223 protein-coding genes, 5 tRNA genes and 3 pseudogenes (2 of these 231 running past the window's edge) are annotated in these 222,324 nt (G+C 71.1%); 97 read left to right on the top strand and 134 right to left on the bottom strand.

What is annotated here, in order from left to right; all coding sequences use genetic code 11:
* Positions 1–174, bottom strand: partial view of a GAF and ANTAR domain-containing protein gene (locus DEJ47_RS14000; protein WP_150168286.1) — the beginning only. 603 nt of this gene lie to the left of the window's left edge; the window shows 174 of its 777 coding nt (coding positions 1–174); it begins with the start codon at positions 172–174; the stop codon falls past the left edge of the window.
* Positions 175–331: 157 nt separating this feature from the next.
* On the opposite strand from DEJ47_RS14000, the gene DEJ47_RS13995 reads away from it, so the two are divergent.
* A complete protein-coding gene (locus DEJ47_RS13995) occupies positions 332–1,363 on the top strand; it encodes a glycoside hydrolase family 6 protein (RefSeq protein WP_190415404.1) in 1,032 nt (343 codons plus the stop codon).
* A 3-nt stretch (positions 1,364–1,366) separates the two neighbouring features.
* On the opposite strand, the gene DEJ47_RS13990 is transcribed toward DEJ47_RS13995, so the two are convergent.
* The 4 genes from DEJ47_RS13990 to DEJ47_RS13975 all read right to left on the bottom strand — a co-directional run bounded on the left by DEJ47_RS13990 (position 1,367) and on the right by DEJ47_RS13975 (position 6,460).
* Positions 1,367–3,304, bottom strand: a complete 1,938-nt coding sequence (locus DEJ47_RS13990) for a kelch motif-containing protein (protein ID WP_150168284.1) — start codon at positions 3,302–3,304, stop codon at positions 1,367–1,369.
* Complete coding sequence (locus DEJ47_RS13985; RefSeq protein ID WP_150168282.1) at positions 3,301–5,268, bottom strand: glycosyltransferase family 2 protein; 1,968 nt, start codon at positions 5,266–5,268, stop codon at positions 3,301–3,303. The genes DEJ47_RS13990 and DEJ47_RS13985 overlap by 4 nt, the downstream gene beginning before the upstream one ends.
* Before the next feature lie 299 nt (positions 5,269–5,567).
* Complete coding sequence (locus DEJ47_RS13980; protein ID WP_150168280.1) at positions 5,568–6,281, bottom strand: FadR/GntR family transcriptional regulator; 714 nt, start codon at positions 6,279–6,281, stop codon at positions 5,568–5,570.
* 105 nt (positions 6,282–6,386) lie between these two features.
* Positions 6,387–6,460, bottom strand: a tRNA-Lys gene (locus tag DEJ47_RS13975).
* 208 nt (positions 6,461–6,668) lie between these two features.
* Here DEJ47_RS13975 and DEJ47_RS13970 point away from each other — a divergent pair.
* The 6 genes from DEJ47_RS13970 to DEJ47_RS13945 all read left to right on the top strand — a co-directional run bounded on the left by DEJ47_RS13970 (position 6,669) and on the right by DEJ47_RS13945 (position 12,536).
* Positions 6,669–7,748, top strand: a complete 1,080-nt coding sequence (locus DEJ47_RS13970; RefSeq protein WP_150168278.1) for a peptidoglycan-binding protein — start codon at positions 6,669–6,671, stop codon at positions 7,746–7,748.
* Positions 7,749–7,830: 82 nt separating this feature from the next.
* A complete protein-coding gene (locus DEJ47_RS13965) occupies positions 7,831–9,024 on the top strand; it encodes an SPFH domain-containing protein (RefSeq protein WP_150168276.1) in 1,194 nt (397 codons plus the stop codon).
* Positions 9,008–9,670: an AAA family ATPase gene (locus DEJ47_RS13960; RefSeq protein ID WP_150168274.1), complete on the top strand. Its 663-nt coding sequence runs from the start codon at positions 9,008–9,010 to the stop codon at positions 9,668–9,670. Before DEJ47_RS13965 ends, DEJ47_RS13960 begins: the two co-directional genes overlap by 17 nt.
* A 78-nt stretch (positions 9,671–9,748) precedes the next feature.
* Positions 9,749–10,351, top strand: coding sequence for a lytic polysaccharide monooxygenase (locus tag DEJ47_RS13955; protein WP_150168272.1), 603 nt, complete (start codon positions 9,749–9,751; stop codon positions 10,349–10,351).
* Positions 10,352–10,507: 156 nt separating this feature from the next.
* Complete coding sequence (locus DEJ47_RS13950; protein WP_150168270.1) at positions 10,508–12,166, top strand: AMP-binding protein; 1,659 nt, start codon at positions 10,508–10,510, stop codon at positions 12,164–12,166.
* Between the two features lie 31 nt (positions 12,167–12,197).
* Positions 12,198–12,536, top strand: coding sequence for a hypothetical protein (locus tag DEJ47_RS13945; protein ID WP_398334389.1), 339 nt, complete (start codon positions 12,198–12,200; stop codon positions 12,534–12,536).
* Between the two features lie 15 nt (positions 12,537–12,551).
* Here DEJ47_RS13945 and DEJ47_RS13940 read toward each other — a convergent pair whose 3' ends face one another.
* Genes DEJ47_RS13940 through DEJ47_RS13930 form a run of 3 tightly spaced genes read right to left on the bottom strand, consistent with a single transcriptional unit; the run spans position 12,552 to position 15,032 of the window.
* Complete coding sequence (locus DEJ47_RS13940; RefSeq protein WP_055554422.1) at positions 12,552–13,196, bottom strand: response regulator transcription factor; 645 nt, start codon at positions 13,194–13,196, stop codon at positions 12,552–12,554.
* A complete protein-coding gene (locus DEJ47_RS13935; RefSeq protein ID WP_398334385.1) occupies positions 13,187–14,329 on the bottom strand; it encodes a sensor histidine kinase in 1,143 nt (380 codons plus the stop codon). The genes DEJ47_RS13940 and DEJ47_RS13935 overlap by 10 nt, the downstream gene beginning before the upstream one ends.
* A 22-nt stretch (positions 14,330–14,351) precedes the next feature.
* On the bottom strand, positions 14,352–15,032 hold the full coding sequence (locus tag DEJ47_RS13930) for a DedA family protein (protein WP_150168268.1): 681 nt from the start codon (positions 15,030–15,032) through the stop codon (positions 14,352–14,354).
* 133 nt (positions 15,033–15,165) lie between these two features.
* On the opposite strand from DEJ47_RS13930, the gene DEJ47_RS13925 reads away from it, so the two are divergent.
* Positions 15,166–15,239 (top strand) — tRNA-Lys (locus DEJ47_RS13925).
* A 71-nt stretch (positions 15,240–15,310) separates the two neighbouring features.
* On the opposite strand, the gene DEJ47_RS13920 is transcribed toward DEJ47_RS13925, so the two are convergent.
* The 5 genes from DEJ47_RS13920 to ehuB form a co-directional block, all read right to left on the bottom strand.
* Entirely contained in the window at positions 15,311–16,081 is a 771-nt protein-coding gene (locus DEJ47_RS13920) for an IclR family transcriptional regulator (protein WP_161238127.1), read from the bottom strand.
* Between the two features lie 225 nt (positions 16,082–16,306).
* The gene (gene ehuA / locus DEJ47_RS13915; RefSeq protein ID WP_150168264.1) at positions 16,307–17,122 is read right to left on the bottom strand and encodes an ectoine/hydroxyectoine ABC transporter ATP-binding protein EhuA; all 816 of its coding nucleotides are present in this window, start codon (positions 17,120–17,122) and stop codon (positions 16,307–16,309) included.
* A complete protein-coding gene (ehuD, locus tag DEJ47_RS13910) occupies positions 17,112–17,759 on the bottom strand; it encodes an ectoine/hydroxyectoine ABC transporter permease subunit EhuD (protein ID WP_150168262.1) in 648 nt (215 codons plus the stop codon). Before ehuD ends, ehuA begins: the two co-directional genes overlap by 11 nt.
* Positions 17,756–18,487, bottom strand: coding sequence for an ectoine/hydroxyectoine ABC transporter permease subunit EhuC (ehuC, locus tag DEJ47_RS13905; protein WP_190415771.1), 732 nt, complete (start codon positions 18,485–18,487; stop codon positions 17,756–17,758). The genes ehuD and ehuC overlap by 4 nt, the downstream gene beginning before the upstream one ends.
* On the bottom strand, positions 18,487–19,419 hold the full coding sequence (ehuB, locus tag DEJ47_RS13900) for an ectoine/hydroxyectoine ABC transporter substrate-binding protein EhuB (RefSeq protein WP_150168258.1): 933 nt from the start codon (positions 19,417–19,419) through the stop codon (positions 18,487–18,489). Before ehuB ends, ehuC begins: the two co-directional genes overlap by 1 nt.
* A gap of 97 nt (positions 19,420–19,516) precedes the next feature.
* Here ehuB and DEJ47_RS13895 point away from each other — a divergent pair, with 97 nt between their 5' ends.
* Positions 19,517–20,017, top strand: coding sequence for a DUF3830 family protein (locus DEJ47_RS13895; protein WP_161238124.1), 501 nt, complete (start codon positions 19,517–19,519; stop codon positions 20,015–20,017).
* 7 nt (positions 20,018–20,024) lie between these two features.
* Here the strand turns inward: DEJ47_RS13895 and DEJ47_RS13890 are convergent, their stop codons facing one another.
* Both DEJ47_RS13890 and DEJ47_RS13885 read right to left on the bottom strand, forming a co-directional pair.
* Positions 20,025–21,428: an amidase gene (locus DEJ47_RS13890; protein WP_150168254.1), complete on the bottom strand. Its 1,404-nt coding sequence runs from the start codon at positions 21,426–21,428 to the stop codon at positions 20,025–20,027.
* Between the two features lie 56 nt (positions 21,429–21,484).
* On the bottom strand, positions 21,485–22,462 hold the full coding sequence (locus DEJ47_RS13885; RefSeq protein WP_223828347.1) for a D-2-hydroxyacid dehydrogenase: 978 nt from the start codon (positions 22,460–22,462) through the stop codon (positions 21,485–21,487).
* A gap of 289 nt (positions 22,463–22,751) precedes the next feature.
* Between DEJ47_RS13885 and DEJ47_RS13880 the strand changes: the two genes are divergently transcribed.
* Together DEJ47_RS13880 and DEJ47_RS13875 are read left to right on the top strand one after the other, a co-directional pair.
* On the top strand, positions 22,752–23,582 hold the full coding sequence (locus DEJ47_RS13880; RefSeq protein ID WP_150168252.1) for an aspartate/glutamate racemase family protein: 831 nt from the start codon (positions 22,752–22,754) through the stop codon (positions 23,580–23,582).
* The gene (locus DEJ47_RS13875; RefSeq protein WP_150168250.1) at positions 23,579–24,322 is read left to right on the top strand and encodes a decarboxylase; all 744 of its coding nucleotides are present in this window, start codon (positions 23,579–23,581) and stop codon (positions 24,320–24,322) included. Before DEJ47_RS13880 ends, DEJ47_RS13875 begins: the two co-directional genes overlap by 4 nt.
* Before the next feature lie 4 nt (positions 24,323–24,326).
* On the opposite strand, the gene DEJ47_RS13870 is transcribed toward DEJ47_RS13875, so the two are convergent.
* Positions 24,327–24,518: a hypothetical protein gene (locus DEJ47_RS13870; RefSeq protein ID WP_150175616.1), complete on the bottom strand. Its 192-nt coding sequence runs from the start codon at positions 24,516–24,518 to the stop codon at positions 24,327–24,329.
* A 65-nt stretch (positions 24,519–24,583) separates the two neighbouring features.
* Entirely contained in the window at positions 24,584–24,832 is a 249-nt protein-coding gene (locus tag DEJ47_RS13865; protein ID WP_150168248.1) for a hypothetical protein, read from the bottom strand.
* 127 nt (positions 24,833–24,959) lie between these two features.
* On the opposite strand from DEJ47_RS13865, the gene DEJ47_RS13860 reads away from it, so the two are divergent.
* Positions 24,960–26,054 carry an LLM class flavin-dependent oxidoreductase gene (locus tag DEJ47_RS13860; protein WP_398334583.1) on the top strand — a complete coding sequence of 365 codons (1,095 nt, stop codon included), beginning with the start codon at positions 24,960–24,962 and terminating at the stop codon, positions 26,052–26,054.
* A 29-nt stretch (positions 26,055–26,083) separates the two neighbouring features.
* On the opposite strand, the gene DEJ47_RS13855 is transcribed toward DEJ47_RS13860, so the two are convergent.
* The gene (locus DEJ47_RS13855) at positions 26,084–27,916 is read right to left on the bottom strand and encodes a putative bifunctional diguanylate cyclase/phosphodiesterase (protein ID WP_150168244.1); all 1,833 of its coding nucleotides are present in this window, start codon (positions 27,914–27,916) and stop codon (positions 26,084–26,086) included.
* Between the two features lie 326 nt (positions 27,917–28,242).
* Between DEJ47_RS13855 and DEJ47_RS13850 the strand changes: the two genes are divergently transcribed.
* Complete coding sequence (locus DEJ47_RS13850) at positions 28,243–29,523, top strand: M6 family metalloprotease domain-containing protein (RefSeq protein WP_150168242.1); 1,281 nt, start codon at positions 28,243–28,245, stop codon at positions 29,521–29,523.
* Positions 29,524–29,598: 75 nt separating this feature from the next.
* Here the strand turns inward: DEJ47_RS13850 and DEJ47_RS13845 are convergent.
* From DEJ47_RS13845 to DEJ47_RS13815, 7 genes are all read right to left on the bottom strand, one after another.
* Positions 29,599–29,672: transfer RNA gene (locus tag DEJ47_RS13845), tRNA-Lys, on the bottom strand.
* Positions 29,663–30,307: a bifunctional DNA primase/polymerase gene (locus DEJ47_RS13840; RefSeq protein ID WP_150168240.1), complete on the bottom strand. Its 645-nt coding sequence runs from the start codon at positions 30,305–30,307 to the stop codon at positions 29,663–29,665. Before DEJ47_RS13840 ends, DEJ47_RS13845 begins: the two co-directional genes overlap by 10 nt.
* A gap of 126 nt (positions 30,308–30,433) precedes the next feature.
* Positions 30,434–30,784, bottom strand: coding sequence for a hypothetical protein (locus tag DEJ47_RS13835; protein WP_150168238.1), 351 nt, complete (start codon positions 30,782–30,784; stop codon positions 30,434–30,436).
* 109 nt (positions 30,785–30,893) lie between these two features.
* On the bottom strand, positions 30,894–32,258 hold the full coding sequence (locus tag DEJ47_RS13830) for an AAA domain-containing protein (RefSeq protein ID WP_150168236.1): 1,365 nt from the start codon (positions 32,256–32,258) through the stop codon (positions 30,894–30,896).
* Complete coding sequence (locus tag DEJ47_RS13825) at positions 32,258–33,868, bottom strand: hypothetical protein (protein WP_150168234.1); 1,611 nt, start codon at positions 33,866–33,868, stop codon at positions 32,258–32,260. Before DEJ47_RS13825 ends, DEJ47_RS13830 begins: the two co-directional genes overlap by 1 nt.
* On the bottom strand, positions 33,859–35,058 hold the full coding sequence (locus tag DEJ47_RS13820; RefSeq protein ID WP_150168232.1) for a hypothetical protein: 1,200 nt from the start codon (positions 35,056–35,058) through the stop codon (positions 33,859–33,861). The genes DEJ47_RS13825 and DEJ47_RS13820 overlap by 10 nt, the downstream gene beginning before the upstream one ends.
* The gene (locus DEJ47_RS13815) at positions 34,988–35,962 is read right to left on the bottom strand and encodes a phosphatase PAP2 family protein (RefSeq protein WP_150168230.1); all 975 of its coding nucleotides are present in this window, start codon (positions 35,960–35,962) and stop codon (positions 34,988–34,990) included. Before DEJ47_RS13815 ends, DEJ47_RS13820 begins: the two co-directional genes overlap by 71 nt.
* A 255-nt stretch (positions 35,963–36,217) precedes the next feature.
* Here DEJ47_RS13815 and DEJ47_RS13810 point away from each other — a divergent pair, with 255 nt between their 5' ends.
* Positions 36,218–36,817, top strand: a complete 600-nt coding sequence (locus DEJ47_RS13810) for a histidine phosphatase family protein (protein WP_150168228.1) — start codon at positions 36,218–36,220, stop codon at positions 36,815–36,817.
* Positions 36,818–36,822: 5 nt separating this feature from the next.
* Here DEJ47_RS13810 and DEJ47_RS13805 read toward each other — a convergent pair whose 3' ends face one another.
* Positions 36,823–38,208, bottom strand: a complete 1,386-nt coding sequence (locus tag DEJ47_RS13805) for a hypothetical protein (protein WP_150168226.1) — start codon at positions 38,206–38,208, stop codon at positions 36,823–36,825.
* 289 nt (positions 38,209–38,497) lie between these two features.
* Here DEJ47_RS13805 and DEJ47_RS13800 point away from each other — a divergent pair, with 289 nt between their 5' ends.
* Together DEJ47_RS13800 and DEJ47_RS13795 are read left to right on the top strand one after the other, a co-directional pair.
* Entirely contained in the window at positions 38,498–38,962 is a 465-nt protein-coding gene (locus tag DEJ47_RS13800) for a hypothetical protein (protein ID WP_190415402.1), read from the top strand.
* A gap of 59 nt (positions 38,963–39,021) precedes the next feature.
* Positions 39,022–39,882 (top strand): spermidine synthase, encoded by an 861-nt coding sequence (locus tag DEJ47_RS13795; protein WP_150168223.1) that lies wholly within the window; start codon positions 39,022–39,024, stop codon positions 39,880–39,882.
* Positions 39,883–39,905: 23 nt separating this feature from the next.
* Here DEJ47_RS13795 and DEJ47_RS13790 read toward each other — a convergent pair whose 3' ends face one another.
* Entirely contained in the window at positions 39,906–40,442 is a 537-nt protein-coding gene (locus DEJ47_RS13790) for a hypothetical protein (protein WP_150168221.1), read from the bottom strand.
* 108 nt (positions 40,443–40,550) lie between these two features.
* Between DEJ47_RS13790 and DEJ47_RS13785 the strand changes: the two genes are divergently transcribed.
* Complete coding sequence (locus tag DEJ47_RS13785; protein ID WP_150168219.1) at positions 40,551–41,255, top strand: response regulator transcription factor; 705 nt, start codon at positions 40,551–40,553, stop codon at positions 41,253–41,255.
* The gene (locus DEJ47_RS13780) at positions 41,252–42,640 is read left to right on the top strand and encodes a sensor histidine kinase (protein WP_150168217.1); all 1,389 of its coding nucleotides are present in this window, start codon (positions 41,252–41,254) and stop codon (positions 42,638–42,640) included. The genes DEJ47_RS13785 and DEJ47_RS13780 overlap by 4 nt, the downstream gene beginning before the upstream one ends.
* 19 nt (positions 42,641–42,659) lie before the next feature.
* Here the strand turns inward: DEJ47_RS13780 and DEJ47_RS13775 are convergent, their stop codons facing one another.
* Positions 42,660–43,142, bottom strand: coding sequence for a CAP domain-containing protein (locus DEJ47_RS13775; RefSeq protein WP_150168215.1), 483 nt, complete (start codon positions 43,140–43,142; stop codon positions 42,660–42,662).
* A gap of 223 nt (positions 43,143–43,365) precedes the next feature.
* Here DEJ47_RS13775 and DEJ47_RS13770 point away from each other — a divergent pair, with 223 nt between their 5' ends.
* Positions 43,366–44,424: a chitinase gene (locus DEJ47_RS13770; protein ID WP_150168213.1), complete on the top strand. Its 1,059-nt coding sequence runs from the start codon at positions 43,366–43,368 to the stop codon at positions 44,422–44,424.
* On the opposite strand, the gene DEJ47_RS13765 is transcribed toward DEJ47_RS13770, so the two are convergent.
* The 4 genes from DEJ47_RS13765 to DEJ47_RS13750 form a co-directional block, all read right to left on the bottom strand.
* The gene (locus tag DEJ47_RS13765) at positions 44,414–45,835 is read right to left on the bottom strand and encodes a GH1 family beta-glucosidase (RefSeq protein WP_150168211.1); all 1,422 of its coding nucleotides are present in this window, start codon (positions 45,833–45,835) and stop codon (positions 44,414–44,416) included. The two genes, DEJ47_RS13770 and DEJ47_RS13765, sit on opposite strands and share 11 nt — an antisense overlap.
* Before the next feature lie 96 nt (positions 45,836–45,931).
* Positions 45,932–46,810, bottom strand: a complete 879-nt coding sequence (locus DEJ47_RS13760; protein ID WP_150168209.1) for a carbohydrate ABC transporter permease — start codon at positions 46,808–46,810, stop codon at positions 45,932–45,934.
* On the bottom strand, positions 46,807–47,811 hold the full coding sequence (locus DEJ47_RS13755) for a carbohydrate ABC transporter permease (protein WP_150168207.1): 1,005 nt from the start codon (positions 47,809–47,811) through the stop codon (positions 46,807–46,809). Before DEJ47_RS13755 ends, DEJ47_RS13760 begins: the two co-directional genes overlap by 4 nt.
* Before the next feature lie 5 nt (positions 47,812–47,816).
* Positions 47,817–49,139 (bottom strand): ABC transporter substrate-binding protein, encoded by a 1,323-nt coding sequence (locus DEJ47_RS13750; protein ID WP_150168205.1) that lies wholly within the window; start codon positions 49,137–49,139, stop codon positions 47,817–47,819.
* A 313-nt stretch (positions 49,140–49,452) separates the two neighbouring features.
* Between DEJ47_RS13750 and DEJ47_RS13745 the strand changes: the two genes are divergently transcribed.
* Positions 49,453–50,508: a LacI family DNA-binding transcriptional regulator gene (locus DEJ47_RS13745; RefSeq protein ID WP_150168204.1), complete on the top strand. Its 1,056-nt coding sequence runs from the start codon at positions 49,453–49,455 to the stop codon at positions 50,506–50,508.
* Positions 50,509–50,629: 121 nt separating this feature from the next.
* Here the strand turns inward: DEJ47_RS13745 and DEJ47_RS13740 are convergent, their stop codons facing one another.
* A complete protein-coding gene (locus DEJ47_RS13740) occupies positions 50,630–50,878 on the bottom strand; it encodes a hypothetical protein (protein WP_150168202.1) in 249 nt (82 codons plus the stop codon).
* A 78-nt stretch (positions 50,879–50,956) separates the two neighbouring features.
* On the opposite strand from DEJ47_RS13740, the gene DEJ47_RS13735 reads away from it, so the two are divergent.
* Positions 50,957–51,253, top strand: coding sequence for a hypothetical protein (locus DEJ47_RS13735; protein WP_150168200.1), 297 nt, complete (start codon positions 50,957–50,959; stop codon positions 51,251–51,253).
* Between the two features lie 21 nt (positions 51,254–51,274).
* Here DEJ47_RS13735 and DEJ47_RS13730 read toward each other — a convergent pair whose 3' ends face one another.
* From DEJ47_RS13730 to DEJ47_RS13715, 4 genes are all read right to left on the bottom strand, one after another.
* Positions 51,275–51,952, bottom strand: a complete 678-nt coding sequence (locus tag DEJ47_RS13730; protein ID WP_150168198.1) for a DUF4352 domain-containing protein — start codon at positions 51,950–51,952, stop codon at positions 51,275–51,277.
* A gap of 168 nt (positions 51,953–52,120) precedes the next feature.
* Positions 52,121–52,193 (bottom strand) — tRNA-His (locus tag DEJ47_RS13725).
* Positions 52,194–52,304: 111 nt separating this feature from the next.
* Entirely contained in the window at positions 52,305–52,907 is a 603-nt protein-coding gene (orn, locus tag DEJ47_RS13720) for an oligoribonuclease (protein WP_150168196.1), read from the bottom strand.
* Between the two features lie 10 nt (positions 52,908–52,917).
* Complete coding sequence (locus tag DEJ47_RS13715) at positions 52,918–54,147, bottom strand: helix-turn-helix domain-containing protein (protein WP_150168194.1); 1,230 nt, start codon at positions 54,145–54,147, stop codon at positions 52,918–52,920.
* A 1,211-nt stretch (positions 54,148–55,358) separates the two neighbouring features.
* On the opposite strand from DEJ47_RS13715, the gene DEJ47_RS13705 reads away from it, so the two are divergent.
* Positions 55,359–55,883: a universal stress protein gene (locus DEJ47_RS13705; protein WP_150168192.1), complete on the top strand. Its 525-nt coding sequence runs from the start codon at positions 55,359–55,361 to the stop codon at positions 55,881–55,883.
* Between the two features lie 273 nt (positions 55,884–56,156).
* On the opposite strand, the gene glmS is transcribed toward DEJ47_RS13705, so the two are convergent.
* The 3 genes from glmS to DEJ47_RS13690 form a co-directional block, all read right to left on the bottom strand.
* Positions 56,157–57,974, bottom strand: a complete 1,818-nt coding sequence (glmS, locus tag DEJ47_RS13700) for a glutamine--fructose-6-phosphate transaminase (isomerizing) (protein WP_150168190.1) — start codon at positions 57,972–57,974, stop codon at positions 56,157–56,159.
* 10 nt (positions 57,975–57,984) lie between these two features.
* Positions 57,985–58,242, bottom strand: coding sequence for a hypothetical protein (locus DEJ47_RS13695; RefSeq protein WP_150168188.1), 258 nt, complete (start codon positions 58,240–58,242; stop codon positions 57,985–57,987).
* Positions 58,243–58,374: 132 nt separating this feature from the next.
* Positions 58,375–59,274, bottom strand: coding sequence for a DUF4429 domain-containing protein (locus DEJ47_RS13690; RefSeq protein WP_150168186.1), 900 nt, complete (start codon positions 59,272–59,274; stop codon positions 58,375–58,377).
* Between the two features lie 134 nt (positions 59,275–59,408).
* Between DEJ47_RS13690 and DEJ47_RS13685 the strand changes: the two genes are divergently transcribed.
* Positions 59,409–61,085, top strand: a complete 1,677-nt coding sequence (locus tag DEJ47_RS13685) for a beta-N-acetylhexosaminidase (RefSeq protein WP_150168182.1) — start codon at positions 59,409–59,411, stop codon at positions 61,083–61,085.
* Here DEJ47_RS13685 and DEJ47_RS13680 read toward each other — a convergent pair.
* From DEJ47_RS13680 to DEJ47_RS13650, 7 genes and pseudogenes are all read right to left on the bottom strand, one after another.
* Positions 60,989–61,309 (bottom strand): GNAT family N-acetyltransferase, encoded by a 321-nt coding sequence (locus DEJ47_RS13680; RefSeq protein ID WP_317850807.1) that lies wholly within the window; start codon positions 61,307–61,309, stop codon positions 60,989–60,991. The two genes, DEJ47_RS13685 and DEJ47_RS13680, sit on opposite strands and share 97 nt — an antisense overlap.
* Positions 61,293–62,390 (bottom strand): annotated as a pseudogene (locus tag DEJ47_RS13675) (pyridoxal phosphate-dependent decarboxylase family protein); the annotation flags it as partial. The gene DEJ47_RS13680 and the pseudogene DEJ47_RS13675, both read right to left, overlap by 17 nt.
* Before the next feature lie 162 nt (positions 62,391–62,552).
* Positions 62,553–63,593 carry an ABC transporter substrate-binding protein gene (locus tag DEJ47_RS13670; RefSeq protein ID WP_150168178.1) on the bottom strand — a complete coding sequence of 347 codons (1,041 nt, stop codon included), beginning with the start codon at positions 63,591–63,593 and terminating at the stop codon, positions 62,553–62,555.
* Positions 63,594–63,705: 112 nt separating this feature from the next.
* Positions 63,706–64,860, bottom strand: coding sequence for an acyl-CoA dehydrogenase family protein (locus DEJ47_RS13665; RefSeq protein ID WP_150168176.1), 1,155 nt, complete (start codon positions 64,858–64,860; stop codon positions 63,706–63,708).
* Positions 64,861–64,866: 6 nt separating this feature from the next.
* Positions 64,867–65,868 carry a hydroxymethylglutaryl-CoA lyase gene (locus DEJ47_RS13660; RefSeq protein ID WP_150168174.1) on the bottom strand — a complete coding sequence of 334 codons (1,002 nt, stop codon included), beginning with the start codon at positions 65,866–65,868 and terminating at the stop codon, positions 64,867–64,869.
* Positions 65,865–67,802, bottom strand: a complete 1,938-nt coding sequence (locus DEJ47_RS13655; RefSeq protein WP_150175613.1) for an acetyl/propionyl/methylcrotonyl-CoA carboxylase subunit alpha — start codon at positions 67,800–67,802, stop codon at positions 65,865–65,867. The genes DEJ47_RS13660 and DEJ47_RS13655 overlap by 4 nt, the downstream gene beginning before the upstream one ends.
* 13 nt (positions 67,803–67,815) lie before the next feature.
* The gene (locus tag DEJ47_RS13650) at positions 67,816–69,447 is read right to left on the bottom strand and encodes a carboxyl transferase domain-containing protein (protein WP_150168172.1); all 1,632 of its coding nucleotides are present in this window, start codon (positions 69,445–69,447) and stop codon (positions 67,816–67,818) included.
* 87 nt (positions 69,448–69,534) lie between these two features.
* On the opposite strand from DEJ47_RS13650, the gene DEJ47_RS13645 reads away from it, so the two are divergent.
* The 4 genes from DEJ47_RS13645 to DEJ47_RS13630 all read left to right on the top strand — a co-directional run bounded on the left by DEJ47_RS13645 (position 69,535) and on the right by DEJ47_RS13630 (position 73,269).
* The gene (locus DEJ47_RS13645) at positions 69,535–70,125 is read left to right on the top strand and encodes a TetR/AcrR family transcriptional regulator (RefSeq protein ID WP_150168170.1); all 591 of its coding nucleotides are present in this window, start codon (positions 69,535–69,537) and stop codon (positions 70,123–70,125) included.
* 94 nt (positions 70,126–70,219) lie between these two features.
* On the top strand, positions 70,220–71,377 hold the full coding sequence (locus DEJ47_RS13640; protein WP_150168169.1) for an acyl-CoA dehydrogenase family protein: 1,158 nt from the start codon (positions 70,220–70,222) through the stop codon (positions 71,375–71,377).
* Positions 71,378–71,413: 36 nt separating this feature from the next.
* Complete coding sequence (locus DEJ47_RS13635; protein WP_150168167.1) at positions 71,414–72,274, top strand: acyl-CoA thioesterase; 861 nt, start codon at positions 71,414–71,416, stop codon at positions 72,272–72,274.
* A gap of 20 nt (positions 72,275–72,294) precedes the next feature.
* The gene (locus DEJ47_RS13630; protein ID WP_150168165.1) at positions 72,295–73,269 is read left to right on the top strand and encodes a cation diffusion facilitator family transporter; all 975 of its coding nucleotides are present in this window, start codon (positions 72,295–72,297) and stop codon (positions 73,267–73,269) included.
* Here the strand turns inward: DEJ47_RS13630 and DEJ47_RS13625 are convergent.
* The gene (locus tag DEJ47_RS13625; protein WP_150168163.1) at positions 73,230–74,027 is read right to left on the bottom strand and encodes a phosphatase; all 798 of its coding nucleotides are present in this window, start codon (positions 74,025–74,027) and stop codon (positions 73,230–73,232) included. The genes DEJ47_RS13630 and DEJ47_RS13625 overlap by 40 nt on opposite strands.
* A 113-nt stretch (positions 74,028–74,140) precedes the next feature.
* Entirely contained in the window at positions 74,141–75,601 is a 1,461-nt protein-coding gene (locus DEJ47_RS13620; RefSeq protein ID WP_150168161.1) for a PucR family transcriptional regulator, read from the bottom strand.
* Positions 75,602–75,778: 177 nt separating this feature from the next.
* On the opposite strand from DEJ47_RS13620, the gene DEJ47_RS13615 reads away from it, so the two are divergent.
* The 3 genes from DEJ47_RS13615 (at position 75,779) to DEJ47_RS13605 (ending at position 80,017) form a co-directional block, all read left to right on the top strand.
* Positions 75,779–77,257 (top strand): sodium:solute symporter, encoded by a 1,479-nt coding sequence (locus DEJ47_RS13615; protein ID WP_150168159.1) that lies wholly within the window; start codon positions 75,779–75,781, stop codon positions 77,255–77,257.
* A 61-nt stretch (positions 77,258–77,318) separates the two neighbouring features.
* Entirely contained in the window at positions 77,319–78,296 is a 978-nt protein-coding gene (speB, locus tag DEJ47_RS13610; RefSeq protein ID WP_150168157.1) for an agmatinase, read from the top strand.
* Between the two features lie 32 nt (positions 78,297–78,328).
* Complete coding sequence (locus tag DEJ47_RS13605) at positions 78,329–80,017, top strand: thiamine pyrophosphate-binding protein (RefSeq protein WP_150168155.1); 1,689 nt, start codon at positions 78,329–78,331, stop codon at positions 80,015–80,017.
* Positions 80,018–80,027: 10 nt separating this feature from the next.
* Here the strand turns inward: DEJ47_RS13605 and DEJ47_RS13600 are convergent, their stop codons facing one another.
* A complete protein-coding gene (locus tag DEJ47_RS13600; RefSeq protein ID WP_150168153.1) occupies positions 80,028–80,249 on the bottom strand; it encodes a DUF397 domain-containing protein in 222 nt (73 codons plus the stop codon).
* Positions 80,242–81,036 carry a helix-turn-helix domain-containing protein gene (locus DEJ47_RS13595; protein WP_150168151.1) on the bottom strand — a complete coding sequence of 265 codons (795 nt, stop codon included), beginning with the start codon at positions 81,034–81,036 and terminating at the stop codon, positions 80,242–80,244. The genes DEJ47_RS13600 and DEJ47_RS13595 overlap by 8 nt, the downstream gene beginning before the upstream one ends.
* A 133-nt stretch (positions 81,037–81,169) precedes the next feature.
* Here DEJ47_RS13595 and DEJ47_RS13590 point away from each other — a divergent pair, with 133 nt between their 5' ends.
* The 5 genes from DEJ47_RS13590 to DEJ47_RS13570 all read left to right on the top strand — a co-directional run bounded on the left by DEJ47_RS13590 (position 81,170) and on the right by DEJ47_RS13570 (position 88,412).
* On the top strand, positions 81,170–81,472 hold the full coding sequence (locus DEJ47_RS13590; protein ID WP_150168149.1) for a hypothetical protein: 303 nt from the start codon (positions 81,170–81,172) through the stop codon (positions 81,470–81,472).
* Between the two features lie 129 nt (positions 81,473–81,601).
* Positions 81,602–82,540, top strand: coding sequence for a serine hydrolase (locus tag DEJ47_RS13585; RefSeq protein ID WP_150168147.1), 939 nt, complete (start codon positions 81,602–81,604; stop codon positions 82,538–82,540).
* 81 nt (positions 82,541–82,621) lie between these two features.
* A complete protein-coding gene (locus tag DEJ47_RS13580) occupies positions 82,622–86,362 on the top strand; it encodes an ABC transporter ATP-binding protein (protein WP_150168144.1) in 3,741 nt (1,246 codons plus the stop codon).
* Between the two features lie 100 nt (positions 86,363–86,462).
* Entirely contained in the window at positions 86,463–86,873 is a 411-nt protein-coding gene (locus DEJ47_RS13575) for a hypothetical protein (protein WP_398334578.1), read from the top strand.
* Positions 86,874–86,975: 102 nt separating this feature from the next.
* The gene (locus DEJ47_RS13570) at positions 86,976–88,412 is read left to right on the top strand and encodes a S28 family serine protease (protein ID WP_150168140.1); all 1,437 of its coding nucleotides are present in this window, start codon (positions 86,976–86,978) and stop codon (positions 88,410–88,412) included.
* A gap of 83 nt (positions 88,413–88,495) precedes the next feature.
* Here the strand turns inward: DEJ47_RS13570 and DEJ47_RS13565 are convergent, their stop codons facing one another.
* The 3 genes from DEJ47_RS13565 to DEJ47_RS13555 form a co-directional block, all read right to left on the bottom strand.
* Entirely contained in the window at positions 88,496–89,116 is a 621-nt protein-coding gene (locus DEJ47_RS13565; protein WP_150168138.1) for a hypothetical protein, read from the bottom strand.
* Positions 89,117–89,195: 79 nt separating this feature from the next.
* Complete coding sequence (locus tag DEJ47_RS13560; RefSeq protein ID WP_150175612.1) at positions 89,196–90,998, bottom strand: glycoside hydrolase family 3 protein; 1,803 nt, start codon at positions 90,996–90,998, stop codon at positions 89,196–89,198.
* A gap of 290 nt (positions 90,999–91,288) precedes the next feature.
* Complete coding sequence (locus DEJ47_RS13555) at positions 91,289–92,185, bottom strand: LysR family transcriptional regulator (RefSeq protein WP_150168136.1); 897 nt, start codon at positions 92,183–92,185, stop codon at positions 91,289–91,291.
* 100 nt (positions 92,186–92,285) lie between these two features.
* Here DEJ47_RS13555 and DEJ47_RS13550 point away from each other — a divergent pair, with 100 nt between their 5' ends.
* Positions 92,286–93,287, top strand: coding sequence for an EamA family transporter (locus DEJ47_RS13550; protein WP_161271448.1), 1,002 nt, complete (start codon positions 92,286–92,288; stop codon positions 93,285–93,287).
* Here DEJ47_RS13550 and DEJ47_RS36885 read toward each other — a convergent pair.
* The 3 genes and pseudogenes from DEJ47_RS36885 to DEJ47_RS13535 all read right to left on the bottom strand — a co-directional run.
* Positions 93,277–93,954: pseudogene (locus DEJ47_RS36885) on the bottom strand (sugar phosphate isomerase/epimerase family protein); the annotation flags it as partial. The gene DEJ47_RS13550 and the pseudogene DEJ47_RS36885 overlap by 11 nt on opposite strands.
* 55 nt (positions 93,955–94,009) lie before the next feature.
* Entirely contained in the window at positions 94,010–94,993 is a 984-nt protein-coding gene (locus tag DEJ47_RS13540; RefSeq protein WP_150168132.1) for a bifunctional helix-turn-helix transcriptional regulator/GNAT family N-acetyltransferase, read from the bottom strand.
* Positions 94,994–95,042: 49 nt separating this feature from the next.
* Positions 95,043–95,642, bottom strand: coding sequence for a LysE family translocator (locus DEJ47_RS13535; protein ID WP_150168130.1), 600 nt, complete (start codon positions 95,640–95,642; stop codon positions 95,043–95,045).
* A gap of 29 nt (positions 95,643–95,671) precedes the next feature.
* Here DEJ47_RS13535 and DEJ47_RS13530 point away from each other — a divergent pair, with 29 nt between their 5' ends.
* Positions 95,672–97,201: a PLP-dependent aminotransferase family protein gene (locus DEJ47_RS13530; RefSeq protein ID WP_150168128.1), complete on the top strand. Its 1,530-nt coding sequence runs from the start codon at positions 95,672–95,674 to the stop codon at positions 97,199–97,201.
* 15 nt (positions 97,202–97,216) lie between these two features.
* On the opposite strand, the gene DEJ47_RS13525 is transcribed toward DEJ47_RS13530, so the two are convergent.
* Positions 97,217–98,260: a LacI family DNA-binding transcriptional regulator gene (locus DEJ47_RS13525; protein WP_150168126.1), complete on the bottom strand. Its 1,044-nt coding sequence runs from the start codon at positions 98,258–98,260 to the stop codon at positions 97,217–97,219.
* Between the two features lie 155 nt (positions 98,261–98,415).
* Here DEJ47_RS13525 and DEJ47_RS13520 point away from each other — a divergent pair, with 155 nt between their 5' ends.
* The 3 genes from DEJ47_RS13520 to DEJ47_RS13510 are packed head-to-tail and all read left to right on the top strand — an operon-like array spanning position 98,416 to position 101,557.
* A complete protein-coding gene (locus DEJ47_RS13520; protein ID WP_150168124.1) occupies positions 98,416–99,567 on the top strand; it encodes a Gfo/Idh/MocA family protein in 1,152 nt (383 codons plus the stop codon).
* Positions 99,564–100,724: a dihydrodipicolinate synthase family protein gene (locus DEJ47_RS13515; RefSeq protein WP_150168122.1), complete on the top strand. Its 1,161-nt coding sequence runs from the start codon at positions 99,564–99,566 to the stop codon at positions 100,722–100,724. Before DEJ47_RS13520 ends, DEJ47_RS13515 begins: the two co-directional genes overlap by 4 nt.
* A complete protein-coding gene (locus DEJ47_RS13510; RefSeq protein WP_150168120.1) occupies positions 100,721–101,557 on the top strand; it encodes a sugar phosphate isomerase/epimerase family protein in 837 nt (278 codons plus the stop codon). Before DEJ47_RS13515 ends, DEJ47_RS13510 begins: the two co-directional genes overlap by 4 nt.
* A gap of 24 nt (positions 101,558–101,581) precedes the next feature.
* Here the strand turns inward: DEJ47_RS13510 and DEJ47_RS13505 are convergent, their stop codons facing one another.
* Complete coding sequence (locus DEJ47_RS13505) at positions 101,582–102,118, bottom strand: DUF937 domain-containing protein (RefSeq protein ID WP_150168118.1); 537 nt, start codon at positions 102,116–102,118, stop codon at positions 101,582–101,584.
* A 289-nt stretch (positions 102,119–102,407) separates the two neighbouring features.
* On the opposite strand from DEJ47_RS13505, the gene DEJ47_RS13500 reads away from it, so the two are divergent.
* Together DEJ47_RS13500 and DEJ47_RS13495 are read left to right on the top strand one after the other, a co-directional pair.
* Positions 102,408–104,675 carry an ATP-dependent RecD-like DNA helicase gene (locus DEJ47_RS13500; RefSeq protein WP_150168116.1) on the top strand — a complete coding sequence of 756 codons (2,268 nt, stop codon included), beginning with the start codon at positions 102,408–102,410 and terminating at the stop codon, positions 104,673–104,675.
* A 181-nt stretch (positions 104,676–104,856) separates the two neighbouring features.
* Positions 104,857–106,155, top strand: coding sequence for a citrate synthase (locus DEJ47_RS13495; RefSeq protein ID WP_190415400.1), 1,299 nt, complete (start codon positions 104,857–104,859; stop codon positions 106,153–106,155).
* 468 nt (positions 106,156–106,623) lie between these two features.
* Here DEJ47_RS13495 and DEJ47_RS13490 read toward each other — a convergent pair whose 3' ends face one another.
* The 5 genes from DEJ47_RS13490 to DEJ47_RS13470 form a co-directional block, all read right to left on the bottom strand.
* Positions 106,624–108,897, bottom strand: coding sequence for a heavy metal translocating P-type ATPase (locus DEJ47_RS13490; RefSeq protein WP_150168112.1), 2,274 nt, complete (start codon positions 108,895–108,897; stop codon positions 106,624–106,626).
* Between the two features lie 119 nt (positions 108,898–109,016).
* Entirely contained in the window at positions 109,017–109,337 is a 321-nt protein-coding gene (locus DEJ47_RS13485) for a heavy-metal-associated domain-containing protein (protein WP_150168110.1), read from the bottom strand.
* 117 nt (positions 109,338–109,454) lie between these two features.
* Positions 109,455–109,652, bottom strand: coding sequence for a MerR family transcriptional regulator (locus tag DEJ47_RS13480; protein ID WP_150168108.1), 198 nt, complete (start codon positions 109,650–109,652; stop codon positions 109,455–109,457).
* 73 nt (positions 109,653–109,725) lie between these two features.
* Positions 109,726–110,334, bottom strand: a complete 609-nt coding sequence (locus DEJ47_RS37620) for a helix-turn-helix transcriptional regulator (protein ID WP_398334571.1) — start codon at positions 110,332–110,334, stop codon at positions 109,726–109,728.
* Between the two features lie 203 nt (positions 110,335–110,537).
* The gene (locus DEJ47_RS13470) at positions 110,538–111,437 is read right to left on the bottom strand and encodes a sugar phosphate isomerase/epimerase family protein (RefSeq protein ID WP_150168106.1); all 900 of its coding nucleotides are present in this window, start codon (positions 111,435–111,437) and stop codon (positions 110,538–110,540) included.
* Positions 111,438–111,603: 166 nt separating this feature from the next.
* Here DEJ47_RS13470 and iolC point away from each other — a divergent pair, with 166 nt between their 5' ends.
* From iolC to DEJ47_RS13415, 11 genes are all read left to right on the top strand, one after another.
* Positions 111,604–112,548 (top strand): 5-dehydro-2-deoxygluconokinase, encoded by a 945-nt coding sequence (iolC, locus tag DEJ47_RS13465; protein ID WP_150175611.1) that lies wholly within the window; start codon positions 111,604–111,606, stop codon positions 112,546–112,548.
* A 101-nt stretch (positions 112,549–112,649) separates the two neighbouring features.
* On the top strand, positions 112,650–113,528 hold the full coding sequence (locus DEJ47_RS13460) for a deoxyribose-phosphate aldolase (RefSeq protein ID WP_398334316.1): 879 nt from the start codon (positions 112,650–112,652) through the stop codon (positions 113,526–113,528).
* A gap of 30 nt (positions 113,529–113,558) precedes the next feature.
* Positions 113,559–114,371 carry a 5-deoxy-glucuronate isomerase gene (gene iolB, locus DEJ47_RS13455; protein WP_150168104.1) on the top strand — a complete coding sequence of 271 codons (813 nt, stop codon included), beginning with the start codon at positions 113,559–113,561 and terminating at the stop codon, positions 114,369–114,371.
* Complete coding sequence (iolD, locus tag DEJ47_RS13450) at positions 114,368–116,236, top strand: 3D-(3,5/4)-trihydroxycyclohexane-1,2-dione acylhydrolase (decyclizing) (RefSeq protein ID WP_150168102.1); 1,869 nt, start codon at positions 114,368–114,370, stop codon at positions 116,234–116,236. The genes iolB and iolD overlap by 4 nt, the downstream gene beginning before the upstream one ends.
* 17 nt (positions 116,237–116,253) lie before the next feature.
* Positions 116,254–117,756, top strand: a complete 1,503-nt coding sequence (gene mmsA / locus DEJ47_RS13445) for a CoA-acylating methylmalonate-semialdehyde dehydrogenase (RefSeq protein ID WP_150168100.1) — start codon at positions 116,254–116,256, stop codon at positions 117,754–117,756.
* 138 nt (positions 117,757–117,894) lie between these two features.
* Complete coding sequence (locus DEJ47_RS13440) at positions 117,895–118,239, top strand: 5-carboxymethyl-2-hydroxymuconate Delta-isomerase (protein ID WP_150168098.1); 345 nt, start codon at positions 117,895–117,897, stop codon at positions 118,237–118,239.
* A gap of 386 nt (positions 118,240–118,625) precedes the next feature.
* Positions 118,626–120,050 carry an APC family permease gene (locus tag DEJ47_RS13435; protein WP_150168096.1) on the top strand — a complete coding sequence of 475 codons (1,425 nt, stop codon included), beginning with the start codon at positions 118,626–118,628 and terminating at the stop codon, positions 120,048–120,050.
* 135 nt (positions 120,051–120,185) lie between these two features.
* A complete protein-coding gene (locus DEJ47_RS13430; RefSeq protein WP_190415398.1) occupies positions 120,186–122,849 on the top strand; it encodes an alpha/beta fold hydrolase in 2,664 nt (887 codons plus the stop codon).
* Positions 122,846–123,709, top strand: a complete 864-nt coding sequence (locus tag DEJ47_RS13425; RefSeq protein WP_150168094.1) for an ABC transporter permease — start codon at positions 122,846–122,848, stop codon at positions 123,707–123,709. The genes DEJ47_RS13430 and DEJ47_RS13425 overlap by 4 nt, the downstream gene beginning before the upstream one ends.
* A gap of 113 nt (positions 123,710–123,822) precedes the next feature.
* A complete protein-coding gene (locus DEJ47_RS13420; protein WP_150168092.1) occupies positions 123,823–124,830 on the top strand; it encodes an XRE family transcriptional regulator in 1,008 nt (335 codons plus the stop codon).
* Between the two features lie 158 nt (positions 124,831–124,988).
* On the top strand, positions 124,989–126,650 hold the full coding sequence (locus DEJ47_RS13415; RefSeq protein WP_223828345.1) for a vWA domain-containing protein: 1,662 nt from the start codon (positions 124,989–124,991) through the stop codon (positions 126,648–126,650).
* On the opposite strand, the gene DEJ47_RS13410 is transcribed toward DEJ47_RS13415, so the two are convergent.
* Positions 126,647–128,401: a hypothetical protein gene (locus tag DEJ47_RS13410; protein ID WP_150168087.1), complete on the bottom strand. Its 1,755-nt coding sequence runs from the start codon at positions 128,399–128,401 to the stop codon at positions 126,647–126,649. The two genes, DEJ47_RS13415 and DEJ47_RS13410, sit on opposite strands and share 4 nt — an antisense overlap.
* A gap of 94 nt (positions 128,402–128,495) precedes the next feature.
* A complete protein-coding gene (locus DEJ47_RS13405) occupies positions 128,496–128,966 on the bottom strand; it encodes an SCP2 sterol-binding domain-containing protein (protein WP_150168085.1) in 471 nt (156 codons plus the stop codon).
* A gap of 162 nt (positions 128,967–129,128) precedes the next feature.
* On the opposite strand from DEJ47_RS13405, the gene DEJ47_RS13400 reads away from it, so the two are divergent.
* Both DEJ47_RS13400 and DEJ47_RS13395 read left to right on the top strand, forming a co-directional pair.
* Entirely contained in the window at positions 129,129–129,752 is a 624-nt protein-coding gene (locus tag DEJ47_RS13400; RefSeq protein WP_150175608.1) for a TetR/AcrR family transcriptional regulator, read from the top strand.
* A 167-nt stretch (positions 129,753–129,919) separates the two neighbouring features.
* Positions 129,920–131,854, top strand: a complete 1,935-nt coding sequence (locus DEJ47_RS13395; protein WP_150168082.1) for an AMP-dependent synthetase/ligase — start codon at positions 129,920–129,922, stop codon at positions 131,852–131,854.
* Between the two features lie 102 nt (positions 131,855–131,956).
* Here DEJ47_RS13395 and DEJ47_RS13390 read toward each other — a convergent pair.
* Positions 131,957–132,029, bottom strand: a tRNA-Arg gene (locus DEJ47_RS13390).
* Between the two features lie 277 nt (positions 132,030–132,306).
* Here DEJ47_RS13390 and DEJ47_RS13380 point away from each other — a divergent pair.
* The 5 genes from DEJ47_RS13380 (at position 132,307) to DEJ47_RS13360 (ending at position 138,381) form a co-directional block, all read left to right on the top strand.
* A complete protein-coding gene (locus DEJ47_RS13380; RefSeq protein WP_150175607.1) occupies positions 132,307–133,065 on the top strand; it encodes a TnsA-like heteromeric transposase endonuclease subunit in 759 nt (252 codons plus the stop codon).
* Positions 133,062–135,098: a Mu transposase C-terminal domain-containing protein gene (locus DEJ47_RS13375; protein ID WP_150168080.1), complete on the top strand. Its 2,037-nt coding sequence runs from the start codon at positions 133,062–133,064 to the stop codon at positions 135,096–135,098. Before DEJ47_RS13380 ends, DEJ47_RS13375 begins: the two co-directional genes overlap by 4 nt.
* Positions 135,095–136,183, top strand: coding sequence for an ATP-binding protein (locus DEJ47_RS13370; RefSeq protein ID WP_223828343.1), 1,089 nt, complete (start codon positions 135,095–135,097; stop codon positions 136,181–136,183). The genes DEJ47_RS13375 and DEJ47_RS13370 overlap by 4 nt, the downstream gene beginning before the upstream one ends.
* On the top strand, positions 136,183–137,412 hold the full coding sequence (locus DEJ47_RS13365) for a TniQ family protein (RefSeq protein WP_150168078.1): 1,230 nt from the start codon (positions 136,183–136,185) through the stop codon (positions 137,410–137,412). Before DEJ47_RS13370 ends, DEJ47_RS13365 begins: the two co-directional genes overlap by 1 nt.
* Before the next feature lie 78 nt (positions 137,413–137,490).
* Positions 137,491–138,381 carry a DUF5655 domain-containing protein gene (locus DEJ47_RS13360; RefSeq protein ID WP_150175605.1) on the top strand — a complete coding sequence of 297 codons (891 nt, stop codon included), beginning with the start codon at positions 137,491–137,493 and terminating at the stop codon, positions 138,379–138,381.
* A gap of 160 nt (positions 138,382–138,541) precedes the next feature.
* Here DEJ47_RS13360 and DEJ47_RS13355 read toward each other — a convergent pair whose 3' ends face one another.
* Positions 138,542–139,168, bottom strand: a complete 627-nt coding sequence (locus DEJ47_RS13355; protein ID WP_150168076.1) for a hypothetical protein — start codon at positions 139,166–139,168, stop codon at positions 138,542–138,544.
* 367 nt (positions 139,169–139,535) lie between these two features.
* Between DEJ47_RS13355 and DEJ47_RS13350 the strand changes: the two genes are divergently transcribed.
* Together DEJ47_RS13350 and DEJ47_RS13345 are read left to right on the top strand one after the other, a co-directional pair.
* Positions 139,536–140,162 (top strand): 2'-5' RNA ligase family protein, encoded by a 627-nt coding sequence (locus tag DEJ47_RS13350; protein ID WP_150168074.1) that lies wholly within the window; start codon positions 139,536–139,538, stop codon positions 140,160–140,162.
* Positions 140,159–140,503, top strand: coding sequence for a hypothetical protein (locus DEJ47_RS13345; RefSeq protein ID WP_150168072.1), 345 nt, complete (start codon positions 140,159–140,161; stop codon positions 140,501–140,503). The genes DEJ47_RS13350 and DEJ47_RS13345 overlap by 4 nt, the downstream gene beginning before the upstream one ends.
* Positions 140,504–140,711: 208 nt before the next feature.
* On the opposite strand, the gene DEJ47_RS13340 is transcribed toward DEJ47_RS13345, so the two are convergent.
* The 50 genes from DEJ47_RS13340 to DEJ47_RS13095 form a co-directional block, all read right to left on the bottom strand.
* On the bottom strand, positions 140,712–142,073 hold the full coding sequence (locus DEJ47_RS13340) for a DUF317 domain-containing protein (protein ID WP_150168070.1): 1,362 nt from the start codon (positions 142,071–142,073) through the stop codon (positions 140,712–140,714).
* 54 nt (positions 142,074–142,127) lie between these two features.
* A complete protein-coding gene (locus DEJ47_RS13335; RefSeq protein WP_150168068.1) occupies positions 142,128–143,240 on the bottom strand; it encodes a DnaB-like helicase N-terminal domain-containing protein in 1,113 nt (370 codons plus the stop codon).
* Positions 143,240–144,508 (bottom strand): DNA cytosine methyltransferase, encoded by a 1,269-nt coding sequence (locus DEJ47_RS13330; RefSeq protein ID WP_150175604.1) that lies wholly within the window; start codon positions 144,506–144,508, stop codon positions 143,240–143,242. Before DEJ47_RS13330 ends, DEJ47_RS13335 begins: the two co-directional genes overlap by 1 nt.
* Complete coding sequence (locus tag DEJ47_RS13325) at positions 144,508–145,380, bottom strand: hypothetical protein (RefSeq protein ID WP_150168066.1); 873 nt, start codon at positions 145,378–145,380, stop codon at positions 144,508–144,510. Before DEJ47_RS13325 ends, DEJ47_RS13330 begins: the two co-directional genes overlap by 1 nt.
* Before the next feature lie 96 nt (positions 145,381–145,476).
* A complete protein-coding gene (locus tag DEJ47_RS13320; protein ID WP_150168064.1) occupies positions 145,477–145,824 on the bottom strand; it encodes a hypothetical protein in 348 nt (115 codons plus the stop codon).
* A gap of 97 nt (positions 145,825–145,921) precedes the next feature.
* Positions 145,922–146,785 (bottom strand): tryptophan synthase subunit alpha, encoded by an 864-nt coding sequence (trpA, locus tag DEJ47_RS13315; protein ID WP_150168062.1) that lies wholly within the window; start codon positions 146,783–146,785, stop codon positions 145,922–145,924.
* Positions 146,757–147,521 carry a hypothetical protein gene (locus DEJ47_RS13310; protein ID WP_150168060.1) on the bottom strand — a complete coding sequence of 255 codons (765 nt, stop codon included), beginning with the start codon at positions 147,519–147,521 and terminating at the stop codon, positions 146,757–146,759. The genes trpA and DEJ47_RS13310 overlap by 29 nt, the downstream gene beginning before the upstream one ends.
* The gene (locus DEJ47_RS13305) at positions 147,518–147,787 is read right to left on the bottom strand and encodes a hypothetical protein (protein ID WP_150168057.1); all 270 of its coding nucleotides are present in this window, start codon (positions 147,785–147,787) and stop codon (positions 147,518–147,520) included. Before DEJ47_RS13305 ends, DEJ47_RS13310 begins: the two co-directional genes overlap by 4 nt.
* Before the next feature lie 98 nt (positions 147,788–147,885).
* On the bottom strand, positions 147,886–148,344 hold the full coding sequence (locus tag DEJ47_RS13300; RefSeq protein ID WP_150168055.1) for an XF1762 family protein: 459 nt from the start codon (positions 148,342–148,344) through the stop codon (positions 147,886–147,888).
* Positions 148,341–150,128 carry a type IV secretory system conjugative DNA transfer family protein gene (locus tag DEJ47_RS13295; protein WP_150168053.1) on the bottom strand — a complete coding sequence of 596 codons (1,788 nt, stop codon included), beginning with the start codon at positions 150,126–150,128 and terminating at the stop codon, positions 148,341–148,343. The genes DEJ47_RS13300 and DEJ47_RS13295 overlap by 4 nt, the downstream gene beginning before the upstream one ends.
* Before the next feature lie 46 nt (positions 150,129–150,174).
* Positions 150,175–150,927: a DUF317 domain-containing protein gene (locus DEJ47_RS13290; protein WP_223828699.1), complete on the bottom strand. Its 753-nt coding sequence runs from the start codon at positions 150,925–150,927 to the stop codon at positions 150,175–150,177.
* 14 nt (positions 150,928–150,941) lie between these two features.
* On the bottom strand, positions 150,942–151,541 hold the full coding sequence (locus DEJ47_RS13285; protein ID WP_150168048.1) for a hypothetical protein: 600 nt from the start codon (positions 151,539–151,541) through the stop codon (positions 150,942–150,944).
* A 67-nt stretch (positions 151,542–151,608) separates the two neighbouring features.
* Positions 151,609–152,436, bottom strand: a complete 828-nt coding sequence (locus tag DEJ47_RS13280; RefSeq protein ID WP_223828341.1) for a DUF317 domain-containing protein — start codon at positions 152,434–152,436, stop codon at positions 151,609–151,611.
* Positions 152,433–152,843 (bottom strand): hypothetical protein, encoded by a 411-nt coding sequence (locus DEJ47_RS13275; protein WP_150168046.1) that lies wholly within the window; start codon positions 152,841–152,843, stop codon positions 152,433–152,435. Before DEJ47_RS13275 ends, DEJ47_RS13280 begins: the two co-directional genes overlap by 4 nt.
* Positions 152,840–153,190: a hypothetical protein gene (locus tag DEJ47_RS13270; protein ID WP_150168044.1), complete on the bottom strand. Its 351-nt coding sequence runs from the start codon at positions 153,188–153,190 to the stop codon at positions 152,840–152,842. The genes DEJ47_RS13275 and DEJ47_RS13270 overlap by 4 nt, the downstream gene beginning before the upstream one ends.
* Before the next feature lie 43 nt (positions 153,191–153,233).
* Complete coding sequence (locus DEJ47_RS13265) at positions 153,234–154,055, bottom strand: DUF317 domain-containing protein (protein WP_150168042.1); 822 nt, start codon at positions 154,053–154,055, stop codon at positions 153,234–153,236.
* On the bottom strand, positions 154,052–154,861 hold the full coding sequence (locus DEJ47_RS13260) for a DUF317 domain-containing protein (protein ID WP_150168040.1): 810 nt from the start codon (positions 154,859–154,861) through the stop codon (positions 154,052–154,054). The genes DEJ47_RS13265 and DEJ47_RS13260 overlap by 4 nt, the downstream gene beginning before the upstream one ends.
* Positions 154,858–155,247 (bottom strand): hypothetical protein, encoded by a 390-nt coding sequence (locus tag DEJ47_RS13255; protein ID WP_150168038.1) that lies wholly within the window; start codon positions 155,245–155,247, stop codon positions 154,858–154,860. The genes DEJ47_RS13260 and DEJ47_RS13255 overlap by 4 nt, the downstream gene beginning before the upstream one ends.
* Before the next feature lie 314 nt (positions 155,248–155,561).
* The gene (locus tag DEJ47_RS36875) at positions 155,562–155,744 is read right to left on the bottom strand and encodes a hypothetical protein (protein ID WP_223828340.1); all 183 of its coding nucleotides are present in this window, start codon (positions 155,742–155,744) and stop codon (positions 155,562–155,564) included.
* A gap of 61 nt (positions 155,745–155,805) precedes the next feature.
* Positions 155,806–156,297: a hypothetical protein gene (locus DEJ47_RS13245; RefSeq protein WP_223828339.1), complete on the bottom strand. Its 492-nt coding sequence runs from the start codon at positions 156,295–156,297 to the stop codon at positions 155,806–155,808.
* Positions 156,298–156,325: 28 nt separating this feature from the next.
* Positions 156,326–157,084, bottom strand: a complete 759-nt coding sequence (locus tag DEJ47_RS13240; protein ID WP_150168037.1) for a hypothetical protein — start codon at positions 157,082–157,084, stop codon at positions 156,326–156,328.
* Positions 157,085–157,114: 30 nt separating this feature from the next.
* Positions 157,115–157,825, bottom strand: a complete 711-nt coding sequence (locus tag DEJ47_RS13235) for a hypothetical protein (protein WP_150168035.1) — start codon at positions 157,823–157,825, stop codon at positions 157,115–157,117.
* Between the two features lie 21 nt (positions 157,826–157,846).
* A complete protein-coding gene (locus tag DEJ47_RS13230) occupies positions 157,847–158,761 on the bottom strand; it encodes a hypothetical protein (RefSeq protein ID WP_150168033.1) in 915 nt (304 codons plus the stop codon).
* Positions 158,758–159,534, bottom strand: a complete 777-nt coding sequence (locus DEJ47_RS13225; RefSeq protein ID WP_223828338.1) for a hypothetical protein — start codon at positions 159,532–159,534, stop codon at positions 158,758–158,760. The genes DEJ47_RS13230 and DEJ47_RS13225 overlap by 4 nt, the downstream gene beginning before the upstream one ends.
* The gene (locus DEJ47_RS13220) at positions 159,531–159,947 is read right to left on the bottom strand and encodes a hypothetical protein (protein ID WP_150168031.1); all 417 of its coding nucleotides are present in this window, start codon (positions 159,945–159,947) and stop codon (positions 159,531–159,533) included. Before DEJ47_RS13220 ends, DEJ47_RS13225 begins: the two co-directional genes overlap by 4 nt.
* A 106-nt stretch (positions 159,948–160,053) precedes the next feature.
* Entirely contained in the window at positions 160,054–160,551 is a 498-nt protein-coding gene (locus DEJ47_RS13215) for a hypothetical protein (RefSeq protein ID WP_223828337.1), read from the bottom strand.
* Between the two features lie 35 nt (positions 160,552–160,586).
* Positions 160,587–162,377 (bottom strand): hypothetical protein, encoded by a 1,791-nt coding sequence (locus DEJ47_RS13210; protein WP_150168029.1) that lies wholly within the window; start codon positions 162,375–162,377, stop codon positions 160,587–160,589.
* Positions 162,374–163,516 (bottom strand): AAA family ATPase, encoded by a 1,143-nt coding sequence (locus DEJ47_RS13205; protein ID WP_190415759.1) that lies wholly within the window; start codon positions 163,514–163,516, stop codon positions 162,374–162,376. The genes DEJ47_RS13210 and DEJ47_RS13205 overlap by 4 nt, the downstream gene beginning before the upstream one ends.
* A 194-nt stretch (positions 163,517–163,710) precedes the next feature.
* Positions 163,711–163,932 carry a hypothetical protein gene (locus DEJ47_RS13200; protein ID WP_150175600.1) on the bottom strand — a complete coding sequence of 74 codons (222 nt, stop codon included), beginning with the start codon at positions 163,930–163,932 and terminating at the stop codon, positions 163,711–163,713.
* Between the two features lie 89 nt (positions 163,933–164,021).
* On the bottom strand, positions 164,022–165,278 hold the full coding sequence (locus DEJ47_RS13195; RefSeq protein ID WP_150168025.1) for an MFS transporter: 1,257 nt from the start codon (positions 165,276–165,278) through the stop codon (positions 164,022–164,024).
* A 69-nt stretch (positions 165,279–165,347) separates the two neighbouring features.
* Positions 165,348–165,698 (bottom strand): hypothetical protein, encoded by a 351-nt coding sequence (locus tag DEJ47_RS13190; protein ID WP_150168023.1) that lies wholly within the window; start codon positions 165,696–165,698, stop codon positions 165,348–165,350.
* A complete protein-coding gene (locus DEJ47_RS13185; RefSeq protein WP_150168021.1) occupies positions 165,695–166,096 on the bottom strand; it encodes a hypothetical protein in 402 nt (133 codons plus the stop codon). Before DEJ47_RS13185 ends, DEJ47_RS13190 begins: the two co-directional genes overlap by 4 nt.
* 69 nt (positions 166,097–166,165) lie before the next feature.
* A complete protein-coding gene (locus DEJ47_RS13180) occupies positions 166,166–167,347 on the bottom strand; it encodes a hypothetical protein (protein ID WP_150168019.1) in 1,182 nt (393 codons plus the stop codon).
* Between the two features lie 52 nt (positions 167,348–167,399).
* Positions 167,400–168,206, bottom strand: coding sequence for a DUF317 domain-containing protein (locus DEJ47_RS13175; RefSeq protein WP_150168017.1), 807 nt, complete (start codon positions 168,204–168,206; stop codon positions 167,400–167,402).
* A 46-nt stretch (positions 168,207–168,252) separates the two neighbouring features.
* The gene (locus DEJ47_RS13170) at positions 168,253–168,990 is read right to left on the bottom strand and encodes a glycosyltransferase (protein WP_150168015.1); all 738 of its coding nucleotides are present in this window, start codon (positions 168,988–168,990) and stop codon (positions 168,253–168,255) included.
* A gap of 57 nt (positions 168,991–169,047) precedes the next feature.
* Positions 169,048–169,572 carry a hypothetical protein gene (locus tag DEJ47_RS13165; RefSeq protein ID WP_150168013.1) on the bottom strand — a complete coding sequence of 175 codons (525 nt, stop codon included), beginning with the start codon at positions 169,570–169,572 and terminating at the stop codon, positions 169,048–169,050.
* Between the two features lie 81 nt (positions 169,573–169,653).
* Positions 169,654–170,163 carry a hypothetical protein gene (locus DEJ47_RS13160; protein ID WP_190415392.1) on the bottom strand — a complete coding sequence of 170 codons (510 nt, stop codon included), beginning with the start codon at positions 170,161–170,163 and terminating at the stop codon, positions 169,654–169,656.
* Between the two features lie 78 nt (positions 170,164–170,241).
* Positions 170,242–170,727, bottom strand: coding sequence for a hypothetical protein (locus DEJ47_RS13155; RefSeq protein ID WP_150168011.1), 486 nt, complete (start codon positions 170,725–170,727; stop codon positions 170,242–170,244).
* A gap of 78 nt (positions 170,728–170,805) precedes the next feature.
* On the bottom strand, positions 170,806–171,483 hold the full coding sequence (locus DEJ47_RS13150; protein ID WP_150168009.1) for a hypothetical protein: 678 nt from the start codon (positions 171,481–171,483) through the stop codon (positions 170,806–170,808).
* A gap of 144 nt (positions 171,484–171,627) precedes the next feature.
* Positions 171,628–172,425, bottom strand: coding sequence for a hypothetical protein (locus tag DEJ47_RS13145; RefSeq protein WP_190415390.1), 798 nt, complete (start codon positions 172,423–172,425; stop codon positions 171,628–171,630).
* Between the two features lie 288 nt (positions 172,426–172,713).
* Positions 172,714–173,181 carry a hypothetical protein gene (locus tag DEJ47_RS13140; RefSeq protein WP_150168004.1) on the bottom strand — a complete coding sequence of 156 codons (468 nt, stop codon included), beginning with the start codon at positions 173,179–173,181 and terminating at the stop codon, positions 172,714–172,716.
* A gap of 207 nt (positions 173,182–173,388) precedes the next feature.
* Positions 173,389–173,793: a hypothetical protein gene (locus tag DEJ47_RS13135; RefSeq protein WP_223828336.1), complete on the bottom strand. Its 405-nt coding sequence runs from the start codon at positions 173,791–173,793 to the stop codon at positions 173,389–173,391.
* A 91-nt stretch (positions 173,794–173,884) separates the two neighbouring features.
* Positions 173,885–175,399 (bottom strand): ATP-binding protein, encoded by a 1,515-nt coding sequence (locus tag DEJ47_RS13130; protein WP_150168002.1) that lies wholly within the window; start codon positions 175,397–175,399, stop codon positions 173,885–173,887.
* Positions 175,400–175,446: 47 nt separating this feature from the next.
* Positions 175,447–175,989, bottom strand: a complete 543-nt coding sequence (locus DEJ47_RS13125) for a hypothetical protein (RefSeq protein WP_150168000.1) — start codon at positions 175,987–175,989, stop codon at positions 175,447–175,449.
* A 23-nt stretch (positions 175,990–176,012) separates the two neighbouring features.
* A complete protein-coding gene (locus DEJ47_RS13120) occupies positions 176,013–176,483 on the bottom strand; it encodes a DUF6238 family protein (RefSeq protein ID WP_150167998.1) in 471 nt (156 codons plus the stop codon).
* 58 nt (positions 176,484–176,541) lie between these two features.
* Positions 176,542–178,014 carry an SCO6880 family protein gene (locus DEJ47_RS13115; protein WP_150167996.1) on the bottom strand — a complete coding sequence of 491 codons (1,473 nt, stop codon included), beginning with the start codon at positions 178,012–178,014 and terminating at the stop codon, positions 176,542–176,544.
* A gap of 90 nt (positions 178,015–178,104) precedes the next feature.
* Positions 178,105–179,457 (bottom strand): ATP-binding protein, encoded by a 1,353-nt coding sequence (locus DEJ47_RS13110; protein WP_150167995.1) that lies wholly within the window; start codon positions 179,455–179,457, stop codon positions 178,105–178,107.
* 35 nt (positions 179,458–179,492) lie between these two features.
* Entirely contained in the window at positions 179,493–180,173 is a 681-nt protein-coding gene (locus DEJ47_RS13105; RefSeq protein WP_150167993.1) for a hypothetical protein, read from the bottom strand.
* Positions 180,173–180,490: a DUF6112 family protein gene (locus DEJ47_RS13100; protein ID WP_150167991.1), complete on the bottom strand. Its 318-nt coding sequence runs from the start codon at positions 180,488–180,490 to the stop codon at positions 180,173–180,175. Before DEJ47_RS13100 ends, DEJ47_RS13105 begins: the two co-directional genes overlap by 1 nt.
* 140 nt (positions 180,491–180,630) lie before the next feature.
* Complete coding sequence (locus DEJ47_RS13095; protein WP_150167989.1) at positions 180,631–181,767, bottom strand: C40 family peptidase; 1,137 nt, start codon at positions 181,765–181,767, stop codon at positions 180,631–180,633.
* A gap of 522 nt (positions 181,768–182,289) precedes the next feature.
* Here DEJ47_RS13095 and DEJ47_RS13090 point away from each other — a divergent pair.
* From DEJ47_RS13090 to DEJ47_RS12965, 26 genes are all read left to right on the top strand, one after another.
* A complete protein-coding gene (locus DEJ47_RS13090) occupies positions 182,290–183,045 on the top strand; it encodes a DNA-methyltransferase (RefSeq protein WP_150167987.1) in 756 nt (251 codons plus the stop codon).
* 171 nt (positions 183,046–183,216) lie between these two features.
* Entirely contained in the window at positions 183,217–183,924 is a 708-nt protein-coding gene (locus DEJ47_RS13085) for a DUF4913 domain-containing protein (protein ID WP_150167986.1), read from the top strand.
* A complete protein-coding gene (locus DEJ47_RS13080; protein ID WP_150167984.1) occupies positions 183,921–184,409 on the top strand; it encodes a hypothetical protein in 489 nt (162 codons plus the stop codon). Before DEJ47_RS13085 ends, DEJ47_RS13080 begins: the two co-directional genes overlap by 4 nt.
* Entirely contained in the window at positions 184,406–185,104 is a 699-nt protein-coding gene (locus DEJ47_RS13075) for a DUF3631 domain-containing protein (RefSeq protein WP_150167982.1), read from the top strand. The genes DEJ47_RS13080 and DEJ47_RS13075 overlap by 4 nt, the downstream gene beginning before the upstream one ends.
* A gap of 29 nt (positions 185,105–185,133) precedes the next feature.
* Positions 185,134–185,595 carry a GNAT family N-acetyltransferase gene (locus tag DEJ47_RS13070; protein WP_150167980.1) on the top strand — a complete coding sequence of 154 codons (462 nt, stop codon included), beginning with the start codon at positions 185,134–185,136 and terminating at the stop codon, positions 185,593–185,595.
* Complete coding sequence (locus tag DEJ47_RS13065; RefSeq protein WP_150167978.1) at positions 185,592–186,272, top strand: hypothetical protein; 681 nt, start codon at positions 185,592–185,594, stop codon at positions 186,270–186,272. The genes DEJ47_RS13070 and DEJ47_RS13065 overlap by 4 nt, the downstream gene beginning before the upstream one ends.
* Positions 186,273–186,327: 55 nt before the next feature.
* Positions 186,328–187,047 carry a hypothetical protein gene (locus tag DEJ47_RS13060; RefSeq protein ID WP_223828335.1) on the top strand — a complete coding sequence of 240 codons (720 nt, stop codon included), beginning with the start codon at positions 186,328–186,330 and terminating at the stop codon, positions 187,045–187,047.
* Between the two features lie 198 nt (positions 187,048–187,245).
* Complete coding sequence (locus DEJ47_RS13055) at positions 187,246–187,572, top strand: SH3 domain-containing protein (protein WP_150167976.1); 327 nt, start codon at positions 187,246–187,248, stop codon at positions 187,570–187,572.
* Between the two features lie 86 nt (positions 187,573–187,658).
* Positions 187,659–188,117 carry a hypothetical protein gene (locus tag DEJ47_RS13050; RefSeq protein WP_150167974.1) on the top strand — a complete coding sequence of 153 codons (459 nt, stop codon included), beginning with the start codon at positions 187,659–187,661 and terminating at the stop codon, positions 188,115–188,117.
* Positions 188,114–188,554 (top strand): hypothetical protein, encoded by a 441-nt coding sequence (locus DEJ47_RS13045; protein WP_150167972.1) that lies wholly within the window; start codon positions 188,114–188,116, stop codon positions 188,552–188,554. The genes DEJ47_RS13050 and DEJ47_RS13045 overlap by 4 nt, the downstream gene beginning before the upstream one ends.
* 11 nt (positions 188,555–188,565) lie before the next feature.
* Positions 188,566–188,988: a hypothetical protein gene (locus DEJ47_RS13040; protein WP_150167970.1), complete on the top strand. Its 423-nt coding sequence runs from the start codon at positions 188,566–188,568 to the stop codon at positions 188,986–188,988.
* A 29-nt stretch (positions 188,989–189,017) separates the two neighbouring features.
* Complete coding sequence (locus DEJ47_RS13035; protein ID WP_150167968.1) at positions 189,018–189,911, top strand: winged helix-turn-helix transcriptional regulator; 894 nt, start codon at positions 189,018–189,020, stop codon at positions 189,909–189,911.
* Positions 189,908–190,426, top strand: a complete 519-nt coding sequence (locus tag DEJ47_RS13030) for a hypothetical protein (protein WP_150167966.1) — start codon at positions 189,908–189,910, stop codon at positions 190,424–190,426. The genes DEJ47_RS13035 and DEJ47_RS13030 overlap by 4 nt, the downstream gene beginning before the upstream one ends.
* Positions 190,423–191,664 carry an MFS transporter gene (locus DEJ47_RS13025; RefSeq protein ID WP_190415388.1) on the top strand — a complete coding sequence of 414 codons (1,242 nt, stop codon included), beginning with the start codon at positions 190,423–190,425 and terminating at the stop codon, positions 191,662–191,664. Before DEJ47_RS13030 ends, DEJ47_RS13025 begins: the two co-directional genes overlap by 4 nt.
* Positions 191,665–191,702: 38 nt before the next feature.
* Positions 191,703–192,041, top strand: a complete 339-nt coding sequence (locus DEJ47_RS13020) for a hypothetical protein (protein WP_150167964.1) — start codon at positions 191,703–191,705, stop codon at positions 192,039–192,041.
* Positions 192,042–192,136: 95 nt separating this feature from the next.
* Positions 192,137–193,330 carry an ATP-grasp domain-containing protein gene (locus DEJ47_RS13015; RefSeq protein ID WP_150175596.1) on the top strand — a complete coding sequence of 398 codons (1,194 nt, stop codon included), beginning with the start codon at positions 192,137–192,139 and terminating at the stop codon, positions 193,328–193,330.
* 43 nt (positions 193,331–193,373) lie between these two features.
* Positions 193,374–194,246 carry a DUF317 domain-containing protein gene (locus tag DEJ47_RS13010; protein WP_150167962.1) on the top strand — a complete coding sequence of 291 codons (873 nt, stop codon included), beginning with the start codon at positions 193,374–193,376 and terminating at the stop codon, positions 194,244–194,246.
* A 30-nt stretch (positions 194,247–194,276) separates the two neighbouring features.
* Positions 194,277–194,747: a hypothetical protein gene (locus tag DEJ47_RS13005; RefSeq protein ID WP_150167960.1), complete on the top strand. Its 471-nt coding sequence runs from the start codon at positions 194,277–194,279 to the stop codon at positions 194,745–194,747.
* Positions 194,748–194,774: 27 nt separating this feature from the next.
* Entirely contained in the window at positions 194,775–195,266 is a 492-nt protein-coding gene (locus DEJ47_RS13000; RefSeq protein ID WP_150167958.1) for a recombinase family protein, read from the top strand.
* Between the two features lie 60 nt (positions 195,267–195,326).
* The gene (locus DEJ47_RS12995) at positions 195,327–196,337 is read left to right on the top strand and encodes a SpaA isopeptide-forming pilin-related protein (RefSeq protein WP_150167956.1); all 1,011 of its coding nucleotides are present in this window, start codon (positions 195,327–195,329) and stop codon (positions 196,335–196,337) included.
* A 680-nt stretch (positions 196,338–197,017) separates the two neighbouring features.
* Entirely contained in the window at positions 197,018–197,434 is a 417-nt protein-coding gene (locus DEJ47_RS12990) for a GFA family protein (RefSeq protein ID WP_150167954.1), read from the top strand.
* Between the two features lie 66 nt (positions 197,435–197,500).
* Positions 197,501–198,229 (top strand): hypothetical protein, encoded by a 729-nt coding sequence (locus tag DEJ47_RS12985; RefSeq protein ID WP_150167952.1) that lies wholly within the window; start codon positions 197,501–197,503, stop codon positions 198,227–198,229.
* Between the two features lie 517 nt (positions 198,230–198,746).
* Complete coding sequence (locus DEJ47_RS12980) at positions 198,747–199,118, top strand: DUF317 domain-containing protein (RefSeq protein WP_150167950.1); 372 nt, start codon at positions 198,747–198,749, stop codon at positions 199,116–199,118.
* 107 nt (positions 199,119–199,225) lie between these two features.
* Positions 199,226–199,504 carry a hypothetical protein gene (locus DEJ47_RS12975; protein WP_150175595.1) on the top strand — a complete coding sequence of 93 codons (279 nt, stop codon included), beginning with the start codon at positions 199,226–199,228 and terminating at the stop codon, positions 199,502–199,504.
* A 78-nt stretch (positions 199,505–199,582) separates the two neighbouring features.
* Positions 199,583–200,269 carry a DUF317 domain-containing protein gene (locus DEJ47_RS12970; protein WP_150167948.1) on the top strand — a complete coding sequence of 229 codons (687 nt, stop codon included), beginning with the start codon at positions 199,583–199,585 and terminating at the stop codon, positions 200,267–200,269.
* Between the two features lie 177 nt (positions 200,270–200,446).
* Complete coding sequence (locus tag DEJ47_RS12965) at positions 200,447–201,517, top strand: hypothetical protein (protein ID WP_190415386.1); 1,071 nt, start codon at positions 200,447–200,449, stop codon at positions 201,515–201,517.
* An 82-nt stretch (positions 201,518–201,599) separates the two neighbouring features.
* Here the strand turns inward: DEJ47_RS12965 and DEJ47_RS12960 are convergent, their stop codons facing one another.
* The 10 genes from DEJ47_RS12960 to DEJ47_RS12915 all read right to left on the bottom strand — a co-directional run bounded on the left by DEJ47_RS12960 (position 201,600) and on the right by DEJ47_RS12915 (position 210,388).
* Complete coding sequence (locus tag DEJ47_RS12960) at positions 201,600–202,292, bottom strand: hypothetical protein (RefSeq protein ID WP_150167946.1); 693 nt, start codon at positions 202,290–202,292, stop codon at positions 201,600–201,602.
* A gap of 97 nt (positions 202,293–202,389) precedes the next feature.
* Positions 202,390–202,818: a hypothetical protein gene (locus tag DEJ47_RS12955; protein WP_150167945.1), complete on the bottom strand. Its 429-nt coding sequence runs from the start codon at positions 202,816–202,818 to the stop codon at positions 202,390–202,392.
* Positions 202,819–203,232: 414 nt separating this feature from the next.
* On the bottom strand, positions 203,233–204,990 hold the full coding sequence (locus DEJ47_RS12950; protein WP_150167943.1) for a relaxase/mobilization nuclease domain-containing protein: 1,758 nt from the start codon (positions 204,988–204,990) through the stop codon (positions 203,233–203,235).
* Entirely contained in the window at positions 204,987–205,526 is a 540-nt protein-coding gene (gene mobC / locus DEJ47_RS36870; protein WP_223828334.1) for a plasmid mobilization relaxosome protein MobC, read from the bottom strand. The genes DEJ47_RS12950 and mobC overlap by 4 nt, the downstream gene beginning before the upstream one ends.
* 128 nt (positions 205,527–205,654) lie before the next feature.
* Positions 205,655–205,942 carry a hypothetical protein gene (locus tag DEJ47_RS12940; RefSeq protein ID WP_150167941.1) on the bottom strand — a complete coding sequence of 96 codons (288 nt, stop codon included), beginning with the start codon at positions 205,940–205,942 and terminating at the stop codon, positions 205,655–205,657.
* Positions 205,943–205,985: 43 nt separating this feature from the next.
* Positions 205,986–206,177 carry a hypothetical protein gene (locus tag DEJ47_RS12935; protein ID WP_150167939.1) on the bottom strand — a complete coding sequence of 64 codons (192 nt, stop codon included), beginning with the start codon at positions 206,175–206,177 and terminating at the stop codon, positions 205,986–205,988.
* A complete protein-coding gene (locus DEJ47_RS12930; protein WP_317850800.1) occupies positions 206,174–208,003 on the bottom strand; it encodes a hypothetical protein in 1,830 nt (609 codons plus the stop codon). The genes DEJ47_RS12935 and DEJ47_RS12930 overlap by 4 nt, the downstream gene beginning before the upstream one ends.
* 14 nt (positions 208,004–208,017) lie before the next feature.
* Positions 208,018–208,626, bottom strand: coding sequence for a WhiB family transcriptional regulator (locus DEJ47_RS12925; RefSeq protein ID WP_150167935.1), 609 nt, complete (start codon positions 208,624–208,626; stop codon positions 208,018–208,020).
* 146 nt (positions 208,627–208,772) lie between these two features.
* Complete coding sequence (locus DEJ47_RS12920) at positions 208,773–209,459, bottom strand: hypothetical protein (RefSeq protein ID WP_150167934.1); 687 nt, start codon at positions 209,457–209,459, stop codon at positions 208,773–208,775.
* 5 nt (positions 209,460–209,464) lie between these two features.
* Positions 209,465–210,388 carry a helix-turn-helix domain-containing protein gene (locus tag DEJ47_RS12915; RefSeq protein ID WP_150167932.1) on the bottom strand — a complete coding sequence of 308 codons (924 nt, stop codon included), beginning with the start codon at positions 210,386–210,388 and terminating at the stop codon, positions 209,465–209,467.
* Between the two features lie 1,157 nt (positions 210,389–211,545).
* Between DEJ47_RS12915 and DEJ47_RS12910 the strand changes: the two genes are divergently transcribed.
* The 4 genes from DEJ47_RS12910 (at position 211,546) to DEJ47_RS12895 (ending at position 214,456) form a co-directional block, all read left to right on the top strand.
* On the top strand, positions 211,546–212,844 hold the full coding sequence (locus DEJ47_RS12910) for a helix-turn-helix domain-containing protein (RefSeq protein ID WP_150175592.1): 1,299 nt from the start codon (positions 211,546–211,548) through the stop codon (positions 212,842–212,844).
* Positions 212,845–212,937: 93 nt separating this feature from the next.
* Positions 212,938–213,345, top strand: coding sequence for an acyl-CoA thioesterase (locus DEJ47_RS12905; RefSeq protein ID WP_150167930.1), 408 nt, complete (start codon positions 212,938–212,940; stop codon positions 213,343–213,345).
* Between the two features lie 51 nt (positions 213,346–213,396).
* A complete protein-coding gene (locus DEJ47_RS12900) occupies positions 213,397–213,888 on the top strand; it encodes a lasso peptide biosynthesis B2 protein (protein ID WP_150167928.1) in 492 nt (163 codons plus the stop codon).
* A complete protein-coding gene (locus DEJ47_RS12895) occupies positions 213,797–214,456 on the top strand; it encodes a GNAT family protein (RefSeq protein ID WP_317850855.1) in 660 nt (219 codons plus the stop codon). Before DEJ47_RS12900 ends, DEJ47_RS12895 begins: the two co-directional genes overlap by 92 nt.
* A 51-nt stretch (positions 214,457–214,507) precedes the next feature.
* Here the strand turns inward: DEJ47_RS12895 and DEJ47_RS37365 are convergent.
* Positions 214,508–214,558: pseudogene (locus DEJ47_RS37365) on the bottom strand (hypothetical protein); the annotation flags it as partial.
* A gap of 222 nt (positions 214,559–214,780) precedes the next feature.
* On the opposite strand from DEJ47_RS37365, the gene DEJ47_RS12885 reads away from it, so the two are divergent.
* Positions 214,781–215,221, top strand: coding sequence for a hypothetical protein (locus tag DEJ47_RS12885; RefSeq protein WP_150167924.1), 441 nt, complete (start codon positions 214,781–214,783; stop codon positions 215,219–215,221).
* A gap of 12 nt (positions 215,222–215,233) precedes the next feature.
* Positions 215,234–215,905 carry a hypothetical protein gene (locus tag DEJ47_RS12880; protein ID WP_150167922.1) on the top strand — a complete coding sequence of 224 codons (672 nt, stop codon included), beginning with the start codon at positions 215,234–215,236 and terminating at the stop codon, positions 215,903–215,905.
* Positions 215,906–216,116: 211 nt separating this feature from the next.
* On the opposite strand, the gene DEJ47_RS12875 is transcribed toward DEJ47_RS12880, so the two are convergent.
* Entirely contained in the window at positions 216,117–216,644 is a 528-nt protein-coding gene (locus tag DEJ47_RS12875; protein ID WP_223828333.1) for a peptide deformylase, read from the bottom strand.
* 211 nt (positions 216,645–216,855) lie between these two features.
* Positions 216,856–217,284 carry a hypothetical protein gene (locus DEJ47_RS12870; RefSeq protein WP_150167918.1) on the bottom strand — a complete coding sequence of 143 codons (429 nt, stop codon included), beginning with the start codon at positions 217,282–217,284 and terminating at the stop codon, positions 216,856–216,858.
* Positions 217,285–217,441: 157 nt separating this feature from the next.
* Between DEJ47_RS12870 and DEJ47_RS12865 the strand changes: the two genes are divergently transcribed.
* From DEJ47_RS12865 to DEJ47_RS12855, 3 genes are read left to right on the top strand one after another with little or no spacing between them, the layout of a single operon-like run.
* Complete coding sequence (locus DEJ47_RS12865) at positions 217,442–218,542, top strand: helix-turn-helix domain-containing protein (RefSeq protein ID WP_150167916.1); 1,101 nt, start codon at positions 217,442–217,444, stop codon at positions 218,540–218,542.
* 16 nt (positions 218,543–218,558) lie between these two features.
* Positions 218,559–219,227 (top strand): YdcF family protein, encoded by a 669-nt coding sequence (locus DEJ47_RS12860; RefSeq protein ID WP_150167914.1) that lies wholly within the window; start codon positions 218,559–218,561, stop codon positions 219,225–219,227.
* Positions 219,169–219,972 (top strand): WbqC family protein, encoded by an 804-nt coding sequence (locus DEJ47_RS12855; RefSeq protein WP_190415384.1) that lies wholly within the window; start codon positions 219,169–219,171, stop codon positions 219,970–219,972. Before DEJ47_RS12860 ends, DEJ47_RS12855 begins: the two co-directional genes overlap by 59 nt.
* An 88-nt stretch (positions 219,973–220,060) precedes the next feature.
* Here DEJ47_RS12855 and DEJ47_RS12850 read toward each other — a convergent pair whose 3' ends face one another.
* From DEJ47_RS12850 to DEJ47_RS12840, 3 genes are all read right to left on the bottom strand, one after another.
* Positions 220,061–221,233, bottom strand: coding sequence for a bifunctional class I SAM-dependent methyltransferase/NUDIX hydrolase (locus DEJ47_RS12850; protein WP_150167912.1), 1,173 nt, complete (start codon positions 221,231–221,233; stop codon positions 220,061–220,063).
* 31 nt (positions 221,234–221,264) lie between these two features.
* The gene (locus DEJ47_RS12845) at positions 221,265–222,167 is read right to left on the bottom strand and encodes an NUDIX domain-containing protein (protein ID WP_150167910.1); all 903 of its coding nucleotides are present in this window, start codon (positions 222,165–222,167) and stop codon (positions 221,265–221,267) included.
* A 128-nt stretch (positions 222,168–222,295) separates the two neighbouring features.
* Positions 222,296–222,324: the end of a M15 family metallopeptidase gene (locus DEJ47_RS12840; protein ID WP_150167908.1), read on the bottom strand. It continues 1,231 nt past the right edge of the window; the window shows 29 of its 1,260 coding nt (coding positions 1,232–1,260); its start codon lies beyond the right edge, outside the window — the gene reads right to left on this strand; the stop codon is at positions 222,296–222,298.

Below are 222,324 nucleotides of genomic sequence, written 5' to 3'. Positions count from 1 at the left end.
GACCGTGTCCTCCCCGCCGGTGTACATCACGCCGACGCCCCGGGCGCCGACCAGCTCCTTGCAACGGTCCGCGAGCCACTCCAGATAGCGCTCGACGTCGAAGTCCTCGGTCAGGGTGTCCGCGGTCTGCACCAGGACGTCCGCAAGCCGCAGTTCCCTTTCGCGGTCCCGCATGCCCCATGTACCTCCCCTCCCCGCAGACTGCGACTACCCATGTGGGGCAGGCTGTAACAGCTCTCCTACAGCTCTCTGCGGGGACCCGGCGGACCTCGTGGGCAGGAAAGACGTGTGCCAGGATTGAGAGACGGACAGTGCACCCGAGGGGGAGTGGATGTACCGCAAAGGCGCAGGTCGCGGGCGCGGTTTCGCGGCCAGGGGGATGCGGACGGGAGCGGTGCTCGCGGGGGCCGCGCTGGTCCTCGCCGGGTGCTCCTCCGGCGGTGACCCGGAGGACGACACGTCGCGTCCGCCGGTCGAGCAGCAGCCCAAGGGCAAGGACCCGTACTGGGTCAACCCGGACGGGAACGCGGCCAAGCAGGTCGCCGCGTACGCCGAGGACGGCAAGAAGGACGAGGCCGCGCTGATCCGGAAGATCGCCGAGCAGCCGGTCGCCGAGTGGATCGTCCCGGAGAACGCGGAGGACCAGGCGCGCGGGTTCACCGAGGCGGCGGAGAAGGCCGACCGGGACGCGCTGCTCGTCCTCTACAACATCCCGCACCGCGACTGCGGTCAGTACTCGGGCGGCGGCGCGGCCGACGGCAACGCGTACCGCGCGTTCGTCGACCAGGTCGCCAAGGGCATCGGCGACCGCCACGCCACGGTGATCCTGGAACCCGACGCGGTCCTCCACATGGTCGACAACTGCACGCCGAAGGAGTTCCACGAGGAGCGCTACGACCTCCTCAAGGGCGCCATCGAGAAGCTCAAGTCCCTCAAGAACACGAAGGTGTACCTGGACGCGGGCAACGCGGGCTGGCAGAACCCCGACGCGCTCTGGGGGCCCTTGCAGCGGTCGGGCGTCGAGCGGGCCGACGGCTTCGCGGTGAACGTGTCCAACTTCCAGACCACCGAGGTCAGTACGGAGTTCGGCAAGAAACTGTCGGCGAAGGTCGGCGGGAAGCCGTTCGTCATCGACACGGCGCGCAACGGCAACGGGCCGTACACCAAGGGCAAGGACCCGTGGTGCAACCCGCCGGGCCGCGCGCTCGGCGAGACGCCCACGACCAGGACGTCCGACCCGCTCGTCGACGCGTACCTCTGGGTCAAGCGCCCCGGCGAGTCCGACGGCACGTGCCGGGGAGGCCCGAAGGCGGGCGAGTGGTGGCCGGAGTACGCGCTGGGCCTCGCGAAGGCGGCCCGTTAGGGGCTAAGGCACCCTCACCCACTGCGCCTTGCTCGGCGTGCCCTGGTCGTCCGTCACGAAGAGCATGTACCAGCCGGACTCGACCAGACTGCGGTTCTTCGGGACCGTCACCGTGACCTTGCCCCGGGATTTCTCCAGGTCGAGCGCGATCGACGTCTGGTCGATGTCCGTGACGTGCGTCGACGCGCTCGGCTTGATGAGGCGGGCCGTCCTGATGGACGAGGCGTGCTTCGTCGGGAACGTTCCCGAGCCGCCCCGCCGTATCGTCCCGGGGCCCTTGCCGAGCGTCGGCTGGGAGCCGTGGTACAGGTACGGCGGCGTGTAGATCTCGATGCGCTGCTCGAACACGCCCGGCTTCGTGTTGGCCGCGTCGGAGTAGAGCGAGTCGGAGCCGAAGAACATCACGCGGCCGTCGGGCAGCAGGACCGACCCGGAGTGGTAGTTGCGCCCCACCACGGGGTCGGCCACCCGCTTCATCTCACCGGTCTTGGCGTCGTAGATCCGCGCCTGGTGGATGTTGGAGTCGCTGCGCCCGCGGTAGTCCTCGGAGCCGCCGGAGATCAGCACCGTGTCGTCGGGCAGCGTCGAGATCTGCGGGTAGCGCGTGCCCTTCTCCAGGGCGGGGCCGTCGACGAAGCGCGGCTGGTCCGCCTTGAGGTCGACGATCCGTGTCTTCTCGCTGGACTCCTCGGACTCGCCGACCCCGCCGCCGCCGACCACCATGTACTTCTGGTCCTGGGCGGGCGGCAGCTCGACCGTGCCGGACGTCTCCATCAGCTCGGGGTCGCTCAGGCCGGGGATGCCCTGCCACTTGTTGGTCCTCAGGTCCCAGATACCGGGCTTGCGGCCGACGTCGTCCGGTCCGTACCCCGCGTTGGAACCGGAGTAGAACAGCTTGCCGTCGGCCATCTGGAAGATCGCCGGGTAGGTCGGGAACTGGCGGATGCCCTTGGTGTACGTCCACTTCTTGGTCTTCGGGTCGTACACCTCGTTCTTGCCCGGGACGAGCTGCCCGATCTCGTCGAGGCCCGAGGTGGAGAGGATCCTGCCGTCGGTGAGCGTGGTCAGTGTGGGGTACCAGCGCGCCTCGTTCATCGGGTCGACCTTGATGTACCGCTCGGCGACCGGGTCGAACTCGAAGGCGTCCTTGATCCCCTGGAAGTCCTTCTTGTCCAGGGCGAGCTTCTGCGCCATGCCGTAGACGTTGCGGGTGTCGGCGCCCTTCAGGCCCTGGATGCGGTAGTTGTCCTGGGTACCCGTCTCGTGCTTCGCCCCGCTCTTCTGCGCCTCCACGTAGACCCGGCCGAGGCCCGGCTCCGTGCGCAGGAACGCGCCGGTCTGCTTGTCGAAGACCTTCTTCGCCTTCTCGACCAGGATGTTGTCCTGGGAGACGAACGTCTTGCCGTTCTTCTTGCCGGTGAACTTCGTCCCCGCGGGGATCGTCTTCGGCTCGTCCGGGTCCTCGTTGTGGACGATCATCAGGCCGCCGGCCTTGGTGATGTCGCCCTTCAGCTTCTCGTAGCGCTGCGTGCCGCCCGCGATCAGCAGGTTGCCGTTGCCCAGCTGCGTGTGGCCCGTGCAGAACAGGTCGGTGGGCGTCGGGATCTTCTTGATGGTGTTCTTGACCGGGTCCCACAGCCGGGTGTCGAACTTCTTCTTGTCGAAGTTCTTCTGGTTGTTGCCCGACCCGGCGACGAGAAGCACCTTGCCGGTGTGCAGGAGCGCCGCGTGGATGGTGTTCTGGCGGTACTCCTCGGGGAAGTCCACGACCTCCCAGTGGCCGTTGTCCGCCTTGTACTCCGGCTTGTTGATCTTGTAGTCGTGGTACTTCTCGGAGCCCACGCGCCACAGCCACGGGCCGTTCATCCCCGCCAGCGCGAGGACGACCGCCGCGCCTATCGCGATGCGGCGGGCGCGACGGCGGCTGGAACGGTCTTTCATTTCTTACGTCCCCCAAGGGAAATCTGCATGGTCTCGTCGGGCGCGGCCCAGCTGGGCTTCTGCTGCGCGGGATGCGGCGCGGCCTGCGGCGCGGGCGGTCCCGCGTGCGGAGCCGCGTGCGGCAGCTGTGCCGCGGCGTCCCGCTGGTGCGGGACGGCCGCGTCCGGCGCGGGCGGCGGCTTCTTCTTGTCCTGCCGCATGCCCCAGCGCCACGCGAGGATCGGCGCGGCCGTGATCAGCAGGGCGAAGGTGGCCCAGGTGATCATCGCCGGGTGGGAGTGGCCGTACACGAAGGAGGCGGCCATCGAGGCGCCGAAGACCAGGATGAAGAACAGGTGGATCCGGAAGGTCCCGAACAGGGTGTCGGGGCTCGCCGAGTCGCCCTTGGGAGTCACCACGAACTTGCTCTTGCGGCGCAGCGCCGCGTCCATCAGCGAGCGTGCGTAGACCGGCGCGGAGAGCGCCGACATCACCATGCCCGCCACACCGCCGGAGCCCTCCGGCTCGTGCGGGGAGACGTTGTGCCTGCGGTTCCAGATGTACAGGCCGATCTGCAGCGCGGACGCGTTGCCGTACAGCATCAGCCAGATGGTCGGGTCGATGTTCACGCCGGACGCGCCGAGACCCAGGAACAGCGCACAGCTCAGCGCCGCGAGGATCCAGTTCATGGCGGACATCGGGTAGAAGATGACCATCATCGTGTAGTTGAAGAGACGGCCCGGGGGCAGCGAGAACGGCGCCTTCCAGAACTGCTTGAGGATCGTCTCGTACGTTCCGCGGGACCAGCGCAGCTGCTGTGTGAAGAAGTCCGTCCACGCGTTGGGGCCCTCGCCGACGGCGAGCACGTCGGGGGTGTAGACCGACTTCCACTTCCTGCCGGTCGCCGGGTTGGTGGCGCGGTGGATCTCGAAGCCGGTCGCCATGTCCTCGGTGATCGAGTCGTACAGGCCGCCGATCTGCTTCAGGGCCTTGATGCGCACCGCGTTGGAGGTGCCGACGAACATCGGGGCGCCGTACGCGTTCCCCGCGCGCTGGATCAGTGCGTGGAAGAGGAACTGCTGCGACTCGGCGGCCTTGGTGACGAAGTTGTCGTAGTTGCCGTACACCTGCGGGCCGATGACGAAGCCGACGTTCTCGTCCCGGAAGAACCCGAGCATCCGCTCCAGGTAGTTCGGCATCGGGACGTGGTCGGTGTCGACGGAGGCGAAGTAGTCGTAGTCGTCGCCGTGCGCGTCGAGCCAGGCGTTGTAGTTGCCGTGCTTGGTCTTGGCGCGGTGCGGGCCCTTGGCCATGTTCCACTTCGCGACGCCCTTGCGGGAGAAGTGGTGGACGCCGAGCCGTCGGCAGACCTCCTTGACCTCAGGGTCGTCACCCTCGTCGAGGAGCCATACGTGCATCAGACCGCGGTGCCGGATCCTGACCGCGGCCTCCAGCGTCTTCGTCACCATCTCGATCGGCTCCTTGCCGGGCACGAACGAGGTGAGGAAGGCGACTCTGGTGCCCGTCTCGGGCACCACGGGTATCGGGTCGCGGGCGACGAGCGTGGCGTGCGCGTTGGACAGCACGTTCATGCAGCGGAAGAACTCGATCAGGCCGATGGATATGAGCATGACCACGTCGAGGACCGGCAGCCAGTCGTTGGCGACGTAGTCCCGCTCCGTCCAGTGCTCGGGCTGGAGCAGCCAGCCGAGCAGCACCAGGGAGAGCAGTGGGGCCGCGCCCAGCATCAGCGCGGCCCGTATCTTGTGCGGCTCCTGCGAGAGCAGCGAGCGGTACTTCACCTTGTAGGGCTTGCTCGGATCGGGCTGCGTCAGCGGGCCCGCGAGCCGGCTGTAGTGCTCGTAGTCGTACCGCGGCAGGGTCTTCTTGATTCTTCGGAAGCCGCCCGTCGTGTGCGACGCAACCCTGAGCTGGGTGGTCTCTGACGGGTCGTTCTGCCGCGCGCCCGTCGGCGTCGACGTCATGAGTCATCCCCCCGCACGCGGTCGCCCGCGTGTTCATAGGTCGTTCCGTCCGCTCCGGTGCCCCTGGACCGTCACGAACGCATCAGCGGCAGGCCACCTTCTCCCAAAACATGAGAAGGCGACCTTCCGGTTGCATGATGCCCCCCTCGACATCGCTTCATGAACGGGACCCCCGTCCCTGCCCCGCCGCGGTCGTCTCGGGCCCCCAACTGCCCCGTATCGCCCGCCTCATGAGAGCCAATGGCTCCAGGACAGGGTTCTACGCCTTACGGCATGATCGCAAGAGCGATACAAGGGGTTTACCGGTCATACGAGCGATTTGAGGCGTCTGTTGGGACTGGTGAGCCCAAACGGGTTCGAATGTTACCGAAGTGCTCGCGTATGGCCTGCTCAGCCCGGAGGGCGTCGCCGGAGCGTACCGCCTCCAGAATCTCGCGATGCTGGCGGCAGGTGACCTTGGGATCCGGTGGTACGTCCACGAGATCCGTACGGACTCGGTGGAAAGCGTCCCAAAACGCCTCCAGAACCTCGCCCAGGAGCAGGTTTCCGAGCCCGCGGTACAGCGTGGCGTGAAACGCACGGTCGGTCTCGGCCCGCACCTCGCCCTCCGGCGACGCCGCCTCGGCCTCCATCCGTGCCACGAGCGCGTCGAGTTCGGCCAGGTCGGCGGCGGGGACGCGGCCCGCGAGGCGCGCGATGAGCCCGGTCTCCACGGCCTCCCTGAGCTCCAGGAGCTGGAGCAGGCTGTCCTCGCCGCGGTAGTGGCCCGCGACCGTGCGGAAGGCGAGGCCCTCGATCATCGGTGCGACCGACATCGGACCGACATACGTCCCGAAACCGTGCCGGATCTCCACGATCCCCATGGCCTGCAGCGCCTTCAGGGCTTCCCGCACGGAGTTCCTGCTGACCCCCAGGCGCGCCATCAGCTCGGGCTCGGTCGGCAGCGAGGCCCCGGAGGGCAGCCTCGAATCGATGATCAGCTTCTTGATCCGCTCCTGGATGTCTCGCGCCATGGCGACACGGTAGCGGTACGCGCGCGGCGGCCGGTCCCGCACGGCGGCCGGACCCCGCGGGAACGACGAAGGCCCTCCGCGTGAACGGAGGGCCTTCGCTGTCTGTGCGCCGCCAGGGACTCGAACCCCGGACCCGCTGATTAAGAGTCAGCTGCTCTAACCAACTGAGCTAGCGGCGCCTGCTGACCTGGAGAACTCTACCGGATGTCCGGGGGTGCTCCGGACCACCCGGCGGGCGGCCGGCGGGGCCGGGAGGCGCGTGGAGGGAACGGCGCCGGGGGCCGATCCATCATTCGGACCGTCAACATGCGGCATCCCGGGACAGTTGAGAAACTGACGGACGTGCAGATGCGCGGACATTCTTTTCCGGGGTGTGAGGGGAATCGCATGGAGGCCGCTCCGGTATTCGAGGAATTCATCCCCGAGAGCGACTGCGACTGCCCCGGCTGTATCCACTGGCGGCGTACGGCGCCGCACTCCCTCCCGCTCCGGCTCGGCGGCCACCCCGCGGCGCGCGGCGCCCGCCGGGCCCTCGTCCTCGCCGCGGCCGCGGGCTCCGTGCTCGGCGGCCAGGCGCTGCCCGCGGCGGCGTCAGCCGAGGTGGGGGGCCACCTGGCGGACACGGGGGCGGGCCCGGGTGCGGGGCGTGCGATGGTCACGGCGGACGAGGAACCGGGCACTCCGCAGGGTGCCAAGAGCCCCCTGCACGGTCGCCCCGCCACCGGGGCCCCTGGCCCGCCCGGTGGCGCCGCCGTCCGGGCGACCACCCGGGCGGCGATCATCGACCGGGCCGAGAAGTGGGTCGCCGCGAAGGTGCCGTACAGCATGGACGCGTACTGGTCGGACGGCTACCGGCAGGACTGCTCGGGTTTTGTCTCGATGGCCTGGGACCTCGGCGGAAACGAATGGACGGGCAGTCTCGACAGGCATGCGGTGCGTATTGCCAAGGAACAGCTGCAACCCGGCGACATTCTTCTCTTCCACAATCCCGCCGACCCCGAAAAGGGATCGCATGTCACCCTTTTCGGTGGCTGGACGGATGACTCGCACACGCATTACGTCGCCTACGAACAGGCGCGCCCGCACGCCAGGAAACAGTCCACCCCTTATGCCTACTGGACCAACGCGAACCGCTATCTGGCCTACCGCTACAAGGGCGTGGGCGGCGGCACGCCGGGTGGTCCCGGGGTGGACGACCCGTACGGGACGCGGCCCGGCGAGGTGCCGGTCCCGGCCTACCCGGGCCGGGACGTCTTCCGGCCCGGCCGCTCGCACCCGGCGATCGAGCGGCTCGGCAGGCAGTTGGTGAAGAAGGGCTTCGGCAGGCACTACGCACGGGGTCCGGGTCCTGCCTGGAGCGAGAGCGACCGGCGCAACGTGGAGGCGTTCCAGCGCGCCCAGGGCTGGCGGGGCGCGGCGGCCGACGGCCATCCGGGGCCCGAGACGTGGCGGCGGTTGTTCCGGTGAGGGCCCCCGGTGAGGGGTCGAGTCCGTGGGGGAACGGCGTGAGCACGTACGAGATCGAGGTCCGAACGAGTCGGAGGCACGGATGAGTGCGACGGCAGCTTCACAGCCCCAGTCCCCGCGGTCCCGGCGGTCCGCGCAGGCCGACGGGGCGTTCGAGCCGGGCCCGCGCCCGCCCCGGGTGATCCAGAGCGAGGCGACCACCGAGATTCCCGTGCACCTCCTCTTCCGGGACGACCCGGACGACCCGGACGGCGCGGCGGGCGTGCCGCTCGCGCCCGCCGTGGTGCGGCGCAGGCAGGGGTCGGGGGAGCAGCCGCGGGTGACGCGGCGCAGCACGCCGTACGTGACCGCGCCGGTCGCGCGGCCCGTGCCCGACGTCGACCCGGCCCTCGTGGCGCGGCGGGCGCGGGTCCTGCCGGGGCTCGCCGGGGTGCTCGGCGGGTGCGCGGGCGTCGCAGGGTGCGCGCTTTCGCTGTGGTGGGCGGGCGTGCTGCCGGAGCCTGCGCTGCGGGTGACGGGGCTGCCCTGGTACGAGGGTGCCGGGCTCGGCGCCGCGCAGTGGGCGTCGCTCGCCGGGTCGGGGGCGGTCGGTCTCTTCGGGTTCGGCGGTCTGGCGCGCGGGCGGGTCGGTCGGGCCTGGGTGCTCACTCTCTTCGGCCGCTACCGGGGCACGGTGCGCCGCACCGGCCTCATGTGGGTCAACCCGCTGCTGCTGCGCCGCCGTGTCGACGTGCGGCTGCGGCACTGGCGGAGCGAGCCGATGCCGGCGGTGGACCGCGGCGGGGTCGCCCTGCGCGTCGTGCTCCTCGTGGTGTGGCGGGTCAAGGACCCGGCGCGGGCGTCGCTCGCGGTCGAGGACCATCAGGAGTACCTGCGGGAGTGCGTGGAGGCGACCACGGCACGGGTCCTGTCGCGGCTGCCCGCGGACGCCTTCCACGAGGACGGCCCGACGTTGCGCGACGCGGACGCCGTCGGTGCCGCGCTGACCCGGGCGCTGGCCGCGGACGCGGAGGCGGTGGGCGTCGAGGTCTTCTCGGCGCAGCCGACCCGGATCGAGTACGCGCCGGAGGTCGCCGCGGTGATGCAGCGCCGCCGGGTGGCCGCGCTCGACGCACGGCACCGCGACACCGTCCTGACGTCGGTGGTCGACTCGGTCGAGGACACGGTGACGCGGCTGACCACGCGGGGGCTCGTGGAGCTGGACGACTACGAGCGCAAGGCTTTGGTGAAGGACCTGACGGTGGCGTTCTATACGGGGCATGGAGAACACCGATGAAGTGGCCGGCGGGAGCGGGCTCGCGGACCTCGCCGCCGACGCCCGGCGGCTGACGGACGGCGTCCCGCGCGCCGTCCTCGGCCTCGCGGGCCCGCCGGGCACCGGCAAGTCGACGCTCGCGCGAGCCCTGGTCGACCGGATCGGCGCGAGTGCCGCGTATCTGCCGCTGGACGGGTTCCACCTCTCCAACGCCCAGCTGGCGCGGCTCGGCCTCACCGCCCGCAAGGGCTCGGAGCCCAGTTTCGACGTGTCGGGATACGTCGCGCTGCTGCGGCGCGTGCTCGACGACCCGGGATGCGACATCTACGTACCCGATTACGACCGCACGTTGAACGAGCCGGTCGCGGCCCGGCACGTCGTCCCGCCGGGCGCCCGTCTGGTGATCACCGAGGGGAACTATCTCGCCTGCGATCTGCCCGGGTGGCGGGAGGCGCGGGCGCTGATGGGGGAGTGCTGGTACGTGGACTCACCTGGGGATGTTCGTGAACAGCGGCTGTTTGAGAGGCAGTTGGCGGGCGGGCGGACGCCGGAGGGCGCCGCGGAGTGGATCGCCACGAACGACGGGCCCAACGGTGAACTCGTGGCGACCTCGCGTCGGCGATGCGGACGGATCGTCTCCACGATTGGTATGGACATGTTCAACTAACGGCAATAACCTCGACTTGGTCTAGACCGCAGTGCGCGCACGTCCCACGGATCCCCCCTCGTTCGGCAGGAGCGGCACATGCGAAACAAGAAGATGTACGCGGCCCTGGTCGGCCTCGGCACGGTCGGCGCGTTCGCGCTCTCGGCCGGTGGCGCGAGCAGCCACGGCTACACGGATCTGCCGGCCAGCCGGCAGATCAACTGCGCCAAGGGCGTGGTGGCCAACTGCGGCTCCATACAGTGGGAGCCACAGAGCGTCGAGGGTCCCAAGGGCTTCCCTGCGGGAGGCCCCGCCGACGGCAAGATCTGTTCGGCGGGCGTCGCCGGCTTCGACCAGCTCAACTCGCCGAAGGCGCCGAACGGCGGCGCGTGGCCGACGACGAAGGTGAGCGGCGGCCAGAACTACACGTTCCGCTGGCAGTTCACCGCACGCCACCGCACCTCGGACTTCAAGTACTACATCACCAAGCAGGGCTGGGACGACAGCAAGGCGGTGACCAGGTCCGCCCTGGAGACCACGCCGTTCCTCAATGTCCCCTACAACAGCCAGCAGCCGCCCGCGACCCTCTCGCACAGCGGCACGATCCCCGGCGGCCGCAGCGGCCACCACGTGATCGTCGCCGTCTGGACGGTCGCGGACACGGCGAACGCGTTCTACGCCTGCTCGGACGTCCAGTTCTGATACCGAGAAGCACCGACAGATTCTGAGCGACGCTTGAGGAACTTCCCCTCACCCCACAGGTAGGTTCCGCGCACGCCGTGTCGACCTCACGGCGTGCGCAGAGCCGCACGTCGCGGCTCTCCACTTCTGACGTGCCGTCACCTATGGTGCGCGGCCATGGAGTCCACCGGAGCGACGGTCGCGGAACTCGTACGGGCGCGGTGGGGCGACCACCGCACCGGACTGCGGTACGCGGGCGGTGAACTGTCCCATCACCAGGTCGCGGCGGGGGCCGCGGCCAGAGCCGCGCTCCTCGTCGACCTGCTGCCGCGGCACGCCGCACCGCACGTCGGCGTCCTGCTCGACAACACCCCCGAGTACCCGCTCTGGCTGAGCGCCGCCGCCCTCGCGGGCGCGGCCGTCGCCGGTATCAACCCCACCCGGCGCGGACCGGAGCTGGCCCGCGACATCCTCCACACCGACTGCGCGGTCCTCGTCACGGAACGCGCCCACCTGCACCTGCTCGACGGCCTCGAACTCCCGGGCGTGCGGCTGCTCGTGACGGACACCGACGCCTACCGGGACCTTCTCGCCCCCTACGCCGACGCCACCCCCGACATCGCCCCCACCGTGCGCCCCGACAGCCGCATGCTGCTCTACTTCACGTCCGGCTCGACCGGCGCCCCCAAGGCGGCGATCTGCAGCCAGGGCAGGCTCGCCGCGGCCGGACGCTCCCTGGTCGCGCACTTCGACGTGCGCGCCGAGGACACCCACTACATCTGCATGCCCATGTTCCACGGCAACGCGGTCATCGCCGACTGGGCCCCCGCGCTGGCCGCGGGCGCGGGTGTGGCCCTGCGGGACCGCTTCTCCGCGTCCGGTTTCCTCGACGACGTGCGGGAGTTCGGCGCCACGTACTTCACCTACGTGGGCCGCGCGGTCCAGTACGTCCTGGCCACGCCCGAGCGGCCCGACGACCGCGAGAACCCCCTGCGGGTCGGCTTCGGCACCGAGGCGGGAGCGGTGGACGCGGCACGCTTCGAGAAGCGGTTCGGGGTGCGGCTCGTGGAGGGGTACGGGTCCTCCGAGGGCGGCGCCGCCATCCAGCGCACCCCGGGCACGCCGGTCGGGGCGATCGGCCGCGCGACGCCCGGCGACGACCTCGCCGTCGTGGACCCGGACACGCGCCGGGAGTGCGAGACGGCCCGCTTCAGCGCGGCCGGACGGCTCCTGAACGGCGAAGCCGCGATAGGGGAGTTGGTGAACCGCGGGCCGAACCCCTTCGAGGGGTACTGGCGCAACGACGAGGCCCGGGCGGAACGGCTGCGCGACGGCTGGTACTGGACCGGCGATCTCTTCTACCGCGACAGCGACGGCTACCTCTACTTCGCGGGCCGCACGGACGACCGGCTGCGCGTGGACAGCGAGAACCTGGCGACCGCGATGATCGAGAACATCCTCGCGCGGTACGAGGGGGCGGCGGCCGTCGCGGTCTACGCGGTACCGGACCCGGTCGCGGGCGACCAGGTGATGGCGGCCGTCGCCCCACCCCCAAACGCCCCCTTCGACCCCCTCGCCTTCGCCGAATTCCTCGTCACCCAGCCCGACTTGGGCACGAAGATGACGCCCCGCTTCGTGCGCGTCGTCCCGCACCTGCCGGTGACCGCGACGAACAAGGTCGCACGCGGTGCCCTGCGCCGCGAGGGCTTCCGCTGCACCGACCCGGTCTGGTGGCGCCCACCCGGCGCGTCCGTGTACGAACCGCTGACGCCGGCGGACGTACAGGCTCTGCTGGACCACTACCGGGCCCAGGGCCGCGACGCCCTCCTGGCGTGAGCGATCCTCTGACCGATTACGCTTCACGTACATGAGCGCGCCAGAGCGGACCGAGCCGCAGGACCACCTCCCCGACCAGGACCCCCTCGATGACGAGGACATGGCCCAGGACGGCCCCACCCCCGCCGCCCGCGCCCGGCGTGCCCGCATCGCCGCGGCCTCGCTGCTCATGGCCGCCGCCGCGGTCGTCCTCGCCCTCCGCCTGGCCAGCCGCTCGTCCGTCCTCGTCGTCGGCGTCTACGGCCTGTTGCTCATCCTCTGCGGCGGAGTCATCGAACTGAGCCGCCGCGGCCGCACCCGGCTCGGCACCTGGCTGCTCGCCGTCGGACTCGTGGCGGCGCTGGTCATGGACGGGTTCGTCCTGTCGTAGCCCGGAGCCACGTCTTCAGGACTCCAGATACCGCAGCACCGCGAGCACCCGGCGGCTGTACCCCGTCGTCCGGTGCAGCCCCAGCTTGTCGAAGATCGCGTTGAGGTTCTTCTCCACCGCGCTCAGGGAGATGTGCAGCTTCTCGCCGATGGCCGCGTTGGTGTGCCCCTCGGCCAGCGCCTCCAGGACCGTGCGCTCCCTCGGGGTGAGGCGCGTCAGCGGGTCGACATGGGTGGTGCGGATGAGCAGCTGCCGTACGACCTCCGGGTCGATGGCGGCTCCCCCGGCGTGCACCCGCTCCAGCGCGTCCAGGAACTCCTCGACCTGCGCCACCCGGTCCTTGAGGAGGTAGCCGACGCGTTCGGCGCTCGAAGTGAGCAGCTGTGCCGCGTAGTTGCGCTCCACGTACTGGGAGAGGACGACCACGCCGATCTCCGGGCGGAGCTCACGGATGCGCACCGCCGCGCGCAGGCCCTCGTCGGTGTGGTCGGGCGGCATCCGGATGTCGGTGACGACGACGTCGGGGGCGTGCGCCTCGACCTCGCGCAGGAGCGCGTCGGCGTCGCCCACCGCGGCGAGCACCTCGTGGCCCTCCTCGGCGAGGAGCCGGACCAGGCCCTCCCGCAGCAGGGTCGAGTCCTCGGCGAGTATTACGCGCACGGCAGCTCCGCGGTGATCGTGGTGGGACCCCCGAGGGGGCTGTCGACATGCAGGGTGCCGTCGAGCGCGGCGACCCGGCTGCCCAGGCCGGTGAGCCCGCTGCCCGCCGGGTCCGCGCCGCCGACGCCCGTGTCGCGGACGAGGACGGAGAGCGTCGCGCCCCGCTGCCGTACGCGGACGGAGATCTCGTCGGCCGCCGCGTGCTTGGCGGCGTTGTTCACCGCCTCCGACACGACGAAGTAGGCGGCCGTCTCGACGGCGGACGGCAGCGGAACCGGCACGTCGTACTCCATGCGCACGGGCACCGCGCACCGCTCCGACACCCCGCCGAGCGCCTCGCGAAGCCCCAGGCTGTCGAGCGCGGTGGGGTAGACCCGCCAGGCCACCTCGCGCAGTTCGGTGAGGACTTCCCGCGCTTCCTTGTGGGCCTGTTCGAGCAGGGCGTCGGCCCGCTCAGGGGTGCGGCCGCGGCGGGCCCGGCCGAGCAGCATGGCGAGGGCGACGAGTCGCTGCTGGACGCCGTCGTGCAGATCCCGCTCGACCCGGCGACGCTCCGCGTCGACCGCGTGCACGACCGCGGCGCGGCTGGTGGCCAGCTCGTCGATGCGACGCTGGAGGAGTTCACGCTCGGAGGGGCCGAAGCACTCGCGGGCCAGCCGGGCGTCCTGCTCGGTCAGCGCGCGCAGCCCCTGCACGGCGAGGAAGAGCAGGGTGCCGCCGAGCACGACCTGGCTCAGCACGTCCACCCAGGTCATCGAGGACCGGGTGAGCCCGACCGCGAAGATCCCCGCGAGGACGGCGCCGAAGTCGACGAGGCCGACCACGACGGCGCAGAGCAGCCCGGAGTACGTGCGGGCCGCGAGGTAGCGCAGGATCTGCCGGTCGTCGGCGCGGTGCTCGGGGAACACGTCGTGGAAGAAGAGGGACCGCCGCCCGCGCTCCAGCGCGGTGAGCCTGCGGGCGCCCGCCGCGAGCAGGGCGTGGGCGCGCGCACGGGTGCGCGGCCAGAGCAGGAAGGCGCCGAGGGCCGCCCCGGCGACGACGAAGTACAGCAGCCCGAGCAGGGCGGTCAGGCACCCCACGAGCACCCCGGCGACCCGCATGAGCAACGGCGCGGCTACGGGTTCCCTCACATCGCCCGACACTAGCCGAGCCCTAGGAGGAACGGCGGTGGCGGGCCTCGGCGGCGGACCCCGGCCGCTTACGCGACCGCACGCGCACCGCCACGTACACGGCGACGGCCCCGACGGCGAGGACGAGGACGGCCTTGGACAGCAGCCCCACGTACGTCTCGACGGCGTCCCACTGGTCGCCGAGCCAGTAGCCCGCGAGGACGAGCACCGAGTTCCAGACCAGGCTGCCCAGCGCGGTCAGGGAGAGGAAGACGGGCAGCCGCATGCGCTCCACACCGGCCGGCACGGAGATCAGGCTGCGGAAGATCGGCACCATCCGGCCGAGCAGGACCGCCTTGGTGCCGTGCTTGGCGAACCACGCCTCGGTCCGCTCGAGGTCGGATGCCTTCACGAGAGGCAGCTTCGCCCACAGGGCGTGCATGCGCTCGCGTCCGAAGAGCACGCCGATCCAGTACAGGGCGGCGGCGCCGACCACCGAGCCGAGCGTCGTCCAGAACAGGGCGGAGGCGAGGCTGATCACGCCCTGTCCCGCGGCGAAGCCGGTCAGCGGCAGGATCACCTCGCTGGGCAGCGGCGGGAAGAGGTTCTCCAGGGCGATGGCGAGCCCCGCGCCCGGACCGCCCAGGGTGTCCACGAGGTCCGCGGCCCAGCCCGCGATGCCGCCGGCCGGCTCCTGGGGGAGGGCGAGAGTCATGAGGTCCATGGCAGCAACGCTAGAAATCCCAGGTCACCGGCGGTATGGGGGTTGCCGTCGGGTCGGGGTGCGGTTTCCCGCACCCCGCCGGGAGCTGGTCAGGAGCACCCCCCGGGACCGGGTACTATTAATGAGTCAGCAGGCGCCGCTAGCTCAGTTGGTTAGAGCAGCTGACTCTTAATCAGCGGGTCCGGGGTTCGAGTCCCTGGCGGCGCACTTGCGAATGCCGAAAGGGCGTTCCCGGTCTCCGGGTACGCCCTTTCGGCGTACCCGGCACTCGCGTTCCGCTAGATCGCGAGTGAGAGCAGCACCGGCGCCGCCCCGCGGTTGAGCGTGTCCGCCGCCTCGCGCAGCCGGTGGGCGTGCTCGACCGGCAGGGACAGGGCGAGGCAGCCGACGGCGGAGCCCGCCGTGATGGGGACGGCCGCGCAGACCGTGCCGACCGCGTACTCCTGGAGGTCGAGGACCGGGACCGTGGCGGGCTGCGACGCGAGCCGGTTGAGCAGGACCTGCTCGTTCGTGATCGTCCTGGACGTGAGGCGGGCCATCTTGTGGCGGGAGAGGTGGTCCCTGCGGCCGTTCACGTCGAGCTGGGTCAGCAGGCTCTTGCCGACCGCGCTGGCGTGGGCGGAGGAGCGGAAGTCGACCCATTCGTTGACCGCGGGGGTGCGGGGGCCCGCCGCGAAGTCGGTGACGCGCACCTCGCCGTCCACGTACCGGCTGATGTAGACCGCCGCGCCGATGGAGTCGCGCAGCCCGTCCAGGGTGCGCTGGAGCTTCTCGCGCAGGGCCTCCGCGTGGTCGCGGGCGGAGCCGAGCCTGCTGAGGGTCTCGCCCGTGACGTACGCCCCCGGGGTGCCGTCGTCCGTGAGCTGTTCGACGTATCCCTCGCTGGTCAGCATGTGCAGGAGGGGGGTCAGGCGGTCGAGGGGCAGGCCGGTGTCGCGGGCGATGCGGGCGGCGGTCACGCCGGTGTCGTGCCGTGCGACGGTCTCCAGGACGCGCAGGGCGCTCTGGACGGAGCGGTGCGGCGTGATCGCCTCGTGCTGCAACGCCACGGCATCCCCCTGCGTGGAACGGTTCCGGACAGTCGGGCTCGGTTCCACGATAGCTGTCAAGTGACGGACATGGAGAGCCTGTTGGGGACATTGGTGGCGCGTTCCGGATCTCTCATCAGGAACGCGCCACTCTGGCATATGCCCAGGTCATGCCCCGGGCGTTCGGTCCGTCCCAGCCGTCACGGCACCGCGCTCAGGACTGACGCGGCACCGCGCCCGGAGCTGTCACAGCACCGCGCTGAGGAATTCACGCGTGCGCTCGTGCTCCGGCTCCGTGAAGATCTTCTCCGGCGTGCCGGACTCGATGACGCGGCCCGAATCGAACATGAGGACCTGGTCCGAGATGTCCCGCGCGAAATTCATCTCGTGCGTCACACACAGCATGGTGATGTCCGTGGTGTGCGCGATGTCGCGGAGCACGTCCAGGACGCCCGCCACCAGCTCGGGGTCGAGCGCGGACGTCACCTCGTCGAGGAGCAGCACCTGCGGGCGCATCGCCAGGGCCCGCGCGATGGCCACCCGCTGCTGCTGGCCGCCGGAGAGCTGCGTCGGGTACGCGTCGCAGCGGTCCCCGAGCCCGACCAGATCGAGCAGCTCACGGGCCCGCTGCTCTGCCTCGTCCTTGGACAGCCCGAGGACGGAGACGGGAGCCTCGGTGACGTTGCGCAGCACCTTCATGTTCGGGAAGAGGTTGAACTGCTGGAACACCATGCCGATGTTCTTGCGGACCTCGCGGACGTGCTTCTCGCCCGCGGGGACGAGCTTGCCGTTCTTCTCCTCGTGGGTGAGGTACCTGCCGCCCACCTTGATCGTGCCCTGTTCCGGCTTCACCAGCGTCATCAGGAGCCGCAGGATCGTGGTCTTGCCGGATCCCGAGGGACCGATCAGCGTCACGTGCTTGCCGGAGGCGACGGAGAAGTCCAGCTCGTCGAGGACGACGTTCGAGCCGTACCGCTTGACGACCTTGTCGAAGCGGATCAGCTCGCTGCCGTCGACGGCCGGGTTGGGGATTTCCTGGGAAGTGCTGCTGTCAGCGGACAAGGCGACGCTCCAAAACTCGCAGAAGAAGAGAGGCCGGGTAGGCGATGACGATGAAGGCGACACCGACCACGCTGATCGCCTCGAAGGTGAAGGTCGTCTGGCTGTAGTTCTGGGCCTGGCCCAGCATGTCGAGCGCGCCGATGGCCGCCATCTGCGGCGACTCCTTCAGCATGACGATCACGTAGTTGCCGAGTGCGGGGATCACCCTGCGCACCGCCTGCGGCAGGATCACGGACGTCCAGGTGCGCCGCTTGGAGAGGCTGAGCGCGGTCGCCGCCTCCCACTGGCCGGCCGGCACACCCTCGATGCCCGCCCGGTAGACCTCCGAGGTGTACGTCGAGTAGTGCAGGCCGAGCCCGACGATGCCCGTGGTGAGCGGGGACATCGAGGGCCCCCACTCCGGCACCACGTAGAACAGGAAGAACAGTTGCACCAGGAGCGGGGTGTTGCGGATGAACTCCGTGACCACCGTGACCGGCCAGCGGATCCACTTCTTCGCCGAGCGCTGGGCGACCGCCCAGACCAGACCGAGGGAGAAGGCGATCAAGGAGCCGAAGAGCAGCGCCTTGAGGGTGAGCTCCAGACCGTCCCAGAAGAGCGGCATGAACTCGTCGACGTGATCCCAGTTCCAGTTCACTTGGCACCCCCCGTGCCCGAGACGACGTCGATCGACGACTTGGCGCGCAGGCCGCCGAGCAGGCTCGTCTTCTCCGGCGTCTGCCCCACCCGTTTCTTGGCGTGCCGCTCCAGGAGCCGCATGCCGCGCGTGAGGATGAACGCGAAGACGAAGTACAGGGCGAGCAGCAGCGTGTAGATCGGGGCGCTCTCGTTCTTGACGAGCCGCAGCAGGTCACCGGCGAACGTCATGTCGGCCACCGCGATGAGGGACACCAGCGAGGTGCCCTTCAGGAGCTCGATGAGCAGGTTGTTGAACGGCGGGATCATCTCCGGCCAGGCCTGCGGCAGTTCGATGCGGCGCAGCCGCTGCGTCGGGGTGAAGTTCAGGGCGATGCCGGCCTCGCGCTGCGCGGGCGGCACCGCGGCGAGCGCGCCGCGCACGATTTCCGAGGCGTACGCCCCGTACGTGATGCCGAGGGCGAGGACGCCCGCGAACATCGGCTGGAAGCTGATGTTGAACAGCGGCGGCACGGTGAACGCGATCCAGAACATGAAGACCAGCGACGACGTGCTGCGGAAGATCTCGAAGTAGGCCCCGGCGAGGAAGCGGACGATCCACAGCCGCGACGTGCGCAGCACACCGATGGGGAACGCGATCACGAAGGCGAGGGCCGCGCTGAGGAACGTGACCTGGACAGTGATCCAGATGCCGGGCAGGAACCAGTTCCCGAAGAACTCCGACGACATCATGACGAGGCGCCCTTCGCCGGGGGACACAGCTTCTCGACGGTCAGCTCGGTCATCTCGGCCTCGGTGAACCCGAACGGCTTGACGATGCGCAGCAGTTCGCCGCTCTCCTTGAGCTTGTGCAGCTCCTCGTTGAAGGCGTCCCGCAGGTTCTTCTCGGACAGCCGGAAGGCGAAGCCACCCGCTCCGTAGGCCGGCTCGCCGTCGACGACGGGCTGGAACGGCTTCGTCGCCTCGACCCGCGGATTGTTCTTGATCACCGTGCGCACGGTGACGTTGGTGCCGGCGAACGCGTCGACCCGGCCCTGCGCCACGGCGTCCATCCCGGCGACCTGGTCGGGCAGGACGAGCACGGACTTCACGCCCGCCGCCTTGGCGTAGTCGATCTCCGCGTAGGCCGTGCCGCTCGCCAGCTTCAGGCCCTTCTCGGCGATGTCCTCGTACCCCTTGATGCCGTGGGGGTTGCCCTTCTTCACGATGAAGGAGTCGAGCATGAGGTAGTCGGGGTCGGAGAAGAGGACCTGTTCGCACCGCGTCGGGTTGATGTACATGCCCGCCGACACGACGTCGAACTGCCGGGCCTGTGTGAGGCCGGGGATCAGCGCGCCGAACTTCGTGGGCACCGCCTTGACCTTGGGTACGCCGAGGCGGGGGAAGATGACCTTGGCGATCGCCGGCGCCTCGCCCGTGACCTCGCCGTTCTCGTCGATGTATCCGAACGGGACCTCGCCCGCGACACCGATCCTGACCGTGCCGCTGTCGCGCAGCCGGTCCAGCAGATCGCCCCCCTCAACCTTCCCCTCGTCGGGTACGCGGCTGCACGCCGACGCCCCGAAAACCCCCAGAGCCGCCCCGCCCGCTCCGGTGAGCAGTGCGCGGCGGCGCACCGCTCTGCCTATGAATCCCTCGTTGTTCCCAAGTGGTGGAGCCATGGGCGCGCGGCTACCCGACTCCAAGCGAGTTATGCCGACGAATTCCGGCCCCTGATGCCATCGTTGTGCCCTTGACCCAGGGAGGAGCATGGGACACATGGCAGAGCGATTCATCGAAGTCTCCCTCGCCGAGCGAGGGGTCCAGTGCACGGCGAAACTGCTCGACGACCGGGCTCCGGTGACCTGCGCGGCGGTGTGGGAGGCACTGCCGCTCGGCTCGGACGTCTACCACGCGAAGTACGCGCGCAACGAGATCTACGCCCTCTTCCCGGCCTTCGCGGACCGCGAGCCGCCCCTGGAGAATCCGACCGTCACGCCCATCCCGGGAGATCTCTGTTATTTCTCCTTCTCCGGTACGGAACTGGGCACCCAGGCGTACGGCTACGAGGCGGAGGCCGGCGTGAAGGCGGGTACCACGGTCGTCGACCTCGCCCTCTTCTACGAACGGAACAACCTGCTCCTCAACGGCGACGTGGGCTGGGTGCCCGGCATCGTCTGGGGCCAGATCGTCGAAGGCCTCGACCGGATGGCCGAGGCCTGCAACGACCTGTGGCGCGCGGGCGCGCAGGGGGAGACGCTGAACTTCCGACGCGCCTGAAGCGCGTTCAGCCGAGCACGGGCGGCGGCACCGCGGCGCTGCCCGACTCGTACAGCGCGTGCGCCGCACGCAACACCACCGGGTCCGCGTGGCGGGCGGCGACGATCTGCACGCCGATGGGCAAACCGTCGTCGTCCACCCCGCAGGGCACCGTCGCCGCGGGCTGCTGCGTGAGATTGAAGGGGTACGTGAACGGCGTCCACCCGGTCCAGCGCCGGTGCCCCGACCCCTTCGGCACCTCGACGCCCGCCTCGAACGCCGTGATCGGCAGCGTGGGCGTGACCAGCAGGTCGTACGTCGAGTGGAAGCGGCCCATCCGGCGCCCGAGGGCCATCCGGATGTCGACCGCCGCGAGGTAGTCCAGCGCGCTGTACCGTGCGCCCTGCCCGCAGATCTCCCGCAGCCCCGGGTCGAGCAACTCCCGCTGCGCGGGCGGCAGATGCTGCACGACGCGCGCCGCCCCGCTGAACCACAGGGTGTGGAAGGCCTCCACCGGGTCGGTGAAGTCGGGGTCGGCCTCCTCGACGTACGCGCCCTGCGCCGCGAGCGACTCCACGGCGCGCCGCACCGCCGCCGCGACGGCGGGACGCACCGCGACCTGCCCGCCGAGGGAGGCGGAGTAGGCGACGCGAAGTCCGTGCACGCCCCCGTCCAGGCCCGCCCTGAAGCCGCCTTCCACGGGTGCGAGCTGGGACCAGTCGCGGTCGTCGGGGCCCGTGATCACGTCCATCATCAGCGCCGCGTCCGCCGCGTCGCGGGTCATCGGCCCGACGTGCGCGAGCGTCCCGAACGGGCTCGCGGGATACAGCGGCACCCTGCCGTACGTCGGCTTCAGCGCGAAGATCCCGCAGAACGCCGCGGGGATCCGCACCGAGCCGCCGCCGTCCGTGCCCAGCGACAGCGGGCCCGCGCCGAGCGCCACGGCGGCCGCGCTGCCCCCGCTGGATCCGCCCGACGTGCGGGACGGATCGTGCGGGTTGCGGGTGATGCCGCTCTGCGGGCCGTCCGTCACGCCCTTCCACCCGAACTCCGGCGTCGTCGTCCGGCCGATGAACACCGCGCCGTGCTCGCGCAGCCGGGCCACCGAGGGCGCGTCCTCGTTCCACTTGCCCTCGTGCCGCACCGTCAGCGAGCCGCGCAATGTCGGCTCGCCGCGCAGCAGGAGCAGATCCTTCACGGACACCGGGACGCCGTCCACGAGCCCCTGCGGCGCGCCACGGCGCCACCGCTCCGCGCTGGCCTCGGCCTGCGCCAACGCCGAGTCCGCCATGACCCGCACGAAGGCGTTCACACGCGGCCGGCTCTCCTCCGCCCTGCGCAGGGCCGCCCGGGTCACGTCGACCGGACTGAATTCGCCCTTGCGATAGCCGTCGACCAGTTGTACGGCCGTGAGATCCGCGAGCTCGGTCATGCAGGCTCCTCAGCAGACGGGGCGTGATCGGTTGGGGGGCATCGACCGGGAGGCGGTCAATGACCTGGGACATACCCACGTTCCTTGTCGACGACGTTCGTCAGCGGCCGACCCGCCGCCCACGCCTGGAACAGCTCGACGAACTGCGCGCCCAGCGCATCGCGCCAGCCGACCGTGTCACCACTCATGTGCGGCGAGACGATCAGGCCCGGCGTCGTCCACAGGGGGCTGTCCGCTGGCAGCGGCTCGTCCTCGAACACGTCCAGGGCCGCGCCCGCGATCCACCGCTTGGACACCGCCTCGACCAGGTCGTCCTCGACGACGAGGGGCCCGCGCCCGACGTTGATGAACCGCGCCGACGGCTGCATGAAACCGAAGCGCCGCGCGTCGAACATGCGGCGCGTGTCGTCCGTGAGCGGCGCCGCGCACACCACCCAGTCGGCCCTGGCCATCAGCCGGTCCAGCTCGTCCGTGCCGTGCACCCCCGGCCGTGCCGTGCGGCCCACCAGGGCCGTGAGGATGCCGAGCCCCTTCAGCGTGCGCGCGATGGCCCGCCCGATCGGCCCCGAACCGATCACGCACGCGCGCGTGCCCGCGATCCGCTGGGTCTCGCGGTGCCGCCAGGAGCGCTCACGCTGCAGTTCCAGGGTGCGCGGCAGGTCCTTGGCCATGGCGAGGACCAGTGCGGCCACGTACTCGGCGATGGGCTGGTCGAAGACGCCACGGGCGTTCGTCACGACGGTGTCGGACGCGGCGAGTTCGGGGCACATCAGATGGTCGACGCCCGCGCTCGCGGTGTGCACCCAGCGGGGCCGCGGACCCTCACCGGGCCAGGCGCGGCGCACCGCGTCCGACGTGAAGTCCCACACCAACAGGGCGTCGGCAAGGGGGAGTTGCTCGGCCAGCGTGGACTCGTCGGCGTGCAGGATCCGGGCCTGCCCCGCCAGGCTGCCGAGGCGCGGCGGCGGGGTCGGTGGCTCGGCGTCAAGGACGAGGACGGTCGTATCGGAAACCGACGGGACACCGTTTCGCAATGAGATTCCGCTTCCCTGTTCAGAGGTACGGCCGCGCCGCATCGACAAGTCGGCTCAACCGTCTGAGATGTGCGGATTGACCACGCTCGCACCCGAACCTACCTTCGTCAACAGAGGCACTGCTGTACCGGCTGTCCAGGAACCAGTACTCTCCGTGCAGCCGATCGAACTCGCTGTGTGGTACGCCCGCGCAGCGCTCCCCGTCCCGACGTCCCGGCGCGTCGCCGGCATCGCTCGTCCCCGGCCCCCGGCCGGTCCCTGAACACACGCACGACCTTGGGGACTGCTCATGGACGTCTCTTTCCTCGGCGGACCACACCCTCAGCGCGGTGTGGGTGTCGTCGCCCCTTTCGACTTCGTCCTCGATCGCGAACTGTGGCGCTGGATCCCCGACGAGGTCTCCCTCCACCTGACCCGGACGCCGTACGTGCCCGTGGAGGTCAGCCTCGACCTCGCCCGCCTGGTCAGCGAGCACGAGACCCTCGCCGAGGCGGTCCGCGCACTGACCGCCGCCGAGCCCGAAGTCCTCGCGTACGCCTGTACGTCGGGCAGTTTCGTCGGCGGCACGCCGGGTGAACGCGCGATGTGCGAGGCCATGACCCGCGAGGGCGCGGTCGGCGCGGTGACCACGTCCGGTGCCCTCCTGGAAGCCCTCGACGAACTGGGCGCGCGGCGCATCGCGCTCGTCACCCCCTACACCTGGTCGGTCACGCAGTCCCTGGAGGAGTACCTGGCGGAGGCGGGGGTGTCCGTCACGGGCCGCGCCTACCTCGGCCTCACCCGGCACATCTGGAAGGTCCCCTACCGGGACGTGGCCGACATGGCGCGCCGTGCCGTACTCGCCAGCGAGGGCGGCGTGGACTGCCTCTTCATCAGCTGTACGAACCTCCCCACGTACGACGTCATCCCGCAACTGGAAGCGGAACTGCGGATGCCGGTGATCTCGGCGAACCAGGTGACGATGTGGTCCGCACTGCGTCGGCTGGGTACCCGTGCGGTAGGGCCCTATCAGGCACTGATCGATCCGACGGCGAGGCCGGGCGCGAGTCCGCTGAACCCGCCGGCTCCGCCCCAGGGCCTGCCCGAAGCACCACCCGCAGAAGGAGGAGGCTGGACGTGACGGCACTCGGATTTCTCTACCCGGGGCACTCGGCCGAGGACGACTATCCCCGCATGGAGCAGATGCTCGGCAGCGACATCCGGCTGCAGGTCGTCCACACGGACATCGGCGAGGACGCGCACCGCGTCGACGCGCTGCTCGAAATGGGATCGGCCGACCGGCTCGCCGCGGGCGTGGAGGAGCTGCGGCTCGCCGGCGCCGAGGCGGTGGTGTGGGCGTGCACCAGCGGCAGCTTCGTCCTCGGCCGGGAGGGCGCGCACGACCAGGTCCGCAAGCTGGCCCTGGCGGCCGGGCTGCCCGCCTCGTCGACGTCGTTCGCCTTCGCCCACGCCGCGCGCGAGGTGGGGGCCACCCGGGTCGCGGTCGCCGCGACGTATCCGGAGGATGTGACCGGGCACTTCTCCGCCTTCCTGAAGGACGGTGGCGTGGAGGTGGTGGCGGCCAGGGGGAGCGGCATCATCACGGCGGCCGAGGTCGGCACATGGGGGCGCGACGAGGTGTTCGCGCTGGCCCGCGCGGGCGACCACCCGGACGCCGAGGCGCTGCTGCTGCCGGACACGGCGCTGCACACGGCGGCGTACGTCCGCGACCTGGAGGCGGAGGTCGGCAAGCCGGTCCTGACGGCGAACCAGGTCACCGTCTGGGAGGCGCTGCGGCTGGCCGAGCGCAGGGTGAACGCGCCGGCACTCGGCGCCCTGTTCACGAAGGAGCCGCCGGTCCAGGCGCCGGTCACGGGCTGAGCGGTCACGGGCTGAGGATCAGTCTCACCACCGTTAACGTCTGGACGGACCCGGAGACGTAGTAGAGGACGATGGCGCCGTCGACCGTGGCTTCCCTGCGGTCGGGGTCGTCCCGTACGGGTGTGGAGCCGTGGCCGTACGGATCCCGGCCGATGGTGCGGGACAGGGCGGCGCGGAACGCGTCGGCGTCGCCCATCTTGGCGAGGGTGTCGTCGGCGGGCGGCGCGTAGGTGACGCGGTGGACCTTGCGGTGGCGGGGGCTCACGACGTGGACCGCCGTTCCGCCTCGTCGGAGGCGAGCCGGGCGAGGCGTGCCTCGGCGTCGGGGTCGGGCACGGCCTCCAGCATCCAGTGCCGCATCACCGCGTGGATCTCGTCGACGCCGGCCGCGTTGATGGCCCGGTCGAACTCCGTGCGCCGGTGCGCGGGCAGGGCGGCGCGGATGTCGGGGAGGGTGTTGGGCACCTCGACCTCGACTCCGTCGACGAGGGTCTTCAAGGGATCAGCCATGGCCAGCACGGTAGTCGTGGACGGGCGGGAACGCGTGCCGGGAATAAAACGGAGTGACCCTCCTGTTCTGGGTTTCCGTAGTCACGACATGACGTACGTACGCAGTGCAGGAGGACCCCAAGTGACAGTGGACCCGACCGACGACGGCATCCGCGGCGAGCGGCACGGCACCGCGCCCGTGCCCCTGTCCGTGCTCGACCTCGTCACCGTCGGCGCGGGGCGCACCGCCACCGACGCGCTGCGCACCAGCGTCGACATCGCCAAGCTGACCGAGGCCCGCGGGTACCACCGCTACTGGGTCGCCGAGCATCACTCCATGCCGGGCGTCGCCTCGTCGTCCCCGGCCGTGATCCTCGCCCACCTGGCCGCCCACACCGGCCGCATCCGGCTCGGCTCCGGCGGCGTCATGCTGCCCAACCACGCGCCGCTCGTCATCGCCGAACAGTTCGGCACCCTGGAGGCGATGGCCCCGGGCCGCGTCGACCTCGGCCTCGGCCGCGCCCCCGGCACGGACGGCGCGACCGCCGCCGCCCTGCGCCGCACCGACCGGCTCAACGAGGGCGCCGACGACTTCCCGCAGCAACTCGCCGAGCTCACCCGCTTCCTGGACGACGACTTCCCCGACGGCCACCCCTACAGCCGCATCCACGCCGTCCCCGGCCCCGTCCAGGCGACCTCGCCCGGCGGCGTCCAGTCCCCGCACCGCCCGCCGGTCTGGCTGCTCGGCTCCTCCGGCTTCAGCGCCCGGCTCGCCGGCGCCCTCGGCCTGCCGTTCGCCTTCGCGCACCACTTCTCCGCGCAGAACACGATCCCGGCGCTCGACCTCTACCGCGAGTCGTTCAAGCCCTCGGCGCTCCTCGACGCCCCGTACGCGGTCATCGGCGTCTCGGCCCTCGCGACGGACGACGAGAACGAGGCCCGCCGCCAGGTCATGGCCGCCGCCCTGAACATGGTCCGGCTGCGCACCGGCCGCCCCGGCCTGGTCCCCACCCCCGAGGAGGCGGAGGCGCACCGGTTCACGGAGATGGAGCGTGACTTCATCACGTCCTGGAACTCCAACGTCGTCCACGGCACCCCCGACCAGGTCCGCTCCGGCCTGGACGACCTCGCCAAGCGCACGGGCGCCGACGAGCTGATGCTCACGGCCAACGCCCACAGCGGCGAGGTCCGCCTGCGCAGCTACGACCTGATCGCGAGCGCCTACGGCCTGCCGGAGGCGTGACGCCGCACCTCACGCCGCCCCTCCGGCGGTCAGGCGGCCCCCTCCAGCAGCAGGGAGATACGATCCGGCGCGACCGGTCGGGAGTAGAGCCAGCCCTGGCCCGTGTCGCAGCCGATGCGGCGCAGGCGGGTCGCCTGAGCGGCCGTCTCCACGCATTCGGCCGTCACCGTCAGGCCGAGCCGGTGGGCGAGCTGGATCATCGCCTCGACGATGACCTCGTCGGCGGGATTGGTGCGCTCCTCGCCCTCCTCGTACTGGAATCCCCGCACGAAGGAGCCGTCCAGCTTGAGGACGGAGACCGGGAGACGGCTGAGGTAGGCGAGGTTCGAGTAGCCCGTGCCGAAGTCGTCGATGGCGATCCGCACGCCCATGTCGCTGAGCGCCTGCAACGCCTGGAGCGGGCGGCCCGCCGAGCCCATCACGGCGGACTCGGTGAGCTCCAGCTGGAGGAGGCGGGCCGGGAGGCCCGTCTCGGCGAGGATCTCGGCGACGTCCGCGACCAGGTCCGAGTCCCAGACCTGGCGCACCGCCACATTGACGCTGACGAAGACCGGTTCACGCTCGGGGTGCTCCAACTGCCAGCGCCGCGCCTGCAGGCAGGAGCTCCGCAGCACCCAGCGCCCCAGCTGCACGATCGAACCGTCCTCCTCGGCCAGTCCGATGAACCGATTCGGCGTCAGGAGACCGAACTGCGGGTGCTGCCACCGCACGAGCGCCTCGACGCCGTGCAGCCCCTCGTCGTCGAGCCCCACCAGCGGCTGGTACTCCAGGACGAACTCGCCGCGCTCGACCGCGGGCCGCAGTGAGCTGGACAGCGCCTGCCGGGTCACACGGTTGGCGTTGCGCTCGGGGTCGAACAGCGTCCAGCGGGCCTTGCCGTCCGTCTTCGCCCAGTACAGCGTCGTGTCGGCGGCCTGCATGAGGCCCGTCGTGGTGGTGCCCGCGGCGCGCCGCTCCACGACGCCGATGGACGCGGAGACGGAGAGCCGCTGCCCGGACAGGTCGAACGGTTCCTGGAGCGCCTTCAGCGTCGTGTCGGCGAGCTCGGCCAGCTGGTCCGTGCCGGTCGAGTCCTCGACGAGCAGCGCGAACTCGTCGCCGCCGAGCCGCGCGACCAGCGGCGCCGACGCCCTGCCGTACCCGGCCCGGTCCGCGCAGCGCGTGAGCCGCTCGGCGACGGCGGCGAGCAGCCGGTCGCCGACCCGGTGGCCGAGGGTGTCGTTGACCGCCTTGAACCCGTCGAGGTCGAGGTAGCAGAGCCCGATCCGGCCGGTGCTCGTGTCGTCGTACGTCCCCGCCTCCAGCGCCGTCGCGAGGCGCTCGAAGAACAGGTTGCGGTTGGGCAGCCGCGTCACCGGGTCGTGCATCTGTACGTGCCGCAGCCGGGCCTGCAGTTCGCGGCGCGCGCTGATGTCGGAGGCGGCGAGCAGGACGGCGCCGCCCGCGCCCCCGTCGGCGTGCTCCGGCATCGGTGAGACCGTGATCTGCACCCACAGGGAGTGCCCGTCGGGGTGCTTCAGGCGCCGCGTGCAGCGCAGCTTGGCCTGCCGTCCGCGCAGCACCTCGCAGTACGCGTGCCAGGTGCGGGCGTCGGACGCCAGGTCGATCAGGTCGGCGGCGACGCTCCCGGTGAGCGCGCCGGGGGCCGCGCCGAACAGGGCGGCCAGTGCGTCGTTGGCGCTGATGACGAGGCCGTCGGCGTCGACGACCGCGAGGGCCAGGGGCGCGGCGGCGAAGGCGCCGCGGTAGTCGGAGGCGTCGCGAGGGTCCGACGCATCGGTCCGGCGACGCTCCGTGACGTCGGTACGGGTTCGGTCGGGCGCTGTGACCGTGGAGGCGGGCCCTTCGGACGTTCCGTTCACCGCTTGCTCCCGCAGTGCAGTTTGTGGCCGAACAGGTCTCGTCGGGCGGCGGGCAGGTGGCGGGCGGCGGTGGGGGCCGGGCCCGCGCAGGAAAGTGTGCCGATCATAGAGGCTGGCCAGAGGCCCGTTCCAGCCGTATCACCGGTCCGGGCGGGGCGCACCGCCCCCGGCAGATCGTTTCTGCTCGGCCCTGGACCGGTTCCTTTGCGACCCGACCGCTTGTGACGTTCCGTGAGCGGTCGGGGTGTCGCGCCCTTGTCCCGTCCTCACTCGGAAGGGCCAGACAAACAGGGCGAAGTTCAACAGATCATCACAAGGTGGGTGGGGTGTCCCGCATTCCGCACCCGGAGGTCGACGTGCCGCGTCAGCTCCCCCCTTGGGGACTCACCCGTGGAGGGGAGAATTCCCGCCTGCGCAGCACCGCCGCCCTCCTCACCTCGCTGACCGCCCTGGCCGCCACCTCCCTGGTCGCGGGCCCCGCGACCGCCGAGCCCACGGCGGGACCGTGCGCCTTGCGGCGCACCGGCGCGCACCACTCGGAAGGCCTCGACACCTGGAACACCGCCTATCCGCGCCCGGCGCGCACCCTGAACGCGGTGCTGGTGTTCCTCTCCTTCCCGGACTCCCCGCCGCGGACGACCCCCGACGAACTGACCGCCGACCACTTCCCCGCCACCAGCGACTTCTTCGAACGCGCCTCGTACGGCAAGTTCGCGCTGCGCCCCCATCCGCACCGCGAGTGGGTCGAGATGCCGGGCGACTCCCTCTCGTACGCCATACGGCGCGACTGGAACCCCAAGCGCCGCGCCGCCTATCTGCGCGAAGCGGTCGCCGCGGCCGATCCGCACGTGGACTTCTCGCGCTACGACGTCGTGTACTTCGTCGCCGACCCGGACGCGCCCGGCGTCGACTCGGACGCCACGAAGGTGGTCAACTTCGACCGGCCGATGCGGGCCGACGGCACGGACATCCGGCGCATCGTCACCGTCTTCGAACGGCACCCGCCGGACCGCAACGTCCTGGCCCACGAGACGGGCCACGTCTTCGACCTCCCCGACCTCTACCACCGCCCCACCGACGGCAAGGGCGACTGGGACACCCACGTCGGCGACTGGGACGTCATGGGCAGCCAGTTCGGGCTCGCCCCCGACCTCTTCGGCTGGCACAAGTGGAAGCTGGGCTGGCTGGAGCCGCGGCAGGTGCGGTGCGTCGGAGCGGGAACGGAACGGCTCACCCTCGAACCGCTGGCGGCCCCCCTCGCACCGGGTGCGCTCGGCGGCACCCGGCTCGCCGTGGTCCGCACGGGCCGGGACACCGTGCTCGCCCTGGAGGCGCGCGGCTCGACGGGCAACGACCGTGCGACGTGTACGGAGGGGATCCTCGTCTACGAGGTGCGGAGCGGGACGGCGTCGGGCAGCGGCCCCGTCGAGGTCGTCGACGCCCATCCGGAGACCGAGGCCTGCTGGGGCGAATCGGTGTACCCGCAGCTGGCGGACGCGCCGGTGCGGGCGGGGGAGAGCTTCACGGTGCCGGACCACGACGTGCGGGTCGAGGTGGCGGGTCGGACGGCGTCGGGGGCGTGGACGGTGCAGGTGACGACGGTCTGAGGGTCGGTCCTGTGCACCCGTGTACCCGTATACGCAAGAAGCCCCTCGCTTCCGCGAGGGGCTTCTCACCGTCTGTGCGCCGCCAGGGACTCGAACCCCGGACCCGCTGATTAAGAGTCAGCTGCTCTAACCAACTGAGCTAGCGGCGCCTGCTGACGTCGTAGACCTTAGCACTCTGATCGCCGCCAGGAAAAATCGATACGCGCACGGCGGACGACGCCGCCGAGCGGGCCGCGCGGACGCAGGCCCAGAGGATGACCTCGGGCCCCGGGAGCCAGGGGTGCCGGGTGCCGGGGGCGACGAGCCACCGGGATTCCAGCCGTCCGCCGGGGCCGGTGGCGGCGAGCGGCGGCACGGTGACGGCGTCGCCCGTGCCGTGGCAGAGCACCGGCGGGACCTCCGTGCCTCCTCCCCACTCCTCCCACTCCAGGAGGGCGGGCAGGCGCTGCGCGGTGCCGGGCGCGGCGAAGAGCAGGACGCGGCCCCGGTGCGCGGCGACCGGGCCCGATCCCGGACCCTCCTCCCATAACCGGTCGAGCATCCGCCGCCCGAAGACGGCCGGGACGCTGACCACGTCGAACGCGGAGCCGCAGGGGAGGACGGCCGGGGCGCCGGGCCGGCTGCGCCAGTGGGTGAGCGCGCTGCGCGGATACGTTTCGGCGGAGGCGAGCCAGGCGGCTCCGTCGGCGGTGACGTCGTCGCAGGAGTCGTGGGCGGGCCCGGTGGGAGCCGGGGCGCCGTGGGTGGGGGTCGGAGCGGGGTGGAGGGAAGTACTGCTGCTCATGGCAGGTACGTCTACCGGTAGTGAGGGTTCCATTTCCGGGGGTTACCGGAAATGGGGACAGCGGGGGCGGAAGTGGGGTACCTTGCCCCCTCGGCATATGCCAGGCGACCCCTCCGTTTCCGGGGCCTACGGGTGCTCGGCGCCGCCCCGCAGCAGGCCCCGGCCGAACTCGACCATCTTCTTCGCGTAGTCCTCGGTCCACTCGGCGCGCTCCGCGATCAGCGCGGGCGTCAGCCGGTCGAAGCGGCGGGGGTCGGCGAGCTGGGCGGCCGCGATGGCCTGGAACTCGACGGACCGGTCCGTGGCGGCGCGGAACGCCTGCGTCAGCTCGGTGGCGCGGTCGAGCAGCTCCCGCGGGTCCTCTATCGACTCCAGGTCGAAGAAGTGCTCCGGGTCGGCGCCGGCCTCCGCGGGTTCGAAGAGCAGGGGCGCGGGGCGCATGCGCTGCTCGGTCCGGGGCCGCTCGGGCTCCGCCATGTCTGTTCCTCCTCGTACGTGGGCCGTCTCCTATTGTCCCTTGCCGCACAAGGGGGCGACGGGGGACTCCGTCGCCCCGCGCCCCGGAAAGCCCACCGCACCGCCGCCCCTAATGGGGCTGCCACGGCACACGGTGTTCCGACAAGCGGGACAGGACCGCGTGGTTCGCTTCCCAGCCGTCGGGGAATTTCACCGTGACGCCCAGCTGGACCGGTTCCGTCGACGGGTGGTCGTCGAGCAGGGCGCTGACGCCTGCCCGGCAGACCACGATGCACGCGTGACGGTGCCGGGACGCCAGGACGCAGAGGCGGCCCGTCTCCAGGTGGAACGCCGTCGCGTCGGGGCGGCCCGAGAGCGGGTGCAGGACCACCGTCACGTCGTACTCGCGGCCTTGGAGGCGGTTCGCCGTGTCCACCGTGACGTCCAGGACGCCGACGTCCGCCAGCGCGGCCCGCACCGCCGCCGCCTGGTCGCGGTGGGCCGTGCCCACCGCGATCCGGTCCGCGGTGAGCGGGGTGGGGTCGGGGTCGCGCTCCGACGTCGCCGCACCGCCGCGGTCCAGGAGGCGGCGGACCACCTGGGCCAGCGCCCGGACCGCCTCCGGGTCCGTGCGCGGCGTGTTGCGCGCCGGGAGTTCGAGCAGGCCCCAGCCGGACTCCGCCGCCTCGTCGATCACCCGGTCGGCGCCCGAACCGTCCGACTCCACCGCGAAGCGGAGGGCGCGGTCCCCGGGCCCCGTGCCACTGCGGAACGGCGTGTACGGGTAGAACGCGTCCGAGACCAAGGGCGCGGCCGACGCGGGCAGCCGCCAGGACACCGGCAGGCGGTGCTGCGGCAGGTCGGGGTTGTGGGCGAGGAGCGTCGCCACCGCGGAGGCCGACGGATCGTACGAGAGCCCCGCCCATTGTTCCGCGCCGACGATCGAGAACGGGTCCAACTGCCCGGGGTCGCCCACGAACAGCGCCCGCTCGAACAGACCCGCCACGGCGAGCAGCGCGTCCGACCGCATCTGGTAGGCCTCGTCGACGATCGCGTGCCCCCACGGCGCGTCGAGCTGGTCGGCCTTGACGTGCGCCCACTTCGCGGCGGTGGAGATGACGACGTCCAGACCGGCGAGATCCCCCGCCTTCGTGGACTTGCGGACGTTCGCCAGGTCGTCGAGCGCCTTGTCGTACGGATCGGGGTCGCTGCTGTGCAGTCGGCCCACGGGAAGCTCGGGGTCCTTCTCCGCGAGCCGCAGGACGAGGTCGTCGACCTGCGCGTTCGTCTGCGCGATGACCATCAGCGGGCGGCCCGCCGCGGCCAGCTCACGCGCCGCGCGGACCACGAGCGTCGACTTGCCCGCGCCGGGCGGCGAGTCGACCACGACGCCGCGGTGCGTGCCGTGCAGCGTGTCGTGGAGGATCGCCTCCGTGGCGCGCGCGGCCTCGGCGCCGGGGTCGAAGGAGGCGCCCGCGGGCGGGGCGAGCTGCATCACAGGGTGTCCTCCGCGGTCACGGGGTCGGGGCTCTCTGCGGTGGCCGACGGCGGCCCGCCGTGCGTCCACGGCGTCTCCTCGGGGTCGGGCAGCTTCGGGCCGCCGCGCTGCTCGTGCTCGAAGAGCGTCCAGCAGATCCGATCGCCCTTGCCGGGCACGGACCCCGGCTCGGGCTCCTTGCCGCGACCCATCTTGTCGGTGATGCGCAGCACGACGGTGTCCTTGCCGGTGCCGCCGCCCTCGCTCCCGCCCGCGTACGCCACGAACTCGGCGGTCTGCGGCTTGCCGCCCAGCGCGCGGTACACCTTCGTGCGCTCGCCGAGGTGCGGGTGGTCGTCCGTGCGGACGGTGACGAGCGGGCGCGGCCGTGGGCTCTTTGCCTCGCTGTACGCCATGACGACCTCCGTCACCTCGCCGACGAAGGCCTCCCCGGCGAGGCGGCGGCCCGCCATGACCAGCGGGTCGTCGAGGGCCTCCTGGGCGTCCAGACGGGCCTGTTCGCGCTCGCGCGTGGCCAGTTTGTTGGCCGCCGTCACCGCGTCGTCGACGCGCGGCTGCGGCGGCTCACCGGCCGTGATGCGGTCGCGGTGGGCGGTGAACGACCAGCGGTCGCGGGTCCACCGGTCGGCGGCGTGCGGCGCCTCGGGGAGCGTGCACAGGACGTCCAGGCCGCGCCACACCGCGTCCCAGGTGGGGCGGGTTCTGCTCTCGATGAGGGCGTGGATCTCCCGCTCGGCGGCGGTCAGCTGCGCCAGCCGCTCGTCGGCCTGCACGCCGTCCTCGGCGGCGGCGAGGGCGCTGCGCGCGCGGTCGTACCGCTCCATGGCGGGGGCCAGCAGGTCGTTGTCGAACGCCGGGTCCGTGGCCGGTCCCGCGGGCGGGCACAGCAGCTGTCCGGCCGCGTCGCGGGCCAGCTCGGCGCGGAGCGCGGCCTCGGCGCCGGACGTGCCCTCCGGGGCCTCGATCCAGGCGAGCAGGGCCCCCAGGTGCTGGTCCTCCAGGCTGGACTGGCCCGTCGCCCAGTGCCGGGAGAGCAGCTCGGTCATGGCGGTGAGCAGGGAGGAGCCGGGAACGCGGGCCCGCTCACCGAAGTGTGTCAGCCAGCGGCCGAGGAGGGGGACGCGGGGCGGCGCGGGGTGCGGCGCCTCGGGGTCCTGCTCGGCGGTGCGGCGGAAGCGCGTGGAGCGGCCGAGGAGCCGCACGAAGTCGATGCCCGCGCGGCTCGGCACGATCAGCTGCGGGGCGTCCGCGCACAGCTCGACCTCGACCTTGACGCGCTTGCCCGTCTCCGGGTCGGTCTCGTTGCGCTCGGCGGCCTCGACATCCTCGCCGTACGCCTCCACGTACGGCAGGACGATCTCGGCGAGCTGCGCGAGGAACACGAAGCGCAGGTCGCGGTCGCGGGGCTGGGGCACGACGAGGAGCCGCGGGGAGGTCCGCTCCGTCCCGACGAGCGCGCCGAGCGGCGCACCCGCCTCACCGGCGGTGGTGAGGGGGACGAGCACCAGGGGGCGCTGCGAGATGTGCCGGTGCCGCACGGTCGCGCGCGGCTGGGCGCGGCCCGTGGTGACCGCCTCCAGCCGGGCGAGGTTGTCGATCAGCGACACGGTTGCCCCTCTTCCGTCAGCACATCCTGAAGGGTCGCCCCGCCGCCCGGGGAGCCCACGCCCGCGAGCGCCTCCCGCCGCAGCCCCGCCGCCCTGCGCAGGGTCGCCACCGCCGGGTCGTCCGGGTCGCCCGCCTCCCCGCGGGCGGCGGCCAGGACGTCGCCGATGGACGTCAGACCGCCCAGCTCGCCGCGGATCGCACGCCCCAGGGAGGTCACCTCGCCCTCCTGGCGGGCCCGCGCCCGGCAGTGGAAGGCCAGCTCGCAGGCGGCAAGGCACTCGGGCGCGTACGTCGCGGGAACCGACTCGACCGCCGCCGTCAGCTCCGCCGCGGGGCGCCGCACGTCGAACGTCGTGCCCTCGGGGAGCTCCGCCGCGATGTCCTCGACACGGGTGAGGCGGGCCAGCTGGCGGCGGGTCACCGACAACTGCTTGCGGACGTCTACCGCGGACGCCGTCGGCAGGTTGGAGAAGTCCTTCGGGCAGACGAGGAGCACGTGGTGGCGGACCGGGGGCGCCGGGTCCATGCGCGCGGCGACCCGCTCGAGCGCCAGTGCGTACACCGCGGACTGCCGCGCCGCCCCGCCGACCTTCGCCGCGTCCGCCGAGCCGTCGATCATCGGGAAGGACTTGATCTCGACGACCGTCCAGCCGCCGTCCGGATGGACGACCACCGCGTCCGGCTCCAGGAACGCGGGCGTCCCCGCGACGTCCAGCACCAGCATCGGGTGGTCCAGGAGCGTCCAGCCGCCCGCCGCGCTCGCCTCCCGCAGCGCGAGCGCGGTCCGCGCGGCACGCCCCTCGGGGCCCGCAGCCGACAGGTCGGGCACGGCGGCCTCGCCCGGCACGGGCTCGGGACCGCCGCCCAGCGTGCCGTGCGTCAGGCGCAGCAGCTCGGCGCCGCCGTCCGCCTTGACCCGCGCCTCGAAGGCGTTGCCCCGCATGAACGCGAACTGGGACTGCCCGAAGCCGGAGGGCGAGCCAAGGGATTCCGCGAGCGCCGTCTTGTCCACGCCCGCGCCGTCGAGCAGCGCACGGCGTCTGCACCCCGGATTGGCCGCGAGTGCGGCCAGCGCACGGGCGTCCAACGGCCGCGGCGGCAGGTCGGCGCCGCGCAGCTCAGTGAGCCGGTGCCGGAGCGCCGTCCCCGGAGACGTCGGCCGGGCGTCCTGCCTCGGCTGGGCGGGCACTCGACTCGGCGCCCTGGGGGGCACTCTGCTTGCGCTGTCGGGGAATTCGCTCACCTGCCGAAGTCTGGCATCCGGCACCGACAATCGAGGACTCTGTGGCGGACGAGACCTCGGGGCTCCGCAGGAAACGCGCCCGCAGACGGTCCATCACGGGCTCCGTGAGCCGCTGCACGGGCCGCACGAGCAGGAACCCGACGCCCATCACGGCGGCACCCGCGAGCGCGTCGAAGAAGTAGTGGTTGGCGGTGCCCATGACCACGATCGTGGTGATCAGCGGGTAGCCGACGGCGGCCGCCCTGGTGAGCGGCGAACGCCCGCACCGCCACAGCATCACGCCGCACCACAGCGCCCACCCGACGTGCAGGCTCGGCATCGCCGCGTACTGGTTGGTCATCCCGCCGAGCCCGCGCGGCGCGCTCGCCTCGCCGCCCCACCAGCCGAAGTCGCTGTACTGCGCCATGGTGTCGACGAAGCCGTACCCCTCGCTCAGCAGCCGGGGCGGGCAGGTCGGCAGGAGCGTGAAGCCGACGAGGCCGATCATGGTGGAGATCATCAGCCACGCGCGTGCGGCCCGGTAGTGGACCGCGCGGCTGCGGAACAGCCAGACGAGCACGGCGGGCGTGACGAGGTAGTGCAGCGAGGCGTACCAGAAGTCCGCGGGGACACCGATCCAGGCGTTGGCGGTGAAGAGGCGGTTCAGCGGGCTCTCCGCGTTGAGACGCAGGAACTGCTCGGTCTTGAGGATCCCCACACCGTGGTCGATCGCGCTGGCCACATCGCCCCGCACGATCAGCCGGCCGGCGGAGTACGCGGCGTACACCAGCACGATCAGCGGCAGCTCGGTCCACCAGCGGAGCCGGTGCCCGGTTATGCCCGCAGTGCCCGGCACGTCGGTCTTCGGCATCCGGTGGGTCCCCCATCGTCTCTGTTCATGCGGCGTATACCGCGGCCTCACTTTACGGCGCACGCCAGGGTGGTCGAGGCATCCCCCGGTCGTCTTAGACGCAGAGATCGGCGACCGGGTTGCCAGGCAGGGCCGGTGGGCTGCCGCGGGTGGGTGATGATGGAGGGGGCAGTCGCCCCCTGTCCGTAAAAAGCATCAAAAGTGTCACCGGCGCTCGCGGCCGGAACGGCATGTGTACGACTTGGAGAGATCCCCATGGCACCCCGCATCCTGCTGGCCCGGCACGGACAGACGGAGTGGTCGCTGTCCGGGAAGCACACCGGCAGGACCGACATCCCCCTCCTCGAAGAGGGCCGGCGCGGCGCGAAGCTCCTCGGCGAGCGGCTGCACCGCGCGCCCTACGACGGCCTCCCGGATGTCGAGGTGCGCACGAGTCCGCTCTCCCGCGCGCGGGAGACCTGCGAGATCGCCGGCTTCGGCGACCGCGCCACCCCGTGGGACGCGCTCATGGAGTTCGACTACGGGGCGTACGACGGGATGACCCCCGCCGACATCCAGGCGGTCCGCCCCGGCTGGTTCATCTGGCGCGACGGTGTGCCCGAGGGCGAGACGCTGGCGCAGGTCGCCGCGCGCGCGGACGAGGTCGTGGAGTGGGCCAGGAGCGCCGACCGCGACGTGCTGGTCTTCGCGCACGGCCACATCCTGCGGGTCATCGGCGCGCGCTGGCTCGGCCTCGGGATCGAGTTCGCCGCCCGCATCCGCCTCAACCCGACGTCCCTCTCGGTCCTGGGCTGGGCCTACGGAGAACCCGCCATCGAGGCGTGGAACGAGACGGGTCACCTGACCCAGGACTGAACGGGTCATGCCGTGCGCGACAGGACGGCGTGCCCCTCCAGGAACTCGCTCACCCCCGCGTCGCTGCGGTGCGGCAGGAGCAGCCGTGCCGTGGTGGCGAGCATCGCCTGGATGCGTGAGGACTGCACCTCGCCGAGGAGCGCGAGGACCCGAAGGCCCGCGTCGGCCGCCTCGTCGGGGCGGCCCGAGCGCGCCAGGTCGTCGGCGAGCTCCGCGGTGTAGAGCGCGATGTTCCGCGTGAACTGCGGGGTCTGCGAGGCCGCGACGGACGCGGCGAGCCGGGCGTGTCCCACGGCCCGCGCCCACTCGCCGAGCGCCGACCAGCACTGCGCCTCCAGGCCTGCCAGCTCGGCCGGGCCGAAGAAGCTCATCCACTCCGGATCGTCGTCCCCGGCGCCCCGGTCGAAGAGGCCGTGGGCGCGGGACAGCGCCTGCTCGCAGCCCGCGCGGTCGCCGAGCCCGGCCCAGCCGCCCGCCTCGCGCAGCGCGATGAGGGAGCTGAGCCGGTGCGAGCCGAGGTGCCGGGCGGCGCGGCCGGCCGCCTGCGCGGCCCGCACCGCCTCCCTGGGGCGGCCCGCGTCGCGCGCAAGGAACGCCGTGTTGCAGAAGGCGTGCGCCTCCAGGGCCGCGTCGCCGTAGACGCGGGCGGTCGCCAGGGCCTCGGCGTAGTGCGAACGGGCGTCGTCGAAGCGGCCCGAGTCGTGCGCGAGCCAGCCGACGGTGATCGCCAGTTCACCCGCGCCCGCGTGCAGCCGGTCCGAGGTGGTCTGCCGCACCGTGGTCCCCGCGTCGAGCAGGGTGTAGGCGGTGCGCAGCGGGGCGGCGGCGCGCCGGTAGAGCCCGTCGGCGCCGTGCCGGTCGTCGAGCAGCCTGATCCGGCGTACGGCCTCCTCGACCGCGTGGACCTCTGTCTCGCCGATCCGTCTGCCGCGCCGGTCGGCGGCCTCCGCGGGGTCGCCGAGTGTGAGGCCGATGGGCCCCAGGGCCGCGGCGACGGCGGCCGTCGAGCCGGTCATGAACGCGCGACGCCGCACGTCGCTCTCCTCGTGGGTCTGGACCGCGTAAGGGGTCTGCTGGGCCTCGGGCTCGGTGCGCGAGCGCGCCGCTCTTCCGCGCACTTGTGCGCGGGGGGCGAACCCCAGGTCCGCGAGGGTCCGGCCCGGGAACATGTGCAGGAACACACGCTCGTAGGCGTAGTTGGGGCAGCGGATCTCGCCTGCCTCCACGCGCCCTACGTAGCGCGCGTCGCAGCTGACCCGCTCGCCGATCTCGCGGGCGGCCCGCCGGACCGCCGCGGCGAACTCGCCGGGCGAGAGCTGTCCGCGGAGCTGCCGGAAGGCAAGGTTCGGTCGTTTGGACTGAGTTGACGATGTCATCGGTGACGACGCCATGGCCGGACCCTCTCGTGCGGTCGTGCCGGATCGTGCACGCTCGCGCACTGGACTCCGTGCCCGCGCACGGGATCTCGCGGGCCTGCCCCTGTTCCGGCGGAGCATGAACGTACCCGCTGTGCCGGGTCCGCCACGCAGGGTTTGGCTACAAAACGGATATCTCACCCGCGATCCGCCATGAACTGCCATCCTTTGCGGCGGCGCGCCGCAGTGCCTGTTGACGTCCCGGCGCGTTGAACCATGACGAGCGGGAGCAGGGCGGCTGCCGCACGGGCGAGGAGGGGTTTCCTTGGCATCCCACACGACGGCACGGCATTGGCCCACCCCGGACGGCAGCGCCCCGCCCCCCGGCGCGGAGCCCTGCGACGACGAGTGCTGCGACCTGGTCACCGTCCCGGCCAGGCAGGGCCTCGAAGCGGTCGACATCCTGCGCCGTGCCGCGGCCGAAACGATCGGGCCGGTCCTGCACGACGGGGGCTGCGACACCCTCGGCTTCCTCGTGCCGCCCGGCACCGCCGACGGCTGGGACCTGCCGGGCAGCGCGTGCACGCAGACGTTCGGGCACGGGATGAGCGTGTACACGGCCCCGGAACCGGGACCCGCCGGGCCCGTCGTCCCCGACCCGCCGGTCGCGGGCACGGGCTGGCTCCTCCCCCCGGACGGCGAGAACGACCCGGTGACCGACCCGGCCGTCCTCCGCGCGGCACTGGGCCAGGCCGCGCGCACGATCGAAGCGGCGGACAGCTGCCGCTGACCCCCACGGCGGGCCCCCCACGGCGGGCCCCGCCGCCGCCCTGCGTCGATAATGGGCTGATGGCAAGGAACAAGCGGGCCCGTGAGGCGCGGGAAGCCGTGGTCGAGGAAGTCGACGGCGGGCTCGCCGAGCTCATACCGGACCGGGACAGGGCGCATGCCTGGACGCTGCTCGTCGACGGCGCGCCGCAGTCGCACGTCGACCTCGACGACCCCGCACACCTCGACTTCGAGTACCAGCGCAGGATCGGGCACATCGCCGACCTCGTCGCCCCGCCCGGCAAGCCCGTCCACGCCCTGCACCTCGGCGGCGGCGCCTTCACCCTCGCGCGCTACGTCGCCGCGACGCGCCCCCGCTCCACCCAGCAGATCGTCGAGCGCGACACCGCCCTCGTCCAACTCGTCCGCCGTGAACTGCCGTTGGACCCCCAGGCGCGCGTCCGCGTACGCGGCACCGACGCCCGCGAAGGCCTCGCCAAGATCGCCGACGGCTGGGCCGACCTCGTCATCGCCGACGTCTTCAGCGGGGCCCGCACCCCCGCCCACCTCACCAGCACCGAATTCCTCGCCGACGTCCGCAGGGCCCTGAAGCCCGGCGGGTACTACGTGGCCAACCTCGCCGACGGCCCGCCGCTCGCGCACCTGCGCGGCCAGCTCGCGACCGCCGCCGCGCTCTTCCCCGAACTCGCCCTCGCCGCCGACCCCGCCGTGCTCCGCGGCAAACGCTTCGGCAACGCCGTGCTGCTCGCCTCCGACCGCGCGCTGCCCGTCGCCGAACTGACCCGGCGCTGCGCCGGCGACCCCCATCCCGGCCGGGTCGAACACGGGCGGGGACTCATCGACTTCAGCGGGGGAGCCGCGGCCGTCACCGACGCCGCGGCCGTCGCCTCACCCGCGCCGCCGCCTTCGGTCTTCCGGTGACGGACAGGACGTGACGACGGGCTTCAGTACTTGTCGACCTCCACCCGCGGCGCCGTGTCGTGCCACGTGCAGAACACCGACACCCGCGCCGCGCCGCCCGTGAACTCCACGCGGATCCACTTGTCCTGCTTCCACGTCTGCACCGACCAGCCCGTCGCCGGGGTCGCCGAGACCAGCGTCGCCGAGTCCTCGCCGAGGTCGAACACGACCCGGCCGCCCGGGGTGCTGTAGCTCCGCACCGTGCCGGTACCGGAGTCCGTGGGGCTGGGCGAGGGCGGCTTCGCGGAGTGGGTTCCGGATGCCGTGGGGGTTTTCGACGGCTTCGGGGGGTTCCGGGGCTTCGTGGGTTTCTTCGACGGTGACGGCTCGGGGCCGCGGTGCGTCGAGGAGGCGAGCGGCTCCGCCCGGTCCGGGCCGCCGTCGTCCGCGGCCAGCGGCAGGGCGCGCGGCGGGTCGTACGCCGTGCCCGCCATCACCGTGTGGACGCCCCACCAGGACAGCGTGACCGCCGCGCCCGTGGCGAGCGACCAGGCGATTGCGTGTACGAGTCCTCTGTGCATCGCGGGCCATACTGCACCACCCCGTACGCCCCTGTCCCACCGGACCGCACGCTCCCCGGCGCTTTCCGGGGAAGACCACGTTCCGCCGTATGGCGTACGGTGCCGCCCATGGCAAGTGTGCTCGTCGTCGAGGATGACCAGTTCGTACGCTCCGCTCTCATCCGGCATCTGACCGAGGCGGCGCACACCGTGCGCAGCGTCGGCACCGCCCTGGAGGCGCTGCGGGAGGTCGCCCATTTCCGTTTCGACGTGGTGATCCTGGATCTCGGCCTGCCCGACCTCGACGGGTCGGAGGCGCTGAAGATGCTCCGCGGCATCACGGACGTCCCCGTGATCATCGCGACCGCGCGGGACGACGAGGCGGAGATCGTCCGGCTCCTCAACGACGGCGCCGACGACTACCTCACCAAGCCGTTCTCCGTGGAACACCTGTCGGCCCGCATGGCCGCCGTGCTGCGCCGCACGCGCACCACGGCGGGCGAGGCGCCGCCGAGCAACGTCCTCCAGGTCGGCGGACTCAGCATCGACCCGCTGCGGCGCCAGGCCGAGCTGGACGGCGCGCGGCTCGACCTGACCCGGCGCGAGTTCGACCTGCTCGCCTTCCTCGCCGGGCGGCCCGGTGTCGTCGTACCCCGCAAGGAACTGCTCGCCGAGGTCTGGCAGCAGAGCTACGGCGACGACCAGACCATCGACGTACATCTGTCGTGGCTGCGCAGGAAACTGGGCGAAACGGCCGCCCGTCCGCGCTACCTGCACACGCTGCGCGGCGTCGGCGTGAAGCTGGAGCCGCCGGTGCCGGAGCCACAGCTGTGAGATGGGCCCTGGTCAAGGTCTGCCTGGCCGTCACCACGATGGTCGTGGTGGCCTTCGCGGTACCGCTCGGACTCGTCGTCAAGGAGATGGCGCGGGACCGCGCCATCTCGAACGCGGAACGCCACGGCGCCGGCATGGGCCCCACGCTCTCCATCACCACCGACCGTGAGGAGCTCACCCGGGCCGTCGCCTCGTCGGAGGCGGGCGGCGACGGGCGGATGGCCGTGTACGTGCCTGCCGTCGGGGACGCCGAGGCGTTCGAGGTCGGCGACCCCCGGGCCGGGGCGCGCGCGGTCGAGGCCACCCGCAAGGAGGGCCGGGCCAGGACCACCGGGGTTCCCGGCGGCTTCGTCGTGCTCCAGCCGACCGCGCTCAGCTCCGGCACGGCCGTCGTGGAGATCTACGTCCCCGAGGCCGAGGTCAGCAACGGCGTGACCACCGCGTGGGTGGTGCTCGCGGGCGTCGGCATCGCGCTGATCATCGGGTCGGTGGCGGTCGCGGACCGTCTCGGCGTACGCATGGTGCAGCCCGCAAAACGCCTGGTGGGCGCCGCGCACGACCTCGGTGAGGGAAAGCTGGGGGCACGCGTGCCCGAGGAGGGGCCCACCGAACTGCGCCTCGCCGCCGTCGCGTTCAACTCGATGGCCGACCAGGTCGTCCAGCTCCTCGCCAACGAACGCGAGCTCGCCGCCGACCTCTCCCACCGCCTGCGCACCCCGCTGACGGTGCTGAGGCTCAACGCGGCCTCGCTCGGCGAGGGCCCGGCGGCCGAGCAGACGCGTACCGCCGTCGAGACGCTGGAGCGCGAGGTCGACACCATCATCCGCACCGCCCGCGACGCCAAACCGCAGACGGCGACGGCAGGCCCCGGCGCGGGCTGCGACGCCGCCGAGGTCATCCGGGAGCGGATGGCCTTCTGGTCGGCGCTCGCCGAGGACGAGGGCCGCGAGGTCCGGGTCGCGGGTGTCGAACGCCCGGTCCGCATCCCCGTGGCCCGCACCGAACTGGTCGCCGCCCTCGACGCGCTGCTCGGCAACGTCTTCCGGCACACCCCGGAGGGCACGGCGTTCTCGGTGGACGTCCACAACGGCGAGGACGCCGTGATCGTGCTCGTCTCCGACGCGGGCCCCGGCATCGCCGACCCCGAGGCCGCGCTCGCCCGCGGCGCGGGCTCCGGCGAGGACGGCTCCACGGGCCTCGGCCTCGACATCGTGCGCCGCCTCGCCGAGTCCACGGGCGGCGACCTCCGCATCGGCAGCTCCGTCCTCGGCGGCACGGAGGTCCGCCTCTGGATACAGCTGGACGCCCGCCGCCCCGGTGAGGGCCGCCGGGGCCACCGCGGCCCCGCGGTACGCCGCCGCAAGCGCCCGGCCGGCGCGACCTGAGCCACTGCTTCCGGTGGCCTCAGCGGCGTGCGGCCAGGTCCAGCGTCCACCACGGGCCGCCGGGGCCCCGCGCCACGCCGACGCCCGCGTCGGTGTAACGGCAGGTGAGGACGACGGTCCGGTGGGACGGGCTGCGCAGCCACGTCCGCACGGCGGCGCGCGCCGTGTCCGGCCCCGACGCGATGACTTCGCCGGTGGGGCCCGCCCGGAACCCGGCGGCCCGCATGCGGCCGGGCGGCCGGCTGCCGTCGGACCCGGTGTGACTGAGGCGCCTGTGACGTGACATGTCGGCGCTGTGCCGCTGAGCGGCCCGGGTGAGGGAGACCCGCAGCCGCACGGGCCGACAGCCGGCTGCGGCCCGCTGCCGGTTGACCTCTTCCACCAGGTCGGCCGGGCGGGGGCGCCACTCGGCGGGCGCCGCCCACGAGGGCGACGGGCAGGCGGGCAGCGTCGCGAGGAGAACGATTCCTGTGATCAGCGCTCTACGGTGCGTACGAGTCATGTCCCCAGGTTCTCCGGGATGGCCCCGGGCCGCCTGTCGTGCGCCGACGCCGTCGTCGGCGTGCCCGAGCCCTTAATCGGCCCCCATCCCTCCCTTAAGCGCACCCTAAGATCCTCAACTCGACGCCCGGATAACCGTTTTGTCGTTTCCGGCGGGGCTAGCTTGATCGCACCCCCACACACCCCCACGCCCCCCACCCCCGTACAGCTAAGGCAGGAACGCGATGAGCAGCACGCACCGGCGCACGGTGAGCACCCGGTCCAAGGTCATCGGCGGACTCGTCGCCGCATCCCTCGTCGGCGGCGGCGCCCACCTCTTCTCCGGCACGGCGCTGGCGACGAAAGCGGCAGACAGCCCCGCCGAAGCCGCGGCCCCCGCCCCCGCCAAGTTCGCCCCCTTCGTCGACACCTCCCTCGCCCCGGCCCACGACCTCCTCGACACCGCCCGGAAGACCGGCGTGAAGCAGTTCACCCTCGCCTTCGTCACCTCCGGCGGCGGCTGCGAGCCGCTCTGGGGCGGCGCCACCGGCCTCGGTGACGACAAGGTGGCCGCGCAGATCGACGGACTGCGCGCCAAGGGCGGTGACGTCCGGGTCTCCTTCGGCGGCGCCGCGGGCTCCGAACTCGGCCTCAGGTGCGACAGCGCCGACGCCCTCACCGAGGCCTACGGCAAGGTCGTCGACGCGTACGACCTGACCAAGGTCGACTTCGACATCGAGGGCGCCGCACTCCCCGACACCGCGGCCAACACGCGCCGCTCCCAGGCCATAGCGCGGCTCCAGAAGGAGCACCCGGACCTGGACGTGTCGTTCACGCTGCCCGTCATGCCCGAAGGGCTGACGCAGCCCGGCGTCGACCTCCTCGCCGACGCCAAGAAGAACGGCGTGCGCGTCGACGCGGTCAACATCATGGCCATGGACTACGGCCCCTCCTACAGCGGCGACATGGGCGAATACGCCGTCCAGGCCGCCACCGCCACGCAGAAGCAGATCAAGACGGCCCTCGGCCTCTCCGACAAGGCGGCCTGGCAGGCCGTCGCCGTCACCCCCATGATCGGCGTCAACGACGTGACGACAGAGGTCTTCAAGACCGACGACGCCGCCGAACTGGTGAAGTTCGCCCAGGAGAAGGACCTGGCCTGGCTGTCGATGTGGTCCTCGACCCGCGACAAGGCCTGCGAGGGCGGCGCCTCCGGCTCCGCGCAGCCGACGTGCTCGTCAATCGAGCAGCAGCCGCTGGAGTTCACGAAGGCGTTCGCCGCGTACCAGCAGGTCAGTCCATGACGAGCTCCGACGGCAGCTCCCCGGCGCCCGCGACCGCCGCGTACCAGTGGGCACTCGACTTCGGCGTGCGGACCTGCGTGTCGTAGTCGACGTACACCGCGCCGAAGCGCTTGCCGTAGCCGTAGGACCACTCGAAGTTGTCCATGAGCGACCAGAGGTAGTAGCCGCGGACGTCCGCGCCGTCGGCGATGGCCCGGCGGACCGCCGCCAGGTGTTTGTGCAGGTAGGCGATGCGCTCCGGGTCGTGGACGCGGCCCTCCGGGTCGGGCTTGTCGTCGTACGCCGCACCGTTCTCCGTGATGTACAGCGGGAGCCCCGGCGCCTCGCGCGTGTACCGCATGATCAGCTCGTGCAGTCCGCCCGGGTCGATGGTCCAGCCCATCTCGGTGCGCTCGCCCGGCGTCTGATGGAAGGCGACGTCGTCGGAGCCCGGCCAGGGGGAGTGGTCGCTCGCCCCGTGGCCGTCGGCGCGCCGGCTGCCCGGCCCTTCCGGTGCGGCCGACACCAGCGAGGGCGTGTAGTAGTTGAGGCCCAGCGCGTCCAGCGGCTGGTGCGCGACGGCCAGGTCGCCCTCGCGCACGCAGGACCAGTCGGTGACCCGTGCCGTGTCCGTGAACAGGCCATCGGGGTAGGCGCCGTGCAGCATCGGCCCGTGGAAGACGCCGTTGGCGAGGTGGTCGATGCGCCGCCGCGCGTCCTGGTCCCGTGGGTCGTCCGAGACCGCCCTGACCACGGCGGAGTTGAGGCTCACCGCGATCTGCGCGCGGGCCGGCAGGGCGGCGCGCAGCGCCTGCGTGCCCAGGCCGTGCGCGAGGTTCAGGTGGTGGGCGGCGTGCAGGGCGGCGGCCGGGTCGGTGCGGCCGGGGGCGTGGACGCCGGAGCCGTACCCCAGGAAGGCGCTGCACCAGGGCTCGTTGAGCGTGATCCAGGAGGAGACGCGGTCGCCGAGCGCCTCGCCGACGATGCCCGCGTACTCCGCGAACCGGTACGCGGTCTCGCGCGCCGGCCAGCCGCCCGCGTCCTCCAGCTCCTGCGGCAGGTCCCAGTGGTAGAGGGTCAGGGCGGGCTTGATGTCCCTGGCGAGCAGCTCGTCGACCAGACGCCGGTAGAAGTCGAGGCCGCGCTGGACGGCGGGGCCGCGCCCGGTGGGCTGCACACGGGACCAGGAGACGGAGAACCGGTAGGCGTTCAGGCCGAGCTCCGCCATGAGCGCCACGTCGTCGCGGTAGCGGTGGTAGTGCTCGACGGCGACGTCGCCGGTGTCGCCGCCCGCGGTGCGGCCCGGGGTGTGGCTGAAGGTGTCCCAGATGGAGGGCGTGCGGCCGTCCTCGCGCACGGCGCCCTCGATCTGGTACGCGGAGGTGGCCGCCCCCCAGAGGAAGTCGGCCGGAAACGTAATGGGTTCAGGCATGGAAGCGCTCCCATGGGTAGGGGAAGAGACGTACGTAGGAGAAGGGGGCCGGGGAGAGTCCGGGAGCCTGTCGGCCCCCGGAGGCCTCCCGGGTGATCAGCCCTTGACCGCGCCCTGCATGATGCCGCTCACGATCTGCTTGCCGAACAGGATGAACGCGAGCAGCAGCGGCAGCGTGCCGAGCAGCGCGCCCGCCATGATGACGGCCCGGTCGGGGATGTACCCCGTGCCGAGGGAGTTGAGCGCCACCTGCACCGTCGGGTTCGACTGGTTCAGCGCGATGATCGGCCACAGGAAGTCGTTCCACGCCATGACGAACGTGAGCAGCCCGAGGACGGCCATCGCGGGCCGCGCCGCCGGGAACACCACGTGCCAGATGATCCGCAGGCTGCTCGCCCCGTCCATCCGCGCCGCCTCGATGAGCTCGCCGGGCAGGGCCTGCAGCAGGTACTGCCGCATGAAGAAGACACCGAAGGCGCTCACGAACGTCGGCAGGATGACGGCCTGGAGCTGGTTGGTCCACTGGAGGTCCGCGACCCACAAATACAGGGGTACGACGCTGAGCTGCGGCGGCACCATCATCGTGCCGATGGTCAGCAGGAGCAGCGCGCCGCTGAACCTGAACTTCAGCTTGGCGAAGGCGAATCCGGCGACGGTGGAGAACAGGACCGTGCCGATGGTGATGCTGCCCGCCACGATCGTGGTGTTCAGCATCGCGTCGCCGAGGCTCGCCTCCGTCCACGCCCGTTCGAGGTTCTTGAACAGGTTGCCGCCGAACCACAGCGGCGGCGGTGTCTGCGCGAGACGCCCGCTCGTGCGCGAGGCCGCGACGGCGGTCCAGATCAGGGGCGCCAGCGAGACCGCCGTGAACAGTGCGAGGACCACGTACGTGAACGGTCCCGCGTGCATCGTCCGGCCGGCCTTCCGGCCGAGGGGACGCGCCTTGCCCTCCGGCCCCACCGTGCGCGTCTTCATCGGTCCTTCCTCAGGCGTCGGGCGATCAGCATGTTGACCGCGGCGATGAGCAGCAGGATCACGAGCATCAGCCAGGCGACGGCCGACGCGCGCCCCAGGTGGCCGTTGATCCAGCCCTGGTCGTACAGGTAGAGCCCCAGGGTCTGGAACTGGTGGTCGGCGCCGCCCTTGGACCCGGCCGTGCCGCCGAACAGCAGCGGCTCGCCGAAGAGCTGCGTCGCGCCGATGGTGGAGACGACGACCGTGAACAGGATCGTCGGCCGCAGCATCGGGATCGTCACGTGCCGGAACTGCTGCCAGCGCGAGGCGCCGTCCAGCGCGGCCGACTCGTACAGGTCGTGCGGCACGGCCTGCATCGCCGCCAGATAGATCAGCGCGTTGTACCCGGTCCACCGCCAGATGACGATCGACGACACGGCGAACTGCGAACCCCACGACGACTCACGCCAGTTGACGGGATCGATGCCGACCGAGCCGATCAGCCAGTTGACCATGCCGCCGTCCCACGCGAACAGCAGCGTGAAGACCAGCGAGGCGCTCGCCACGGACGTCGCGTACGGGGCGAGCATCGCGACCCGCCACAGGGTGGAGCCGCGCAGCTTGTAGTTGAGCAGGTGCGCGATGCCGAGCGCGATGGCCAGCTGGGGGACGGTGGAGATGACACCGATGGTGAAGGTGTTGCCGAGCGCGTTCCAGAAGTAGTCGCTCTGCAGCAGGTTGGTGTAGTTGTCCAGGCCGAGCCAGGTGCTGTCGTCGAGGTTGGTGAGCTCCAGGCGGTGCAGCGAGGCCCAGCCGGTGTAGAGGAGCGGGAAGAGGCCGAAGGCGCCGAAGAAGAGGAAGAAGGGCGCGACGAAGACGTACGGCGACGCCTTGATGTCCCAGCGGTACAGGCGGCTGCGCCACGGCGACGGCGTGCGGGAGGTCTTGCTCCCGGTCGCGGCCGGGGCCGCGTCCCCCTTGCCGGGGGACGCGGTCTCGGCGTACTCAGCGGTGTCGGACATGGGGGTCACTGTCCCAGAACGTCCTTGATCTCCTTCTGGGCCGCCTCCCAGCCCTCATCGGGAGACTTGCCCTGCTGCTCCACCTGGAGCACACCGATGTCCGTGATGGACTGGCCGATCTGGGCGTCCTTGATGCCGTAGACCGCCGAAGGGGTGTTCTTCGCGATCTCGGCGAAGATCTCCGTGATGGGCGCGTCGTTGAAGTACGCCTTGGTGGCCGCCGACGGCTTCAGCGTGTCGTACGCCGACGGGGTCGACGGGAAGCTCGCCTGCTTGGCGAAGACCTTCGCGAGCTGCTCGGGCTGCGTCAGCCAGACGGCGAGCTCGGTCGCCTCCTTCTTGTGCTTGCCCGCGCTCGGCACACCGAGGAACGTGCCGCCCCAGTTGCCGTCCGCCGGGGCCTTCGCCATGTCCCACTGGCCCTTGCCCTCCGGGCCCGTCTTCTCCTGGATGTACCCGGCCATCCAGGCGGGGCAGGCCACGGTGGCGAACTTGGCGTTGGCGAACCCCTGGTCCCACGTCGGGTCGAACTGCTTGAGCTTGGCGGACATGTCGCCCTGCGCGACCTTCATCGCCGCGTCCCAGGCGTCCTTGCGGCCCTGGCTGTCCTCGTAGATCTCCTTGCCGCTCTTGTCGTAGTACCGCTCGGTGGCACCGGCGAAGACGGCGTTGTAGACGCTGGAGGCGGAGTCGACGAACTTGGTGCCCTTGGGCGCCTTCTCCATGTACTTCTTGCCGAGCGCGACGTACTTGTCCCAGTCGCCCGCCCACTCCTTCGCGAGCTTCTCGCGGTCGGTGGGGAGCCCGGCCTTCTCGAAGAGGTCCTTGCGGTAGCAGAGCGCGGTCGGGCCGATGTCGACGCCGAGGCCGATCGTCTTGCCGTCCTCGGTCGTGGCCTGCTCCCACTTCCAGTCGAGGTACGTCGACTTCTCCACGCCCTCGGCCTTGCCGAGGTCCTCGAACTTGGCGCCCTGGGTCTGGACGACCTCGGTGATGTTGCTGACCTCTATGGCCGCGACGTCGTTGACGCCCGCGCCGGACTGCAGCTGGGTGAGCAGCTTCGGGTAATAGGCGTCGTTCCGCTCGATCACGTTCTCTTTGATCGTGATGTTCGGGTGCGACTTCTCGTACTCGTCGTACAGACCGGCCTGCTTCAGGCCCAGCACGCCGAACGTGCCGACGTTGAGCGTGATCTTGCCGTCGCCCGCCGAGCCGCCTTCGTCGTCGCTCGAACAAGCGGCGAGCAGGCTCGTGGCCAGCGCGGCCGTGGCCGCGTACGCGACGAGCCGACGGGACCTGCGGGACCGGCGGAAAGTGCTGCTGCGCATGACGTCCTCCTGTTGCCTGACGTGCCGACCCCCCGGCCAACTGCACTGCTGGGCCCGTTGGTTCACTCTGCGGCTCGGGCGGGGAACGTGCGGGATGTGTACGTGTCAGGTAGTGTGGGAGCGCTCCCACACGTGATGAGTTGAAGACTCGTGGCTCGCGCCGGGGGTGTCAAGGGACCGGACAGGGAGTTATGTCTTCGGTTATCGGGCCGTTACGGGACGCCCGCGGTCCGTCCGCGGAATCGGCCCGCGGCCCCGGTGAAGATCGGGCTGTTACATTCCTCGCCGGGGGAAGTGTGACGGGAGGCGGACTATGGCAGCTCACGCGGCACGCGGCCGCAGCGGCGGACGGCCCACTCTGGAAGAGGTGGCGGCGCGGGCGGGGGTCGGCCGGGGCACGGTCTCCCGCGTGATCAACGGTTCGCCGCGGGTGAGCGAGGCGACCAGGACCGCCGTCGAGGCCGCCGTGGCCGAGCTCGGGTACGTGCCGAACACCGCGGCCCGCGCGCTTGCCGCCAACCGCACGGACGCCATCGCACTGGTCGTCCCCGAGCCCGAGACCCGCTTCTTCGCCGAGCCGTACTTCTCCGACGTCCTGCGCGGCGTCGGCGCCGAGCTCAGCGAGACCGAGATGCAGCTGCTGCTGATCTTCGCGGGCAACGACCGCAGGCGCCAGCGCCTGGCCCAGTACCTCGCCGCCCACCGCGTCGACGGCGTCCTCCTCGTCTCCGTCCACGCCGACGACCCGCTGCCGGACCTGCTCTCCCAGCTGGAGATCCCCGCCGTCATCAGCGGCCGCCGCTCCGCCGAGGAGGCCCTGCCCTCCGTCGACTCCGACAACTACGCCGGAGCCTGCTCGGCCGTGGAACACCTCCTGGCCCGCGGCCGCACCGCCATAGCCACCATCACGGGCCGTCTCGACGTGTACGGAGCACAACGCCGCCTGGACGGCTATCGCGCCGCCCTGCGGGACGCGGGCCGCGAGGTCGACGAGCAGTTGATCGCGCCAGGGGACTTCACCGAGGAGGGCGGCCACCGCGCGATGCGGGAGCTGCTCGCCGCCCGCCCCGGCATCGACGCCGTGTTCGCCGGCTCCGACGTGATGGCGGCGGGCGCCCGCCAGGCGCTGCGCGAGGCGGGGCGCCGCATACCCGACGACGTGGCGCTCGTCGGCTTCGACGACTCGGCGATCGCCCGCCACATGGACCCCCCGCTGACGAGCGTGCGCCAGCCCATCGAGGAGATGGGGCGCGCGATGATCGACCTCCTTCTCGCCGAGATCGCGGACAGCCGCCCGGCCGCCGCCCGCCGCCTGGAGCGGCGCCAGCTGGTGCTCCCGACGCAGCTGGTGGAGCGGGCCTCTTCCTGAGCGCGGTGGCGCCCGCCCCGTGGCCTGCCCCTCGTCCGCCGGCGGACCGGCTCGGTGTGGGGCTGCTGGTGCCTCCCGACGCAGCTGGTGGGCGGTCCTCTTTCTGAGCCGGGTCGCCGCCCTACCCCGTGGTCTGCCCGTCGTCGATCTCCTGGGCCGCACGCTGCGGCCTGCGGTGCTCTTCATGGTCATGGGCGAGCCTGTCCTGCGCGGCGGACAGGGCGTCGAGGGCCATCGCGGACTGCTGCCGCAGGCGCCGCACCCGGGCCCGCAGGGCACGCTCCCGGCCGTCGACCGTGATCTCCCGGGCGGCGACGTGACGCTCCCGGTCGTTCCGGGCCGGGGGACTGCTCTGCGGATCGGATCCCACGCCGGCAGTATGCTCCGTCTGCCGCCACCGGGGCGCGCGATACGGCCCCTGAACCTCCCCGGCCGAGGAACCTGGCACATGAACTTTCCCGAGTACGGCGGTCCTGGCGACGGCGACGGCTGCGGCGTCGTCGACCACCACCCGGACGGCACCGCCGTCCGCTGCACGGCAGCGGGGGCGTGGCACATCGCGTGGGAGCACGAGGGACCGGACGAGATCAGGACGTCCTCCGTGTGCGAGCACCACATGGGGACGGTGCGGGCCCACCACGTCTACCTGGACCGGCACCCCGTCGGCCCGGACTGCACGCACCCCCGCGCCCGCTGGGTCGACAGCCGCGTCGGCGCGTGGTGCCGTGCGCCCGAAGTCGACTGACGGCCCGCCGATCTCTCCCCGCTACTTCACGTCGCCCGTGAAGATCGCGGGCTCCGCCTCCATGTCCATGTCCGGCGAGACCTCGATCTGGATCGTCTTCTCGGTCTTCGGCATCTTGCACGCCCACGTCACCGTGATGGAACGGCCCGCGAGCAGCTTCGTGTCGGGCCCGCCGTTCAGTCCCCGGTCCGAGTCGTAGATCGACTCACTCGACTTGCCGTCCTTGCCGTACGAGCAGCTGGTGGTGAACATCGACGTGTCCACGGTCGACTTGCCGTTGTTCTTCACCTGCACCGCGAACTTGACGTACGGGGTGTTCTCCGGCGCTCCGTACGGGCCGGACGTGCCCCGGGCGAACTTCGACACGCTCAGCTGGACGTCGTTCCCGTACTCCACGGTGTCGTTGAGCCCGGCCGCCTCCCCCGCGGCGCTCCCCGGGCCGGACTCCGGCTCGGGCTCCTCGGCCGGTTCCTCCTCGTCCGCGACGACGTCGTCGGCCTTCGCGGACGCGGCGGCACCGGCGGTCTTCTCCGGCTTCTTGTCGTCGTCGCCGCTGTTGACGACGACGATGCCCGTCGCGACGACGGCCGCGATGACCGCGGCGGCCGACCCGATGACGACCGCGTTGCTCGGCCCGCGCCTCGGCGGAGGGGGCTGCGGCGGATACATCGGCGGCGGTGGCGGCATGGTGTTGCTCATGGGTCCCCCCTGCGATCGAGCGTTCTCAGCGCATCATGCGCCCATGTGTGGGCGACGTGAGGGGGGTGTGGCTGTTTCGTGATGTCACGATCGGGAGCGCGCTCGGGGCCGCGCCGGGAAACGAAGAAGGCCCGGCCTGCTTTCGCAGACCGGACCTTGATCGATCAGGGTGAGTGACGGGACTTGAACCCGCGGCCACCTGGACCACAACCAGGTGCTCTACCAACTGAGCTACACCCACCATGCCCGGTCTTTTGTCGTTCTTCCGACCGGCCGAGAAAAAGTGTACAGGGTCTGGAGGGGTGCTCGCGCACACGTTTTCCCGACCCCGTACACAGGGCTGCCCGACGGGCTATTCCGCAGGCAGGACGTGCTTGGCCGCGATCGTCCGCGCCGTCTCCGAGTCCGGGCCCGGCTGCGGGACGAAGATCGCCTCGCGGTAGTAACGGAGCTCCGCGATGGACTCACGGATGTCCGCGAGCGCGCGGTGGTTGCCGTTCTTGTCCGGGCTGTTGAAGTACGCCCGGGGGTACCAGCGCCGGGCCAGCTCCTTGACGGAGGAGACGTCGACGATGCGGTAGTGGAGGTACTCCTCCAGCGTCCGCATGTCCCGCGCGAGGAAGCCGCGGTCGGTGCCGACGGAGTTTCCGCACAGCGGTGCCTTCCGCGGCTCCTTGACGTGCTCACGTACGTACGCCAGGACCTGCTCCTCGGCGTCGGCCAGCGTGGTGCCGCCGGCCAGTTCGTCGAGGAGCCCCGAGGCGGTGTGCATGGTGCGCACCACCTCGGGCATGGTCTCCAGCGCCGCGTCCGGCGGGCGGATCACGATGTCCACACCTTCGCCGAGCACGTTCAGTTCCGAGTCGGTGACCAGTGCGGCCACCTCGATAAGTGCGTCGTCCGTCAACGAGAGCCCGGTCATCTCGCAGTCGATCCACACCATGCGATCGTTCATGCGTCTTACCCTACGGCGCGCTCCTCTGGCCGGGCAGAGGAGCACGTCCTGGCGCGTACACGTCCGAGTGCGGCTTGCCGGGATCGGTCGGCACCGAGGTCGAGGGGCCGAGCGCGCTCGCGGCGGCCGTACGCCGTGACTGGGACGGCACAGGTCCCGCCTCCACCAGGCTGGGCACGGCCTGCGCGCCCGCGGGCACGGACTCCAGTGCCCGCTCGCCCTGCGGCCTGCGGGCGCGGTAGGCGGCCCGGTATGCGGCGGGGGACGAGCCCAGCTGGCGTCGGAAGTGTCCGCGCAGCGCCACCGGCGAGCGGAAGCCGCAGCGGCCCGCGACCTCGTCGACGGAGTAGTCGGACGTCTCAAGGAGCCGTTGCGCCTGGAGCACCCGCTGGGTGATCAGCCACTGCAGCGGCGCGCTGCCCGTGAGCGAGCGGAACCTGCGGTCGAAGGTCCGCCTGCTCATGTACGCGCGTGCGGCCAGCGTCTCCACGTCGAACTGTTCGTGGAGGTGCTCCAGCGCCCAGGCGACGACCTCGGCGAGCGGGTCGGCGCCGATCTCCTCGGGTAAAGACCTGTCGAGATAGCGCTCCTGGCCGCCGGCCCTGCGCGGTGGCACCACGAGCCTGCGGGCGAGCGCGCCCGCCGCCTCGTTGCCGTGGTCCGTGCGCACGATGTGCAGACAGAGATCGATTCCGGCCGCGGTGCCGGCACTCGTCAGGACGTCCCCGTCGTCGACGAAGAGCTCACGCGGGTCCACGTGGACGGACGGATAACGCTTGGCGAGCGTCGGCGCGTACATCCAGTGGGTGGTCGCCGGGCGTCCGTCGAGCAGTCCGGCCGCGGCGAGCACGAACGCCCCCGTGCAGAGCCCGACGATGCGGGCGCCCTCCTCGTGCGCGCGACGCAGTGCGTCGAGCGCCTCGGGTGGCGGTGGCGATGTGATCGACCGCCAGGCGGGCACGACGACCGTGCCCGCCCGGCCGATCGCCTCCAGGCCCTGTGGCGCGGTGAGTTCCAGTCCGCCGGTGGTCCGCAGCGGGCCCTCCTCGCCGGCGCAGACCAGCAGCCGGTAGCGGGGGACACCCGCGTCCTGCCGGTCGATGCCGAAGACGGAGAGCGGTATGGAACTCTCGAAAATGGGTCCGCCGCTGAACAGCAGCACCGCTACGATCTCCCGGCGGCGCCGCCCCGAGAGTTTCCGAGCCGCGGCCTCCGGCGCGGCTGTGGAGTCGTGGCTCATGGTGCTAAACCCCCCTCGGGCTTCGCGGCTCCTTGTTCCTGGCGTGCTTGACGTTTTTGACGTGCTTGACGCGCTTGCCTCGCTTGTCGCTCCTGCACGTTTCCCCTCGGTCCTCCACCAGTCCCCCGCCGTAATACAGTCAAGATCGAATCTACTGCGTCCCGTGCTGCCGGGGTGACCAGTTCATCACTCGGCAGATTGTCGACATGGCAACTTGGCGTGAAGCATTCGATCACGAAGCGTTGCACTCGCGCGGCTTGCTGGGAAGTGCGCCTCCGCTCCATGGCCGGTCCCCGTAGGGTGCGGACGGCCTGAGCGCGGCTTTCAGCCCTGGTCGGAAGGGGGTTGAGGGGGCGTTCGGCCAAGAAATCGACGGCCCCCGGAAGTTGGCTGAAAACCTACGGGATCGTGTGTGTGAATTGGTCAGTCCAACGGTGCACCATCGGCACTCTGACGGGGGCCCCTGTGCGCCCCCACGCCCGTCCTGTGGTGCCTCCCGCGGTGTCCTCTGTTCTGTTCTGCAAGCAGTCGCGCGGCGCCCCGCTCCGACTGCCGCAGGAGCACCCGGCACACCCCGGTGACGGCCACGAGTCCGAGGGCCGCGCCGGCCGCGCCGGCCAGCGAGCCCCCGTACCCGACAAGGACGACGGGGACCAGGACGCAGCTGAACGCGGCCCAGCGGACCACGTCGCTCACCGCGTCCTGCGGGGGTGCGGCCGGTGCCTCGTGGGTGCGCGGCGCGGGCACCGCGAGGGGGTCGCGGTCCGGTGTCCCTTGCTCGGGTGAAGACTCGGGTGAAGAAGGGAGGCGGGTGGAGGGTGGGGACGCGGTCGAAGGTCCAGGCACGGCGTGCTCCCTGTGGCATATGGCGTAGGACGGTCCAGCGCTGTCCAACGCGGGGCGCGTCGGCGAGTCACTGCGGGAGCCTCCTGGTGGCGCCGGACGGGTGGGCAAACCGCCTGTAGGAGGCAGCAACCATTGCCATACGGGCGCGGCTCATGCATGCTCCGGTGAACGCCGGGAGGCCCCTGTGGGGCCCGGGACGGGCTCCGAGCGGGCCCTCCGCAGGCTCTGGGCAGAGGAGGAGTGTCGCCGTACCCTTGGGGGTATGGGGTTGGGAAGATGATTCCCGGACGACCTTCCAGGTCCTGAACGTTGCATCACCTGAAAAAGCCGACCCTCCCACAGAGGACTCCTTCGCCGAGACACCCATGGCCGGTCACGAATTCTCCGAACCTGCGGACCGCAAACGGCAGGTCGCCGATCCGACGGCGACCCCCCGAGCGGCGGAAGAACCGCGTCATTCATGCGATCCCGCCTTCCTGCACGGTGTCGTCGTCGGCTTCGACGGCTCGACCTCCAGTGAGCGGGCCCTCGCCTATGCGATCGGGATGGCCCACCGCTCCGGCTCGGGCCTGATCATCGTCCACGTCGCCAACCGGCTGCCCACCACGGTGTGGGCGGGCTGCGAGCCCCCGGTCTTCGTCGACGTGCCCGACCACCGCACGGAAGTGCTCGGACTGGAACTGGCCTGCGCGGAGTACCTGTCCGAGGTGCCGTGGATCCTCGTCGAGCGCGGTGGCGACATCTGCCACGAGCTGGAGGAGGTCGGCCGCGAGTACAGCGCGGACGCGATCGTCGTCGGCTCCACGCACGGCATCGTGGGGCGCATCTTCGGCTCCGTCGCGGGCCGTCTCGCGCGCCGTGCGCAGCGCCCCGTCGTCGTCATTCCGTAACGCCCGCCCGCGCCCCGGGGGTTGATGCGCGTGGGGCTCAACTCGCCTTGTGAAGTGCTTTTGTGGACAGATAAATCTACTCGCGCGTAGAGGTGGTTCGCGCCCCGGGGAAGGGTACATAAGGGTCACAACGGCGTCTCGGGCCGGCGGGTGACGGCCACCGGGCGAGGCGAGCGCGGGTCGGGGTAATGGGCGACCCCGGCCCCTTGAGGAACGACCCCCTGTGTGCTGGTGGCACGCACAGGGGGTCGTTCACATGAGACGGGTCCGTGGTTACTCCACCGTCACGGACTTCGCGAGGTTGCGCGGCTTGTCGATGTCCCGGCCGAGCGCAAGGGCCGTGTGGTAGGCGAGCAGCTGGAGCGGGATGCCCATCAGGATCGGGTCCAGCTCGTTCTCGTTCTTCGGGACCAGGATGGTCTGGTCGGCCTTCTCCTGCTCCTGGTGCGCGACCGCGAGGATCTTGCCGCTGCGGGCCTTGATCTCCTCCAGGGCGGCGCGGTTCTTCTCCAGGAGGTCGTCGTCCGGCACGATCGCGACCGTGGGGAGCGCGGGCTCGATGAGGGCGAGCGGGCCGTGCTTCAGCTCGGACGCGGGGTAGGCCTCGGCGTGGATGTACGAGACCTCCTTGAGCTTCAGCGAGGCCTCGCGGGCGACGGGGTAGCCCCGCACGCGCCCGATGAAGAGCATCGAGCGGGCGTCCGCGTACTGCTTGGCGATCTTCTTGATCTCGTCCTCCTGCTTGAGGATCTCCGAGATCTGGCCGGGCAGCTTGCGCAGGCCCTCGATGATCCGCTTGCCGTCGGAGACCGACAGGTCACGGATGCGGCCCAGGTGCAGGGCGAGGAGGCCGAAGGCGACCGTGGTGTTGGTGAAGCACTTGGTCGAGACGACGCAGACCTCCGGACCCGCGTGGACGTACACGCCCGCGTCCGCCTCACGGGCGATAGCCGAGCCGACGACGTTCACGACGCCGAGGACGCGGGCGCCCTTGCGCTTCAGCTCCTGCACGGCGGCGAGCACGTCGTACGTCTCGCCGGACTGGGAGACCGCGATGTAGAGGGTGTCGGGGTCCACGACCGCGTTGCGGTAGCGGAACTCGGACGCGGGCTCCGCGTCGGCGGGGATGCGGGCCAGCTCCTCGATCATCTGGGCGCCGATCATGCCCGCGTGGTACGAGGTGCCGCAGCCGAGGATCTTGACGCGGCGCACCTTGCGGGCGTCGTGCGCGTCGAGGTTCAGGCCGCCGAGGTGCACGGTGGAGAAGCGGTCGTCGATGCGGCCGCGCAGGACGCGGTCGACCGCGTCGGGCTGCTCGAAGATCTCCTTGTGCATGTACGTGTCGTGGCCGCCCATGTCGTACGACTCGGCCTCCCACTCCACGGTGGTCGGCGAGGCGGTCGTGCGCGAGCCCTCGGTGGTGTACGTGCGGTAGTCGTCGGCCTTGATGGTGGCCATCTCGCCGTCGTCGAGGGTGACGACCTGGCGGGTGTGCGAGACGAGCGCGGCGACGTCCGAGGCGACGAACATCTCCTTCTCGCCGATGCCGAGGACGACGGGCGAGCCGTTGCGGGCGACGACGATGCGGTCGTTGAAGTCGGCGTGCAGCACCGCGATGCCGTACGTGCCCTCGATGTGGCGCAGCGCCTCGCGGACCTTCTCCTCCAGCTTGTCGGCCTGGGAGCGGGCGATGAGGTGCGTGAGGACCTCGGTGTCGGTCTCGGAGAGGAACTCGACACCGTCGGCGGTGAGCTTGGCGCGGATCTCCGAGGCGTTGTCGATGATGCCGTTGTGGACGACGGCGACCTTGTTGTCCGCGGAGAGGTGCGGGTGGGCGTTCTCGTCGGAGGGTGCGCCGTGGGTGGCCCAGCGGGTGTGGGCGATGCCGGTCGTGCCCTTGAAGCGGGCCGGGACCTTGGCCTCCAGGTCGCGCACGCGGCCCTTGGCCTTGACCATCTTCAGGCCGCCGGCCTTGGGGCTGGTGACGGCGATGCCCGCGGAGTCGTAGCCGCGGTACTCCAGGCGCTGCAGACCTTCGAGGAGGAGCGGGGCGACGTCACGCTTGCCGATGTATCCGACGATTCCGCACATAAAGGGTGTCCTAGCCGTAGACGATGCGGCGCAGCTGCCTGAGGGTGAGCTCGGGCGGCGCGACCGCGCGGTATTCGAGTTCCGCCGAGACCTGTTGGAAGATCGCCGCGTTCAGCAGGCCCTGACCCTGCAGCTCGCGGTGGCGGCGACGGACGAACTGTTCTGTCGTCTCGTCGAAGTAGGCGAGCACGTCCTGGACGACCCGCAGCGCTTCGCCCCGCTGGAGCGGGGTGCTGCGGGTGAGGTGATCCACCAGGTCGTCGTGCATGCGTTGATCCTGGGGTATCGGACACCCATTCGCAAGAATCCTGCCCGGAATCGGGCAGGGGCGTGTCGAACGGGCCATTCCATGGCGCGATCGGCGCTCATGTGCGGGTCATGTGCGGCTCACGTGTCGCGCTCACATGCGGCGCAGGACCGCCTGCTTGGCCGTCGTGAACTCCTCGTCCGTGAGGATCCCGGCCTGGTGCAGCTCGCCCAGCTCCCGCAGGCGGCGCAGGAGCGCGTCGTGGTCGTCGGCGGCAGGGCTCGCCGCTCCGGCCCGCGCGCCGTCGGGGGCCGGGTCTGCGAACGCCTTCGGCCCGGCGGGCCCGGCGGGGGCCGCGGGGTGCGGCAGGCGGGCCTGGACGGCGGCCGCCACCAGCGCCATCAGCGGGTCCTTCTTGAAGCCCCACAGTTCGACGGCGTTCGGGTCGTACTTCGGCGGGGCCTTGGTCGGCGCGTTCCGCACGGTGAACCGCAGGTGGCCGTTCTCCAGGCCGACCGCGGGGTGCCACTCCACGGCCGTGATGTCCGCGAGGGCCAGCGACCGGGTGCCGGCCGCCGTCTTCGCCTCCTCCGTCTTCCAGTTCCACTCCAGGCGGACCGTCTCCCCGTCGAAGCTCGCCGTGCCGTCCCCCGCGGAGACGGACAGCGGCACGGAAGGACCCGTCAGGAGGTACGCGTCGCAGGGCGCTGTCGGCACCTGTTCGATCAGATGGGCGTTGCGCACCTCGTCGACCAGGTACTCCGCCACCCCGTACCGGTCGGGCTCGACCGTCAGGCGATACGGGTCCGAGGCGTCCGGCAGCTTCCCGCCCGTCGCCTGGAGCAGCGGATCGGAGCCGTCGCGCAGCCGCAGCCGCAACCGGCCCGACTTCTTCCCGTGTTCGAAGGCGATGCCCGCCAACGCGGCCAGCGGGACCGTCAGTTCACCGAGGGTCTTGCGCAGCAGGGACACGTTCTTGTCGTGGCCCGGCACGAGGCGCAGGGTCTCCCCGTCGAAGGTCCAGGTCCCGTCGCGCTGGATGATTTCCGCCATACGTGGATTCTCGCACCGAGCCCTTGGACACCTGGTCTACACCCCTTGACCCCTTGTGGGGGCCGGGTTACCAATGGGAACCGTTCGATGGCGATGCACCACAGTTGACGCCGGCCCGTCGAAGGGACCCGCTTGTGAGATCGCACGGAAGAACGACACGCATCCTCGGCTCGCTGCTTCTCGTCGCGGCCGCCGGAATCTCCTCCTTCGCCGCAGCACCCGCACCGGGAGAGGCGCGAGCCCCCGCCACCACACCGCTCGGACAGATCGTGCCCGCGCCCCTGGCCGCCGAGCCGGGCGGCCCCGGATACGAGATCACCGCCAAGACCCGTATCCGCGTAGGCAAGGGCAACGCCGAGGAGCGCCGCGTCGCCGAATACCTCGCCGAGCTGCTCCGCCCCTCCACCGGCTACCGGCTCCCCGTCACCAGCGACAAGGGTTCCGACGGCATCCGGCTGCGCATCAGCGCCGAACCCGCGAACAAGGTGCTCGGCAACGAGGGGTACCGCGTCATCTCCGCGCGCGGCTCCCTCACCATCACCTCCTGGAGTGGCGCGGGACTCTTCCACGGCGTACAGACCGTGCGTCAGCACCTGCCCGCCGCCGTGGAGAAGAGGACCAAGCAGCGCGGCCCCTGGCGGATCGCGGGCGGCACCGTCAAGGACATGCCGCGCTACGGCTACCGCTCCACGATGCTCGACGTGTCCCGGCACTTCTTCACCGTCGACCAGGTCAAGCGCTACATCGACCAGGCCGCCCTCTACAAGATGAACAAGCTGCACCTGCATCTCAGCGACGACCAGGGCTGGCGCATCGCCATCGACTCCTGGCCGCGCCTCGCGGCGTACGGCGGCTCCACGCAGGTCGGCGGCGGCAAGGGCGGCTACTACACGAAGGCGCAGTACAAGGAGATCATCGACTACGCCGCGTCGCGGTACCTGGAAGTCGTCCCCGAGATAGACATGCCGGGCCACACCAACGCCGCGCTCGCCTCGTACGCCGAACTCAACTGCAACGGCGTCGCCCCGCCGCTCTACACCGGCACCGAGGTCGGCTTCAGCTCGCTGTGCGTCAAGAAGGACGTCACGTACGACTTCGTGGACGACGTGATCCGTGAGCTCGCCGCGATGACGCCGGGCAAGTACCTCCACATCGGCGGCGACGAGGCGCACTCCACCAGCCACGAGGACTTCGTCGCCTTCATGGACAAGGTGCAGCCGATCGTCGCCAAGTACGGCAAGACGGTGATGGGCTGGCACCAGCTGGCCGGCGCCCGTCCGGCCGAGGGCGCCGTCGCGCAGTACTGGGGCTACGACAGGACCGGCGCCGCCGAGCGCGAGCAGGTCGTCAACGCCGCGAAGAACGGCACGAAGCTGCTGCTCTCACCGGCCGACCGCGCCTACATCGACCACAAGTACACCAAGGACACCCCGCTCGGCCTCTCGTGGGCGGGCTACGTCGAGGTCCGGCGCTCCTACGACTGGGACCCGGCCACCTACCTCGAAGGCGTGCCCGAGGACGCGGTCATCGGTGTCGAGGCGCCGCTGTGGACGGAGACCCTGTCGACCCCCGCCCACCTGGACTACATGGCGTTCCCGCGGCTGCCGGGCATCGCAGAGCTCGGCTGGTCGCCGGCCGCCACGCACGACTGGGACACGTACAAGGTGCGGCTCGCCGCGCAGGCCCCGCGCTGGGACGCGCTGGGCATCGGCTACTACGCCTCGCCGCAGGTGCCCTGGCCCGCCGACAGTTCCCGCAAGTCGTACCACTCCACGAGGAAGGACGGCACGCCCTCGCACAGCCCGAGGTAGGCCTCGCGGTGGCCGGAGGCCGCGATCGCCATGTAGGCGCGCTCGACGTCCGTCAGGGTGGCGTCCCGCGTCATCCAGTGCTCCGCGCGCGGGTGCGTCACCCAGGTGTGCACCAGCTCGGAGTCGGTGAGGGGGTCGAGGGTCCGGAGCGTGAAGTCGGCGCTCCGGCGGTCGAGGCGGTCCAGGCGGTCGGTGGGCAGGCGGAGGTCAGCAAGCGCGCTCAAGGTGCTCTCCCAGGTACTGCTCGGCGTGGCCGGCGATCAGGTCGAGGACGGCTTCGATGTCGGCGGTGGTCGTATCGGGGTCGAGCAGGGTGAACCGGAGGTACTGGCGGCCACCCGCCCTGGTGGTCGCCACGACCGCGTCGCCCGAGGCATGGAGCGCCTTGCGGGCGTACAGGTTGGCGCGGTCGATGGCGGCGGGCGAACAGATCGTCGCCGGGATGTGGCGGAAGACGAGTGTGGCGAGCCGGGGTTCGGCCACGACGTCGAAGCGCGGGTCGGCGACGAGCAGTTCCCAGCCGCGGGTGGCCAGGGCGCAGGCCTCGTCGAAGCGGTCGCCGATGCCGTGCGCGCCCCGCACGCGCAGCGCCATCCACGGCTTCAGCGCGTCGAAGCGGCGGCCCGCCCGCGGCTCCGGCAGCTCCCGGCCCCGTACGAGGACGGCGGACGAACCCACCGGTTCGCAGAAGGCCTTGCCGAAGTCCACGGCGACCGAGTCGGCGCGCTCGATGCCGTCGATGAGGTGCCGGTTGCGGCGTGAGGCGAGCAGCCCGCAGCCGTACGAGGCGTCCACGTGCAGCCAGGTACCGTACTGCGCGCAGAGTCGGGCGATCTCCGGCAGCGGGTCGATGGAGCCGAAGTCGGCGGTGCCCGCGGACGCGACGACAGCCATGGGGGAGAGGTCGTCGCGTGCGCAGCGCTCCAGGGCGCGGGCGAGGGCCACGGTCTGCAGCCGTTTGTCGCGGTCGGTGGGGACGGTCACGACGGTTTCCTCGCCGAGGCCGAGCAGCCGTGCCGTGTGCCGGACGCCGGCCTGCGCGGCCTCGGAGACGAAGATCCGCAGGGTGGCCGGGTCCCGGTCCCCGGCCTCCTCGCGGGCGAGCAGCAGCGCCTGGAGTTCGGCGTCGGTGCCTCCGTCGGTGAACGCGCCCGCGGCGGCGGGGCCGAGGCCGATGCGCTCGGCGGTCCAGTCGATGAGGCGGCGCTCGACGAGCGGGGCGCCGGGCGGCTGGTCCCAGGTGCCGAGGTGACGGGGGCGGCCGGCGCGCACGGCGTCCCGCAGGTACAGCTCGTCGAGTTCGTCGGTGCCGTGGAGTGGGTGCGCGCGCATGAGCTGTCCTCCGGGTGAGGGGTTAACTTAGGTAAGCCTAACCTAATTTCAATCCTGCTTGGGGCGGCCCCGGAAAGCGACGCGACAAACGAAACCGCCCCCTCCGGGAGTGAAGGGGGCGGTCCGCACGGCGCGTTACTTGAGCTTCTTCGCCTTCTCGATCGCGTCCGCCAGGTCCTCCAGGATCGGCGCGCACTTGTCGTACGAGAAGATCGGCTCGGCGATGCGCGGGATGACCTGTCCGGCCTTGACCGCGGGCAGCTTCTTCCAGGTCGGCTTGGAGATGTCGGCCGGCTGGATCGCCGAGGTGCGGTTGTCCATCATGATGATGTCCGCCCGGTACTTGTCGACGTTCTCCCAGCTCAGGTTCTCGAACCAGCCGCCGGACTCCTTCTTGGCCTGCTCCGAGGGCTCGACGAGGTTCACGCCGAGCGCCTTGAAGTACTCCAGGTCGACGGAGAGGTTGGAGCCGGAGACGTAGAACAGGTCCTGGCTCGCGGAGCCGACGAGGACCTTGATGTCCTTGTGTGCCTTGGCGACCTTGCGCAGCCGCTCGGACGCGTCCTCGAAGCGCTTCTTCGCCTTGACGACCTTGTCGGCCTTCACGTCCGCGCCGAGCGACTCGGCGAGCGCCTGGATGCGCTGCAGCGGGTGGGTGAGCTGACGGTCGTAGACGCTGATGCCGACGCTCGGGGCGAGCTTGAGGATCTTGTCCTTGCTCTCCTCGGGGACGTACCAGAGGGTGCCCTTGTCGTCGAACATCGTGGAGATCAGCACGTCCGGGGCGAGGCCCGCGTACTTCTCGATGTTGAACTGGCCCCACGCGTTGCCGATGACCGTCAGCTTGCTGACGTCCATGTCGCCGGCCTGGACGTCGGCCTTGCCGTCCTTGGTCGTCGTCGGACCGAAGACGCCCTTGACCTCGATGCCGTAGTCGAACAGGGCCGCGGCGACACCCGTGAACGCCACGATGTTCTTCGGCGCCGCGTCACGCTTCGCGGTCTGGCCGCGGTCGTCCTTGAAGCTCCAGGGGCCGGTCTCGCCGCCGCCCTCGGTCTTGCCCGACCCGTCCTTCTTCTCGGTGCCGCAGGCCGCGAGGGCGGCCGTGAGGCCGAGGGCGCCGCCGGCGGCGAGGATGCCTCGGCGGGACGGCTGGGGGAGGCGGACCTGGCGCATGTGGGTCTCAGCTTTCGTGACGTACGGCGGCGGGGCCGCTGGCCGGAATGGGTAGCTTAGGCTAACCTAAGCCACCTTCCGGGGCCCGCGACCCCTCGCGGTACGGCGCCGATCAGCTCGCGAAGCCCAGCTCACGGGCGATCAGCATGCGCTGCACCTCGCTCGTGCCCTCGCCGATCTCCAGGATCTTCGAGTCCCGCCACATGCGCGCCACGGGGTACTCGTTCATGAAGCCGTACCCCCCGTGGATCTGCGTGGCCTCGCGCGCGTTGTCCACGGCGACCGTCGACGAGTAGAGCTTGGCGATCGCCGCCTGCTTCTTGAACGGCTCGCCCGCGACCAGCCGCGACGCCGCGTCGTACCACCCGACACGCGCCATGTGCGCCCGCGTCTCCATGTCGGCGATCTTGAACTGGATGGCCTGATTCGCGCCGATCGGCCTGCCGAAGGCGTGCCGCTCGCGCGCGTACTTCACCGACTCGTCGACACACCCCTGGGCGAGACCGGTGGCCAGTGCGGAGATCGCGATCCGGCCCTCGTCGAGGATCCGCAGGAACTGCGCGTATCCCCGGCCCTCCTCGCCGAGCAGGTTCGCCGCGGGGACGCGGACGTCCGAGAAGGACAGCTCGCGGGTGTCCGAGGCGTTCCACCCCACCTTCGAGTAGGGCGCGGCGACCGTGAACCCGGGCGTGCCCGACGGCACGATGATCGAGGAGATCAGCGGGCGCCCGTCGTCCTTGCGGCCGGTGACGGCGGTGACCGTGACCAGGCCCGTGATGTCCGTGCCGGAGTTGGTGATGAAGCACTTCGAGCCGTTGATCACCCACTCGTCGCCGTCGCGCACCGCCGTCGTGCGCGTCCCGCCCGCGTCGGAGCCGCCGTCCGGCTCGGTCAGGCCGAACGCGCCGAGCACCTCGCCCGCGCACAGCCGCGGCAGCCACTCCCTCTTCTGCTCCTCCGTGCCGAAGAGGTGCAGCGGCATGGCGCCGAGGGAGACGCCCGCCTCCAGGGTGATCGCCACGGACGAGTCGACCCGGGCGAGTTCCTCCAGGGCGATGCCCAGCGCGAAGTAGTCACCGCCCATCCCGCCGTACTCCTCCGGGAAGGGCAGGCCGAACAGGCCCATGCGGCCCATCTCGCGGACGATCTCGTACGGGAACTCGTGACGCTCGTAGAAGTCGCCGATCTTGGGGGCGACGACGTCGTGCGCGAACGCCTCGACCGTGCGGCGCAGTTCCTCGTGCTCGGGGCTCAGACGGTGGTCCATCGTTGTTCACTGCTCCTGTGGGGAGGCGGCCGGCTCTTCGTGGGAGCGGGCCGTGAGGGCACGGACGGTGCGGGACGGGCTGGGTCGGCCCAACTGGTCGGCCATCCAGGCGCTGGTGGCGCTGAGACGGACGAGGTCGACCCCGGTGTCGATGCCGAGGCCGTGGAGCATCCACACGAGGTCTTCGGTGGCGAGGTTGCCGGTGGCGCTCTTCGCGTACGGGCAGCCCCCGAGGCCGCCGGCGGACGCGTCCACCGTCGTCACGCCGTGCTGCAGCGCGGCGAGGGTGTTGGTGAGCGCCTGGCCGTACGTGTCGTGGAAGTGGACGCCGATGCGCTCGGTCGGCACCTGCACCGCGTTGAGAGCGGCGAGCATCGCCGAGACGTGGCCCGGGGTGGCCACGCCGATCGTGTCGCCGAGGCTCAGCTCGTCACAGCCCATGTCGAGCAGGGCGCGGCAGACGCGGACGACCCTGGAGATCGGCACGGCGCCCTCCCAGGGGTCGCCGAAGCACATCGACAGATAGCCGCGCACGTGCACGCCCTGCTCCCGCGCGCGGGCGACCACCGGCGCGAACATCGCGAGGGCCTCGTCGACCGTGCGGTTGAGGTTGGCGCGGGCGAACGACTCGGTGGCGCTGGCGAAGACGCCGACGCGGTGTGCGCCGAGGGCGAGGGCGCGGTCGAGGCCGCGTTCGTTCGGCACGAGGACCGGCAGGTGGACGCCCTGGAGGTCGCCGAGGAGCGGGAAGAGGTCCTCGGCGTCGGCCAGTTGGGGCACCCATTTGGGGTGCACGAAGCTGGTCGCCTCGACGGTGGTGAGGCCCGCGTCGGCGAGGCGGTGGATGAACTCCGCCTTGAGCTCCGTGGGGACGACCGTCTTCTCGTTCTGCAGGCCGTCGCGTGCGCCCACTTCGTGGATGCGGACGCGGGTGGGCAGGCCGCGGGTCGGCACGACCATGGGGAGCGGTGCGGACGCCAGCTCCAGGGGCTCGTCGGTGCTGGTCATGCCTGCTCCTCATCGGGGGCGACGACGGCGAGGACCTGGTCCATGGCGACGGTCGTGCCCGGGGTGACGTCGAGTTCGGTGACGGTGCCGGCGTGCGGGGCGGAGATGACGTGTTCCATCTTCATCGCCTCGACGACGAGCAGGCTCTGGCCCGCGGCCACCGTGTCGCCGGGGGAGACCTTCACGACGGTGACGGTGCCGGGCATGGGGGCGGTGAGCGCGTCGGCCCCGGCGTGCGCGGCGCCGGTGAGGGAGGCGGCGACGGGGTCGTGGTCCTGGACGTGCCAGGCGTCGCCGTCCCGGCCCAGCCAGTCGCCCGCGCGGCGGAAGGTGTGCAGGGTGCCGTCGACGGTGACGCGGACGCGGTCGGCGGTGACGGTGTGGTCGGTGGAGCGGAGGCGGTGAGTGACGGGCTCAAGTCCCGCGGCCCTGAGCCAGTGGGTGACGGACGCCGGGGTGCCGCCGAGCCGCCAGCCGCTCGGCACGGAGAACGGGTCGGTCCAGCCGTCGCCCACCGGCTTCAGGGCGTCCTCGCGGACTGCGGCCGCCGCTTCGTACACCTCGTCGGGCACGCCGTCCGGGACGAGTCCCTCCGCCTCGCGCTCCACCAGACCCGTGTCCAGGTCGCCCGCGACGACCGCCGGATGGGCGAGGAGGCGGCGCAGGAAGCCCGCGTTCGTCGGCACGCCGAGGGTGACCGTGTCGGCGAGGGCGGCGCGCAGCTTGCGCAGGGCGGTGGCGCGGTCGGGGCCGTACGCGATGACCTTCGACAGCATCGGGTCGTAGAGACTGCCGACCTCCGTGCCCTCGCTCAGGCCGGAGTCGGTGCGCACGCCGTCGCCCTGCGGCTCGTGCAGCGCCAGGACGGTGCCGCCGGAGGGCAGGAACCCGCGCGAGGGGTCCTCCGCGCAGATGCGGGCCTCCACCGCGTGCCCGGTGAGGGTGATGTCGTCCTGGGCGAACGGCAGCGGCTCGCCCGCCGCCACGCGCAGCTGCCACTCGACGAGGTCGAGTCCGGTGATGAGCTCCGTGACGGGGTGCTCCACCTGGAGGCGGGTGTTCATCTCCATGAAGTAGTACGACGAGGGGTCGCCGCCGGGGACGATGAACTCGACGGTGCCCGCGCCCGCGTACCCGCAGGAGCGGGCCGCCTGGACCGCGGCCTCGCCCATCGCCGCGCGCGTGGCCTCGTCGAGGAGGACGCTGGGCGCCTCTTCGATGATCTTCTGGTGGCGGCGCTGGAGGGAGCACTCGCGCTCGCCGAGGTGCACCACGTTGCCGTGGCCGTCCGCGAGGACCTGGATCTCGATGTGCCGGGGGCGGTCGACCCACCGCTCCACGAGGAGCGTGTCGTCGCCGAAGGAGGCGCGGGCCTCACGGCGGGCGGCGGCGATCTCGTCGGCGATGAGCGCCTCGTCGCGGACCAGGCGCATGCCCTTGCCGCCGCCGCCCGCGCTCGGCTTCAGGAGCACGGGGGTGCCGATCTCGCGTGCGGCTTCGGCCAGTTGGGCGTCGGTCAGGCCGCTGCCCGAGGAGCCGGGGACGACCGGCACGCCGGCGGCCCGCACGGTCGCCTTGGCGCGGATCTTGTCGCCCATGAGGGAGATGGCCTCGGCGGGCGGGCCGATGAAGGTGAGGCCCGCGTCGGCGCAGGCCTGCGCGAACTCCGCGTTCTCCGCCAGGAATCCGTACCCCGGGTGGACCGCTTGGGCGCCGGACTTCGCCGCCGCCTCCAGGATGCGGTCCACGCGCAGGTAGCTCTCGGTGGCTGCCGCGGGCCCGATCCGCACCGCCGTGTCGGCCTCGCGCACGTGCCGGGCGTCCGCGTCCGCGTCGCTGAAGACGGCGACCGAACGGACGCCCATCTCCCGCAGCGTGCGGATGACGCGGACCGCGATCTCGCCCCGGTTGGCGACCAGAACCGTGTCGAACATCGTCATTCGTTCCTCACATCCGGAAGACGCCGAAGCCGGGCGCCGTGTCGTCCCGCCGGGGGAGCGGCGCGCCCGCGCACGCGGTCAGGGCCAGACCCAGCACCTGCCGGGTCTCCAGGGGGTCGATCACGCCGTCGTCCCAGAGGCGGGCCGTGGCGTAGTACGCGTTCCCCTGCTCCTCGTACTGCGCGCGGATCGGGTCCTTGAAGGTTTCCTCGTCCTCGGCGCTCCACTGCTCGCCGCGGGCCTCCAGCTGGTCGCGCTTGACCGTGGCGAGGACGGAGGCGGCCTGCTCGCCGCCCATCACGGAGATCTTGGCGTTGGGCCACATCCACAGGAAGCGGGGGCTGTAGGCCCGGCCGCACATCGAGTAGTTGCCCGCGCCGTACGAACCGCCGACGACGACCGTCAGCTTCGGCACGCGCGTGGAGGCCACGGCCGTGACCATCTTCGCGCCGTGCTTGGCGATGCCGCCCGCCTCGTAGTCCCGCCCGACCATGAAGCCGGAGATGTTCTGCAGGAAGACCAGGGGGATGCCGCGCTGGTCGCAGAGCTCGATGAAGTGGGCGCCCTTCTGGGCGGACTCGGAGAACAGGATGCCGTTGTTGGCGATGATCCCGACGGGGTGGCCGTGGATGTGGGCGAAGCCGGTGACCAGCGTCGTGCCGTACTCCGACTTGAACTCGGCGAAGCGCGAGCCGTCGACCACGCGCGCGATGACCTCCCGCACGTCGTACGGGGTGCGGGAGTCCGTCGGCACCGCGCCGTACAGCCCCAGCGGGTCGACCTTCGGCTCCTCCACCGGCCGCACCGGCCACGGCAGCGGGGCGCGTTCGGGGAGGGTCGAGACGATCGTGCGGACGATGCGCAGGGCGTGCGCGTCGTCCTCGGCGAGGTGGTCGGTGACGCCGGAGGTGCGCGAGTGGACGTCGCCGCCGCCCAGCTCCTCGGCCGTGACGACCTCGCCGGTCGCGGCCTTCACCAGGGGCGGGCCGCCGAGGAAGATCGTGCCCTGCTCGCGCACGATCACCGCCTCGTCGCTCATCGCGGGCACGTACGCCCCGCCCGCGGTGCACGAGCCGAGGACGGCGGCGATCTGCGGGACGGCGGCGGCCGACATCCGCGCCTGGTTGTAGAAGATCCGCCCGAAGTGCTCGCGGTCGGGGAAGACCTCGTCCTGCATCGGCAGGAACGCGCCGCCCGAGTCGACCAGGTAGAGACACGGCAGGCGGTTCTCCAGGGCCACCTCCTGGGCGCGCAGGTGCTTCTTCACCGTCATGGGGTAGTAGGTGCCGCCCTTGACCGTGGCGTCATTGGCGACGATCACGCACTCGCGGCCCGAGACCCGGCCGATCCCGGCGATGACGCCGGCCGCGGGGGCACCCCCGTCGTACAGCCCGTCCGCCGCGAGCGGCGCCAGCTCCAGGAAGGGCGAGCCGGGGTCGAGGAGGGTGTCCACCCGGTCGCGGGGCAGCAGTTTGCCGCGCGCCACATGGCGGGCCCGCGCCCGCTCTCCGCCGCCGAGCGCGGCCGCCGCGAGCTTGGCCCGCAGCTCGTCGACGAGGGCGGTGTGCGCCGCCTCGTTCGCCCGCCATGCCTCGGACGCGGGATCAGCCGCGCTCGTCAGCACTGGTGCCTGCCGCATCAGTCGAGCCCCCTTGCTCGGTTAATGACCGTTAACGCGTTTCGTTCAGGTTAACGAGCGCTAACCGGCCTGTCTAGAATCAATTCCATGGCCACGAGAACCGACGCCCCCACCCGGCGCGAGCAGATCCTCAAGGAGGCCGCCCGGCTCTTCGCCGAGCGTGGCTTCCACGGAGTCGGAGTCGACGAGATAGGGGCCGCCGTCGGCATCAGCGGGCCCGGTCTCTACCGGCACTTCGCGGGCAAGGACGCGATGCTCGCCGAGCTGCTCGTCGGCATCAGCGGGCAGCTCCTCACGGGCGGCAAGCACTGTGTGGCCGACGTGGGCGGATCACCCGAACGGGTTCTCGACGCGCTCATCCAGGGGCACATCGACTTCGCGCTCGACGACCGCTCCCTGATCACGCTGCACGACCGCGAGCTGGACCGCCTGCGGGACAGCGACCGCAAGCTGGTCCGCCAGCTCCAGCGCCAGTACGTGGAGATCTGGGTCGACGTCGTCCGCAAGGTCTACCCCGACCTCGCCGAGAACGCCGCGCGCGTGGCCGTGCACGCGGTCTTCGGGCTGCTGAACTCCACGCCCCACCTGAGCCGCCGGGACGCGCTGTCCAGCCGGGCGGCCATGGCGGAACTCCTGCACCGCCTGGCCCGGGGGGCCTTCGCGGCCGCCGCCGAGTGACACGCATCTCTGGACGCTCTGGTGACCGCCGGGTAACCTTCCTCTGAGCAAGCGCTTAGTCGATGTAGGCAGATGCAGGCAGAGGGAGTTCTCCGTGCGCCGTACCGTTTTCAATGAGGACCACGAGGCGTTCCGGGAGACCCTGCGCGCCTTCATCGAGGCCGAGGTCGTTCCCGTCCACGACGAGTGGTTCGCCGCGGGACAGGTGCCGCGCGAGTTCTACTACAAGCTCGCCGAGCTGGGCCTCTTCGGCATCAACGTGCCCGAGGAGTTCGGCGGCGCAGGCCTGGACACCCACAAGTTCGAGGCCATCCAGTACGAGGAGACCGCCCGCGCGGGCGTCACCTTCGGCGGCTCCGGCGTGCACGTGCTGCTCGCCCTGCCCTACATCAAGGCGCTCGCCACCGACGAGCAGAAGAAGCGCTACCTGGAGAAGTTCGTCTCCGCCGAGGAGATGTGGGCCCTCGCGATGACCGAGCCGGGCACCGGCTCCGACCTCGCGGGCATGAAGAGCACGGCCAAGCTCTCCGAGGACGGCACCCACTACGTCCTCAACGGCTCGAAGACCTTCATCACCGGCGGCGTCCACGCCGACCGCGTGATCGTCTGCGCCCGGACCTCCGCGCCCACCGCCGAGGACCGCCGGTACGGCATCTCGCTCTTCGCCGTCGACACCAAGTCCGAGGGCTACTCCATCGGCCGCAAGCTGGACAAGCTCGGCCTGAAGACCTCCGACACCGCCGAGCTCGCCTTCGTCGACGTCAAGGTGCCCGTCGAGGACCTCCTCGGCGAGGAGAACAAGGGCTTCTACTACCTCGGGAGCAACCTGCCATCCGAGCGCTGGGGCATCGCCTACGGAGCGTACGCGCAGGCCAAGGCCGCCGTCCGGTTCGCCAAGGAGTACGTCCAGGACCGCACGGTCTTCGGCAAGACGGTCGCGTCCTTCCAGAACACCAAGTTCGAACTGGCCGCCTGCCAGGCCGAGGTGGACGCCGCCGAGGCCGTCGCCGACCGCGCCCTCGAAGCCCTGGACGCGGGCGAGCTGACCGCCGCCGAGGCCGCCTCCGCGAAGCTCTTCAACACCGAGGTCGCGCACCGCGTCATCGACCGGTGCCTCCAGCTGCACGGCGGCTACGGCTTCATGAACGAGTACCCCATCGCCCGCCTGTACGCGGACAACCGCGTCAACCGCATCTACGGCGGCACCAGCGAGGTCATGAAGATGATCATCGCGAAGAACATGGGTCTGTAGTCCGGCCCGCGAAGACAGCCCTGTAGAACTGCGTTCATGAACCAGGCACTTGAGGGCCTCCTCGATCTGCTCGACCTGGAGCAGATCGAGGAGGACATCTTCCGGGGCGTGAGCCGCCCGTCCATCGTGCCCCGCGTCTTCGGCGGCCAGGTCGCCGCGCAGGCCCTGGTCGCCGCAGGACGCACCGTCCCCGACGACAGGCCCGCCCACTCCCTGCACGCGTACTTCCTGCGTCCCGGGGACCCCGGCGCGCCCATCGTGTACACGGTCGACCGGATCAGGGACGGCCGTTCCTTCACCACGCGCCGCGTCGTCGCCGTCCAGCACGGGCACCCGGTCTTCCATCTCTCCGCGTCCTTCCAGACGTACGAGGAGGGCCTGGAGCACCAGACCGGCATGCCGGACGCGCCCGACCCGGAGACGCTGCCCACCGCCGCCGAGATGCTGCCGCGCCACCTGCCCGCACGCGTCGCCGAGCGGCTCGTGGAGGCCCGCGCCGCCGTCGACCTGCGCTACGCGGACGTACCGCCGTGGGGCACCGTCGGACAGCCCCGCGAACCGCGCTCCCAGGTCTGGTTCCGCGCCGACGGCAAGCTGGCCGACGACTCCCTGCTGCACGTCTGCCTCGCCACGTACGTCTCCGACATGACGCTCCTCGACTCGGTGCTGCTCGCGCACGGCAGGGGCGGCTGGGCCGTCGGCGACGTCGTCGGCGCCTCGCTCGACCACGCCATGTGGTTCCACCGGCCCTTCCGCGCGGACGAGTGGCTCCTCTACGACCAGGAGTCGCCGTCGTCCTCCGGCGGGCGCGGCCTCGGCCAGGCACGGATCTGGACGCAGGACGGGCGGCTCGCGGTGACCGTCATCCAGGAAGGCGTCGTTCGCGTTCCCCGGTGATCGGACTTACGGTCCGATACATGAGTGAGCAACCCTCCGAGGCGGGTGGCGGCGAGAGCACCTTCACCGTCATCGTCGCCGCCGTCGCCAACCTCGGGATCGCGCTGGCCAAGGCCGTCGCGGGCGTCATCAGCGGCTCCAGCGCCATGCTCTCCGAAGCGGCGCACTCCGTCGCCGACACCGTGACCGAGCTGATGCTGCTGGTCTCCCTGAAGGCGAGCGACAAGCCCGCCGACGAGGAGCACCCGCTCGGCTACGGAGGCGCCCGCTACATCTGGGCGCTCCTCGCCTCCGTCGCCACGTTCGTCGGCGGCGGCGTCTTCGCCGTCTACGACGGCATCCACACGCTCACCCACGGCGAGGACCCCGGCGACCCCCTCATCTCGTACGTCGTGCTCGGCATCGCCTTCCTCCTGGAGGGCTACTCGCTGCGCACCGGCCTCAAGCAGGCGCGCGGCGAGGCCGACCGCTTCGGGGTCCACATCAAGCGCTACCTGCGCCACACCCCCGACACCGCGGTCAAGGCCGTCGTGATGGAGGACTCGGCCGCCCTGATCGGCCTGCTGCTCGCAGCGGCCGGTCTCCTCGGCGGGCAGCTCACCGGGTCCGGCGTGTGGGACGGCATCGCCTCGCTCTGCATCGGCGTGCTCCTCGTGTACGTCGCCTGGGTCCTCGGCCACGCCAACTCCGAGCTCCTCATCGGGCGCCCGCTGCCCCCGGAGATGCGGGCCGCGGTCCGCGCCGAACTCCTCGCCGACCCGCACGTCGTGGACGTACTGGAGCTGACCACGCTCCTCCAGGGCCCCAAGGAGGCCCTGGTCGCCGCGAAGGTCGACTTCCGGGACATGTCCAGCGCGGCGGACATCGAGCGGGCCTGCGACCGGATGGCGCTCCGCGTCCAGGAACGCTTCCCGGCCGTCCGCAGGGTCTACCTGGACCCGACGCCCGGTCCCGCTCAGGAGCCGGGCGTGAGCCCCGCCGCGCCGAGCAGGTAGGCCGTCATCGGGTCGTAGTGACGCGGGCTCGTCACGTGGTCGTCCAGCGGCACGGTCACCTGGACGGTGCCCTCCGCCTCGCCGATGAACAGCGCGGGGTCGTTGCAGTCCGCGTAGCCGACGGCGTCCACGCCGCGCTGGCCCGCGCGGCCCGCCCAGCCGTGGTCGGCGACGACGAGGTCGGGCTGCGGCCGTCCCTCGCGTTCCAGGCCGTCCAGGATCGCGTTCATCGGCTCCGGCGAGTGCGTGTGCCACAGCGTCGCGCCGCGTTCCAGCATCGCGACGTCCGCGAATTGGAAGACCATCCCCTCGTCCGCCGTCAGGCCTTCGGGGATCACGACGATCTCGCATCCGGCGGCGCGCAGTGCGGCGGCCGTCGCGCGGTGCACGTCGAGCAGCCCCCCGGGGTGGCCCGTGGCGAAAAGCACCCTCTCCTTGCCGGCGGCCGCCTTCCGCAGGCGTGCGGCCATCCGCTCCAGGGCGTCGACCGTCAGCTCCGGGTCGATCGTGTCCTGGCCGTACCGGTGCTCCGGGTCGTCGATGACGCCGCAGCGCTCGGCCATCACCGCGAGGACGTCCTGCTCGTCCGTCCAGCGGTCGCCGAGCTCAAGACCCAGCCAGTAGTGGCGGTCGCCGTTCGCGAGCTTCCTGTAGTGGCTGAGGTTGTTGTCGCGTGGCGTGGCCACGTCGCCCGCGATGCGGGTGCGGACGAGGTGTTCGACGAGCGCGGCACGGCTGGGTATCGGCATGCCTCCCATTCTGCGGGACGAGTGCTCGGCGCAGGGGGCGGGTTCGCTCAGCCCGCGGCTGCCGTGCGGGTCTGTGGGGGCCGGTCGCGCAGTTCCCCGCGCCCCTTTGCCCGTGGCTGCTCCTAGGTTGCCGTCCGGGTCAGGGCGAACCAGAGTTCCATGCGGATGTCCGGGTCGTTCAGGTCTGCCCCCAGCAGGGTCGTGCAGCGGGTGATGCGTTGGCGGACCGTGTTGCGGTGGATTCCCAGGGCCACCGCCGTGCGGTCCCAACTGCCGTGCAGGGAGAGCCAGGTGCGCAGGGTCGACGTCAGGGCCTCGTTGTCGGCCAGCGGGGCGAGCAGCACGCGCGCGTGGGCGTCGGCCTCCTCGGGGGCCACCAAGGCGGCGAGGCCGTTCGCGTGGTGGCGGACGAGGGGGACCCGCGTGGCCTCCGCGCGGCGCAACGCGCGGGCCGCCTGCGCGTCGGCCGCCGCGAGGCCCGCCACGGGGACCGGTGCGGAGGCGCCGAGGGTCCAGCCCTCCACGGGGGTGATCTCGCGGTCGGCGGGGACGAGGAGGCGTACGGGATCCTCGTCCGGGTCGACCAGCGCCGTGCCCAGCGCCGCGGCGAGCGCGGACGTGGACAAGGGGGTGCGGTCTCCGTGGGCGTGCACCACCGTCCAGGTGTCGGTTCCGAGGAGCGCGCCCACCGCACGCGCCGGAGCCCCCAGGAGCAGGCGGACCAGGGCCGTCGAGCGCGCGGCCTCCGATGTGCTCTGGTGTTCGCCCGTCAGGAGCGAGAGCAGCACCACCGCGGCCCCCGCGATCGTGTGGTCGCCCGGCTCGCGGCGGTCCGTGGCCACCCCCAGCGCGAAGCCCCGGCCGCCGCCCAGCGCGTACGCGGCCAGGTGCGTGGCGCCCACCGTGTCCGACGCGGAGGCCGGGGCCGCAGGAGCGGCGCGGCGTACGACGCCCGTCAGCTCCCGCAGCGCGCCCCGTGCCGCCTCCCCGGTCCGGCCCGCCGACTGCAGCTCCGTGCCGTCCGGGCCGTACAGGACGGTCAGGCCGCCGAGGCGCGACGCCAGCTGGCGCAGGACAGCCGGGACCGGGTCCGTCCTCGCCGCCGCCGTGGCGAGGCCCTGCTGCGCCTCCGTGACCCGGCGCAGCTCGGCGTGGCGTGCCTCGGCCATGAGCCGCCAGACGGCGCGGGCGACGCCGCTGAAGGTGGTCCGCCGGGGGACTTCGACGAGGGGCAGGCCGTAGTGGTCGCAGGCCGCCGCCAGGGCGCCCGGCACCGTGTCGTGCACGGGCGCCACGCCGAAGCCGAGGGCGGCGCCGCCCGCCGCGACGATGCGCGCCACGTAGGCGTCGAGGGAGCCCTCCGCGCCCGTCGGGTCCGTGATGTGCACGCCCGCCGTGAGGAGCAGCTCGCCGCCGAGCAGGTACGGGTACGGGTCCGCCATCTCCGAGGTGTGCACCCACTGCACGGCCGTGCCCGCCGCCCGCGCGTCGGGCCCGGCGAGCTGCCGCAGGCCCAGGTCCTCGCGGGCGAGCAGCGCGGCGAGCGGCACGGGAGGGGTGGGGGGTGCCGTGGGGTCGGCCATATGGGCATTCCATCCGTACAGGGCGCGGAAAGTAGAGGAAACGTACACTTCAGCGTTGCTTTCCGGCCACCTAGGGTCGTGCCGACCGGAGGCCGCGGGTACGGGCGGATGTCCCCGCGGCCGGTCCTCACCCCCATCTGCACGACACGCCACCGAGGTGCGCGAAGGAGGCCCCCCATGGCCGTCGACTACACAGTGATCGTCGTCTATCTCGCCGGGATGCTGGCCATGGGCTGGTGGGGCATGCGCCGCGCCAAGTCCAAGAGCGAGTTCCTGGTCGCGGGGCGTCGCCTCGGGCCCTGGATGTACTCCGGGACCATGGCCGCCATCGTTCTCGGCGGCGCCTCCACCATCGGCGGTGTCGGCCTCGGCTACCAGTACGGGCTCTCCGGCGCCTGGATGGTCTTCACCATCGGCCTCGGGCTCCTCGCGCTGAGCGTGTTCTTCTCGGCCCGCATCGCGCGCCTGAAGGTGTACACCGTCTCCGAGATGCTCGACCTGCGCTACGGCGGGCGCGCGGGTGTCATCTCCGGAGTGGTCATGTGGGCGTACACGCTGATGCTCGCGGTCACCTCGACCATCGCGTACGCCACGATCTTCGACGTCCTCTTCGACCTGAACCGCACCGTGGCGATCGTCATCGGCGGCTCGATCGTCGTCGCCTACTCCACGCTCGGCGGCATGTGGTCCATCACGCTCACCGACATGGTGCAGTTCGTGGTGAAGACGATCGGCGTGCTGCTGCTCCTGCTGCCCATCGCGGTCGTCAAGGCGGGCGGCTTCGGTGAGATGAAGGCGAAGCTGCCCACCGAGTACTTCGACCCGCTGGGCGTCGGCGGCGAGACGATCTTCACGTATGTGCTGATCTATACGTTCGGCATGCTCATCGGGCAGGACATCTGGCAGCGCGTCTTCACCGCCCGCAGCGACAAGGTCGCCCGCTACGGAGGCACCGTCGCGGGCACGTACTGCCTCGTGTACGCCATCGCGGGCGCCGTCATCGGCACCGCCGCCAAGGTCATGTATCCGAAGCTGCCGAGCGCCGACGCGGCCTTCGCGACCATCGTCAAGGACGAACTGCCCATGGGCGTGCGCGGCCTCGTCCTCGCCGCGGCGCTCGCCGCCGTGATGTCGACGTCGTCCGGTGCCCTCATCGCCTGCGCCACCGTCGCCAACAACGACATCTGGTCGCGACTGCGCGGCGCGGTGGGGAAGCCGGCCGGTGAGGCGCACGACGAGGTCAAGGGCAACCGTGCCTTCATCCTCGCCATGGGCGTCGCCGTCATCGTCATCGCCATCGCCCTCAACGACGTCGTCGAGGCTCTGACCGTCGCGTACAACCTGCTCGTCGGCGGGCTGCTCGTGCCGATCCTGGGTGGGCTGCTGTGGCGGCGCGGGACGGCTGCGGGCGCGCTCGCGGCGGTCGTCGCGGGCGGCCTGTCGGTGATCGGGCTCATGTGGTGGTACGGGATCCTCGCCAACGAGCCCGTCTACTACGGCCTGCTGACCTCCCTCGCCGTGTACGCCGTCGTCTCCCTCGCCACGAAGCCGACCGACGCGCAGGTCCTCGCCGCCTGGCGCGAGCGGCTCGCCGGACGCGGCGCCGGGCCCGCGGCGGAACAGCCCGCGGCCGAACCGGCCCCCACACCTCAGTAAAGTCAGAAAGCGCCCACAAAGCGCATCGAAGCGTGCAGACGCGCACAAAGAAAGGCACTCCATGAGCAGCAACGAGACGCCCCGCGGCCCCGTCGACTCCTCCCGCATCCCGCGGTACGCGGGCCCGGCGACGTACGCCCGGCTGCCCCGCCTCGACGAGGTCGGCGGCACGACGGACATCGCGGTGGTCGGCGTGCCGTTCGACACCGGCGTCTCGTACCGTCCCGGCGCCCGCTTCGGCGGCAACGCGATCCGCGAGGCCTCCCGCCTCCTGCGCCCCTACAACCCGGCGCAGGACGCCTCGCCGTTCGCCCTCGCGCAGGTCGCGGACGCCGGTGACATAGCGGCCAACCCGTTCAACATCAACGAGGCCGTGGAGACCATCGAGGCCGCCGCCGACGACCTCCTCGGCTCCGGGGCCCGCATGATGACCCTCGGCGGCGACCACACCATCGCCCTGCCGCTGCTCCGCTCGGTCGCCAAGAAGCACGGCCCGGTCGCGCTGCTCCACTTCGACGCGCACCTGGACACCTGGGACACGTACTTCGGCGCCGAGTACACGCACGGCACGCCGTTCCGCCGCGCCGTCGAGGAGGGCATCCTCGACACCGAGGCGCTCTCCCACGTCGGCACGCGCGGCCCGCTGTACGGCAAGAAGGACCTCACCGACGACGAGAAGATGGGCTTCGGCATCGTCACCTCGGCGGACATCTACCGCCGCGGCGCCGACGAGGTCGCCGACCAGCTCCGCCAGCGCATCGGCGACCGCCCCCTCTACATCTCCATCGACATCGACTGCCTCGACCCGGCCCACGCGCCCGGCACCGGCACCCCCGAGGCCGGCGGCATGACCTCCCGCGAACTCCTGGAGATCCTGCGCGGCCTCGCCTCCTGCAACCTCGTCTCCGCCGACGTCGTCGAGGTCGCCCCGGCCTACGACCACGCGGAGATCACGGCCGTCGCCGCCTCCCACACCGCGTACGAACTGACGACGATCATGAGCAGGCAGATCGCCGCGGGACGCGCCGCGCAGCAGTAGTCGACACCGGCACGAGAACGAGGAGACGCCGCATGACCCACGACCACGACCTGGTGCTGCGCCCCACGCCGCGCCAGACGGAGGCCGCCCTCAACCCGCCCCCCGGGCGCAACGGCGGCGACCTCGTCATGGAGACCCTCGCCGGCCTGGGCGCGACCACCGTCTTCGGACTGCCCGGCCAGCACGCGCTCGGCATGTTCGACGCGCTGCGGCGCTCCTCGCTCTCGTACGTCGGATTCCGCGTCGAGAACAACACGGGCTTCGCGGCGGACGCGTACGGCCGCATCACCGGCGAGGTCGCCCCGCTGCTGCTCTCCACCGGCCCCGGCGCGCTCACCTCGCTCGCCGCGCTCCAGGAGGCGGCGGCGGGCTCCTCGCCGGTCCTCGCCATCGGCAGCCAGGTCCCGGTGGCCGGGCTCGGCGGCGGGCGTCACGGCTATCTGCACGAACTCCGCGACCAGCAGGCCTCGTTCAGGGACATCGTGAAGTCCGTGCACACGGTCCGTACGGCCTCGCAGATCCCGTCCGCCGTCGCCGCCGCCTGGGAGTCCGCGCTCACCGCACCGCACGGCCCGGTCTGGGTGGAGATCCCGCAGGACGTGCTGCTCGCGGAGACGACGCTGCCCGTCGTCACGGCGATGGACGCGACTCCGGAGGAGGTCGTGCCGCGCCCCGAGCTGACGGCGGTCGCCGCCGACCTGCTGTCCCGCGCCGAACGCCCGGCGATCATCGCGGGCGGCGGTGTCGTCCGCTCGGACGCGAGCGGCAAGCTGCGCGCGCTCGCCGAGCTGCTCGACGCCCCGGTCGTCACGACCTTCGGCGGCAAGGGTGCCTTCCCCTGGGAGCACCCGCTCTCGCTCCAGTCCTGGCTGGAGGACCGCCACACCACGGACTTCCTGGAGGACGCGGACGTCCTGCTCGTCGTAGGCTCCGGCCTCGGCGAACTGTCCTCGAACTACCACACGTTCAAGCCCCGCGGCCGGGTGATCCAGATCGAGGCGGACGCGGGGAAGCTGGAGTCCAACCACCCGGCGCTCGGCATCCACGCGGACGCGCGCACGGCGCTGTCGGCGCTCCTGGAGACGATCGACATCCCCAGGGAGGACGCGTCGGCGCCCGAGCGGGTCGCGGCGGTCCTCGGCAAGGTCCGCGAGCGCATCGCCGCCCAGGACCTCACCCGGGAGCAGCAGGTCCTCGCCGCCGTCCGTGAGGCGCTGCCGGACGCGTCACCGTCCTTCTGGGACATGACGATCCTCGCGTACTGGGCGTGGTCCGCCTTCGACGCGCGGCGCCCCAACACCATGCACTCGGCGCAGGGCGCGGGCGGCCTCGGCTACGGCTTCCCGGCCGCGCTCGGCGCGGCCGTCGCCGACCCCTCCCACCCGGTGCTCGCCGTCTCGGGCGACGGCGGCGCGATGTACTCGATCGCGGAGCTGGCGACGGCGAAGCAGTACGGGCTGAACGTGACCTGGCTGATCGTCGACGACGGCGGCTACGGCATCCTGCGCGAGTACATGTCCGACGCGTTCGGCGAGGCGACGGCCACGGAGCTGGCGCGGCCGGACTTCGTCGCGCTCGCGGAGTCGTTCGGAGTGCCGGGCGTCCGTACGACCCCGGAGACGCTCCGGGACGACCTCGCGAAGGCGCTGTCCGAACCGGGGCCGTCGGTCGTCGTCCTTCCGGCGCTGCTGCGGATGTTCGCGCCGACGCATCAGGTCTAGAGGGGGGACGTCAGTCGGTGAGGCGTCCGTCCTTGATCGCCGTGACGAACGAGGACCAGCCCTCCGGGGGGAAGACCAGTGCGGGGCCGTGCGGTGTCTTGGAGTCGCGGACGGGTATGCCTGCGGGGTGGCCGTCCAGCACCTCGACGCAGCTGCCGCCTTCGCTGCCGCTGTAGGACGACTTCCGCCAGCCGTTCAGTGCGGCAGCGTTCGGGATGGTGTGGCTAGTCATGGTGTTCGTAGTCCTCCGCCGTTGCCCGTACCAGGGCGAGTGATTCCTTCAGGGGCAGTGCGTCACTCAGTGCGTGATCGTAACGAGCCTGCAGTTGGTGGACCGTGGAGGGGGAGTCGTGGACCTTGCCCATGCATACTCCCTCGCTGTACGCCACGGGGGGTTGGTCCTCGAACCACATCAGCGTGAGCATGCTCTCCAGCAGTGGGTGAAAACCCAGGGTGAGCGGCAGTACGTGTACGCGCACGCGCCCTGACTTGACCAGCGCCTCAACGTGCCGGAGTTGTTCCGCCATCACTGCGGGACTGCCGATCACCCGACGCAGTACCGCCTCATCGAGTAGCGCCCACACTACGGGCGTCACGGGATTCGCAAGGGCCCTCGCTCGCTCAAGGCGTGTGACAAGGAGTCTGTCACGTTCCTGTTCGCCCACCGGAGGGAACGACGTGCCCAGAACCGCACGCGCGTACCCCTCCGTCTGGAGGATGCCGGGGATGAACGACAGCGCGAACTCCCGGATCATCGTCGCCTGTTGTTCGAGTTGCAGCGCCGCCTCGAAGTACTCCGCCACCGCTATGTCGTCGTCCGGCAGGAAGCTGCTCAGGACATTCCCCGTGCCCAGCGCCATGTCCAGCCTCCGCGCGTCCTCCCGGGAGGGAATGCGGCGGCCCGCCTCGATGTGCGCGATGTGCGAACGCGTCATGAGCGCCATGTCGGCCAGCTCCTGCTGCGTGAGCCCGGCTGCCTCCCGTTGGGACTTCAGCCATTCCCCGTAGATGTTGCTCATCGTCAACTCCCATGTGACAGAGGGCTTGTCACGCGCTGCCCCCTGGCGAGGGTAATCCGGTTCGTCTCACTCTGTGAGCGCATCGCTACACAGCGATGCGAAAGGTCGAAGAACCATCACCGGAGTACCCGACATGAACGTGCGTGACGAGACCCCCGCCCCCGACACGACCGGCGCCCGTCTGCTCCCCTGGACCAACTCCGACGGCAATCCCTGCTACCTCATCGGCGATGGCACCGGCCGTCTCTCCCGTGTCGCCGACCAGATCGAAACCGTCCAGATCGGCATGGCCGACGACCTCCTCCAGCACGCCACCGACCTGGTCGGTGATCCGAAGGCCACCGAACCCCAGCTCCGCTACCTGGCCGCCCGCATGGCCGAGGCCCTGCGGGACGTGACCCGGATCGCCCGCAGCCGTGGCGACCGCCCCCGCTGATCAGCGTCACTTCCCGTGCAACCGTCACTGGTACTGGTGTGTCATACAGGGCGAGCGCGCCGGGGGAGGTGCGCCGGTACGGGCCCCGAGGGTCTTGTACGTACGAACCCAAGGGGATGGGAAGAATCCATGACTGACCCGATATCCGGGATGTCCCGGCGCGCCCGCATGCTCTCGGCAGGCCTCGCCGCCGGAGTGCTCGTGCCGCTCGGCACGGCCGCCACCGCGACGCCCGCCGTCGCCGCGCCCGCGCCCACGGTCACCTGCACCTCCGCGCAGGCCGGTCTCGCCGCCAAGCTCACCAAGGACATCACCGCCGCGCTGAAGAACCGCAAGGGCACGGTCGCGGTCGGTCTCTACGACCGGACCACGAAGACGACCTGCACCCTGCGCGGGTCCACGTCGTTCGACTCCGCGAGCGTCGTCAAGACGACCGTGCTCGCGGCGCTCCTGTGGGACGCGAAGAAGACCGAGCGGAAGCTGACCGAGCGCGAGTCGGACCTCGCGTACGCCATGATCACCAAGTCGGACAACACGGCGACGAGCACGCTCTGGCGGCAGCTCGGCACGGGGAAGATCAAGGAGTTCCTCAAGGCCGCCAAGATGACGAAGACCACGCCGGGGGCCGACGGTTACTGGGGCCTGACCCGGATCAACGTGACCGACGAGCAGAAGCTGCTCGCCCTGATCACCGCCAAGAACACCGTCCTGAGCGACAACGCGCGCGCCTACATCCTCAAGCTCATGGGCAAGGTCGTCTCGTCGCAGCGCTGGGGCACCCCGGCGGGCACGCCGTCCGGCGTCTCCATCCACGTCAAGAACGGCTGGCTCCAGCGGTCGACGCACGGCTGGCGCGTGCACAGCATCGGCGCGTTCAAGGGCGGCGGCCACGACTACACGATCTCCGTGCTCACGCACGGCAACAGCACGATGAACTATGGCGTCGCCACGATCCAGGGGGTGGCCAAGGCCATCCACAAGGATCTGACGCCCCGCGCCGCGTCGGCGAACAGGTACGCCCCCACGGACACGCCGCGTGAGGCGTTCGTGGCGGTGCCCGGCAGCTGAGCCCAGTTTATTGCGGCGGGATGAAATCCGCGTCCCGCCGTGTTGGGCCTCTCGGCAGGTCAGGTCGACGGGAGGCAGCTGGTGGCGGAGCAACGGGGCTGGGCGAAACGACTCACCGGGTACGCGTGGCGGTACCCCAAGGACGTCGTGCTCGCGCTCGGCTCCTCGCTCGGCGGCATGGCCGTCATGGCCCTCGTACCGCTGATCACCAAGGTGATCATCGATGACGTCATAGGCCAGGACGGACAGGGCGGCACCCGCTCCATGGGCCCGTGGGCGGGCGCCCTCATCGGCGCCGCCCTCGTCGTCTACGTCCTCACCTACATCCGCCGCTACTACGGCGGCCGTCTCGCCCTCGACGTCCAGCACGACCTGCGGACCGAGATGTACGGGACGATCACCAGGCTCGACGGGCGGCGCCAGGACGAGCTGTCCACCGGGCAGGTCGTGGGGCGGGCGACGAGCGACCTCCAGCTCATCCAGGGCCTGCTCTTCATGTTGCCGATGACCATCGGCAACATCCTGCTGTTCGTCATCTCGCTCGTGATCATGGCGTGGCTGTCCCTGCCGCTCACCCTCGTCGCCCTCGCCGTCGCCCCCGCCCTCTGGGTCATCGCCCGCCGCTCCCGCTCCCGGCTGCACCCCGCCACCTGGTACGCGCAGGCCCAGGCCGCCGCCGTCGCCGGAGTGGTCGACGGCGCCGTCAGCGGCGTACGCGTGGTGAAGGGCTTCGGGCAGGAGGAGCAGGAGACCGGGAAGCTCCGTGAGGTCGGGCGCAGGCTCTACGCCGGACGGCTGCGGACCATCCGCCTCAACTCCCGCTACACCCCCGCCCTCCAGGCCGTCCCCATGCTCGGCCAGGTCGCCATGCTCGCCGTCGGCGGCTGGCTGGCCGTCGAGGGCGACATCACCCTCGGCACGTTCGTCGCCTTCTCCACCTATCTCGCCCAGCTCGTCGGACCCGTGCGCATGCTGGCCATGGTCCTCACCGTCGGCCAGCAGGCCCGCGCCGGCGTGGAGCGCGTCCTCGAACTGATCGACACCGAGCCGAGCATGGCGGACGGCCGCAAGGAGCTGCCCGCCGACGCCCCGGCGACGGTCGAGTTCGACGATGTCTCCTTCGCCTACGAAGACGACCGGCCCGTCCTCGACGGGCTCTCCTTCGAGATCCGCCCCGGCGAGACCCTCGCCGTCGTCGGCTCCTCCGGCAGCGGCAAGTCGACCGTCTCGCTGCTCCTGCCGCGCTTCTACGACGTGACGCACGGCGCCGTCCTCATCGGCGGCCACGACGTGCGCGAGCTGACCCTCGACTCCCTGCGCTCCGCCATCGGGCTCGTCCCCGAGGACTCCTTCCTCTTCTCCGACACCGTCGGCGCCAACATCGCCTACGGCCACCCGGACGCCACCCGCGAGCAGATCGAGACCGCCGCGCGCGCCGCCCAGGCCCACGGCTTCATATCCGAGCTGCCCGAGGGGTACGACACCAAGGTCGGCGAGCAGGGCCTCACCCTCTCCGGCGGCCAGCGCCAGCGCATCGCGCTCGCCCGCGCCATCCTCACCGACCCCCGCCTCCTCGTCCTCGACGACGCCACATCGGCCGTCGACGCGCGCGTGGAGCACGAGATCCACGAGGCCCTGCGGGGCGTCATGGCGGGGCGGACCACCCTGCTCATCGCCCACCGCCGCTCCACCCTCGGCCTCGCCGACCGCATCGCCGTCCTCGACGAAGGACGCCTCGCCGACCTCGGCACCCACGAGGAGCTGGAGGAGCGCTCCGCCCTCTACCGGCGGCTGCTCACCGACCCCGACGAGCTCGGCGGCGTATCGCCCGGCCACGCCCTGCCCGTCGCCGACCTGCCCGAGGACACCTCCGTACGCGACGAGCTCGACGCCGAGTTCGACGCGGAGCGCGGCATCACGCCCGCCCTGTGGACCGGCGACCGGGACGCCAAGAGCGCCAAGGACCCCGCCCTCGCCGGGATGCCGTCCACGCCCGAGCTCCTCGCCCAGGTCGACGCGCTGCCCCCGGCCACCGACACCCCCGGTATCGACGAGGCACGGGCCGTCACGCCCGAGGAGTCGTACGGGCTGCGCAGGCTGCTCGCCGGATTCGGCGTGCCGCTGCTGTTCAGCCTGCTCCTCGTCGCCGTCGACGCGGGCATGGGCCTGCTGCTTCCCGTCCTGATCCGGCACGGCATCGACGAGGGCGTCTCCGACCTCGCGCTCGGCGCCGTCTGGACAGCGTCCGGCCTCGCGCTCGCCGCGGTCGCCGTGCAGTGGGCGGCGCAGACCGGCGAGACACGCATGACCGGGCGCACCGGCGAGCGCGTCCTGTACTCGCTCCGCCTCAAGATCTTCTCGCAGCTCCAGCGGCTCGGGCTCGACTACTACGAGCGGGAGCTCACCGGGCGCATCATGACCCGGATGACGACCGACGTCGACGCGTTGTCGACGTTCCTGCAGACCGGGCTCGTCACCGCGTTCGTCTCCGTCGTCACCTTCTTCGGCATCATGGTCGCCCTGCTCGTCATCGACGTGGAGCTCGCCCTCGTCGTCTTCGCGACACTGCCGCTGCTGGTCGTCGGCACGTACTTCTTCCGCAAGTCGAGCGTGAAGGCGTACGAGCTGGCGCGCGAGCGCGTGTCCGTCGTCAACGCCGACCTCCAGGAGTCCGTCGCCGGGCTGCGCATCGTGCAGGCCTTCCGGCGCGAGCGCGCGGGCGCCGAACGGTTCGCCGAGAACAGCGACAGCTACCGGCAGGCCCGCATCCGCGGCCAGTGGCTGATCTCCGTGTACTTCCCGTTCGTGCAGCTCCTGTCCTCCGTCGCCGTCGTCGCCGTGCTGATCGTCGGCGCAGGTCGGGTCGAGGCGGGCACCCTGACGACCGGCGCGCTCGTCGCGTACCTCCTCTACATCGACCTCTTCTTCGCCCCCGTGCAGCAGCTCTCGCAGGTCTTCGACGGCTACCAGCAGGCGTCCGTCTCGCTCGGCCGCATCCAGGAACTGCTCCAGGAGCCGACGTCGACGAAGGCCGCCGACGAGCCCAGGGAGGTGCTCTCCCTGCGCGGTGAGATCGCCTTCGAGGACGTGGACTTCGCGTACGCGGCCACGGGCGACGGCGAGCCCGAGGAGGCGCTCAGCGACGTACGCCTGACGATCCCCGCCGGACAGACCGTCGCCTTCGTCGGCGAGACCGGCGCGGGCAAGTCGACGCTCGTGAAGCTCGTCGCCCGCTTCTACGACCCGACGGCGGGCCGCGTCACGGTCGACGGCACGGACCTGCGCTCCCTCGACCTCACCTCGTACCGCCACCGCCTCGGTGTCGTCCCGCAGGAGGCGTACCTCTTCGCGGGCACCGTCCGCGACGCCATCGCCTACGGCCGCCCCGACGCCACCGACGCCCAGGTCGAGGCCGCAGCCCGCGCGGTCGGCGCGCACGACATGATCGCCACCCTGGACGGCGGCTACCTCCACGAGGTCAGCGAGCGCGGCCGCAACCTCTCCGCGGGACAGCGCCAGCTGATCGCGCTGGCCCGCGCCGAACTGGTCGACCCCGACATCCTGCTCCTCGACGAGGCGACGGCCGCCCTCGACCTCGCCACGGAGGCGCAGGTCAACCAGGCCACCGACCGCATCGCCGGGCGGCGCACCACGCTCGTCGTCGCCCACCGCCTCACCACGGCGGCCCGCGCCGACCGCGTCGTCGTGATGGACCACGGCCGGGTCGCCGAGGACGGCACGCACGAGGAGCTCCTCGCGCTCGACGGGCGGTACGCGCGTTTGTGGCGGACGTTCGTGGGGGAGCCGGTCGAGGCGGCCTGAGAGCGGCTGCCGGGAAAAAGGGGCCGGGATCCCGCAACCGCACGGGCCGCGGTCTGCGTCCGTACCTCAGAACGTTGCGGCAGGAGTGGCGGGAGGGGCAATCGTGAGCAGTGGGCGCGGCACCGGTCGGATACGGCGGCGGCTGACGCTCGGCACCGCCGTGCTCGCAGCCGCCGTACTCCTCGCTCTCGCGGGCCCCGGCACCTCGTCGGCGCAGGCCGTCGACGGCCTCTGCGCGGGCCGCAAGGTGCGCACCCTGCCCTTCAGCACCGGCCGCGTCGACGTCTTCAAGTCCCGCGGCTACGTGTGCGCCGTGGCCGTCGCCAAGCGCACCGGCGCCCGCAAGTCGATGTCCGTCAGCGTCAAGGCGCGCGGCGGCCGTCCCGCCCGCGACAAAGGCCGCTACAGCCACCACGCGGGTCCGGTGACGGTCCACGCGGGCCACCGCTGCGTGTGGGTGAAGGGGAGGATCAGCGGTCGCGGGGTCAGTTCGGGCTGGATTCTCTGCTGACGTCCGGTCTGTGACCGCAGGATGTCCCGATAACTCCCCCTGGTGCGGGCCCAGTTGCTCCGTTAGGTTCCGGGGCATTGCTGTGTCGACAGGGGAGGGTGCATGCGCAAGGCGCTCAGATGGGTGCTGTCGCTCGTGGTGCTGATAGGCACCGTGGGCGTGGCCGGAGCGACGACCGGGACGGCGACGGCCGCGGACCACACGAACACCAGTAGTCGTGCCGACAGCACCGACATCAAGGACAGGCTGCTCGCCATACCCGGCATGAGCCTGATCGAGGAGAAGCCGTACCCCGGCTACCGTTTCTTCGTACTCAACTACACCCAGCCGGTGGACCACCGGCACCCGTCCAAAGGCACCTTCAAGCAGCGCCTGACCGTGCTGCACAAGGACACCAGCCGCCCGACGGTCTTCTACACCAGCGGCTACAGCGTCTCCACGAACCCCAGCCGCCGCGAGCCGACGCAGATCGTCGACGGCAACCAGGTCTCCATGGAGTACCGCTACTTCACGCCCTCGCGCCCGCAGCCGGCCGACTGGTCCAAGCTCGACATCTGGCAGGCCGCCAGCGACCAGCACCGCATCCACAAGGCGCTGAAGTCGATCTACGGCAAGAAGTGGCTGGCCACCGGAGGCTCGAAGGGCGGCATGACCGCCACGTACTACGAGCGCTTCTACCCGCGTGACATGGACGGCGTCGTCGCCTACGTCGCCCCCAACGACGTCGTCGACAAGGAGGACTCGGCGTACGACGAGTTCCTCGCCGGCGTCGGCCCGCGCGAGTGCCGCACCCGGATCCAGGACGTGCAGCGCGAGGCGCTCGTGCGCAGGGAGCCGCTGTCCGCGAAGCTCGCCGCCTACGCCGAGGCCGAGGGGTACACCTTCAAGACCGTCGGCACGCTCGACAAGGCCTTCGAAGCGGTCGTCATGGACCTGGTGTGGGGCTTCTGGCAGTACCAGCCCGCCGCCACCGCCTGCGGCGAGATCCCGGACGCGGCCACCGCGACCGACCAGGAGATCTTCGACTACGTCGACTCGGTCGGCGGCTGGTCCTCCTACACCGACCAGGGCCTCGAGCCCTACACGCCGTACTACTACCAGGCGGGCACGGAGCTCGGCGCGCCCACCATCGGCCAGCCCTGGCTCGGCGACCTCAGCCGCTACGGCTACCAGCCGCCGCGCAACTTCGTGCCGCGCGACATCCCGATGAAGTTCAAGCCGAACGCGATGCGGGACGTCGACCGCTGGGTGCGGCACAACGCGCACCGGATGATGTACGTGTACGGCGAGTACGACCCGTGGGGCGCCGAACCGTTCCGCCCCGCGCGTGGCGCCAAGCACGACTCGCACGTCTTCACGGCGCCCGGCGCCAACCACGGCGCGAACGTGGCGCAGCTCGTCGCCGCCGACAAGGCGAAGGCGACGCAGCGGATCCAGGCGTGGGCCGGGGTGTCCTCGCCCTCGGGCAAGCCGCTGGCCACGTACGACAAGAAGCTGGACCGGCGCGACGTGCGCAAGGAGCAGACCCTGCGGCCGTGAGGCGGTAGCGGACGGCAGCGGATGAGCGGGCGGCGCGGGGACCGAGAGGGTTCCCGCGCCGCCCGCAGGTCATGCACGACCGGTCACATCCGCACCGCGCACCCCACCGGACGCGCACCGTCCAGCGTCACGTAGAGCCGCGTGGCGGCGGGGCACTCGGCCCGCTCCCGCACCGCCGACGCCACCTGGTGCTCCGGGGCCCGCTCGCCGGAGCCGTCACAGGCCGTCTCCCGCACCTCGCCGCGCCCCGCGCCGTACACGCAGTCGCCGACGACCGTCCGAGGGCCGCCGCCGCGCCCGGGGTCCCCGGGGTGCGGTGCCTCCAGGTTCCGCATGCAGGCGTACCCCTGCGGCACCTCGCCGTCTCCGTCCTCGTCGACGGCGGGCCTGCTCTCGCTGACGTGCAGCACGAAGTCGGTACGGGCGGGACAGGCGGGCCCCTGCTCGACCTTGCCGTCGTAGCGCGCGATGACCCGTGCGGCGGCGCGCTCGCTGCCGCACGGCACCTCGGTGAACGACACGCGCCCCCGCGAACTGCACTCGTCCACGGCGAGGAAGGCGGAGCCGGGGCCGACGGGCCGGGAGGGCGTGGGCGAGTCCGCTGCCCCGGGCGGCTTCTGACAGCCGATCACGGTCACGGTGAGCAGGGAAACGCACACGGCCCGGCCGACCGTGCGAGGCCATGCCGAGACGCGGTAGGTCATGGGCCATCCCCCCGATGCGTGCACCCAGCGTGACCCGGCGCTGCGGGCGCACGCCAGGCGTGCGGGGGCTTTGGGGCTCTTAGTACGTCAGTCCGTGCCCGATCGGATACAGCACCTGAGCGGGATCGTCCGCCCGCCGCACCGGGACGGGAAGACGGCCCCGCGGGGCGGTCCGGCCCGCGATGACCCGTGCGGCGGCGCGGAGTTCGACGTCGGTCCAGCAGTACGAGGCGAGGGCGGCGTCGACGGGCGGCAGGTGGGCCACGTCGTAGGGGTTGCGGATCGCGAGGGTGATGACGGGGAGGCCGGTGGCCTTGAGGGCGGCGACGAGACCGACCTGCCCGTGCGCGGCGCCGTCGCTGTCGTCCGGGTCCATGGCCTGGTGGGCGCGGGCGTGCGGATGGGGGGTCCGGTCCAGGGTGGTGTTCGCGGCCTGGGTGTGGTCCTTGGTGGCGGCGTGCGTGGTGATGTTGTACGTGGCCACGAGGACGGCGTCCCGCCCCTGCGCCTCGGCCACCGCCTTCTCGATGGTCGCCTCGTCGGGCGCGGTGCCGGTGGGCAGGGCGACGGCCTGGAAACCGAGGCTGTTGAGGGCGCCCGCGAGGACGGTCGTCGGCGGGCCCGTGGTGCCGGACGGCGAGCGGGGGTCCGCGCCGACGACCAGGACGCGGGGGTGGGCGGCGGGGGAGAGGGGGAGGAGCGCGTCGGTGTTGACCAGGAGGGTCGTGGTGGCGTCGGCGATGTGGTCGGCGGCGACGAGGTGGGCGGGGGTGCCGACGGCGGCGTCGACGGAGGGGGTGGGGGCGGGCGGCGTCGACGGTGTGCCCTCCTGGTGCAGCACGTGGTCCAGCAGCCCGACCCGCGCCTTCATGCGCAGCACGCGCAGGACGGACTCCTCGATGCGTTCCTCCGTCAGCTCACCGCTCCCGACGGCGTCGACGACCGCGTTCCAGGCGACCTCGGGGCGGGGCGGGTTGAGGAGCTGGTCGGCGCCGGCCTTGAGAGCGAGGACGGCGACGCGGTCGTCGCCGTACTTCGTACGGACGCCGCGCATGGCGAGGGAGTCGGTGGCGATGACGCCGTCGTAGCCGAGCTCCTCGCGGAGGATGCCGGTGAGGATCGGGCGGGAGAGTGTCGCCGGGTCGCCGGAGGGGTCGAGGGCGGGCACCACGATGTGGGCGGTCATGACGGAGTCGACACCGGCGGCGATCGCGGCGCGGAAGGGCGGCGCGTCGACGCGGTCCCACTCCTCGCGGGTGTGGTGGATGTGCGGCAGCTCGGTGTGGCTGTCGTCGGTGGTGTCGCCGTGGCCGGGGAAGTGCTTGGCGGCGGTGGCGATGCCGGCGCTCCGGTATCCCTCGATCTGGGCGGCCACGAACCCGGCGACGGCGTCGGGGTCGGCGCCGAAGGAGCGTACGCCGATGACGGGGTTGGCGGGGTCGACGTTCACGTCGGCGTCCGGGGCGTGGTCCTGGCGGATACCGAGGGCGCGGAGTTCGGCGCCGGCGATGCGGGCGGCCTCACGGGCGTGCTCGTGCGACCCGGAGGCGCCGAGGGCCATGGCGCCGGGGAGGAGCGTCGCGGGGGCGCCGATACGGGCGACGGCGCCGTGCTCCTGGTCGACGGAGATCAGGACGGGAACGGTGGGCGAGGCCTTCTGGATGCCCTCGGAGAGCTCGGCGATCTGGTGCGGGGAGCGGGTGTTGTGGGCCCAGCCGAAGTAGATGATGCCGCCGAGCCGGTACCGGGCGATGAGCTCGGCGGCGTCCCGCACGCCGAGCTCGCGGAGGTTGGTGTCGACGTCCGCCGGGTCGGGGTCGGTGGCGCTGTGCCCGTACACGTGCATGACGAAGAGCTGGCCGACCTTGTCCTCCAGGGACATGGAGCGGATGAGGTCGCGGAGCGGGCGGTCGGGGTCGACGGATGCGGACAAGAGGCGCTCCTGCGGCTGGCTGGCTGGCTGGGCTCGGCTGGCCTGAAGAGTACCTGTGGGGGCCGCCACCGGCGCTGTTGGAGGGGGGCGCACCGGTGACGGCGAGCTGCCGGCCGCAGGCGGCGGAGAGGGTGGTCAGCGTTCGCAGCCAGCAGCGATGCCGACACCGCCGTGCGGAGACTCACCGACAGCGTGCGGGTTGGACGTCCGGGGGCGGCTGGGGGTTCCCTTCCATGTACCTAGGGAGCCCAGTGCAACTGCAGCGTGCGGACCGTCTCGGCGATCGCGGGCCGCCGGGACGCCCCCGCCCGCCACAGCGCGTACAGGCGGCGGACCGGCACAGGGGCGAGGGGAACCGTGACCGCCCCGGACGGGATCGGCCCGCGCCCGAGGCGCGGGATGAGCGCGACCCCGAGCCCCGCCGCGACGAGCGCGACCAGCGTGGGGTTCTCCTCCGCCTGATGGGCGATGTCCGGCTCGCAGCCCGCTTCCCGAAGCGTCCGGACGAGCCACTCGTGGCAGACGAGCCCGGGAGGCTGCGTGATCCACCGCTCGGACTTGAGCTCCTCGCGGCGGACGGCCGTCCGCCCCGCGAGCCGGTGGTCGTGAGGGACGACCAGGTCGCAGAAGTCGTCGCCGATGACGGCCTGTTCGACCCCCGGCGGCGTCGGGATCGGCGCGATGTCCCAGTCGTGGACAACGGCCATGTCGACCGCCCCCTTGGCCACGAGGTCGATGGACAGGTGCGGATCGATCTCCGTCATGCGGGTGTCGAGCGAGGGGTGACGCCGCGCCAGGTCCGCGAGGACGGACGGCATGAGCCCCCGCGCGGCCGAAGCGAAGGCCGCGATGGTCAGCCGCCCCGCCGGCACCCCGCGCCGCTCCTCCAGCTCCGTCTCGGCGCGCTCGACGATGGCCAGCAACTGCTGGGCCGTATCGGCGAGATGGAGCGCCTCCTCGGTGAGGGCGACCCCGCGGCCCCGCCGTTCCAGCAGCGTCGTCCGCGTCTCGCGCTCCAGTTTGGCGATCTGCTGGGAGACGGCGGAGGGGGTATAACCGAGCGCGGTGGCGGCAGCGCCGACCGTGCCGTGGACGGAGACGGCGTGCAGCGCGCGGAGCCGACCGAGATCGAGCACGGGTGGACCCCCCGAAGGCGTAACAATGTAGCGTCGCTTCATTCAACCATGCAGAGATCCGTGCTGGTGCTACACGTTCGCACCGGGTGATCCTCGACCCATGCGACCCGCACACATCTGTCTGGCCGTCCTCGTCGCCGCCGTATGGGGCGTCAACTTCGTCGTCATCGAAGTGGGGCTCGACCACTTCCCGCCGCTGCTGTTCTCCGCCCTCCGCTTCCTCGTCGCCGCCCTGCCCGCCGTCTTCTTCGTGGGCCGGCCGAAGGTCGCGTGGAAGTGGATCGTCGGGGTCGGGCTCGTGCTCGGCGTGGCCAAGTTCGGGCTGCTCTTCATCGGCATGGACGCCGGCATGCCGGCCGGCCTCTCGTCGCTGGTGCTGCAGGTCCAGGCTGTCTTCACCGGCTTCTTCGCGTTCCTGGCGCTGGGGGAGCGACCCGGCCGCGTACGGGTGACGGGCATGGTGGTCGCCCTCGGCGGGATCGCCGTGGCCGCCGTCGACGAGGGCGAGACCGGCCCGCTGACCGCGTTCGCGCTGCTGATGGGCGCCGCGGCCTGCTGGGGCGCCTCCAACGTCCTCACCCGTAAGGCGTCCCCGCCGGACTCCCTGAACTTCATGGTGTGGGTGAGCACGGTCCCGGTGCTGCCGCTGCTCGCCCTCTCGCTGCTCTTCGAGGGACCGTCCAGGGACCTCGACGCCGTGCGCTCCCTCGACTGGCAGGGCGCGGGCATCATCGTCTACGTCGCCTGGGTCACCACGGTCTTCGGCTTCGGCGCCTGGGGGTATCTGCTGCGCCGCCACCCCGCGTCGACGGTCGCCCCGTTCTCGCTGCTCGTCCCCGTCTTCGGCATGTCGTCGGCCGCCCTGGTCCTCGACGAGTCGGTGAGCGGCCTGCGGTGGTGCGCGGCGGCGCTGCTGGTGGGCGGGGTCGCGCTGGCCTCCTTCGGGAAGGCCTCCGCCTCGCTCCCGCTCAGCCCGAGCGGGTCACCAGCCGCGACAGCAGTTCCCGTCCCGGCCCCAGCAGTCCCGGCAACGGTGCCGCATCCTCGTACCACCGCTTCTCGTACTCCCAGCACAGCCACCCCTCCCAGCTCTCCGCGCTGAGCCGCGCCACGCACTCCTCCAGCGGCAGGACTCCGGAGCCGAGGGGCAGGGGTGTCGTGTCGTCCGCCGAGGCGATGTCCTTCACCTGTACGTAGCCGAGGTACGGGGAGAGCGCCGCGAAGGTCTCCGCGACGGACTCGCCGCCGAGCCAGGTGTGCATGAGGTCCCAGAGCGCGCCGACCCGGCGGTGTCCCACGGTGCCGAGGACGCGGGTGGCGTCGGCGCCGGTGCGGTGCGAGTCGTGGGTCTCCAGGAGGATGCGCACGCCCGCGTCGGCGGCGTACCGGGCGGCGGCGCCGAGCCGCCGTGCGGCCGTCGCGTCGGCCTCGGCGGCGCCCTGCTCGGTGCCGCCGCCGGGGAAGACGCGGACGAAGGGGGCGCCCAGGTCGCGGGCGAGCGAGACGAGGGAACGCATGTCGTCGAGGACGGGCCCGTCGTCGCCGGGCGCCGCCACGCGCGCGTACCCGGCGATGCCGAGAATCTCGACGCCGGCCGCCTTGAACTCGGCCGCCACGTCGGCCCGTTCGACGAGCCCGAGACCAGGATGGACCGGCTCCTCGGGGTGCGCGCGGAGCTCGACGCCGTGGTAGCCGTGGGCCGTGGCGAGCCGCAGCACGTCGGGGACGGGCAGGCCGGGCACGCCGAGCGTGGAGAAGGCGTATTTCATGGTCCCGACAGTAGGCTGCGGGCGACCGTGGTCAACCCCGCCGCGACGACGGGGCTCACGCGGGCCGCTCGTGCAGCGGAAGCCGCCAGTCCTGCCCGACGAGGTCGACGCCGAAGGAGCGGTGCGGCTTCTCCGCGACGAGGACGAATCCGTGGCGCTTGTAGATGCCGCGGGCCGATTCCAGTACGTCGTTGGTCCACAGCGTCAGCTCGCGGTAGCCGGCACTCCGCGCGAACTCCACGCACGCGGTCACCAGTTGGTCCCCGATGCCGTGCCCCCGCGCGTCCGGCTCGACGAGCAGGAGGCGCAGCCGTGCCGTGCCGGGCACCTCGTCCCGTACGCACATCACGCACCCCGCGGGACGCCCGTCGGCCTCGGCGATCCACACCCGCTCCAGGTGCGGGTCGTGGTCCTGGGCGAAGTCCGCGACGATACGGGCGACCAGGCCTTCGTACTCCGCGTTCCAGCCGAACTCGGCCGCGTACAACGCCGCGTTGCGCTGCACGATCCAACCGAGGTCGCCCGGTCCTGGCTCGCGCAGTGTCACGTCCGCGCGGCGCTCGCGGCGGCGACCCTTCCCCCGCCCCTGTCGGCGGCCGTCCTCCAGGATCTCCCGTACCGTGCGCATCGCCGCCGCGAGCCGGGACCGGTCGGCGGGCGGCACGTCGGCCAGCAGGGAGCCGACCGCTTCCCGCGACCGCTCGTCGAGCAGTTCGGCGGCGTCGCGTCCGCGCGCGGTGAGCGTGATGCGCTGCCGCCGCGAGTCGTCGGCGGACGGGGCCCGCTCGACGAGCCCGTCCCGCTCGAACTTGGCGAGGAGGCGGCTCAGATAGCCCGCGTCCAGGGAGAGTTCCGAGCGGAGGTCGGCCGCGTCGGTACGGGGCGAGCGCGCCAGTTCGTACAGGACGCGCGACTCGGTGAGGGTGTACGGGACGTACAGGTGACGGCTGTAGTCGAGCGCGCCGATCAGGTTCGTGTAGAAGCGGTTGAAGGCGCGCATCTCGTGGATGGGTGTCGTGGGTGTCGTGGGTGTCGCCATGGCGCATCACTCCGGAATACCTTTGACTGAGTCAAAGGTAGCCCCGTCGTCAGAGGAAAGCCAGACGCGCCCCCAGCGCGGCGAACGCCGCCGCGAAGGTGCGCCGGATCCACGCCACCACGCGCGGGCGCGAGATGACGTGGTGGCGCATGGCCGCGGCGAACCGGCCGTACGCCACGAAGACCACGAACGTGATGAGCATGAAGTACGCGCTCAGCTCGGTCATGCGCAGGAAGGCGTAGGGCTCGTCGGTGCTCACGAACTGCGGCAGGAACGCGAAGAAGAACAGCGTCAGCTTCGGGTTGAGGATGTTGATCAGTACGCCCGTCAGGATCGTGCGGCCCGCCGAACGCGGCTCGCTCTCCCGCTCCGCGGTGAGCTCGCTCTTGTCCCGCCAGGTGCTCCACGCCATGTACAGCAGGTAGGCCACGCCCAGGTACTTGAGCGTCTGGAAGGCGACGGCGCTGGTGTTCAGGAGCGCCGCGAGCCCCGTGATCGCGGCGACCATGTGCGGGACGACGCCCAGCGTGCAGCCGACGGCGGCGGTCACCGCGGCGCGGGTGCCGCGCGAGAGACCCGCCGCGATGGTGAACAGGACGCCGGTGCCCGGGGTCACGCAGACGACGAGGGAGGTGAGAAGGAATTCCATGCCCCGACCCTGGCGCCCACAATGGCTCCATGAACAGGTCCATTGGATCACCTCCCCACAGGTCCAAAGCGACCGCTCGGCCTGGGGCCGTACGGGAAGGCGGGGTCTCGGACTTCCTCCAGCTCGACACCGGCGACGCCCCGAGGGGCGGCCTCGCCGACTGGCTCGCGGGGGAGATCAGGGACGCCATCGCCGACGGCCGCCTTCCGGCCGGTGGCAGGCTCCCCGCCACCCGCACCCTCGCCGCCGACCTGCGCGTCTCCCGCGGTGTCGTCACGGAGGCCTACCGGCGGCTCACCGAGGACGGTCACGTCGCGGGGCGGGGGAGGGGCGGGACGGTGGTGGTGGCGGTACCGCATGCGCCGACGCCTGCACGGGAAGCGTCAACGCGTCCGCGTACAGCGGCTGGTGAAGGTCTCTTCGCGGGCCCGTCCGACGACCTCGGCGTCTTCGACGCCATCCGTGCCGCCCCCGCCCGCATCGACCTCTCGCCGGGCCTGCCCGACCTCGCCGCCTTCCCGCGCGCTGCCTGGCTGCGCGCCGAACGCTCCGTGCTCGCCGGGCTCACCCCGCCGGACTTCGGGTACGGCGATCCGCGCGGCACCCCGGCCCTGCGCACGGCCGTCGCGCACTGGCTCTCCCGGAACCGCGGCATCCGCGCCGACCCGGACGACGTGATGATCGTGAACGGTACGGCTCAGGCGCTGCGGCTCCTCGTCGACGTACTGCGCGCCGACGGGGTCCGCGAAGTGGCGGTGGAGGAGCCCGGCTCGCTCGGTGTGCGGCAACACCTGCGGCCGCTCGGGACGCCGCCCGTGCCGGTCGACGGCCACGGCGTCCGCGTCGACGCCCTGCGCGCCACCGGGGCTCACGCCGTGCTGCTGACCCCGGCCCACCAGTTCCCCACCGGTGTCGTCCTCGGCGGCGAACGGCGCCGCGAGCTCATGGAGTGGACCCGCGACGGCGGACTCGTCATCGAGGACGACTACGACGCCGAACACCGCTACGACCGACCCGCCGTCCCGGCGCTGCGCGCCCTCCTCCCGGAGCACGTCTGCTACGCGGGCAGCGTCTCCAAGCTCCTCGCACCCGCCCTGCGCCTGGGCTGGCTGCTCGCCCCGCCCGCGTACCGGGACGCGCTCCTCGACGCCAAACGCCTCACCGACCTCGGCACGGCGGCACTGCCCCAGCTGGTCCTGGCCCGCCTCATGGAATCCGGCGACCTGGAACGCCACCTCCGCCTGATCCGCAGGCACCACCGCAGGCGCAGGGACGCCATGATCGCGGCGATCCGCACGCATCTGCCGGGGGCGGTCGTGCACGGCGCGGCAGCGGGGCTGCACCTGACGATCACCTTCCGGGAGACCTCGCGGAAGGGCGCGTACGAAGCCCCCGACACCGACCTGGCCGCCGCCGCGCTCGCCGAGGGCGTCAAGGTGCACCCCCTCTCCTGGCACACCCAGCTCCCGCACACTCCGGGCCTCGTCCTCGGTTACGCGGCGAGCGGCACCGCGGAGATCGCCGAGGGGGTGGGGGTGCTGGGGCGGCTGGTGGGGTGACGTGCGAGGGTGCCGCTACCGGGGTCCCGCCGTGGACCCGCGCACCATCAGCTCCCCGTGCACCGTCGCCACACCGCCCGGCGGCGGTTTCTCCTTGCTCATCGCGATGCGGCCCGCGCGGGCGCCCGCCTCGTGGAGCGGGAGTCGCACCGTCGTGAGCGCGGGCACCGCGTCGATGCTGAACGGCAGGTCGTCGAAGCCCGCGACCGACACGTCGTCCGGGATGCGCAGACCCTTGTCGCGCAGGGCCGCGCACGCGCCGAGCGCCACCGTGTCGTTGGCGGCGACGACGGCCGTCAGGTCGGGGGCGCGGCGCAGGAGTTCGTCCGTGGCGTCGTAGCCGGAGCGGCGGTCGTAGGGGCCGTGGACCGTCAGCGCCGGGTCGTCGGGGACGCCGCGCGCGGCGAGGGCGGCGCGGTGGCCCTCCAGGCGGTGGCGGGTGGTCGTGCGCTCCTCGGGGCCCGCGATGTAACCGATCCGGCGGTGGCCGAGGTTCACCAGGTGGTCCGTCAGCCGCCGGCCGCCGCCGCGGTTGTCGAAGGTGAGCGCCACCGCGTCGGTGTCCGGCGACGGCGGCCTGCCGCACAGCACCACGCGCGTGCCCGCCTCCGTGAGGCGACGCAGCTTCCCGGCGATCGCGTCGGCGTGCTCGGCGTCCTCGATGGCGCCGCCGGTGAGGATCACGGCGGCGGCGCGTTGGCGCTGAAGGAGCGTGAGGTACGTGAGTTCGCGCTCGGGAGAGCCGCCCGTGTTGCAGACGACGGCCATCCGCTCGCCGCCCGCCCGCCCGCCGGGACCGCCGATCTCGGACTGCACGGCGCCCGCCATGATGCCGAAGAAGGGGTCGGCGATGTCGTTGACGAGGATGCCGACCAGGTCGGAGGTGGCGGCGGCGAGCGCGCTCGCGGGGCCGTTGAGGACGTAGTCGAGCTCGTCGACCGCGCGCAGGACGCGTTCGCGCGTCGCGGCGGCCACCGGGTAGTTGCCGTTCAGCACGCGGGAGACGGTGGCGGGGGAGACCTGCGCGCGGGCCGCCACGTCCGCCAGGGTCACGGTCATCTCATCGTCCTCCGGTCACCCGTTTGTCCCGGCCGGTCACCGCTGTCGACCGAAGCCCTTGTCCGAACCTTGTGCGGCAGGCTAGCTTGCCTCCAGATAGAAAGCGCTTGCTACGCGGCGGAGAGCGCTTGCTACGCATCTACGGAGGGACCTTCGTGACACGCAAGACGGTGCGCATCGCCATGAACGGCGTCACCGGACGCATGGGCCACCACCAGCATCTGGTCCGCTCGATCCTGGCCCTCCGGAAACAGGGAGGCCTCGATCTGGGCGACGGCACCGTGCTGTGGCCCGAACCCGTCCTCGTCGGCCGCAAGGAGCACGCCCTGCGCGCCCTCACCGGGCAGTACGGCCTGGAGCGGTACTCGACCGACCTCGACGCGGTGCTCGCCGACCCCTCCGTCGACATCTACTTCGACGCGCAGGTCACCTCCGCGCGCGAGGACGCCCTCAAGCGGGCCATCGCCGCGGGCAAGCACATCTACACCGAGAAGCCGAGCGCCACCGGACTCGACGCGGCCCTGGGCCTCGCGCGCCTCGCGGAGACCGCCGGCATCAAGCACGGCGTCGTGCAGGACAAGCTCTTTCTGCCGGGCCTGCGCAAACTGAAGCGCCTCATCGACGGCGGCTTCTTCGGCCGGATCCTGTCCGTGCGCGGCGAGTTCGGCTACTGGGTCTTCGAGGGCGACTGGCAGTCCGCCCAGCGCCCGTCCTGGAACTACCGGAGCGAGGACGGCGGCGGCATCGTCGTCGACATGTTCCCGCACTGGGAGTACGTCCTGCACGAGCTGTTCGGCCGCGTCCGCAGCGTCCAGGCGCTCACCGCCACGCACATCCCGCAGCGCTGGGACGAGCGCGGCAAACCCTACGACGCCACCGCCGACGACGCCGCGTACGGCATCTTCGAGCTGGACGGCGGCACCGTCGCGCAGATCAACTCGTCGTGGACGGTGCGCGTCAACCGCGACGAGCTCGTGGAGTTCCAGGTCGACGGGACCGAGGGATCCGCCGTCGCGGGCCTGCGTAACTGCCGCGTACAGCACCGCGGTACGACACCGAAGCCGGTCTGGAACCCGGACCTGCCCGCCACCCACTCCTTCCGCGACCAGTGGCAGGAAGTGCCCGACAACGGCGACTTCGACAACGGCTTCAAGGCACAGTGGGAGCTCTTCCTCAAGCACATCTACGCCGACGGCCCCTACCACTGGGACCTCCTCGCGGGCGCACGCGGCGTACAGCTCGCCGAACTGGGACTCAAGTCGTCCGCCGAGGGCCGGCGCATCGACGTACCGGAGATCGCCCTGTGACCACCCTCCCGCTCCCCGTCACGGGCGGCGGCACGCGCGCGTACACCCCGCGCGACGAGCCCCCGCCCACGGCCCCCGGCGGGCCCCCGCTCGCCTCGCGCACGGTCTTCTCCGCCGCACACGTCGTCGCCGACCCGTTCGCCGACGTGTCCCCGGACGGCCCCGCCGCCGTCGACTGGGACGCCACCCTCGCCTTCCGCCGCCACCTCTGGTCGCACGGCCTGGGCGTCGCCGAGGCCATGGACACCGCGCAGCGCGGCATGGGCCTGGACTGGGCGGGAGCCGCCGAGCTGATCCGGCGGTCGGCCGCAGCGGCGAAGGCCGTCGGGGGACGCATCGCCTGCGGCGTCGGCACCGACCAACTCGCGGGCCCGGCGACCCTGCCCGAGGTCAGGAGCGCGTACGAGGAGCAGCTCGCCCTCGTCGACGCGGCCGGCGCCCAGCCCATCCTCATGGCGTCCCGCGCCCTCGCCGCCGCGGCCACGTCACCCGACGACTACGTGGAGACGTACGGCCACCTGCTGCGCCAGGCCTCCGAGCCCGTGATCCTGCACTGGCTCGGCCCCATGTTCGACCCCGCCCTGGAGGGCTACTGGGGCGACGCCGACCTGGACGCCGCCACCGAGACCTTCCTGGCGGTGATCAAAGCCCACCCCGACAAGGTCGACGGCATCAAGGTCTCCCTCCTGGACGCCGGCCGCGAGATCGCCCTGCGCCGCCGCCTCCCCGACGGCGTCCGCTGCTACACCGGCGACGACTTCCACTACCCCGAACTGATCGCCGGGGACGACCACGGCTTCAGCCACGCCCTGCTCGGCATCTTCGACCCGCTGGGCCCCCTCGCCGCCGAGGCCGTACGGGCCCTGGACACCGAGGACGCGAGGCGGTTCCGCGCCCTCCTCGACCCCACCGTCGAGCTCTCCCGGCACCTCTTCGAAACCCCCACCCGCTACTACAAGACCGGCGTCGTCCTGCTCGCCTGGCTCGCCGGACACCAGAGCCACTTCACGATGGTCGGCGGTCTCCAGTCGGCCCGCTCCCTGCCCCACCTGGCCCGCGCCTACGAACTCGCCGACGGGCTGGGCCTGTTCCCCGACCCGGAGCTCGCGGCCGACCGCATGCGGTCCCTGCTCACCGTCCACGGAGTGCCCCGATGAGCGAGCCGGTGCAGCCGTCGCGGCTGAGCGTCAACCAGGAGACCGTCAAGCAGTGGTCGCTGCCCGAACTCGCCGAAGGCTGCGCCAAGGAGGGCATCGGCGCCGTCGGCCTGTGGCGGGCGCCGGTCCAGGAGTACGGCGTCGAGCGCGCCGCCCGCCTCATGCGGGACACGGGGCTCACGGTGACGAGCCTGTGCCGGGGCGGCTTCCTCACGGACATCGAGGAGGCGTCACGCGCGCGTGCCCTCGACGACAACCGCGCGGCCGTCGACGAGGCGGCGGCGCTCGGCACGGACACCCTCGTCCTGGTCTCGGGAGGCCTCCCGCCCGGCAGCAAGGACCTGGTGGGCGCGCGCGAGCGCGTCGCGGACGCGCTCGCCGTCCTCGGGCCCTACGCCGAGGAGCGGGGCGTGCGCCTCGCCATCGAGCCGCTGCACCCGATGTTCGCCTCGGACCGCTGCGTGGTCTCCACCCTCGGCCAGGCGCTCGACCTCGCGGAACGCTTCCCCGCACACCAGGTCGGCGTGGTCGTGGACACGTACCACGTGTGGTGGGACGACCTGGCGCCCGCGCAGATCGCCAGGGCGGGCCAGGGCGGCCGTCTGCACGCCTTCCAACTCGCCGACTGGATCACACCGCTGCCCGCGGGGGTGCTCCTGGGGCGCGGCCAACTGGGGGACGGCTGCGTCGACTTCAGGGCCTTCCGGGCAGCCGTGGACGCCGCCGGTCACCGCGGGCCGATCGAGGTGGAGATCTTCAACGAGGGCCTGTGGGCGCGGGACGGGGGCGAAGTGCTGCGGGAGACGGCCGAACGGTTCCGCGCACACGCGTGAGGCGGGACCTCCGCGCCGTACGTCCTACTTCTTGCCGCCCAGGATCTGACCCAGCAGGTCACCGAGACCGCCGCCGGAACCGGGCGCGGAACCGCTCGCCGCACCGGGGCCCTTGGTGCGCGCCGCCCGCTTGGAGACCACGGCGAGCACCACGGGGATCAGCATCTCGATCACGCGGGTGACCTTCGCTGCCGGGATGCCGGTCTTCTTGGAGACCGCGTTCGCCACCGGCTTGCTCACCTTCGCGAGCATGCCGGCCATCATCCCGCCGCCGACGAGACCGCCGAGGCCGCCGCCGAGCGCGGCGATCCCCTGCGGGGTGGGATCGGCGGGCCCGACCTCGGCGAAGGCCTGCCGCACCTCGTCGGCCTCCGCCGGGTCGGCGGCGCGGCCCCGGATGTCTCCGGACAGCGCGGACGCGGTCGTGCCGACGACGTCCCGCGCGCCGGACGCGTCCGTGCCGAGCAGGCCCGCGATCTCCTGGAGCCGGTCGTCCCCGAGCTCGTCGAGGACGTCCTGCTCGAAGGACCGCGGCTCAGAGGTCTGGGAATCATCGCTCATGCGACAAACGCTACGTCCGTCCCGCTTTGCGGGCATCTGGAGCCGGTCCGGAGCCGCCGGAAAAAAAGTCGGCAACGCGGTGCAACCCTCCGGGCACGACGCGTGTCGTATATGGCGTCAGGGCTTATGAGGGGGGAACCAGGATCTGGGGGGATCCGGGGGATCCGGGGGGATCGCGAGTTCTGACAGGGGAGGGGAAAACCCGAAGGGGTCCGGCTGGGAGGCCGGGCCCCTTCGAAGTTGTCCACAGGCTCACCACGCTGTCGGTGCCGGGCGGTAGCGTCGGATCATGTCGAGTCCAGCTGCAGCGTCGGCGGTGCTCGAGGGGGTCCTCGAACGCATCACGTACGCCAACGAAGAGACGGGTTACACGGTCGCGCGCGTCGACACGGGCCGTGGCTCCGGTGACCTGCTCACGGTCGTCGGCGCGCTGCTCGGCGCGCAGGCGGGCGAATCGCTGCGCATGCACGGCCGCTGGGGCTCCCACCCGCAGTACGGCAAGCAGTTCACGGTCGAGAACTACACGACGGTGCTGCCCGCCACCATCCAGGGCATCCGCCGCTATCTCGGCTCCGGCCTCATCAAGGGCATCGGCCCCGTCATGGCCGACCGCATCACCACCCACTTCGGCGTCGACACCCTCGACATCATCGAGACCGCTCCGCAGCGCCTCGTCGAAGTGCCGGGCCTCGGCCCCAAGCGGACGAAGATGATCGCCGCCGCCTGGGAGGAGCAGAAGGCCATCAAGGAAGTCATGGTCTTCCTCCAAGGCGTCGGCGTCTCCACCTCCATCGCCGTGCGCATCTACAAGAAGTACGCGGACGCGTCGATCTCCGTGGTGAAGAACGAGCCCTACCGCCTGGCGGCAGACGTCTGGGGCATCGGCTTCCTCACCGCCGACCGCATCGCGCAGTCCGTGGGCATCCCGCACGACAGCCCGGAGCGCGTCAAGGCCGGTCTCCAGTACGCCCTTTCGCAATCCACCGACCAGGGGAACTGCTACCTCCCCGAGGAGCGCCTCATCGCGGACGCGGTGAAGCTGCTCCAGGTCGACACGGGCCTGGTCATCGACTGCCTCGCCGAGCTCGCGGGGGAGGAGGAGGGCGTCGTCCGCGAGGCGCTGCCCGACCCGGACGGGGGCGATGACATCGCCGCCGTCTACCTCGTCCCGTTCCACCGTGCCGAACTGTCCCTGGCCGGCCAGCTGTTGCGGCTCCTCAGGACCGGCGACGACCGCATGCCCGCCTTCCAGGACGTCGCCTGGGACAAGGCGCTCGCCTGGCTCGCCGCCCGCACCGGCGCCGAGCTCGCGCCCGAGCAGAAGGAGGCGGTCAGGCTCGCCCTGACGCAGAAGGTCGCCGTCCTGACCGGCGGACCCGGCTGCGGCAAGTCCTTCACGGTCCGCTCCGTCGTCGAGCTGGCCCGCGCGAAGAAGGCCAAAGTCGTCCTCGCCGCCCCCACGGGCCGCGCCGCCAAGCGCCTCGCCGAGCTCACCGGGGCCGAGGCCTCCACCGTGCACCGGCTGCTCGAACTGAAGCCCGGGGGAGACGCGGCGTACGACAAGGACCGGCCCCTCGACGCCGATCTGGTCGTCGTCGACGAGGCGTCCATGCTCGACCTGCTGCTCGCCAACAAACTGGTGAAGGCCGTCCCGCCCGGGGCCCACCTGCTCTTCGTGGGCGACGTCGACCAGCTGCCCAGCGTCGGCGCGGGAGAAGTGCTGCGCGACATGCTCAGCGACGAGAGCCCCATCCCCGCCGTCCGCCTCACCCGCATCTTCCGGCAGGCCCAGGAGTCGGGCGTCGTCACCAACGCCCACCGCATCAACTCCGGTGTCCCGCCCATCACCCAGGGCATGAAGGACTTCTTCCTCTTCGTCGAGGAGGAGACCGAGGACGCGGGCCGTGTGACGGTGGACGTCGCCGCGCACCGCATCCCCAAGAAGTTCGGCCTGGACCCGCGGCGCGACGTGCAGGTCCTCGCCCCCATGCACCGCGGGCCCGCCGGCGCGGGCAACCTCAACGGACTCCTCCAGCAGGCCATCACGCCCGCCAGACCGGACCTGCCCGAGAAGCGGTTCGGCGGCCGGGTGTTCCGGGTGGGGGACAAGGTCACGCAAATCCGCAACAACTACGAAAAAGGGCAGAACGGTGTCTTCAACGGCACGGTCGGTGTCGTCACCGCCCTGGACGCCGACGAGCAGCGGCTCACCGTCCGCACGGACGAGGACGAGGAAGTTCCGTACGACTTCGACGAACTGGACGAGCTGGCGCACGCCTACGCGGTGACGATCCACCGCTCCCAGGGCAGCGAGTATCCGGCGGTGGTGATCCCGGTCACCACCGGCGCGTGGATGATGCTGCAGCGCAATCTGCTCTACACCGCCGTGACACGCGCCAAGAGGCTGGTCGTTCTGGTCGGTTCGCGCAAGGCTCTGGGACAGGCAGTGCGCACGGTCTCCGCGGGCAGGCGCTGCACGGCCCTGGACTTCCGGCTTTCCGGGCTTCCCGGGCGCCGCGGAGCAGGCCCTGGACGTTTTGATCGATCAAACGAGTAGGAAACCTCACACAGCACTTCCGGAACCGGGGCGAAGGGGGCAGGATGAGCAGGTTGGCGGCACTGAGTGCCGCCAATAGGCCCAATGGTCGACCCCGAGTGCACTCTCCAGGGCCAAATGGGGGATGGTAGAGACAGTCAGGGCACCTCGAAGAAGAGGCACAACGTCGGTGAGGGATGACGTGAGCGAGAACGCTAACAACGGTGTAGTACTGCGGTACGGCGACGACGAGTACACCTACCCGGTGATCGAGTCGACCGTCGGCGACAAGGGCTTCGACATCGGGAAGCTCCGCGCCCAGACCGGTCTGGTGACCCTGGACAGCGGCTATGGCAACACCGCCGCCTATAAATCCGCCATCACCTATCTCGACGGCGAACAGGGCATCCTCCGGTACCGCGGCTACCCGATCGAGCAGCTGGCCGAGCGCTCCACCTTCACCGAGGTGGCGTACCTCCTGATCAACGGCGAGCTGCCGAAGGTCGACGAGCTGGCCACGTTCAAGAACGAGATCACGCAGCACACCCTGCTGCACGAGGACGTCAAGCGGTTCTACGACGGCTTCCCGCGTGACGCCCACCCGATGGCGATGCTGTCGTCCGTGGTCAGCGCGCTGTCGACGTTCTACCAGGACAGCCACAACCCGTTCGACGAGAAGCAGCGTCACCTGTCGACGATCCGCCTTCTCGCCAAGCTTCCGACGATCGCGGCCTACGCGTACAAGAAGTCGCAGGGCCACCCGGTCGTCTACCCGCGCAACGACCTCGGCTACGTCGAGAACTTCCTGCGCATGACGTTCTCGGTGCCCGCCGCCGAGTACGAGCTGGACCCGGTCGTGGTCAACGCGCTCGACAAGCTCCTGATCCTGCACGCGGACCACGAGCAGAACTGTTCGACGTCCACCGTGCGTCTGGTCGGCTCCTCGCAGGCGAACATGTTCGCCTCGATCTCCGCCGGCATCTCGGCGCTGTGGGGCCCGCTGCACGGCGGCGCCAACCAGTCGGTCCTGGAGATGCTGGAAGGCATCCAGGCCTCCGGCGGCGACGTCGACACCTTCATCCGCAAGGTGAAGAACAAGGAAGACGGCGTGAAGCTCATGGGCTTCGGGCACCGCGTCTACAAGAACTTCGACCCCCGGGCGAAGATCATCAAGGCGGCGGCGCACGACGTCCTCTCGGCGCTCGGCAAGTCCGACGAGCTGCTCGACATCGCGCTGAAGCTGGAGGAGCACGCGCTGGCCGACGACTACTTCGTCGAGCGCAAGCTCTACCCGAACGTCGACTTCTACACCGGCCTCATCTACCGCGCGATGGGCTTCCCGACCGAGATGTTCACGGTCCTGTTCGCCCTCGGCCGCCTGCCGGGCTGGATCGCCCAGTGGCACGAGATGATCAAGGAGCCGGGTTCGCGCATCGGCCGCCCGCGCCAGATCTACACGGGCGAGGTCCTCCGCGACTTCGTCCCCGTCGAGGGCCGCTGACCCTCCGGGTCGCCCCTCGCCGGCCGCACGCGGTCGGCTCTCCGCAGAGCGGAAAGCGCCCCGCCGTCGATCCCCCCACGGGTCGACGGTCGGGGCGCTTCCCTTTTTCCCGGTGCGGATTCCCCCCACGGGATCCGGCCGGGCGTCTGTGGCGGCCCTGCGGTCTGCCGGGACGCGTACGTACGGGAGGGCCGCTCAAAGCTCCCCGGTGCACGTGCCCCGGCAACGCAATATCCAGGAACATCCCCCAAGATGTCCCTCGATGTCAGGAAGACGTCCCCCAAGACATCTTCCTGCATCGCCCCATTAGACTCGCGACCCCCCTCAATGGTTACGTCCCAAACACTGTGATCTGCGTCTCTTGCATATGTCCAGTAGATGCGCAAGATCCCCCATATGTGGATCTCGGGAACCCGGTGTGGATGCTGAAACGACCTTGTGAAGACGGTATGTGAGCGTCCGCGATCGTTATCTGAACGTCCTCAGGCGAAGACTGTTGGTGACCACGAAGACCGAGGAGAAGGCCATCGCGGCCCCCGCGATCATCGGGTTGAGGAGACCGGCGGCGGCGAGCGGCAGTGCGGCGACGTTGTAGCCGAAGGCCCAGAAAAGATTGCCCTTGATGGTGGCGAGGGTCTTCCGGGAGAGCCTGATGGCGTCGGCCGCGACCCGCAAGTCCCCGCGCACCAACGTCAGGTCACTCGCCTCGATCGCCGCGTCCGTTCCGGTGCCCATCGCGAGCCCCAGATCGGCGGTGGCGAGCGCGGCCGCGTCGTTCACGCCGTCCCCGACCATCGCCACGACCTTGCCCTCGCCCTGCAGCCGCCGTACGACATCGACCTTGTCCTGCGGCAGGACCTCCGCGAACACCGCGTCCGGCGCGATGCCGACCGCGTCGGCGACCGTCCGCGCGACGGCCTCGTTGTCGCCCGTCAGCAGCACCGGCGTCAGACCGAGCGAACGCAGCTCCCGCACCGCCTCCGCGCTGGTCTCCTTCACGGCGTCCGCGACGGCCAGGACGCCGCGTGCGGCGCCGTCCCAGGCGACCAGGACGGCGGTGCGCCCGGCGGCCTCCGCGTCGTCCCGCAGCTTGGCCACGGCCTCCAGATCCGCCACCCCGGCCTCCGCCAGGAGCCGTTCGCGCCCCGCGAGCACCTCGTGCCCCTCCACCGAGCCGCGCACCCCGGCCCCGGCGACGTTCTCGAACCGCTCCGGCGCAGGCAGCTGCCCGGTGCCGATGCCGAGGCGTTCGGCGGCGCCCGCCGTGACGGCACGGGCCACCGGGTGCTCGGAGGCGTGTTCCAGGGCGCCCGCGAGGCGGAGCAGGAGCTGCTCCTGGGTGTCCCCGGCGACGTGCACGTCCGTCAGCGTCATGTGCCCCGTCGTGACCGTCCCGGTCTTGTCCAGGACGACGGTGTCGACGCGACGCGTGGACTCCAGGACTTCGGGTCCCTTGATGAGGATGCCGAGTTGGGCGCCCCGGCCGGTGCCGACCATGAGGGCGGTCGGCGTGGCGAGGCCGAGTGCGCAGGGGCAGGCGATGATCAGGACGGCGACGGCGGCGGTGAACGCGGCCGTCGCGTCGCCGGTGGCGCCCAGCCAGCCGCCGAGCGTGCCGACGGCGATGAGGAGCACCGTCGGTACGAAGACACCGGCGATCCGGTCGGCGAGCCGCTGCACCTGGGCCTTGCCGGTCTGCGCGTCCTCCACGAGCCGCGCCATCCGGGCGAGTTGGGTGTCCGAGCCGACACGGGTCGCCCGGACGACGAGGCGCCCCGAGACGTTCACGGTGCCCCCGGTCACGGCGGCGCCGACGCCCACGTCGACGGGCACGGACTCGCCGGTCAGCATGGCGGCGTCGACGGCGGAGGCGCCCTCTTCCACGGTGCCGTCGGTCGCGACGGTCTCCCCGGGGCGTACGACGAACCGGTCCCCGACCGTCAGGTGCCCCACCGGCACGCGCCGCTCGGTGCCGTCCCGCAGCACCGCCACGTCCTTGGCGCCCAGTTCGAGCAGGGCGCGCAGCGCGGAGCCCGCCTTCCGCTTGGAGCGGGCCTCAAGCCAGCGGCCCAGCAGGATGAACGTGACGACGCCCGCGGCGACTTCGAGGTAGATGGTGGAGGCGCCATCCCCGGGCGAGGCCGTGAAGTCGAAGCCGTGCCGCATCCCCGGCATCCCGGCGTCCCCGACGAACAGCGCCCACAGCGACCAGCCGAACGCGGCGAGCGTGCCGACGGAGACGAGCGTGTCCATCGTCGCGGCCCCGTGCCGCAGGTTGGTGAACGCGGCCCGGTGGAACGGCAGTCCGCCCCACACGACGACCGGCGCGGCCAGCGTCAGCGAAAGCCACTGCCAGAAGTCGAACTGCAGGGCCGGGACCATCGCGAGCAGCACGACGGGCAGGGAGAGGACCGCCGAGACGATCAGGCGCTGCCGCAGCGTGTCGGGCTCGGTGATGTCGGCCGTGGTGGGGGCCGGTCCGCCGCCGGGGCCTGCGTCGAGGGGCTCGGGCGGGGGCGGCACGATCTCCTCGGCCGTGTAGCCCAGTTTCTCGACCAGCGCGATCAGCTGGGCGACCTCGACCGCCGCGCCGTCCCCGGTCTCGTCGAACGAGACCTTCGCCTTCTCCGTGGCGAGGTTGACCGTGGCGGTCACGCCCTCCATGCGGTTCAGCTTCTTCTCGATGCGGGAGGAGCAGGAGGCGCAGGTCATCCCGCCGACGGCGAGTTCGACTTCGGTCATGACTCTTTCGTACTACTTCCGGGATCGTGGGACGGCCGCGGGCCCTGTGGTGTCGGTGTCGACACCACAGGGCCCGGGTACCCGGCAGGCCGCCGGTCGTGCGGGGCGGTCCGGCCGGGTCAGGCCTTGACGCCGGCCAGGTCGTAGCCCGCCTCGTCGACGGCGGCGCGCACCGCGGCCTCGTCGAGCGGGGCCTCGGAGACCACGGTGACCAGGCCCGTGGCGGCGACGGCCTGCACGGAGGTGACGCCGGCGATCTCCGAGATCTCCTCGGACACCGCGCCCTCGCAGTGCCCGCAGGTCATGCCCGTCACCTCGTACACGGTGGTGACGGCGCCCTGCGGAGCGGCGGCGGCGTCGGAGTGGCAGGAACCGCTGGGGGAGCAGCAGGATCCGGTCGTCTCGGACGCGGCCTGCGGGAGCTCGGTCTGGGCGCTCATGTCGTTCTCCTCGGGGGTGTGTACGTATGCGGCGTAGCGTGCTCGAGGGGCCCGGGAACCCCGGCGACCTCCTGACGCACTCGAGACTATACCCCTAGGGGGTATTTTCTCAACGGATCAGCCCCTGCGTCCCCGGTTGCCCGGCCTGGCCGCCACCCAGGCGCGGACGGTGTCCGCGTACCAGTAGGGCTTGCCGCCCTCGACGTGATCGGGGTCGGGCAGCAGCCCGTGCTTGCGGTACGAGCGGACCGTGTCGGGCTGCACACGGATGTGCGCGGCGATCTCCTTGTACGACCAGAGCCTGCGGTCGGTCATCAGTGGCACCTCCCTGCGTGCGCCCAGGGCGGCCGGAGAGGCCGACGGGGGAGCTGGGCGCGACGCGTGGCGATCACTCAGCCTGTGCCCGGTGAACGACGCAGAGTGACCGTTGAGGGGTGACTGTCGTCTCCCTGTGACGCAAGACCCGCGTACGTGAGACATGTGTGACACGACGGGATTGTTTGTGACAGAAGAGACGCATGCGAAGGGTGCGACGCACCGGCGTGCACGTGGCGCACGCGGGGAGTGCCGAAGGGCGCGTGGGAGTACGGAGGACAGGGCAGAGGTGGGCCGGGCCCGCTGCGCCAGGCCCGGCCCACCGGCTTCCCCGCTCCGGCTCAGGGGCCCGGCGTGCTGTCAGCGTGCCCTCGGCGCCGCCCGACGGTCTTGGAGCCGTGAACTGACCCGGCGTGCACCCCGTCTTCGCCCTGAACTCGCCGCTCAGGTGCGCCTGGTCGTAGTAGCCGCAGAGGGCGGCCGTCTCCGCCTGGCCACGCCCAGCCGCGAGCATCGCCCGTGCCCGCTGCAGCCGGACCACCCGCCCCGCCGCCTTCGGCCCGATGCCGATCTGTTCCCTGAACCGGTTCTCCAGCTGCCGCACGCTCCACCCGACCTCCCCGGCGAGACGCCCGACGGGCGCGGTGCCCCCGGAGCGTACGAGCTCGCCCCAGGCCCGCACGGTCCGTGCCGAGGGCGGCGGCCCTGCGGCGGACCGGCGGGCGAGGGCGTCGTCCAGGAGCGCGAACCGCACCCCGCGGTAACTGATCACGCCGGGCCGCAGCCGCGGGTGCGGGCGGGCGAGGGCGACTTCCCAGTGCCCGTCGGCAGCCCGGAGAACTCCCGGGACCTCGAAGGTCCCCCGGATTCCGGGGACGTCGGGTCCTACGCGCCGCACGACCGCAGGAACGAGCGGGTGCGGCGGGCGACCGGCAGCGGTTTGCCGGGGTCGCACGGGTACATGTCCTGCTCCACGATGGCGAAGAGCTCGACCCCCAGCTTCTGGGCCGCGGCGAGGACGGGCTCCAGGGCAGGCACCCCGGCGGGCGGCTCGCACATCACCCCGCGCGCCACGGCGGGCCCGAACGGCACCTCGTCGGCCCGCACCTCGGCGAGGACCACCGGGTCGACCTGCTTGAGGTGCAGATAGCCGATGCGTTCGCCGTACGTCTCGATGAGCTCGACGCTGTCGCCGCCGCAGTACGCGTAGTGCCCGGTGTCCAGGCAGAGCGAGACGAGGTCCGGGTCGGTGGCGTCGAGGAAACGGGTGACGTTCTCCTCGCTGTCGATGTGCGTGTCCGCGTGCGGGTGGACCACGACGCGCAGGCCGTAGCGTTCGCGGACCTCGTGGGCCAGGCGCTCGGTCTGGGTGGTCAGTTCGCGCCATTGTGCGGGCGTGAGGACACGGTCCTCCAGGACCTCGCCGGTCTTGTCGTCGCGCCAGAAGGAGGGGATGACCACCAGGTGCTCGGCGCCCATGGCCTGCGCGAGCGCCGCGTTGTCCGCCACGTGTGCCCACGTCCTGTCCCAGACGGCGGGCCCGTGGTGCAGCCCCGTGAAGACCGTGCCCGCGGACACCTTGAGGCCGCGGCGGGCCGTCTCGTCGGTCAGGACGGCCGGGTCGGTGGGCAGATAGCCGTACGGTCCGAGCTCGATCCACTCGTACCCGGACTCCGCGACCTCGTCGAGGAAACGGCGCCACGGGACCTGCCGCGGGTCCTCGGGGAACCACACGCCCCAGGAGTCGGGCGCCGAACCGATCCGGATACGAGACAGCGTCGTCATGCCGCCAGAGTCCAGGCCGCCTCGGAAGAGTGTCAAGCAGTGGTCCGAATGTAAGGACAAAATGTTGACAGGGTTCCGGGAGCGGGATTAGACCTGGGGGGGGCACACGATCGTCGGCTCCGGCGAAGGGACGCACAGGGTGAGTGGTCCGTACGACGTCATCACGATGGGGCGGATCGGGGTGGACCTGTATCCCCTGCAGAGCGGCGTGTCCCTCGCCGAGGTGACCGCGTTCGGGAAGTTCCTCGGCGGCTCGGCCAGCAACGTCGCCGTCGCCGCGGCCCGCCTCGGCCGCCGCGTCGCCGTCATCACCCGCACCGGAGAGGACCCTTTCGGGGAGTACCTGCACGGCGCGCTGCGGGACTTCGGCGTCGACGACCGCTGGGTGACACCGGTCGCGGGCCTGCCGACACCGGTGACGTTCTGCGAGATCTTCCCGCCGGACGACTTCCCGCTGTACTTCTACCGCCTTCCGAAGGCGCCCGACCTGGAGATCCACGAGGACGAGCTCGACCTCGACGCGGTCGCCGCGGCGCGGATCTTCTGGATGACCGGCACGGGGCTGTGCGCCGAGCCGAGCCGGTCCGCAACGCTGGCGGCGCTCGCGCACCGGGCGCGGGGCGGGATCACGGTCTTCGACCTGGACTGGCGGCCGATGTTTTGGAGAAGCACAGCCTGGGGTGACCCAGGTGAGGCGCGGCCGCATTACGCCGCGGCCCTCGCGCACGCCACCGTCGCCGTCGGCAACCTCGACGAGGTGGAGATCGCGACGGGGGAGCGCGAACCCCTCGCGGCGGCGCGGGCGCTGCTCGACGCGGGCGTCGAACTGGCCGTCGTCAAGCAGGGCCCCAAAGGAGTGCTCGCCATGAACCGGGCGGGGGAGGCGGCGCAGGTCCCGCCCCTGCCGGTCGAGGTCCTCAACGGACTCGGCGCCGGAGACGCGTTCGGCGGGGCGCTCTGCCACGGGCTCCTCGCGGGCTGGGACCTCGAACGGATCATGCGGTACGCGAACGCGGCGGGCGCGATCGTCGCGTCGCGGCTGGAGTGTTCGTCCGCCATGCCGTTCGCCGACGAGGTCGCCTCGGCAGTGGAAGCGGGGGCCGTCACGTGAGTCCGGGCGCCGCCCGGGGTGGCCGCACACGGGGCTCGGCGCCGGACCCCGCTCCGCAGACGCCGGAGGGGCTGAAGCTGTCGCCGGAGGGGCGCAGAACAGTGGACGTCGGTGCTCTCAGCCGCACCCGCGCCCGGCACCCCGAAGCCGTCGCCGAAGCCGCCTCCCGGCGGGTGCGGCGGGAGTTGCTCGGAAAGAGCGGGCGGCTCATGATCGTCGCCGCTGACCATCCCGCCCGCGGCTCCCTCGGCGTGGGGCGGGACCCGCTCGCCATGGCCAACCGGGCCGACCTCCTCGAACGGCTCTGCCTCGCGCTGTCGCGGCCCGGCGTCGACGGCGTGCTCGCCAGCGCCGACGTCCTCGACGACCTGCTGCTCCTCGGCGCCCTCGACGGCAAGGTCGTCATGGGGTCGATGAACCGGGGCGGGCTCGCGGGCGCCGCGTTCGAGCTGGACGACCGGTTCACCGGGTACCGGCCCGAGGACATCGAGCGCCTTGGTTTCGACGCGGGCAAGCTCCTGCTGCGCGTCGACCACGAGGACCCGGGCTCGCTGCGGACCCTGCACTCGGCCGCCCGCACCGTCGACGCCATGGCGGAGCGCGCGCTGCCCGTCTTCGTCGAGCCGTTCCTGACCGCCCGCGACGGGCCGGGCGGCCCGCCCCGCAACGACCTGAGCGCCGAGGCCGTCACCCGCTCCATCGCCATCGCCTCCGGACTCGCCGGCACCTCGGCGTACACCTGGCTGAAGGTCCCCGTCACCGAGAACCCCGACGACATGGCCCGCGTCATGGAGACCTCGACGCTCCCCGCCGTCCTCCTGGGCGGCGACACGGGAGGCGATCAGGAAGCGGCGTACGAGAAGTGGCGCGGCGCCCTGCAACTGCCCACCGTGCAGGGGCTCGTCGTCGGCAGGGCGCTGCTGTACCCGCCCGACGGGGACGTGGCGGGGGCGGTCGACACCGCCGTGGGACTGTTGTAGGCGAGGCGGACCAGGCCCGGGAGGACCCACATGACGTACGTACCGAAAGGGAGTACGGCCGACGGACCGTACACCCTCGCCATCGATCCGAAACGGGCCGGTTGGAGCTACGCGCAGCTGCGCGTCGTCGAGCTCGAACCGGGCGGTACCCACTCCTTCACCACCGGAGAGAGTGAATGGATCGTGCTCCCGCTGACCGGCGGCTGTACGGTGCAGACAGCAGACGGGATCATCGAACTGCTGGGCCGCGACAGCGTGTTCAGCGGAGTCTCCGACTTCGCTTACGTGCCGCGTGACGCCCGGATCCAGATCGCCTCCGGCGCGGGAGGCCGCTTCGCCCTGGCAGGAGCGAAGTGCGAGCGTCGACTCCCCGCCCGCTACGGCTCCGCGCCGGAGGTACCAGTCGAGCACCGCGGCAGCGGCGGCTGCGCACGCGAGGTGCGCAACTTCGCGTCCGCGGACGCCTTCGACTGCGACCGGCTCATCGCCGTCGAGGTGATCACGCCCGGCGGCAACTGGTCCTCGTACCCGCCGCACAAGCACGACGAGCACCGGCCGGGCATCGAGGCGGAGCTGGAGGAGATCTACTACTTCGAGATCGAGGCCCACGACGGCCGCGAGGGCTTCGGCTACCAACGGGTCTTCCCGTCCAGGGAGGGCGGCACCGACGTCCTCGCCGAGGTCCGCACCGGCGACGCCGTGCTGGTGCCGGACGGCTGGCACGGCCCGTCCGTCGCCCAGCCCGGCCACGCCATGTACTACCTGAACGTGATGGCGGGACCGGGTCAGGAGCGGGAGTGGCGGATCTGCTTCCACCCGGACCACACGGAGGGATACCGATGACCCGGCTCACCACGGCCCAGGCCCTGGTCCGTTTCCTGGCACGGCAGTACACCGAGCGGGACGGCACGCGGCGACGGCTCATCGGCGCGACCTGGGGCATCTTCGGACACGGCAACGTCGCCGGAGTCGGGCAGGCCCTCGTGGAGTACGCCGACGAGATGCCCTTCCACCAGGGGCGCAACGAACAGGCCATGGTGCACGCCGCCGTCGGCCACGCCCGGCAGTGCGGCCGCCTCGCCACCCACGCCGTCACCACCTCCATCGGCCCCGGCGCCACCAACCTCGTCACCGGCGCCGCGCTCGCCACCGTCAACCGGCTGCCCGTCCTCCTGCTGCCCGGCGACACCTTCGCGGCCCGGCCCGCCGACCCCGTCCTCCAGCAGCTCGAAGTCCCGTACGCCGGAGACGTGTCGGTCAACGACTGCCTGCGCCCGGTGTCGAAGTACTTCGACCGTGTCACCCGCCCCGAGGCCCTCATCCCCGCCGCGCTCGCCGCGACGCGCGTCCTCACCGACCCCGTGGAGACCGGCGCCGTCACGCTCGCGCTGCCGCAGGACGTGCAGGCGGAGGCGTACGACTGGCCGGAGGAGTTCTTCGCCGAGCGGACGTGGACCGTCCGCAGGCCCGCCCCCGACCCGCGCGAACTGGCCGCCGCCGCGGACGCCGTGCGCGCCGCCCGGCGCCCCCTGATCGTCGCGGGCGGCGGCGTCCACCACAGCGCCGCCGAGGACGCGCTGCGGGAGTTCGTGGACGCCACCGGCATCCCCGTCGCCTCCACCCAGGCCGGCAAGGGCTCGCTGCGCCACGACCACCCGGCGGACGTCGGCGGCATCGGGCACACCGGCACGGCCACCGCCGACGAACTGGCCCGCACCGCCGACCTCGTGATCGGCGTCGGCACCCGCTACAGCGACTTCACCACCGCGTCCGGCACCCTCTTCGAGGCGGCGGACGTGCGCTTCCTCAACCTCAACATCGCACCGTTCGACGGCCACAAGATGGCGGGCGCCACGCTGATCGCCGACGCGCGCGCCGGGCTCGAAGCGCTCACGGAGGCGCTGCGGGGGCACGCGGTCGAGCCCGCGTACGTCGCCGGGTACGGGGACGGGAAGGACCGGTGGGAACGGCGCGTCGACGCCGCGTACCGGGCGGACGACGAGGACGTGCGCCCCACGCAGGCGCAGGTCGTCGGGCTCCTGGACGAGGTCGTGACGGACGACGACGTGATCATCAACGCCGCCGGTTCGCTCCCCGGTGACCTGCACAAACTGTGGCGGGCACGGTCGCCGCGGCAGTACCACGTCGAGTACGGCTACTCCTGCATGGGTTACGAGATCCCCGCGGCCATCGGCGTCTCCCTGGCCGCCCCGGAGCGGCCCGTGTGGGCGCTGGTCGGCGACGGCACGTACCTGATGAACCCGACCGAGATCGTCACCGCCGTCCAGGAGAACCTGCCCATCAAGGTCGTCATCCTGCAGAACCACGGGTACGCCTCCATCGGGGGCCTCTCCGAGTCCGTGGGCGGCGAGCGGTTCGGCACCGCGTACCGCTTCCGCGCGGCCGACGGGTCGTACACCGGGGACCCGCTGCCCGTCGACCTCGCGGCGAACGCGGCCTCGCTCGGCATGCGGGTGCTGCGCGCCGGGACCGTCCGCGACCTGCGCGAGGCGCTGCGCGAGGCGCGCGGCGCAGACCGTCCCACATGTGTCTATGTGGAGACGGAAACGGCAGACACAGTGTCGGGCCCGCCCCCGGCACAGGCGTGGTGGGATGTGCCCGTGGCCGAGACGGCGACCCGAGCGTCCGCGGTCAAGGCCAGGGAAGAGTACGACCGGCACGTCACTGCCCGACGCCGCCACCTGTGAGAAGAGGGATGCTTGTCATGACGAAGACCGTGAACCACTGGATCGGTGGGAAGGCCGTCGAGGGCGCGTCCGGTACGTACGGCCCGGTCACCGACCCGGCGACCGGCGCCGTCACGACGCAGGTCGCCTTCGCGTCCGTCGACGAGGTGGACGCGGCCGTCGCCGCCGCCCGCGAGGCGTTCGCGACGTGGGGCACGTCCTCCCTCGCCAAGCGCACCGCGATCCTCTTCACGTTCCGCGCGCTGCTCGACGCCAACCGCGACGCGATCGCCGAGCTGATCGTCGCCGAGCACGGCAAGGTGCACTCGGACGCGCTCGGCGAGGTCGCCCGCGGTCTGGAGATCGTCGACCTGGCGTGCGGCATCACGGTGCAGCTGAAGGGCGAGCTGTCGACGGAGGTGGCATCCCGCGTGGACGTGTCGTCCATCCGTCAGCCGCTGGGCGTCGTCGCGGGCATCACGCCGTTCAACTTCCCCGCCATGGTGCCGATGTGGATGTTCCCGCTGGCCATCGCGTGCGGCAACACGTTTGTGCTCAAGCCGAGCGAGAAGGACCCGTCCGCGTCGATGAAGATCGCGGAGCTGCTGAGCGAGGCGGGTCTGCCCGACGGCGTCTTCAACGTCGTGCACGGCGACAAGGTCGCCGTGGACCGCCTCCTGGAGCACCCGGACGTGGCCGCCGTCTCCTTCGTCGGCTCCACGCCCATCGCCCGCCACATCCACACCACGGCGTCCGCCAACGGCAAGCGCGTGCAGGCTCTCGGCGGCGCCAAGAACCACATGCTGGTCCTGCCGGACGCCGACCTCGACGCGGCCGCCGACGCCGCCGTCTCCGCGGCCTACGGCTCGGCGGGCGAGCGCTGCATGGCCATCTCGGCGGTCGTCGCGGTCGGTTCGGTCGCCGACGAGCTGGTCGGCAAGATCAAGGAGCGCGCCGAGAAGATCAAGATCGGCCCCGGCAACGACCCGACCTCGGAGATGGGCCCGCTCATCACGGCCGCCCACCGCGACAAGGTCGCCTCGTACGTGACGGGTGCGGCGGCCGAGGGCTGCGAGGTCGTCCTCGACGGCACCGGCTACACGGTTCCGGGCCACGAGGACGGCCACTGGATCGGCCTTTCGCTGCTCGACCGCGTGCCGACCACCGCGAAGGCCTACCAGGACGAGATCTTCGGCCCGGTCCTGTGCGTGCTGCGCGTCGACACGTACGAGGAGGGCGTGGCCCTCATGAACGCCTCGCCGTTCGGCAACGGCACGGCGATCTTCACCCGGGACGGCGGCGCGGCCCGCCGCTTCCAGCTGGAGATCGAGGCGGGCATGGTCGGTGTGAACGTGCCGATCCCGGTGCCGGTGGGCTACCACTCCTTCGGCGGCTGGAAGGACTCGCTCTTCGGCGACCACCACATCTACGGCAACGACGGCACACACTTCTACACCCGCGGCAAGGTCGTGACCACGCGCTGGCCCGACCCCTCGGACGCGCCGGCGGGCGTCGACCTCGGGTTCCCGCGCAACCACTGAGCGATCCGAGTCATCCGAGCCATCTCACCGAGCCGCCCCCCGGCTCCCGAAGCCCCCGGCCCACTCCCCCTGGCCGGGGGCTTCGCCGTTGGTTCACCGTTCTACGATGTGTGTGCACTACATGAAAGGCCGTGAGCCATGCCGCACATCGACATCGACTACGCCGACACCCTGTCCGGCACCCTGGATCTGCCCGCCCTCGTGGCGGAGCTGCATCCCCTGGTCGTGGAGCGGGTGGACTCGGTCGGCGTCGGCAAGACGTTCTGCCGGCCTTCGGCGGCGTTCGTGGACGGCCGCCCGGAGGTCGCGTTCGTGCACGTCACCGTGGGGCTGCTCGCGGGGCGCACGCGGGGCGTGAAGGCGGCGCTCTCCGAGGACGTGCTCGCGCTGCTCGGCAAGCATCTGTCCGGGGTCGAGGGTGCGACGTACTCGGTGGAGGTCCGCGACCTCGACCCCTCGTACCGGCTGCACCCGACGCACTGAGCGCTCCGCCGCCGTGACTCAGCGTGGAGCAGGACCGTCCGGATTCCGGACGGTCCTGATTCTTTTTTGACGCCGCCCTTGCGGTTCCCGTGCACAGGGCGCAATTCGGGCACCTAATGCCGTCGTGTTCATATGCCTGCAATATCAAGGTCATTCTCTGTGCAGGCATGTTCATTGCGACCCAAGGGGGCAAACTCTTGGGAAAGCGAGGCGACTTGGGGATCGCCGCGGCTGCGGATTCCGTAGGTAAATGACCGTTGACGTTCCGGTTGCCGCCGGGGTTCGATGACGCGCCGGGAGCCACCGAAACACCAGCTCAACAGCCTTCGGAGGCGATAGCGCTCCCGCCGTACTCCTGCCGCACGAGTCGATCGGAACCGCGCTCCATGACCGATACGCTTCGCCCGCCCCAGTCCGCCACCACCGAAGCCCCTCCGGTGCCGGTGGCCGTCCCGGGCGACCCCCAGAAGCTCAAGCGTTCCATCGGCGTCGTCGGCGGCACCCTCCTCACGCTGTCGTGCGTGACGCCCGCCTCCACGCTGTTCGTCGTCGTCCCCGACCTCTTCTCCTCCCTCGGCACCGCCACCGCCCTCACCATCGCGATCGGCTCGCTGCTCTGCGTGGGCGTCGCGTTCTGCTACTCGGAGCTCGGCACGCTCATCCCCAGCGCGGGCGGCGAGTACGCGATGGTCTCGACGATGGCGGGACGCCTCGCCGGCTGGCTCGTCTTCGTGCTCTCCCTGCTGGTCGTGATGATCGTGCCGCCCGTGATCGCCATGGGCACGGCCGACTACCTGGCACCCGTCATGCACCTCGACCCGTCCTACGCGGGTGCGGGCGTGATGATCTGCGCCACCCTCGCGGGCCTGCTCGACCTGCGGGCCAACGCGTGGATCACCGGCATCTTCCTGGTCCTGGAAGTCGTGGCGGCGGGCGTCGTGGCCGTCCTCGGCTTCGCGCACGCCGAGCGGGGACCGGGCAGCCTGACGGACCTCACGGTCGCGTCCGGCTCGGGCTCCGGGCCCGGCGGCGTCGACACGGTCACCGCGATGCTGATCGTCTCCGGCCTCGCCATCGCCCTCTTCGTCACACAGGGCTTCTCCACGGCGGTCTACCTCTCCGAGGAGTTGGAGAACCCGCGCCGCAACGTCGCCCGCACCGTCCTCGCGACCCTCGCCATCTCCACCGTGATCATCCTGGTGCCGGTCGTCGCGATCACCATGGGCGCCGAGAGCCTGGCCGCCCTCACGGAGGGCGACATCAGCGCCATGGTCACCGCCTGGTCGAACTCGGCGGTCGGCACGTTCGTCAGCCTCTGCGTGGCCCTCGCGATCATCAACGCGGGCATCGTCATGGTCATCCAGAACTCCCGCGTCTTGTTCGCCTCCGCCCGCGACAAGGCCTGGCCCTCACCGGTCAACAAGGCCCTGTCCAAGCTCGGCGCGTCCGGCGCCCCTTGGGTGGCGACGCTCCTCGTCGGTGTCCCCGGCGCGCTCCTGTGCTTCGTCAACCTCGACACCCTGTACGGCGTCACCGGCGTCTCCGTGACCGGCATGTACCTGCTGGTGGCCGTCGCCGCGCTGCTGGCCCGCCGCGGCTCCCACGGCACAGGACACGCCTGGCGCATGCCGCTGTGGCCCGCGGTGCCGGTGGTCCTGATCGCGGTACTCGGCTACGTGCTCAGCCAGCAGGAACTGCCCTACCTCGGCTGGACCGGCGGCATCGTCGTCGCGGCGACCCTGTACTGGGCGCTGTACCTGCGGCCGCGGCGCGAGACGCGGTGGCTGGTGAGCGTGCCGGAGGAGTCCTGACACGGCCGCGTGCGGCGACCCCGGCCGCCTACGGCAACCGCGGTACGCGGGCGCGGAGTCTACTCCCGGGGGAGGCCCACGGGTTCAGACCGGCGGCTGCCCCGGTTGTCGGCGGCCGCCCGTACCTTTGACGGTATGGATCTACGACTGCCCAGGCCAAGGATGTCCGTGCCGAGCGGTCCGCGCAGGCTGATCGCCGCCGCGGCCGCGGTCGCGGTGCTCGCCGGTGTGGGCACGTGGTCGGCGGTCGCCTCGGAGGACAACGGGCCTGCCGTGAAGCGCGTCGACCGCCTGATGGACAGCGGCGGCGCCCGGATCGACACCTCGTACTTCACGGCGGGCGACCCGGACACCAAGCGCCCCGCGATCCTCATCGGGCACGGCTTCGGCGGCAGCAAGGCGGACGTGCGCGAGCAGGCCGAAGACCTCGCCCGGGACGGGTACGCGGTCCTCACCTGGTCCGCGCGCGGCTTCGGGAAGTCCACCGGCAGGATCGGGCTCAACGACCCCAAGGGTGAGGTCGCCGACGCCCGCAAGCTCATCGACTGGCTGGCCACCCGCCCCGAGGTGCGGCTCGACAAGGACGGCGACCCGCGCGTGGGCATGACCGGCGCCTCGTACGCGGGCGCGGTGTCCCTGCTCACCGCCGGGTACGACCGGCGCGTGGACGCGGTCGCCCCCCAGATCACGTACTGGAACCTCGCGGACGCCCTGTTCCCCGACGGCGTCTTCAAGAAGCTGTGGGCCGGCCTGTTCATCAACACCGGTGGCGGCTGCGAGAAGTTCGAGAAGCGGCTGTGCGCCATGTACGAACGGGTCGCCGAGGCGGGCAGGCCCGACGCGGAGGCGCGCAAGCTGCTCGCCGAGCGCAGCCCGGCCGCGGTCGGCGACCGCATCAGGGTGCCGACGTACCTCGCCCAGGGACAGACCGACTCCCTCTTCCCGCTCGGCCAGGGCGACGCCATCGCCCAGGCGGTCCGTGCGAACGGCGCACCCGTCTCCGTCGACTGGATCGCGGGCGGCCACGACGGCGGCGACCGCGAGCAGGACCGCGTCGAGGGCCGCGTCAACGACTGGTTCGACCGGTACCTGAAGGACGACAAGAGCACCGACACGGGCCCCGCGTTCCGCGTCACCCGCACCGGAGGCGTCGACTCCACCGACGGCGCCGCCCGCAAGCGCGGGGCGAGCGCCGACACGTACCCGGGCCTGGAGAGCGGCCCGCGCGCGGTGCCGCTGCGCGGCCGCGAGCAGACCTTCGACAACCCGGCGGGCGCCGGCCCGCCCGCCATCTCCGGGCTCCCCGGCGTCGGCGGCAGCCGGCTCTCCCAGTTCGCCTCGCTCGGCGTCGGCATCTCCGTGGACTTCCCCGGACAGTTCGCCAAGTTCGACTCCGCACCCGTCCGCGACGACTTCCGGATCACCGGATCGCCCACCGTCCGCGCCCACGTGAAGTCGTCCAGCGACGACGCGGTGCTCTTCGCGAAGGTGTACGACGTCAGCCCCGACGGCAAGCAGCAGGTCCTGCCCTCGCAGCTCGTCTCGCCCGTCCGCGTGACAGGCGCACGGCAGGGCAAGGACGTCGAACTGCGGCTGCCCGCCGTCGACCACAAGGTGCAGAAGGGCCACCACCTGCGCCTCGCCCTCTCCTCGACCGACTTCGGCTACGCGTCGCCGTACGAACCCGCCAAGTACACCGTCTCCCTCAAGGGCGACCTGAAGGTGCCGACCGCGCCCGGCGTGGACACCGCGGCCGCCCCGCTGCCCGCCTGGGTGTGGTGGCTGCCCGCCGCGGGCGCCGTGCTCGCCCTCGCCCTGCTCGTCACCGCCCGCAGGCGCACCACCGCACCCGCCCCCGACCCGGCCCTCGCCGAAGTACCCCTGCGGATCACCGACTTGAGCAAGCGCTACGCCAAGTCCAGCGACCGGTACGCCGTCCGGGACGTCTCCTTCACCGTCGAGAAGGGCCAGGTCCTCGGCCTCCTGGGACCCAACGGCGCGGGCAAGACGACGACACTGCGCATGCTCATGGGCCTCATCCGCCCCGACGCGGGCGAGATCCGCGTCTTCGGGCAGGCCATCAGGCCCGGCGCGCCCGTCCTCTCCCGCGTCGGCGCGTTCGTCGAGGGCGCCGGTTTCCTGCCGCACCTCTCCGGCCGCGAGAACCTGGAGCTGTACTGGAAGGCGACCGGCCGCCCCGCCGAGGACGCCCACCTGGACGAGGCCCTGGAGATCGCGGGCCTCGGTGACGCCCTGGCCCGCGCCGTGCGGACGTACTCCCAGGGCATGCGGCAGCGCCTCGCCATCGCCCAGGCCATGCTCGGCCTCCCGGACCTGCTGATCCTCGACGAACCGACCAACGGCCTCGACCCGCCCCAGATCCGCGAGATGCGCGAGGTCATGATCCGGTACGCGCGCGGCGGCCGTACGGTCATCGTCTCCAGCCACCTCCTCGCCGAGGTCGAGCAGTCCTGCACGCACCTCGTCGTCATGGACCGCGGCCGCCTCGTCCAGGCGGGTCCGGTCGCCGACATCGTGGGCTCCGGGGACACGCTCCTCGTCGGCCTCGCGGAGGACATCCCCGACCCGCTGGTGGACAAGGTCGCCGCGCTGCCCGGCGTCGCGTCCGCCGTCCGCGCGGAAGACGGCCTCCTGGTGCGGCTCGACGGCACCGAGCATGCGAGCGCCGTACGCCTGCTGCCCGAACTGGTCCGCCTCGACCTGCCGGTGCAGTCCATGGGCCCGCACCGCCGCCTCGAGGACGCGTTCCTCACCCTGATCGGAGGCACCACCGCATGACCGCCACCCTGGAGCGAGCGACCGCGCCCGGCTACCGCGCGCGGCGGACGCTGCCCCTGCGGGTCGAGGCCGTACGCCAGCTGAAGCGCCGCCGCACGCTCGTCATGGGCGGCATCATGGCGCTCCTGCCCATCGTGCTCGTCATCGCCTTCGCCGTCGCGGGCGGCTCGCCCGGCTCCCGCAACGGCGACGTGACCCTGATGGACACGGCCACGGCATCGGCGGCGAACTTCGCCGCGACGTGCCTGTTCGTGTCCGCGGGCTTCCTTCTGGTCATCCCCGTCGCCCTGTTCTGCGGCGACACGGTGGCCTCCGAGGCCAGCTGGTCCTCGCTGCGCTACCTGCTCGCCGCGCCCGTTCCGCGGGCCAGGCTGCTCTGGTCCAAGATGGCCGTCGCGCTCGCCATGAGCGCCGCCGCGATGATCCTGCTGCCCCTCGTCGCGCTGGCGGTCGGCGCGGTGGCGTACGGCTGGGGCCCCTTGGAGATCCCGACCGGCGGCACGCTCCCCGCGGGCACGGCCGCCCGGCGCCTGATCGTCGTCGTCGCGTACATCTTCTTCTCCCAACTGGTCACCGCGGGCCTCGCGTTCTGGCTCTCCACGAAGACGGACGCGCCGCTCGGCGCGGTCGGCGGCGCGGTCGGTCTGACCATCGTCGGCAACGTCCTGGACGCGGTGACCGCACTCGGCGACTGGCGCGACTTCCTCCCCGCGCACTGGCAGTTCGCCTGGGCCGACGCGATCCAGCCACAGGCGGAATGGGGCGGCATGATCCAGGGCTCGGCGATCTCGGTGTCGTACGCGCTGGTGCTGTTCGCGCTGGCGTTCCGGGGGTTCGCGCGGAAGGACGTGGTGTCGTAGGCGGCGACGCGGGGCCCCCGCAGCAAGCCGGGAAGCCGTCCCGGACCGGCCTTGGCCGAATGTGGCTGCGGAGGGCGTTGTCCGTTTGGCAGGGACTCAGCAAGATGTGGCGCATGGGGAACTCGGGGGACTTACCGTCGAACGAAGAGGTGTCGCCGCACCGGGCGCGGGACGTCGCCGGTTTCATCGCGGCGATGCGGGAGTTGAAGAAGCGTTCGGGGCTGACGTATCGCGAGTTGGAGGAGCGGGCCGCCTGCAGGGGTGACGTCCTGGCACGCAGCACCCTCGCCGACGTGCTGCGCCGCACGAGCCTTCCGCGCCCCGAAGTCGTCGCCGCGTTCGTGCACGCCTGCGGGGACGGGGACCGGGCCGACGCGTGGCTCGCCGCGAGAGACCGGATCGCTTCCGCGCGCCCGACCGCGGGGCCCGCCGCGGATCGGGGTGCCGTCGTCGATATGACGTGGGTGAAGGCGTCGCCCGTGGAGGTGCGGTCCCCTGCGGGGGAGGCGCGGTCCCACGCGGGGGACGTACGGTCCCGTGCCGCGAAGGCGCGGTCGCGCCGTGCCAAGGGCGCCGCCGCCGGGGCCGCGACCGCACTCGCCGTCCCGATGCTGGCCCTCATCGCCTGGGGCCTGCTCGCCGACGACGCCGACGACTCGGACGAGCCCACGGCGTCGGCCTCCGCCCCCGGCGGCTGGGTCACCATCCGCCCCGCCCGCACGGCCGACCTGTGCCTGACCGACGGCCGTGACCGTGCCGGAGCCTACGAGAGCGCCGTCGCCGTGCAGCTCCGCTGCGCCAAGGCGCCCGTGCCGCGCACGTACCTCGAACCGAGGGGAGAGGACCTCTACCGCATCCAGTGGCACCACCCCGAGATGGGCAAGGGCTGCCTGGCGGTCATGGGCGAGAAGCAGATCAAGGGCATGCTCGAACCCCGCCAGGATTGCGAGCACGCGACCGTCTTCCGCCTGGAACCCGACGACGGGGCGTTCCGGCTGCGTCCGGCCGCCGGCGACCGGTGCATCGGCATCGTCGACGACGACACCGCTGTCGGCGCGGAGGCGATCGAGGAGCCGTGTTCCGGCGCGGCGGACCAGCGGTTCCTGGTCCGGCCGGGCTGAGGGGCGGGCCGGTGGCCGAGGGGCTTCCCCCTGGCCCGTAGCCGCATCGAGACGCTTCCGCAACGGTTCCGAGCGATCGTTCGAAGGCCCTCCCGCGTCACAGTCGTGTGAGCGGACGACGCGAGGGGGACCGGATGGGGACTCGGCGGAGCGGACGGATGCGGCAGGGAATCCTTGCCCTAGCCGTGGCGGGGGGTGTCGCGCTCGCCGGGTGCAGCGGCGGGGGCGACGGCGCGGAGCGGGCCACCGGGGACAGCGGCGAGAAGCGTGACAGCGCGCCGATGCCCGCGCCCGCGCCCGCCCTCCCGAACGGCGGGACCGGAGCCGCGCCCCCCGGTGGCCAAGGCGACGACGAGCGGCGGGAGTTCGCACCCGACCACCTCTCCACGTTCGCCCTGGACGTCGACACCGCCTCGTACGGCTTCGCGCGCCGCACAATCGCCGAAGGACGCCTGCCCGATCCGTCGACGGTCCGTCCCGAGGAATTCGTCAACAGCTTCCGGCAGGACTACCCGAGGCCCGACGGCGACGGGTTCTCCGTGAGCGTGGACGGCGCCCGTACGGACGACGACGGCTGGTCGCTGGTCCGGGTCGGCCTCGCCACCCGCGGTGAACCCGCCGAGACCGAACGGCCGCCCGCCGCCCTCACCTTCGTCATCGACGTGTCGGGCTCCATGGCGGAACCCGGCCGCCTCGATCTCGTGAAGCGTTCGCTCGGCCTCATGACCGACCGGCTGCGCCCCGACGACTCGGTCGCCCTCGTCACCTTCAGCGACACGGCGGAGACGGTCCTGCCGATGACGCGCCTCGGGGACGGCGGGGGCAGGGGAGAGGGCGCCGGGGACGATGGAGAGGACGTCGGGGGGCGTACGCGCGTGCACCGGGCCGTCGCGGAGCTGGAGCCGTCCCGGTCCACCAACCTCGAAGCGGGCATCACCACCGGCTACGACACGGCCGTGCGCGGCAGGAAGGAAGGCGCGACCAACCGCGTCGTCCTGCTCTCCGACGCCCTCGCCAACACGGGCGAGACCAGCGCGGACGGCATCCTGGGCCGCATCTCCGACGCCCGCCGCGAGCACGGCATCACCCTCTTCGGCGTCGGTGTCGGCAGCGACTACGGCGACGCCTTGATGGAGCGGCTCGCCGACAAGGGCGACGGCCACACGACGTACGTGTCGGACGAAGCGGAAGCCCGCGAGGTGTTCTGCGAGCAACTGCCCGCCCACATCGAGCTGCGGGCCCGCGACGCCAAGGCGCAGGTGGCCTTCGACCCGGAGACGGTCGAACAGTTCCGGCTCATCGGGTACAACAACAGGGAGGTCGCCGACGACGACTTCCGCGACGACTCCGTGGACGGCGGGGAGATCGGCCCCGGCCACACGGTGACGGCGCTGTACGCGGTGCGGACCAGGCCGGGGGCGGACGGCCGGCTGGCCACGGCGAGCGTGCGCTGGCTCGACCCGGGCAGCCGCGCGCCGCGCGAGGAGTCGGGCCGCATCGGGACGGCCGACCTCGACGGGTCGCTCGGGGAGGCGGACGCGGGCCTCCAGGTCACGGCGGTCGCGGCGTACTTCGCGGACGCCCTGCGCACGGCCGCCCCGCCCGGCGGCCACGTGGACCGGGACCTCCCCGAGCCGCACGCCACCACGCCGAACCCCGCCACGCCGAACCCCGCCTCACGGGCCCCCGTCACGCCGATCCCCGCCGCCCCGTCCTTCGCGGAGCTTTCCGAGCGGGCCCACGCGCTGCCGACGCGCACGAGGCAGGTCCGCGAACTGACGTCGTCGATCGACCAGGCGGCACGCCTCGCCGCAGGCTAACGTCCGCACAACTGTCGTTCCGCCCGCACCGGGTCGTTCGGGAAGCGGAACGACGTGCGCTCCATCGCCCCCGTCAGATTCCGCCAGAAACGGCCCATCGTCAGAGGCGCGCGGGTGGCGGCCCGCAGCTCCGCGAGGGGCCCGCAGCGCAGGGCACGGCGGGCGGCGTCGACGCGCTCGGGGTCGAGACCTTCGGGCACGTCGGCGGCGCCACGCTCGGCGACGATCCACTCGTCGGGCAGCCGCTTGTCGTGCCCCACGCGGCCGTTGACGATGCCTTCGGAGTGCGCGGCCAGGGGGTAGGCGAGCCCGATGGGATCGAGAGCCGCGCCGGAGAGCGGAACGACGGACCCGCTGAAGCCGAGCGTGTTGTAGACCCCTGTCACCCCTGGCGCCCCGCCCGCCACGGGCGTCTGCGCGAGGAGCAGGGTCGGGGCGCCGCTCCGCGCCGCCTCCCGTACGAGCGCGCCGTACGCCCGGTTTCCGGGCTGGCCCGCGAAGTCGTGGTGGAGGGGGTGCGGAGCGGCGTTCTGACGCACGTACACGCCTCGCTCGTCCGCGATGCCGCCCGCGCCGATCCGCCCCTCGTACGGCACCCGCAGCGCGCCCGCACACGCGACGGCCCACACGCCGACCACCAGCGCGGCGACGCCCCACACGCGCGTGAGGGGCACCAGGAAGACGGGCAGCAGCATCAGGAGCAGCCCCGGCAGGAACATCCGGCCGTGCATGAAGTCGCCGCCGACCTTGATGACGTAGAGCCAGCAGAGGGCACCGGCGAGGAGGGGAGCGACGACAGGGGCGATGTCCCGCAGGGCGCCGGGGCCGCCGGGGCCGCGTACCCGCCGTACGCCGGACCTCCCCGCGTACAGCACCGCCGTCGTGACCGCGGCCACCGGTAGCCACAGCGCGTACGGCCCGGCGAAGTCCCAGAGGTAGTCGAACCCTCGCCCCCAGAGACTCCGCGACGCCTCCTTCGTGACGCCGGGCAGCGGCATCAGATGCCCGTAGTACCCCATGCGGAAGATCTCGTACGCGACCGGGAGCGTCCCGGCGACCCCGGCCCCGGCGAGCGCCCCGCGCCACGAGGGCCGTACCCTCACCCACTGCGCTGCCAGGAAGACGACCGACACCAGCGCCAGGTCGGGCCGTACGAGCGGTCCGAGACCGAGCACGGCGCAGGTCACGAGCGAACGGGGGCGCGCCACGAGCGCGAGCCAGGCGCCCGCGATCCAGCAGGTGGCGAGCCCGGTCTCCAGGCCGGAGGTGGCGAAGTCCCAGACGGGCGGGAGCGCGAGCAGGACGAGGGCGCCGCAGGGCACGAGGAGCCCGCGCCCGCCCCGGCCGTCTCCCCGCGGCCGCACCGCCGCCCCCACCCCCGCCAGCGCGAACCCGGCAACGGTGAACAGCAGCCCCCCGTACATCGCCACGGTCGCCACATCGGCCCCCACCGCCCCGCCCGCCACCAGCAGCCACTGCCACAGGGTGCCGGTGGACGACTCGGCGCGCTCGCCCGCGTTGAAGACGGGCCCGTTGCCGGCGAGGACCTGCCGGACCGTACGGACGTAGATGTGCCCGTCGTCGGACATCCAGCGCCGCTGGAAGCCGGCGAAGCCGATGACGAGTGCGGGCAGCAGGCAGGCCACGAGCCGGGCGTGGGCCCGCCATCGGCCGGGCGCGCCCGCATCCGGAAGGGGCCCGGCGGCGACGGTTTCGGGGTCACGGACGGAGGTGTACGCGGACGTCGTCATGATCACTGCATCGGCGCGGGCCGACGACGGCTTGAGAGGGCCGCAGGCACAGGACCCCGGTGACGGGGCCGCCGGACCTCGCCCGACGGGGCCGTCAGGCCTTGGGAATGTCGAAGTACCGCGTGAGCCCCGCCGCCAGCGCCACATCACCCACGACCCGTACCTTGCGCATCATGAACAGCGCGACGGGACCGACGTTTCCGGACACCAGCTTGAGGAACTCGGCGTCGGCGAGGATCAGCGTGACCCGCGGCTTCGACTCCGACTGCCCTTCGCGCACGACGCACGTGCCGTCGGCGATGTCCGTCTCGTACACCACGTCCTCGTTGCCGCCGCTGCCGGTGATCTTCCAGCGGATGAGCGCGGTCACCGAAGCGGCCGCTTCGGGCTTGAACTGTCGTTCCATCCGCCCGAAGACCTCCTGGAGGATGCGGCCGCGCAGCGTGCCGTCCTCGGCGATCTCGGTGAACTGCTTGCCGGAGAGCCCTTTCACGATCCGCGCGAACTCCTCGGGCGTGACGCCGGCGAAGTCGAGTTCGGCGATCCTGCTGATGTCGTCGGCCACGGCAAACTCCTTACTCTGCAGTAAACTTACTAAGCGGTAAGGTAATCGTCGCCAGGGAGGCTGACAAGGGTGAGCGCAAGGGCGAGCGGCACATCCGACGACGCGCCGGAGCCGAGGAGCGCATCGGCGTCGAGGGAGACCAGAACCCCGCGCAGGCGCCGAGTGCCGCGCCGTGAGCGGGAGCGGCAGATCGTCGACGTGGCGGTCCAGGTCTTCGCCAAGCGTGGCTACCACGGCGCTTCGGTGGACGAGATCGCCGAACTGGCGGGCATCTCCAAGCCGATGGTCTATCTGTACCTGGACTCCAAGGAGGGCCTCTTCCTCACCTGCCTGCGGCGTGAGGCGGACCGCCTGGTCGGCGCCTTCCAGGGCGCGGCGACGGCGGGCGGCGCGACCCCCGAACTCCGCCTGTACGCGGGCCTGCTCGCGTTCTTCGCGTTCGTCGCCGAGCACCGCGACAGCTGGGTGGTGCTGCACCGCCAGGCGTCGGAGCTGAGCGAGGCCATCGCGGCGGCGGTCGCCGAGGCCCGCGTCGCGGTGATGGCGGAGGTGGCGGGGCTGGTGCGCGCGGGCATCGCGGAGGCGGGCCCGGCGGCACAACTGTCGGACGAGGACGCGGATTTCGTGGCGCACGCGCTGGTGGGCGCGGCGGACTCGCTGACGGACTGGATGGCCCGGCACCCCGGCCAGTCGCCGGAGGGCGTGACGCTGCGGCTGATGAACATGGTGTGGGTCGGGATGGGGCGGGTGCTGGAGGGGGAGGCGTGGAAGCCGGCGACGGGGTGAGGGGGCTGCCGACGAGGCGGTCCGGCCCCGCGCCGCGGGGCGTCGCAACCGTAACGGACCGTCCGCTCCCCTTGAATTTTCCTTACGTACCAGTAAGTTGACCCACGAGTAAGTACGCGCACCGATCGCCTGCACATCAGCTGGGAACCGGAAGCCGGGGAGCCGTCATGGGCGTACGCAAGGATCTGAAGAGGGCACGGCGCCACAGCGACCTGGCGGTACGCGCCGAGGTCGAACTCGTCAAGGACCAGCACGGCACGGTACGCGAGGCACGTACCGCACCCCTCGTGCCCCGGGCCACCGCGGGCAGCACCGCGGACATCCCCTTCACCAACGCGGTTGAGGCCCCCGACACCGTGGTCCTGCGGCGCAAGCGCGGCGGCCGGTGGTACCCCGTCACCGCGGCGGCCTTCGCGCGCGAGGTGACGGAGACGGCGAAGGGCCTGATCGCGGACGGCCTGGAACCGGGCGGTCGCGTCGCACTCATGTCCCGTACGCGCTACGAGTGGGCCGTCCTGGACTTCGCGATCTGGGCGGCGGGCGGCCAGACCGTCCCCATCTACGCGACGTCGTCGGCGGAGCAGATCGAGTGGATCGTCCGCGACTCGGGCGCGCGGTTCCTGATCGCCGAGACGCCGGAGAACGCGAGGACGGCGGAGGAGGCGTTGGCCGCCCCGCGCACCCCTGACGGACCGGCGCTCCGCATCCGCACCATCGACAGCGGAGCGATGGCGGAACTCGGCGCGCTCGGCCGCGACCTGTCGGACGAGGAGGTCACGAAACGCAGGTCCGCGCTGACCCCGGACTCCATCGCGACGCTCTGCTACACCTCGGGCACCACGGGCCGCCCAAAGGGCTGCGTCCTGACGCACGGCAACCTGCACGCGGAGGCGGCGAACACCGTCGACCTGCTGCACCCCGTCTTCAAGGAGATCACGGGCCAGGTCGCCTCGACGCTCCTCTTCCTGCCGCTCGCCCACATCCTGGGCCGCAGCATCCAGATCGCCTGCATGATGGCGCGCATCGAGCTCGGCCACTGCCCGAGCATCAAGCCGGACGATCTGCGCCCGGAGCTCCGGGCGTTCAAGCCCACCTTCGTCGTCGGAGTCCCCTACCTCTTCGAGAAGATCCACGAGACGGGCCGCGCGACGGCGGAGAAGATCGGCCGAGCCGCATCGTTCGACCGCGCCGAACGGACAGCGGTGCGCTTCGGCGAGGCGTACCTGAGCAGGTTCCTGGACGGCAGCGCTCCGGGCCCGTCACTCGCCCTCCGCGCGGGCTGGGCGCTCTACGAACTCCTCGTCTACCGCCGCATCCGCAAGGAGGTCGGCGGCCGCCTGCGGTACGCGATCAGCGGCGGTTCCCCCTTGGACCGCAACCTGAACCTCTTCTTCTACGCCGCGGGGATCATCATCTACGAGGGGTACGGCCTGACCGAGACGACGGCCGCCGCCACCATCACCCCACCCCTCAAGCCCCGCCCCGGGACGGTGGGCCTACCAGTGCCGGGCACGTCCATACGCATCGCGGACGACGGAGAGGTACTGATCAAGGGCGGCATCGTCTTCGGCTCGTACTGGAACAACCCGGAGGCGACGGACGCCGTACTGACCGACGAATGGTTCGCGACGGGTGACTTGGGCGCGCTGGACGACGAGGGCTACCTCACGATCACCGGCCGCAAGAAGGACATCCTCGTGACGTCGGGCGGCAAGAACGTCTCGCCCGCGATCCTGGAGGACAGACTGCGCAGCCGCTCGCCGGTAGGCCAGTGCATAGTCGTGGGCGACAACCGCTCCTACGTGGCCGCCCTCGTGACCCTCGACCCCGAAGCGGTCAACCACTGGCTCACGGTACGCAAGCGCCCGACGGACACGCCGCTCGCCCAACTGGCCCACGACCCGCAAATGATCGCGGAGGTCCAAAGGGCGGTGGACTACGCGAACGAGGCGGTCTCGAAGGCGGAGTCGATCCGAAAATTCGCGATAGTGGGCGGCGAGTTCACGGAGGACAACGGCCTGCTGACCCCTTCCCTCAAGATCAAACGGCATGCGGTGACGGAGGCGTACGCGGAGGAGATCGAGGAGTTGTACGGCGGGTAGCGGCCGGCCCGTAGCTCGGGACCAGAGCCACTGTTCTCAGCGCGTTGCGCGGCCGGACATGAAGAGACCCCTCACGCGTTTCCGCAGGTGAGGGGCCATGCGCGCCCCCGGCAGGACTCGAACCTGCGGCCAAGCGCTTAGAAGGCACGTGCTCTATCCGCTGAGCTACGGGGGCTGACCTGCGTAAACGCAGCTTCCGGGCGCTGTCCCCCGGGACGCGGGGGACACATGGGGGAATCGCTGATTCCCGGCGATCGGGGGACGCGAGCGCTCCCTGATCGGGCCGTACGTAGGGTCTCACATTATCTTCACGCCTCCGAAGCCCCTCGTGGAAACAATCCCGCACCCTCTGTCTAGTACGGGTTGACCTTGCAGATGTCAGTTCTAAGCTGCATGCGATCTTGCATAGGTCAGCGTGACCTTGCATCGAGGGCCGGGGTTAGTCGTACGTGATGCATGCGTTAGAGGTCTTGGAGGGCGGGTCTGCGGGGCCGCCGACGGCCGGGTTCGAGGTGGCGTACGTCGCCCCTGACGGGTCGGAGTCGCGGCGTTTGCTGGCAGATGCGTGGGCCGTACGGTTCGAGCACGTCGCGCCCGTACGGACGTTCACGTCGTACCGGGGCCAGCGGAATTTGCCGGGCCTGTGGTGGTCCGCCACGGCGGGCGGCCATATCGGGTACGAGTCCTGGCTGGAGCGGGACCACGTGATGCTGCTGGACTTCGATCCGGCGGTGGTGGGTATCTCCTCGCAGCCGTTCTGGCTGTTCTGGTCCTCGGCGAAGGGCAAGCCGGTCTCGCATGCGCCGGACTACTTCGCCCGCCGGGACGACGGATCGGCGGTTGTCATCGACTGCCGCCCGGCCGAGCGCCGCAGAGCGAGGGACTGGGCGAAGTTCGAAGCGACGAAGACGGCTTGCGATCAGGTGGGGTGGGAGTTTCGTCTGCTGGGGGCGCCGGATCCGGTGCTGGTGCGGAACGTGCGCTGGCTGGCGGGCTACCGCCACCCTCGCCACCGGGTGGAGCCGGTGGCCTCGTGGCTGCTGGAGACGTTCGTCGAGCCGATGCCGCTGATGGACGGTGTCCTGGCTGTGGGGGAGCCGGTGGCGGTGCTGCCGGTGCTGTTCCATCTGCTGTGGTCGCACGAGCTGGCGGCGGACGCGCCGGTCCCGTTGCACGCCGACTCGCTGGTGTCGCTGGGGATGGTCCGGTGAGGGCGGGCGGCGAGAGTGCGGTGCTGCGGGTCGGGGACTGGGTCACCTTCGATGACGGCCACCACCAGGTGGTGGCTCTGGCGGGGACGGCGGTGCGGCTGCGGTCGTCGGGTGGTGAGGAGTCGGTGGTGCTGGCCTCGTACTTGATGGCGGCGCCGGACTTCTCGGTGACGGGCACCGAGTCGCTGCCCACGCTGGAGCCGGCCGGGCTGCTGGAGTCGCTGCCCGAGGCGGCGAGGGCGGCGGCCGTGGAGTGGGAACGGCACGTGGTGGAGGTGGAGACCGGCTTACCTGCGGGGGCGGAGCCGGGAACGCCGGTGAAGCCCGAGTACGACCCTGCCCGGCCGTTGGTGGAGCGGGCCCAGGCGAAGGCGGACGAGCTGGGGGTGAGCCTTCGTACGGTGATGGCCAAGCGGTCACGCTACGCGCAGCAGGGAGTGTGGGGGCTGGTCGATGGACGCCTGGTGCGGCTGACGGAGGCGACGGGCCGGGCGGACGCCCGGCTGGTCGCCGCGGTGCGGCAGGTGCTGGACGACCAGACGCACGCTTCGACGGGCACGCGATCGAGGGTGATCCGGCGGGTGGTGAAGCTGGTGGAGGACACCCACGGCGAAGGGGTGGTGCCGCTGCCGAGCCGGAACACCTTCTACAAGCTCATCGACGCCCTGTCCACGGGACGGCACAGCTTCGGCTCGGCGGCCACCCGGCGGCAGACGGCGAACCGGCCGGCGGGCCCGTTCACGCCGACGTTCGCCGACCGGCCCGGAGAACAGGTGCAGATCGACTCCACCCCGCTGGACGTCATGGTGGTCCTCGACTCCGGGGTCGTGGCCCGCGCTGAATTGACGATCGCGGTCGATGTCGCCACCCGCACTATCTGCGCGGCGGTGTTGCGGCCGGTGAGTACCAAGGCGGTGGACGCCTCGCTGCTGCTGGCGAGGATGCTGGTGCCGGAGCCGATGCGGCCGGGCTGGCCGCTGAGCCTGCGGATGACGGCCTCGCGGATGCCGCACCGCCAGCTCCTCGATGTCGATGCGCGGATGGACCAGGCCGCCGCCAAGCCGGTGATCGTGCCGGACACCGTCGTCATCGACGGCGGCAAGGTGTTCATCTCCAACACCTTCATCCGCGCCTGCGCCCGCCTGGGCATCTCGGTCCAGCGGACACGCCCGCGCACGCCGACGGACAAGGCGATCGTGGAGGCGACGTTCTCGGCGGTCAACACCCTGTTCTGCCAGCACCTGGCCGGCTACACCGGCCGGGACGTGAGCCGCCGCGGCGAGCGGGTTGAGCAGGCCGCGGTCTGGACGATCCCCGAACTTCAGAATCTCCTGGATGAGTGGGTGCTGGCAGGCTGGCAGACCAGGCCGCACGACGCCCTTCGCGACCCGTTCCGGCCGGGGAAGGCCATCTCGCCGAACGACAAGTACGCCTCCTTGGTGGCGGCGGCCGGCTACCTGCCTCTGGTCTTGCGCGGGGAGGACTACCTGGAGCTGCTGCCGGTGGCCTGGCGCGCGATCAACGACTACGGCGTCCGCATCGCGCACCGCACCTACGACAGCGCCGAGCTGGGGCCCTACCGGCGCCAGCACTCCGGCCATGCGGCCAGGCGCGGTCTCTGGGAAGTGCACTACGACCCTTACGACCTCTCGCAGGTCTTCGTGCGCACCGAAGGCGGCTGGGTCACCGCACCTTGGGTGCATCTTCCCCTGGTGGCAGCGCCGTTCGCCGAGTTCACCTGGGCGCACGCCCGCCGCCTGGCAGCCGAGGCCGGCCTGGACGACACCAACGAAGTGGCTGTCGCCCGTGTCCTGGACGCGCTGCTGACGCGCGCCGAACACGGCCCGGACCGGCAATCGGCCCGTGTCCTGGGCCGCACCCGAGCGGCAGCCGCTCTGCCCGCTCCCACTGCCGCCCCCGCGATCGAAAGCGTCCCCGAGATCGAGCAGGAGTCCTCGGCGGCGCCACCGGCCGCGAAGGTGGTGCCCTTCGGGGTCTTCGATGCCCACGCCGAAGCCGAAAGGTGGCTATGAGCACCCCCTCCTCCCGGATGATGCCGCAGACGGACCTGCCCGATGCGACGCCACCGGATTGTCCGCTGACCTCCAAGGAGGGCTGGCGCCGCTACGTCGAACACGAGAGCACCCCACCGCAGTTACACAGCGCCGCCGAGCGGGCCGCGCTGACGGGAGCGGAAAGGGACCGCGAGGACGAATGGCGGCGGGAGTATCACGCGAACCTGCCGATGGTGAACACCCCGACCATCCGCAAGGTCATCGCCACCGCACGGCTGCTGATCCAGCTCAACCGACACCAGGTCTCCGCACGCCGGGGCGTGATCCTCTCCGGTGCTTCCGGCACGGGCAAGACCACCGCGCTCACGCAGATGGGCCGCGCGCACGAGCTAGCCACGCGCAAGCGTCATCCGCACGACGGGGCACGCCTGCCGGTCATCTACGTCACCGTCCCGCCGGCGGCGACGCCGAAGATGCTCGCGACGGAGTTTGCACGCTTCTTCGGCCTGCCCTTTCCCAAACGGGGGGTCACCCTCACCGACATCGTGGACGCGGTCTGCGCGACCGCCGCCCACACCCGGGTCGATCTCGTCCTGGTGGACGAGCTGCACAACCTCAACCTGGCTACCCGCTCCGGCGCGGAAGCCTCCGACCAGTTGAAATACTTCGCCGAACGCCTGCCCGCCACGTTCGCCTACGCGGGCATCGACATCGAGACGCAGGGCCTTTTCGCAGGCACCCGCGGCCGTCAGATCGCCGGACGGTTCGTCGTCATCCCCGCCGCCCCGTTCTCCCACGCCACCGCCGCCGACCAGGAGACCTGGCGGGCCCTGGTCGGCACGCTGGAGTCCTTGCTCCGCCTTCACGAGCACGCCCCCGGAACGCTCACGGAGATGAGTGACTACCTCTTTCACCGGACCGGCGGCATGATCGGAAGCCTCTCCCAGCTCATCCGCGGCGCTGCCGTGCTGGCCATCGAGGACGGCAGCGAGCGCATCACGAGGGAGCTGCTGGAGCTGGTCCCCCTCGACTTCGCCGCCGAGCAGACCCAGCGGTTGATCACCCCGGCAGGCGCAAAGGGCCGGCGCCGGAGCGTGGCCTGATGCTCCTGCCCCGCCTGCCCGACCCGGTTCCCCCGGCCCGGCACGAGATCGCTGTCTCTTACATCAGCCGCCTGGCCACCCTGCACGGCATGGACCCGCAAACGCTCTGGATGCAGGTCACCCGTCCGGACCGGGAGGGCGCCGCCCGGCGCGTCCCGATCCCAGAACAGCTCGCCGCGCTTACCGGCCGCAGCGTTCACGCTCTGGCCGGGGCCCTGCCCGAACTGCGCGATGCGGCACCGGACTGGGCCATGTTCCGCCATGCGACGCAGAGCGGCTGTCATCTCTGTGACGCCCGCCATCCGGGCGGCCGGGTGGTGAGGCTGCTGCCGCACCACACCTACGTCTGCCTGCGGCACGGCACCTGGATCGGCCCGCCCGATATCGACCACCCCGCTGTCGGCCTTGCCCAGCTGCCCGAAGTCATCGACGCCCAGCGCCGCCACCACCTCCTTCTGCGACGCTACGGCTGGGCAGCCGCCTACGACGCGGTGCTGACCGCCTTTATGATCTGCGCGCACATCTGGGCCGACGGCCGCCTGCCTGGTGAGGACTTCCACGTCTGGCACACCTGGGACAGCCGGACGTACGCCCTCATCCCCTACGACCACGCCGCCAAGTCCTACACGTCCTACAGCACGTCGAAGCTGTTCGCCGCCATCTATCCTGAGGTCGTCGGCCTGGCACCGCTGATTGCCTCTCCCCACTGGCGGCAGATGGCCTGCGGCACCGCCACGGAGCAGGCCCGGTTCTTCGCCGAGGTCGGCAAGCGCGTCACCTACCCCTACAGCAAGAAGGAGAACGGCGACGCCGTCGCGCACTGGGCCATCGCGGATGCCTGGCGCCCACCCTCGACACCGCTGACGGCGTACACGCCGGGGCAGGTTCGCGGAAAGCTCTCTCCGCTCCACGCCAGCCGGGCCGCGCGGCATGCGAACAGCGTGAAGTGGTACAGCCGCATAAACCGGAACCAGGGCCGCACCCTCCTGTTCCACAACCACCTCAAGCCCGTCCTCCTGCGCGAGAAAACACCGCAATACGTCAAGTGGGAGGGCACCGTCTGGCACAGCAGCCGCACCGACGACCTCATGAAGGAAGAGGTCGCGCGGCGACGCCGCGAACTCCAAGCCGGTGCAGCGCGGTTGCGGAACCAACGCGCCGAAAATGCAAGATCTAACTGGGTAAATCCGGCTGACACCGCTCCACCCTTTCCTTCATCATCCAGCTAGCGCAGACGCACGGATGCAGCGACCGGGAAGAACGGACACCCTCTTGGCGTTGTGGATCTCCTGGCCGAGGAGGGGAAGGTGTCGGGCTTGAAGCTGTTCCACACGACGACTAGCGGCGTGACCGAGGTCTCGCCGCGTCTTGCTGCCGTCGAGGCGGACGTGCAGGAACTCGTCGAGGCGCACATGCAGACGATGCTGGGCGTCACGTTCCTCGCGAGCGAGTACGTGATCGACTGTGTCGACAGCGGGCGGATCGATTCGCTCGGGTTGGACGAGAACGGCGCACCCGTGATCGTGGAGTACAAGCGCGGCACGGACGCCGGGGTCATCAACCAGGGCCTCTTCTACATGGCCTGGCTGATGAGCCACAAGGATGCCTTCCGGAGTCTGGTCCGCGACCGGCTCGGGGCGACGGCCGCGTCCCAGATCCTGTGGAGCGCACCGCGGCTGATCTGCGTGGCCGGCGACTTCACTCGCTATGACGCGCACGCCGTTCGCGAGCACCGGCGTTCGATCGACCTGGTCCGCTACCGGTACTTCGGCAGCGACCACATCGGTCTTGAGACCGTGGCCTCGGTCACCGGCCATTCGGCCCAGGCCAAGCGGGTACGCCCCAGCGCGCCCGGGGCGCCGCCGGTTCGGCAGCAGGGCGGTGCGATGGCCGAGCTGGCTTCGTCGGTCGATGAGGTCCTCGTCGGCCTGGGTGACGGCGTCACCCGGGTGCAGCGCAAGCAATACCGGGCCTATCAGCGGCTGCGGAACTTCGCCTGCCTCATCCCGCCCCAGCAGACCAAGGTGCTGGTCTACCTGAAGGCCGATCCAGCGGCGGTGGGCCTGGTGCCGGGCTTTACCCGGGACGTGAGCGGCCTCGGCCACCATGGCACGGGAGACCTGGAGGTTCAGCTGCGCACCGAGCGGGACCTGGAGCGCGCCCAGGACCTGTTCCGGCTGAGCTACGCCTCGGCGTGACGAGACCGGAACGGGAATTGCGCGCCGTGTGGCGGTGACGTCATGGATCGTCGCGGTGCTGCCTTTCGTCGGGCGGTCAGGAGTGGCGGTGGAGCTACAAGTATTGGGTGGATCCCCGGTTTCGGTAACCGGGGATCCACCGCTATATTGCCGCCCGGATCTACCGGTGCCCGCCGTACAAGGCGGCATGCGCGGCCTGCACGCTCGTCCAGTAGTGGGCGAACTGCTCGCTATTGAGCCTCCGGATCGCGTAGCCGGCGCATTTGCTGCACCATCCCGAGCCGGTCCAGTCGCCGTGCCCGGGGTCTTCCAGGTAGAGCGGGACGAAGTCGCGGAGAGTAAGAAGGTCGTGCTCGGGGCTCAGCCACTTCTGGTGTCTGCACAGCCCGTGTGATTTCCCCTCATAGGTCCCGTGCGGATTCGTGGCGTAGACCTGGAGGTCTTCCAGGGGCCCCAGGGGTTGGTTGCCGACGCTTCTTCCGGTCACCCCGTATCGGTTCATGACGAAAGGCTGGCCGTCCTTGCTGTGCAGGAACACCCAGAGCGAGAACTGGTCCCCTGGAACAAGTGCTGCCATAGAGGCTCGATGCAGCAGTCCTTCGGTGTGGCGATCTGCTTCACGGATGAGGGCTGTTTCGCGCAGATCGGCCTCGGCGGGGGCATCGAGCCAGTCGTCCGGAATCGGGGTGCGTCGGTATGCCGGGTCTTGGTCGGCGAAGGCTTCCCGGCCGAATTCGACGGTGACCTTGCGATAGATGCTCTCGTCGTCAGGTTGCGGGAGGGGCATGAGCCGATTGTCGCTGACGGCCTCGCCGTCGGGCAGGTCTTGTGGTGTCCGGGTCCGTTGTGGAGAGGATAGGAGCCGGCCGGGAGGCTTCAAGGCGCGTGGCCGCGAGTGTATGACCCTGCTCTGCGAGGGTTCTGATTGGCGGTCGGAGCGATAAGGGAGTGACCTGCCGAACGAGGCGCCGCAGTCACGGCAAGCCGGGCCTGGAACGAGGCGGTGGATGAGCAGCTTGTCGCCGGGGTTTTGGAGGGGCTGGAGCATCAGGGTTCGTGCCGAGCGGAGGGGATATTTCGGATCTCCACCTCGCGGCTCAGGAAGGGTGAAAGCCTGACCGAGGATGCGCTGATCACAACGGGAGGGCCGCGCAGTGGAGAGCTTCTTCGAGAGGGTGGAGCACGTCGGGGGCTGGCCTCCAGGACGGAAGGACCTGCACTGGCACGTGCTGCCGTCGCCGGCCGAGGCGGAGGGGCTGCTCTCCCTGTACCGAGACCGGGGCCTGATGCCCCGGGGGATGAGCCCGGTGCCCGACGATGGCCTGCACTGCACCCTCCTTCACGCGATGGGGGTCGGCGCCGACGACATCGACCTGGGTGCGGTCGTCGATGATGTCCGTGAACGCGTCGGCCAACGGGCGCCGTTCACGCTCACCTTCGACCGGCCCGCGATCGGCGCGATGGCCGTCGAGATCAGCGGCTGGCCCGGCCGTCTCTTCGGCGAGTTGGTCGGTGACGTCACCGCCGTGATGCGTCGGCACGCCGGGACCGAGTGGACCGCGGCCGCGAGCCGGTACCCGCACATCTCGCTCGCATACACGAGCAAGGGCGCCAAGGACGTCTCCGCGGCCGACCTGCGCGAGGCCCTCGCCGCGATCGACGGTCCCCTCGCCCAGCAGGTCCAGGTCGACGCGGTGCACCTGGTCGCCCAGTGGCATGACGGGGCAGCGATCCGGTGGGAACAGCTCGCCACCGTGGCATTGAAGGGGGGTATGACATGATCGGCGGCTCGGGATCCTCCTGGCCGGGCCCCAGGGTCATGACCGGGGACTCCGTGATGCTTACCTGCGTCCCGGGAAGCACGATTACGCTGACCGGGACCCTGACCGTGCAGGGCAAGTACGCCGACGGCCAGGGCTTCATCGAACTCAGGCTGCCCGATGCCGATCCGCAGCTCCGTCGACTGCTCCAGCAGAGCCGGGCCTGGCATCTTCGTTTGTTCCACTCTGGGGGCTGCCTGTACGACTCGCCCTGGCTCAAGGCCACCAAAGTGGTCTGGGAGAAAGACGGCCTGGTTGCCCAAGGGGTGCCCGGCGAAGCGCCCCCGGAGGCAGCTCTCTGATGACACACTCAGCCTCACCGCGAGGGGTCATCCCTGACGGGGTCGGCGGCCATCTCACAGCCTCACACCCTCGCAGATGACCGCGCCCCCTGGGGAAATGGCCTGTGTTGCCCCATGCCTGTGCGGGTCGCTCGGTACGCCTACGGTCGCCTCCGTGAGCAGTGACGGCGTAGTAGTGACTGAGGTGGTCCGCGCGGCGGCCTGAGCGTCAGCGTGTCCGGGGGCGGGCAGGAGTATGCGCCGGTGAGGTGGGGAGAGCGCTGAGGGGATGGCTCTGCCGTGTAGCGGAGACGCCGCAAGGTTTGGCGTATCGGCCAGCCAACTCGAAGGTCACATCTTGGAGCACGGCGGCGGCTGCGTGCGTCGAGAAGTGCAGCGTCCACCTCTGGCTGCCGGAATTGCTGTCGCCCCAGACGGTCCAGGCCGGCAGGTCGGGCTGCTGCGTGTTTGCCGCGAAGGCATCGAACTGGACGCTGACCGGGCGATCGCCGGGGGCTTGCCAGCGGATGGAGCGGCCGTCGATGGTGTGCTTCCATCCGGCGTCGGCCAGCGGGCGGGTGGCCTCTGCAATGTTTGCTTCCGAGATCTGGCTGCCTGCCGCGATCTCCGTCGCGTCCGCGGAGGCGAGGCTGTCGAGGAGTGCCTGCATGATCTCCACGGGGACTGTGGTGTTCGCGGTGGCGTGCCACCGGCGTTGACCGACGGGGCTCTCGTAGGCTGCGATCTTCCACTGCGTATCGCCAGGGTCGGCTTCGTGTACGAACTCAGCGCGCAGGACGAGGGATTCATGGACGGCGTGCGTGGTGTTGTCGGACCACGTCCTCCACTTCTCCCAGGCTCCGTGCGACTCGACGAAGTCGTTCAGAAGGGCCTCGTGACCCTCGGCCTCGGCCGCTTCGGTCTCAGCAGGCCCCGCCGTGGTCGTGGGCAGCTGGACGTTGGCCTCGGGTTCGGGGTCCGGCGGGGTGCGGGCCTGTTCCGCCTCGCGTTCGGTGTCTGTGGCGGGGGCGGGGCCGGGGCGTACGGTGTCGCCGTAGAGGCGTTCGAACTCGGCGATGGCAGCGAGGGGGCCGCCGTACTGGCCGGCTTCCACTCGGAGGTGGTTCTCGCCGTGGAGGTGGACACTCGGTCCGTCGCGGTAGGTGCCGACGGCGACGGTGGTCCAGCCGTCGTAGGCGTGCGCGTGGATGATCAGGCGGCCGGAGCGTATGTCGTCGTAGATCTTCTGTGCGTCGCCGGAGACCTCGCGGATCTCTTCGCGCGTGCACCAGTGCATGGGGTAGTTGGCCCAGGTCCATTCGGTGGTGATCTCTTCGCGGAGCCGGGGCGTGATGTCCACGGCGACGCCTTCGGCGCGCAGGGCGTGTGCGGCTTGGTCGGCGTAGTACGCCTCCTCGCGGTCGATGCGGGCCATGACCATCGTGGTGTCGTCGAGGGGCTCGAACCCGTGGAGGGCGAGCAGCGCCCGCACGGTGTGGGTGGCGGTGCCCGTGATGGTGGCGCTGACGGCGCTGGGGCGGCCGTGGAGCAGGTCGAGCCGGATGTGCAGGTCTGCTTCGGGGTGCGGCAATCGGTTCTCGTTTCACGGCTGTGGCCGGTGCGGGGGCCGGCCGGAGCGGATGGGTCAGCGGAGTGTGCGGGCGCTGGATGCGGTGGTGCGTGGCGGGCCGGCCCGTGGGGCGGCCGGGCTGCGCGGTGCTCGCGTAGTGGGTGGCGCGGGGCTGGTGCTGCGGTGCCAGCGGGTGCGCAGAGTGGTGAGGTCGGCCAGGGCGCGGCGGCTGCCGGTGATCAGCTGGTGCGGGGTGTTGACCGGGTCCCGTGCGTAGGCGGTGATGCGTGTGCCGACGCCGAAGGCACGGTCCAGCAGAGCGCGTTGAAGGACTCGCTCACCCCAGTATTCGGGTGAGCCGACGGGCGTGGAGACCAGGTCGATCAGATCGCGGGGCTCGAGGCCGTCGGTGAGGAGTCCGCGGTGCTGGGCCTCCCAGAGCACCGTGACGGCGTCCACGGGTTGTCCGTTGTGGACCAGGGTGGTCAGGCACTGCCAGAGGGCGGCGTGCAGGGGCAGCGTGAAGTCGTCGGGCTGCAGCCAACGCATGTCCTTCAGTTCTGCGGGGTGCGCCGTGGCGGTGGACAGCAGGAGGCGTTCCTCGTCGAGGGCGTCCTCGCCGCGGTGTCCCGCCCGGGGAGCCGGTGACACGGTGCGCGGCAGGGAGCCGGGGTGTGAGGCGAACTGTCCGGCGAGCCTTTCGAGGAAATGGCCGAGCGTGTCGGCCTGGGCCAGGGTGGCGGTCACCGGGTTGGGCAGGGTGCTGTCGGTCGCGGTCTGGGCGAGGCGTTCGGCGTGTATGAGCAACGTGCGTCGAGCGTGATCGGCTCGGACTATCCGTGCGTAGGCCGGTGCGTGCTCCGGCCACGGGCAGACCTGGATGAGGGTGTGGAGATAGGAGGCGGTGAGGCCGGGAGCGTGCGGGCGTGCCGCTTCGAGCACGGCGTTCAGCCAGGCAGGGCTGGTGCGGTGCGTGTCCGGTTCGGGCGGCGGCAGCTCGCGCATGGCCTGCCAGAGGGCACCGTGGGCATGGTTGCTGAAGTGGCCGGAGTCCAGAGCTTCGATGCCGTCGAGCCGGTCGGGTTCCAGGAGGAGGGCGCCGAGCAGGGACTGCTCGGCGTAGTGCACAGGCTGCGGCGTCTGCACGATGTCGAGGTCGTCCTCGTACGGGACGGGTCGGTGGGGCATTAGGCGGCCAGGGTGAAGTCGTCGGGGCGAAGGGTCTTGCCCAGGTGCGGGGCCAGAAGGTGGGCGGCGAGCCGGGGCGGGACGGCGTTACCGATCTGGCCGAAGACCTGTCCCTTGTTGCCGGCCCAGGGGTAGTCGGCGGGGAACGTCTGCAGAACCCCGGCCTCTTCGGCCGTGATCCGGATGGACTCCGGTGCAGGCTGCTCCTCGCGCGTGGCGGTGGTGTCACCAGAGGGTTCGGCAACCCAGACGCATTCGTTCGCGCGGTGACCGAAGAAGAGGGTGCCGGCAGGCTCCTGGATGGAGCGGACGGTTGCGTTGGACTGGTTGTTACTGCGCAACGACCACGACCACCGGTGCGCCTCCCCGCTGAACGTTGGCGCGGGAGTGTGGGCCGACAGGTCCTCTCTCGCTCCGTGGCGCTTCGTCCACCCCGCTCCTTTGCGTCGGGACTGCAGGACCTTGCCGGTCTGAGGCTTCCAGGTGCCGCGCTCGCGTGCGTCGCTGAGCGTCTTGCGTGATCCGGACGGGAAGGGTTCGGGTCCGCCTCCCGGACCGCCGCCGGCACACACGGTCGGGACGGGGCGGTCGGTGGCGCCCCAGCCGAGGGCCTTGGCCATGGACACCCACTGGTCGCGGCCCGGCCCGAACAACGACTCCGGCTCGGCGGCCTTGGCGTGGGTGGGCGGCGGTGGTTCGGCGGTGCGCGTGCGTGAGGCGAGCAGGATCGCCCGCCTCCTGGTCTGCGGCACCCCGTAGTCCGCCGCGTTCAGGATGCCGGTCCAGACCGAGAAGCCCCAGCTGCGCAGGATCGCGGCGTACTGGCGCCACAGCGGCAGCACGTCGGGGACCTCTTCCATCGCGATCCACTCGGGCTGGCCGTGCTGGTTGAGGGCGTGGAGGTAGCGCATGGGTTCGGCGGCCAGCAGGGAGCGCTCGTCCTGGCAGGCGGCCAGGAGCTTCCCGCGGGTGTCGCGGCCGGCGGCGAGGTCGGCGACGGCCTGATGGACCAGGGGCTGGTCGAGCAGTCCGAGGCGTTTGCCGGCCATCGACCACGCCTGGCAGGGCGGGCTGGCGATGAGGCCGCTCGTCTTCCCGAGGAAGGGCCACACCGGGTACATCGCCACGTCGGTGCGGATGGTCAACTGCCCGGCTGCTGCACGGGTCTTGCACGCCCACTCGTCCCATTCCAGGCCGATGTCGCGTACGCCGAGGACAGTCAGGGCGTGGCTCCAGCCGCCGGGCCCGGCGAACAGGTCGAGCACAATCACGTGGCCAGCCCGAAGTCGTCGCGGGAGGGGGCGTCGGCGTCGCCCCGGCAGGCCCAGGGCGAGCATCCGTCGGTGACCCCGTCCTCCAGCTCGGTGGCGACCTCGTCACTTCCCAGTTCTTGCTGCAGAGCGGCCCACTCGGCCGCGGTCACGTGATCGATAGGCGCCTCGGACAGGGGCACGCGGGAGCGGTGCAGGAAGGCTTGGCCGAGCAGGCGGTTGCCGCTGGCGTTGGCACGCGCGTTGCCCTGGCGGATGGCGGCATCGAAGGCGACGACGTCCGCCCATTCCTCGGGGGAGGTGTCGCGGATCTGGCGCCACTGCGCGTTGCCGTGGAACGGGCACCCCAAGCAGCTGCTCTTGGGCGTGTCGGCGAGGCCCAGGGACGACAGGTAGCGGACGCAGTCGGCGCGCGACCAGCCCATGTCGATGAGCGGGTGCCGGTTGCGCATGTACTTCACGTCCGCGTCCTTGGCGCGGTGGAACTCGTCGGTGGAGATGCCGACCCACTGCTCGACGAACACCTCCCGCGGGATCCGAGCCGGGTAGGGGTAGCCGAGAAGTTCGCGAACTTGTCGCTTTATCGGCTTTATCTTGTACTCGCCTGTGCACTGCCGCCGGGTCATCCCGGCTTTGCCATCCTGGTTGAGGATGTAGAGCGGCATGGAGGCGAACCGGTGATCCGGGTCGAGGGCGTCGTCGCGGATGTTGCCGGTGGACACGCGCAGGACGGGGATGCCGGCCGGGGCGGCGATCTCGCGTTCCATCCGATCGAGGTGCGCGTACACCGCGCGGGGCTCCCACCCGGTGTCGGCGAAGATCGCGTAATCGACCTTGGGGAGGACGCCCTCGGCGGACAGGGCGAGCAGGGTGCTGGACTGGACTCCGGCGCCCAGGGACAGGGCGCGGAACTGGGGCTGTTCGGTGATGGTCGGTCCTGAAGGGTGAGAGGTCTGGGGGCTGCTTCAGCGCGCCGGCGGCACGGGCGCGTCGGTGGGCCGGGGCTGTTCTCGGAGCGGGGACAGGAGCCCGTCGAGCAGGTCGGCGGCGGAGGCGACGAACTGCTGCGGTGTAGGGCGCAGGAGCACGGGCGGCGACGTCGTGGCGTCGCGTCGGCGGCGCTCGTTCTCGACGGCGCGCGCCAGAGCTGCGGTCAGTTCCGCGCTCGCGTCCTGGGCGGCCTTGGCCGTGCGTGCCAGATGGTCGAGGCGAAGCAGGTGCGCCTGGTCGCGTGGCGGCACCCGCTCCAGATCGAGGAAGAGCCGGAGCGCGGCGGCGGCGAGCGCCTGTGCCTCAGTGATCCGGGCTGTCATTACCTGTACGCCGTCGACAGGGGTGCGGCGCAGGCGCTGCCGAAGCGCGGTTGCGTCGGCCGCGAGTCGGTCGAGTGCCTCGTGGAGGCTCGCGGAGTCAGGCACCGTGGGCCGTGCCGATCCGGGACTTCAGGGCCTGGGCGAACGCGGCGGTCACGGCGGCGGCCGGACCGGGGTCCGGCCGCAGGGCCCTCACGATCGGGGTGCCGATGACGACGGCGTCGACCAGGGGCGCCACCCGGGCGGCGAGGTCGGGGCTGGAGATGCCCACCCCCGAGACCACGGGCAGCGCACTCGCCGCGCGCAGTCGCTCGGTGAAGGCTTCCAGGGCTGCCAGGTCGAGAGGGCCCTGAAAGCCGGTGACGCCGCCGCTCGCGGGTGCGTAAAGCCAGCCGGACGCACCCTCGACCGCGGCGCGAAGATCGGTGTCCGCAGTAGTGCGCGGGACGAGGTGCGGTGTGCTCAGGCCGGCGTGGTGGGCAGTGCGATGCCAGCGGAGCGCTTCTTCGCGGGGCAGGTCGACGACCATGATCCCCGCAGCGCCCGCGTCGGCCATGAGGCGAGCCAGACGCTCTGGGCCGTGGCGGCGTACGGCGTCCCAGTACGTCATGACCACCGTCGGCCGCAGCGACGCGGCATGCGCGACGGCGCGGGCCGTGCGGTCCAGGACGCTGCCCTTGGCCAGGGCGCGCTGGTAGGCGGACCGGATGAGGCGTCCGTCGAGGACCGGGTTCGCACAGGGCAGGCCGATCTCGAACAGGTCTGCCCCGGCCTGGGCGAGGTGGTCGAGCTGGCGGCGCTGGATGTCAGGCTCGTGGACGCCGCCCGGGATGAAAACCCCCAATGCGCACGGGGGTTGGGTCAGGAGGGTGTGGAGGTGGGTGGCGGTGGCCAGGGTGTGTCCTTCGAGGTGGAGGGGGTGACTCCTGTGGTCAGCGGTTTCTGGCGGCGGCCTGCGCAACGGTGGGAAGAGGGCGGGGCGTTGCTGCGGGTGCGGGGCTCGATCCGGCTGCGGGCAGACCGAGGACCGAGGCGAGGGCGGTGACGCCCGTAGGGGTGAGGCGCACGCGGTCCAAGTGCGGGCCGCCGGTGTAGGCGGCGGGAGCCGAGCCCGTCGCTCTCTCGGCCAGGCCCTTCGTCTCCAGGGCGCGCAGGGTGCTCATCAGCACTTTGGGTTCGCGGGAGCGGGTGAACTCGCGCCCCAGCGAGCTGCTGGCCACCACGTGTCCGCAGGCGATCTCGGCCAGCGCAGTACGGTGCACCGCGCCGAGCCGGGCGTCGGGGACGGGAGCGGTGGCCCCGCGCCGCCGCCGGAACTCGCCGGCCAGTGTGGCGGCGCTGGCGACGGTGGCTTCCGGGGCCAGCGCGGTCAGGTCGCGGGCGGCCTCGGTGCTCAGCCCGGCCGAGGCATCGGCAAGGAAGGAGAGTTGCCGTAGGCGCACAACCACCTCGGTCAGTTCCTCGCTCTCATAAAGGCGTTCACTCTGGATTGCCTTGATGGCGGCCGTGGTGGCGGTGGCCAGGTCCTGTGCGGGGGCGGCGTGTGCCTCCGGCTGGGGCGGGTTCGTGGCCTGAAGGAGGAGGTCGAGAGCGTCGTTGTGCTGGCTGTACTGGTCGGCCAGGTGGAGAAGTCGCTCGACGGGCGTCGGCGGTGGTGGCATGTCGAACAGCAGGGCATCGGCCGGCGGTTGGGTCATGCGCGAGAGCGGTGTCGAGGAGCGGGCGTTGAGGGTGCCGTCGGCGAGGCAGCGGGCTTTGGTGCCTGCTCGGCTGCGGTGTGCCGGGCGGCCTCGTCGAGGATCGCGGAGACGTCCGCGATGTGTCGGGTGCAGGTGAGCGCCTGCTGGTACGTCGCGGAGTGGGTGATGGCCCGCAGCGTGACCTCGGGGTCACTGTTGCCGCATTCCAGGCAGCAGCGATGGTCGGGGTTCCAGTCGTCGGGGACGTCGTGGATCTGTGTCATAGGCGGTCCAGAAGTGAAGGGATGCGTCGGCCGCCGCATGTGCTGCTCAGCGGCGTCGGAGAGTCATGCGGGGCTGGGTCAGGCGGTGGTGGCGGGACTCAGGGCGCCTGCCAGAGAAAGCGGAGTGTGTGGTCGTTGCCGTGGTCGGCTCGGGGACGCGAGGCGGTATGCCAGCCCGGCCGTGGTGACCGCTCGGCGAGCAGCTGCCACCCGGCGCCACGCAGGGAGGCGCCGCTCTCGCCCTCTTGCGTGTACGTGATCAGGCGTCGGTAGCCGAGGGCCTTCGCTGCTCGCCAGGAAGCCCCGTACAGCAGGGAGTTGGCGTTGCGGGTCCCGTCGCTGGCCGTACGGGTGACTTCGAGGGTCATGCCGTCGTCGAGGTGACGGGCCACCGGTCTGCCGACGATGGCCACGGCGCGAAGTGTGCCTTCCTCGTCTGCGGCGCCGACGGCGAAGATCTGCCCTGCGGGTGCCGGATGATGGCGATGCCAGGTACGGACGAAGTCTTTCGCCTCGCGTGAGCGGACCGGCACCAGGTGCAGGCGAGAGGCGTTCACGCGGCGGTTCCGAAGTCGGTCTGCTTGGGCGTGGACTTGGCGACGGCCCGCTCGGTGATGCCCTGCGACGCTTTGGCGGAGGCGGCGGACAGCTCGGCGGCACCGGGTTCGAGGTACCAGGGGCGCAGGTCGAGCATGGCCGCGCGCATGCCGGTGGCGAAGGCGAGCGCGGTGCCCTTGGGCAGGGCGCGGATGGCGTCGGCGGCCAGGATGCGTTCCTGCCGCATGGATACGGAGGTGGACTTGCCGGACTCCGAGGTCGAGGTGGAGGTCGTCTCGACGTCGTGGTCGCCGATCAGGCGGGAGAGCTTGTCGGCGAAGTCGGGGTCGTCGATGCCCGAGCCGATGACCTTGATCGTGGAGGCGGACCACATGGCGTCCATGCCCGCGTCGCCCCACACTTTCTGGCCCTGCCGGTAGGACTGCAGGATGGTGATCGGGATGATGCCGCGCGAGCCCAGGTGGGAGTACAGGTCCGGGAGATCGCTGATCTTGCAGACGTTGGCGGCCTCGTCGAGGATCGCCAGCATCGGCGGGTCCAGGCGCCCGCCGGCCCGCTCGGCCTGCGCGGTCGCGGACCGCATCACCGAGTCCGCGCACGCGGCGATCAACGCGGAGGCACCGCCGCCGCCGTCCTTCGACAGCAGGTAGAGCGTGTCCTTCGAGGTGACGAACACGGACGGTTGGAATTCCGGTACGTCCTTCTGCGGTGTCACCCAGGCGGCGATCTCGGTGTTGAGCAGGGCGGCGGCGTATTGGCGGGCCGTCTCGTAGATGCCGTCGCGGGTTTCCGGCGGTCCCTCGACGGTGCCCTTGAGCTGGGCGGCGATCGCGGCGAACTTGTGGTCGCGCAGGATGTCGAGCGGGGTGCGGTCGGCGGGGAAGGCGAGCCACGCCATCACGTCGGTGATCGGCCGCTCGTCGAGGGCTGCGGCCAGGAACAGTTGCGACAAGATGTTGCTGCCGGCCTTGGACCAGAAGTCGCCCTGCTGTGAGGCGTCGACACTGGCGGCGAGGAAGTGGCCGGCGAGCCTTCCGGCGCCGTCGAGGGTCTTGGCGTCGGCCAGCGGGTTCCACCACATGCCCCGTTCGGCGTGGGCGATCTGCTGCGGGTCCATCGACCAGGTCCGGCCGACGGCCGCGCGTGCGTCGAGGGTCGCCGTGTAGGCGTCGCCCGCGGCTTTGTTGGAGGTGAGCAGGACCGGGCCGGGCGCGTTGAGGATCGAGGGGATCGCCAGACTGGTGGTCTTGCCGGAGCGGGGCGCCATGATCGCGACGGCGACGTCCTCGTACCCCATGCGTACTTCGTGCTTCGTGCCCTGGAGGTTGCCGAGGAGGATGCCGGTGTCGGCTGCGGTGATGTGCTTGGTGTCCTTCAGGCTCGGACGCAGGGAGCGCGCCTTGTCGGTGATGGCCTTGGACATCAGCGGCTCGATGTCCCGCGGTTTGGCCAGTCCGGCGACGCGCTTCTTGCGCCCGCCGCCGCGGTGGCGCTGGTAGAGCATGGCGGCGGTGATGGCGAGGGCGACGAGCACGATGCCGGGGAGGATGCGTGTGCCTAGCAGCAGGGAGGTTTCGCCCAGGTCCGGCCATAGCTGGTCGGGGTGCAGCAGGGCCTGCACGGGCTGGTACGGGGCGCTGGCGCCGATGCCGGTGGCCCAGGACGTGAGGTTGCCGCCGAGCCAGGCGAGATTGGACAGGGGGACGGCCACGGCGAGTGCGACACCCAGGACGCGGAAGGCTATGTCGTAGCCGTCGTTGGACGCGGAGTTGGACTGGGGCAAGGGCTGTTCCAGATACGAGAGAGGAGAGGGCGGTCGCGAGGGACAGTCAGCGCGTGCGGCCTCGCGCAGGTCCGGGCGGCGCCGTAACAACGTCGGCCACGCGGCGGTGCCGCTCGGCGAGGGCGCTGATGCGTCGCTCCAGAGCGAAGGCGACGTCCGTCGCGGGGACATGGCGGGTGTCCACGGTCATGCGGTCGCGGGCCCAGCCCGGGATGCGGCCAGGGTCGCGCCTGATGGGCGCGGGGTCGGAGAGCGCCTGCGTCACGGCGGCGATCAGGTGCAGGGGCGTGGTGCCGGTGAACACGGCCCGCCAGATCGTCGGGTCTCGGATGACGGCCGTCTCGATGTGCCACAGGTCGCTGCCGGGGTTTCCGACCCGCTCAACGCGCGTGATGCCGTTGGGGTCTGCGAGCCCGCCGAAATGCCGGGGCGGCTCCCATCCCGCGTCCTGCAACGCCGTAAAGGGATCGATCGCAGTCGTAGGCGGTCCGGACGGGTCGGTCAGTGCGTCGGCGAACGCGGCGATGATCTCAACGGGGGTGCGGCTCTGGAAGGTGGCCGCCCAGGCGGGATGATCCGCGGTACGCGCCTGGCGGATGGTCCACCAGTCCGGATCATCCGGATCGTCGGGAGCCAGGCGCAGGTGCGTGAGCTGGTCCGGGCTGGTGAGCAGGACGCGAGGTGTGAGCGGTTCATGGCCGTGGCTCCAGCCGGCGACCCGGTGCAGCGGCTGGGCGATCCAGCCGGGATCGCCCATCCCCGCGAGGGAGCGCGGGGCGATGAACGCCTGCTCGACCATCTCGCTCACGCCCGTCACCGCCGGACCCTGGACGGTGTGGCGGCGGCCCCGTGCACGGGCGCCGTCGCGGGCAGGGCCGTCGCGGCTGCGGTCGCCTGCCGCTGCGCGAGGGCGTTGACGGCGAAGATCACCTGGCCGTGGATGGCCCACTGGTCGAGGTGGGGCCAGGCTTCCGCGTAGCTCTCGGCGAGCGGTTCCTCGTACGCCCTCGTACCGGGGCGCGCACTGTCGGGCAGCGCGGCGTCTACCGCGAGCCAGTCGTCGTATACCGCGTAGAGGCGCTGTGTGGCCTCTCGCAGTTCTCGGACCTGCCAGGCGTAGCGCCGTGTCCGGTCGGTGGGCGACAGTCCGGCGAGCTGCCGTTCGGCGACATCGACGAGTTCGTCCGCGTGGTAGTACACCCGGCCGAACGCGGACAGGGTGTCGGCGTCGCGTTTCTGCTGGCGACGGCCGTAGGCGTCCTCGTCGTGGGGCTGGAACGTCTCGGGGTCGGAGTGCCGGTCGGAGTAGTGGTCCCAGGCGGTGAGGATCTGCCGGCTGTGCCGCAGATAGTGGGCGAGCTGAGTCAGATAGAGCCGGTGGGCCGGGCTGGCCGGTTCGAGTGAAGTAGTCAAAGAGGGCCTTTGGACGGGCAGTTCTAAGGGGGGCGGGGTGCGGAGCGGCCGAAGCCGCTCCGCACGGTCAGCGGCTGCGGGGCGCGTGCGTGGCCGCCTCGGTTGTGGGGCCGTTCGGCGGCTGGGCGGTGGGCGCGGCGCTGCGGCGGGTTTTGCGGGCGGCGGCCCGGCTGGCCTTCAGCCGGGCTTCGTGGGCGGCGGCGAGCTGCTCGCCCTGGGCGCCGCGTTCCACCTGCGTGACTAGATGGGAGTGGGGGACGTCGTAGCGGCCGCGGGAAACGGGAGCCGGATCGACCAGGGCGGCGGCGAAGCCGGCGAGCAGGTGGTGAGGGGTGCGGTCGTCGAAGTGCGCGTGCCACAGCCGCTTGTGGCCGCCGAGCCCGGTGGGCAGTGCGACTTCGGCAGTCCAGGCGAAGTGATCGCTGGTCAGGTTGGCTCGCCGTTCCAGGGTGGTGATGCCGTCCGGGTGGCGTGCTTGCTCGTTGCCGCGTTCGTCTTGCTCATAGGTCCAGTCGGCTGTTCGCAGCGTTGACCAGATGTCCGGCTCGGTCTCGGGCGGGGTGCGCACGAGCGCGTCGGTGAACCCGGCGATGATCTCGACGGGGGTGTTGCCGCCGAAGGACGCGTGCCATCCACCCCACGGTGTCGACGCGATACGCCACCAGGGGCCGTAGGTGCTCGGTGTGGGTTCCAGGACGAACGAGTGTTGGTAGTCAGGGCTGACCAGGACGACATGGGGGAAGTCGGGGTCGTCGAAGTTCTTCCACCCGGCGGCCCGCAGAGCCTGGGTGATGTGGCGTGGGTCGCCGGGTCCGGCGAGGTGGCGGGGGGTGGTGTCGCACCACATGCGGGACCAGGGGTCGTGGACCTGGCTGGGTATGTACGGGCGGGTCACGACTCGCCCGCCGAAGCGCGGAACTCGGAGGGGAGTCTCGAGTCGAACGGCAGCCCGCCCAGGCGGTGGATGTCCCAGTGCAGGTCGTGGCAGTCAGTCAACTCGGGTGCGGCTGCTCGGAGTCTGGCGATGATGTGCCGGCTCTCTTCGGACCACGGGCTCAACGCGTGCATTTCGATGAGGTGGGCGGTGTTGCGCAGGAGGGTGCCGAGGATCATGGGGACGCCGTACTCCTCGTTCAGGGCCTTCGCCAGCTGCGGCTGGACGTCGGCCACGAGTACCGGGTCGCGCAGGGACCAGGCGAGCTGGTCCAGAACGTCCAGGGCGTGGCCGATTTCGTCGAGGCTGGGCGCCTTCGTGCGGTGGTTAGGGGGCGCGGCCAGGTGGGGCTCCTGGGGGTGGTTCATCGGGCGGCCGGCGGGTCGGCGGCCTGGGAGAACTGGCTCCTCAGGCGCTGTATGTCCCAGTGCAGGACGTGCCAGTCGGTGGCCTCCTGCGCGGCTTCCCGGAGCCCGGCAACGATCAGACGGATCTCGTCGCTGTCGGCCTTCGCCTCCTGGGCGACAAGGCGTGCGGCACTACGAAGAATGTCGCCGAGCAGGATGGGCACGCCGGTGTCCTGGTCGAGGAGGACGGCGAGCAGCGGCAGCACGTCGGCTACGGACGGATCGGTGTGCAGGTAGTTCTGGACCTGGGCCAGGGTGGCGGTCGCCTGCGCGATGTCGTCGGCGCTGGGGGTGGAGGGGGTGGGCATCAGTGTCCTTGGACGAGGGCAAGTGAGGTCTACGGGCGCCGGGTCAGCGGTGGCGCTTGTGGCGAGCCGGCCCGGGTGGTGGAGATGAGGGCGTGTCGGTGCCGGTGCGCTGCGCGGCTTCGAGGCGCCGCAGATGCTGCAGACGGTGCTGCTCGGGCGTGACGGGGCTGCGCTGGGAATCGAGGAAGCCGAAGGTGTGCTGCGGCGTCTGTCCCTCCGAGCGCAGGAGCGGGGTGGGATCGGTGAGCGCGTTGATGAACCCGGCGAGGGCCGCGGGCGGGGCGGCTTCGTCGATGGAGGCGTTCCAGATCCACCGGTGCCGCCCCTCGGCGATCGGGACGGAAACCTGAACTGCCCAGCGCGGTATCGGTGTTTCGGCGAGCGAGGACTCGCGGGAGAGGTAGGCGGTCTCGTCCGGGGACAGCGCGGCACGCTCCCTGCCGGCCAGTCGCATGGTCCACCCGCGGCTGGCCGCGAGGCGCCACAGCTCTGCCTCCTCGGGCCGGGGCTTGGTGCTGTTCAGCGCATCGGTGAAGCCCGCGATGATCTCCACCGGGGTGTGGAGGCCGAACTGGGCCGACCACGCGCGGCCCTGCGCCGGGTGGACGCGCCAGGACGCCTTGAACTCGTCCGCTTCGGGTTCCAGCGTCAGGTGCAACCGGCCGTCGGGGCTTTCCAGCAGGACATGCGGATAGCCCGCAACCGAGTGGTTGCTCCAGCCGGACGCGAGCAGGTACTCGGTCACGTGGCGGGGGTCGCCCCCGCCGGCCAGGTGCCGCGGTGCCACTTCGTCCAGCCAGCGGACGGTGTTGACTCGGTGCAGGGTGGGGCCGTTGACCCGCGAGTAGAAGCGTTCGTGGCTCACCGCATCCGCCCGGCCTTGGCGTACGGGCGGGCTCCGGGCGCTTGAGGACGTGCCTTGTTGGTGGCGAAGGCATTCTTGCCCCAGGCGGCGGCGCGGGCCGCGGTGATCCGGGCCTGCTGCCAGGCGCTGAGCTGGTGGGGCAGCACGGATACGGAGGTGGTGCGGATTCGCTGGGAGGGCGGGACGCGACCGAGAGGCCGCATCACCGGCTGCGGATCGGCGAGCGCGGTGCTGAACGCCTGCACCAGGTGCATCGGCGTGGTCGGCGTGAGCGTCGCCTCCCACACCCGGCCGTGTTCGTTGCGGGCCCCGGCCCACCAGTGCGCCTGTCCGGGGGCGTCCTGGTGGAAGCGGACGACGGCGTCGCCGTCCGGGCTGCGCGCGGTGAAGTGGTGCTGTCCGCGTTCGGCCTCCCAGCCGTGCTGCTGCAGGGGCTCCCACACGTTCGGGGCGTGTGCCAAGCGCTCGGTGAACAGGGCGTCGGTGAAACCGGCGACGATCTCGACAGGCGTCTGGCGGCTGAACGTGGCGTGCCACGCCTCCTGCGTCGCGGTCGCCTTGCCGCTGATCGTCCACCCGCCGGGCTGCGTAAAGGGGTCGTACCCGATCCGAACGCTCTTGTCGGGGCTGTCGAAGACGACCGGACCGCCGGTCTTGGACTTGTCCTTCCAGCCCGAGGCGCGCAGGTACTCCGTGACGTAGCGCAGGTCGCCGCCGCCGGCCAGGTGGCGCGGTTCGACGAGGTAGTGCTGCTGCGGCTGCTGAGCGGTGGGGCCCCAGCCGGAGAACTGCTTGTTCTTCTTCACCGGCGCCGCCTCATGACCATCGCCGAGGCGGCCGGTGCCGCGTGGGGCCTGGCGGAGGTGACGGCGGGCGCGGCGACCTTCTGGATGGCGCCGGTGTGCTCGTGGAGGTCGGTGCCGACGCTGTTGAGTTCGTTGGAAGCACGCCCGAGGGCCAGCCAGACCTCGGGCGGCAGAAGACCGCGCTCGGAGTTGACCTTCGCGAACCGGGATCCGGTTTCTACGAGTCCGGTGACCTCACCGAGCAGCCCGGTGTCGTAGTCCAGGACGTGGGCCAGGAGTTGGGCTGCCTCGTGCGGGGGTGCCGCTGCGAGGTGGCGGCGGAGCTGACCGAGCTGGGCGGTGATGGACTCAGCCAGCTGTATGGACGGGAGTGGCGGGTTGGTCATGGGCCTCCTGAACAGGCTGGCTAGAGGTACTAGTCGTGGTGGCGGATGCGGTAGCTCTCGACGAAGAGGAGTGCGTCGCGGCGGCGAGCTTCGTCAAGGGCGGCCTCCGGGCGCCCACCGGCCAGCGGGATGGTGCGTTCCTGGCTGCCGAGGGTGACGGCGCGCAGGTACCGGCGGAACAGGGCGGCGGCCAGGCGGGGTTTGCGGCCGGATGTGATGGGCGGTGGTGTGCGGTCATGATCGTGAGTGACGGCAGGCTCCTGCGGGTGGGTGGGGCCAGCCCCGGTGGGCCGGGGCCGACGGTGGTCGGCTGGTCAGCGCGTACGACGTGCGTGCGCGGCGGGTGGCGGTGGTGGCCGGTGTGCTGCCTGTTCGGCGAGCGCGGCGCGGTAGGCGGTGCCGCCGAAGAGGCCGGCGTCGATGTCGACCCGGTATCCGGCGCGGGCCAGTAGAGGCACAGCCCGGTCGGCCATGGACTTCATGGCGATCTCGTCCATCTCGTCCGGGATCTGATGCCAGACGTCGTCCTCGACCTGATGCCGGTCGAGGCCGAGGCCGTCAAGCAGGGTCAGCAGATGCTCGGGGGGCAGCGGCGCGAGTGTCGACGTAGATCGTTCCGTCGCTGTGGTACACGGTGACGTCGACGTCGCGCTCGTCGGCGAGGGTCATCAGGCCGAGACACGCAGGTCGGCTAACGTGCGCAGGCGGGGCCGGGGCGCCGTGGTCGCGTAGAGCCACGGCAGCGTCCGTGTAGGCGGCGGCGTTCCAGACGTCGTCGGAGATGTGGACCAGGTACCCGGCTTTGTGCAGCCAGGGCACCGCATGGCTGGCGAGCTGGTTCTTCGCGTCTTCGTCGAGGTGGGCGGGTGCTTCGTGCCACACGTAGGTGGGGCCGGCGGTGGTCAGCGTGCGGCGCGTGAAGCCGAGGATGTCGAGAAGGGCGAGCAGCGGCTCGGGCGCGCCGGTTGGGGTGTCGGCGTGCACGGTGTCGCTGAGGGCTTTGCGGTAGAGCGTGACATCGGTGCCGTCATCGTCGGCACGGTTTCCCACGGGTGGTTGCTCCTGCAGAGGTAGGGGGTTATCGCCGTCGGGCCGAAGGCGCGGCCGAGGCGGTGGACGGCACGGCCGCCGGGGTGGTGCCCGGGGCGGGGCGGGCCGAGGGGTGGCCGAGGGAGGTGCTGATGCCCAGCTGGGACAGGCGGTTGCCGACGGCGCGTGCGGAGGCGGCCTGGCGGGCGGTGTCGTCGCCCGGCAGGACGAGGACACCGCGGTCGGCGTCGAGGACGAAGCCGTGGTCGGTGAGCACCTGGGTGACGTCGGCACGCTCGGGCTTGTCGACCACCAGCGCACCCTCCGACCAGGTCATGACCAGGCGCTGTGCGTCGGATGACGTTGGCGTGAGCTGCTCGGCGTTGGCGAAGACGTGGTGCACGGCGACGTAGTAGCGGGGCAGGAGGTCGACGGTGACGGCCTCGGCCGCGCTGAACGGGTCGGCCTCCACCGTGATTCCGTCGGGCTCGCGTACGCCTCGGAATGCCTCAGCCGGTACGTCGTGGGGGGCCATCGCGGCGATGAGGTAGCCCTCGCCGTCGCCGAGCGGGTCGGTGACGAACAGGCGTGTTCCGTCATGCCGTTGCAGTACCGCGCAGTGGTCCAGGGGATGCCTGGCCAGGGTCTCGGCGATGTCGTTCATGTCCCACACGTGGTCCGTGAGGATGTCGCGGACATCGAGGTCCCCGAGGTCGGGGTGGTAGGTGCTGGTCCAGGCGCCGGGAAGTTCGCCGGCGAGGACGGTGGCGAACGAGGCGAGGCTGGTGTCGGGGATGGGGTCGTGCATGGGCTCCTCGAAAGGGGGACGGGGTGCGGGTCAGCGCCTCGGGTGGGCCGGTGCGGGGGCGGTTGGCACGCCTACGGGAGAGGTGAACAGGCGCGGTGGCGGCGGCGGGCAGGCGCACACGGCGGAGGCTTCGCGTTCGCCCGGTCCGACCTCGGTGGTGCACGCGCGGCGCTGGGGATGGTCCTGGTGCCGGTCGGCGAGGTCGTTGCGGGTGTGAGCCAGGTCGGACCACAGGACGCCGAGCCGGTGTTCGGCGAGGTACTGCAACCGCTTCGCGGTGTGCGGATCCGCCGGCTGGCCGAGGTCCTGGCAGAAGGCGGCGGTGGCAGCGAGCACCTCGCCGAGGGCGATGAGGACGCCGTCGTGGGAGGCAGTCAGTTCGGTCAGAACGTCAGCGACCTCGTCGCTGGTGGTGGCCTCGCGGATCCGCTCGGCGAGGTGAGCGACCTGGGCGCCGAGTGGCAGGTAGTGCGGCTCGCGGGTCGTGGTGTCGAAGTCAGCATCCGTGTCGACCGTGTAGTTGACGGCGCGTAGCCGGGCCACGGCGCGGGTGGCGAGACGTTTCTCTTCTGCTTCGTCGAGGCCGATGGGCAGGCGGTGATAGGTCTCGTGGAGGCGGACGACGGGGACGAAGGCGGTGCGCTGGAGGATGCTGTGGGCTTCGGGATCGCCGCCGCGGGCGAGGACTTCTCCGGAGTGCACGTCGCGCCCCAGGACCAGGGATCGATCGGCGAGGGCCAAGGGGGAGGTTCTTTCTGGCGGTCAGCGGACATGCCGGCTGGTGCCGGGCGCGGGGGGCGGCCCAATTACGCGATTCGCGGGCGGTGTTGGTGTCGTGCCAGAGGTGCGGCCGTTGGTCGGCAGGGCGCCAGCCATGGCGGTGAGGTCTTGTTGGATGCCGTGCAGGCGGCGGGCGATCAGCTCCAGCTGGTGTGCGCTGCCGGGACCGTGGGCGTCGGGTAGGCGGTCGAGCCGTTGTGCGGTGTGCTCGACGAGGCCGCGCACGGTGGACAGTGGCCCGGTGTGCTCGTCGGCGAGTTGCCGCAGTAGGCCGCCGAGTTGGGCTATGACGTCTATGGCGTCGGCCTGCAGTGTGGAGCGTCCGGCAAACCGGGTCTGCTGGACGGCCTGCTGCGGATCAGGGCCGGTGCGGGGCGCGATGAGGCCCAGCTCGGCCTCGATGCGCCGACTCTCGACGGTGAGCGTCTTGAACAGCGGTCGCTGCTGCGTCCAGGCGCCGTCGGCGCGGATGAGGTTGGCGAGCAGGTCGAGGCGTCCGGGCTGCGCTTGAACGGCGATCCACCGGCAGCCGTGATCGTCGCCGGGGTGGTGGATACCTGTGGCGCGGGCGATCCGGTGGGCGATCTCGGCCCACTCCGGGAGGGTGAGGTCGCGGTCGTCGGGGTGCAGGCGCGCGGTCGCATGCCAGATGGCCCGGCGGTCGCCCTGCTCGTTGGCCGCGTGGCGGTGCTGCCAGGAAGGGATGTTCAGATGCTGGGCCCAATCGGCAGAAGTCCAGCCCCGTTCCTCGTCGTCGAGGAAGTAGGCATCCAGCCCTGGCCAGTGGGCGACCACCGTGTGGTCGGTCAGCCCTTCCTGGCGGCTGACGGGTCGGCCCAGCGCCTCGGCGACCGCATCGTTGGGGTCGATGCCGCGCTCGTGAATACGAATGATCATGAAGGGGTGAAGTTCCGTGTTGCGCGGACGTGCTGGGCAAGTTCGTGGGCGGTGGCGATGAGCGTGTATTCCCGCACCAGGTCGGCGTGGACGGCCGGATCGCCGGGCGGCAGCAGTTCCAGGGCGTGGCCGATCGCTGTGAGGGCCTCGGGGTAGTGGCCCAGGCTGCGCCGGGCGGAGGCCATGCGGAACAGGGCGACCGGGTCCGTCAGTCCGCCCTCGGGGAGCAGTCCCACCAGGGCCAGCATCAAGGACGCCCGGCCGGGCAGCAGGCTGCCCAGCCACAGGCCGTGCAGCAGGACGTGCACGGTCTTGGGGTGGGCGTCGGAGGCAACGAGCACGCGGTCCATGACGGCCAGGCCGTCCGGCTTCGATTGCCCCAGTCGCGAGAAGGCGTACAGCGCCTCGCTGTAGGGGTCCGCGTTGAGCACGCTCACCGGCACCTTGCACATCAGCGATTCGATGGTGTGGCAGCGGAAGTCGTAGCGCAGCGTGCTGAGGTAGAGGTGCCGGTATGTCTGCCAGATCACCGGGTCGGTGCTGGAGTCGGTCACCTGCTCCTCGGTGAGCAGATCCAGCGCGCTGTTCTTGGCGGCGCGGGCCCGCCAGGCGACGTCGGCGCACACCTCAGCCGATTCCTGCCAGGTCGCGTCCAACTCGCGCAGGGTCTGGACCAGAAGCTGCGGCCACTCGCTGCCGGTGATCGCCTCGATGGCGGCAGATGCCGCATCGGCCAGGGTCTCGGCGCGCTCTGTCTCGGATGCGTGGGTCACCGGCCGCCTCGGGCGTCGGCAACATGGACCACCTGGTTGAGGTGGGTGAGCGAGTACCAGCCGCAGTCGACGTCCTCGTCGGCGCCGGCCATGCGCGGGACCAGGTAAGTACGCAGGGCCTGCTGGTAGATGAGGCAGTCCGGGCACCGGGCGGACAGGTGCACGAGGTAGCGCGGGTGCGCGGTGACGTACGAGCGCTCGCCGCCGGCCGGGTCGTACAGGCGCCAGCCGTCCTCGTCGGTCGCGGTGTGCCGCGACGGGGTGACGACCTTGTAGGCGTCGCCCCACAGTTCACTGCCGGAGGTGCCCTTGAGGATGACGACCCGGTCACCGGGACGGAAGTGGGCGTGGGTGATGTCCCGGTCGGGGGTGACGATGTCACCGGGGGCCTGCGGATGGCGGGATGGGGGCACAGCGGGGTTCCTTCCACGAGGTACGCGAGGAGGCTTGGGAGGAACAAGAATCCGGAGAATCCCCGGTTTCGGTAACCGGGGATCGTCGGGTATACAGCCCCGCGTTCTACCGGAACGGGTTCTCCGTCCCGGTGTCCTCGGACGTGGCGGCGTCCAGGAGTTCGGGCAGGTCAGAGCCCTCGGCGTCCCGCTGGTCGATCCACCAGCCGGCGCGGTCAACGGTGCGGATCTTGTCTTCCAGGACGGCCCAGTCGGTCTCGTCCCAAGTGCCCTCGCTCACCAGCGCGCTGTACGCGGCGGTGACCAGCTGGTGACGGGAGCGCTCGCCCCAGTCCAGGGCCCGCTCGGGTCCTTCGAGCGGCGGCATGTCGAACTGCTCGGCCCACTCGCGGGCGGCCTGCTGCTCCTCGGCGCGCTTGGCGGCGAGCCAGGCTTCCTTGGATTCCGTGTCGGAGTCGCGGGCGGCCTTCCAGCAGTCGGTGCAGTCGCGGCCTTCGAGCCAGCGCGCGTATCCGGCGCGCCGGTCGGCGGGGCGGTTAGACAGGTTGTGCGTCACTTCGTGTCCACAGCTGTGGATGATCTTCCAGATCGTGCGTACTGCCACGTGGTTGGTCCTGCTTTCTGTCTTTTTGTCTTGTCTCAGCGGGTCCTGCGGATGGCGTCCGTGGCCGCCGTGGCGATGGCGGCGGGAGCGCTGGAGGGCTGGGGAAGGTGCAGCAAGGTGGTCCCCGGCAAGTGTTGGGACCGCGCGGTGAGGGTGAGCTGGAGCACGGCGCAGCCGGCGGTGGTGAGCCGCTTGACGCGGGTGACGGCTTCGGAAGTTTCGTCGGGGGTGTAGACGGCGTCGGTGACGATCACGAGGAGGCGGCCGGTGCCGGGGCGGCTGAGTTCGAGGCCGTGGTCGAGCGCGTCCAGGGCGTTGGCGAGGTTGTGACTGCTGCCGTTGGCGCCGAACATCGCCACGCGCTCCGGTGCCCGGTGGGTGGGTCGGGTCAATGCGGTCAGGTGCGTGTCGTAGGCGATGGTGGCGGTGCGGGAGTCGGGGTCGGTCAGGGCTGCTGCGCGTGCCACGATCCAGGCCGCGGACGCGACGGGCGCGCAGGCGGCCCGCATGGAGCCGGAGACGTCCACCGCGATTCCCACCCTCAGTGGCGGACTGGGGGAGTTCCGGCGGCGGGTGCGGCTGAACGGTTCCGCAGTGGGCACCGACCCGGCCGCGCGCTGGGCGTCGCGGGCGAGGGCACGGCCCATGTTGAGGCGGCCGGGCGGGGTGGGGCTGGTGGTCCGCTCCTCGGTCCGCTCGCGGTAGGCGGCGGCACGCAGGGCACGGCTCAGGCGAGCTGCGGCGCTCTTCTCGGCGGCGGTGGGCCTGCGGGTGCCGGTGACCGGGTTGCTGTAGGGCGCGGGTGTGCCGTCGGGGGTGACGGTGGCGCCGCCGGAGTTGAAGACGGAACTCGCGGTGGCGGCGGCCTGGCGACGCCGACTGGCCTGCTGGGCACGGTCGTTGGCCTGAGCCCTTGACCGGTCGGCCAGGGCGTTGGTCGCTGCGGCCTGTGCCGCGAGGTCTGCGGCGTCGGTGGCTGCCGCGCTGTCCATGACGACCCCCACGGCGCCGGACAGCAGATCGGTGAGGTTCTCCGGAACGGGCAGGGCGGGGGCCGCGGTGTCCAGAGCGTCACACCATGCTTGACCGTGCGCGAGCATGCTCGTGGCGTCGTGGTCGGCGCAACCGTGGGCTGCGGTCCAGATGCGGGTGAGGGTGGCCAGCAGGTCTGCGCCCAGCACCTTTTCGCACAGATCGGCGACCGCACGGGTTTCGCCAGCGTCCAGGATGCCGGCGTCACGGCGGCCGAGGACCAGGGCCGCCGTGGCGGCGGCCTGCTCGATGCCCTGGACGGTGGGGTGGGCGATGTCGGGCATCACCAGGGTGCGGGCGCTGGTGCGCAGGTACGTGCGGTCCGTGGGCCGCGTGATCAGGTGTGCGCCTTCGACGCGGCTCTCCTCCAGCAGGAGCGCGGCCTCGACGGCACGGGGGTCCGCTCCGGCAGGCTGCGTCCAGACGGAGTGGGCCGCGTGCGCGGCCTCGTGGACGAACACGCCCCAGGCGGCGGGATACCGCTCCTCGTCGCCCACGATCCGCGGATGGATCTCGTGGGGCTTCAGCGGGGCGAACAGGGCGGCGTCGAATTCGACCTCGGCCAGAGCGGGGAAGTACGCGGCCGGTGCGCCGCTGCGTGTGCCGGGGCGGCAGGTGACGAGGAGGTCCTGGCGGCCGGAGAGGGCGACGAGCCGGTCGCCGAGTTCGGCTCCGACGCGCAGCCACGCGGCCGGTGAGGTGCGGGGTTGTGCGGGCGGGGCGCCGTCGTCGTCCCACCGCGCGAGGTCGGCGGCGTCGTCCGGTGGGGACTGGATGTGGTGGTGGGCGCTCATCGCGGGCGGCCCCGGTGCGTAGGGGCGGTGGTGCCCGGGGGCTGCCGGGTGGTTGAGGCGGGGAGCTGCTTGCCGAGGGTGAGGGGCGCGATCTTCTTGACGCCGACAGTCTTGATGATGGCGGCGGCGACGGCGTCGCGATCTTCCACAGGCGCGATGCCGACGAGGTTCGCGAGCGCGGCATTGGTGCCGAGAACGGCCTCGGTCCTCTGGTAGCTCAGCAGTTCCCGTAGCTGCGGGGCCCAGCCCAGCTCGCCGAGTTCGACCTGGTAGGCGAGGTGCCGGGCGACCCGGACGACCCGGGCATCGACCCTCAGCGCCGTGGCGAGGTCATAGTCCGTGCCGATCTGGATCTGCACGCTGAACCGACTCGACAGCGCCTCCGTCAACACCGCGCCGTGGACTCCGGGATTGTGGCCTGCGACCACGTAGAAGCCCGGCTCGGCCTTGATGGTCTCACCCTTGTGGGCCTTGACCTGGATCTGCCGGCGCCCGTCCATCGCGGGATACAGCGCCGCCAGGACCATCGGCGAGATCAGGGTGGCATCGTCGATCAGCAGGGCACGGCCCTCGGTCATCGCGGTGACCAGCGGACCGTACTGGAAGACATAGCCTCCGGCGTCGGCCTGCGTCCAGTCGCCGATCAGGTCGCCGACCTCGGTGTCCCCGTCTCCGGCGACGGTGAGCAGGTCCGGGAACGCCGCCTCCACCAGCGATGTCTTGCCGGTGCCCGGAGGGCCGTAGAGCAGCACCGGCACGTCGGCGTCACGCAGCCGGTTCAGCGCCTCGACGTCGGGCAGATCGGCTAGCTCTCGGGGGTGGTAGACCTGGCCTCCCGGGCGGCGGATCGGGCCGGTCTGCTTCGGAGTGGCTGCTGCGGTAATGGTCGTGCGGGCCTGGGCCGCCTTGGCCCGAGGAGCGTGGGTGCCCGGTGGGCTGATCACAGCGGCCTGCGCGGCAGCAGCGGTTTTCGCGTTCGCGCGGAACTCCGGCTGCCCGCTTCCGCTTTGGTCCGCCTCGCCGCGTCGCACCAGGGTGAGGGCGGCGTTGCGGACGGCACCGTGGGAGTGACCCAGCTGCCTGGCCATGTCACCGATGGTGAGCGTGTCCGCCGGCCGGTCGGCCAGCAGTCGGGCCACCTTGGCCCGTAGTTCGCCGCCCTTGGTACGCGCTGGACTGGCAGGCGTTGTGGGTGTGGTCAAAACGAGATTCCTTCAACAGGTGCTGATGCAAGCGGGGTTGGCGATGTGCTGGAGCAACTGGCCGCTCTCGGAGCGGATCACGGAGTGTGCCGACAGCGGCGACCGGACCAACCAGGGCGTACCGTCGGCGCTCACCGGCCGACCGAGGGCTCGGTCCAGGGGCACGGGTACTCCGACGACGAGCAGCTCGCCGGCTGCTGAGCAGGCCCGTGCGTCTGCTCCGCACCGGGTTGCGTCGCTCGGCAGGCGCAGGCTGGCGTCTCTTCGAAGCCGGCCTGGAGCAGGACCCGCCGCGCGGCGGCGTTGTAGCCGGTGGTGGTGACCTCGCCGGTGATGGCGTGCCGGATCGGAATGAACGGCTCTGCTGGTACGTCGGGCAAGGCGGATCTCCTAATCGGTGGTCGGGGATGAGGACCGGTATGGGCAGATGGAGCGTGGTGGCTCAGGACCGCGCGCCATGGGCTGGCGTGCGCCGATGCCTGCCCCGGCGGCGGGCAGGGCCGGGGACGGCCAGACGGCGGCGGGCGCCAAGCAACACCGCTAGGCAGGCGAAGGCTCCGCCGGCCGGGAGCGCTGCGGCGTACGGATGCGCGGAGAGCACGCCCGCGAGCGCGGTGCCCGCGGCCTGACCGGTGCCCACCGCGGCGATCAGCCAGGCGTATGCCTCGGTGCGGGTGCCGGCGGGCGCGAGCGCATCCACCGTCAGGAACGCGCTGGTGATCAGCGCGGTGAGGAAGAGGCCCGGCAGCGCCGTGAGCATGATCGCGGAGTGCGGCCCGGGGCCCACGCAGAGCGGCGCCCACGCGAGAGCGAACAGCACTGCCCAAGTGCGGAGTTGACTATGTAGAGGCCCGGGCCAGTTGCGCCGGCCGTACAGGACGCCGCCGACGAGGCTGCCGACGGACAGCGCGGCGGGGATCACCCCGGACAGCAGGGCCATGCCGTGCCGTTCGGCCATGGCCACGGCCCACACGTTCATCGCTCCCAGCGCGAAGCCGACGCCGCAGACGGCGAGGAACAGCAACCGCAGCCCGCCGTGCTGCAGGGGCCCGAGGAACCCGCCCGCACGCCCACCTTCGGGATGCCACTGCCGGGAGGGCGCGGCGCTGAGCACCGCGCTCGCCCCGAGCAGCCCGAGTACCGCGGTGACCGTCATGGCGGCGCCGGGCCCCTGGAGGGTGGACAGCGTGGCGACCAGCGGAGGTCCGGCGACGTAGATCAGACCCTGGGCTCCTGTGTCGAGCGCGAGGGCGGCCCGGCGCCGCTCCGGATCCGGCAGCACCGCGGCCCACAGGGCGCGCAGATTCGCCTCCAACGGCGGCGTGCTCAGCCCTGCCAGGACGACCAATCCGGCCGCGAGCCCCGGGGCGGCGACGGCGTCGGCGTACGCCAGCAGCAGGAGGCAGACCGTGGTCGCCAGGACGGCTGCCGTAGTGACAACGGTCTGGCCGCGCCGGTCAACCATGCGCCCCAGGGCTGGCTGCCCGATGGCGCTCGCGAGCCCGTACAGCGCACACAGCAGTCCCCCGGTCGTGAGCGATCCTCCCTGTTCTGCGATCAGCAGGAGGATTGCGACGGGGACCATGCCGTTGGGCAGGCGGCCGATCAGAGTGCCCAGCAACAGCCGGGCGACGTGCCGCTCGGCGAGCAACGGCCGGGAAGTGGGGCGGTCCTGCGGGCGGCTGGTACGGGAGTTCAACGCGGAGGTGCTTTCGGTGATCGTCTGGCGGGGACGAGAGGCGTGGGGCCTTCGTGTGGAGACGGCAGGTCAGCGCCATTGCCGCCGCGGCGTGCCGGCGGGTGCGGGTTGTGCGGTCATGGCGGTCTTCGTGCGGCGGGGCGCCGATGGCGCGGACGCGGCGGGCGGGACGGCGCGCAGGTCGGGGTCGAGGTCGACGCTGTAGCGGGCGGCGGTGAGCATCTCGGCGGCCCACGTGGCGTGCTCGTTCTCCCAGGTGCGGCCCAGGTCGAACGGCAGCCGGATCCAGACGCCGCGCAGCTGCGGGTAGGTGTCGAATCCGGCGCGCTTAAGGACGCTCGCGGCGAAGTGGTCGACCGGGCCCTCGACGTCGACTTCGCCGCCCTGGCCGCGGGTGATACGGATTGGCACCTCGCTCATCGGCTCCGTCCCTTCGCGGCCCTCTGGGCTTGGCCGCCGATGGGCACGGCGCCGGGCTGGGGCAGGTACTCGGGGAGGGTGGTGGTCGGGGCGCCGCGGTGTTGCGGGGAGCGGGTGGAGGCGGCCTGCGCGATGCGGTTGCGGCGCTCCATCAGCCCGTTGCGTACGGCAGGCCGGGGCGGTGCGGCGCTGCGGCCGGGGTCGAGGCTGTAGTCGGCGTGGACCTCATAGCCGTGACGGCGCAGGTCGTGGACGGCCTGGCGGGTGCGGCGGATGCCGTCTTGCTCGGGGTTGGTGAGCCGGTATAGGCCCGGGGTCTCGGGGACGGGCTCGAACTGTTCGCGGACGAGGAACCAGTCCGCGAGGTGTGCGGGGATGTTCGCGGTGGCGGCGGCCACGAAGCCGTGGTCGGGGTGGGCGCCGAAGCGGAAGTGGTCAGACAGTGGCGATCCTTTTCTCGGGAGCGGTCAGCGGTGCACCGTCGGCGCCGGCGCGGCCGGGGGCGGCACGGGGCGGGAGGTGAGGGCACGCTGGCTGGAGGAGGCCAGAGCAGTCGGCCCGGCTGGCTTGGCCGCGCGGACCTGTCGCTCGAACGCCGCGCTGTCGGCGAGCCACGTCTCGATGGCCGGCCGCGCGGACAGGCCGAACTCGGCACGCACATGGTGGTACTCGTGGGTCTGCAGCAGTCGACGAAGCTGATGCAGATCGTCGTTGAGGCCGGTGTACTCGCGCATGGCCGCTTCGCTGTCAGCGAGGGCGCCACGCAGCCGGACGACTGCGGCCTGGTCACCCGGCCAGGGGCTGGACCCGGGGTCGCATCGGGCAATCAGATCAGGAGCTAGGTCGGCCACGGTGCGGAACTCGATCCAGGCGAGGTCGGCGAAGGAACGCTCCAAGGCGTCCGTGATCCGTCCGGTCAGCGGTACGCCATCGGCGTAGTGGCCGGACTCCTTCATCCCCTGAAGCCTCCGGTGCTCGCCCCGGATACGCTCCAGCGCCGCCAGAACAGTGTTCAGGTCCCGATGGTGCACGGCGTTTCGGTAAAGGGGCAGGAAGGTGCCGGCGATGAGGGCGGCTGCCCGGTCGGGTTCGGCAGGCAGCACCATGGTGCTCGGCGTGGTCGGATCCTCGAGAACGTCTTCCTTCTCGTGGTCGGTGAGCGCGCCGAGAAGGTAGCCGCTGGAGTGACCGGGCCTCTCCATCAGCAGCAGCTCGGTGCCCTGCCCGTCCTTGAGGACGGAGGCGAAGGGCACGTTGTGGTTCTGCAGAGCGGCGTGAATCTCCCCGGCTTCCCAGAGCTGGTACCAGAGGTCGTCCTGCCACAGCGGAAGGCTGTAAATCTCCAGCCGGGCGCTCCAGTTGCCCGGTAGCTGGGCTGCGATCTCGGTGCCGACGTCGCCGAGGTAGCGGCGGGTGCTGGTGACGAGGGCGATCCCGTGTTCGTAGGCGTGGGCTGCCAGGGCGCTGGCAGCACGCCGGGCCGCCTTCGGGTCGGTGAGCGGGACCGCGTAGGCCCCGCCGGGCTGGCGGGTGAGACCGGCGGCTTCGATGGCCTGGTTGGCCTTCTGGTAGTTCTCGCCGACGGCGATCGCAACGAGGCCCAGGGTGGCGCTGGTGCTGAGGGCGATCTCGGTTGAGGGGGGTGTCATCAGGGTCCTGGTGGGTTGATCCTGCGAGCGAACTCGTCCGAACGGACGTGGCTCAGCGGGACTTCGGCGAGCGCTTGGACGGGTGGCCGCGCGCGGGTTCGGCGGATGAGGAGCGCGCAGAAGGGGATCGCGGCGTCGGAACGTGCTCGATGGTCACCAGAGGAAGGACGGCCTTGGGGAACGGGAAGGCCGTGGTGCGCAGAATGGGCCGCGGATCGAGCGTCTTGGTTACGACCGCGTGCATGAGGAAGTCGGGCGCCTGATGCGTGAACGAGATGTCCCACAGGTGACCGAGGTCGTCCGGGGAGGCGGCCACGTGCCAGGCAATGGATGCGTCGCCATGGATCGCAGGTGCTGACGAGTCCGGTGGCCGGCCGATCACGGCGGCCTGCCCGTCACGCGAGATGAAGCCGGATAGCCCAGAGTCGTCGAACGGGTTCCAGGCGTCGACGTCGACCAACAGCTCGAACGGGCCGGGTTCGAAGCCGATTCCGTAGACGACGTGATCCGGATCGGCGGCCAGCTCGGCTGCCAGAGTGCCGACGAGCGTGGAGACGAATTCGATCGGCGCGGCGCCGCTGATGCTGGTCCGCCAACGCTCGGCGGCGTCCGCGTCGCTGCGGGCTGAGATCACCAGGTGGGGGCCTCGTCCCACGCTCTCCTGCTCGTGGCGGATGGTGATGCGACGGCAGGGGCTGGTGGCGGTGAACGAGGAGTAGTCGGTGTGCGCATCCCACCCTGCCTCCTCGGCGAACACGTCCAGGAATTCGCGGTGGGTGGCGGGGAGGCTGGCGGCCAGGTAACGGGGAGAGATAAGGATCTTCTCCCGGGGACGGTCCTGGGCCGGGATATCAGGCATAGGTGCTTTCGGTGAGGGGCGTATGGGGATAAGCGGGCCGTCCCGGCTACGCGGCGGCCGGGTCGCAGTCGCGCCGCGGCAGGCACGCGGCGCGCAGGCTCAGGCCGAAACGGTGAGCGAACGATTTCGCCCGCGACTCCAGTTCGTCGTAGCCGTCCTGCGCTGTCATCTGCCCCGGATGCTTGCGGTAGCGGTAGACCGGCACGGGCACCACGACGCCCGGGGCCAGGCAGGTCACGGCGAGCGCGCAGTAATCCTCGCCCTGGACCAGGCCGCCCATGGGGGCCGCACGCACCAGATCGGTGCGGGCCAGGAGGGTGGTCGGGCCGAGCGGGATGGTGTCAGCCGGGTCCCGCCAGTACCGCCACACGTCCCCGGCCTCGTGCCGGCCCGGCGGCGTCGGGGGCCGCCACAGGGTCGCGGTTCCGTCGGCGTAGAGGTCCTGGCTGTATCCGGCGCACCAGCCCACCCCGGTCTCCTCCAGGACACGCAGCCGCACGTCCATCGCCCCGTCGGTGAACTCGTCATCGTCGTCGGCCCAGTTGACGTACTCGGTCCGCACCTCGTCGAGGGAGAAGTTCCGGGCGCAGGCCGCGCCGACGGGGCGCGGAATGACCAGAGTGCGGACGCGGGGATCAGCGGCGAGAGTGGTGGGGAGCCGGGCGGGGTCGGCGCCGTCGAGGGCAACAATGGCCTCCCACGGCACGCTCTGCCGGCACAGGCTGGCATGCATGGCCACCAGGAACGCGAGGCGTTCAGGGCGGAGTTGGGTGGCGATGACCACCGTGATCTTCGGGTGCGGGGGCAGGGGTATCTCCGGGCGGTGCGGCAGGTGCTGGGGCTAGCGGCGGGCGGTCTTGCGGGGCGTCGGCGTCGCGGGTGACGCGGCGGTCGATGGGCGCCGCGCGGTGCGAGGCGAGATGACCGGGGGCCGGGAGTCCGGCGGCCAGGCACCGGGGTTGGCGTTGATGCGGCTGCGCGGGTCGGTGTCCCACAAGACGACGGGGCCGCGGTCGTACGCCTGCAGGGCGATCACTTCGACGCCGTGCGGGTGCAGGACGTATGCCCACTCCAGCTCGTCGGTGCCGTCCTGCGTGACGAGGAGGCGTTCGGCCGTGTCGTCCGCGCCGATGACGATCACGTCGGTGATCTGGCGGCTGGGCCACTCATCGCCCCCGGTCAGGGAGCGGCGCAGGGCTTTGGGAGCGCCATCGAGGAGGTCTGTGCCCAGCTCGTCCCAGCCGTGTTCGACGTCGTCGATCAGGTGCCGGGCCATCGCTTCCAGATCACCGGCGAACCGGTGCTGGTAGGCGGCCAGGAGCAGGGGCAGTTTGCTGTCGGGGTAGCCGTCGAAGTGGACGTACATGCCGGCGAAGCCGTCGGCGGTGGGACGGGCTATGACGGAGCGAGTGGACAGATCGGTCTCCTGAAGAGCGAGCGGGTGGGGTCAGTGCGCGCGGGGGCGCGGCGCCGAGGCTGACACCGGTGGTGGCTGGGCGGGGGCCGTGCTGCGCGTGGTGGCCTGGGGTGGTGTGGTGCCGGGGATCGGCCGACCGGGCTTCCACAGGCTGGTGGTGTCGCGGAACCGCACGCAGGGGTCGGTGTCCCACGCGACGATCGGACCGCGTGCCGAGCCGGGCGCGCCGATCACTTCGATGCCTTCCGGGTGGAGGACGTAGGCCCAGTCCAGCCGGGAGGCGGTCTGCTCGGTGAAGACGAGGCGTTCGCCGGGCGAGCGCTCCGGGTAGCGGCGTCCGGGCTCGTGGTGGCCCCGAGGGAGGGTGTCGCGGAGGAAGCCGGGGGCGTGGACCAGCAGGTCTGTGCCCAGGGACGACCAGCCTTCCGGGGCGTCGTCGATGAGGTACCGGGTCAGGGCCTCGGTGTCTTTGCCGAAGGTGTACTGGTGTGCGGCGAGCAGTAGCGGCAGGTGGTGGCTGGGGTAGCCGTCCGAGTGCACGTACGTGCCGGCGTATCCGGTGCCGGTGGGGCGGGCGATGACGGAACGAGTGGACAGAGGATCTTCCTGTCGGTGAGGTCAGCGGGAGGAGCGGCGCACGGGCGCAGCCGGTGCGGCAGGAGCCACGGCTGGGGCAGCCCGTACGGCGCCGGGCCGGTTCGGACGCCGGTAGGTGCCGGCCAGGTGGTCTTCGCCCACGTAGGCGAGCTGGTCGCCCAGTTCAGACAGTTCTTGGGCGTGCCGGCGGTACCGCTCGGCGATGCGCGGCTCCTGGTTGCGTTCGCACCAGTCGGCCGCGGCTTCGAGGAACTCGTGCAGTTCGCCCAGGGCGCCGTGCCCGTCGCCGAGCACCGCGGAGGTGACCGCCTGAAACTCCGCGGCGGTGCGCGCCTCGTGGAGCTTGTCGGACCACGCGGGGACACCGTGACCGGCGTCGGCGAGGGTGAGCGACTCGGTGAACGGTCGCGCGTCGTGGGTAGCCCAGCGATGGAGGTCGTCGGCGGATGGCCGGGTTTCGCGTGGGGCAGGGGCACGGGGCCGCTCCGCTCGCGCTAGGTGTGGCACCCTCGTGAGGTTGGTGCCACCGCGCCCCGGCCAGGGAGTGTTTCCCCGCACCGCCGGACGCCGCCGGATACCTCCGGTTCAGGCGGTCGTCGCTAGCGCGGCGGCTGCCGCGCGGGCGATGTCGGGGTCGGCTCGGATCGCCGCGACGACCTCGTCAGCGGTCGGACCGGCGCCCTGGGCGGGCACGGTGCGGCATGCCCGGTCCTGCAGTTCGCTCAGGAACGTCAGGGTGGTGGTGTACTCGGCGACGGCCTCCTCGTCCTGGTCGGCGGCGAGGCCGGCGCACACCGACTCCAGGGCAGCTCGCAGGCTGGTCAGGGCCGTCCCCACCGGCTGAGGGCATCGGGCCCTGGCCAGGCCGGGGTGTTTCCGGGTGGCGGTGTACGCCTTGCCCAAGGTGCGGGCGACTGCCTGGAGGCAGTCCGCAGCCTCGTAGAGCGTCTGGCCGGGGTGCCCCAGGCAGCCCAAAGGGCTGTAGTTGCGGCCGTCCGCGTCCTTGGAGAACTGCCGGTCGATACCCAGAACCTTCAGCCCGTGGGCGGTGGCCAAGGTGTTCACGGTCTGGCTCAGGGTGTAGCCGGCCTGAGCGACGCCCTCGGCCATGCGGGTCACGGTGCCGCGGCGTTCCGTCGCGGCGGTCGTCTCGGCTTCGGTGGCCAGGGCCTTGTGCTCGGCCCCGAGCTGCTCGAAGGCGGTCACGAGCTGGGCCACCGCGTGGGGCAGGTGGTCGTGGTCAGCCGAGGGGAGCTCGGTCATCGGGGCCCTCTGTTTCGTGGTCCGGTGAGGAGGTCGCAACGTAGCGAGTAGCCGCGTCTTCGCGGATAACGGGGATCCGCGGGCTTGGACACGGCGCGGGGCCCACCGCGGTGGGCCCGGCACCAACCCCATGAGACGGCACAGCTAGGCGCGGTCCGTCGCCGCGGAGCCGACCGGCGGGCCGGCGGCGTCGGTGCGGGCGCACGTGTAGCCGATCAGCTGGGACGGGGCGGCCTTCGCCGGGACGGTGGCGGCGTCGGAGCACACGAACGTGTAGGTCACCGAGGTGCGCGGGGTGCCGTGCAGCCAGGCGTTGTCTTCCTTGGAGGGGTTGATCTGCAGCCCGGAGTGCGCGACGGCGTCGGTCTGTGTGTGGGTGTGGGCAAACAGCAGGAGTGCTCCGCCGTCGCGGGTCTTGAGCGCGTAGGCGTCCTTGAACCGGTTGCTGGCGCCGGCGAAGACGGTGGTGCCCAGCTTCCCGAACTTGCGGGTCGTCTTGTCGTGGACCTTGATCTGCTGCCGACTGGCCTTGGTCGGCTTGAAGACCTTGGTCCCGGTGTTCGTCCCGCCGGTCGCGAAGTTGTCGATCACTCCGGCGCGTAGCACGCTGGCGTCGGCGGCGAGCTGCTTGTTGCCGGTGGCGTCGACTGCGGTGGCGTGGCCGCTCTTGTCGAGGGCGATGTCCGGCAGCGTCTTGGATTCGAGATCGACGACGGAGACCAGCTCCCACCGCTTGTCCTTCGGCTGCTCGGCGAAGACGGCGATGCGGCTGGGGTCCTTACCCTTCTCGCTGGAGAGCGCGGCGGCGAACCAGCGGTCCTGGCCGGTGGTGAAGCGCGGGATGTACAGCTTGGCGCTGGAGGCGTCGTACGACCACGGCTTGTACGGCTTGCGGTCGGCCTTGGGCAGGCCCTCGGTCTCGGTGTATTCGGAGACGGACATGGCGTACACCGGGCCGTCTTCGACGGTGTCGAGCCGGGCACGGTCACGCTGCGCGTTGGCCTCGTTGTTGATCTTCGAGTAGGTGGTGATGACGGCGCGGGCCTGCGCGTCACTGAGCGCGGGCGCCGGCTTCGGCGGGGCAGGCGTGGAGGTGGTCTTCTTGTCGGCCGACGTGTCGTCGCTGGAGCAGGCGGTCGCGGCTCCGGCGAGCAGCGCGGCGGAAACGAGCAGGGGAAGGGCGCGGACAGCGTTGCGGATGGGAGTTCTCCAGGGGCTTGGGCGAGTGGGTCAGCGGGTGCGGGAGGCAGCTGAGCGTGGCAGGGGGACAGGCGCGGTGGCGCTCGCGCGCGGGCTGCGGGGAGCGGCGGGCGTAGCGGTGAGCCGGTCGGCCGCCTGGTGGAGTCGGGCACCCGCCTTGTTGAGTCGGCCGCGGGCGCTGTCGATCCGGGCGTGCAGCCGAGCGCGTGTGGACTCCATCGACGTGGTGCGCTGCGCCGAGCGGGGCGTGGCGGCGAGCTGGTGCAGGACGCCGGCGTTGGCGACTGCTTCACCGAGGTCCGCCAGGGCGTGCCCCAGAGCGCCGGCCGTGTGCGTGAGCTGGGTGACCATGAGCCGGGTGATCTCCGCCTCGGGGGCACGGCCGCGGCGCAGGGCCCGGTCGGCGAAGGCCGCCGCGCTGGTGAGGTGGGTGATCAGTCCGGCGATGTCGCGGACGCGGTCGTCGAGGTCATCGAGGCTGTCGCTGCCGGAGTACACCGCGTCGTTCAGCGGCAGTTCGTCGGCCGCGTTGTGGATGCGCTCGGCCAGCGAGTGCAGCTGACTGACCTGGTCATAGGGAAAGGGCAGATGGACTCCCGGAAGTGAGCGGCGAGCGCCGGCCCCATCAGCGGGTTCGAGGGCCCGGACGTCGGGCCGTGCGTGCTGAGGGCACGGGCTGCCTGCGGAGCGTGGAGGTGGCCGGCCCTATCGGCCGCGCTTCACACGGGTCGACGGCGTGCTCGCGGGCGCCGGAGCGGGCACGGCACGTGCGCCGGGTGCCTGCCGGGAAGCAGCCTGGGACGCTGTTCCTTCCCGGTAGGCGCGGATGGTCTCTCTGAGGTTGTCAACGGCATCGGAGCGGCGAGCGGCGAGGATGTCGATCTGTGTGCCGCTGTTCTGGAGGACACCGAGGCTGTTGATCGACGTGTTCGTGGAGGCGGCGCGCGTCAGAGTGTCGGCCGCCCTCGACGCGGCGTCGACGAACTGCTGGTGCACGTGGTCCAAGTGGCGCGCGGCCGTGTACAGAAGGTCGGCGAGCGCCGTTTCTGGCTCCCCGGCCTGGAGCCGTGCGATGACGTGCGGCGATGCGCCGAGGGCTTCGTGCACCATCCGGGTGCCGGGGCCGGCGGAAGGTGGGAGGCTGGTTGGATTCTCGATGGGCATCCTCGGGATCGGGGGCGGGTGGCCCGTCTCGACAGGGTCAATGCATGCGTGCATCCGTGTCGAAAAGAGCCAGTTCGTGCGGGTGCAAGAGGTGTTGAACGATGAATGATCTTCCGGCGACCTTCCACAGACCGCGTCCGCGGTTGAGGTGGGAGATCGCGTCCGTCTCCACCGAGGTGAGCCCCAGCAGCGCGGCGGCGGCGTGGAGTTGGTCGGTTTCCTGCCGGTAGATGATGCGGGTGGAGCAGTCAGCCAGCAGGCCCTCGGCCAGCGCGCGTCCGCGGGATCCGGCGTCTCCGGCGGTGAGCAGGTCGGACAGTCGGTGGATGACCATCAGGTTGGCGATGCCCAGGCCGCGGCTGAGCTTCCACTGGGACTGCATACGGGCGAGCAGGCCGGGGTGGCGCATCAGCCGCCATGCCTCGTCGTAGACGATCCAGCGCCGGCCGCCGTGCGGGTCGGACAGAGCGGACTCCATCCACGCGGAGGCGCAGGTCATGGCGAGGACCAGGGCGGTGTCGTCGCCGGAGCCGCCGAGGCGTGACAGGTCGATGGTCAGCATCGGGGAGTTGGGATCGAAGGCGACGGTGCTCGGCGCGTCGAACATGCCTGCCAGGTCGCCGTGGACGAGGCGGCGCATGGCGTGGGCCAGGTCGCGGGAGGCGTCACCAAGACGACCGGACATAACGCCGCCCGCAGTGTCGAGTTCGTCGGGGTTGTTGAGAGTGGCGGCGATGTCGCCGAGCAGCGGGGTGCGTCCGCTCGCGGTGGCGCGGTCGACGACGGCGTCCAGGGCGACGTCGAGGCCGGTGTGTTCCATCGGCAGCAGGTCCCGCCCGAGGACGGTACGGGCCAGGGAGCCGAGCAGCAGGAGGCGGCGCTTGCGGATCTCGGACGCCCAGTCGGCCTCGGAGACGCTGTTGGGTCGCGGAGCTGCGTCCAGTGGGTTCAGCTTGCCCGGAAGCCCCGGTCCCAGGGCGATGGAGGTGCCGCCCAGGGCCTGGGCCACGGGTGTCCATTCGCCCTTGGGGTCACATGGGACGTAGACGCGGTATCCGAAGGCGATCGAGCGCAGCGCAAAACTCTTGGCGAGGGCCGACTTGCCCTGCCCGATCACGCCGGCCAGCAGCACGTTCGGGTTGGTGAAGCCTTCGATCTTTCCGTACAGCGCGAACGGGTCGAAGCAGAAGGAGGCTTCGGCGTGTACGTCGCGGCCGATGTAGATGCCCTCGGCGCCGAGGCCGCCCTCGGCGAGGAACGGGTACGCCCCGGAAGCGGTGGCGGTGGTCATGCGGTGGGCGGGCAGCTTGATCTTGGTGTGGCGAGAGGAAGCGGGGCCGGGACGGCCGCCCGGTGGGAAGAGCGACGCCGGCATCTCCTGCTCCTCGGCCCCGGCGCCATGGGTGTGGACGCCTGCTTCGGTGCGGGCCTTCGCGGTGGCCTCGGCGAGCTGGCGACGGGCCGCCTTGCGGGCAGCGCGATCGGTGCCGTGCGGGGTGAACAGGGGGCTGGCGCTGGCTCGGCGGGCGCGGCGGGCGGGCCGGTGGCTCATGAATCGGTGGCTTTCACGTGACGGCGATCAGGACGCAGTGCTTAAGGTCAGACGCGCGGTGAGGCGCTGAACAGGAGCGGCTTGCGGTAGCCCGCACCGTCCCCGGACCAGTCCAGCTCGATGTAGCCGTCCGCGAGGTACTGGTACTGGCCGCTGGCCTTCGTCTTGAGCGTCCCGGTCTCGTAGGAGCCGTTTCCGTTGCCGCTGCTGTGTTCGAGGGCGTGCTCCAGGTAGGTGTAGTTGGCGTACTTGACGACCGGGTCCGTGCCCGCGGTGGAGCGCTTGGTCTGCAGGTGGAAGCGCGCCTTGTTGAAGGTGAGGCTGCTGTGCTGGTTGGTCGCGTAGGGGCCGTCCCAGACGACCTTGGCCGTGGTGTAGATGTAGCCGCCGCTCCGCTTGGCGCAGAGTGTGACGTCGAAGTCCCAGTTGTCGGAGTCGGGGCCGGTGTAGCTCGGGTCGTCGACGGTGTAGCTGCTGGTCTTGCAGTGATACGAGGCGGCAGAGGCCGGGGCGGCGGTGGCGAGGGCGGCGGTTCCGGCGAGGGTGGCGACGATGACGGCAGTGGAGGTGGAGCGCTTGAGCTTGCGCACGCAGGGCCTTTCGGTGGTGGGGGTTACTGGCTGCAGGTGGTGGTGCGGCCGGGTGCCGGGGCGTTGAGGTCGGCCGGGGTGGTCTTGCGGCGTACGACGTGGCCGGCGGCGAGGTGGCGCTGGCAGATGGTCAGGACGGGTGGCCCCTCGGGCAGGCGCTCGGGGTGGCATTCGGTGCTCGCCGCGGTCTCCTCCGCCACGGGCAGGAGGTGGAAGGCGTCGTGGACGGCGGCGATGGCCTGCCACAGGCGGGTGTGAGCGGTGGCGAGCTGTCGGCCGGCGGCGGGATGCGCGGGCTGGGTGGCCTCGGCAAGCTGGTCGAGCAGCTGGTGCACCGCGGTCACATGGGCGTGCAGCACGTCGAGGTGCACGCGGTCCGCGGCCGAGGTCGGGTGCTGGGCGCGCGGGGCGAGGGTGCGCGTGTGATGGCGGATGCCGGCGCTGGCGGCCCGCAGGTACGGGTACGCGTCACCGACGGGGATGGCAGAGGTCAAAGGGGAAAGATTCCTTCCTGCCGCGACGGCAGGACGTCGGCGTATGCCGGGTGCGGGGTTACAGGGCGGTGCGGGCGAGCGGCAGGGCGCCGAGCGTGAAGGCGTCGGGCTGCTGGAAGGTCAGCCGCCGCAGGTCGACCTGGGCGGTGACGGCGGCGGTCTCGATCTGCGCGCAGGCTGCGTCGAGGAGGGCGTCGGTCTCGGCGGACACGGTGAGCAGTCCGGTCAGGGCCACGTCGGCGTGCCCGGCGATCAGCTGACGCTCACGATTTTTGACGTCCGCGTACTCGACACTGTCGGCCTCGGAGTCGACCTGCCCGCGGCGCGAGCGCTCGTTGGCGTCGGCGATGATCGCGGCCTTCTTGCGCTGGACGTCGCGCATCGCGGACTCGAGCCCCTGGGGCACGTAGATAAGGGAGAGCGTGCGGCGCACCCCGGCGGTGAACATCAGGCCGTGCAGAAAGCCCGCGGAGGTTTCGGTGCGGGGCCAGTCCTCGACCCAGTAGGTGGCGTGCCGTGCGGAATCGGTGGCGAGCCGGTCGTACTCCTCGACCTGGACCACGGGCCCGGCGGCGGCCGGATCGGCCTCGGCCCGCCCGGACTCCGACCACTGCTGCAGCGCGGAGAGCGCCCCCGGGTCGTAGGCGGTGCGGATGACGGCGGCGATCTCGCGCGCCGAGAGCCAGCCGGTCACCATCAGCCCGGAGCTGCGCGCGGCCTGCGCGATAGAGCTGGTGGTCTGCTCCAGCACCGTGAAGGCGCCGGGCAGGCCGCCGCCGGCCTGCGAGATGAGGCGCTTGGCCGCTTTCAGGTCGAGGCTGATGGCCAGGTATGCCTCGTGCGGGGCGGCGGCCGGTCCGGCGGAGGCGACGAGGTCGCTGTAGACCTGCCCGGCCACCGGTGTCTCGGGTCGTCCCTGATGGGCCCAGTGCCGGGCGAGGGTGTCGCCGCTGTCGGGGACGGTGCGCTCCAGGACCTGCACGGTGGCCACGTGTCCGGTTCGGGCGATGCCCGCCAGGGCCCGTCCCCATCCGGCGACGTTGTGGTTCTGCGTCGCGGGGTCCAGCAGGGCGAAGGCCCGGCTGGAGACCCGGGCGATGGCGGTCAGGGTCTGCTGGTGCGGGTCGTGAACGGCGGCGGCGCCGTTGGCGGAATCGCCCGGGGTGACCACCCGCAGAGAGGCGGCGGTGCCGGGCAGGTGCAGGACGCCGTCTTGGCGGGGACGGGTGACAGGCCGGGCGAGCCACAGGGTGTGCCCGGTGCGGCGGCGCCGCGCGAAGCGCAGGACGATCGGCGCCCAGTCGATCAGCGAGCGGCCGTGCCGGCGGATGGCGACCAGGGCGGCGACCACGGCCCACAGCGGCGTCAGGGCGATGGCGCCGAGCAGCCCGGTGGACACCACCGTGATCAGAAGCAGTGCCAACGCGGATGATACGAGGACGAGTTGGGGAAGGGACAGGCCGAGCAGGATGCCGCGCCTGGAGCGGTGGGGGAATTTGACGGTGAGCGGTTGGACGGTGAGATCAGACAAGGGCCGTTCCGGGGGTGCGCGGGGCGGTGGCCGGGGCGGCACGCGGCGAAGGGGGTGCGCAGCGCGTGCCGCCCCGGAGTCGGGCAGGGGCTACAGGCCGGTGGGCGGGGGTGGCGGCGTGCCGGTCCCGCCGGAGGCGTCGGCCGAATCCGGTGCCTGCGGGGCACCCTGCGGCGGAGGCGTGGAGCCGCCGGTGCCGGGCTGCGACATGAATCCGCTGCCGCCGCTGGGGGCCGAGGCAGAACCGCCGCCGCCTCCGGGCGCACCGCCCACCTGGCCGCTGGTGTCGTCATCGGGGCTGGTCGGGGGCGGCTGGACCGCCTTCTCCAGGCCGTTCTTGATCCCGTCGCCTCCGGAACCCTGGGAGCCTTGGCCTTCCTGGCCACCGCCTCCGGTGGGGTTGGCGGCGATGTCGCCGGGGAATCCGCCGCCGGCCGCCTCGGGACCTGCTGCGCCCGCTCCAGCTGCCGCGCCGCCAGTCCCCGCGGTAGCGACCGCGGCGGCGGCCTTACGGCCCGCCTTCTCGGCGTGCTGCCGGGCGAGCTGAGCGCCGGCGCCACCAGCGCGGTGGATCGACTCTCCATCCGTGCCCTCGGCCGCCCAGTGGACGAACTTGAACGTGGCGTACGGGCACAACAGGACCAAGACCATGATCACGATGCCTGCCATGACGTCGGCGAGGGCCCCGAGGCCGTCCTTGGCCTCGGTCTTGCCCATGGCGGCGATGCCGAGGACGAAGATGATGGTCATCAGCAGTTTGCTGACGACGAGGGTGGCGGTGGCTTCGATCCAGCCGCGTCGCCAGCGCCGGGCTACCTCCCAGCCGCCGCCGGCGCCTGCGAACACAGCGAGCGTGACCATGACGAGAATGCCGACCTTGCGGACCATCATCACGCACCAATAGAGGAACGCTCCGACGGCGGCTCCGAGCCCGGCGAACACCGCGACCAGCCAGCCCAGACCGGCCAGGGAGGGGATCTGGGAGACCTTCACGATGCGGCGTACGGCCGTCTCGATGGACAAGTGTGATGCCTTGAACAGGCCGGCCGACAGCGCGTCGACCACTTCGATGGCGACGGTCGTCAGGGCGATGGCGGCGAATGCGAAGATCACGCCGCTGGCGGTGCCGGTGAACGCCTGGCTCAGGGCCTGCCCGTCGCGTTTGACGGCGGCCCGGACGAGCTGCGCGCAGAATGTTCCGACCAGGATGACCAGGCCGATCGGCAGCAGCATCTCGTAGTTGTCGCGGAACCATCCGGCGTTCAGGTCGACTTTGGTGGTGGCGTCGACTGCCTTGGCGGCCAGGTCGGCCGCGGCCGCGGCGAGTTCGCCGGCGCTCTTGGCCATCCAGTCGCCAATCGCCTTGCCGGGGTCGGAGGCGAAGTCGACGGCCTCGCCGACGGCGCAGAGTTTGTCCGCTACGGGAAAGTCGCAGAAACCCAAGGGGAGTTGACCTCCTTATCGGTCGGTGAGGGGGGTCACTGCGTGACGCTGGGGGCGATGGCGGCCAGGGTGCAGTCGTGGTTGGGCCGGCACTGCACGGCGAGGGTCACGGCGCGGTCCTCGGCTCCGCCGCCGCCCTTCTTCCACTGGATCTGCTGCTTGCCGTTGACGGTGACGACGTAGATGTACGCCTCGGTGATGGCGGACGGGTCCTCGGCGAGGGCCTGCTTGAACGCGCCGGGATAGTGGCCTTCGGTGACCGTGCCGGTGGCGTGCTGGTCCTGGTCGGCCATGCGCGACCACAGCAGCGGGTCAGGGACCTGACCGGAGACCGAGGCCCAGTCGGCGTACTTGGTCTCCTTGGTCATCCACGCGCGCAGGCCGGCGAGTTGCTGATCTCGGCTGGTGTCGCGGGTGTCGTAGGACCAGAGCATTTCTGCTGCGGCCTTGGCGAAGGCGACCGGTTCGGCGATCTGTGGCGGCTTGGGCACCGATCCCGACCCGGCCGCGGGCTTCGGTGCGGCTTCGGCGGGCGAGGAAGTGGACGCCTGCGATGGCGTGCTGCCTTCGTCGTGGTGTCCACCGCGGCCGGTGAACCAGGCTGTGGTCGCGGCGAGGGCGAGCAGCGCGGTGATGACCAGGGCGACGATCGCGACGCGCTTGTTGGCCGACCAGGTCACGCCGTACCCGGACAGGGAGGGGAATCGATTCGGCATCAGTGAACCTGCGACCCCAGGCTGGAGAAGAACGCGACGATGCCGTTCGCGGCGCCGAGGCCGAGCGCGGCGCCGGCCGCGACGACCGCGCCCTTCTTGCCGTTGGCCTCGGCCTGGTGGCCACCGGTGTGGTGTCCCCAGGCCCACACGCCGAGGGACACGGCCAGGGCGCCGACGACGGCGATGATCCCGAACATGTTGATCGAATTGACCACGTTCTTCAGCACGGACAGTCCGGGCAGCCCGCCGCCCTTGGGGGAGATCCCTGGGTCGTAGGCGAGGAGGACGGCGGCGCGGTCTGCGAGAGGTATGGGCATAGGTGTGGCGGGACTCCTTGCGTGCGCGGGCCGTGCAGGGGCCGGCGGAAAGGGAGAGAGGGAGGGGAGGGGGTGCGCTCGCGGCGCGAGAAGGGGGCCCGGCAGGCACGGCCCGGCAGAGGTCCGGGCGGTGCGCGGCGTCACAGGACGCGGCGGACGGCCAAAATGTCCCAGTCCTTGATCGGAGTGATCCGGACCGGTTTCGATGTGCGCGGCGCCTCGATGACGAGGCCCTCGCCCATGTACATCCCGACGTGTTCGGGCCGGGCGGCACTGCCGCGGCTGAAGATCAGGTCACCGGGCTTCAGTTTCTTCGCCGAGACGGCCTTGCCTTCGTTGACCTGCGTGTACGTGGTGCGGGTGAGCTTGACGTCGGCGTGCGCGTACGCCTGCTGCATGAGCGAGCTGCAGTCGCAGCGGCCCATCGGGTCGGGGCCGTGGGAGTCGGTGCACGTGCCGCCCCACTGGTACTGGGTGCCGAGCTGGTGCATGGCCCATTCGATGGCTTTGCGGGCCTTCGGGTCGGCGTCCTTGGGGATCTTGTAGCCCTTCGGGACGCTGCCCTCGGGGATCCGCCCGAAGGACGTGCCGTCCTTGTCCGGTGCACATCCGCTGGTGCTGGTCTTGGACGCCTCGTCCTTGTCCTTGGCGGTGTCTTTGGCGGGCTTGCCCTCACCGGCGTCCGGGAAGGTCTTGGCGATGGCCTTCTGGAGTGCTGTGGCGAGGTCTTCCCACTGTGCGTAGGCGTCGGGGTAGCCGGATTTCTGAACGGCCTGGGCGGCTTGGGTGACCTTCATCTGCTGCCAGCCGTCGACCTTCAGCAGGTGCTTGTAGAACTGCTCGGAGGCGTAAACCGGATCGCGGATCTGCTGCGCGGTTCCCCACCCCTGGCTGGGGCGCTGCTGGAACAAGCCGAGGGAGTCGCGATCACCGGAGTTGAGGTTGCGCAGCCGCGATTCCTGCATCGCGGTGGCAATCGCGATGATCTGGCCCTTCTTGGGCACGTCGAGGCTGATGCCGGTGGCCACGATGGTCTGCGCGTTGGGAACTTGCTCGGCGGGCAGGTCCAGGCCCTGGATGTGGACGTCCTTGCCGTCCGCGCCATCGAGGATGTCGGTGACCTGTTTGGCCACCGCGTCGGTGTCGATGTCGGTCAGACAGCCGCTGAAGCCAGAAGTGCTGGCTGCTTCGCTGGAGGACGCCATCATCATGGCGGTGCCTGCGAGCAGGAGTGGAGAGAGGACGACGACGCCGATGCCGGCGGCTATGCCCTTCAATCCGGTCCGCCTCCCGGAAGGCGGTCACGGGCCGGCGGACGGATCGCGGGCAGGGGAGGGTAGAGCGATGTCACAGCGAGGTCCTTGGTGAAGTCCCGGCGGCGCGTGCGTCGTTGAGGAAAGGGCGCGACGTCCGGGTGGTGGGTAATTCGGGTGGCCCAGGTGCTGTCGCGAGTTGCCGCTCGCATCGGCACGGGGCGTCGGGTCAGGTGTGCCAGGACATGGGGATACCTCCACGAAGGCAGGGGCGGGGATGTGCCATCGGCGGTGTTCGCCGGGCAGTTCCAAAACAGTAGGGGCCGATCCCCGGTTGCCGAAATCCTTCGTGATCAAGGCTCTATTTCGGAGTTCTCAGTGGCGATGGCTGCCAACCGGGGATCGTGCCCTACAGTTTTGGCTCCTCCCCTTGCCCCCTCGCGCAGCAGACCGCGGAGCCGTCGGCCCGCATTCGGTCCCGTGGGGTCATCCAGGCGAGCTGGAGCGTCTCTCCCTCTCTCACCCGACCCGAATTGGGGTATCTCTTTGCCTTTTTCCCTGCATCAGGGCGACGCGCTCGGCGTCCTCGCCGAACTGCCGGACAACTGCGTCGACTCCGTCATCACCGATCCGCCGTACAACAGCGGCGGCCGAACGGCGAAGGAGCGCACGAGCCGGTCCGCGAAGCAGAAGTACACCTCCGCCGACGCCGGCCACGAGCTGCCGGACTTCACCGGCGAGAACATGGACCAACGGTCCTACGGGTTCTGGCTGACCCAGATCATGACGGAGGCGCACCGGCTGACCAAGATCGGCGGCACGGCGCTGCTGTTCACCGACTGGCGACAGCTGCCCATCACCACAGACGCCATCCAGGCCGCCGGCTGGCTGTGGCGCGGTGTGCTCGCCTGGCACAAGCCGCAGGCCAGGCCGCAGAAGGGCAGGTTCACGCAGAACTGCGAGTTCATCGTCTGGGCCAGTAACGGGCCGATCGACGCCTCCCGCAATCCCGTCTACCTGCCGGGCCTGTACAGCGCCTCGCAGCCCAGCGGCAAGGCGCGCCAGCACATCACGCAGAAGCCGGTCTCGGTCATGCGGGAGCTGGTGCAGATCGCCCCGGAGGGAGGCACGGTGCTGGACTTCACGTGCGGATCTGGCTCGACCGGGGTCGCCGCGCTGCTGGAGGGCCGCGATTTCATCGGCGTCGAGAAGACGAAGCAGTACGCCCAGGTCGCCTCCGACCGCCTGACCGAAACGCTGCAACAGACTCTTTCCCAGAACGATTTCACCCTCACCGTCTGAGGGTGATCCCGCTGCGCGGGGCGTGGCGTTAAGGCCCAGCCTCTGTATGCCTTGGCTACGCCGCGCGCAGCGTTATAGCGGCGAAGTCCCGGTTACCGAAACCGGGGATTCTCCGGATGGTTGGAGCCGCAATCAACGCCCTATGGCTGCGGCTCAAGGAGGCCCCTGTTCGTGCCTGAATCCATAAACCCCCCGGAGGACGCGGGGACGGAACCGGCCCACACGCCCGATTCCCACCCCCTGCCGGAGGAGGGGGAACTGGAGCCGGTCCGCGTGCCGGAGGCCGGTCTGGCGAGCATCCAGGCGGACGTCGCCAAACTGACGGCCCGATTCGCCGATCACGACCGCCAGATCGACACCCTCTCCGCCGCACCGCCACCCCCGGACTCGCCCTTCGGCGCCTACGGCCTGCCGGGGTTCGCGGGCCTGCCCGCTGCGCCGGCTCCGCCCGAGCCACGCCCGATCCTCGAGCTGGAGGACGAGGAGTACGAGGACGAACTCGATGCCCTGTCGGACTGGGTCGACGACTTCCTGGTGCGTGTCTACGGCGCGGAGGTCACCACCGCCGCGCCGTGGTGCGAGCAGTGGCAGGAGCACGAAGACGTCGTCGCCTGGCTTCACGCCCTGTGGCTCGCCTACCAGCAGCACAAGGACGCCGAAGCCGGACTGTCCGGCTTGTTCGTGTGGCACCGGGACTTCCTCACCCACGCCATGGCGACCGTCCGGGCGGCTGGCGGGCCGCTGTCGGCGTGCATGACCGATCCGGACCGGCCCGCGCACCGGGTGCTGCCCGGCCCTCGTCCCTCGAACCGCACCACCAGCGCCGAGGAGCCTGAGGAGCGCGAGGAGCCCGGCGCGCCGGGCCAGGCGAGCGGATGACCGGCCGCGAGGACCGGCCGCAGTACGGCCTGTCCTTCGACCCACGCGCCCTGACCGACCTCCTCCAGGCCCCCGTCGACATCCGAGACCTGGCCCTCGCCCAGCTCCAGGACATCGTCAACGCCCGCCTGTCCGGCACCAAGCTGACCCGCGACCTGGCCGGATGCCGCAAGGTCTACGTCGATCACCGCAATGCCTGGCGGATCGTCTACGCCCAGCGGCCCGCACCCGCGAACGCCACGCACACCACCGAGATCCACGTCGTGGCCGTGCGCCCACGCGAGGCGCACGACGTGTACGACGCCGCCCGGACTCGCCTCGGCATCCGCCGGCGCCCGCTGAGCGAGCGCACCCACGCGGCGCGCACCCGCTCGCCGCAGCTGGGCACGCGCCAGCCCGCCCCCAAACCGGGACCGCCGCCCTACGCGGTGCCCGGCCTACCCCAACCCGCACTGCCCCCGACCCTGAAGGGCCCCGCCCGTTGACGTTCCCCACCCTGATCGACCAGGTCGCCGCCGCCGTACTGGCGCCGGCCCAGGTCACCGAGAACCCGCACCACCGCGCCATCCTCGACGCCTTCACCGAGGTCCAGGAACTCGACCGGCAGCTCGTCGAGTTCACTGACGCCGAGCTTCCCGGTGTCTCTCCGACCGAGCAGCTGACCACCCTCACCGACCTGCTGGTCGAACGGATGGCAGCCGGTGCCGAGCTGAGTGCGCTGCTGTCGACGGCGTGCTGCTGCGCCGCCTCCTACGAGCCCGTCCCCGAGGACGCGTACGAACCATGGGACGACGAGGCACCCGACTTCGACCCTGACTTCGAAGGCGTCGACGGATTCGATGAGCCGGACGACCTCGACGATCTCCACGAGGACACCTGCGAGGAGTTCCTGTCCTGCCCCAGCAGCCCGCAGACGATCGTCCACGCGTGCCTAACCGTCTTCGAAGATGAGGGCGCCCCGGAGTACGTGAGCACTGCGGAGCTGGTCAAGCGCCTGCGTGATCTGCCCGGACAGGCCGATGGGCGCTGGCGCTACGCCGACCTCACCCCGCTACGGCTGGGCCTGCTCCTGCGCGGCTACGGGGTGCAGTCCCGCAAGCCGCGTGCCGGCGACGGCAGCCGCTACCGGGCCTACCGGCGCTCCGACCTGCTGGCCGCCCGGCCGTCCTGCTCCTGCTGAGACACCCGGTCCTCGCGCAGAGCCGACAGGTGACGGAGGCGGACTGGGACCTGGTCGCCGCCTTCCACGCGCAGTGCTCCGAGCAGAACCTGCTGCGCCGCTGGGGCCGCACCCGCATCACCCCGCGCGACCTGTCCCAGCTGCTCGGCCACACGCAGTGCTGGGTCGGGCTCGGCACGGACGAGCGGCCACTGGCCCTGGTCTGCGTCGGTCCGGTCAGCCGGGAGCCGGGCGTCTTCGATCTGGGACTGCAGGTCGTCGACCACCGTCACCGTCAGGGCATCGGCACCGCGGTGGCCCGGCAGGCCGCGCTCTTGGCTCGTACGCGAGGCGGCCACACCCTGGCCGCCTTCGTGCACGCCTCCAACGCGCCCATGCTCCGACTGCTCGACCGGCTCGGGCCGACCCGGCACAGCCGCGACGGCCCGTACGTCGAGGTCCGCGTCGACCTGGACGCGCTCACACCGGGCCCAGAGATGGCACCGCCATGACCTCACCCCTGTCCGACCAGCACACACCCACCGCCCTCGACCAGCGCATCGAGACCGCCGTGGGGTACGGCGTCCAAGAGCTGCACCGGCACCGCGACGACGGACTCCTCGACACGGCACACGCCGCCTTGGCCATGGCCCACCGCGACCTGGTGGCCGCCGAGCGGGACGTCGCTTTCCATCGCGTCCGCCTTGCTCGTCTGGCCTCCAGCGATCTGCCGGTGGACCAGGCGTTGTTCGCCAGAATCCAGCGCACCCTCGACCAGCTGGCGACGGCCGCCGCCGTCCGTGACGCGAAGCAGACCGCAACAGCTGTAGCGCTGGAGCCCATCGAGGCCGTCGCTCCTCGGCAGGCGCCACCGCAGGTCGCGACGAAGGACATCGCGGCACTGCTCGCCATCGCCCAGGGCGCCAAGCTGCATGAACACCTGATCACCCACCGCCTCGCGGTGGCGACTGCCGTGCGCACCCGCATCTCCTACGCCCAGCTGCAGCATCTGGAGGCGCTGGGCCTGGTGGCACGCGACACCTCGCACCCGGTGCAGGCCGGGCAGCCCGTCACCCTCACCGATGCCGGCCGCAGCGCGCTGACCGCACCGCGGCGTTCCAGCCCGCCCGGCACCACGCCCGCGCGACTGCCGCCCACCGTCTCCACCGCCTCCGCTCCCCACCGCTGAACGGCGTCTGCGCGCCGCGCGCACGCAACCCAAGGCGCCACGACCGAAAGCACCGATGTCCAGCTATCAACCCGACTTCCGCCTCGACGGATACGAGGCCGTCAACGACCATGTCGCCGATCAGTTCTGGGGGCATATCGGCAAGGCGCAGGACATGATGACCGTCCTCGCCGAGCACCACAGCGACGATGCCAAGCACAGTTTCTACGTGATGCACAACGGGGCCGTCACGTGGGGAATCCCTGGGGAGCCGCAACTCGTCGCCCTGCACCTCAAACGCGACCCAGCCGCGCGCAGCTACCAGTTCGACCACAAGATGCTGCCGCTGCCGTCCATGGCCCAGTCCTGGCTGATCGCCCGCGGCTGCCCCGAGGAGAAGATCCTCCTGCCCGAGGGTATGGGCACCGCCGCGGCGGACGAAGCCACCCGTGTCCTCGAACAGCGGCTGCGCAGCGACGGCGATCACTTCGCCTACGGCGTCAGCTACACCGACGACGCCAGCGACCCGGTGCAGACCACGGTGATGCTCCGCGCCATGGACGAGAAGGCGGCCATGCCCTACCGCGTGCTCCTCGAAGTGGCCGACACCACCACGTGGACGCACACCCTGCGCGAGGGCGGCTTCCAGACCTTCGAGGCCGCCACCGAGTGGTGGGAGGCGCACTGGAACGGCGATGAGCCGCCGCTGCCGACAACCTCGCCGGCGACCCGGCACACCACCGCCGTCCCCGGCCTGCCGGCCCGCCCCGCACCGCCGCGCGGGCCCAGCCGCTGAACTCCCGCTAGCGCAGCCGTATTTGCCTGGCAGGCTCCGATGCAATTGCGGCTGCCGTGTGGGAAATGGCGCGGAATGTAGCACGCAATCCCCGGTTACCGAAACCGGGGATTCTCCGGACTCTTGTTCTCAGCCCGCACGGCATCTGCCCGGGGCTGCTTCCGCATTCCCATTCCACGGCCCGGAGGTCATTTCCCCATGCGCGTACGCCGCATAGCGGAGTCCGCCGCTGTAGGAGGCGCTCTCGCCCTCCCGATCGTCTCTGCTCCCGCCGCCAGCGCGGCCACCACCATCGCCAGATGCTCGGCCCCCACGCTGCCGTACGCCGTGCACGCCAAGGCGGTGGCGATCCGCGCCAAGGCGACTGCGACGTCCGCCGCTGTCGGTGTGCTTTACCGCGTCCACCGGTTCACCGTCCAGAGGCGCAGCGGGAACTGGCGCCATATCGCTGACAAGACCGCGGGAATCACGGGCTGGGTGTTTGGGACGTACGTCTACCGCGACGTCGCCATGTGCCTCGACTGACCCGCCCGAAAGCAGTCCCGCATTCCGTGCCGGAGCTGCCGGTGCGGAAATCCCGCCCCAGACGCAAATGAAAGGAGACCCCTCCCATGCCCGACGCCAGCGACGACGTGATGGGCGTCATCACCGAGCGCATCGAGGAGCGATTCCAGATGCCCCTCGCCGATCTGCGCCGCGCCGTGACGGCGGCACCGGACGCCAACCCCGAGGCCACCGATGTCGTGCACTGGCACGGCCTGCTCGCCCAGACGCAGCAGGCACTCGACACCGCGGAGGACGCGCTCGTCCAGGCTCTGGGAGCCCAGCCGCCCGAGGTACTCGACGACTCCGTCATGGAGTTGGCCCACCAGGTCAACGCGGCCGTCGCCTCCCGCGACGGACGGGCCATGGTCGTGAACTACCTCCTGGACCCCAACGCACCTGGCAAGCGCGGACCCGGCGTGTGGCGCGGCACCTCCGCTGCCGCGCGTCGCGCACCGGCCCTCCCGACCGCCGCGCCCACGCTGCCCCGGACACCGGCCACTCCCGCACGCGGAGCCGTCCGGTGAGCGTCATCGACAGGTCCACCAGCCGCGATCGGGCACTGCAGGACGCGTTCGGCGCCGAAGTGGCCGAGCTGTACGCGCAGGCAGCCCGGGGCGAGGCCAATGCCGCGCTTCAGCGGGCGCTGGAACTGCGCAGCTTCCTCGCTGTCGCCGAGGAGCAGGTGGCCCGCGTCCGGGACCGCATCCACACCGCGCCGGCCACCGACGGGAACGAGGACGACCTGTCCGCCGAGGACTTGGGCTGGGACGCGGACTGGCTGGAGGCGGCTCTGGCCGGCCGGGACGGCTACACCGCCGCGCTCGACGAGCTGCTGCGCACCCTGCCGGCCCCGACTCAAGCACCAGCCGCACACGTCCAGTTGAGCCCCAAGATCACCGCCACCGCTCCGCTGGCCCCGGCAGCATCCCGCGCCGCGGCAGTGCGGATGCGACGTCCTTGAAAGCCCGCCGATTGCCCCCACCCGACACCCCGTCCCACGCCGCTTCCCAGCTCGTCGCCCAGCGCATCGAGGCGCTGTACGCACAGCCGCTCGCCGACCTCGAAGTCCTCGCCGATGCCACCCCCGAGGCCAGCCTGCTCGCGGCCCTGACCGGCAACCACAGCGATCTGGCCCTCGCCGAACGCAACATCGACTTCCAGCTGGAGCGGCTGCGTGAACTCACCGCTCCCGAACGGGAGATCGGCCGGTTTGACGCCGGCCACATCCTCGACTGCGCACGGCGTCTCGCCGAGTCCGTCGCCACCCGCGACGCCTACGCCAAGAGCACCAGCGCAGTCCTGGGCGGCCTGCGCCGGGTGACCGCCCCGGACACCCACGCGCCGGCCGCGCCGGTACCCGCCGCTCCGACGGCGACCACCTCCCGCACCCGCTGACCACCCGCACCGCTTGAGGAGCCCTTCTCTTGGCCACCACCGCGCCGCCCTCCGCCACACCGAACGACCTCTTGGGCGTCACCAAGACCCTGGACCTGCTCGCTCCGCGCTGGAGCGTGTGGGTGCTGATGACCATCTCCTCCCAGCCGCTGCGCTACGCCGAGTTCAAGCCGAGGCTGCCGTGGCTGGCGGACGGCCAGCTTCACCCCCGGCTGCGTCACCTCACCAACGCGGGCGTGGTCGAGCGCACGGAGTACGCCCCGCGCCACGTCACCTACGGCCTCACCAACCGCGGCGTGGCACTGCTGCCCGTCCTTGCTGTGATCGCTTCCTGGGGCGACACGTATCTGGAGAAGGAGCTGGTGGCCGACAAGCGCACCGGCGAAATGGAGCCCGAGCGGATCGCGCCGGCGCAGAACATCGACGACACCGTCGCTCTGCTCGCGCCGCGGCACGCCACCCCGGTCCTGTTCTCGCTGCAGGCCCGGGGCACCGCGACCGCGAAGACCCTGGCCTCCGAAGCGATGCCCGGCTACGGGCTGACCGCCGTGTACAAGCCCCTGGAACGCCTCGTCGACGACGGCCTCGTGGTGGCCAGCGGGGCCGGTGGCTACCAGCTGACCGCCAGCGGCCAGGGACTCGTCCCCGTCTTCCAGGCGATCTCCGCATGGGCCACCGACCCGTCCCCGGAGAGCGACGTGCGTCGGCTCCGGGGGCAGGGCGCCGCCCCGTCGCAGAACCGTTCCGGCCCGTGGGCGACCACCCCAACCCGTCTCCCGGCACCGGTCGTTCCGGCCGCGTCAGCGTCCCGTCTCGCCCTGGCCACCACGGCCCCCAACGGCCCGGCATGGCAGCCCGGCGACCTCTTCTCCCACCAGATACCCGCCCGCCCGATCTCCCCGGCAGGAGGCCCGCGCCGATGAACCGCTCCCGGCCCGAAAACCTCCTGCACGAACGCCGCGCGATCCGCACCTTGACCCTGCCGAGTCTGATCCGCCTGATCACCGAGATCGACGACAACGGCCCCATCAGTCACCAGAAGGGCAGCCTGCAGGGCGCCTTCGGAGACCTCACCCCCGGACAGCTGCGCCACGCCATCGACATCGCCCGCGACCTCGGCCTGGTCCACGCCGACGAACAGGCACCGGATCGCTACCGGCTCACCGCGAGCGGCGAGGACCTCGCCGAGGTGTACGACACCGTGGCCCGCTGGGCCCGCGCCCGTCACTTCCCCGACACCACCGTCGACTTCGTCACCCGTGTCCAGCACACCCTCCAGCTGACCAGCCGCGGCCCGCAGGCGGGCGTCTCGAGTCTGGAGCCGTCGGCTCCGCACCATGTCGTCACCGAGTTTCTGCAGGCGCATCCCCGCGTCCTGAACCGTGCCTGCATCGGCTCCTCGCACGAGGAGGCGTTGGGAGCGGGGCGCGCGGCGTGAGATCCCGTGTCGGACCGCGGCATGCCCGCCGCCCGGTCCCCACTGTGCTCCGCGGCATCTACCTGCCGCGCAGCACGGACGCCGCCGCGTTCGCCATGACGACGTACGGCATCCCGCTGCTGGTCCTGGCCACCACCAACTCCGCCGCGCTGACCGGACTGGCCTTCGCGCTGGAGTGGATCCCGCGCCTGGGGGCGTTCGCCTTCGCCGGGGCCCTGGTGGACCGCCACGGCACGACCACTGTGCTCCGCTTCGCCTCCGTGGCGCGGGCCCTGGTGGTCCTGGCCGCCGCGCTCCTCCTGCCGACGCAGGAGACGGGGCTGGGGACGACGGTCACGGTCATGGCGCTGGCCGCGTCCACCGGGATCCTCACCGAGTGCGCGTACATCGCGGCCGAGACCGCGGGCGGCGTCGCCAGCCGCGAGGCCGGCGACCGCGCGCACCAGGTGCAGTCGGTGCTGCTCGGCATCGACCAGGTCGCCACCCTGTCCGGCCCGGCGCTGGCCGGCCTGCTGCTCCAGTGGGCCGGTGCGAGCGGGATGCTGACGGTGATCGCCGTCTTCTCCCTGCTCACCAGCCTCCTCGCCCCACGTCAGAACCGCCGGGAGAAGGCCGCCGCGGTGCAGCCCGTCTCCAAGGGGCTGCGCACCGGCTGGTCCACGCTGCGGGCACTGCCGGCGCTGGGCTGGCTGGTCGCCGGACTGACTGTGTCCAACCTCGCCGTCGGTCTGCTGCAGGCCGCCGCCCCGGTGATCCTCGTCAAGGAATTCGGCCACTCCACCGCTGACGTCGGATTCGTCTGGTCCATCGCCGCCGTCGCCTCACTCGGCGCCGTCGTCCTGTGCCGCCGGGCGATCGACCGCTTCGGCCTGTGGCCGGTCGGTGCCGTCTCCGCCACCATCGCCGCCAGCGCCTGTCTGGCCGTCTCCTTCGCCAGCACCTACCACGCCTATCTCGCCCTGATCGCCGTCCTCATGGCCGGCGAAGGCGGCATGACCGTCGTGCTGCGCACCCTGCGCTCCCACCTCATCCCCGCGGAGGTGTTCGGCGCCACCCTCTCCCTCACGATCTTGGTGCTGTTGCTGCCCTTCCCGGTCGCCGGCGTTGTCGTCGCCGTCGTAGCGCCCGCCCAGCTCGGCCACGTCATCACGCTCTGCGCCGTACTTCAGGCCGCCGGCCTGTTCACCGCCTTCGCCCGGCTGCGTGCGGCCTCCGCCCTGCGCACCTCTTTCGCCTGACCCTCCTTGTCACTCCGCTCACTCCAGGAGAACGCACCATGCGCACGTCGCACGCCCCGGCCGACCAGCTGGACCTGCCGATATCCCGGCCGTCGTTTCGCGCAGGATCGCGGCCCACGCTGATGGACCGGTTCCTCGCGTTCGACGCCGAGCACCCGTACGTCTACCGCGCGCTGGAGCGTCTGGCCACCGACCGGATCGCCGCCGGAGCAACCCGGATCGGGCTGAAGGCGCTGTTTGAGGACCTGCGCTGGCAGCTGCCCGCGGGTGTGCGCGGCCTGAACAACAACTTCACCGCCCTGTACGCCCGAAAGCTCATCGCGGACCACCCCCACTGGGCCTCCGCCTTCGAGCTGCGCCGCCGCCGCACCCCCTGATTCCCGACCGCATGCCGCCAACCTCTCCTGTCCTGAAATTGTTTGGAGCCTTGTTGTCCCCTCGCCCCGTCGTCCTGGTCGTCGCAGCCGCCGACATGGAGGCACACGCGTATCGGGCCTATTGCCTCGAAAACGTCCGCGCCCACTACGACGTCGTCCTGATCTCCGGCGCCGAACCGACCTGGGAGAAGGAGTTCCTCCTCGACTACGCGGTCGCCGACCCCACCGAACAGGCCGCACTGGACGCGGCCGGGCGCCACCTCGCCGAGCGCTACGAGCTGGCCGGCGTGATGACCTGGACCGAGTGGTACCTCGTCCCCGTCGCCCGTCTCGCCCGCCAGCTCGGCCTGACCACCACGACCCCGGAAGCCCTCCAGGGCTGCCGCAACAAGCACACGTCACGCACGCTGTTCGCCCGCCACGGGGTGCCCTCCGCCGTATCCGTGGGCGTGCGCACCGAGCAGGAGGCCGCCGACGCAGCCGCCCTGATCGGCTATCCCGTCGTCCTCAAGCCCGCCGCGCACGCCGCGAGCATGGGCGTCATCCGCGTCGACACCGCCCATGAACTGCCCGCCGCGTACGCCTTCGCCGCGCAGACCGCCGGCCATGGAGTCGAGAGCACCCAGGTCCTGGTCGAGGAGTACCTCGACGGCGAGGAGGTGAGCGTCGAGTGCGTCACCCATCAGGGGCTAACGACCGTGGTCGCCGTCACCCGCAAGGCCGTCGGGATGCCACCCTTCTTCGAGGAGCTGGCCCACGTGGTCGACGCAGACGACCCGCTGCTCCCCGCCGTGGCACCGGTCGCCGTCGCGGCCCTCGACGCCGTCGGCGTCACCGACGGCGTCAGCCACGTCGAGATTCGCATCGTCGACGGCCGCCCCCGACTGATCGAAGTCAACGCGCGCCTCGCCGGCGACATGATCGGCCACCTCGTCCACCTGTCCACCGGCGTCGACCTGGCCCGCGCCGCCGCCGACGTCGCCTGCGGCGTACGGCCCGACCTCACCCCAACGCGCAGTCAGGCAGCGGCAATCCGGCTGATCTACCCCGCCTACTCCGGAACCCTCACCGAGCGCCGCATGAACACCGAGCTGTCCGAGCGCAGCGACTGGCTCGAGCGCGTCACCTTCACCCGCGACGCCGGCGAGCAGCTCGTGCTGCCGCCACACGGCGACATGTTCAGCGCCCGCATCGGCTACCTGATCACCACCGGGCCCAGCGCCAAGATCGCCCGCGCCCGCTCCACCGAGGCGTACCGGCACCTGTCCGTCCAGGTCACCCCCGCCTAGACCTGCCGCGTGCAGCCGCCCCGACTTTTATCCGGATGGCCCCTTGAACGATCCCGCTTCCGCTGTTGACGGCGACGTCTACGTCTTCCCCCGCTACCTCGCCGGCAGCACCTACACCGGCGACCCGGCCCTTGAACCCCTCCTCGCGCTCGGCTGGGACCTCACCCACGACGACCTCGGCAACGTCTACGTCACCGCCCCCGACCGCAAGATCCGCCTCGGCTACCTGCCCGAAGGCGACGACGACAGGCTGTGGCGCATCAACGCCTACGAGGACCACTTCGGCCCGCCCGCCTGGGGCGTCAGCTTCAACGATCAGAGCCCCACCGAATTCGTCACCGCCTTCACCACCGCTCTGGCGTCGGCGTATCAAGAAGGGCCCGAGCGCTACCTCGCCCGCCCCGATCCCGCCTCCCCCGAGCTCGACGCCTTCCAAGCGATCGTCCCGCTGATCAACCGGGGCTGGAAGATGCCACGCCCGCGGCAGGGCGTCATGGAACTGCAGACCCCGGACGGCATGGCCGGACTCGAATTCGCCACCGGCCGCCTCGATCCGGAGCGGGAACTCACCACCCTTGAGGCCCGCTGGTACATGAGGGGCGGCCCGAAAACGTCCGGCTGGTACGCCACCGCCTCCACGAACACCCCGACCGTGTTGCTGACGGCCATCACCGAGAGCGTGTCCGACCCCGCGCCACTGCCGCGCTGGAAGGACCAGATGCTGCGCGGCCTACGCGAGCGCGCCCAGCTCATACCCGTCACGCCACTGCCGCCTCCGGTTCCCACGCCCCTCGACGTCCGGCGTACCGCATCCCGCAGGGCTCCCGCACTGACCACGCGCAGCGTTCCGCGCTGGAGCACCACGACCACCCCGTCGGCGGCCCTGCCCTCCCGCAGCTCCGGGCCCCGCCGCTGACCTCCCGCACCCCTGTCCTAGAAGGATCACGTGGCCCTGCACGCACAGCAGTTCTTCGACGATGTCCTCGAACTGCCCTTCCACCAGTACGCCGTCGTCGGCAACGCCTTGTACGCGGCCCCGCAGCCGAACGCGCCGACGCGGCTCCGGATCGACTTCGCTCCGACCATCCGCCGTGACGAGTACAACGGACTACGCCTGCGCGTCATCCACCCCGACCACGGTGTTCTCGACACCGCCATCCTCCGCTTCGCCGACTACGGCACCTTCGAGCGCCGCGATGCTGCCCGCGGCCTGTCGGCCGGCCGAGACGGCTACGCCGTCATCCGCGACTGGCACAGCAGCGGGCCCGCGTGGCACGGCGCGGACGGCACGGGCCTGCGTACCGCGATCGAGCAGTACGCCCACCTGTGGTTCCCGCCGCCAGCAGCATCGCAACCGGCCCTCCGGCCTGCCGCCCGGCCCACATCCATCGCCGGGGTGTCACCTCGTACCCGCTAACCATCCATCGCACCAAGGGAGTTCTGGATGCCACCACCTCGCTGGCTCCCGTCCCACCGACGACCACCGCCGCCGGTCACTCCGGTTCAGGCGCCGCCACGGCCGCCGGGACCGAACGGCTTCTGGCTCACCGATCCGGACTTCCGTGACCGGCTGCACAGGGCCACGCTGACCCTCCTCGACATCGTCGAGGACTGCTTGAACGACGAGGTCCCGCTCACCGAACTCCTCGACGGCGCCCGCGACCATGCCGAGCACCTGCTTGGCATCCCCAGTACCTACGGCATCCTCGCTGAAGCCGAGGCCGCCGCGCAGATCGTCCAAGCCGCCGGACTCGACGCAGGATCACCCTTCGGTCTCGCCGTCGCCCAGGGCCTGGCCGGCATCGAGCAGCTGCCCGTCGAGCAGCAACAGCAGCTCGTACGCGGCGCCGCACGACGCTACGCGGTCACCGCACCGTCCCGCTCGACGAACCCGCCCGCAGCCCCCGCACGACCGGCGCCGCGCCGCTCCCGCTGAACCACCACCCACGTCATCCGCCCGCACGCGCTCCGCGCGTTCTTCTCGGAGAGTCCCTTCTTGCGCATCCGCTCCGCTCGAACCCTTCCGGCCGCTGTCGCCGTCGCCGCCACGGTGACCGGCAGCCTGTCCTGGGCGCCGACCGCCTCGGCCCAGAGCACCGATCCCAGCCCCACCGCCTCCACGTCCGTAGCCCCGCGCAACGCAGCCGAGACGGAGACCGGCGGCGTGGCCATCGTGAAGAAGGACCCCGGCGGCGACGTGCTCGCCGGAGCCTCCTTCGCCCTCTTCGACTCAGCCGGCAAGGAGACCGCCAGCGGCAAGACCGACACCCAGGGGCAGCTCGCCTTCCAGGACCTCGCGCCGGGCGTCTACCGCCTCAAGGAGGTCTCCAGCGGCAGTCCGCTGCACGACACGGTCGACGACCAGGACGTCATCGTCACCCCCGGCACGGACACACCGCTCACGATCGTCGACCCGTTCAAGGACGCCTCGGTCCGGCTGACGGCCAAGGACGACAAGACCGGCAAGCTGCTGCCCGGTTCCACGGTCAACATCGGCAGCGGCACCAAGACCATCCTCACGCTGACCACCGGCTCCGACGGCACAGCCGCCGGGAAGCTGCCCATCAACTCCCGCACCGGTTCAGACTTCTGGGTCAAGCAGGTGAAGGCGCCCGAGGGCTACGACCTCTACAAGCCCTCGAAGACGTTCCAGGCCAAGCCGGGAGATCCGGTGACGGTGACCACGACCAACGCCAAGACCGCCACCACCCCGCCCCCCACGGAGAAGCCGACCGGAAAGCCCACCGACGAGCCGAGCCACAAGCCCACTCCGGGCAAGCCCGGCAAGGACGAGGACACCCCGGCACCGTCCACCTCGGAGACGCCGGCCGCCGACGAGACCGCGTCGAGCACCGCCGCGCCCGCCCCCGAGGGCGCGCTCGCGCACACCGGTGCTGACGCCACCCCGTGGCTGATCGGCGGCGCCGGTGTCCTGATCGCTGCCGGCGGAGGCGCCCTCTTTGCCGTCCGACGACGTGGCACGGACGACCCGACCGACGAGAGCTAACTACTCCCACACCTCTGCCGAAGACCCCCGGAATCACCTGATTCCGGGGGTCTTCGCATGGCCCCGTGGAACGGACGGATCAGCAACGACCTAGCGGTTCACTAAGGCGCGTTGCCTCGACTCGGAAGTTGTCCGTGCAGCTAGCGCGCCCGAAGGAGCATTGCCAGGAGCCGTTCAGCACGCTCCCTGACCGGGGCCTCCGGGTGTACCAGGGCCACGGTGGACAGCACCGTCAAGAGCGCCAGGAACGAGCTGGGGAAGGCCATGAACCACGCATCAGTCGTCATGCGTCAGAAGGTACCCGAACCGCCTCTGACCTGCGCTTTTCACTAATGTACCTAGGGAAAGGGCGAATCAAATTAATAGGGTCGAGCAGCAACAAACGTGCAGGTCGGTCAAGTTGGAGACGGTCGCGCGCCTCCCCGGGAGGTGACATCACGACGCAGGTCGTAACACGACTGTTATCTGTGGCGGTTGGTGGTCGCCGCTGGCGGCTGGGGTGGCCGCTCGTCGTCGCTGCACGAAGCGGCAGTCGATAGACAACGATCGTATGGGCGTTCACCGCCAGGGGTGGACCTGCCCGCTCGTTCGTGTCCTGCTGTGCCGAACATCAGCGCGACCGCGTGGGTGTGCGACACACTGCGGCGAAGTTTGCTTCCCGGATCAAGGAGCCGTCTCCCGTGACCGAGTCGATTTCCGTCCCTGCGCTGTGGCAAGGGCGTTGCCAGTGCGGCGACCACACGTACGAGGCATCCGGTGTTCCGGACGACCCTCACCTGTGCTCGTGTCAGCATTGCACGCTGCTCTCGGGAGCGCCGGCGATGGCGTGGGTCGGTTTCCGTAAGAGTGCCCTGACGTGGACGAGTCCCGCAGGAGAGCCGTCGTACTTCTCGACGTGGCCGACCCTGCACCGGGGATCTTGTCAGCGCTGCCGGACACAGCTCACCTCCGTGGCGGACGGTTCGGACATGATCATGGTGACGATCTTCAGCCTTGCTCGCGGTGCCGAACTGACTCCGGTCGGACACAGCTACCGCGATGAGGCGATGCCCTGGATGACCATCACGCTCGCGCCGGATCCGCAGCGTCACACGTGAGCGTCAGGCAGGACGGCAGACCGTGGCGCCCCGCGGTCCTGCGAGTACCCTCGCTAGGCTTCCGCAGTGAACGAGCCTTCCTCGCTGCCCGGTGACCCCTGTGAGCTGCACCTGCGCATCGTCTACGACGACGAACTCTGGGACACCCCGCAAGCTGACACGCTGGAGCGGTGGAACGTCTCCGTCCTCCACCGCCGTCGTTCGCAAGACGCTGTGCCGGACGCATCGGCTGGCGGGGACTGCGCAGCCGCGGACTGCCCGTCCTGCACGACGGACGCCACCGTCGGGTCGATGACCTTCTACCGGGTCCATCTGGACCGCGGGCGCAACGCCTACTGGGCGATGGAGGAAGAGTCCGAGGAACTGTACGAGACTGCTAAGGCGCTCCTTGACCCCGAGACCGGCTCCTTCACGAGCGAAGCCAGCGAGCGCCTGGACTATGTCGGCTCCGCCCTGCTCGTCATGGACCGCGTGACGCTGGATTCCGCATGGCGCGGGTACGGTTTGGCCGCCGTACTCGGCAGCGAGGTGATTCACCGCCTCATGGCCGGCTGTCGAGCCGTCGCATGTTCGCCCGGCGTCTCCGACCTCAGCAGCCAGGCGCTGAGGGACCGGGCCGAGTGGGATCGCGTCAACGCCAAGATCGTCCGCGGGTGGGAGAGCCTCGGATTCCGTCTCTACCGCGACAACGTCTATCTCCTCTCGCCCGCCTCGCAGGACCTGGAGGAGCAGCGCAGCAATCTCCGGAGGCACCTCGCAGAACTCGGCGCGTCCTGGCGGGCTCAGACGTCATGACCGGCGGCGTCGCGGCGCGAGACGATCTCGCCACGGACGCTTCCAGCCAGGACCGCGAGTCGTCCCCTCACCCTGGTCCGGCAACACCTTGGGCGGCGGAGCGATCTTGTCGGGCTCCAGACCGATCTTGTCCGGATGGACGCAGGCCGGCACGGCCGCGCGGGTATACCGGTGTCCGTTCTCCGGGTGGAACGGGCACTCCCACGAGGGTCGGCTGTAGACCACGAATTGCCCGCGCGGATACAGGAGGGCCGGGCAGATCCCGCAGACCGGACGCTTCGGGTCCGGGCAATCCGGATCGATGTACGGCGGACCGGTCGGCTCCGGGATCTCCATAGCCGCAAGAGAGTAGCGGGCCTGGCGTGCAGCAGGAGGCCCGAGCCTGGCCAACGGGCGGGAAGGACGGCAGTTCGCCGGGGGCAGACAAGGAAGATCGTCCAAAGGACTGGTGGACACCGCAACGCTATGTGAACCTGAACGACCTTCCGAAAGAACCCCAGGTCAGAGAGGTGATTCTGTGGCGTTGGATGCGGCGCAACCTGGATTTGCCACCACTGTCGCGGCCTCGCGGCTGCGCTCCTGGAGGCTCGGTGCCGGCCAGCCGACGGAGGTGCTCGATCAATTCTCGGATGCCGATTTCACCCACATCGTCGACGACCGTGCCGACGTGCACGTCAGCTCGCGCGACGGCCGCTTCTACCTCGGCTACTTCCCGACCGGCCGACCCGGTGGCCCGGACGAGGACTGGGTGACGGGTGAAGGCTGGGTGATCGCGGTCACCGGCACCGCGACGGTCCCCGGCTACCGCATCGCCTTCGGCACGGACACCCCGGCGGAGATGGTCGCCGGCGTGGTGGCCGGAATCCTGTCCACCTCCCGCCCTGTGTGACGGGCACGTCCGCCCTCCCTGCACATACGCACCGCGTACCCTGCCCCTGCTCGCGCGGCTTCGTCCGCCACCGCTAGGAGACCGCCTTGGAACCGCACTCGCCCGAGATGACCGTCGGCGACCTCATCGACGCACTGTCCGCGTTCGACCGCGACACGACGGCCCGCCTCGCCATCAACCCCTTCCACCCCCTGGCCCACCGTATGGGCAGCGTGACGCAGTCGGTGGATGAGCACGGGAGGCCGGTGGTCTACATCGCCGAGTCGCCCGAGGCCGAGCAGTTCCCCCTGCCGCCCGCCGTGGCCGTCGTCCTGACCTGGCAGGGCCCGGTCGAGGCACCCCCGCGCCGTAGGCGAGGCGCAACCGGCTCGGACAACGGCCAGTAGCACAACCCCGAACTGACGGAGGCGCCCCTGTACCCGCACCACCCCACCGATTCCTCCCACCCCCTCTCGCCGGACCCGATGTACTGGGTTACCCCGCGCCACCTGGCCGGCGATGACGGTGTCCTCGCCGAACGGATCGGCGACACCCTGACCGACCTCGGCTGGCGCATGTGGCCGACCTCCCGCAACACCCTGCTCTTCGTGAGCCCCGATGGTCTGCGCGGCGCCGAGTGGATCCTCGCCGCCTACCCCTTCGAGCTGGGCGGCCTCCCGGTGGCCTGGCAGATGTCGGCCCGTCCGCACCCCGACTCGGCACTGACCGAATGGAACGCGTACTTCACCGCCGGCGTACCGCACGAGGCGCTCACCGACTTCCTGCTCGCGCTCGACGCCAGCGAGACCCCGGAGGCCGGGCTCGAGAACGCCGAGGCGGTACTCACCGCCCTCAGCGCTCGGGGCTGGCTGCGCGACATGGACCGCCCGCGCACGACCGCAACGGACCCTGGCTTCTCCACGAACGTGTCGCTGGAGGTACTGCCGCCGCTCATCCACGATGCCGACCCCCGCGATGACCTTCTGGGGTGGCAGGCGTGGGCGGAGCCCGTCCTCGGGGCGCCGTACCTGTGGTGCGCGAGCTTCAGCGCGAGCGCCCCGCACGAACTGGTCGCAGCCTTCGCCTCCTCGCTCGCAGCGCCCGGCCCGGTACCGCGCCGGATACTGCCGGCGGGAGCGGAGGACCGTCTCACCGTCGTCCGCCGCGGATGACGGGCGTCGCGTAGCCGCTGTCCCCGGCGGGATCTACGGGCGTGATGCCCCCTTCTCTCAGGCCCGGTGGTGCCGTTTCCTTCATGGAGCGGCGCCACCGGGCCTTCTTCGTATCCGCCCCGCAGACCTGATACACCCCCTGGAACCAAGATCAAGCCCGTACATAGGATCGTCGTCGTGGCAGACAAGTTGATCCGCATCGGGCCCTTGCGCGGTTACCTCCTGGAGGAGGTGCTGGCCTGGCTGCTGCGCTCCAGCGGCTTCGAAGTCCTCACGGCCGATGACGACCAGGACAAGGAACCGTGGAAGGTACTGAAGGAGGACAAGAACGGTCTGCTGGTCCGTGGACGTGGCGCGTGGCATCAGGTCGATGCGCTCGGCCAGTTCCGGTACGTCCCGCCGTTCTCCCTGCCGGTGCGCTTGTTCGTCGAGGCGAAGTACCTGACCACACGGGTCGGTCTTCCCACGGTCCGAAACGGCCACGGTGTGATCCACGACGTGAACGAAGCGGAGACCACCACGCTCTCCGCGCCAGGCACTGGCCGGCCGCGGACGCGATACCGCTACAGCTACGCGATCTTCTCCACGTCCGGCTTCACCCCGGAGGCGCAGGACTATGCGCTGGCCCACCAGATATCGCTAATCGACCTTTCTGCACCGGACTTTGATGGGCTGCGGAGTCTCGTAAGGACCGCGGCCGACGCGATCCACCCAGTGCTCAAGGCGGCTCCGACGAGTGAGCGGCCGAAGATGCGCGAGATGCGCGCGTATCTCCGCGGGCCGCTCTTGCAGATGGATCCGGGAGGGCTGGAATTGCCCGCCGCGATTTGCAGTCCCCTCGATTTCCTCGCGGACGCTCTTCGCAGCCGGTCGCAGCTCGGCCTTGTTCTGGCCTTTCCCGCAGCGCCGTTCGTTCTGGGGCTCGCCTCGGACGACCTGTATGGCTTCGTGGAATACGCGCGAGAGCACCCCACACATGCGGTGCGTCTGCGCCGCATCAATCAGGCAGCCTCGCACCCCGTTTGGGAACTGCGCGCCGCCGAGCACCCCGACGCATATGCGCTCCGGTTCGGGCTGCCGGAGCGGGTGGAGAAGTGGATCGTCGAGCAGGACGAAGGAATGCCCTCGCGCACCCGGTACGTCAAGCGCAGCATGCTGTCGACCATGACCCTGTACTGGATGCACGGCGAGCACGCCCAGACCTTCCAACTCCGATACGAGCCAGGCGAACTCCGCCTCGACGGCTGATCGGCGCGAACGACGAAACCCCGGTGTCCGGGCCCGTCGGAAGAACGGGCCCGGACACCGGGGCGGGTGCAGGAGGAGCGGATCAGCGTGCGGTGTGGGCCTTGGCGAGCGCCTTGTCCAGGTGAGTGTCCACGAGGCCCGGTGAGCCGGAGACGAGGACCAGGACGCTGCCGTCGCGGATCGCCGTCTGCTTGACGACGCTGCGCTGCCCGCCGGCGGAGAAGGTGAGCAGCTGGCTCCACTGCTCGTCGCCGAGGTTCGGCGCGGCCGACTTCGCAGTGCCGATGTCGACGGCCGTGCTCCCCGACGCCATCTGGTACGAGGGGCAGGACAGCATCGCGTCGAAGACCTTCGAGATGCCCGTGGACAGCTTCGCCGGGCTGTCGCTGTACAGCTCCTCGCTGACCTCGGAGGAGCTGCTGCCGCTGTAGGTGAATGACGCCTTCGCCTTGCGCGCGAAGTCGAGGCCGGAGCCGGTGGCAGCACTGCTGCCGAGCTTTTCCAGGGCCGGGCAGCCGATCACGGTCACGTCGTCGTTGCGGCGAGGGGGCTCGGGCTTCCGGGTGTAGCCCTCGCCCAGATCGCCGATGTTCAGCAGGCGCTGGTGCAGCTGGGCCGAGGACAGCGGCACGGACGCCGCCGCGGTGCTGCCACCCGGGTGTGCGGATGCGGAGGCGGAGGTGTCGGACGGTGCGGCGTGGCCGGCGCAGCCGGTCAGGGTGAAGGTGGTGAAGACGGCGCCGAGGCCGAGGACGGTCGTGGTGGAGCGGCGCATAAGTGAAACCCCTTTGGTGATGCGAGACGGATGGTCTGACCGGATCGGCCCTCCGGGTGCCGATGAACGCAGGGGTGGGGGAAGGGGTTTGGCGTCGTCAGTGGCCGAGGTGGCGCAGGCCGTCTTCGAGGTTGGGGTGGAAGTGGTCGACCGGACCGGAGTTGCGGTTGTACCAGGCGGTGTCCAACCGGGTCTCGTGCGTCTCGTGGCCGTCCTTGCAGCGCAGCCACACGGAGTCGTCGTGCATGTTGAAGACGATCCAGTTCCGGTACGCGCCGCAGTGGCAGGCGTGGACTTCGCCGTCGATGACGAGCGGGACGTCCCAGCGCATCATGAAGCCCGAGACGTCCTGGCGGCACGGCGCGCGGAACTCCGGCGGCAGGAAGTCGGGCACCACCGTGGCCTCGGCCGGCGCGGCGACCGGGGCGAGAGCCTCGGGCCACTCGGTGTGCATGGCCAGCAGGGCCTGGCCGGCTCGCTGGGCTTCACGGAACTCTCGGTCCGCTCGGGTCGTGCGTCGGAACATGCCGTCTCCATCTCTGTCATCTCGCCTGCACGAGGAGAGTGCCGCAAGTCGCTGACCTGCTGCAACTCTAGAATTCGTGAAGTGAGACCGGCATTTCCGAGGGCGCGCAGAGACGAAGCGGACGCGAGCGGGCCTCTCGTTACAAATGCATTGCGGCCCGTACCGCCGGGAGGGACGCGGCGTTGTCCGAGTATGCCCAGCTCCCCTTTGCCCGTCGTCTCGCCGCAACTGCGGGGCGCCTATTGGATGGACTCGCCGTTCCTGCCGCATGCTCCGGGCTGTGCCTGCGACGGCACTCGAGATGTGTCGTCGCCAGCTCCTCGTCGGGTGCCGGCCATGCGCACCGTGATGCTGTGCATCGCGGGAGCTACCGTGGCCGTCGCGATGGTTGCCGTCCTGGTCTGAACGCCTTGTTCACCGCCGATGCTCTCGTGTGCCTTCGGTCCCCGGCCCCGGCGTGCGAGAGGGTGTCGCGGTGCGGGTGTGCCCGCGGCGGCTCGGCGCCGTGGTGTGCTTCTCCGGGGTGGGGGGCGTTGCGGAAGCGTCAGCGGGCAGGTCTGCCATCCGTCGAAGCCGCCACACGAGGACGTCACTGATCGAGTCGGCGGTCCCCAGCTCCCGTCGCTCGGCGGCTTCGGCCAGGAGCGCGGCCGGGTCGTGCCCGGCGCGCTCGACGTCGGCGAGGGTGGAGGCCAGGGCGTACCAGCCCGGCTCGGCGAGGACCTGCTCGGCCAGCTCCGGCACTGCCCGGCGCAGGTAGGCCGTCTGCTTGCGTTGCAGGGGCAGGGACATGCGCCGGCCGCGGTCGCGCATGACGCCCAGATACATCGGGGCTGCGGCCTGGTAGGCGGCGCGCAGGTGTTCGGCGGCCTGGCGCGCAGCAGCGGCCTGCTGGGCGTGCCCCTTCATCGCGTGCCACTGTGCGGTGGCGGTGACCAGGAAGAACACCATGTCGATCAGCATGGCGGTCGTGGCACCGTCCTCCACCCGCCCGAGTGCCGGCCCGCCCTGGACGAGGTCGCGGGCGGCCTTGCGCAGATCGCGGGCGTGCTGGCGCTCCGCCCGGATGTGGGAACGGGTCGCCCGCTCGAACACGAAGGCGGCGTCGCGCAGTTCACGCCGGGTGTTCAACGCCGAGGTCTTGGCGAGCGCGTCGAGGACCTCGCCGCCCGCCGCGATCAGGCCGGAAATCTGCCCGTCCTCACCCTGGTCGATGACGAGTACGGCCTGCCACGACGCCGTCGCCGCCTGGCGGCGCGCGTCCGAGGGGCTGATGGGGTCCGATCCGGAGGAGCGATCCGTGGCGGCGTCCCGGCCGGGCTCGGAGGCGTTGTTCGCCCAGCGTTCGCGGATGCGAGGCAGGGAGAGATCGGCCGCGAGCGTGGAGCCCGAATAGTAGATCGGCTCCTGGTCCTCGTTGCGGTCATCGGACAGCGCGACCTTGTAGCCGAGCAGATCACCGGAGGGCGCGGCGCGCGTATCAACCAGGAGGCCAGCGGCAGCCAGACGGTCGAAGAACTCCTCCTCGCTGGCGACGCCGGCGGCGGCGCGGCGCACCGTCTCACGCAGCTCCTCGCGTGGGGCGCGTTCCTTGCCCTGGCGGTTCGCCTTATGACGTTCGGCGCTGCTCGGGCGTTTGGCGGCGGTTCCGTCCCCGGTGTTCACCCGGCGCAGGTCGTAGTCGATTTCGATCTTCCGGGCTTCCGCCTGGGCGCGGGCACCGTCGCGCCGGATGCGGGCCTGGCGGCCGTCGTGGCGGACGACGGTGGCGACGATGTGGATGTGGTCGTCGGCATGGCGGACGGCCGCCCAGCGGCAGGCGGCGTCGTCGCCCTCGGGCGCGATGCCGGTGGCGGAGACCATGCGGCGGGCGATGTCCGCCCACTGCTCGTCGGTGAGGATCGGGTCTTCGGGCGCGGCGCGTACGGACAGGTGCCAGACGTGTTCGGCGGGCCGTTCGGTTTCGGGCAAGGCCATGACGGGCTGGTCGAGGAGGATCTGCAGGGCGCGCAGCGCCGCCTTGCGGTCCGCGTTGCGGCCGGGATCGGGAGCCAGGTTGTCCCATGCGGCGACAAGGTGGGGGTCGATGTGCTCCTCGGCCTTGCCGGGGCCGTACAGATATTTCAGCAGGCCATGGGTGTCGTCACCCATGTCGTTCACTGAGGGGATCATGCTGCCGGTCGCTCGCTGTCCAGGTAGTGCTGGATGAACGCTTGGACTTCCAGGCGAACCTGGTCGACACCGTCGAGGACCGCTTGGGCCTGCGGCGCCGGCTCGTCACGGTTCAGGGCTGCCGCAACCTGGTTGAGGTTGTTGCCGATCCGGCTCAGCGCGGGGCCCAGGGCGAACAGTCGGCGTGTCATTTCACGGTGGCCGGCGACCTCGGCTTCCGTACGGGTGAGGTCGTCTGCGGCGCTGAGTGCGGCATGGGCGAGAAAGCCGGAGGGCGTCATGGCGCACGCTGCCGCGGCATCGAGCACGGACTGATTCTCGGCGTCGTTGAATCGGCTGGTGATCCGATGCTTGCGCTTGTTGGATTTGGTCTTCGGCGTGCGGTTACGAGCAGGTGGCTGGCTCGGCGGCGCACTCGCGTGCTGGGCGCAGTGCGGGTTGTGGCACGGGTGAGTCGTCTCCTCCTTGGGATGCGCGCCGCCCTCGGTCGCATCCCCCCGGTCCAGTGCCCCCCGGCGCTGGACCGCCTCCGCCACCCCCGGGGCGGAGGACGCGAGAGTCAGACTCCCAACGGGAGTCTGACTCTCGCACCAACTTGCTCCCGCTGAGGTCGAGTTGGCTTCCGGCTTATCGGGCTCGGGAGCGGGGTTTGTCGTCAGGTTCGTCATCGGTTCTGGTTCCTCGTAGAGCGGATGCGGTGCTGGATCTCGGCGGCCAGATCGACCATGGCGGTCGGGTCGGCGAGGACCTCGACGGCCGAGTGGGGGTGGTGCTGGACGAGCCACTGGCCGTTCGGGGCCAGGACTGCGGCGTGCAGCAGCTGGTGGCGCACGAGTACGTCCGCCCAAGCGCCGGCCTCGGCGATCGAGGGGGCGTGCGTGCGCGGGTGGCGGGCAGGAATGACGGTCCCTCCGGGGCAGGCGCGGTGGCCCGACCGAGGCCGGGCCACCATGACGAATGAGGATCTAGGGGTTTGACCTGGGCTTTCGCAGGCGTCAGCCGCACTCGCGGCAGCGGGCGAGGTGCGTGTTCAGGGCCCGTGCCATGTTCCGTTTCACGGAGATGGCGTGCTTCGCGCTGGTCCTCGCCGCTGGCGACCCCACGTGGCGCTCGGCGTGCCCGCGCAGGAAGAGGACGTCCTTCTCGAAGCCGGCCTTGATGCGGTCGAACCTGAGGCAGGTCTTCATGTCGTGCTCCTTGCCGTGGTGGTGTTCGTCTCGGACCTCAGCAGCTGCAGGAGCCGCGTGATGTTCGAGTTCCGGCCGCCCGCGAGGTTCAGGGAGCGGAGGATTTCCCGCAGCTGGGGACGGGTGATGACCTCGGTCCCATCGCGCTCCAGCAGCGCGGGTACGTGGGGACGCACCAGGTCGGCCGTCTCTTCGGGACTCAGCCCCTTGCGCTGAGGGCGCTGAGACTTACCGCCCCCCGGCCGGCTCCGCTGCGCCTTCGCTTTGGGCTTCGGCTTCCGGCGCACGGGGACGGTGTGGGGACGGTCCCCTTCGGTCCCCGTCCCCGTTTCCGTGTCCGGGTGTGTGCCGTCCCCGTTGTTGTTGGGGACGGTGTGGGGACGGTCCCCTTCGGTCCCCGTCCCCGTTTCCGTGTCCGGGTGTGTGCCGTCCCCGTTGTTGTTGGGGACGGTGTGGGGACGGTCCCCTTCGGTCCCCGTCCCCGTTTCCGTGTCCGGGTGTGCGCGGTCCCCGTTGTCGTTGGGGACGGTGTGGGGACGGTCCCCTTCGGTCCCCGTCCCCGTCCCCGTCCCCGTCCCCGTTTCCGAGTGTGTGCCGTCCCCGCCGCCGTCGGGGACGGCTGCTGGGGACGGTCCCATAGCGCCCTGAGCAGCAGCTTCGCGAGCGTCCGTGGCGGAGTCCTCGATGTCGACATCGGCTGCTGCGCCCGTGGCCGACACGTCGCCGTGGTCCCCGAGCGCCGTCCCCGTCCCCTCGCTCGGCAGGTTCGAGACGGGCTCAGTGACGCCGTCCCCGTTGTCGTCGGGGACGGTGAGGGGACGGTCCCCTTCGGCTACCGTCCCCGTCCCTGATTCCGCACGGTCCCCGTCCCCACTGCTTTGGGGACCGTCGTCGGGGACCGCACTCGCCCGTCGCCCCATCGGCTTCTCGGCCGCCGACAGCATCGATGGGGACGGGGCGAGCGGGTAGCCGTTCCCGAGACCGGCGTTCTTGGTATCCGGAGCCTTCACCCACGGCGAGGGCAGATCGATGGTCGCGAGGGTGGCCGCGTGCCGACGGGCGGCCAGCTCCTCCAAGAACGCCTGGCGCTGGCGAGGATCGGTGCCGACTTCCGCCCGCGTGAGCGCGGCCTGAAGTCGACGGGTGACCCGGGTGTCCTTCTCGCGATCCGCCACCGACATGCCGGCCAGCTGGGAGGCAAGGGCCACGGCCCGCCGAGACGCACGGTCTTTGGTGATCTGCGCGGCATCGCGGTTGCGGGTGGCGATGCCGAGGCGGGAGAGGAGCCGCTCTCGTGCTTCGCGTCCGAGCGTGGCCAGAAGCCCTTGCGAGGTGGCGTCCGGCTTGTGCAGCCGCAGTTCGATGCCCATGGCCAGGTGCCACAGCACGGCGGCCATGACCGGGCCGACGAAGGCGCGCACGGTGCCGCCGACCGCGGCCGACTCGGCGTAGGCCGGGATGACCTGCACCCCGGTGATCACCCAGACCAGGGCGCCGGGCAGTCCGGGCGCCCCCTGGGTCTTCAGGTTCTGCCGGGCCATCAGTGCGGTCGCGAACAGCGCGGCCTCGCCCGCGCTGAACATCATGGCGCGCTCCACCGTGCCGGCCATGTCGAGGTAGTCGGCCGCGAACCGCCAGCTGGTGTCGGCGGAGTAGATGGTGCAGTTGAGGGCGGCGAGTGCGGAGACCCAGACCGCGGGGGTGCCGACGCGCCTGCCGTCCGCGCGGTTCCGGTTGCGCCGGAACGACCAGCCGGCCAGCGCGAGGGCGAGCAGCCCGAGGGCCGCGACCAGGTAGACGGGATCGATGCCGTAGGGCAAGGACATGGAGATGGGGTGAGTCATGCGGCCTTTCGGAGGGCGGCGATCAGGGAGTCGGTCTGCACCTGGCGGGGCACCTGGACCGACGAGGCGGCGTCGTCGTCCTCGGCGGTCTCGTCGTCGGCCTGGTCCCAGTAGCGGTCGCGGTCGGCGACAGCGTGGGCGGCGTTGCGCATCAGGTCGCGGGCCCAGTCGAGGTCGAGGCGCAGCGTGTAAGCGAGGCGCTCGGGGCTCCAGCCGCGGACGTAGGCATGGCGGGTGACGGCCTCGCGCTCGGCGTCGCTGAGGTGGACGTCGCGCCCCTCGAAGGCGGCCTTCACCCGGCTGTAGTCCAGGCGCTTGTTGACCTTGGCGTGCCAGGGGCGACGCTCGGCCTCGGTGAGCCCGCCCCACACGCCCTGGCGGATCTCGTTATCCAGGGCGTAGTCGAAGCACGCCTTCTTCACCGGGCACCGGCCGCAGATCGACTTGGCCTCGTCGATGGCCGCGCGGGCGCGGGCTCCGGGGAAGAACAGCTCGTCGATGTCCTTGGGCACCATGCCGTGGCACAGGCCGCGGGCCTGCCAGCTGTGGTCGGCGATGCCCCGCAGGATTGGAGCCGAGGTGTCGTTGGTGGTGATGTGGCGCAAGACAGTCTCCGGAAGTCGCCTTGGTCGGCGGTCGCTCGGCACCTGGGTCGGCTGGGGTGCGGCGGGGGCGCTTCGTGGCGGGCTCGGGGTACGGCGGCGTGCCGTACCGCGTGGCGGAACGTTTCTGTGGAGCGGTGGCGGCCGGGTCAGGCAGGTAGGGCTTGGGCTTGAGCGGCCAGGGCGTCCTCGACGCGGACCGGATGCGGCTCGATGCGAGGTTTGGTGTTCCGGTTGCGGACACCTCCGCCGCTCCGCTCGCGGCAGGGCTCACCCTGGGGGGCGCTGCACCTCTCGCACGGGACGCTGAAGATGTCGGGCCCGCCGGCGGCGATGGCGGCTTCACGGGCGGCACGGGCGGGCCGGAAGGGTGCCAGTTCCGCTCGTACGGCATCCGGGACGTAGGCGCCGACGGCCTTGAGCATCTTCTTCAGGCCGGGCTGCGGTTCCCCGGCCGTCACCCCGCGGTGCGGCGTCGGCGCGATCCGCCCGGTCACGACGGCGTCGCGGGTCGCGACGAGTTCCGCCCGCCAGGCGCGCGGGTCGTCGGGGTCGGCCGTCGGCGTCGGATCGGTGTGTCGGCCCAGGCGGTCGCGGTAGTGGGCGTTCCACTCGCGGGCCACGTCAGCGGGCAGGATCGGATAAGGGGAGGCGACAACGCGCTTGCGCACCACATCGCGCACATCCCAGCCCTGGCCGGTGGTCATGGGAACGTCGGCGAGCAGCTCGTGCCACATGGCGAGCTGGTCGCGGGCTTCACCCGCGTCGGTGCGGATAGTGCGGGGGTCCAAGCGGCCGACGTAGGTGAGTACGGCAGCAACTTCGCGGCGGTCCAAGGTAGTTACTCCGTTCCAGTCGGTTCGTCGACGGCGGCGAGCAGGGCGGCCATGTGCGCTTCGGAGCGGGTCATGCCGGTTTGCGGGGCGGGGGTGCCGCCGGGCAGGGCGTAGAGGTTCGGGCGCTGTGGTGTGGGGGTGTGCTCTCGGTCGATCCAGGACCGCCAGTCGGCAGCCCAGGCCGCGGCGGAGCGAGGGCTCCAGGCGGCGCGGTAGTGGCGCCACTTCGCGTCGGCGGCCTGCAGGCCCTGCTCACCGAGGCGTTCCAGGTGTCCCTGCTGCTGGGCCCAGGACAGGCTCGCTTCGTCGACCTGCCAGTCGGTGGCCGTGGTGAGGTCGACAGCACTGCTGCTGCTGTACCTACGGTTCACCTTCGGTTCACTACAGTTCTGGGGGTCAGAATCTGACCCGGAGGGGGGTCGGTTTCTGACCCTGCGGGGGGTCAGATTCTGACGAGGGGGTGCAGATTTTGACCCGGTCAGATTCTGACGACGGGGGCCCGTTTCTGACCCTGTCGTGCGCCGGATGCGGTGCTTGCGCAGCAGCTCGTCGTCCAGGTCCTTGAGGGCGGGTGCGGGGTCGGCGTCCGTCAGGGGTTCGACGTCCTCGATCCGCAGGTCGGGATCGGCCTTCTGCGCCGCCGCGACCTTCGCCAGCCAGGCAGCGGGGCGCGGCATGCGGTAGACCGTGCTGTGCTGCGGGCCCTCGTAATCGTCGAGGATCTCCAGCTCACCGGCGTCCGCGAGCAGGGCCAGCGAGGTGCGCACGGCGTTGCGGCTGGCGTTCGTCCGCTCCATCAGCTCGGTGACGGACGCGTAGGCGACGCACTGCGCGTCGGGAATCCGGTCGGCGATCGACAGCAGGACCAGGCGGGCCGTGCCACGGCTGGCGCTGCTCCCCCACACCCACTTCCGTGCCTGCCCGCTCATCGGGGCACCGCCGTCGCGCGGTGCGCGCCAGACGAGGGCCGCGGCGAATAGGCGGGGTGGGTGAGGGTGGCTGCCGCGCTGGCCGGGGATCCCGGCCTTTTGCGCAGGGCAGGCGGCATGTAAGACTCTCCTCCGTAGTGAAACCCGCGCCGGGGTGCCCGTAGGAAAGGTCCGGTGCGGTGAGGTGGGTAATCTCCGAGCCCTTGCCGGGGCTGGAGTGTCATCTAGCGGTCGGCGTCCGGGAGTTAGTGGCTCCTTGGGCGCCGTCGCTGTTTCTTGGGCTATGCCGCCCGGCTAAATCGCGCGTTCTGCATAGGGCTCCTTGTGCCGTCTACGGCCGGGCGGGGTGCCCGGCGGGGGACGACGAACATATGCAGGGTTCGCGGCAAGATCCAGACCTTGCTAAAGGACTCTCTACAAGTCGCTGGGGAGGGCGTCGGCACCTGCGCCTGCGGATGGAGGCAGCGGGTCGGAACGCGGGCAGCACCTTGATCGTTCCGATGCACTCGGAGATGATCTTCACGGTGCCCCCCTAGCGTGTCGCCTGACCACAGTTTGTTGAACCGGCTGGTCACAGCGATTTAAGCCAAGCCCCGCCAGGGGCGTCAACGGTGATCTTTTGCCCGATTTACCTGGATAGGTCGCCCGGCGAGTATGCGGACCTCCGTATACCTACGCTCCCGTAAGTCGCTTACAGCGCAAGGGGAGTGAGGGGTTCGGGGCGCTATGTTGACGCATAGTGAAACAGGTCTAGACCGATCCCGGAGGGGTTTGATGAAAAGCGGCAACGTTTTGCCGCTTTTTCCTCTGAGGGTGCTAAACGATCATCCGGACCGCCCGATTCGGGGGTGAACGTTCCGCAGTGTCAGACATAAGTTGTTCGAGGTTGAACCAGGGTGCTGGGGGCGTTTGTGGCCCACTCCACACGTGGTCAAGATCATTTAAATATTGCGTATCGTTCCTGCAGGGGGCTTCGGGCGGGGGATCCGGTGTGCAAGACCGGACCCTTTTCGTGCCCGAGAAGAGCGAAAGGCTTCTCAGAGGCGTAAGGCAGGTTTCTCGTGGTCCCATATGCGCACGACACCAGCAGTAACGGCGGTGCGGACGAAGGTATTTCAGGAAAGATTGGCGCAGCCCAGCAGCCTGCCGGCCAGTACATGGGCTTCGGTGCCCTACTGCTTCAGTGGCGAAAGGCGGCCCCCGGACGCCCCACGCAGGCCCGGACGGCCAAGGCCATGGGGATCTCCGTACGCACGTATCGCAAGATCGAGAAGGGTGCGGTGCCGCCCAGGCTCACTCCGGCGCAGTTCGAGTCGCTGGCGGAACTCTTCGGTCTGGACGACGAAGGGCGCCACGCCCTCACGCTGCACAACATCGGCTCAACGCTGATCGCGCCGCGCGGCAGCAGCCAGCCTCAGCTACAGAAGGCGCTGCGACTGCTCATCGACCGGCAGATGCCGAGCCCTGCCTACCTGTGCGACCAGCACTGGAACATCCTTGGCTTCAACTCGGCGATGGCAGAGTGGTGGCCCTGGGTGATGGAGCCGGGGGCGAACCTCATCCTGTGGGCTCTGACGTCGCCCGAAGCGCGCGTTCAGTACCAGGACTGGGACATGCACGCCTCGGCCTACGTGAAGATGTTGAAGTTCGCCGAGGCCACCCGCGGGGACGACCCCGAGCTGCGTGAGCTGATCGAGAAGGTCAAGAAGGACCCTGACGTCCTGCACGTCTGGGACACCGAGAAGTCCATGGGTGAGACCCGTGACGGCCACGTGTTCCGCATGAACGTCGCGGCGCTCGACTGGGAGACCATAGAGGTCGTCAGCCACGTCCTCTACCCGGCGTCCATGCCGCAGTGCCGTTTCGTCGTGATCACCTGGGTCGAAGGCGGCGAGGGCGAGCGCGATGCGCTCGGAGGTACCCGCAATGCCTGGGCTGCCACCGCGGCGAACCAGGATGACGTCGAAGCGGCGCAGTGGCACGAGCAGAACCGCGTGGCCGAGGACGCCGCCACCCGCTGGCGTCGCGAGGCGGCAGCCCTCGCGTCCCGCACGGTCGTGTCGACCCCTGACGAGGCGGCCGAGCTGGCCGGGGCGAACGGCGTACCGATGCCGGCGATCAGCAAGCTCATGGGGCCCGACGCCCAGCTGACGCTCGCGCCGGAGCAGAGCACCGTGGTGTGGGCAGTGGAAGAGGCCGCTGGCATCTGGTCCGTCACGCACGTGCGGCCCGCCACCGTCATTGCGCGCGTGCCGCGCGAGGCCATCCACGGAGCGTGCCTCGCCGAAGTGCTCCAGCTGGTGCGTGTCGCGCTGCCGGCTGACGCTGCTGCGGCCACCGCGCGGATCGGGCAGCTCCTTGAAGAGCGCGATACCGAGCAGCGTGTGCTGCGCGAGGTCCTCAACAAGATCAAGAATGATGGCGGCGCTGCGGCCCGGGAGACCGGCCAGTTCTAGCCCCTCGGGCTTTGTCCGGGAGTCGCCGACAGCTGCGGCTCCCGGACGAGCGGCCCTCTGCTACGCACCCGTCACCTGCACAGGAAGACCCTCATGCCGAAGTTCACCTACGCGCTCCCGCTGCGCTGGGCCGATGCCGACAGCTACGGCCACGTCAACAACTCCCGCTACTTGACCTACCTCGAAGAAGCACGCACCCGGATGGTCCAGGAGCTGCTGCCGACGGACGAGGCTGAGCGGCGGCGCCACGCCTTCGTCGTTCAGCAGTCCGTCATCGACTACAAGAAGCCGCTGGACTACCGCGATCAGCCGGTTGACGTCGATGTCTGGGTCGTTACCTGCCGAGGCGCGCGGCTCGAGCTCGGATACGCCATCAGGGACGCCGAGCATACGTACGCCGAGGCGACGACCAAGATGGCTGCCTTCAACCTGGAGACGGGGGCACTACGCCGCATGTCAGAAGCCGAGACCGGCTTCTTCGCGCGCCACACTGCGGACTGATCGGCCCGCCTTAGCCGTCTCGGTGGGCAGCCGCACTCAGGCGCTGCGCGCATGCAAGGCAGCAGTCAGTTGTCGGACGCTGGCGGTGCGGGGATGGTGGTCGGCGAGCTCGGTGACGATGGCGCGCATGCTGGGGCGGTCGCGGACCTCAGCCGGTGCTTCCCGGTGAGCGGCGAGCAGGGCGACTGCGGTCTCGTCCGCCTTGCCCCATTGCAGCGCATCACCATCGCGCTGAACACCACCGCGTCAAGGTGCCGCCGCCCAGCGACCCCAGCTCAGGCGAGGGCCGCAGTCCTCGCTGTGCGCCACGCCTGCTGGTACTCCCCGGCCCGAACGGCCTGTCTGGAGGAGTCCGCCGCCACCGTGATCCTCCTGGCGGCGCGGCGGCTGTCCGTCACCTGGTGCCACGGCGTCGCGCCGGATCCCGTTCGGCTGCACGCCTGGGTAGAGACTGAGGACGGCGCCCCCGTCGCCGAACCGCCCTCGACGCTCGCCTACACGCCCGCCCTCACCATCGGAGGCCATCATCAGCACCAGCCCTGAGCCGACCCTGTGGCTCAGCACCGATACGTGCGCCCTCGGCCCCTACCGCGCCGACCTGGTCGAAACGTACTGGCGCTGGGAGCAGGACCCCGCACTCCTCGTCGGCTACGGCCGCCAGAGCCCCGAGTCCCTCGAAGCCCGCACCGAGGGCATGACCCACCAGCTCCGCGGCGAGAACATCCGCTTCACCATCTACGACCTGAGCACCGACACCCCAACGCCCGCCGGCGTCGCCACGCTCCTGCCGGACCACTCCGTACGGACCGCCGAGTACGTGATCATGCTCGCCCGTGAGGCCCGCGGCCACGGACTGGGAACCGCAGCGACCCGGCTCATCCTCGACTACGCCTTCCACATCACCAACCTGCGGATGGTCTGGCTCAAGGCCCTCGCCCCGAACACCGCCGGCATCCGTGCCTACGAGAAGGCCGGCTTTCGCACAGTCGGGACGATGCGCGAGGCCGGTTACTGGCTCGGCCAGATCTGCGACGAGGTCATCATGGACGCCCTCGCCAAGGACTTCACCGGCCCGTCCACAGTCCGGGCGGCACTGGGCGATAGCCGCTGACCGGCGGATGAGGCTAAGGGCGATCGGGGCGAACGTATCGTAGGTGGCGACGAGGGCGGCCCTGCCGGTCTCCGTGTAGCCCTGGGCCCAGGCGTGGCACACCTCCTCGCTGAGCACTTCCACCGTCCACTGAGCCGGGCGCCCGCCTGGGCGGTGCGGGCGGCACTGGCGGTGGCGTCCAGCCGCCAGATGTATGGCGAAGGCATCGCGTCATTTGGGCGGTGGAACATCACGGGGCGAAACTCTCAGCGCGGTGCGGCTGTTGCAAGAGCGCGAGCGCCGCCCCCTGCGCGGCGTGGGTATGACCGGCTGCTAGGAGACTCCGTGGGGCGACAGAAAGCTCGTAAGCACAAGCGTCAACGCCTGCTGGAACCCGGGATGCGCGCCTTGGGCGTGTTCTGGGGAGAGCGGATGGAGCCGAACCCGATCACGGGCACGTTCATGTTGGAGCCCACCGCGCCACCAGAGACTGTGCAGTTCTTTCGGGCAATGGAGGAACTGCTCCCGATCTATGGCGGCAGCATCCCAGAGTCGGCTGCGCTGTTGGACCAGGTTCTGCGGCAGGACGTGATCGGCGTGCTCGACCCCGGCGGGCAGAAGGGAAAGGCTCTGCCGGTAGCTGAGTTCGCGGCCACAGCAGGGGTCGGACCGGACGAACTGCGTGTCCACGCGCACCACCTGCATGCCAGCGGCGCCCTTGCTGTGACCAGGAAGGGCCTTCTCCAGACAATCGCCGGCGCTCGTATGCCCGCCGCGCACGGGTGAGCGGACTGCGCTATGGAGACAAGGCACGTAGTTTTCAACATCGGTGACAAGCCGATCAAGAACATCCGCTTCACCTGGGGCGGCGACTACCCCAAGGACAGACGTCACCTCGAAGGCTGGGGGGCTGCTGTCGAAGTGCCCGCGATCCTCGCGCTCATGGACAAGGTCATTGCCGGCGAGCTCACCGTCGAAAGGGCCCGCAGACTCCTTGCATCCGCGGCGGACAAGGTTGTACTCGCCTGCGACCCCCAGGAAGCCGACCCCGACATGCGTGCGCTGGCTCGCTGCTACGGCGACTGCGACGAGTGCATCGCCCGCAAACCAGATTTCGACCGCCGACTCCACCAGGTGCTCGTGCAGCGCGAGCGATACCGTGATCCGGCTGCCCATCCATGGGCCGCCATCCGCTCCACCCTTCACCGGATCACGTGCCGTCATGTGGAGTCGCTGGGCCAAACATGCGGGCTCTTGTTCACGAACTTGGGTGAGATCGATCCCGAAGAATATGCCCAGCAGCTCAAATGGTCTGTGCACGACGACTCTGCGGGCATTCCTGGTGAGGCGTGCACGGTGCTCGCTCGACACGAAGCCGCCTCCTGGATCGCGGAGCGCACTGGCCCCAAGGGCGGCGAACGCTTCAAGACGTGCGGCATCTGCCACCCGGAGCGGCCCGACCGTGCATGAACACTCCAGGGCCGTCACCCCTGACGGCGTCAGAGGCGATGCAGGGGACGAGATCGTCCTGCCCGGAAAGGTTCGAGGCCCTGCGTTGCAAGTGGTCCCTGTGATGTGCTGGAGCCGTTGTTACCGAAGGGGATGAGGAACGGCTAATGCCCCACGGAGGGACTCCTCCCTCTCCGGTGCTTGGCGCTGCGCGGTTGAGCGAGGCCGCAGCCTACTGCTCGTATCCCCAGGAGTATCCGGTCTGGCGGTACTCCGCTACCGGTAGCGGTTCGACGCCGGCGCGCATGCGGCTGGTGTACAGCAGACCTTCGAGGTGGTCGATTTCGTGCTGGATCAGCCGGGCGAGGCCGCGCTCGTAGACGGTGGTGACGGTGCTGCCGTCCAGAGCAGTGGTCTCGACTGTCACCGCCAGCGGGCGCGGCACTAGACCGCGGACGTCGAAGAAGCTGAGACACCCCTCGTACTGCTCGTCCATGCCCTCGGAGCGTTCGGTTATACGTGGATTGAGAAGCACGATGGCGCGGGAATCCGGTGCGGGCGGCTGGACGACAGCTGCGGCGCGGCCGACGCCGAGCTGGGGGGCAGCGATTCCCATGCCCTTGGCGAAGGGGTGGATCTGCGCGATGCGCTCGATCGCGGCGAAGAGGAGGTCGACGGTGTCCTCGGCCGCGCCTTGCTCGGAGGGCAGGTTGAACCGGCGGGCGGGTTCGTCCAGGATCGGGGCCCCGAGCTGGACCACTCCCAGGCCCCTCATCCGGTCGCTTGGCTGTACCTCGGTCACCCGAACTCCCCATTTCCACCAGTCAGTTCACGGGCGCAGAAGCGCCAGGCGAGACGATAGCGGGCGTGGAGGGGCGGTGTGGTTGTCGACCCGCGGAAGGATTGTGCACGGCCGACCGACTCGGTCCGGGCCTCGAAGAATCGCTGGGTCGTCTGGGGCATCAAGGTCCTCATGACTCGGCGTCCAGGATGCGGGTGGTCCCGGGGTGGCGGCTGGGGATGGGGCTGTTGCGGGAGACGGAGTCCTGGGCGGCGCGGGGTTTGCGGACCAGCAGCAGCCGCGAGCCGGCCGCTTCGATCCGCCGCCTGCGTTCAGCGGCTATGGCTTGCGGCCCCAGGTGCGACATAGCCGGGGCGATCACGCCGTACACGTCCGGCAGAGCGAGCACGTCTAGCAGTCCGGTGAACGCCGCGGAGTCAGGCCCAGAACTCACGTGGCGGTCGGCGAAGACGCCGGACAGTTGCAGTTCGTGGCTGCGGCAGTACTCGGTGAGCGACGCGGCCAGTGCCGCGTGCCGGGCTGCGGAGACCCGCACCAGCCGCAGGAAGCCGTACACAGCCGGGCCGCTGACCGGGTGATGCTCTGTGAGGGGTTCCATTGCTCAGGACCGTCCAAAGGGCTCGACAGGTGGTGACGTCTTGAGCGTGGGCCGCCCGCCAACTCCGGGCCAATCACCGCATGTTCTACTTCCGTTCCACTTCCGTCCCGCCGACTGCACGGACCGTGCTTCGATGGCTGGCGGAAGGGAGTGACGTGTGGCGACCGTGCACCACTGGACCGGCCTGGAGGCCAAGGCCCTGCGGCTCGCACTGCGGCTGAGCGTGCGGGCCTTCGCCCAAGACCTCGGCCTGGCGGTCGCGACGGTCTCCAAGTGGGAGTCCAAACTCGCCGCCACCGAGCCTAGACCCGACACCCAGGCCATCCTCGACACCGCGCTCGGCCGCGCAGATGCTGCCGTCCACCTGCGCTTCGAGACGCTCCTGTCCGAGACGATCAGCGCCGTGCAGAGCGCCGGGCGCCGTGTCACCGCCTCCGGTCCCCGGGCCTGGGAGTACGAGTCCTGGGCCGACGACTTGGACCGTGTGGTCGTCGCCCTGTCCAGGCAGAACTTCACCTTCGCCGACAGCCTCCTGGCGCGCTGGCTCGGCCGGTTCAAGGCCCCCGAACTCGACGACAAGGGCCTGTATCTGTTCGCCCGCTCGACCGCCCTGCTCGGCGACCTTAAGCGTGACCAGGGCGTCGTCCTTGGCCCGCTCTCCGCCCAGCACTCTTATGCTGGCGCCCGCTCCGTCTTCACCCAGCTCGACATCCCCCGCCGCGTCGCCCAGCTCGACCTGTCCCTCGCGGTCGTCACGGAGATGTCCGGGAAGCTGGAGATCGCCGCCCACCACTACGAAACCCTCGCTGTCGACGACCGGCTCTCGCGCCGCGACCGCGCCAGGGCCCGACTGTGGGTGGGGACCGCGCTGAGCAAGGACGGCAACCACGACTATGCGACCCGCGTCATGCAGGCCGCGACCCGCGACTTCGAAGACCTCCAGGAACCCGACGACTGGTCGGTCGCCCACCAGAAACTCGCCCTCGCCGCCCGCGGCGCCGGCGACCTTACCCAGGCCCTGTACTTCATCGACATCGCCCGCAACAGCGGAACCACCGAATCACCGATGCAACGCGTGCGACTGGACACCGCTCATGGCCACATCCTGCTCTCCGACGCAGCGACCCGGGATGATGGACACCTCGTCCTCGACCAGGCCGCCAGGACAGCCGCGCAGTACGGACTCGTGCACCAACTGCGCAGTATCGAGGGCATCAAGGCCATGAGCGAGGGGCCGACCGGCCCCCGGCAACGGTGACCAGGGAGAACAACGCGTGAGCGACAACCAGCAGGCCATCACCGAGGACCAGTGGCGCCAGGCCAAGCTCATCTGGGACTACCACCAGATGAGCCACGAGCTGCGGCCCGTCGACGTAGCGATCGGACTGGGCAGCCACGACCTCGGCGTCGCCACCCACTCCGCCGACCTCTATCAGGCCGGACTCTTCTCGGCCCTGATCTTCACCGGTGGCAACAGCCCCACCACCGCCAAGGTCTTCCCGCGCGGTGAGGCCGTCCACTTCCGCGAGCACGCCATCGACCTCGGCGTCCCCGCCGACGCGATCCTGCTCGAGCCGAACGCGGGGAACACCGGGCAGAACATCACCCTCTCCCGTGAGGTCCTCGCCGACGCAGGGATCCGGCCGAAGACGGTGCTGCTGGTCTCCAAGCCATATATGGAACGGCGGTCGTTCGCGACCGCCCGCAAGCTGTGGCCCGACGTCGAGATCCTCTGCGCGTCGGAGCCGCTGGAGTTCGACGACTACTTGAAGTCCATCGGCGACGAGAAGCTCGTTCTGGACATGCTCGTCGGCGACCTCCAGCGGGTCATCGAGTATCCAAAGCTCGGATTCGCCATCGAGCAGGAGGTCCCGGAGGACGTGCATGCCGCGTACGAATCCCTCATCCGCGACGGCTTCACCAGCCGCCTCATCGCTTCCTGACCTGCCCGAGCCGGGCGGGCTGTGCGCCATTCACCAGCCGAACTTCCTGCCCCGGCTGACCACGCTGGCCAAGCTGTTCGCGGCGGACTACTGGATCGTCCTGGACGACGTGCAGTTCACCCGCCGCGACTACCAGCACCGAGCCCGGCTCGCCGACCTTGACGACCTGGCCCGTCAGCAGTGGCTCACAATCCCCACACGCCTCCCCGGCGGACGGCCCACCCTTATCCGGGACGCCGTGATCGACGACCCCGGACTCGCTCGCCGGCGGACCACCGGGATGCTGCAGCAGCACTATGGCACCAGCCCACACTGGCCTGCTCTCGCGAAGGTCCTGGACCCCATGCTCGACGCCTTTTCCACCGGCCGGACTGCGGCCGTCGCTGAGATATCCACCCGCGTCCTGCTGGACCTGCTCGGCTGGCGTGGCCAGATCCTCACCAGCAGCCAGCTACCCGCCCGGCCGGGCCGGTCAGTCCGGCTCGCAGACCTGGCCGTCGCGACCGGTGCCCGTACCTATCTGTGCGGGACCGGCGGCATGACCTATCTCGACTCCGCCCCGTTCACGGCCCGGAACATCGCCGTGGCCCCGTTTCGGCCGCCGACCACCGGCATCTGGTCCACCGGCCGCCGACTCAGTGCCCTCTGGGCCCTGACCGCACTCGGCCCCCCAGCCCTAGCTGCACGCCTCCATGCCCTCCCCGTCGGTACCGTTCCGATGCCTCGGATGCGGCTTGACGCATAGGCGATGTTGAGCGGTGTGTTGCTATCGGGGTGCCGCACCGATGTCATGTTGCAGGAGACGCCGGGTACGGCTGTCGTGCCAGCGGCGCCTACCGGGCCGGGGCGAAGGCGTTGAAGTGCGTTGGTGGGTGATCGATGGGCAGGTCGGGCCGCCAGGCCGTGAGGATCTGGGCGCTGCACACGAACAGCTCGTCGGGTAGTTCGTCGAGCGGCCACCAGCTCCAGTCGCCGATGCTCTCGCCGGCCTGGTCAGCGGGTTCCCCTTCCCAGGCGGTGACGAGGGCGCCCACGGTGAGGCGTACGACGTCGCCGACGTGATCGACGAGGGTGCCCAGGAGCGTGACGTCCTCGATGCGCGCAGACAGGCCGGTCTCCTCGGCCAGCTCGCGCACCACCGTCTGCTCCAGGGACTCCCCGGCCTCCACGGACCCTCCGGGAAGTTCGCGAGTACCACGGCGATGGCGGCCCAGGAGGAGACCCTGCTGGCCGACGAGGATGGCGCCGACGCCGATTGCTGCGTGCGGGGCAGGGGGCCGGTTGCTGCGCGGGCGGCTGGTGATCAGGGAAGGCCGATCCGGGACGCGGCGGGCGCGGATCAGCTGGTGGCGGACCGGGTTGTCCGTGGAGGGGGCGGTGAGCAGGTCGCTGGCCTCGACCTGGAAGCCGTACTCGGTCAGCAAGTCTTCCCACAAGAGCGGGGCCAGAACGTACATGTCCACCGTGATCGGCGGGTCCTTGCGAAGCAGAAGCTGCTGTTCGCGCGGCACGACGCTCGTGGAGGGGCCGCGTCCGTGCAGGTCCGTATGCAGGCAGGAGAAGATCAGCGGGGCGTGCGGGGCCAGCCCGTCGCGCAGGGCAGGCAGCAGTTCGTGCGGATCGGTGTAGGCGAGGGTGCCGATCGCATACGCGGCGTCGTACGGCTCGACCGCGCGCAGGTGCTCGATGACATCGCCGTGGACCCATTCGATGCCGGGCCGGTTGCCGAAGTGGCGGACCGCGCGTTCATGCTGTGTGGCGGACTGCTCGACGGCGGTGACGTGTGCGCCATGGTCGCGGGCCAGGTGTACTGCGTGGTGTCCGGCGCCGGAGCCGATGTCCAGGACGCGCTTGCCGGTGAGGACGCCGAGGATCTCGGTGCCTGGGCCGACGCCGTCCCACGGGCCCCAGCCGATCGTCTCGGGCACGGGCGGCACGTAGCCGTGCCCGATCTGACGCTGGCCGTAGACCTGCCAGGCCCGGGTGTTGGTGTCCTTGGCGGGCACGGTTGCCTCCTAGTGGGCGGGTGTTTAGGGGTCAGGTGTGCGTGATCAGGTAGGCGGGGCCCTCGCCACGCCGGGCTCGTTCGATGGCGTCGAGGCGGGCGAAGGCGCGCGGTGCCATCAGCTCCTGCCAGGTGGCGAGATCGTGGACGGCCCACATGTCGTGCTCGGCGTGATCGAGGCGGATACGACCGAGCTGGTCGGTGGTGAGTCGGCCCCCGTCGAAGATGAATCCCACCTTGTTCAGCGGCATACGGGGCCCGGTGTGCAGGAAGTGCGTCAGGAGCAGCTTCGACGTATCCAGCCCGAGTTCGAGGCCGGTCTCCTCGACCGCTTCGCGCCGTGCGGTCTGCAGTGGGTCCTCGCCCACAGCGTCCAGGTTGCCGCCCGGGAATTGCCAGAGTCTCGATCCGTACACCGACCGGAGTTGAACCGGCCGGTCGTGCTCGTCGCGGATGTAGAAGCAGCCGTACACCGTGTGGTGCGGGACGGTTTGCGCGTACTCGTCGGCCGTCATCGGCATGGGGCGTCCGGGCCGGGCAGGCCGGTGGTCGAAGGCGAGGGCGAGAACGCCGAGGGCTTCCATGTCCGGCGGGTAGAGGCTGCGGAGGTTGGCGAGCAGCTCTGCGCGCGGGGCATCAGGGTCGATACGTGCGGCGTCCTCCGAGTCGAGCAGGTCCTCGAAGGAGGCGTACGGTGTGATCTGCTGCACGACGACGTCGAGTTCCCGCTCGGTGTCCCGATCGTGGAAGACGAGCGTGTCGCCGCTGACCAGGGCGCGCTTGTTCGGGGTGGCCACCCTCACCTCGATCGTCTTGCGGCCGGCTTCCACTTGGCGGTAGTACCGGCCGAGCAGGTGCATGTGGTGCTCTGGTGGTTCGCCGCCGGTCGCCGGACTTGGGACCGCCGGGATCACGTGCTTGGTGCCGTCAGGCATACGTACCTCCGTTGATGCACATCGTCCGTTGCTGTCCGGGACCGCAACCGGACCGAGGTGGAGTGGCCACGTTCCGGTGCTTCCGGGACGGTGCGGGGATTGAAGAAGTGGACGCGGCTGCCGGCGTGCTAGGGCAGTTCGATCGGTCCGTAGCGCG

Origin of the sequence: Streptomyces venezuelae (assembly GCF_008642355.1) — a bacterium.
GTDB classification, from domain to species: domain Bacteria; phylum Actinomycetota; class Actinomycetes; order Streptomycetales; family Streptomycetaceae; genus Streptomyces; species Streptomyces venezuelae_B.
The sequence above is the reverse complement of the archived record's forward strand: the minus strand, read 5'-3'. Positions and strand labels throughout refer to the sequence as shown.

Excerpts from the sequence above, each read along its gene's own strand:
- DEJ47_RS13805 (WP_150168226.1), bottom strand. The coding sequence starts at position 38,208 with ATGGCGTCGTCACCGATGACATCGTCAACTCAGTCCAAACGACCGAAC.
- DEJ47_RS13355 (WP_150168076.1), bottom strand. The coding sequence starts at position 139,168 with ATGCCCCTCCCGCAACCTGACGACGAGAGCATCTATCGCAAGGTCACC.
- DEJ47_RS13835 (WP_150168238.1), bottom strand. The coding sequence starts at position 30,784 with ATGGCGGAGCCCGAGCGGCCCCGGACCGAGCAGCGCATGCGCCCCGCG.
- DEJ47_RS12950 (WP_150167943.1), bottom strand. The coding sequence starts at position 204,990 with ATGATCCCCTCAGTGAACGACATGGGTGACGACACCCATGGCCTGCTG.
- DEJ47_RS13435 (WP_150168096.1), top strand. The coding sequence starts at position 118,626 with ATGACCGATACGCTTCGCCCGCCCCAGTCCGCCACCACCGAAGCCCCT.
- DEJ47_RS13755 (WP_150168207.1), bottom strand. The coding sequence starts at position 47,811 with ATGTCCGACACCGCTGAGTACGCCGAGACCGCGTCCCCCGGCAAGGGG.
- DEJ47_RS13965 (WP_150168276.1), top strand. The coding sequence starts at position 7,831 with ATGAGTGCGACGGCAGCTTCACAGCCCCAGTCCCCGCGGTCCCGGCGG.
- DEJ47_RS13600 (WP_150168153.1), bottom strand. The coding sequence starts at position 80,249 with ATGACTAGCCACACCATCCCGAACGCTGCCGCACTGAACGGCTGGCGG.
- DEJ47_RS13695 (WP_150168188.1), bottom strand. The coding sequence starts at position 58,242 with ATGCACGACGACCTGGTGGATCACCTCACCCGCAGCACCCCGCTCCAG.
- DEJ47_RS13565 (WP_150168138.1), bottom strand. The coding sequence starts at position 89,116 with ATGACCTACCGCGTCTCGGCATGGCCTCGCACGGTCGGCCGGGCCGTG.
- DEJ47_RS13050 (WP_150167974.1), top strand. The coding sequence starts at position 187,659 with ATGCCCGACGCCAGCGACGACGTGATGGGCGTCATCACCGAGCGCATC.
- DEJ47_RS13000 (WP_150167958.1), top strand. The coding sequence starts at position 194,775 with ATGCCACCACCTCGCTGGCTCCCGTCCCACCGACGACCACCGCCGCCG.
- DEJ47_RS13485 (WP_150168110.1), bottom strand. The coding sequence starts at position 109,337 with ATGAGCGCCCAGACCGAGCTCCCGCAGGCCGCGTCCGAGACGACCGGA.
- DEJ47_RS36875 (WP_223828340.1), bottom strand. The coding sequence starts at position 155,744 with ATGGACGAGATCGCCATGAAGTCCATGGCCGACCGGGCTGTGCCTCTA.
- DEJ47_RS13370 (WP_223828343.1), top strand. The coding sequence starts at position 135,095 with ATGAGCACCCCCTCCTCCCGGATGATGCCGCAGACGGACCTGCCCGAT.
- DEJ47_RS13795 (WP_150168223.1), top strand. The coding sequence starts at position 39,022 with ATGGCAAGGAACAAGCGGGCCCGTGAGGCGCGGGAAGCCGTGGTCGAG.
- DEJ47_RS13180 (WP_150168019.1), bottom strand. The coding sequence starts at position 167,347 with ATGACACCCCCCTCAACCGAGATCGCCCTCAGCACCAGCGCCACCCTG.
- DEJ47_RS13135 (WP_223828336.1), bottom strand. The coding sequence starts at position 173,793 with ATGGTGCACGAAGCCCTCGGCGCATCGCCGCACGTCATCGCACGGCTC.
- DEJ47_RS13290 (WP_223828699.1), bottom strand. The coding sequence starts at position 150,927 with ATGGTCGAGCAGGCGTTCATCGCCCCGCGCTCCCTCGCGGGGATGGGC.
- iolD (WP_150168102.1), top strand. The coding sequence starts at position 114,368 with ATGACCCGGCTCACCACGGCCCAGGCCCTGGTCCGTTTCCTGGCACGG.
- iolC (WP_150175611.1), top strand. The coding sequence starts at position 111,604 with ATGGGGCGGATCGGGGTGGACCTGTATCCCCTGCAGAGCGGCGTGTCC.
- DEJ47_RS13750 (WP_150168205.1), bottom strand. The coding sequence starts at position 49,139 with ATGCGCAGCAGCACTTTCCGCCGGTCCCGCAGGTCCCGTCGGCTCGTC.
- DEJ47_RS13345 (WP_150168072.1), top strand. The coding sequence starts at position 140,159 with ATGATCGGCGGCTCGGGATCCTCCTGGCCGGGCCCCAGGGTCATGACC.
- DEJ47_RS13190 (WP_150168023.1), bottom strand. The coding sequence starts at position 165,698 with ATGAGCGAGGTGCCAATCCGTATCACCCGCGGCCAGGGCGGCGAAGTC.
- DEJ47_RS13105 (WP_150167993.1), bottom strand. The coding sequence starts at position 180,173 with ATGCCGAATCGATTCCCCTCCCTGTCCGGGTACGGCGTGACCTGGTCG.
- DEJ47_RS13425 (WP_150168094.1), top strand. The coding sequence starts at position 122,846 with ATGACCGCCACCCTGGAGCGAGCGACCGCGCCCGGCTACCGCGCGCGG.
- DEJ47_RS13670 (WP_150168178.1), bottom strand. The coding sequence starts at position 63,593 with ATGCGCCAGGTCCGCCTCCCCCAGCCGTCCCGCCGAGGCATCCTCGCC.
- DEJ47_RS13830 (WP_150168236.1), bottom strand. The coding sequence starts at position 32,258 with ATGCAGCTCGCCCCGCCCGCGGGCGCCTCCTTCGACCCCGGCGCCGAG.
- DEJ47_RS13540 (WP_150168132.1), bottom strand. The coding sequence starts at position 94,993 with ATGGCGACACCCACGACACCCACGACACCCATCCACGAGATGCGCGCC.
- DEJ47_RS13525 (WP_150168126.1), bottom strand. The coding sequence starts at position 98,260 with ATGACCGTGACCCTGGCGGACGTGGCGGCCCGCGCGCAGGTCTCCCCC.
- DEJ47_RS13785 (WP_150168219.1), top strand. The coding sequence starts at position 40,551 with ATGGCAAGTGTGCTCGTCGTCGAGGATGACCAGTTCGTACGCTCCGCT.
- DEJ47_RS13960 (WP_150168274.1), top strand. The coding sequence starts at position 9,008 with ATGGAGAACACCGATGAAGTGGCCGGCGGGAGCGGGCTCGCGGACCTC.
- DEJ47_RS13650 (WP_150168172.1), bottom strand. The coding sequence starts at position 69,447 with ATGCGGCAGGCACCAGTGCTGACGAGCGCGGCTGATCCCGCGTCCGAG.
- DEJ47_RS13175 (WP_150168017.1), bottom strand. The coding sequence starts at position 168,206 with ATGCCTGATATCCCGGCCCAGGACCGTCCCCGGGAGAAGATCCTTATC.
- DEJ47_RS13440 (WP_150168098.1), top strand. The coding sequence starts at position 117,895 with ATGCCGCACATCGACATCGACTACGCCGACACCCTGTCCGGCACCCTG.
- DEJ47_RS13500 (WP_150168116.1), top strand. The coding sequence starts at position 102,408 with ATGTCGAGTCCAGCTGCAGCGTCGGCGGTGCTCGAGGGGGTCCTCGAA.
- DEJ47_RS13895 (WP_161238124.1), top strand. The coding sequence starts at position 19,517 with ATGGCAGAGCGATTCATCGAAGTCTCCCTCGCCGAGCGAGGGGTCCAG.
- DEJ47_RS13365 (WP_150168078.1), top strand. The coding sequence starts at position 136,183 with ATGCTCCTGCCCCGCCTGCCCGACCCGGTTCCCCCGGCCCGGCACGAG.
- DEJ47_RS13890 (WP_150168254.1), bottom strand. The coding sequence starts at position 21,428 with ATGACCGAGCTCGCGGATCTCACGGCCGTACAACTGGTCGACGGCTAT.
- orn (WP_150168196.1), bottom strand. The coding sequence starts at position 52,907 with ATGAACGATCGCATGGTGTGGATCGACTGCGAGATGACCGGGCTCTCG.
- DEJ47_RS13645 (WP_150168170.1), top strand. The coding sequence starts at position 69,535 with ATGGCCACGAGAACCGACGCCCCCACCCGGCGCGAGCAGATCCTCAAG.
- DEJ47_RS13730 (WP_150168198.1), bottom strand. The coding sequence starts at position 51,952 with ATGAGCAACACCATGCCGCCACCGCCGCCGATGTATCCGCCGCAGCCC.
- DEJ47_RS13480 (WP_150168108.1), bottom strand. The coding sequence starts at position 109,652 with ATGACCGACCGCAGGCTCTGGTCGTACAAGGAGATCGCCGCGCACATC.
- DEJ47_RS13985 (WP_150168282.1), bottom strand. The coding sequence starts at position 5,268 with ATGACGTCGACGCCGACGGGCGCGCGGCAGAACGACCCGTCAGAGACC.
- DEJ47_RS13735 (WP_150168200.1), top strand. The coding sequence starts at position 50,957 with ATGAACTTTCCCGAGTACGGCGGTCCTGGCGACGGCGACGGCTGCGGC.
- DEJ47_RS13995 (WP_190415404.1), top strand. The coding sequence starts at position 332 with ATGTACCGCAAAGGCGCAGGTCGCGGGCGCGGTTTCGCGGCCAGGGGG.
- DEJ47_RS13840 (WP_150168240.1), bottom strand. The coding sequence starts at position 30,307 with ATGAGCAGCAGTACTTCCCTCCACCCCGCTCCGACCCCCACCCACGGC.
- DEJ47_RS13570 (WP_150168140.1), top strand. The coding sequence starts at position 86,976 with ATGCGCAAGGCGCTCAGATGGGTGCTGTCGCTCGTGGTGCTGATAGGC.
- DEJ47_RS13560 (WP_150175612.1), bottom strand. The coding sequence starts at position 90,998 with ATGTCCCTGGAGGACAAGGTCGGCCAGCTCTTCGTCATGCACGTGTAC.
- DEJ47_RS13615 (WP_150168159.1), top strand. The coding sequence starts at position 75,779 with ATGGCCGTCGACTACACAGTGATCGTCGTCTATCTCGCCGGGATGCTG.
- DEJ47_RS13955 (WP_150168272.1), top strand. The coding sequence starts at position 9,749 with ATGCGAAACAAGAAGATGTACGCGGCCCTGGTCGGCCTCGGCACGGTC.
- DEJ47_RS13605 (WP_150168155.1), top strand. The coding sequence starts at position 78,329 with ATGACCCACGACCACGACCTGGTGCTGCGCCCCACGCCGCGCCAGACG.
- DEJ47_RS13510 (WP_150168120.1), top strand. The coding sequence starts at position 100,721 with ATGAGCGAGCCGGTGCAGCCGTCGCGGCTGAGCGTCAACCAGGAGACC.
- DEJ47_RS13660 (WP_150168174.1), bottom strand. The coding sequence starts at position 65,868 with ATGACCAGCACCGACGAGCCCCTGGAGCTGGCGTCCGCACCGCTCCCC.
- DEJ47_RS13625 (WP_150168163.1), bottom strand. The coding sequence starts at position 74,027 with ATGGGAGGCATGCCGATACCCAGCCGTGCCGCGCTCGTCGAACACCTC.
- DEJ47_RS13790 (WP_150168221.1), bottom strand. The coding sequence starts at position 40,442 with ATGCACAGAGGACTCGTACACGCAATCGCCTGGTCGCTCGCCACGGGC.
- DEJ47_RS13630 (WP_150168165.1), top strand. The coding sequence starts at position 72,295 with ATGAGTGAGCAACCCTCCGAGGCGGGTGGCGGCGAGAGCACCTTCACC.
- DEJ47_RS13770 (WP_150168213.1), top strand. The coding sequence starts at position 43,366 with ATGAGCAGCACGCACCGGCGCACGGTGAGCACCCGGTCCAAGGTCATC.
- DEJ47_RS12905 (WP_150167930.1), top strand. The coding sequence starts at position 212,938 with ATGCCGAAGTTCACCTACGCGCTCCCGCTGCGCTGGGCCGATGCCGAC.
- DEJ47_RS13765 (WP_150168211.1), bottom strand. The coding sequence starts at position 45,835 with ATGCCTGAACCCATTACGTTTCCGGCCGACTTCCTCTGGGGGGCGGCC.
- DEJ47_RS12900 (WP_150167928.1), top strand. The coding sequence starts at position 213,397 with ATGCAAGGCAGCAGTCAGTTGTCGGACGCTGGCGGTGCGGGGATGGTG.
- DEJ47_RS12930 (WP_317850800.1), bottom strand. The coding sequence starts at position 208,003 with ATGTCCTTGCCCTACGGCATCGATCCCGTCTACCTGGTCGCGGCCCTC.
- DEJ47_RS13020 (WP_150167964.1), top strand. The coding sequence starts at position 191,703 with ATGCGCACGTCGCACGCCCCGGCCGACCAGCTGGACCTGCCGATATCC.
- DEJ47_RS12935 (WP_150167939.1), bottom strand. The coding sequence starts at position 206,177 with ATGAAGACCTGCCTCAGGTTCGACCGCATCAAGGCCGGCTTCGAGAAG.
- DEJ47_RS13760 (WP_150168209.1), bottom strand. The coding sequence starts at position 46,810 with ATGAAGACGCGCACGGTGGGGCCGGAGGGCAAGGCGCGTCCCCTCGGC.
- DEJ47_RS12880 (WP_150167922.1), top strand. The coding sequence starts at position 215,234 with ATGGAGACAAGGCACGTAGTTTTCAACATCGGTGACAAGCCGATCAAG.
- DEJ47_RS13745 (WP_150168204.1), top strand. The coding sequence starts at position 49,453 with ATGGCAGCTCACGCGGCACGCGGCCGCAGCGGCGGACGGCCCACTCTG.
- DEJ47_RS12975 (WP_150175595.1), top strand. The coding sequence starts at position 199,226 with ATGACCGTCGGCGACCTCATCGACGCACTGTCCGCGTTCGACCGCGAC.
- DEJ47_RS13230 (WP_150168033.1), bottom strand. The coding sequence starts at position 158,761 with ATGATCATTCGTATTCACGAGCGCGGCATCGACCCCAACGATGCGGTC.
- DEJ47_RS13305 (WP_150168057.1), bottom strand. The coding sequence starts at position 147,787 with ATGACACAGATCCACGACGTCCCCGACGACTGGAACCCCGACCATCGC.
- DEJ47_RS13865 (WP_150168248.1), bottom strand. The coding sequence starts at position 24,832 with ATGGCTGATCCCTTGAAGACCCTCGTCGACGGAGTCGAGGTCGAGGTG.
- DEJ47_RS13775 (WP_150168215.1), bottom strand. The coding sequence starts at position 43,142 with ATGACTCGTACGCACCGTAGAGCGCTGATCACAGGAATCGTTCTCCTC.
- DEJ47_RS13380 (WP_150175607.1), top strand. The coding sequence starts at position 132,307 with ATGCATGCGTTAGAGGTCTTGGAGGGCGGGTCTGCGGGGCCGCCGACG.
- DEJ47_RS12915 (WP_150167932.1), bottom strand. The coding sequence starts at position 210,388 with ATGAGCGGGCAGGCACGGAAGTGGGTGTGGGGGAGCAGCGCCAGCCGT.
- DEJ47_RS13255 (WP_150168038.1), bottom strand. The coding sequence starts at position 155,247 with ATGACCAACCCGCCACTCCCGTCCATACAGCTGGCTGAGTCCATCACC.
- DEJ47_RS12910 (WP_150175592.1), top strand. The coding sequence starts at position 211,546 with ATGGGCTTCGGTGCCCTACTGCTTCAGTGGCGAAAGGCGGCCCCCGGA.
- DEJ47_RS13990 (WP_150168284.1), bottom strand. The coding sequence starts at position 3,304 with ATGAAAGACCGTTCCAGCCGCCGTCGCGCCCGCCGCATCGCGATAGGC.
- DEJ47_RS12870 (WP_150167918.1), bottom strand. The coding sequence starts at position 217,284 with ATGGAACCCCTCACAGAGCATCACCCGGTCAGCGGCCCGGCTGTGTAC.
- DEJ47_RS13705 (WP_150168192.1), top strand. The coding sequence starts at position 55,359 with ATGGCCGGTCACGAATTCTCCGAACCTGCGGACCGCAAACGGCAGGTC.
- DEJ47_RS13240 (WP_150168037.1), bottom strand. The coding sequence starts at position 157,084 with ATGCACGACCCCATCCCCGACACCAGCCTCGCCTCGTTCGCCACCGTC.
- DEJ47_RS13535 (WP_150168130.1), bottom strand. The coding sequence starts at position 95,642 with ATGGAATTCCTTCTCACCTCCCTCGTCGTCTGCGTGACCCCGGGCACC.
- DEJ47_RS13585 (WP_150168147.1), top strand. The coding sequence starts at position 81,602 with ATGACTGACCCGATATCCGGGATGTCCCGGCGCGCCCGCATGCTCTCG.
- DEJ47_RS13320 (WP_150168064.1), bottom strand. The coding sequence starts at position 145,824 with ATGACAGCCCGGATCACTGAGGCACAGGCGCTCGCCGCCGCCGCGCTC.
- DEJ47_RS13420 (WP_150168092.1), top strand. The coding sequence starts at position 123,823 with ATGGGGAACTCGGGGGACTTACCGTCGAACGAAGAGGTGTCGCCGCAC.
- DEJ47_RS13815 (WP_150168230.1), bottom strand. The coding sequence starts at position 35,962 with ATGCCGAAGACCGACGTGCCGGGCACTGCGGGCATAACCGGGCACCGG.
- DEJ47_RS13620 (WP_150168161.1), bottom strand. The coding sequence starts at position 75,601 with ATGGCCGACCCCACGGCACCCCCCACCCCTCCCGTGCCGCTCGCCGCG.
- DEJ47_RS13665 (WP_150168176.1), bottom strand. The coding sequence starts at position 64,860 with ATGGACCACCGTCTGAGCCCCGAGCACGAGGAACTGCGCCGCACGGTC.
- DEJ47_RS13335 (WP_150168068.1), bottom strand. The coding sequence starts at position 143,240 with ATGCCCCACCGACCCGTCCCGTACGAGGACGACCTCGACATCGTGCAG.
- ehuC (WP_190415771.1), bottom strand. The coding sequence starts at position 18,487 with ATGTCGTCGGAGTTCTTCGGGAACTGGTTCCTGCCCGGCATCTGGATC.
- mmsA (WP_150168100.1), top strand. The coding sequence starts at position 116,254 with ATGACGAAGACCGTGAACCACTGGATCGGTGGGAAGGCCGTCGAGGGC.
- DEJ47_RS13275 (WP_150168046.1), bottom strand. The coding sequence starts at position 152,843 with ATGAACCACCCCCAGGAGCCCCACCTGGCCGCGCCCCCTAACCACCGC.
- DEJ47_RS12845 (WP_150167910.1), bottom strand. The coding sequence starts at position 222,167 with ATGCCTGACGGCACCAAGCACGTGATCCCGGCGGTCCCAAGTCCGGCG.
- DEJ47_RS13145 (WP_190415390.1), bottom strand. The coding sequence starts at position 172,425 with ATGTCCGTCTCCGAATACACCGAGACCGAGGGCCTGCCCAAGGCCGAC.
- DEJ47_RS13165 (WP_150168013.1), bottom strand. The coding sequence starts at position 169,572 with ATGTACGTCCACTTCGACGGCTACCCCGACAGCAAACTGCCCCTGCTC.
- DEJ47_RS13530 (WP_150168128.1), top strand. The coding sequence starts at position 95,672 with ATGAACAGGTCCATTGGATCACCTCCCCACAGGTCCAAAGCGACCGCT.
- DEJ47_RS13030 (WP_150167966.1), top strand. The coding sequence starts at position 189,908 with ATGAACCGCTCCCGGCCCGAAAACCTCCTGCACGAACGCCGCGCGATC.
- DEJ47_RS13015 (WP_150175596.1), top strand. The coding sequence starts at position 192,137 with ATGGAGGCACACGCGTATCGGGCCTATTGCCTCGAAAACGTCCGCGCC.
- iolB (WP_150168104.1), top strand. The coding sequence starts at position 113,559 with ATGACGTACGTACCGAAAGGGAGTACGGCCGACGGACCGTACACCCTC.
- DEJ47_RS13210 (WP_150168029.1), bottom strand. The coding sequence starts at position 162,377 with ATGAGCGCCCACCACCACATCCAGTCCCCACCGGACGACGCCGCCGAC.
- DEJ47_RS12855 (WP_190415384.1), top strand. The coding sequence starts at position 219,169 with ATGCCGCGTACGAATCCCTCATCCGCGACGGCTTCACCAGCCGCCTCA.
- DEJ47_RS13470 (WP_150168106.1), bottom strand. The coding sequence starts at position 111,437 with ATGACGACGCTGTCTCGTATCCGGATCGGTTCGGCGCCCGACTCCTGG.
- DEJ47_RS13410 (WP_150168087.1), bottom strand. The coding sequence starts at position 128,401 with ATGACGACGTCCGCGTACACCTCCGTCCGTGACCCCGAAACCGTCGCC.
- DEJ47_RS13395 (WP_150168082.1), top strand. The coding sequence starts at position 129,920 with ATGGGCGTACGCAAGGATCTGAAGAGGGCACGGCGCCACAGCGACCTG.
- DEJ47_RS13635 (WP_150168167.1), top strand. The coding sequence starts at position 71,414 with ATGAACCAGGCACTTGAGGGCCTCCTCGATCTGCTCGACCTGGAGCAG.
- DEJ47_RS13430 (WP_190415398.1), top strand. The coding sequence starts at position 120,186 with ATGGATCTACGACTGCCCAGGCCAAGGATGTCCGTGCCGAGCGGTCCG.
- DEJ47_RS13950 (WP_150168270.1), top strand. The coding sequence starts at position 10,508 with ATGGAGTCCACCGGAGCGACGGTCGCGGAACTCGTACGGGCGCGGTGG.
- DEJ47_RS12960 (WP_150167946.1), bottom strand. The coding sequence starts at position 202,292 with ATGCGCCGCTCCACCACGACCGTCCTCGGCCTCGGCGCCGTCTTCACC.
- DEJ47_RS13415 (WP_223828345.1), top strand. The coding sequence starts at position 124,989 with ATGCGGCAGGGAATCCTTGCCCTAGCCGTGGCGGGGGGTGTCGCGCTC.
- DEJ47_RS13055 (WP_150167976.1), top strand. The coding sequence starts at position 187,246 with ATGCGCGTACGCCGCATAGCGGAGTCCGCCGCTGTAGGAGGCGCTCTC.
- DEJ47_RS12940 (WP_150167941.1), bottom strand. The coding sequence starts at position 205,942 with ATGGTGGCCCGGCCTCGGTCGGGCCACCGCGCCTGCCCCGGAGGGACC.
- DEJ47_RS13270 (WP_150168044.1), bottom strand. The coding sequence starts at position 153,190 with ATGCCCACCCCCTCCACCCCCAGCGCCGACGACATCGCGCAGGCGACC.
- DEJ47_RS13590 (WP_150168149.1), top strand. The coding sequence starts at position 81,170 with ATGAACGTGCGTGACGAGACCCCCGCCCCCGACACGACCGGCGCCCGT.
- glmS (WP_150168190.1), bottom strand. The coding sequence starts at position 57,974 with ATGTGCGGAATCGTCGGATACATCGGCAAGCGTGACGTCGCCCCGCTC.
- DEJ47_RS13065 (WP_150167978.1), top strand. The coding sequence starts at position 185,592 with ATGACCTCACCCCTGTCCGACCAGCACACACCCACCGCCCTCGACCAG.
- DEJ47_RS13655 (WP_150175613.1), bottom strand. The coding sequence starts at position 67,802 with ATGTTCGACACGGTTCTGGTCGCCAACCGGGGCGAGATCGCGGTCCGC.
- DEJ47_RS13080 (WP_150167984.1), top strand. The coding sequence starts at position 183,921 with ATGACCGGCCGCGAGGACCGGCCGCAGTACGGCCTGTCCTTCGACCCA.
- DEJ47_RS13810 (WP_150168228.1), top strand. The coding sequence starts at position 36,218 with ATGGCACCCCGCATCCTGCTGGCCCGGCACGGACAGACGGAGTGGTCG.
- DEJ47_RS13060 (WP_223828335.1), top strand. The coding sequence starts at position 186,328 with ATGTCCAGCTATCAACCCGACTTCCGCCTCGACGGATACGAGGCCGTC.
- DEJ47_RS13100 (WP_150167991.1), bottom strand. The coding sequence starts at position 180,490 with ATGCCCATACCTCTCGCAGACCGCGCCGCCGTCCTCCTCGCCTACGAC.
- ehuB (WP_150168258.1), bottom strand. The coding sequence starts at position 19,419 with ATGGCTCCACCACTTGGGAACAACGAGGGATTCATAGGCAGAGCGGTG.
- DEJ47_RS13945 (WP_398334389.1), top strand. The coding sequence starts at position 12,198 with ATGAGCGCGCCAGAGCGGACCGAGCCGCAGGACCACCTCCCCGACCAG.
- DEJ47_RS13310 (WP_150168060.1), bottom strand. The coding sequence starts at position 147,521 with ATGACCCAACCGCCGGCCGATGCCCTGCTGTTCGACATGCCACCACCG.
- DEJ47_RS13880 (WP_150168252.1), top strand. The coding sequence starts at position 22,752 with ATGGACGTCTCTTTCCTCGGCGGACCACACCCTCAGCGCGGTGTGGGT.
- DEJ47_RS13505 (WP_150168118.1), bottom strand. The coding sequence starts at position 102,118 with ATGAGCGATGATTCCCAGACCTCTGAGCCGCGGTCCTTCGAGCAGGAC.
- DEJ47_RS13595 (WP_150168151.1), bottom strand. The coding sequence starts at position 81,036 with ATGAGCAACATCTACGGGGAATGGCTGAAGTCCCAACGGGAGGCAGCC.
- speB (WP_150168157.1), top strand. The coding sequence starts at position 77,319 with ATGAGCAGCAACGAGACGCCCCGCGGCCCCGTCGACTCCTCCCGCATC.
- DEJ47_RS13690 (WP_150168186.1), bottom strand. The coding sequence starts at position 59,274 with ATGGCGGAAATCATCCAGCGCGACGGGACCTGGACCTTCGACGGGGAG.
- DEJ47_RS13930 (WP_150168268.1), bottom strand. The coding sequence starts at position 15,032 with ATGGACCTCATGACTCTCGCCCTCCCCCAGGAGCCGGCCGGCGGCATC.
- DEJ47_RS13980 (WP_150168280.1), bottom strand. The coding sequence starts at position 6,281 with ATGGCGCGAGACATCCAGGAGCGGATCAAGAAGCTGATCATCGATTCG.
- DEJ47_RS12970 (WP_150167948.1), top strand. The coding sequence starts at position 199,583 with ATGTACTGGGTTACCCCGCGCCACCTGGCCGGCGATGACGGTGTCCTC.
- DEJ47_RS13970 (WP_150168278.1), top strand. The coding sequence starts at position 6,669 with ATGGAGGCCGCTCCGGTATTCGAGGAATTCATCCCCGAGAGCGACTGC.
- DEJ47_RS12955 (WP_150167945.1), bottom strand. The coding sequence starts at position 202,818 with ATGTTCCGACGCACGACCCGAGCGGACCGAGAGTTCCGTGAAGCCCAG.
- DEJ47_RS13490 (WP_150168112.1), bottom strand. The coding sequence starts at position 108,897 with ATGACCGAAGTCGAACTCGCCGTCGGCGGGATGACCTGCGCCTCCTGC.
- DEJ47_RS13715 (WP_150168194.1), bottom strand. The coding sequence starts at position 54,147 with ATGAGCCACGACTCCACAGCCGCGCCGGAGGCCGCGGCTCGGAAACTC.
- DEJ47_RS13150 (WP_150168009.1), bottom strand. The coding sequence starts at position 171,483 with ATGACCGAGCTCCCCTCGGCTGACCACGACCACCTGCCCCACGCGGTG.
- DEJ47_RS13550 (WP_161271448.1), top strand. The coding sequence starts at position 92,286 with ATGCGACCCGCACACATCTGTCTGGCCGTCCTCGTCGCCGCCGTATGG.
- DEJ47_RS13870 (WP_150175616.1), bottom strand. The coding sequence starts at position 24,518 with ATGGGCGACGCCGACGCGTTCCGCGCCGCCCTGTCCCGCACCATCGGC.
- DEJ47_RS13130 (WP_150168002.1), bottom strand. The coding sequence starts at position 175,399 with ATGAGCCACCGGCCCGCCCGCCGCGCCCGCCGAGCCAGCGCCAGCCCC.